Genomic DNA, 223,417 nt, shown 5'->3' with positions numbered 1-223,417 from the left:
GCGCCAAGGCCAGTGGCAAGCGCCTTGTGATAGCCACCGCGACCGTCGCCCTGCAGGAGCAGATCGTCCACAAGGATCTTCCCGACCTGCTGCGCAACAGCGGGCTGGCCTTCAGCTTCGCCCTGGCCAAGGGCCGCGGGCGCTACCTGTGCCTGTCCAAGCTCGACGTGCTGCTGCAGGAAGGCCAGGCGCAGAGCGCGACGGCGCAACTGTTCGCCGACGACGGTTTCAACATCGATGTCGACGAGACCAGCAGCAAGCTGTTCAACCAGATGATCGAACGCCTGGCCGGCAACCGCTGGGACGGCGACCGCGACAGCTGGCCGGAGGCGATCGACGACGCGCATTGGGCGCAGCTCACCACCGATCACAGCCAGTGCACCAACCGACATTGCCCGAACTTCCAGCAGTGCGCCTTCTACAAGGCGCGCGAAGGGATGACCAAGGTCGACGTGATCGTCACCAACCACGACCTGGTCCTGGCTGACCTGGCCCTGGGCGGCGGCGCCATCCTGCCCGATCCGCGCGAGACCCTCTACGTGTTCGACGAGGGCCATCACCTGCCGGACAAGGCGATTGGCCATTTCGCCCATTTCACCCGCCTGCGCGCTACCGCCGACTGGCTGGAGCAGGTCGCCAAGAACCTCACCAAGCTGCTCGCCCAGCACCCGCTGCCGGGCGACCTCGGCCGCCTGATCGAACAGGTGCCGGAGCTGGCCCGGGAGATCAAGACCCAGCAGCAGTTCATGTTCACCGCCTGCGAAGAGATCGGCGATTTCCGCGCCGGCGAGGACATGGAAGGTCGCGAGCGGCCGCGTCACCGTTTCGTCGGCGGGGTGGTCCCCGAGCATATCCGCGAGATGGGCATCGAGCTGAAGAAAGGCTTCTCCAAGCTGACCGACCTGTTCACCCGCCTCACCGATATCCTCAAGGAGGCGATGGACGGCGAAGGCGCCGGCGGCATCGCCAGCCACCAGGCGGAGGAGTGGTACCCGCTGTTCGGTAGTCTTTTGGCGCGCGCCCAGGGCAACTGGGAACTGTGGACCGCCTTCACCTGCGAGGACCCGCAGGACAGCCCGCCGATGGCGCGCTGGCTGACCCTCGCCGAGAGCGGCAGCTTCTACGACATCGAAGCCAACGCCAGCCCGATCCTCGCCGCCGAGACCCTGCGCCGCAACCTGTGGAACGTCGCCTATGGCGTGCTGGTGACCTCGGCGACCCTGACCGCGTTGGGCACCTTCGACCGCTACCGCATGCGCGCGGGCCTGCCGCGCAACGCGGTCACCGCGGTGGTGCCGAGCCCCTTCCACCATGCCGAGGCCGGGGTATTGCGGGTCCCCGACCTCAAGGCGGATCCGCGCAACGCCGCCGAGCACACCGCGGCGATCATTCGCGAGCTGCCGGAACTGGTGAAGGGCGCGCGCGGCAGCCTGGTGCTGTTCTCCTCGCGCAAGCAGATGCAGGAAGTCTTCGACGGTCTCGACCGCGACTGGCGCAAGCGGGTGTTCATCCAGGGCAACCTGTCCAAGCAGGAAACCCTGAACAAGCACAAGTCGCGAGTCGACGACGGCGAGGACAGCGTGCTCTTCGGCCTCGCCAGTTTCGCCGAAGGCGTGGACCTGCCGGGGGCCTATTGCGAACACGTGGTGATCGCCAAGATTCCCTTCGCGGTACCCGACGACCCGGTGGAGGCGGCGCTGGCCGAGTGGATCGAGGCGCGCGGCGGCAATCCGTTCATGGAGATCGCCGTGCCAGACGCCTCGCTGCGGTTGGTCCAGGCCTGCGGGCGGCTGCTGCGCACCGAGCAGGACCGCGGCACCATCACCCTGCTGGACCGCCGCGTGGTCACCCAGCGCTACGGCAAGGCTATCCTCAATGCATTGCCGCCGTTCCGCCGGGAAATCGCCTGACGCGCTGGCCTGCGCGGGAGGGCGCCAGCCTTCACGTCCGAGCCGCATCAGGAATTCTCGGCATTTGCCCAGGCCGGGATGGAGTTAAGGAAAACAGGCTTCATGATCCGTTCGCGTTGGCATCTTCCCCTGCTTCTCGGCCTGCTCGCGGTGGCCACGCCGCTGGTGGCGAGCGACATCCAGCAGGTACTGTTCAACTTCGTCAAGCCAATGGCCGTGGTCGGCATCACCCTTGAGGATGCCGACCTGCCCAGCGCGACGGCGGAGGCCACCCCGGAGGGCGACATTCTCCGTCGCGTCACCTTCAGCCCGGCGCAACGGCCCACCTTGCGCATGAGTCCGGCGCTGGGCCGTTGGGACTGGTCCGCAGCGGACTACGTGAGCCTGCGCATCCAGAACGCGATGAGCTGGGACATGACCCTGGAGGTCGCGATCGAGGGCGAGCAGGGCGCGCCGGGGCTGCAGGCATCCATCGAGCTACCGGCAGGCCCGCCGCAGACCCTGCTGGTGCCGTTGCGGGCGGTTTCGCCAGAGGCTCTGGGCATGCGTGCGGGGCCGCCGATGCCACAGATGGTCGAAGGCCAGCGGGTGCTGCTGGCGCCACGCGTGGAGGGCTCGCTGGACCGCGCCAGGGTCGGAGCGCTGAGCCTGTCCCTGCGCTCGCCGCAAGCTCCCCAGAGTATCCTGCTCGGACGTTTCGGCATACGCACAGGGAGGGCGGTGGAGCGGAGCATCCTGACCGGCCTGATCGATCGCTATGGCCAGTACAGCCGCGCCGACTGGCCGGAAAAGATTCGTTCCGACGAACAGTTGCGCAGCGCCTATGCGGCCGAGGCCGCACAGCTCCGCGACTGGGAACGGCAGACACCGGCGCGCGACCGTTTCGGCGGCCTGCTGGGTGGGCCGGTGTTCGAAGCCAGCGGTTTCTTCCGCACGGAAAAACGTGGCGGGCGCTGGTGGCTGGTTACTCCGGAAGGACATCCGTTCTGGTCGCTGGGCGTTAATGCGGTGACCGCCGACGGCAGCCGGACCTACGTCGAAGGACGCGAGCCGATGTTCGCCGAACTGCCGGCGGAGGGTGAGCCGCTGGCCGCATTCTTCGGTGAGGGCGACGACCGCCGCGGCGTCGCCGCGCAGGCCGGGCGGCGCTTCGGGCATGGCCGCTGGTTCGATTTCCTCGGTGCCAATCGCCAGCGCATCGCTCCCCAGGCGAGTGCTGACCAGCTCGCCGGCGAATGGCGCCAGCGCACCCTGGAGCGCCTCTCGGCATGGGGTTTCAACAGCCTCGGCAACTGGAGCGATCCGGCGCTCGCCGCACAGGCGCGGATGCCCTACAGCCTGCCGCTGTCGATCGCCGGCGACTACGCCACGGTCAGCAGCGGTTTCGACTGGTGGGGAGCCATGCCCGATCCCTTCGACCCGCGCTTCGCCATGGCCGCCGAGCGCGTCATCGCCATCGCTGCTCGCGACCACCGCGACGATCCCTGGCTGCTCGGCTACTACGCCGACAACGAACTGGCCTGGGCCGGGCGCGACGGCTCGGCCCAGGCGCGCTACGGCCTCGCTTTCGGAGCCTTGACGCTGTCCATGGACAGTCCGGCGAAGCGCGCCTTCGTCAAGCAATTGAAAGCCAAGTACCTGGGCCATGAGGCATTGGCCGAGGCCTGGGGCATCGAGCTGGCCGCCTGGGAGGCCCTGGAGGCGCCGGGCTACGCGGCTCCGCTGCCGGGCGAGGGGCATCCGGCCATCGCTGAGGACTACAGCGCCTTCCTCCGGCTGTATGCCGACGCTTACTTCAAGACCCTGCGCGACGCCCTGCAATGGCACGCACCGAACCACCTCCTGCTCGGCGGCCGCTTCGCCGTCAGCACTCCCGAGGCGATCACCTCCTGCGCCCGGTATTGCGACCTGCTCAGTTTCAACCTCTATACGCCGTTGCCCGGGCAGGGCCTGGACGACTCCCTGCTGGCGCGGCTGGACAAGCCGGTGCTGATCAGCGAGTTCCACTTCGGCTCGCGGGATCGCGGTCCGTTCTGGGGTGGTGTCAGCGAGGCGGCCAATGAGCGGGCGCGCGGCGACTCCTACCGAACGTTCCTGGAGGCGGCGCTGAAGAGTCCGTATATCGTCGGCGCCCACTGGTTCCAGTACCTCGACCAACCGGCCAGCGGGCGTCTGCTGGACGGCGAGAACGGCCATATCGGCCTGGTCGGGATCACGGGCTTGCCGTTCGCCGGCTTCGTCGACACGGTGCGCCGAAGCAACCTTGCCGCCCTGTCGCGACTGTCGGCGATGGCCAGGTCCATGCCTGCCGTCGAGCCTCCGCCGCCGCGCGAGGATTCAGCCGGTTCATGAGCGCGCATTCACCGCCGCCCGCTTGCGGCGAACCCCTCTTATGTCAGGGTTCACAAGGCCGCCGAGGGCTGGAAGAATGCCCCGACCACTTTCCCACCGGAACTTGCCCATGACGCCCCAAGGCCACTGTGACAGCCGTTTCGCCCCGCTTGCCGAGGCCTTCGCCCGGCTTTTCGACAATCCGCAGGAGCGCGGCGCGGCGTTGTGCCTGGAGGTCGGTGGCGAGACGGTGGTCGACCTCTGGGGCGGCGTCGCGGACAAGGACGGCGAGCAGCCCTGGCAGCGCGACACCATCCTCAATCTGTTCTCCTGCACCAAGACCTTCACCGCCGTTGCCGTGCTGCAACTGGTGGCCGAGGGCAAGCTCGAACTGGACGCGCCGGTGGCACGCTACTGGCCCGAGTTCGCCGCGGCCGGCAAGGCAGCGATCAGCGTGCGCCAGTTGCTCTGCCATCGCGCCGGCCTACCGGCGCTGCGCGAGCAGATGCCGCCCGAGGCACTCTACGACTGGCAGGCGATGACCACGGCACTGGCCGCCGAGGAGCCCTGGTGGACGCCTGGCGAAGCGCACGGCTATGCACCGATTACCTATGGCTGGCTGCTCGGCGAGGTGATCCGCCGGGTCGACGGCCGCGAGCCGGGCGAGGCCATCGTGGCGCGCACCGCGGCACCGCTGGGCCTGGATTTCCATGTCGGCCTGGACGACAGCCAGTTCGGCCGCGTCGCCCACATGGCACGGAGCAAGGGCAGCCTCGGCGACGCTGCCGCCCAGCGCATGCTGAAGACCATGATGAGCGAGCCATTGGCGCTGACCACCCGTGCCTTCACCAATCCGCCGTCGATCCTCACCAGCACCAACAAGCCGGAATGGCGACGCATGCAGCAGCCGGCCGCCAATGGCCATGGCAACGCGCGCGCGCTCGCCGGCTTCTATAGCGGCCTGTTGCAGGGACGTTTGCTGGAAGATGAACTGCTGGGCCAGTTGGCCCACGAACACGCGGTAGGCGAGGATCGGACCTTGCTGACCCGGACCCGCTTCGGCCTCGGCACCATGCTCGACCAACCGGGCGTGGCCAATGCGACCTACGGACTCGGCCCCAAGGCCTTCGGCCACCCTGGGGCGGGTGGCTCGATCGGCTTCGCCGATCCCGAGCGCGACCTGGCTTTTTCCTTTGTCAGCAACGCCTTGGGGCCGTATGTGCTGATGGATCCGCGGGCGCAGCAGCTGGCGCGTGTCGCGGGGGAGTGTCTGTAATCCGTTGGTTAACTTTTAACCGCTTGTCGGCTCGACGCTAAATTTCATTGCCAAATAATGGCTTAGCGACACAATCTAAAGCGTCGTATGAGATAGGGCGTTGCCGGGGCAGTGGATTGACTCCGGCATCGCTGCGATGTGACCGGCGGTTGAGCCGAATGTTCCATCGGGCTCGCCTTCTTTCACTTCCAACGGACCCCGACGTATGAAACTGCTTAAGACCTCGACGCTTCTTCTCTGCATGACCGCCTCCGGCTGCAGCTATTTCCAGACCCAGGACGCTTCCTCGCAGCCAGCCAAGGCTCCGGCCGAGCAGGCTTCCAGCCATTCATGGTGGCCGTTCGGCAAGGACGACGGACAGACCGTCGCCAAGCAGGCCACGGAACAGAAGGCCGAAGCCGAGCATGTCGGCTCCAGCCACTGGTGGTGGCCGTTCGGCAAGGACGAAGGCGGTCGGGACGTAGCCGCCAAGGCTGCGGAGCAGAAGGCCGAGATCGCCGCGGCGAAGAAAGAAGTCGCCGCCGCAGCCGAGCCGAAGGCCGCCAACCCCTGGTGGTGGCCGTTCGGCGCCAGCTCGGCGAGCAAGGCGTCGGGCAAGCCGGCACTGGTCCAGCAGAAGGTCACCAAGGAGTGGCTGGATGCCCATGAGAAAGCCCTGCGCGAAGCGATCGCCGGTAGCGAGTTCACCCTCGAACGCCGCGACAACGCATTGATCGTCATCGCCCCCGCCGACTACTCGTTCAATCCCAAGCGCCACACCATGCTGATGCCGATCACCCTCAACCCGCTGGGCAAGGTCGCCAAGATGGCCCAGGCCGATCCGCAGAGCGGTATCCTGGTACTCGGCCATACCGACAGCACCGGCAGCAAGGCGGTCAACGACAAGCTGAGCTTCGAGCGTGCCCAGTCGGTGGCGGCGATCTTCCGCCTCAGCGGCCTGAAAGGCGACCAATTGCGCCTGAAGGGGGTCGGTTCCGACATGCCGCGCGCGGACAACGCCAGCGCCGCCGGCCGCGCCCAGAACCGTCGCGTCGAAGTGCTCTATACCCAGCGCGCCAGCCTGCTGTCCCTGGCCCAGGGCAACTGAGCCGAACCGGGGCAGGGCGCTTGGCGCCATTGTCCCGGATCAAGCGCGAGGCGGAGTCTGCGGTTAAGCTATGGCGCATTTCCCCCTGGAGATGCGCCATGACCCAGTCCCTGGCCGATATGCGCCGCGAGTACACCCGCGATGGCCTCAGCGAGGCCAACGCCCCTAGCGATCCCTTCAGCCTGTTCCGCCAGTGGTTCGACGACGCGGTGAAGACCGAGCGCCTGCCGGTCGAACCCAACGCCATGACCCTGGCCACCGTCGACGCCGACGGCTATCCGCATTGCCGTATCCTCCTGCTCAAGGGCCTCGACGAGCGCGGCTTCACCTTCTTCACCAACTACGAAAGCGCCAAGGGCCGGCAACTGGCGGCCAATCCGCGGGCGGCCATGACCTTCTTCTGGCCGGCGCTGGAGCGCCAGGTGCGCATCGAAGGCAGCGTCGAGAAGGTCACTCCCGAGGAATCCGACGCCTACTACCAGGTGCGTCCGCTGGGCAGTCGCCTGGGCGCCTGGGCCTCGCCGCAGAGCCGGGTCATCGCCGATCGCGCCGAGCTGGAACGGCTGCTCGCGGACACCGAGCGGCGTTTCGCCGACCAGCCGCCGAGCTGTCCCGAGCACTGGGGCGGCTACCGTCTCCTGCCGCAGCGCATCGAGTTCTGGCAGGGGCGGCCGAGCCGCCTGCACGACCGTCTCGACTATCGACGCCAGGACGGCGGCTGGCTGCGCGAACGCCTGGCGCCCTGAATCCTCCATGTTCGAACTGGATTCGACGCTGGCGCAGCACATCGTCGATCGGGCGATGGCGATCCTGCCGCACAACATCAATGTGATGGATGCCCAGGGCATGATCATCGGCAGCGGCGATCCATCGCGCCTGCATACCCGCCACGAAGGGGCGCAACTGGTGCTGGCCAACCGGCGGGTGGTGGAAATCGACGAGCAGGCCGCCGCCTGCCTGCGCGGGGTGCGGCCAGGGGTGAACCTGCCGTTGCTGCACGCCGAGCGGCTGGTCGGCGTGCTCGGCATCACCGGCGCGCCGGAGGTGGTCCGGCCCTATGCCGAGCTGGTGCGGATGGCAGCGGAAATGCTCATGGAACAGCGCCAGATGCAGGACGAGCGACACTGGCAACGCCAGCGTCACGAAGCCTGGCTGCGCCAGTTGCTCGATCCCGGCCACGGCCTCGGGGCGCTGGCGGCCGATGCCGAACACCTGGGGCTGGCCATGCACTGGCCGCGCCAGGCGGTCTTCCTGGAGCTGCCCGAGCATGCCGATCCGCTGCCTTGCCAGGCTCGCCTGCTGGCGGCACTCGGCGGCCGGGCGGAACACTGGAGCGCGGCGCTGGGCGAGCGCCTGGTGTTCTGGTGCCGGCCGGTAGCCCACGCAGATACGCTCGAGCACTGGCTGGAGCGCGCCGACGCGCGCGGCTGGGGCGTGGCGCGCCTGTGTGCCGGCGACCCGGCGCATGACCTGGCCGAGCTGCGCGCCTCGGCCTGCGCCGCGCGCGACCTGCTGGACTATGCGCGCAGCCGGTTGCCCGGTCGGCGGGTCGTGACCCTGGACGGACACCGCCTCGCCAGCCTGCTGTTCAGCCAGCGCGACAGTTGGCAGGTGCGGCAGCTGCTGGCGCCCTTGCAGCGGTTGCTCGACCACGATCCGCAAGGTTCGCTGGCCGCTACCCTGGAGTCCTGGTGCGCCCATGACGGGCACGCCCAGGCCTGTGCCCAGGCGCTGGGAATCCATCGCAACAGCCTGCGCTACCGACTGGAGCGCATCGCTTCGATCAGCGGGCTCGATCTCGCTCGCCTGGAGCACCGCCAGCAATTGTTGCTGGGGCTGCAATTGCTCGTTCCGCGCCGCGGGTAACGGGCGATCAATCGATTCACTGTGCAGTCGCACAAAATGTTCCCCTTCCAGCGCCGTCTTCCTCTGGCCGTTGCACAAGGCGTGTCCGGTCCCGACGGAGCGAAAATGACCCGCCCCTGGGCGCCCATCCCACACCCATAACAACAAGGAGGCGGCTCATGACCCTGGTCCTGATCCTGCTGGCGTTGATCGCCTTTATCGTCCTGTCCACCACGCGACTCAAGCTGCACCCGTTCCTCGCCCTGCTGGCGGCCGCGCTGATCGCCGGCTTCGCCTACCAGGTACCCACGGCGGAAATCGTCAAGACCGTTACCGGCGGCTTCGGCAGCATCCTCGGCTACATCGGCATCGTCATCGTGCTCGGCACCATCATCGGGGTGATCCTCGAGCGCAGCGGTGCGGCGATCACCATGGCGGAAAGCGTGATCCGCCTGCTCGGCGAACGCTTCCCGACCCTGACCATGTCGATCATCGGCTACCTGGTGTCGATCCCGGTGTTCTGCGATTCCGGCTTCGTCATCCTCAACTCGCTGAAGAACGCCCTGGCGGCGCGGATGAAGATATCCACCATCGCCATGAGCGTGGCCCTGGCCACCGGTCTCTACGCCACCCACACCTTCGTGCCGCCGACCCCGGGACCGATCGCCGCGGCCGGCAACCTCGGCCTGGACGCCAGCCTTGGCCTGGTGATCGTGGTCGGCCTGGTGGTCGCCTTCGTCACCGCGATGGCCGGCATGTGGTGGGCCAATCGCTTCGTCGGCAAGGACATTCCCCTGGTCGACGACGGCCAGGTCGTCCAGACCGAAGAGGATTTCAGCGAGCTGCGTGCCCGCTACGGCAAGCTGCCCAGCGCGACCCAGGCGTTCGCGCCGATCTTCGTACCGATCCTGTTGATCTGCCTTGGCTCGGTCGCGGTATTCCCGAGCAAGCCGCTGGGCGAGGGCGTACTGTTCGCCTGCCTGAACTTCCTTGGTCAACCGGTGATCGCCCTGCTGGTCGGCCTGGCCCTGGCCTGCACCCTGCTCAAGGGCCAGAGCAAGCGCGAGGAATTCCATGAGCGCGTGGTGGAAGGCATCCAGTCGGCCGCGCCGATCCTGCTGATCACCGGCGCCGGCGGCGCCTTCGGTGCGATGCTGAAGATCACTCCGCTCGGCGACTACCTGGGCAGCACCCTGTCCGCGTTGGGCATCGGCCTGTTCATGCCGTTCGTGGTGGCGGCCGCGCTGAAGACCGCGCAGGGCTCGACCACCGTGGCGCTGGTCACCACCTCGGCGCTGGTCGCTCCGCTGCTGCCGCAGCTCGGCCTGGACAGCGAGATGGGCCGGGTGCTGACGGTCATGGCGATCGGTGCCGGAGCGATGACGGTGTCCCACGCCAATGACAGCTTCTTCTGGGTGGTCACACAGTTCAGCCGCATGACCGTATCCACTGCCTATCGCGCCCAGACCCTGGCGACCCTGGTCCAGGGTATCGCCGGTATGCTCGCGGTATGGCTGCTCAGCCTTGTGCTGCTCTGATTGAAGCGGGGCCGGGGACTCCCGGCCCTGCGAGGTGACTGATGAAAATCGTGATTGCTCCTGATTCGTTCAAGGAAAGCCTGTCCGCGCCCGACGTCGCCGAGGCTATCGCCCGCGGCTGGCGGCGAGTCTTCCCGCAGGCCGAGGTGTTGCTGCGGCCACTGGCGGACGGCGGCGAAGGCACGGTCGATGCGGTACTCGCCGCCACCGCCGGCGAACGTCGCGAATGCCGTGTCGAAGGCCCGCTCGGTGAGCCGACCCTGGCGCACTGGGGCTGGCTGGACGACGCCACCGCAGTGATCGAAATGGCTTCCGCCAGCGGCTTGCACCTGGTCCCGCGCGACCGCCGCGACGCCACGCGCAGCAGCAGCCGTGGCACTGGCGAGCTGATCCGTGCGGCGCTGGACGCCGGGGCGCGGAAGATTATCCTCGGCCTCGGCGGCAGCGCTACCAACGATGCCGGCGCCGGCCTGCTGGGCGCGCTCGGCGTGCGTTTCCTGGCTGCCGACGGCGAGGAACTGGCGCCCGGCGGCGCCGCGCTGGCTGGCCTGCACAGTCTCGACCTGGGCGGGCTGGATCCGCGCCTGGTGGATGTCGCGGTGGAAGTCGCCGCAGACGTCGACAACCCGCTATGCGGGCCGCGCGGCGCGTCGGCGGTGTTCGGTCCGCAGAAGGGCGCCAGCGCCGAACAGGTGGCGCAACTGGATGCCGCCCTGGCGCACTTCGCCAAGGTGGTCGCGGCGACCCTTGGCGAGGACTTCAGCCGGGTGCCGGGCGTCGGCGCCGCCGGCGGCCTGGGTTTCGCCGCGAGGGCATTCCTCCGCGCGCGTTTCCGCCCAGGCATCGAACTGGTGGCGGAGCTGGCCGGGCTGGCCGATGCGCTGGTCGGTGCCGACCTGGTGCTGACCGGCGAGGGCCGTCTGGATGCGCAGAGCCTGCACGGCAAGACCCCGGTGGGCGTGGCGCGGATCGCGCGCCAGGCCGGCGTTCCCGTGGTAGCCCTGGCCGGCAGCCTGGGCGACGGCTACCAGCGCCTGCACGACGCCGGCATCGATGCGGCGTTCAGCCTGGCGCCGGGACCGATCAGCCTGGAGCAGGCCTGTGCCGGAGCGGCGGCGGAACTGGAGGCGCGCGCCGAGCAGATCGCCCGGCTCTGGCGCCTGGCTCAGGCTTCGCGGGAAGGGTAGTCGGCGGCGGCGCGCTCCAGCCAGGCCGGCAGGTCGCGCCGCTTCACCTTGCTGGCCTTGGCCTCGGCCAGTCGCTGTAACAGATAGTCACGCTTTTGCGGGTCGTCGCCGGCGAATGACAGCGCCAGGTCGCGGTCCATCCAGCGGCGGATGCGCCAGTAGATCCACCAGTGGAAATACAGGCCGGCGGCGGTGGTGACGACGATGATGAAATAGTCCATGGCTGTTCCTTCTGCGGGCGCTCACCCTAGCCGATGGGTCCCGCCGATGAAAGCGGGAGGGTTCGGTCGAAACTGAACGAACCTGTACCATTGCTGAATCGATTCGATTATCTCGCGCCGGCCAGGTGACAGGAGCGGCTGCGGGAGAGTCTAATATTCGTCAGTTATCCCTTTCGGAGATGCCGTTATGCGCAAGTCTGCCTTGATCGTTGCTTCCTTCACCGCCATGGCCCTGGCTCTTGGCGGCTGCCAATCCAGCCTCACCGGCGATACCTACAGCCGTGAGGAAGCCCGTACCGTGCAGACTGTACGCATGGGCACCATCCAGGCCTTGCGCCCGGTCAAGATCGAAGGCACCAAGACCCCGATCGGTTCCATCGCCGGTGCCGGCGTCGGCGGTGTCGCCGGCAGCGCGGTGGGCGGCGGCAAGGGCAGCTACGTCGCGGCCATCATCGGCGCGGTCGCTGGCGGCCTGCTGGGCGCGGCTACCGAAGAAGGCCTGACGCGCACCCAGGGCGTCGAGATCACCGTGCGCGAAGACGACGGCAGCACCCGCGCCTATGTCCAGCAGGTCGACCAGGGCCAGATCTTCCGCGTCGGCGAGCGCGTGCGCATCCTGACCGTCAACGGCACCAGCCGCGTCGCCCACTGATTCTTCCCACGTTATCCCGCGGCCGGCATTTCGCCGGCCGTTTTCGTTGTAGCGCCGAACCACTGCCGGCGTTGTCTTGCTAAGCTTCAAGTCGTTGCCGCTGCAGAGTTTTTTTCGGCTTTCCGGCAGTCGGAACGCCTGAATTTTGTAATAATTCAATCCATGACGTTCGTTCGATAGATTGCGATAATCGTAGTTCCGTCGCGCCGCGCCTGCCGGTGGCCGATGGGGCTTCGAGCTGCTGGCGATCCGGCCGCGCACCGACAACCGCGGGGAAGCACCGCCGGCCAGGCATGCCGGGGGCTCCGCCATCGAAGAGGAGTAGCCCATGATTCTGGCGCTGATCATCGCGCTGCCGTTCATGGGGGCGTTGTTGCCCCTGCTTGCCGAGCGTGGCGGCCGCACCTTGTGCGCGGCGTCCGCCGGCGTGGCGCCGCTGATCGGCCTGATCCTGTTGCTCGGGCAGCGCGGCACGGTGTTCGCCGGGCAGACCCTGACCGCCAGCTATTCCTGGCTGCCGGAAATCGGCATCAACCTCAGCCTGCGCCTGGACGGCCTCGGTTTCCTCTTCGCCCTGCTGATCCTCGGCATCGGCCTGCTGGTGATCCTCTACGCCCGCTACTACCTCTCCGAACAGGAGCCGATGGGGCGTTTCTTCGCTTTCCTGCTGCTGTTCATGGGCTCCATGCTCGGCGTGGTGCTCGCGGAAAATCTCTTGCTGATGATGCTCTTCTGGGAGCTGACCAGCCTGTCCTCGTTCCTGCTCATCGGCTTCTGGGGCAGCCGTTCCGACGCCCGCAAGGGTGCGAGGATGGCCCTGACCGTTACCGGAGGGGGCGGCCTGGCGCTGCTGGCCGGGGTGCTGCTGCTCGGCCACATCGCCGGCAGCTTCGAACTCACCGAGGTCCTCGCGGCTGGCGAGCTGATCCGCGCCCACGCCCTGTATCCGCTGGTGCTGATACTGATCCTGCTCGGCGTGTTCACCAAGTCGGCGCAGTTTCCCTTCCATTTCTGGCTGCCCCACGCGATGGCGGCGCCGACCCCGGTTTCCGCGTACCTGCACTCGGCGACCATGGTCAAGGCCGGCGTATTCCTGCTGGCCCGGCTGTATCCGGCGCTGGCCGGCACCGAGTGGTTCTTCTACCTGGTCAGCCTGAGCGGCCTGGTGACGCTGTTGCTGGGGGCCGGCATGGCACTGTTCCAGCATGACCTGAAGGGGCTGCTGGCCTACTCGACGATCAGCCACCTGGGCTTGATCACCCTGCTGTTCGGCCTCGACTCCCCGCTGTCGAACGTCGCCGCGGTGTTCCACATCATCAACCACGCGACCTTCAAGGCCTCGCTGTTCATGGCCGCCGGGATCATCGACCACGAGACCGGCAGCCGCGACATGCGCCTGATCAACGGGATGTGGAAGTACCTGCCGCATACCGCGGTGCTGGCCATCGTCGCCTCCCTGGCGATGGCCGGGGTGCCGCTGCTGAACGGCTTCCTCAGCAAGGAGATGTTCTTCGGCGAAACCCTCAGCCAGAACCTGCTGGGCAGCTTCAACTGGCTGGTGCCGGCGGTGGCGACCCTGGCCGGCGTGTTCTCGGTGGCCTATTCGCTGCGTTTCATCCACGACGTGTTCTTCAACGGCGAGCCGGCCCGGTTGCCGAAGTTCCCGCCCCACGAGCCGCCGCGCTACATGAAGGTACCGGTGGAGATCCTGGTGTTCCTCTGCCTGTTGGTCGGCATGCTGCCGGCCTACACCGTGGCGCCGCTGCTGGCCGCCGCCGCCAGTGCCAGCCTTGGCGGGCAACTGCCGGAATACAGCCTGGCGATCTGGCACGGTTTCAACCTGCCATTGCTGATGAGCGTGGTGGCGCTGGTTGGCGGTGTGCTGGTCTATGTCCTGCGCAAGCCGCTGTTCAACTGGTACGCCGGGTTACCGGAGGTGGACGCCAAGCTGGTCTTCGAGCAGCAGGTGCAACGTGTGGTGGCCCTGGCCGCGCGCCTGACCGCCTGGCTGGAGAACGGGTCGCTGCAGCGCTACCTGGCCTGGCTGCTGGGCGCGGCGCTGGTCGTGGTGGCGGTCGAGCTGGCACCGCTGGCGAGGCTGACCGGCTCGCGCGGCCTGACCCCGCTGGACGGTATCACCGCCCTGGGCATGCTGGTGCTGGCCTTCAGCGGCCTGGCCACGGCGCTGTTCCATCGTATGCGCCTGGTCGCGCTATTGATCCTCAGCGTCGCCGGCCTGCTGGTGGCCCTGGCCTTCGCTCGCTTCTCGGCCCCGGACCTGGCGCTGACCCAGTTGTCGGTGGAAGTGGTGACCATGGTCCTGCTGATGCTGGCGCTGTATTTCCTGCCCTCGCGCACTCCGGCGGAGTCCTCCAGCCTGCGCGGCTTGCGCGACGTGGCGCTGGCCGGCGGGGTCGGCATGCTGGTGGCGCTGCTGGCCTACGCGGTGCTGACCCGGCCCTACGAGAGCATCGCCGGATTCTTCGTCGAGAACAGCGTCTCCGGGGGCGGCGGCTACAACGTGGTCAACGTCATCCTGGTGGACTTCCGTGGTTTCGATACCCTCGGCGAGATCAGCGTGCTGGCGATCGCCGGCGTCGGCATCTACGCGATGCTCGCCGGTTTCGCCCTGCACAAGCCGACCTGCGACCCGCAGGGTCGCAACTGGGCCCACGCCAAGCACCCGCTGATCCTGGAAACCCTGTCGCGGGTGCTGCTGCCGCTGGCGTTGCTGATCTCGGTGTTCATCTTCCTGCGCGGCCACAACCTGCCGGGCGGAGGTTTCATCGCCGGCCTGGTGACTGCCATCGCCCTGGTGCTGCAATACATCGCCAGCGGCTCGCAGTGGGTCGAGCAGCGCCTGCCGCTGAACTATGCGGCCATGGCTGGCGCCGGAGTGCTGATCGCCGGGCTCACCGGGCTCGGCAGCTGGCTGTTCGGCTATCCGTTCCTGACTTCCGCGTTCGGCCACTTCGAGTTGCCGCTGATCGGCGAGATCGAGCTGGCCACGGCGATGCTGTTCGACCTCGGCGTGTACCTCACCGTGGTCGGTGCCGCGCTGCTGATCCTGTCCTACCTCGGCAAGCTCAGCCTGATGCCTGAACCCGTCGCACAAGAGGAGGCGCTCTGATGGAAGCCCTGTTCGCCATCACCCTCGGCCTGCTCACCGCCAGCGGCGTCTACCTGCTGCTGCGGGCGAGGACTTTCCCGGTGGTGCTCGGTCTCACGCTGATCTCCTACGCGGTCAACCTGTTCCTGTTCGCCATGGGCCGGCTCGGCGGCAGCGTCGCGGTGATCGGCACTCCCGGGGAGTATGGTGATCCGTTGCCGCAGGCGCTGGTGCTGACCGCCATCGTCATCGGCTTCGCCATGACCGCCTTTGTCGTGGTCCTGGCCCTGCGTGGCCTCGGTGACCTCGGCAGCGACCACGTAGATGGCCGTCCGGACGAGGAGGAGCCGCGCCCATGAGCCATTGGCTGATCCTGCCGATCCTGCTCCCCCTGTTTGCCGGCAGCCTGCTGCTGTTGCCGCTGGCCGAGCGCTGGCAGCGCGGCCTGTCGTTGCTCGCGGCGCTGGCACTGATCCCCCTGAGCCTGCTGCTGATACGTACGGCCGCCAGCGGCGACCTGAGCGTCTATGCCCTGGGCAACTGGGCCGCGCCGTTCGGCATCGTGCTCATGCTCGATCGTCTCGCCGCCCTGATGCTGCTGGCCACGGCGGTGCTCGGCAGCGCCGCGCTGATCTACGCGCTGCGTGGCGACGACCGCCTGGGCAAGCATTTCCACGCGTTGTTCCAGTTCCAGCTGCTCGGTATCAACGGCGCCTTCCTGACCGGCGACCTGTTCAACCTGTTCGTGTTCTTCGAGATACTCCTGATCGCCTCCTACGCGTTGCTCCTGCATGGCGGCGGCGCGGAGCGGGTACGCTCGGGCTTGCACTACGTGATCCTAAACCTGGTCGGCTCGGCGTTCTTCCTGATCGCCGTGGGTACCCTGTATGGCCTCACCGGCACCCTGAACATGGCCGACATGGCGCAGAAGATCGCCATGGCAGATGCCGAGCGCGCGCCGCTGCTGGCGGCAGCCGGGCTCCTGCTGCTGGTGGTGTTCGCCCTGAAGGCGGCGCTGTTGCCGCTGTACTTCTGGCTGCCGCGCGCCTATGCCGCGGCCAGCGCGCCGGTGGCGGCGCTGTTCGCGATCATGACCAAGGTCGGCATCTACTCGATCCTGCGGGTCTACACGCTGGTCTTCGGCGATGCCGCCGGCGAGCTGGCCAACCTGGCGCAGGCCTGGCTCTGGCCGCTGGCCCTGGCGACCCTCGGCCTGGGCGCGATCGGTGCCTTGGCGGCGCGGACCCTGCAAGGCCTGCTGGCCTACCTGGTGGTGGTCTCCGCCGGAACCCTCCTGGCTGGCGTGGCGTTGGGCAGCGAGCGGGCGCTGGCGGCGTCGCTGTACTACCTGCTGCACAGTACCTGGATCGCCGGTGGCCTGTTCCTGCTCGCCGACCTGGTCGCCCGCCAGCGCGGCGACAAGGCCGGCGACCTGGTCCAGGGCCCGGCGTTGCAGAATCCTCGGTTGCTCGGCGGGGCTTTCTTCATCGGCGCCATCGCCGTTGCCGGTCTGCCGCCATTGTCGGGGTTCTTCGGCAAGGTCATGCTTTTGCAGTCGGTCGCTCCCGGCAGCCAGGCGCTGGCCCTATGGAGCGTGGTACTGGGCAGCGGCCTGGTGGCGCTGGTGGCGTTGAGCCGGGCCGGCAGCACGCTGTTCTGGCGCACCGGGCATACCGTGCTCGGTAGCGCCGAACTGGACCACGGCCGCTTGTTCGCCTGCATCCTGTTGCTCTCCGCCGGCCCGTTGCTGGTGTTCGCCGCGAAGCCGCTGCTGGCCTACGTCCAGGCCACCGCGGCGCAGTTGCACGACCTCGACCTGTATCGCCAGATCATCACCCGCGGAGGTGCCGCATGATCAGCCGTTCGTTGCCGCGTCCGCTTCTTCGCGTACTGCCTCATCCCGTGCTTAGTGTCCTGCTGTTGCTGGTCTGGTTGCTGCTGGTGGATTCCTTCGCCATCGGCCACTGGCTGCTCGGCGCCTTCCTCGGCGTGTGCATTCCGCTGCTGACCAACCGCCTGCTGGTCGGGCGCAGCCAGGAGTGGCATCCGTTGCTGCTGCTGAAGCTGCTGGCGCTGGTGATGTGGGACATCCTCGTCGCCAACATCCAGGTCGCCCGCCTGACCCTCGGACCGATCGAGCGCTTGCGTCCGGCCTTCGTCGAGGTGCCGATCGAGCTGGAGAACGACCTCGCCATCAGCGTGCTGGTGAGCATCGTCTCGCTGACCCCGGGGTCGGTGTCGTCGGACCTCAGCGACGACCGCAAGACCTTGCTGGTGCACGGCCTCGACGTGCCGGACAAGGCGGCGCTGATCGCCGAGATCAAGCAACGCTACGAAGCGCCGCTGAAGGAGATCTTCCCATGCTCGCTTACGTGATCCCGCTGTGCCTGGCGCTGCTCGGCCTGGCCCTGTTGCTGACCCTGGCGCGCCTGGTCAAGGGGCCGTGCCTGCCGGACCGGGCGCTGGCGCTGGACACCCTCTACGTGAACGCCATCGCGCTGCTGGTGCTGTACGGCATCTGGCGCGACAGCGACCTGTTCTTCGAGGCGGCGCTGCTGATCGCGGTGCTCGGCTTCGTCGGTACGGTGGCGGTGGCCAAATACATGCTGCGCGGAGACATCATCGAATGACTGGCGAACCCCTGAGCCTGTGGCTGGAAATCATCGTCTCGGCGTTCCTCCTGCTGGGCAGCGCCTTCGTCCTGATCGGCGCGATCGGCCTGTACCGCCTGCCGGACTTCTTCATGCGCCTGCACGGGCCGACCAAGGCCACCACCCTCGGGGTCGGCGGGGTGATCGTCGCCTCGCTGATCTATTTCTCCAACCGCCAGGCGGGCATCAGCCTGCATGAGCTGCTGATCAGCCTGTTCCTCTTCATCAGCGCTCCGGTCAGCGCCTACATGCTGGCCAAGGCCGCGGTGCTGCAGCAGTTGCCGCTGGAGAAGAAGACTCGCGGCAAGCCCTGGGAGCAGTGAGGCACGGCGCAACAGTTTTGCCCGCTTTCTGTGCCTGTCGGCGCGGCTAGTCGGCTGCCTATACTGGGAGTCCTTTTTCCGGCGCCGTGACGGCGCCCGTGGTGGAGATTCCCTTGACTCGGACGCGCTGGTTCGCCCTGGCCTGCCTGATCCTGGCGATGGCGCTGTGGGGCAGTTCGTACGTGGTGCTGAAGGTCGCTTTCCGCGAACTGCCGCCGCTCTGGGTGATCTTCGGTCGCATGGCCCTCGGCAGCCTGGTGTTCCTCGTCGCCTGGCGCTGGCGGGGACGCATCGACTACCGCTCGGGCGACTGGAAGTACCTGCTCGGCCTGGCCGTCTGCGAACCCTGCCTGTACTTCCTCTGCGAATCCTTCGCCCTGCAATACACCAGCGCGGCCCAGGCCGGGATGATCACCGCGCTGCTGCCGTTGCTGGTGGCGGTGGGGGCCTGGTTGCTGCTGCACGAACGGATCGGTCGGATGACCTGGATCGGCTTCGGCCTGGCGGTGCTCGGTTCGATCTGGCTGAGCCTCGCCGGCGAGCCCGACCTGCACGCGCCGCAGCCGCTGCTGGGCAACTTCTTCGAACTTCTCGCGATGATCTGCGCCACCGGCTATACCCTGTTGCTGAAGCACCTGTCGGCGCGCTACTCGGCATTCGCCCTGACCGCCATGCAGGCCTTCGTCGGCACGTTGTTCTTCCTGCCGCTGGCGCTGGCCAGCGCCGACCTGCCGAGCCAGCCCAGCGCGCTGGGGATCCAGGCGGTGGTGTATCTCGGCGTGGTGGTCACGGTGGGCGCCTACGGCCTGTACAACTTCGGCGTCGGTCGACTGCCGGCCAGCCAGGCCTCGGGATTCATCAACCTGATCCCGGTCTTCACCCTGGTATTCGCCGCGCTGTTCCTCGGCGAAACCCTCAACGGCCCGCAGATGCTCGCTGCCGGCATGGTCTTCATCGGCGTCGCCATCAGCCAGTGGCGCAGCGCTCCGCCGCCGCCTCCTGCCGGCGTCCTGAACTGAAGGAGTTTCCATGACCGTCGACCAACGCCAATGGGCCCGCGAGGCGATCCGCATCATCGAAGCGGATTTCCAGCGCAGCGCCGATACCCATTTGATCCCCCTGGAGACTCCCGGCCTGCCTGGCGTCGAACTGTACTTCAAGGACGAGTCCAGCCACCCCACCGGCAGCCTCAAGCATCGCCTGGCGCGCTCGCTGTTCCTCTATGCGCTGTGCAACGGCTGGCTCAGGCCGGCCGCGCCGGTGATCGAGGCATCGAGCGGTTCCACGGCGATTTCCGAAGCCTATTTCGCACGCCTGCTGGGCCTGCCCTTCATCGCCGTGATGCCGGCCAGCACCTCGAAGGAAAAGATCGCCCAGATCGCCTTCTACGGCGGCCAGAGCCACCTGGTGGAGGACCCCACCCAGATCTACGCCGAGTCCGAACGCCTGGCGCGGGAGAGCGGTGGCCATTTCATGGACCAGTTCACCTATGCCGAGCGCGCCACCGACTGGCGGGCGAACAACAACATCGCCGAATCAATCTTCCAGCAGATGCGCCACGAGCCGTACCCGACCCCGACCTGGCTGATCTCCAGCCCCGGTACCGGCGGCACCCTGGCGACCCTCGGCCGCTACGTGCGCTATCGCCAGCACTGCACCCGGGTACTCTGCGCCGACGCCGAGCGTTCGGTGTTCTTCGACGCCTATGTCAGCGGCGACCGTGGCCTGACCCTGGATTGCGGTTCGCGGATCGAGGGCATCGGCCGGCCGCGGGTCGAGGCGTCCTTCCTGCCGGAAGTGATCGACGCGATGGTCAAGGTGCCGGACGCCTGGTCGCTGGCGGCCATGCATTACCTGGCCCGACGCCTGGGGCGGCGGGTCGGCGGCTCCAGCGGAACCAACCTGATCGGCGCCCTGGTGGCCGCACGGCAAATGGTCGCGGCCGGCGAGAAGGGTTCGCTGGTGGCGATTCTCTGCGACGGCGGCGAACGCTATGCGACCACCTATTACGATCCGGTCTGGCTGGCCAGGCAGGGCTATGCGCTGGAGCCCCTGGTCGAGGCGCTGGCTGCCTGCATCGAGCGGGGCGTGGCGTTGCCCGACGGGCTGCTGGTGGCTGGACTTTGAAGGAATGGATATGCACCGTTTGCGAGCTGCCGAAACCGGCGATATCGAGGCCATGACCGACCTGTTGCTGCGCCACGGGCCGAATCCCTGGAACCATTTGCCGGAGGAGGGGGTGCGTGCGCATCTGCGAGCCATCGCCGACGGCGAGGTACGTGCCGTCCTGGCCGAGCGCGACGATCGGCTGCTGGGGTTCGCCAGCTTCCGTCGCACCGAGGATTTCGCCCATTACCAGCCGCAGCGTGCCGATGCGCCGCGGGCCTACATCTGCGAGGCGGTAGTGCATCCGGCGGCGGCCGGCCAGGGGCTCGGCAGCGCGTTGCTGGAGGCGGTGCTGGCCCAACTGGCCGACGAAGGCATCGAGGACGTCTATATCGATCGTCACGAAGAGAACCTGGCGTCGGCGGGAATGATGCGCAAGGCCGGCTTCGTCGAGCTGGAAACCTACGCCGATCCGGCGCGGCGACCGAACGGCTCGGGGCGCTCGACAGTGTGCCATCGCAATCTTTCCCTCCAGCGCAGAGCCGTGCGATGAGTTTCATCCGCCTCAAGGTGCGCGCCGCCTTCATGGTCCACGGCTACGACGCGGACAACCGGGAAATCGTCGAGCAGATCGGCGAGGAACGCTTCGTCGAGAAACTGCTGCGCATCGAACGGATCCAGTCGATCAGCGAGAAATACCTGCTGGTCAGCGCCTCCCACGGGCGCGTCGCCTACTGGGAATACGAGGGCGGCCTGACGGCGCTGCGGCGGCGCCTGGAGCAGGCCGGACTGCTCTTGTAGGGAAGGGCCGCCGCTGCGCGGCCCCTCGCTTCACTTGCCCAGTGCGCCCGGATAGGCGCAGCCGCGCAGCGTCTCGCCATCGATGCGCAGTTCGGCGGAGTAGCTGCTGAAGGCGCCGCTCATGCTGTCGGTGCAGGACGACGGGGCGATCCACAATTCGACCTTCTTGCCGTTCGCCTCGCTGGAATAGCTGGTGCTGCCGTTCGGCAGTTCCTCGGCGACGTAAGGCAAGGCCAGGGTCTCGTGTTCCGGGCGGTCCAGGCGCAGGCCCTGGTTGTTCACCCTGGCGCTCCAGAAGGGTTCGTTGCCGTTGGCGGCGAAGGTCAGCAGCTTGAAGTTCGGGTCGTCGCAGCCGGGGCCCTCGTTCTGCACGCGGTACAGTCGGCTGACCTCCAGCTTGCCGTCGGTACCGCGGACCTTGGCCGGTCCCATGGTGCCGCGCAGGTCGACGAACAGGCCCTGGGCGCCGTCGTCGAACAGGCTGTCGGCTTCGCGGCGCAGGCCGGTATTGGCCACGTCCTCGATGCTGAACAGGCGCTTCTCGGTACAGGGGCGGAATTGCAGCGCGCCGTTGATCTTCACCAGTTCGCCCTGGAAGCGGGTGTCTACACTGGTGCTCGGCGATTCGGGCTTCCACACCTGGCAGGCGGCGAACAAGGGGAGCAGGCTGTAGACCAGCAGACGGGCAGGGCGCATAGGGAAGACTCCATCGAAAATGCGCCCACGTTACCGAGCGTCCGGGCCTAGCTCAAGTCCGGATCGGACTTCATCGCAACCAGGGAGTCGATCGATGATCCAATGCAAGCGTGTATACGAACCGGCGTCGCCCGCCGATGGCCGGCGCGTACTGGTGGACCGGCTGTGGCCGCGCGGCATCCGCAAGGAGGCCCTGGCCATGGACGACTGGCTGAAGGACGTGGCGCCCTCCAACGAGGTGCGCAAGCAGTTCTGCCACGATCCGGCACTCTTCGACAGCTTCCGCGAACACTACCGCGCCGAGTTGCAGGCGCACCCGGAACATTGGTGGGGCCTGCTCGACAGCGCTCGGGAGGGCACCCTGACGCTGCTCTACGGCGCCCACGACCAGCAGCACAACAATGCCGTGGTGCTGGCCGAGTTCCTCGAGGAGGAGCTGGACCGCCAGCAGCCGGGCAGTTCGCCGACCTGCTACGCCGACCGCTTCTCCTGAGAAATATCGCTTACCAGATGCGGTACACCTGGCCGGTCTGCGCGCCTTCCACGCTGCGTGCGTAACCCAGCGCGGCGTCCGCCGCCGGAACCGGCTTGAAGCCACGGAAGTAGGGCGCGTAGCCGGGCAGCGCCTCGCTGACCACGGTCGGGCTGACGGCGTTGATGCGCAGGCCGCGCGGCAACTCCAGGGCTGCGCCGCGGACGAAGCCCTCGACGGCGCAGTTGACCATGCTCGCCGAACTGCCGAAGCGGATCGGCTGCTCGGCGAGCACGCCGCTGGTGAGGGTGAAGGAGCCCCCGTCGTTGGCGTACTCGCGGCCGAGCAGTACCAGGTTGACCTGGCCCATCAGCTTGTCGCGCAGGCCGAGCTGGTATTGCGCCTCGCCCATTTCCTCCAGGGCGCCGAAGTGCACCTTGCCGACCGCGGCGACCAGCGCGTCGAAGCGACCGGTTTTCTCGAACAGGGCGCGAATGGAGTCTGAGTCGCTGATGTCGACCTGGAAATCGCCGCTGCTGTGGCCTACCCGGACGATCTCGTGGCGCTCGCCGAGTTCTTTGTCGATACCCTTGCCAAGGGTGCCGCTGGCGCCGATCAGGATGATTTTCATACAGGCCTCTCGTTGAGTGAAGGTGAGTGGTTTCCAGTGTAGAGTCGCTTTTGCCATGGATAATCCTGTCAATCGACAACCTACCGTTTTCATAGGGAAACAATCGTGAAGGACCTGGACGATCTCGCCGCCTTCGCCGTACTCCACGACCTGGGCAGTTTCACCCGCGCCGCCGAGCGTCTCGGTTGCAGCAAGGGCCAACTGTCGAAGCGCATTGGCGTCCTCGAGCAGAAGCTCGGCGTGACCCTCTTGCACCGCACCACCCGCCGTCTTTCGCTGACCGCCGCCGGCGCCGCGCTGCTGCCCGAGGCGCAGGCCTTGCTGGTGCAGGCCGAGCGCGCGCGGCAGGCGGTGGCGCGCTTGCAGGAGCGAGCGGAAGGACGGGTGCGGGTGACCCTCCCGGTCTCGCTGGGCGAGACCCTGTTCGATGCACTGCTGGAGGACTTCCAGGAACGCCATCCGCTGCTGCGCGTCGAGCTGGACCTGTACAACGGCCTGCGCGACCTGGTTGGTGAGGGCTTCGACCTGGCGATTCGCTCTGGGGTCGAGCAGGACGCCCGGCTGGTGGCGCGGCCGCTGTTCGTCCTGCAGGAAATCACCTGCGCCAGTCCCGCCTACCTGGCGCGACACGGCGAGCCGCAACGCCCGGCCGAGCTGGCCGAGCGCGAGTGCCTGCTGAACTCGCACTACAGCGGCCACGAGGAGTGGCTCTATCACCGCCACCATCGGCTGGAGCGGGTACGGGTTGCCGGCTTTCTCGCCAGCAACCACTACAGCCTGTTGAAGAAGGCCGCGCTGGCCGGCACCGGCATCGCCCGGCTGCCGTCATACATGGTCCACGACGAACTGGGCGACGGCCGCCTGGCCTGGTTGCTGCGCGACTACCAGACGCGCAGCACGCCGATGTTCCTCGTCCATCCGTTCCAGGGCGGCCTGCCGCGGCGCACCCAGGTACTCGCCGATTACCTGCTCGACTGGTTCGAGCGCAGCCGGCGACAATTGATCGGCCTGGAGGGTTGAACATTTCGCCGCGACGCGGCTCTATTGCACTCCGGGCCGCTTCCATGCGGCCTGAAGCTCATCGCGGGCACGTCGTTGCACAAGGAACGTGACGGAACGTGGCAGAATCCCGCACCGGACCGCTCGCGTGCGAGCGGACGCCATTCATCGAACGCTTGGATAGGGACATGCAAAGCAGCTTTCCGCAATCGAACACTCCCCAGATCCGTCGCGCCGGAGTCGACCTCAACGGCGTGATGTCGGTGCTCAGCAAGCACCTCTATTCCACGCCCACCGTGGCGTTGCGCGAGCTGGTGCAGAACGCCCACGACTCGATCCTCCGTCGCCGCCTGGAGCAGCCCGACTGGCAAGGGCCGTCGCGAATCGAGGTGATCGGCGACAGTGCCAGCAACACCGTGCGCATCGTCGACACCGGCGCCGGGCTCACCGAGCACGAAATCCACGCCTACCTGGCCACAGTCGGCGTCGGCTACACCCGCGGACTGCGCCAGTCCGGCCACGAGGACAGCGGGCTGATCGGCATGTTCGGCCTGGGCTTCCTCTCCGCTTTCGTCCTGGCCCGCCGGGTCAGCGTGCGGACCACGTCCTACCAGCAGCCGGAACTGGGCTTCTGCTACGTCTCCAGCAACGCCGAGCAATACAGCGTGACGCCGATGCCGGCGCGCCCGGTGGGTACCGAGATCACCCTCGAACTGCAGGACGAATACAGTGCGCTGACCCAGGCCGTGCGCCTGCGCGAGATCCTCGAACGCTACTGCGTGCTGCTGCGCGAGCCGATCCACGTCGGCGGCGACGCCCAGTCGATCAACCCGGAGCCGCCGCCGTGGCGGCTGGCCGCCGACGCCGCGCTGCACCCGCTGCAACGGCAGCGCCGCGACCTGGAGTTCGCCGCACGCTTCGAGCACGACTTCGAGCCGATCTGCTGCCTGCCGGTGCGCCCGGACGAGCGGGTCGACGTGCAGGGCCTGCTGTGGATCCAGGACGGCGGCACCTATGGCACCAGCGACAACCGCAATCTCTCGGTTTTCCTCCGCGGCATGCTGCTCGACGATGACGCCCGCGACCTGCTGCCGTCCTGGGCCGGGTTCGTCGGCGGGGTGATCGAATCGAACCGCCTGACGCCCACCGCCAGCCGCGAGGACCTGCAGCGTGACGACCATTACGCGGCGATCCAGCATGCGCTGGCCGAGGCGCTGATCGCCGGACTCGGCGAGGTGGCGCGGCAGCAGCCGGAGGCCTGGCGGCGGGTCCTGCTGCGGCACAACGAGGCCCTGCTGGGAGCGGCGTTGTGCGACGAGCGTCTATTCGCGCTGATGATGGACAGCCTGCGCGTACCCACCTCCCAGGGCGACCTCCCGGCTTCCGAACTCCTTTCGCGCGGAGCGGTGCATGTGCTGCTGGACAACGACAGCGGCTTCGAGGAAATGCTGTTCCGTGCCATGGGCGTACCGGTGGCCCATGGCAATCGCTATGCGGTGGTACCCTTCCTCCGTCGCTGGGCGCAGGCCAAGGGGATGCGCCTGGTGGAGCTGGGCACCGAGCAGGGCAACCGCCAGTTGTTCCGCCTCGACCGACTGCCCGAGCGCGAGACCGGCTGGCTGGCCGAACACCTGGGCGGCGCCGAGGAGCAACTGGTGATCGCCCGCTTCAGCCCCGAGGAATTGCCGCTTGTGGTGGTGCCCGACCGCGACGCCGAACTCAAGCGGCGACTGGAGGACGACGAGGCCGACAAGCGTATTTCCACCGCGGCGTTGCGCCTGGCTCGGCAGTTCACCCGCAAGCTCGACAATCGCCAGCCGAGCCGGCTCTACGTCAACCTCGACAATCCGGCGGTGCAGGCGCTGCTCGCGGCCGTCGGCGAGGAACGCGACGAAGCGGCCCATGCGGCGTTGCTGCTGCGCTCGTTCAAAGTGATCATCGCCGGACAGGGACGCGGCCAGCCCGCGACCTCGCTGAACCAGGCCCTGGCCGGACTCGCCGATTCGGTGAAGCGCCTGCTGGGGCAATAAGAAAATTCGCAACACGCCTGATGGAGACTGAAGCATATGGATATCTGGAACTGGGTGGAGAAGCTCCGCGCCGACCTGCGTGAGGCCGGCCAGGAGCAGAGTGCGCGGCTGATCGACGAACTCACCGCGTACGTCTGCGACCTCGAGGTGGAGCGCGCCGAGGCGCTGTTGCCGGAGGTCAAGGCGCTGAGCCGGACGTTGAACAACCCGTGGCTGGAAATCTTCGTCCGCCACTGGGAAATGCGTAACCGGGTCGGCAACCAACTGGAGGGTGAGACCGCCCTGGCCGACGCCGTTTCCCTGTTCGAACTGGCCAACCGCGACGACACCCAGGCCTGCCCGCAGTCGGTCTGCGTGACCCAGGACCTGGCGTCGTGCTACGCCAACGTCGACGGCCCGGGCTGGGTGGAGGAACGCATCGAGGTGTGCGACGAGACCCTGGCGCGGATCGACCCGACCTGGGCCTGCTTCCACTGTCTGAGCAACGAGAAGGCCGAGGCGCTGCTCGACGACGGGCGCGGCGAAGATGCCCTGGCCTTCCTGGCCGAACAGGAGAAGAAGATCCTCGCCGCCGGCGAGGAGGTATTCGACAGCCTCCTGGAGATGCGCGTGGCGATCCTGCTGAACCTGGGGCGCGCGGAACAGGCGCTGGCCCTGATCGGCGAGATGGAGGAGAAGGTCGAGGGCGCGGAGTGGAACAACATCAGCCAGCCACGGCGTCTGTACAAGGCCCACGGCCTGGCGTTGCTGGGGCGCGACGAGGAGGCCCTGGAGGCGCTGCTGCCGTTCTCCGAGATTGCCCCGCGCTACCGTACGATCTGGCTGCGCGCCGTCTACCTGCTGCTGCAACGGACCCCTGAGCGCAACACCTGGGACTTCGGCGGGCGCCTGCAGCAGATGCTCGAACACTACTCGCAGAAGGGCGCGCACCGGGTGGTCATCGATGTTGCCAGCCAGGCCATCCGCCTCGCGTTGCAACGCGGTTCGGTATGGAGCGCCAGGCGCCACCTGGCGCTGGCCGAACAGCATGCTCAACAGTTGCAGCGCGATCGGGGCGCCAGCCAGTTGCTCGCCGGGTTGAGGGAGGAGATCGATGCCGCGCCGCAGCAGCAGGAGCTGCCGGTGCCGGCTGCGGAGTTGCTCGACTGGCTGGCTGCTCAGGGCCGCGAAGACGCGCCGCGCAACCCGGAGAAAGAAGTGCAGTGGCTGCTCCAGGCGCTGGCCGAGCGGCCCGACGACACCGCCTTGCGCGAAGTGGCCGCCTCGGCGCTACAGGCCTGCTCCGCCGACGACGAGGCCATCGACCTGCTCTGGGAGTACGTCGAGCGCCACACCGACGAGGAGCAGCAACTGGCCTACTACCTGCTCAATGCCTTGCTGGCCCGCGGCGAGTACGACCAGGTCAAGCGCCTCGGCCGGCTCTACGCCGACAGCGTGCCGCTGATCGCGCTGTGGAGCGAAGTCAAGCTGGCCGAGAAACTCAACGACTGGCCGGAGCTGGAGCGCGCCTGCCAATCGGTGCTGGAAATTTCTCCCGGCTCGCTGGGAGCCCACAGCCTGCTGGGTAAGGCGCTGATGGAGCAGGATCGCTTCGCCGAGGCGGCGCTGGCCTACCAGCGTCTGGCCGGCAAGCTGGAGGAGCCGCAGTCGGTGCAGTGGGACCAGATGACCGCCGCCAGCGCCGCGCGCGACTGGACGATGCTGCGCGAGGTCGCTGCCGGCATGGGCATGGAGTTCGCCGCCGGCGACGGACCGATCGAGGAAGACTGGGGCTGGGTGATCGTCCGTTACATCGAGGATGGCGAAGCGCTCGACTACTACGCCCGGCGCACCGGCCCGGTGACCGCGCGGGTCCTCGAGAACGCGCCGGGCAATCGCAGCCAGCGGGTCGGTGACTGGGTGGTGTTCGACGCCGGCCTGATCTATCCGGCTCCGGAAGACGAGGAGGAGCGCAAGCGTTTCGTTCCCACCTATGCGGTGGTGCACGTCCTCGAGAGCGGTGGTTACTCGCCGAGCTGGCTGGTGGACGGCGTCTATCCGGGCGACGAGGCCTTCGACGCCTTCCGCGAAACGCTCGACGCGCGCGGCTGGAAGGTCTGGGTGCACAGCAACCGCGACTATCAGGTCACTGATGCCAGCAGCGGCGAGGAACTGCGGGCGATCTACTTCACCGTCGCGACACCCGCGCAGCAGGCGCCGCGCGACCTGCACCAGGCGTTGCAGGAGGCCACCGGGCAATGGCCGCACCGCATGTGCTGGCTGCGCCTGGCGGAAGCGGCGGAGGTCGACACCCAGCCGCACCTGGACGCTATCGAGCGCTACGGCCTGTAGCCGGTACGCCTCGGCATAAAAAAACGGCCCGTGAGGGCCGTTTTTTTATGCGCTGAAGTCTCCGGCGGGACGGTGCTCAGCCGCCGAGGTAGGCGTCGCGCACCTTCGGGTTGGTCAGCAGGGCGGCGCCGGTGTCGTGCATGACGATCCGGCCGTTCTCCAGCACGTAGGCGCGATCGGCGAGCTTCAACGCCTGGTTGGCGTTCTGCTCGACGAGGAACACGGTGACGCCTTCGCGACGCAGCTGCTCGATGATCTCGAAGATCTGCTGGATGATGATCGGCGCCAGGCCGAGCGAAGGTTCGTCCAACAGCAACAGCTTTGGCTTGCTCATCAGCGCGCGGCCGATGGCGAGCATCTGCTGTTCGCCGCCGGACATGGTCCCGGCGCGCTGTTCGTAGCGTTCCTTCAGGCGCGGGAAGAGTTCCAGCACCTTGTCCATCTGCACCTGGTAGTCGTCCTTGTCGGTGAAGAAGCCGCCCATCGCCAGGTTTTCTTCCACCGTCAGGCGGGAGAAGACCCGGCGGCCTTCCGGGACCACCGCGATGCTCTTGCGCATGATGGTGGAGGAGGGCAGGCCGACCAGTTCCTCGCCTTCGTAGCGGATGCTGCCGCTGGCCGCCTGCGGCGAGCCGCAGAGCGTCATCAGCAGGGTCGACTTGCCGGCGCCGTTGGCGCCGATCAGGGTGACGATCTCGCCCTTCTTCACTTCCACGCTGACGTCGTGCAGCGCCTGGATCTTGCCGTAGTAGGTGGAAACCTTGTCGAAACTCAGCATGCTCACGCTTCCCCCAGATAAGCCTTGATCACGTCCGGGTTGTCGCGGATCTGCTCCGGCGTCCCGTCGGCCAGGGGGGCGCCCTGGTTGATCACCACGATATGGTCGGAAATGCTCATCACCAGCTTCATGTCGTGCTCGATCAGCAATACCGTCACGTTGTGCTCGCTGCGCAGCTTGGCGATCAGCGCCTTGAGGTCGTCGGTCTCCTTCGGGTTGAGGCCGGCGGCCGGCTCGTCGAGCATGAGGATCCGCGGGCGGGTCATCATGCAGCGGGCAATCTCCAGGCGTCGCTGCTGGCCGTAGGCGAGGGTGCCGGCGCTGCGGTTGGCGAACTCGGTAAGGTTGACTTCCTCCAGCCAGTGCGCGGCGTACTCCATGGCCTCGCGCTCGCTGCGGCGGAATGCCGGGGTCTTGAACAGGCCGGCGAGGAAGTTGGTGTTGAGGTGGCGGTGCTGGGCGACCAGCAGGTTCTCCACCGCGGTCATTTCCTTGAACAGGCGGACGTTCTGGAAGGTCCGCACCACGCCCTTGCGAGCGATCTTGTGACCGGGCAGGCCCTGGATCTCCTCGCCGTCGAGGCGGATCAGGCCGCCGGTGGGCTGGTAGAAGCCGGTCAGGCAGTTGAACACGGTGGTCTTGCCGGCGCCGTTCGGGCCGATCATCGAGACCACCTGCTTTTCCTCGACCTTCAGGTTGACGCCGTTGACGGCCAGCAGGCCGCCGAAGCGCATGGTCAGGCCGCTCACTTCGAGAATCGGTCGGCTCATGGCTTCAGCTCCAGGTGCGGGCGTTGCATCGGCAGCAGTCCCTGGGGACGCCAGATCATCATCACGATCATGGTCAGGCCGAAGATCAGCATGCGGTATTCGTTGAACCCGCGCATTTCCTGGAGCAGCACCATCACCACCGCGGCGAGTATCACGCCGAGCTGCGAACCCATGCCGCCGAGCACGACGATCGCAAGGATCATCGCCGACTCGATGAAGGTGAAGGACTCAGGCGTCACCAGGCCCTGGCGGGCGGCGAAGAAGCTGCCGGCGAAACCGGCGAAGCTGGCGCCGATGGTGAAGGCGGAGAGCTTGACGATGGTCGGGTTGAGACCGAGAGCGCGGCAGGCCACTTCGTCCTCGCGCAGCGCTTCCCAGGCGCGACCGATCGGCATGCGCATCAGCCGGTTGATCACGAACAGGGCCAGCAGCACCAGCAGCAGGGCCACCACGTAGAGCAGGATGACCTTGTAGTTGGTGTTGTAGGCGATGCCGAAGAACTCGTGGAAGGTCTGCATGCCTTCCGGCGCGCGGCGTTCGAAGGTCAGGCCGAACAGGGTCGGCTTGGGGATCGAGCCGATGCCGTTGGGGCCGCCGGTGATCTCGGTCATGTTGCGCAGCAGGATGCGGATGATCTCGCCGAAGCCGAGGGTCACGATCGCCAGGTAGTCGCCGCGCAGGCGCAGCACCGGGAAGCCGAGGAGGAAGCCGAACAGCGCGGCCATCATCCCGGCGATCGGCAGGGCGGTCCAGAAGCCGAACCCGGCGTACTCGGCGAGCAGCGCGTAGGTGTAGGCACCTACCGCGTAGAAGCCGACGTAGCCGAGATCGAGCAGGCCGGCCAGGCCGACCACGATGTTCAGGCCGATGCCGAGCATCACGTAGATCAGGATCAGGGTGGCGATGTCCACCGCCCCGCGCGAGGCGAAGAACGGCCAGACGAAAGCCACCACGACCAGGGCGAGGACCGCCCAGCGCTGGGTCGATGGCAGGCTGAGGAAGTTCTTCAGGCCGCTGCCGTTGACCTTGTAGCCGACGCCGCGACCCAGCTTGAGCGGGATGCGGTCGCGGAACAGCTGCCAGACGAACATGGCCAGGGCGGCCGCGGCGATGGTCCAGAGGGTCTGCGCATCGGCGCCGAGGACCTCGAGCTTGATGCCGACGGTGCGCAGCTTCAGGCCTAGGATCGGATAGGACACCAGGATCACGAGGAGGGCGCTGAACAGCGCGCGCTTGAGGGACTGGCTCATACTTTTTCCACCTCCGGACGACCGAGGATGCCGGTAGGTCGGAACAGCAGCACCAGGATCAGCAGGCCGAAGGCCACCACGTCCTTGTACTGGTCGCCGAACACGTCGGCGCCGAAGGCTTCGGCGACGCCCAGCAGCAGGCCGCCGAGCATGGCGCCGGGGATGCTGCCGATGCCGCCGAGCACCGCGGCGGTGAACGCCTTGATCCCGGCGAGGAAGCCGATCCCGGGGTTGATCACGCCGTACTGCATGCCCAGCAGCACCGCGGCGACGGCGGCCAGGGCGGCGCCGATGACGAAGGTGAGGGCGATGATGTTGTTGCTGTTGATACCCAGCAGGTTGGTCATCTTCAGGTCCTCGGCGCAGGCGCGGCAGGCGCGGCCCAGGCGGGAGCGGGAGATGAACAGGGTGAGGCCGAACATCACCAGGAAGGTGACGACGAAGATCAGGATCTGCATATAGGAGATCACCACGCCGTTCATGCTGCTTTCGCCGAACACGAAGTTGCCGGGCAGCAGGGTCGGGATGGCCTTTTCCTTGGAGTCCTGCGAGAGCATCACGGCGTTCTGCAGGAAGATCGACATGCCGATCGCGGAGATCAGCGGGATCAGGCGGTTGCCGCCGCGCAACGGGCGGTAGGCGACCCGCTCGATGCTGTAGCCGAAGGCACTGGTGACGATGATGCTGGCGGCGAATGCGGCGAGCATCATCAGCGGAACGCTGTCCAGCCCCATCATCGCCAGCAGGGTGATGGCGATGAAGGCGATGTACGAGCCGATCATGTACACCTCGCCGTGGGCGAAGTTGATCATGCCGATGATGCCGTAGACCATGGTGTAGCCGATCGCGATCAGCGCATAGGTGCTGCCGACGGTCAGGCCGTTAACCAATTGTTGTAGGTAATGATAAATCTCGGGCATGGGACTCTCTCGCTAAACGCCCGCCGTTGTACGGCAGGTAGACGTTCGGCTCGCGGGTGTGGGGCCGGAACGCTGCTGAGACCCGTCACGATCCGGCGCGCGGCGGGCCGGCGGGAGGCAGGGGAAAGCCGCGCTCCCGTCCACCAGGAGTGAACGCTGCCGGTCTTCGCCTGCCCTTGCCGGGCCGCCGCTCGCGGAATCATGCGGGTACTAAAACAAAGCCCACGGTGGGTGACGTGGGCTCCGTACTGCAACGATGCTTACTTGACCTCGGTCCGGGTGGCGTCCTTGTGCCACTCGTAGACGGTGAAGTCGAAGTTCTTCAGGTCGCCCTTCTCGTCGAACCCGAGGTTCCCGGTGGGAGTCTCGAAGGTGTTGGCGCGCAGGGCCTCGGCGACCTTCTCCGGATCGGCCTCGCCGGCTTTCTCGATGCCCTTGGCGATCACTGTGACCGCGGAGTAGGCGGGCAGGACGAAGATGCCGCTCGGATCCTGGTTCTTCGCCTTGAAGGCGTCGATCAGGGCCTTGTTCTTCGGATCCTGCTCGAAGGCGCGCGGCAGGGTCGCCAGCATGCCTTCCGAAGCGTCGCCGGCGATCGCGGTGATTTCGCTGTTGCCGACCCCTTCCGGGCCCATGAAGCGCGCGTCCAGCCCGGCCTGCTTGGCCTGGCGCAGCAGCAGGCCCATTTCTGGGTGGTAGCCGCCGAAGTAGACGAACTGCACGCCGGCTTTCTTCAGCTTGCTGATCAGCGCGTTGAAGTCCTTGTCGCCGGCGTTCAGGCCTTCGAAGACGGCAACCTTGATGCCGGCGTCTTCCACGGTCTTCTTCACCTCGGTGGCGATGCCTTCGCCGTACTGCTGCTTGTCGTGCAGTACCGCGATGGTCTTGTCCTTGTAGCGTTCGGCGATGAACTTGCCGGCCACCGGGCCCTGCATGTTGTCCAGGCCGATCGTGCGGAAGATCAGCTTGTAGCCGCGCGAGGTGATTTCCGGGGCGGTGGCCGACGGGGTGATCATCAGCACGCCTTCGTCTTCGTAGATGTCGGTGGCGGGTTGGGTGGAGCTGGAGCAGACATGGCCGACCACGAACTTGACGCCGTCGTTGACCACCTTGTTGGCGACCGCCACGGCCTGCTTGGGATCGCAGGCGTCGTCGTAGATCACGCCTTCGAGTTGCGCGCCGTTCACGCCGCCTGCCTTGTTGATCTGTTCGATTGCCATCAGCGCACCGGCGCGCTGCATGTCGCCGTACTGGGCTACCGGACCGGTGACCGGGCCAGCCAGGGCGATCTTGATGGTGTCGGCGGCCATGGAGTAGCTGGCGAACCCGGCAATGGCCATCGCGGCGAACAGGCGGGATAGACGCTGAGTACCCTTCTTCATAGTGCTCCACTCTTCTTGTGTGTTGTCATTGTTGTAGTCTCGCGGCCGCGGGGGCCGGAGGAGACCGGGTGATCGTCATGGACGGACCCCGGGAACTGTACCGGTACAGTGTAGAGCGGCGCTTCGTCGCTTGAAAAGCACGGCACGGCGAGCTCCCGTGAGTCGTGTCGCCTGGTTGACATAAACGTATAGAAAAACGGCGCGGACCTGCCTCACCTCCCTGGGCCCGGTTTCCCTTCGGCTGTCGTGGGCTACCGGCGGGCGTTATCATGGCGCCCATGCAATCCAGGTAGATCCCATGACAGAACAAACTAGCACCCTCTATGCCAAGCTGCTCGGCGAGACCGCGGTCATTTCCTGGGCCGAGCTGCAACCGTTTTTCGCCCGTGGCGCCTTGCTCCAGGTCGATGCCGCGCTGGACCTGGTGGAAGTCGCCGAGGCCCTGGCCGGGGACGACCGCGAGAAGGTCGCCGCCTGGCTTTCCGGCGGCGGCCTGAGCAAGGTCGGGGAGGATGCGGCCAAGGACTTCCTCGAACGCGACCCGACCCTCTGGGCGGTGGTGGTGGCGCCCTGGGTGGTCATTCAGGAACGCGCGGAAAAAGCGACGTTGCACTGATCCAGGGCGGTTTTCTTTCGCTCGACCCTGGCTAGACTGATTCCGATTCCCACCAGGAGATTCGTCATGTTCGAACCAGGCCACCTCCATCTGGTCAGCCTGCCCGGCCTCGACCAGCAGGACATCAACATCCATATCCGCTACGAGGTGCGGCAGAACGCCGAATCCGGCGCCTATGTGCACTTCGACATGGACGGCGAGATCGACGGCAAGCCGTTCAGCGACTCCTTCGAGCTGCCGCGCGATACCGCCTTCAACTTCGCCAGCGATGCCACGCGGGTCGCCCAGAAGCACGGTCTGCACCCGAAGTTCGGCGCGATCACCCGGGTGCACAAGGAATACGATGCGATGTTCGAGGACATTCGCGCCAAGCTGCATGCCCATCCCGGCGAACCGGTGGATCTCGAGCGGATCATTCGCCACGAGTGAGCCGAGTCCCCGGCGGCCGGAAGCATGGGAAAGGCCCGATATCGACGATATCGGGCCTTTTTTCGTTTGCCGGAGAGGCCGTTCCAGGGGCTTGCCACCCTTGCCGGCAAGCGGAAACGGCTTGCCGCTTGCCGCTTCCGGGTTGCCCTTAAATAAACTCAAGTTCTTGAATATAAAGGATTTTAATAATCTGGCACGGGCCTTGCTGAAGTGTTGGCGACGAAAGCCACACCGGCAAACAGGTTCGCAGCCATGAGCATCAGTTTCGACAGAGCACTCGGTATCCACCAGCAGGCCCTCAGCTTCCGCGCCCAGCGCGCCGAAGTGCTGGCCAACAACCTGGCCAACGCCGATACCCCGAACTACAAGGCTCGCGACCTGGACTTCGCCGCGGTTCTCGCCGAGCAGAAGGACAAGGCCGCCAAGGGTACCTTCGCCACCCGCACCACCAACGAGCGGCATATCGCCGCCGAAGGTTTCGGCATGGGCGAGGGCAGCCTGCAGTACCGCATCCCGGTCCAGCCGTCGATCGACCAGAACACTGTCGACGCCCAGATCGAGCAGGCCAACTACGCCGAGAACGCCATGCACTTCCAGGCGTCCTTCACCTTCCTCAACAGCAAATTCAAAGGGCTGGTCAGCGCCCTGCGTGGAGAGTAACCGCCATGTCCCTCGCCAGTGTCTTCAACATTGCCGGTAGCGGCATGAGCGCCCAGAGCACCCGCCTGAACACCGTGGCCAGCAACATCGCCAACGCCGAGACGGTTTCCTCCAGCGTCGACAAGACCTACCGCGCCCGCCATCCGGTGTTCTCCACCATGTTCCAGCAGGCCCAGGGCGACAGCGGCTCGCTGTTCGCCGACCAGGACAGCTCCGGCGCCGGCGTGCAGGTGCTGGGCATCGTCGAGGACCAGAGTTCGCTGATGCCGCGCTACGAGCCGAACCATCCGGCCGCGGATGCCAACGGCTACGTGTATTACCCCAATGTGAACGTGGTCGAGGAAATGGCCGACATGATTTCCGCCAGCCGTGCCTTCCAGACCAACGCGGAAATGATGAATACCGCCAAACAGATGATGCAGAAGGTCCTGACCCTGGGTCAGTGAGCGGAGTAGAGCATGAGCATCGATAACGTCAGCGGCACCAGCAGCAACACCGGCAACGTCAACGGCAGCAAGCGCGCCGCCGGCAGCGGCGCCACCGAGACCGGGCAGAGCGTCAAGGGCAGCAGCAACCTTGGCAAGGACGAATTCCTCAAGCTGCTGGTGGCCCAGTTGAAGAACCAGGACCCGATGTCGCCGCAGCAGAACGGCGAGTTCATCGCCCAACTGGCCCAGTTCAGCACCGTGGAAGGCGTGCAGTCGCTGAACAAGAGCATGGAGAGCATTCTCTCCAACTACCAGTCGTCGCAGGCCCTGCAAGCCTCGTCGCTGGTGGGGCGGAAGGTCATCGTGGCGACCGACAAGTCGGTGGTGGACACCAAGGACACCTTCAAGGCGTCCCTCAACCTGCCGGTCTCCAGCAGCAACGTATGGGTCAACGTCTACGACGACAAGGGCACCGTGGTCAATCGCATCAACCTCGGCCAGCAGGCTGCCGGCAGCGTCAGCTTCATGTGGGACGGCAAGGACAGCAGCGGCAACATCATGCCGCCGGGCACCTACAAGTTCGAGGCGCAGACCTCGATCGACGGCAAGACCTACGGGCTCCAGACCTACCTGCCGGCCAACGTCGACAGCGTCACCCTGGGGCAGAACGGCGGCGAGCTGATGCTCAACCTCGCAGGCCTGGGCAGCATCGCGCTGTCCAAAGTACAGATCATCGGCCAGTAAGCCGGCGTTTCCGGCAAGGAGCTATCCATGAGTTTCAACATCGGCCTGAGCGGCATCCAGGCGGCCTCCAGCGGCCTGAACGTCACCGGCAACAACATCGCCAACGCCGGCACCGTAGGCTTCAAGCAATCCCGCGCGGAGTTCGCCGACGTCTACGCCGCCTCGGTGCTGGGTTCGGGCAGCAACCCGCAGGGCAGCGGCGTGCTGCTCTCGGACGTCTCGCAGATGTTCAAGCAGGGCAACATCGACTCGACCAACAGCGTGCTGGACCTGGCCATCAACGGCAACGGCTTCTTCGTCACCAGCAACAACGGGGCGATCAGCTACACCCGCGCCGGCTACTTCAATACCGACAAGCAGGATTTCATCGTCGACAACAACGGCTACCGCCTGCAGGGCTATGCCGTCGGGCCGAACGGCCAGTTGCAGAACGGCGTGGTCACCGACCTCAAGGTCGAGCGCGCCAATCAGGCGCCGCAGGCCACCTCGAGCATCCAGCAGTCGTACAACCTCAACTCGACGCTGAAGCCGCCGACCGTGACGCCGTTCGATCCGTCCGACGCCGCTACCTACAACTCGTCCTCTTCGCTGGGCATCTATGACAGCCAGGGCAACTCCCACACCATGAGCCAGTTCTTCATCAAGAACGAGCCGGACCCGAATGCGACCCCGCCGATTCCGGAGAACAGCTGGACCATGAAAGTGCTGATCGACGGCGTCAATCCGCTCGATCCGTCGAACAAGACGCCGATGAGCTTCAACGTCACCTTCGACGCCAGCGGCCAGATGACCTCGGTTCGGGCGCCGGACGGCAGCACCAGCGGGCCGGGCTTCAGCATCGACGCGACCACCAACGTGATCCAGTTCAGTCCGGCCACCGGCAATCCGCCGACTCCCGGCACCGGCTGGATTCCGGCGGCCTCGGACGGCAAGACCCCGCCGACCTACGCCTGGAACGGCGCGACCGGTGCCGCCAGCGGCATCTCCTTCGACATGCGCAAGACCACCCAGTACTCCACCGCGTTCGCCCAGAGCAACCCGATCCAGGACGGCTACACCACCGGTCAGCTGGCAGGCCTGGAAATCGACGACACCGGGGTGATCTTCGCCCGCTACACCAACGGCCAGTCCAAGGTGCAGGGCCAGGTGGTGCTGGCCAACTTCGCCAACATCCAGGGCCTGACGCCGATCGGCAAGACCTCCTGGGTGCAGTCCTCGGAGTCCGGCGAGCCGGCGGTCGGCGCGCCGCGCTCGGGCACCCTGGGGGCGCTGCAATCCGGCGCGCTGGAAGCGTCCAACGTGGACATCTCCAACGAACTGGTGAACCTCATCGTCCACCAGCGCAACTACCAGGCCAATGCCAAGACCATCCAGACCGAGGATGCGGTGACCCAGACCATCATCAACCTGCGCTGATGACGGCTTGCCGGTGCCGTCCGGGCACCGGCAAGGCCCTTGCCGCCAGCGGCAACCCCTGGCCAGGGGGTGCCCCCGAAGCCTCCGAAAGGAGGCTTTCTGTTTTATAAAATCCTTTTAAATCAATGTATTAATTGTTTTTTCGAATTCTGGCACGGCGCTTGCTGGATAACCTGCAAGAAAGCCCGGCGGATTGTGCCGGTGCCTGGAGGATTCGATGGACAAGATGCTGTACGTCTCCATGAGCGGGGCTAGCCAGAACACCCTGGCGATGCGTGCTCATGCCAACAACCTGGCGAACATCTCGACCAGCGGCTTTCGTCGCGACTTCGAGCAGGCGCGTTCGATGCAGGTGTTCGGCGACAGCTTCCCGGCGCGGGTATTCGCCATGAGCGAGCGGCCCGGTACCGATTTCAGCCATGGCAGCCTCCAGGAAACCGGCAACGAGCTGGACATCGCCATCGACGGCGACGGCTTCGTCGCGGTCCAGGCGCCGGATGGCAGCGAGGCCTACGTGCGTACCGCCGGCATGCATATCGACGCCCTCGGCATGCTGCGCACCGGCGATGGCTTGCCGGTGCTCGGCAACGGTGGGCCGATCGCCGTGCCGCCGGAGGAAAAGGTGGAGATCGGCCAGGACGGCACCATCAGCATCCGCGCCCTTGGCGAGAACCCCAACGTGGTCGCCGTGGTGGACCGGATCAAGCTGGTCAACCCGAACCTGAAGCAGATGGAGAAGGGTACCGACGGCCTGCTGCACTACAAGCCGCAGCCGGGCGAGCAGGCGCCGCTGGCCGACGCCAACGTGAAGGTGGTCTCCGGTTTCCTGGAAAGCAGCAACGTGAACGCGGTGGAAGAGATGACCGCGATCCTCTCGCTGTCCCGTCAATTCGAGCTGCACGTGAAGATGATGCGCACCGCCGAGGACGATTCGGCGGCCATGGCGCGGGTTTTGCAAATCAGCTAATCACTTGAGCGTGGTGCCATAAAACCGGCACCCGAGGAGCACGACGATGTTATCGGCACTGTGGGTCAGCAAGACCGGTCTGTCCGCCCAGGACATGAACCTGACCACCATTTCCAACAACCTGGCCAACGTATCCACCACCGGCTTCAAGCGCGACCGCGCGGAGTTCCAGGACCTGCTGTACCAGATCCGGCGCCAGCCGGGCGGCCAGTCGACCCAGGACAGCGAGCTGCCTTCGGGCCTGCAACTGGGTACCGGTGTGCGCGTCGTCGGCACCCAGAAGATCTTCACCCCGGGCAGCCTGCAGACCACCGAGCAGCCGCTGGACATGGCGGTCAACGGGCGCGGCTTCTTCCAGGTCCTGCTGCCGGACGGCACCGTGTCCTACACCCGCGACGGCAGCTTCCACCTGAACTCCGACGGGCAGATCGTCACCTCCAACGGCTTCGCCCTGGAGCCAGCGATCGTGGTGCCCAACGAGACCCAGACCTTCACCGTCGGCCAGGACGGCACCGTCTCGGTGACCACCACCGGCAACGCCCAGCCGCAGGTGATCGGCAACATCCAGACCGCCGACTTCATCAACCCGGCCGGCCTGCAGGCCATCGGCAACAACCTGTTCCTGGAAACCGGCTCCAGCGGCGCGCCCCAGGTCGGTACGCCGGGTCTCAACGGCCTCGGCACGGTTGCCCAGAACACCCTGGAAAACTCCAACGTCAACGTGGTCGAGGAACTGGTGAACATGATCACCACCCAGCGCGCCTACGAGATGAACTCCAAGGTCATCTCCACCGCCGACCAGATGTTGTCCTTCGTCACCCAGAATCTTTGACGGGCCCTGACCGGGCCCTGGCTGTACGCCGCGAGGTAGCTTGATATGAACCGGCTGATGATCGTCTCCCTGCTTGGCATCGCCACCGCCCTGGGCGGTTGCGTCAATCCACCGCCGAAGCCGAACGATCCGTACTACGCGCCGGTGCTGCCGCGCACCCCGCTGCCCGCCGCGCAGAACAACGGCGCGATCTACCAGGCCGGTTTCGAGCAGAACCTCTACGACGACCGCAAGGCCTTCCGCGTGGGCGACATCATCACCATCACCCTCAACGAGAAGACCCAGGCGAGCAAGAAAGCCAACTCCGATATCCAGAAGGACAGCAAGACCAAGATGGGGCTGACCTCGCTGTTCGGCAGCGGCATGACCACCAACAACCCGATCGGCGGCGGCGACCTCAGCCTCAGCGCCGAATACGGCGGCTCGCGCGACGCCAAGGGCGATAGCCAGGCGGGGCAGAGCAACAGCCTGACCGGCTCGATCACCGTGACCGTGGCCGAGGTGCTGCCCAACGGCATCCTCTCCGTGCGCGGCGAGAAGTGGATGACCCTGAACACCGGCAACGAGCTGGTGCGCATCGCCGGCCTGGTCCGCGCCGACGATATCGCCACCGACAACACCGTGTCCTCGACCCGCGTGGCCGACGCCCGGATCACCTATTCCGGCACCGGCGCCTTCGCCGATGCCAGTCAGCCGGGCTGGCTGGACCGCTTCTTCCTCAGCCCGCTGTGGCCGTTCTGAGGACGCTCGCGATGACCAAGTTCAAGCACCTGCTGGCCCTCGCCGCGCTGCTCCTGGCCGCCGGCGCGGCCCAGGCCGAGCGGTTGAAGGATATCGCCAGCATCCAGGGCGTGCGGACCAACCAGTTGATCGGCTATGGCCTGGTGGTCGGCCTGAGCGGCAGCGGCGACCAGACCACGCAGACGCCGTTCACCCTGCAGACCTTCAACAACATGCTGGCGCAGTTCGGCATCAAGGTGCCGGCCAACGTCGGCAACGTGCAGTTGAAGAACGTCGCCGCGGTATCGGTGCATGCCGACCTGCCGCCGTTCGCCAAGCCGGGCCAGCCGATCGACGTCACCGTGTCGTCCATCGGCAACGCCAAGAGCCTGCGCGGCGGCAGCCTGCTGATGACTCCGCTGAAAGGTATCGACGGCCAGGTCTACGCGGTCGCCCAGGGCAACCTGGTGGTCGGCGGCTTCGACGCCGAAGGCCGCGACGGCTCGAAGATCACCGTCAACGTACCGTCCGCCGGACGTATCCCGGCCGGCGCCACCGTCGAACGCGCGGTGCCGAGCGGCTTCGACCAGGGCAACAGCCTGACGCTGAACCTCAACCGCCCGGACTTCACCACTGCCAAGCGCATCGTCGACCGCATCAACGAACTGCTCGGTCCGGGCGTCGCCCATGCGGTGGACGGCGGCTCGGTGCGGGTCAGCGCGCCGCTCGACCCGAACCAGCGGGTCGACTACCTGTCGATCCTGGAGAACCTCGACGTGCAGCCGGGCGAGGCGGTGGCCAAGGTCATCATCAATTCGCGCACCGGCACCATCGTCATCGGCCAGAACGTCAAGGTATCGCCGGCCGCCGTCACCCACGGCAGCCTGACCGTGAGCATCACCGAGGACCCGATCGTCAGCCAGCCCGGTGCCTTCTCCAACGGCCAGACCGCGGTGGTGCCGCGCTCGCGGGTGAACGCCGAGGAGGAGACCAAGCCGATGTTCAAGTTCGGTCCCGGCACCACCCTGGACGACATCGTCCGCGCGGTGAACCAGGTCGGCGCCGCGCCGAGCGACCTGATGGCGATCCTCGAAGCCCTGAAGCAGGCCGGCGCGTTGCAGGCCGACCTGATCGTGATCTGAGGACGACGCCATGGATTCCCGTTTGCTCAGCGGTATCGGCGCAGGCCCCGACAGCGGCTCCTATACCGATCTCAACCGCCTCAACCAGCTCAAGGTCGGCAAGGACCGCGACGGCGAGGCGAACATCCGCAAGGTCGCCCAGGAATTCGAATCGCTGTTCCTCAACGAGATGCTCAAATCCATGCGTTCGGCCAACGAAGCGCTGGGCGACGGCAATTTCATGAACAGCCAGACCACCAAGCAGTACCAGGACATGTACGACCAGCAACTGTCGGTGAGCCTGTCGAAGAATGCCGGCGGCATCGGCCTGGCCGACGTGCTGGTGCGCCAGTTGTCGAAGATGAAGCAAGGCTCCAGGGGCAACGGCGAAAACCCGTTCGCCCGGGTCGCCGAGAACGGCGCCGGTCGCTGGCCGAGCAACCCCAGCGCGCAGGCCGGCAAGGCCCTGCCGATGCCGGAAGCCGGCCGCGACGACTCGAAGCTGCTCAACCAGAGGCGCCTGGCGCTGCCGGGCAAGCTGACCGAGCGCATGCTCGCCGGCATCGTTCCCTCCGCCTCGCCGGCCGCCAGCCAGATGCAGAGCCTGGGCCAGGACAGCTACCTGCCGGCGCAGAGCTACCCGGCGGCGAGCCGCCGCGGTTTCTCCACCGATGGCGTCGACAGCCAGGGCAGCCGGCGCATCGCCCAGCCGCCGCTGGCCAGGGGCAAGTCGATGTTCGCCTCGGCCGACGAGTTCATCGCCACCATGCTGCCGATGGCCCAGAAGGCCGCCGAGCGGATCGGCGTCGATGCCCGCTACCTGGTGGCCCAGGCCGCGCTGGAGACCGGCTGGGGCAAATCGATCATCCGCCAGCAGGATGGCGGCAGCAGCCACAACCTGTTCGGCATCAAGACCGGCAGCCGCTGGGATGGTGCCTCGGCGCGCGCTCTCACCACCGAATACGAAGGCGGCAAGGCGGTCAAGGAAGTCGCGGCGTTCCGCTCCTACTCGTCGTTCGAGCAGAGCTTCCACGACTACGTCAGCTTCCTCCAGGGCAACGACCGCTACCAGAACGCCCTGGACAGCGCCGCCAACCCCGAGCGCTTCATGCAGGAACTGCAGCGCGCCGGCTACGCCACCGATCCGCAGTACGCCCGCAAGGTGGCGCAGATCGCCAGACAGATGCAGACCTACCAGGCCGTCGCCGCCGCCGGCACGCCGCCTCTGGGTTGAGCAAGGAGGAACTGACCCATGTCCGACCTACTCTCGATAGGCCTGTCCGGCCTCGGCACCAGCCAGACCTGGCTGACCATCACCGGGCACAACATCACCAACGTCAAGACGCCGGGCTACAGTCGCCAGGATGCCATCCAGCAGACCCAGGTCCCGCAGTTCAGCGGTGCCGGCTACATGGGCTCGGGCAGCCAGATCGTCGACGTGCGCCGCCTGGCCAGCGACTTCCTCACCGGCCAGTTGCGCAACGCCACCAGCCAGAACAGCGAGTTGAGCGCATTCCGTAGCCAGATCGAGCAGCTCGACGGCCTGTTGTCCAACACCACCACCGGCGTCAGCCCGGCCATGCAGCGCTTCTTCGCCGCACTGCAGGCCGCTGCCAACAATCCCTCCTCGACCGAAGCGCGCGAGGCAGTGCTTGCCCAGGCCGAGGGGCTGGGCAAGACCTTCAATACCCTCTACGACCAGTTGGACAAGCAGAACAGCCTGATCAACCAGCAACTGGGCGCGCTGGCTTCGCAGGTCAACCATCTGTCGCAGAGCGTGGCCAGCTACAACGATGCCATCGCCAAGGCCAAGTCGGCGGGCGCGGTGCCCAACGACCTGATGGATGCGCGCGACGAAGCCGTGCGCAAGCTGTCCGAGATGATCGGGGTGACCGCGGTCACACAGGACGACAACAGCGTCAGCCTGTTCATCGGTAGCGGCCAGCCGCTGGTGGTGGGCAATACTGTGTCGACCCTGAGCGTGGTGCCCGGGCTGGATGACCCGACCCGCTACCAGGTGCAACTGAGCAACGGCAACTCCATACAGAACGTCACCGGCCTGGTGTCCGGCGGCGAGATGGGTGGCTTGCTGGCTTACCGCAACAGCGCCCTGGACAGCAGCTACAACAAGCTCGGGCAGTTGGCGATCACCCTCGCCGATACCATCAACAAGCAGTTGGGGCAGGGCCTCGACCTGGCCGGCAAGGCCGGCGCCAACCTGTTCGGCGACATCAACGATCCGGACATCACCGCGCTGCGGGTCCTGGCGAAGAACGGCAACACCGGCAATGTCCACGCCAACCTGAATATCACCGATACCAGCAAGCTGAATTCCAGCGATTTCCGCCTGGACTTCGACGGCACCAATTTCACCGCGCGGCGCCTGGGCGACGACGCAAGCATGCAGGTCACGGTCAGCGGTACCGGTCCCTACACCCTCTCGTTCAAGGATGCCAACGGCGTCGACCAGGGCTTCAACCTGACCCTCGACCAGCTCCCGGCTGCCGGCGACCGCTTCACCCTGCAGCCGACCCGGCGTGGCGCGGCGGATATCGAGGCGACGCTGAAGAATGCCTCGCAACTGGCGTTCGCCGGTACCGCGCGTACCGAATCGACCACCGAAAACCGCGGCACCGGCAAGATCGGCGCGCCGACCCTCACCAGCGGTCCGTCGCCGGTGGACCCGGCGGTGCTACAGGGCGCGTTCGGGCCCAACGGGATCAGCCTGGGCGCGACGCTCAGCGCCGACGGCAAGACCTATACCCTGTCCTCGCCGTTGCCGGCCGGCTGGAACTACGTCGACAAGGACGGTAACGCCCTGAGCGGCAGCCCGACGCTGACCAGCGGCAATACCAATACCGTGCGCATGGCGTTCACCGACCCGAGCGGGCAGAAATACAGCTACGAATTCGAGCTCAGCGGCGTACCGCAGAACTCCGACAGCTTCAAGCTGGGCTTCAACGACAAGGGCATTTCCGACAACCGCAACGCTCTCAACCTGCTGGCCCTGCAGACCAAGCCGACCGTCGGCGGCACCGACAACACCGGTTCCACCTACAACGAGGCCTATGGTGGCCTGGTCGAGCGGGTCGGCACCCTGACCGCCCAGGTGCGTGCCAGCAGCGAGGCCAGCGCCACGGTGCTGAAGCAGGCCCAGGACAGCCGCGATTCGTTGTCCGGGGTGAGCCTCGACGAAGAGGCGGCCAACCTGATCCAGTTCCAGCAGTACTACGGTGCCTCGGCCCAGGTGATTCAAGTTGCCCGCACTTTGTTCGATACCCTGATTGGAGCGTTCCGTTGAGTTCTCTCGACGGGGCCTAAGCCAGCGAGACCGCCACCATGCGCATTTCCACCATCCAGGCCTTCAACAACTCGGTCAACGGGATTTCCCGCAACTACGCGGACCTGAACCGTACCTTCGAGCAGATCAGCACCGGCAAGCGCATCCTGACCCCGGCGGACGACCCGGTCGGTTCGGTACGCCTGTTGCGCCTGGACCAGGAACAGGGGTTGAACGAGCAGTACAAGACCGGCATGACCGAGGCGAAGAACAGCCTGAGCCAGGAGGAAACCATCCTCCGTTCGGTCGGCAACGTCCTCCAGCGCATCCGCGAGATCGCCGGCCAGGCCGGCGACGGCGCACTGGACTCCAACGACAAGAAGTCGCTGGCCAGCGAGTTGCGCCAGCGCGAGGACGAGTTGCTGAACCTGCTCAACAGCCGCGACGCGAGTGGCAAATACCTGTTTTCCGGGTCCCAGGGCTCGGTGCAGCCGTTCGTGCGCAACGAGGACGGCACCTACAGCTACATGGGCGACGAGAGCCAGCGCGAGGTGCAGATCGCCAGCAGCACGCGGATTCCGGTCAGCGACAGCGGCAAGGTACTGTTCGAGGACATCGTCAATGCCGCTCGTCTCGATACCAAGGCGGCGGCTGGCAATACCGGCGACGGTCGCATCTCGGTCGGCCTGGTCGAGGACGAGCTGGCCTTCGACAGCCAGTTCCCGGCGAGCAATCCGCCTGCGGCAACCGACGGCTTCAACATCCACTTCGTCAGCGACAAGGAGTATGTGGTCTACGATCCGAAGAGCCTGCCTCCGGGCTATGACTGGACCACCTACGATCCGAATTCGCCGCCGGCCTGGCAATTGTCCAAGGGCGCCATCGACGACGACCCGAAGACCATCGACAAGGTGCTCTACGCCGGCGTCAGCGTGACGATCGACGGCACGCCGAAGGCGGGCGACGAGTTCAACGTCAACTACAAGCCGGGCAGCGAGAAGCGCAGCCTGCTGAACGTGGTGTCGGACCTGCGCAAGGCCCTGGAAAGCTCCACCGACAACCAGGCCGGCAACGACGCCATCCGCGATGCGACGGCGGTGGCCCTGACCAACCTCTCCGCCGTGGCTGCCGCCGTGGATGGCGGCCAGGGCAAGATCGGCGCGCGCCTGAATACCGTGGAAAGCACCGAGACCTTCATCGACGATGTGAAGCTGGTGAATGCGTCGGTGATGTCGCAGATCCAGGACCTGGACTACGCCGAGGCGTTGTCGCGGCTGTCGTTGCAGTCCACCATCATGGATGCCGCGCAGCAGAGCTACGTGAAGATCCAGGGGTTGAGCCTGTTCAACTACCTGAAGTGACAGTCCCTCTGTGGAACAGGGCCCATGACTCCGTCATGGGCCTTTTCGTTCGCAGGGACTGGACCTGTGTCGCTGGAGGGTATGTTCCGCAAGGTCTACGGAAACACGGGAGAATTTGTCAGAAGTTTGACTGCCGATTCGCGCCGCAGCGCCTGTGGAACAGCCAGGGGCCGCGCGACCAGGGGCTTTGACCTGCATCAGGCTCTTTGGGTACGGGCCTTGCATAGAGTGGCGTGCTCGGGTTTTTCGCCCTTTACTCGCCTGAGTATCCATTCATCAGGGCCCTACATGAACAACAAGACGATCCCGGTCACCAGCCCGCTGCTGCCGCCCCTGGAAGAGTTCATCCCCTACCTGGAAAAGATCTGGGAGAGCCGCTTCCTGACCAACGGGGGCGACATGCACCATGCGTTGGAAGAGGCCCTGTGCGAATACCTGGGGGTGAAGCACATCGTGCTCTTCGCCAACGCCACCCTGGCACTCATCACCGCGCTGCAGGCATTGCGGGTGACCGGCGAGGTGATCACCACGCCGTACTCCTTCGTCGCCACCAGCCACGCGCTGCTGTGGAACGGGCTCAAGCCGATCTTCGTGGACATCGATCAGGACTCCATGAATCTCGACCCGTCGCGGATCGAGGCGGCGATCACCCCGCAGACCACCGCGATCCTGCCGGTGCATTGCTACGGCAACCCCTGCGATGTCGAGGCGATCCAGCGGATCGCCGATATCCACCACCTGAAGGTCATCTACGATGCCGCGCATGCCTTCGCCGTGCGCGACGCCGGCGGCAGCGTGCTGCGCCACGGCGACCTGAGCATCCTCAGCTTCCATGCCACCAAGGTGTTCAACACCTTCGAGGGCGGTGCGATCATCTGCTCGGACGAAAACACCCGGCAACGCCTCAACCACCTTAAGAATTTCGGCTTCGTCGACGAGGTCACGGTGGTCATGCCCGGCATCAACGGCAAGCTCAACGAGGTCGGCGCTGCCTTCGGGCTGCTGCAACTCAAGCACGTCGACCAGGCCCTGGAGCAGCGCAGGGAGATCGCCGAGCGCTATCGGCGCCTGCTGGCCGGCGTCCCTGGCATCCAGTGCCTCCGGCCTGGTACCCAGACCTTCGCCAACAACGCCTATTTCCCGATCCTGGTGGAAGACGATTTTCCGCTTTCGCGCGACGAGCTGTACCAGCGCCTGCGCGACAGGGATGTGCTGGTGCGGCGCTACTTCTACCCACTCATCAGCGACTTCCCCATGTACCATTCGCTGCCCTCGGCGGCGCCCGCCAATCTTCCGGTGGCGCGGTCGATTTCCTCGCGGGTGCTGTGCCTGCCGATCTATCCCGGGCTGGCCGCCGCAGACGTCGAGTTCGTCGCCGGCCTGATCGCTTCCGCCGCCATGCCGCGGCGGCGAGCATCAAGTTGAGCCCGTCGCGACCGATAACAGAATGAACAACCGCCTCACTCAGGTAGACAAGAAATGAGCCAAGCAAAATTCATCGAAGACTTCCTTTCCGCCACCGATTTCCAGAATCCCGTCGAGGTCAGCATGGACACCCAGCTCGAAGACCTGCCGGAATGGGACTCGCTGGCCGCGCTCGGGGTCATCGTCATGTTCGACATGGAATACGGCAAGACCATCACCGGCGAAGACCTGATCAAGGCTCGCACGGTGGGCGACCTCTACCAGATGCTCGGACTCTGACCATGGCCACCTCCACGCTGAAGAACGTCCGTTTCGCCGGGATGGCGACCTGCGTCCCCAAGCGCGTTATCTCCAACCTGACCGACTGCAAGCCGCAGTTGCGCGCCGAGCGCGAACGCCTGGTGCGCAACATCGGCATCGAGACGCGGCGCATGGCGCAGGAGTGGCAGTGCTTCTCCGACCTGGCCTTCGACGCCGCCGAGCGCCTGCTGGAAAGCCTGGAGTGGAAGCGCGAGGAGGTCGATGCGCTGATCGTCGTGACCCAGTCTCCCGACTACCTGGCGCCGGCTACCGCGATCATCCTCCAGGACCGCCTGGGGCTGCCGCATTCCACCGTGGCCTTCGACGTCAACCTGGGTTGCTCGGCCTATCCGTTCGCCCTCAACCTGCTGGGTTCGCTGATTGCCGCCGGCGGGGTGAAGAAGGGCCTTGTGCTGGTCGGCGACCGCGGCGCCAGTGTCAACGATCCGATCTTCTCCGACGCGGGCACCGCGACGGCGCTGGAGTTCTGCGAAGGCGCGCCGCCGATGCATTTCGACCTGAACAGCGACGGCAGCGGCTACAAGGCCATCATCCTGCCGGTAGGCGGCCATCGCGAACCGGTCGGCGTGCAGCACCTGATGCCGTTCCGTGAGGACGAGCACGACCATTGGCACCGTGCCATCGACCTGCAGCTCGACGGCACCGCCGTGCTCAGCTTCTCCACCCAGCGCGTACCGCCGGCGGTGGAAAAGCTGCTCGACTATGCCGGTGCGAGCAAGGACGAAGTGGACTACTTCGTTTTCCACCAGGCCAACCGGATGATCAACGAGACCATCCGCAAGAAGCTCGGCCTGCCGGTAGAGAAGGTGCCTTCGACCCTGCGCGACTTCGGCAACACCAGCGGCGCCTCCCTGCCGGTGACCATGACCGCGCGGATCAACCGGGAACTCGAGGCCGGCCGCAATCGCGTGTTGCTCTGCGGCTTCGGTATCGGCCTGTCCTGGGGTACCTGCCTGGTGGATATCGAAGGGGCGAAGTTCCCCGACCTGATCGAGTCCTGAGAGCCTTGAACGCGGAATCAGCCAAGTGAACGACGAGACTTCCTTCAATCCCTTCAGCCTGTCGGGCAGGCGCATCCTGGTCACCGGCGCCAGCTCCGGCCTGGGCCTGGCCATCGCGCAGAGCTGCGCGCGGATGGGCGCCGAGCTGATCGTTACCGGACGTGACCAGACCCGCCTGGATGGATGCCTGACAACCTTGCAGTCGATCTCGGAGCTGCCGCACCGTGCTGTCCAGGCCGATCTTCGGGTAGCCGAGGAGCGCGCTGCGGTGGTAGCGGCTGTCGACAGCGAAATCCATGGACTGGTGCATAGCGCCGGTATTTCCCGTCTGTGTCCAGTGCGGATGATGACCGAAGCGCACTTGCATGAAGTCCAGTCGATCAATGTCGACTCGCCGATGCTGCTTACCCAGGCGTTGCTCAAGCGCAACCTGGTAGCGCCCGGCGGTTCGATCCTGTTCATCGCTTCCATCGCCGCCCACATCGGGGTTGCCGGAGTGGGGGCATACTCGGGAACCAAGGCCGCTCTGATCGCCATGTCCCGCTGCCTGGCCATGGAAGTGGTGAAGCGCAACATCCGGGTTAACTGCCTGTCTCCATCACTGGTGGAAACACCGCTTCTGGATGCAGCCACCCAGACGGTCGGTTCGATGGACGGTCAACGCAGCAACCACCCGATGGGCTTCGGCAAGCCCGAGGATATCGCCAACGCCGCTATCTTCATGCTTTCCGATGCCAGCCGCTGGGTGACCGGCACGACCCTGGTGATGGACGGCGGCCTGACCATCAGTTGAGGACGATGCAATGAAGAGGATCATCATCCTCGGCGCCGGTGGGTTGGGGCGTCAGGTGCTGGCCCAGCTGCAGGTCGACTACGGTCACGGCATCGACTGGGTGATCGGCGGGTTTCTCGACGAGCGCGGCCCCGACGCGGTCGCGGAGTCGCTCTACTACCCGTGGCTCGGGTATCCGGAGAGCTTCGTCGCGGAGCCTGACCAACTGTTCGTCGCCGCGGTCGGCGATCCGCTCAGTCGCCAGAAGCAGGTCGCATGCCTGCTGGCGAAGGGCGCCGAGTTCGTCGCTATCCGCACCCGCTGCACCCTTGGCGTGCGGACCAGCTACGGCCCGACCTTCTTCGGCTACGACGTGAGCAGCGGCGTGGACTGCCGTATCGGCGCCTACGGTTTCATCGACCAGCAAACCATGCTCGGCCACGACGTGGTCATCGGCGACTATGTACACATCGGCCCGCGCTGCCTGCTGGCCGGCTACGTGAAGGTGGGCGATCGTGCGGTGATCAACTCCGGGGCGATGATCGCCCGCGACGTCAGTATCGGCGAAGACGCCGTGGTGGGCATGGGCGCGGTGGTGTTCAAGGACGTGGCGGCCGGACAGACCGTGGTCGGCAATCCGGCCCGGGTTATTTTCAGCAAGTGAAGGTTGTGGATGTGGACATGACTCGCCATGCGCTGGACGCAGCGCACTACACCGAGCCGCAGACGCTCGCGCTGGAGCGCGAAAGGCTGTTCGGCAGGCTCTGGATCTTCGTCGGCTTCAGTTCGATGGTGCGCGAGCGCAACCAGTTCTTCACCCGCAAGATCGCCGGCGTGCCGGTCGTGGTGCAGCGTACCGAGTCCGGCATTCGGGCCTTTCTCAACCAGTGTCCGCATCGTCTGTCGGCGATCCAGACCGAATGCACCGGCCAGCGACCGCTGGTCTGCCCGTACCATGCCTGGTCGTTCGGCGCCGAGGGGCAGCTACAGGGCATTCCGAACTCCAGTCTGTACCAGTTCAGCGCCGAGGAGCGGGCGCGGATCGGCTTGCGCAAGCTGCACCTGGAAGAGGTGGGGCAACTGCTGTTCGTCAACCTGGCGGACGACCCGCTGCCGCTGCGCGAGCAGTTCGACGATGGATTCCTGGAAACCTTGCGGGAGGTCTCCTCGCACCTGGATACGCGGCTGATCTACAGCTGCCACAAGGTGCGCTACAACTGGAAGCTGAACATGGAGAACGTGAAGGACTACAACCATGTTCCTTTCGTCCATCCGAAGACCTTCCTCCCGGTGATGACCGCCCCGGTGCGCGGTCTGGCACGCGAGGCTGCGGTGCCATCCGAGGTGCTGCGCCTGCTGCAGGAAGGCGAAACGCCGGAGCTGCGTTCGCTGAGCTTCCCCACCAAGGCGCCGATCCAGCCCTACAAGAGCTGGTTCTCCGACCTCTGCGAGGGCTACGGCGACGAGCACGCCTACTACAACTGGTTCATCTACCCGAACGTGAACTTCTGCAGCGTCCGTGGCGAGCACTTCCTGCTCCAGCAGTACGATCCGGTGGCACCCGGCGAGACCGACTACCACCTGTGGATGATGACTGCCCGGCGCAAGGATCCGAAGACCGATTTCAGCGCTTTGCTGAGCACCCTGATTCGCGGCGAGCGTAACGTGATCGGCGAGGACGCCCTGGTCCTGGAACGCCTCCAGGAGGGACTGGGTGCACATTCGCCGCCGTTCATGCACGGCGACTACGAGGTGCAGCTGGTGCGCCAGCATCTGTGGTATCGCGCGCAGGTACTGGGGGAGAGGGCATGAAGCAGGCGATCATCGTCGGGGAAGGGCGCGCGCTCGAACGGGCGGACAGTACCGCGCGGGCACGGGGACTGGAACACCGGGTCCTGGAGCTGAATGCTGCGGATCGACACAACTTCGATATTGCGCCTCTGCTCGAACGCTATCCCGCTGCGGAAAGCGAAGTATTCGTGGCGCTGGACGAGCGGGCGGTGAACTACGCCCGCCACAAGCTCATCGCGGACATCCGCCTGGCGGGCTACCGGCTATTCGATATCGTCTCGCCTCAGGCCATCGTCGGCGAAGGCGTGCGACTGCTGGGCAACGTGTTCGTCGGCGCCGGTTGCGTGCTCGCCGGTCGTGCCCGCATCGGCACTGGCAGTTGGCTGGAGCTGCAGGTCCTGGTGGAGGAGGACTGCCGGGTCGGAACCTGTAGCACGCTGCTCGCTGGCGTGCAGTTGGGACGGCGAGTGGAGATCGGCCAGGGCAGCACGCTGGGTGCGGGCAGCGTCGCGCTCGCCGACACCCGGGTGGGGCGACACTGCGAATGGTTGTTGCCGGGCAGGCTTCCCCGGGAACTGCCTAATTACTCCTTTTACGATGAACTCATGCCCGATGGGGCACGCATCCTATGAGCGGGGAGCTGTCGATGATGGCGGGAAACGATATGACGCAGGCGGACTTCCTTTCGCGATGCGAACGGAGCGGATATCTATTGGTGTTGGTGCCTAGTTCCTATCTTGGAGGGGTGTTCCGCTCACAGGTGGTTGCCGGTTTGTCGCAGCGTCTGCCTGGGGTTCGCCTGATTGCTGTGGACGATGTGCTTTTCGCCAGCAATAGCGTTCCCGATGGTTTCGACCAAGTGATTCCTACCGCCCAGTTGAAGGAACCATGCCACGCAGGGAAACCCGCGGTGAATTGTGCCTATTCGCTGCCTACCTGGCTGACGCTGGATCACCTGGCGAAGACTGCGCAATGCATCACCCTCGATCTGCCCGAGCTTCTCTACCTGCTGGATATTCCTTTGGTCTACCAGACCGGCGCGCTGACTCGCGAATTGGCGATGCAGTATCACGCCGAGTTCGTCTCGCTGCGCGAGCGCCTGGCCGACGAGCGAAGCCGGAAGACCCTGGAAGCCATCATGCGCCTGCGTTTGGACGGCAACCGCGCTGCGTTGCTGGACGTGTTGTGTCCGGGAGAGCAGGAATACTTTTCCCTGTACCGGGGCCCCGAGCATCCGATCGTCTTGCGAAGCGACGAGCATTACGTGGATATCGGTGCCTACGATGGCGATACGGTGAAGAAGTTCATGCTGGCGGCTCGTCATGAATATGCTTCGATCCATGCCTTCGAGCCTGATCCGGCGAATTACCGGCTCATGCATGCGTCGCTTGCTGGAAGTGTCGGTCTCCATCTGCATAACCAGGCGGTGTCCGATACCGGCGGCCATCTCGCATTCGCAGCCCACGGTACCATGGGAAGCAGGGTCGAGATAGACGGCACCGTGCAGGTGCCGTGCGTGCGGCTCGACGATGTCCTCGATGTCATGACCTTGCTGAAAATGGATGTGGAAGGCCATGAGGCACGGGTTCTGCGGGGGGCCGCGCGGCTGATCGACGAGTGCCGGCCGCGCATGGCCATCACCTGTTACCACCATGTGCAGGACCTGCTGGACATCGTCGCCGCGATCGACGGGATCGCTGCGGGAGCCCGGCTGCGCCTGCGCCATTACTCGCTGTATTTCTACGACACGATTCTCTATGTCGACTGGCCCGATGCTCTTCGTGAAGGGCGCTGACGCGCTCGTCGGAGCAGATGCTCCGCCGCGGGGAGTCGAGACCGGGAGCGGCGACACGAAGGGCCATGGCCCGGCCCTTCCGATCACCATGCGCTGCACCAATTACTCAGGAATGGCTCAATGAGCGCGAACGTTCGTGTCAGCATCGTCATGCCGACCTACAAGCTGGAGTACTTCGAGGACGCCCTCGACAGCGTGCTCGGGCAGACCTATCCGGCCCTGGAGCTGATCATCTGCGACGACAGCAGCGACGAGCGGGTCGCCACGCTGGTCGAGCAGAAGCGCGCCTCCGCGGCGTTCCCGATCCGCTACTTCCGTAACGAGACGCGCCTCGGCGAGCTGGGCAGCACGGCGAAAGGCATCCGCCTGGCGGAGGGCGAGTACGTCAAGTTTCTCCACGACGACGACGTGTTGCTTCCCGAATGCGTCGAGGCGTTGGTGGGAGCGATGGAGCGCGAGCCGAACGTGGTCCTGGCCTCGTCGCGGCGGTTGCGTATCGACGAGGAAGGGCAGCCGCTGCCGGACATCCTGGCGACCTGCTTCCCGTTCGCCGGCGACGTCCTGATCGACGGTCGCGAGCTGGTCTCGTTCCTCGCCGACCACACCATCAACTTCATCGGCGAACCCAGTTGCCTGATGGCCCGGCGCGATGCGCTGCTGCAGATCTGCGAGCGCCTGATGATGCTCAACGGCCGGGCCATCGACTGGATCGGCGACCTGGCCATGTGTGCGCAGTTGCTACAGCGTGGCGACCTGGCGTTCCTGTCGCGGCCGCTGACCCGTTTCCGCGTCTCCCGCCAGCAGTTCAGCCAGATCGGGCGCGACCAGCCCGGTATCGGCGAGCAGGGCCATGCCGACTTCCGCCTGGCTATCCGCGAACTGGGTTGGTATCGCCAGGCCGGCGACAACCGCTTCGTCCGGGTGGCACCGATCACCCGCCTGGACGCCCGTGTCTTCAAGCCGGTCAACCTGCTCGCCGCGCTGAGGCGGGCGGCGGGCTTCGGTAGCGTCACGCTGTCGACCTGGCTGGAGGCGCGGCGGCCGGATGCGGTGCAGAAGGTGCTGATCGATCGATTCCTGCAGGAGCAGGGTGGTGGGCCGCGCTTCGCGGTGCTGGTGCTCGATGCCCACGGCGATACCGAGGCCGTGGAGCGTACCCTGCAGAGCCTGGAGCACGTCAATTTGTATCCACGTGTCGAGAGCCACCTGTTCGCGCCGCTGGGCACGAGTCCGCGGAACGGAGCGATGCTCTTCGATCCAGAGGTGGGGCCGGTGCCGACGATCAACCAGGCGCTTGCCCGGCTTGATACCGACTGGTTGCTCCTGGTCGAAGCGGGTGTCGAATTCGCTGTCAGCGGCCTGCTGGTGGCGGCGCTGGACCTGCTGGCGGCACCGGAGAGCTGCCAGGCGGTGTACGCCGACGAACTCATGCGCCTGGATGACGGCGAGCTGGGCGCGGCGTTGCGCCCGGACCTGAATCTCGACCTTCTGCTCAGTTTCCCCGCCGGGCTGTCCCGGCACTGGTTGTTCCGCCGCGAGCCGCTGCTTGCCACGGGCGGATTCGACGAGACCGCCGGCGAGGCTTTCGAGCTGGCCTACCAGTTGCGTCTCGTCGAGCAGCGGGGCCTGGGCTGTATCGGACACATCAGCGAGCCACTGCTGTCTGGCCCAGCGCTGCGCCTGCAGGACAGCACCGCCGAGCGTGCGGCGATCGAAGGCCACCTGCGTGCCCGTGGCTACGCGCAGGCGACAGTCGGAAGCCGGCTGCCGGGGCGCTACGAGCTGGACTACGGCCACGCCGGGCAACCGCCGGTCAGCATCCTGGTGCTGGCCGGGGAGCGCCTGGCGCAGCTCCAGCGTTGCGTAGAAACCGTGCTGGAGAATACCGCCTATCCCAACTACGAGATCCTTCTGCTGGAACAGGGTGGCGAAGCGGCCGACGTTCGCGAATGGCTGCTCGCCGTCGAAGGCATGGGTGTCGAGCAGGTGCGGGTGCTGCGAGGCGATGGGCAGTTGTCCCGTGGGGCTCTGCGCAACCTGGCGGCGTCCCGGGCGCGCGGCGAATTCCTGCTCTGGCTCGATGCCGGCAGCGGCATCCTCGACAAGGACTGGCTGCAGCAGTTACTCAACCATGGCCAGCGTCCGGAAGTCGGCGCGGTAGGCGCCAAGCTCCTGGCGGCGGACGGACGGGTCTGCCACGCCGGCTGGCTGCTCGGCTTGTGCGGACCGGCCGGGCGGGCCTTCGAAGGGCGTTCGCACGAGGACGCCGGTTACCTGCAGCGCCTGCAGGTGGACCAGAACTACTCGGCGGTGGCTGGCGAATGCCTGTTGATGCGCCGCGAGTTGTTCCTCGAATTGGGCGGTTTCGACGAGGCGCTGACGCGCTGGGACGATGTCGACATCTGCCTGCGGGCGGTCCAGGCGGGCTACCTGAACGTATGGACGCCGCGTGCGCGGCTGTTGCTCGATGCGCCTGCCACGACGGCGGCGAGCGTCGAGGAAGAAGATGCGCTGTACGCGCGCTGGCTACCGTTGTTGGCACGCGATCCCGCCTATAACCCGGGCTTTTCGTTGCAGGCCGAAGGCGGTTTCAAGCTGGCCGACCCGCAGCTGGCCTGGCGCCCGTTGCAGGGGTGGCGGCCCTTGCCCACTGTCCTGGCGCACCCCGCCGACCTGTTCGGCTGCGGCCATTACCGGGTGATCCAGCCGTTCAGCGCGTTGCGCGAGTCGGCATCCATCGATGGCGCGCTGTCGATCGGCCTGATGCACGTGGCCGATCTGGAGCGCTACGACCCGGACGTACTGGTGCTGCAGCGCCAGGTCGGCGAGGAGCGTCTCGAGGCCATGCGGCGGATGCAGGCGTTCTCGCGGGCCTTCAAGGTCTACGAGCTGGACGACTATCTGCCCAACGTGCCCCTCAAGAGCGCCCATCGCCAGCACCTGCCGAAGGACATTTTGCGCACGTTGCGTCGCGGGCTGGGTTACGTCGACCGCTTCGTGGTGTCGACGCCGGCCCTGGCAGAGGCCTTCGCCGGTCTCCACCCGGATATCCGGGTGATCGAGAACCGCCTGCCGGTGGGGTGGTGGCAGGGGCTGCGGGCGCAGCGGCGGCGCGGCGAGCGGCCACGTGTCGGTTGGGCGGGCGGCTCGAGCCATACCGGCGACCTGGAACTGATCGCCGATGTGGTCCGGGAACTGGCCGACGAAGTCGACTGGGTGTTCTTCGGCATGTGCCCGCCGTCCATCCGTCCCTTCGTCAGGGAAGTGCATGCGGGGGTGCCTATCGAACGCTATCCGCGGGCATTGGCGGCTCTCGATCTCGACCTGGCGCTAGCGCCGGTGGAGCAGAACCTGTTCAACGAGTGCAAGAGCAATCTGCGCCTGCTGGAATACGGCGCCTGCGGTTTCCCGGTGGTCTGCAGCGACGTGCGCTGCTACCAGGACGATCTGCCGGTGACGCGGGTGAAGAACCGTTTCCGCGACTGGGTGGAGGCGATCCGCATGCATACCCGCGACCTGGATGCCGCAGCCAGGGCAGGGGATAACCTGCGCGAACGGGTGCTGGCGGATTGGATGCTCGACGGCGAGCGTTTGCGCGCCTGGTATCGTGCCTGGATGCCGGACTGAGCGGCCGGCGGGGCTTTCCGTCGCTGTCCGCAGCGCTCGGGAGGCCTTGCGCGAACCCCTCCGACGGGGCCGATGCATGAAAAACGAGGATGGTCAAAAAAAAACCTAAAGCTCCCCAGGGAAGCGCCGATAAAGATCACGAATGCGAACTTTAGGGGTGCCTGGGCGATGCCCACCCGAGGTCGCAAGCTCAGGCAAACATATCGTCCTTGGAGGGCATCAAGATGGCCTTGACCGTCAACACCAACATCGCTTCGCTGAACACTCAGCGGAACCTGAACAACTCTTCCGCGTCGCTGAACACTTCGCTGCAGCGTCTGTCCACCGGTTCGCGCATCAACAGCGCCAAGGACGACGCCGCCGGCCTGCAGATCGCCAACCGTCTGACCAGCCAGGTCAACGGCCTGAACGTGGCTACCAAGAACGCCAACGACGGTATCTCCCTGGCGCAGACCGCTGAAGGCGCCCTGCAGCAGTCGACCAACATCCTGCAGCGTATGCGTGACCTGTCCCTGCAGTCGGCCAACGGCTCCAACAGCGACTCCGAGCGTACCGCTCTGAACGGCGAAGTGAAGCAACTGCAGAAAGAACTGGATCGTATCAGCAACACCACCACCTTCGGTGGCCGCAAGCTGCTCGACGGTTCCTTCGGCGTCGCCAGCTTCCAGGTGGGTTCGGCCGCCAACGAAATCATCAGCGTCGGCATCGACGAGATGAGCGCAGAGTCGCTGAACGGCACCTACTTCAAGGCTGACGGCGGCGGCGCGGTCACTGCTGCAACCGCTTCGGGCACCGTCGACATCGCGATCGGCATCACCGGCGGCAGCGCCGTGAACGTCAAGGTCGACATGAAGGGCAACGAAACCGCCGAGCAGGCGGCTGCCAAGATCGCCGCTGCGGTCAACGACGCCAACGTCGGCATCGGTGCCTTCACCGACGGCGCGCAGATCAGCTACGTGTCCAAGGCTAGTGCGGATGGTACTACCAGTGCGGTTTCCGGCGTAGCCATCACCGACACCGGCAGCACCGGCGCAGGCACCGCGGCAGGCACCACGACGTTCACCGAGGCTAACGACACCGTCGCCAAGATCGACATCTCCACCGCGAAGGGCGCTCAGTCCGCCGTGCTGGTGATCGACGAGGCGATCAAGCAGATCGACGCCCAGCGTGCCGACCTCGGTGCGGTGCAGAACCGCTTCGACAACACCATCAACAACCTGAAGAACATCGGTGAGAACGTATCGGCTGCTCGCGGCCGGATCGAAGACACCGACTTCGCAGCCGAAACCGCCAACCTGACCAAGAACCAAGTGCTGCAACAAGCCGGCACCGCGATCCTGGCTCAGGCCAACCAGCTGCCGCAGTCGGTTCTGAGCCTGCTGCGCTAAGCTTCGGCGAGGTCAAGGTGAAGTCACGAGGGGGAGCGCTGGCGCGCTTCCCCTCGTATCTCATTGAGAGGTAGCGACGATGGACGTCAGCAATGTCAACAATTCGACGGCTGCTCCGGTAATCCGGCTGTTCGGCTCGGCGTCTTCTTCCGATGGCGCACGCCCGGCCGGCCAGGCCGGCGAGGCGGCCGCCAGCGCAAGCGCGCAACGGACGGGCGACGTCAGGATGGGCGACAAGGAGCAACGCGCTGCGGTCGAGGAGGCGGTTTCCTCCATCGAGAAGTTCACCCAGAGCATCCGTCGTGATCTGAGTTTCAGCCTGGACGACTCCACGGGGCGGGTAGTGGTCAAGGTGACCGATTCGACTTCCGGAGAAGTCATCCGGCAAATCCCTTCCGAAGAGGCCCTGCGCCTGGCAGAGCGACTGGACGAAGCGCGCAGCCTGCTGTTCAAGGCGGAAGCCTGAGCGGAATTGGCACGTCTTTTGAGTGTCTGTTGGAATTGGAAGGACAAAGCGTCAATGAGCTGACGAGGTGAAGCAAGATGGCGAACAGTACGACGATCAACGGCTACAACTCGGGCCTTGATATCAAGAACATCGTTTCCACCCTGGTGGCGGCCGAGAAGGCGCCGAAGGAGGCGCAGCTCAAGCGTCTGGAAAGCGACACCACCGCCAAGTTCACCGGCATCGGCCAGCTCAAGAGCGCGATCTCCGACCTGCAGACCATCCTCAAGGAGCTGAACAAGCCCGAGCTGTTCCAGAAGCGCTCGGCGAGCACCAGCGACGAGAAGTTCGCCACCGCCACCGCCACCAAGGACGCCCTGCCGGGTATCTACAAGCTCGAAGTGACCCAGCTGGCCAGCGTCAGCAAGGTGGCCACCGCGTCGTTTGCCGATGGCTACAAGACCACTTCCGGCGGAACCCTGACCATCAAGCAGGGTGCCGACGATGCCGGTGTCACGGTAAACGTCGCGGCGGGCGCGACCCTCGCCGAAGTGCGCGACTCGCTCAACGCGCAGCTGAAGGACAAGGGCATTACCGCCAACATCGTCAACAACCCTGGAGACGGAACCTCGCGACTGGTCTTCACCGGCAAGGATTCCGGCGCCGGCAAGGACGTGTTCGTCCAGGGCAGTTCCGGCCTGGAGAACTTCAACATCGGCAGCGTCGGCGCCGATGGCAAGCTGACCCTGTCCCAGTTGGACGGTAGCTCCTCCAGCAGCAGCGGCTATATCACCCAGGCGAAGAATGCCAAGTTCAGCATCGACGGCCTGACCCTGGAAAGTCCGACCAATACGGTCGACAAGGTCATCAACGGCGTCACCTTCGAGCTGAAGACGGTCACCGACACCAACAAGCCGATCACCATCTCGGTCGAGCAGGACCGTGGCGGCGTCAAGGACAACATCAAGAAGTTCGTCGAGGCCTACAACAAGCTGGTCGGCGTGACTTCGGAACTGACCGGCGTGACCAAGGTGGGCGACGACAAGGCTCCCGTGGTCGGTGCCTTGGTCGGTGACAGCAGCGTGCGCAACCTGCTCACCACCATGCGCAACGAGATGGTCCAGCCGGGGCAAGGTACCGATGTTCGCATGCTCGCCGACATGGGTATCACCACCAAGAAAGACGGCACCCTGGAAATCGACGACAAGAAACTCGACAAGGTTCTGAAGGACAAGTTCGAGTCGGTTTCTGCTCTGTTCACCGGCGATACCGGCCTGATGAAGCGTCTCGACGACAAGCTCACGCCTTACACCCAGACCGGCGGTGTGCTCCAGCAGCGCCTGGATGGATTGCAGGACACCATCAAGTCGGTGGATACCCAGCGCGAAGCGCTCAATCGCCGGGTCGAGCAGTTGCAGGATCGTTTGCTCAAGCAGTTCACCGCCATGGACCAGTTGATCGGCCAGCTCAACCAGACCAGCGGACGCATGGCCCAGGCTCTTAGCAGCCTGCCTGGCCTTGTGAAGAAAAGCTGATGTCGCGTCCTATCGATACCTACCGGCAGGTAGGCAGCGCACAGGACGTCCCGCCCTACCAGGTGGTCAAGCTGCTGCTGGACGGCGCGCTCGAACGCATCGCCCTGGCCCGGCGCGCGGTGCTGGAGCGCAACCCGGCGCTGCGCGGCGAAGCGGTAGGCACCACGTTGTCGATCATCGGCGCCTTGCAGGCTGGCCTCGATCACCAGCAGGGCGGCGAGATAGCCGGCAATCTGGATGCGTTGTACGATTACATGACCCGCCGCCTGGCTGGTGTCGCGCTGGACGACACACCGCGTCCGCTGGACGAGGTCGAGGCGCTGCTGGGCCAGATCAAGCAGGCCTGGGATGCCATTGGCAGCGCCGAAGCGCAGGGCGAAGACAGCGAACGGCGCTAAAGAATCGCGGTAGCCGACCGATATAGAGCGTATCAGTCACCGAACAAGGCAACCGTCGATGAACGCAATGGCAGCCATGCGGCAATACCAGAATGTCAGTACCCAGGCTCAGGCTATCGATGCCAGCCCGCATCGCCTGATCCAGATGCTGATGGAAGGCGGCCTGACCCGGATGGCGCAGGCCCGCGGAGCCCTGGAGCGCGGCGAAGTGGCGCTGAAGGGCGAGCTGATCGGCAAGGCCATCGCCATCGTCGGTGGCCTGCGCGAAGGGCTCGACTTCGAGGCGGGCGGCGAGCTGGCAGCCAACCTCGACCGCCTTTACGCCTACATGTCGATGCGCCTGACGGAAGCCAACTTGAAGAACGACGCGGGCAAGCTCGAGGAAGTTTCCGAGCTGTTGCGCAACATCAAATCCGGTTGGGATGCGATTGCCCCCTGAGAGGCATCCCCAGAGGGACCAAGCAATGAGTGCAGCTGTACAGATCCTTGAAGAAACCGGTAGCGCCCTGCGCGTTGCCCTGGCCAGCCAGAACTGGGAGGCCATCGGTGAACTCGACCAGCGTTGCCGCCAGGCCGTCGACGAGGCGATGCTCGATGTACAGGACGAAGCCACCTTGCGGGCGCGGATGGAAGAGCTGCTGGCGCTGTATCGCGAGCTGATCGATGTCTGTCAGGGCGAGCAGCGCAAGCTGGCCACCGATCTGATCCAGCTGAACCAGTCGAAGCAAGGCGCCAAGGTCTACCAGATGTTCGGATAAGTTTTTCATGGCTTTGTGCCGTTACTTTGGCGCAAGGCTTTTCGGAAAAATTTACATATCCCCCAAAACCCCTGCCAGTACTGCTTTCCATGCGGTCTGTAGGGGTTTTTTATTGCCTCTCCCTGTCGGAAACAGCAAAAAAAACACGCCATAAAATTGACTAATCGTTCACATTTGACTTAACTAGTGGCCAAATGCTGGCTGCTTATTAGAAATAGGCATTAGTCCCAGCCCTCTTTCGGGTCGAGCGAGACCCATTCGATGCAAGGCAGCTGATCAAAATGTGGCGCGAAACCAAACTCTTGCTGATTGACGACAATCTCGATCGCAGTCGCGACCTGGCAGTCATTCTCAACTTCCTCGGCGAAGATCAGCTGACCTGCAACAGCGAGGATTGGCGAGAGGTAGCGGCGGGCCTGAGCAACAGTCGCGAAGCCCTGTGCGTGCTGCTCGGCAGCGTCGAGTCGAAGGGCGGGGCGGTAGAGCTGCTGAAGCAGCTGGCCAGTTGGGACGAGTACCTGCCGATCCTGCTGATCGGCGAGCCGGCCCCGGCCGACTGGCCGGAAGAGCTGCGCCGCCGGGTGCTCGCCAGCCTGGAGATGCCGCCCAGCTACAACAAGCTGCTCGACTCCCTGCATCGCGCCCAGGTCTACCGCGAGATGTACGACCAGGCCCGCGAGCGCGGCCGTTCCCGCGAGCCGAACCTGTTCCGCAGCCTGGTCGGCACCAGCCGGGCGATCCAGCAGGTGCGGCAGATGATGCAGCAGGTCGCCGATACCGATGCCAGCGTGCTGATCCTCGGCGAGTCCGGCACCGGCAAGGAAGTGGTGGCGCGCAACCTGCATTACCATTCCAAGCGCCGCGAGGGGCCCTTCGTCCCGGTGAACTGCGGGGCGATCCCGGCGGAACTGCTGGAAAGCGAATTGTTCGGCCACGAGAAGGGCGCCTTCACCGGTGCCATCACCAGTCGTGCCGGACGTTTCGAGCTGGCCAACGGCGGCACCCTGTTCCTCGACGAGATCGGCGACATGCCGCTGCCGATGCAGGTCAAGCTGCTGCGCGTGCTGCAGGAGCGCACCTTCGAAAGGGTTGGCAGCAACAAGACGCAGAACGTCGACGTGCGGATCATCGCCGCGACCCACAAGAACCTCGAGAAGATGATCGAGGACGGCACTTTCCGCGAAGACCTCTACTACCGCCTCAACGTATTCCCCATCGAGATGGCGCCGCTGCGCGAGCGGGTGGAAGACATCGCCCTGCTGCTCAACGAACTGATCTCGCGGATGGAGCATGAGAAGCGCGGGTCGATCCGCTTCAACTCGGCGGCAATCATGTCGCTCTGCCGCCACGACTGGCCGGGCAACGTCCGCGAACTGGCGAACCTGGTGGAGCGCCTGGCGATCATGCATCCCTACGGGGTGATCGGGGTCGGCGAACTGCCGAAGAAATTCCGCCATGTCGACGACGAGGACGAGCAACTCGCCAGCAGCCTGCGCGAAGAGCTGGAAGAGCGCGCGGCGATCAACGCCGGGCTGCCGGGAATGGACGCGCCGGCGATGCTGCCGGCCGAAGGCCTGGACCTCAAGGACTACCTGGCCAACCTCGAGCAGGGCCTGATCCAGCAGGCCCTCGACGACGCCGGCGGAGTGGTCGCGCGGGCCGCCGAACGCCTGCGCATCCGTCGCACCACGCTGGTGGAGAAGATGCGCAAGTACGGCATGAGCCGGCGCGACGACGACCTGTCGGATGATTGACAGGTCGTTTCGCAACGCTTTGATTTTCAAGTGAAAAAAATTTAGGCACGGGTATTGCTATATCTCCGTCGACCGACAGAACCATGACGTCGCGCCGACCGAGAGAAACGCAATGCAACCAGCCCTCAACGCCTTCCCCGAGCAGCCAGCCGATACGGCCGAGGCCACCAGCCGCGCCGGCCTCGAGCAGGCCTTCGCGCTGTTCAACCAGATGTCCAGCCAGCTCAGCGAGTCCTACAGCCTGCTGGAGGAGCGCGTTACCGAGCTGAAAGGGCAACTGGCCCTGGTCAGCGCGCAGCGCATGGAGGAGCTGGCGGAAAAGGAGCGCCTGGCGAACCGCTTGCAGAGCCTGCTCGACCTGCTTCCCGGCGGCGTCATCGTCATCGATGCCCATGGCGTGGTCCGCGAGGCCAACCCGGCGGCCCTGGGCCTGCTTGGCGAGCCGTTGGTGGGCATGCTCTGGCGTGAGGTGATCGCCCGCTGCTTCGCTCCGCGCGAGGATGACGGTCACGAGATTTCCCTGCGCGACGGGCGACGCCTGTCCATCGCCACCCGCTCGCTGAACGGCGAACCGGGTCAACTGATCCTGCTCAACGACCTTACCGATACCCGCCGTCTCCAGGAGCAACTGGCGCGCCACGAGCGCCTGTCGGCGCTGGGGCGGATGGTCGCCTCGCTGGCCCACCAGATCCGCACGCCGTTGTCAGCGGCGTTGCTCTATGCCGGGCACCTCAGCGAGCAGGCGCTGCCGACCGACCAGCAGCAACGCTTCGCCGGGCGCCTGAAGGAGCGCCTGCACGAACTGGAGCATCAGGTACGCGACATGCTGGTGTTCGCCCGCGGCGAGCTGCCGCTGACCGACCGGGTGGCGCCGAAGGCGCTGTTCGACAGCCTGCGCGCGGCGGCCGAAGTCCATGTCCAGGGGCTCCAGGTGCGTTGGCAGTGCGAGGCGCGCGGCGGCGAGCTGCTGTGCAATCGCGACACCCTGGTGGGCACCGTGCTCAACCTGGTGGAGAACGCGATCCAGGCCTGCGGGCCCGAACTGCGCCTGAAGGTGCATCTCTATGCCCGCGCCGACAGCCTGCGCCTCAGCGTCAGCGACAACGGACCGGGTATGGACCCGGCGACCCTGGCGCGCCTGGGCGAACCCTTCTTCACCACCAAGACCACCGGTACCGGGCTCGGCCTGGCGGTGGTCAAGGCCGTGGCACGCGCCCACCAGGGGCAATTGCAGTTGCGCTCTCGGCCCGGGCGCGGCACCTGCGCCACCTTGATCCTGCCGCTGATTCCGGCGGCGCCTCTTTCTGCGATTCAGGAGTAACCCCATGGCAGCCAAAGTCCTGCTGGTCGAAGACGACCGCGCACTACGCGAAGCCCTCAGCGACACCCTGCTGCTGGGCGGTCACGAGTTCGTCGCCGTGGACTCGGCGGAGGCGGCGCTGCCGGTCCTGGCCCGCGAAGCCTTCAGCCTGGTGATCAGCGACGTGAACATGCCGGGCATGGACGGACACCAGTTGCTCGGCCTGATCCGTACACGCTACCCGCACCTGCCGGTGTTGCTGATGACCGCCTACGGCGCGGTCGATCGCGCCGTCGAGGCGATGCGCCAGGGCGCCGCCGACTACCTGGTCAAGCCGTTCGAGGCGCGGGCGCTGCTCGACCTGGTGGCACGCCATGCGCTGGGCCAGTTGCCGGGCAGCGAGGAGGATGGTCCGGTGGCCCTGGAGCCGGCCAGCCGGCAGTTGCTGGAACTGGCCGCGCGGGTCGCGCGCAGCGATTCCACCGTGCTGATCTCCGGCGAGTCCGGGACCGGCAAGGAAGTCCTGGCCAACTATATCCACCAGCAATCGCCGCGTGCCGGCAAGCCGTTCATCGCGATCAACTGCGCGGCGATCCCGGACAACATGCTCGAGGCCACCCTGTTCGGCCACGAGAAAGGTTCCTTCACCGGCGCCATTGCCGCCCAGCCCGGCAAGTTCGAGCTGGCCGACGGCGGCACCATTCTTCTCGACGAGATATCGGAAATGCCCCTCGGCCTGCAGGCCAAGCTGTTGCGCGTATTGCAGGAGCGCGAGGTGGAGCGGGTCGGTGCGCGCAAACCGATCAACCTGGATATCCGCGTGCTTGCCACGACCAACCGCGACCTCGCGGCGGAAGTCGCGGCGGGGCGTTTCCGCGAGGACCTCTACTATCGCCTGTCGGTCTTCCCGCTGGCCTGGCGGCCGCTGCGCGAACGCCCTGCGGACATCCTGCCGCTGGCCGAGCGTCTGCTGCGCAAGCACAGCCGCAAGATGAACCTCGGCGCGGTGGCGCTCGGCCCCGAGGCCGCCCAGTGCCTGGTCCGGCATGCCTGGCCGGGCAACGTACGGGAACTCGACAACGCCATCCAGCGTGCATTGATCCTGCAACAGGGCGGCCTGATCCAGCCCGCCGACCTGTGCCTCACCGCGCCGATCGGCATGCCGCTCGCGGCCCCGGTGCCGGTGCCCATGCCGGCAATGCCACCGGCCACCCCGCCGAACGTCGAGATTCCGTCGCCGGCCGCAGGCCAGGACGCTAGCGGCGCGCTGGGCGACGACCTGCGCCGCCGCGAATTCCAGGTGATCATCGATACCCTGCGCACCGAGCGCGGCCGCCGCAAGGAGGCCGCCGAGCGCCTTGGCATCAGCCCGCGGACCCTGCGCTACAAGCTCGCCCAGATGCGCGACGCGGGGATGGACGTGGAGGCCTATCTCTACGCCATCTGAGTGCTCGCCATGTTCCCCAGGCCCGCCTCGTGCGGGCCTTTTGCGTCCGCCGCCGGTCGTCGCCCGGGGCTGTTCGAGCGTGCGCGCCTGCCGATAACCGGAGCAGGGACGGACCCTGCAGCGGTCGCGGGCATTGGCGGCGAACGCCGATGCCGGGCCTTGGGGTCGACTTGGCACCCTTGTTGCTAACTCCTCTGCAAAGTGCCGGGCGGCGTCAAAAAAGCCGCGGCTGTTGGAGGAAGAGTCATGAGTCAGGGTGTCGAGTTCAATCGTCTGATGCTGGAAATGCGTTCCATGCAAATGGAAGCCATGGCCAAGGCCAAACCGGTTCAGGCGCCGGCCGAAGTGGGGGCGCCGAGCTTTTCGGAAATGCTTTCCCAGGCCGTGGACAAGGTGAACGAGACCCAGCAGGCCTCCACCGCGATGGCCAACGCCTTCGAGGTCGGCCAGAGCGGCGTCGACCTGACCGACGTGATGATCGCCAGCCAGAAGGCCAGCGTGTCGTTCCAGGCCATGACCCAGGTGCGCAACAAACTGGTCCAGGCCTACCAAGACATCATGCAGATGCCGGTCTGAGCGGCGCGAGGATAACTAGTTCATGGCCGATGCACTGATCGACAGCCAGGTTCCCGCCAAGAGCGGCGGTGCCGGGATGCTGAAGAAATCCTTCCCGGGACTGTCGTTCCTCGACAACCTTTCCGAGATGACCATGCTGCGCCAGATCGGCCTGCTGGTCGGTCTCGCCGCCAGCGTGGCGATCGGCTTCGCCGTCGTGCTCTGGTCCCAGCAGCCGGACTACAAGCCGCTCTATGGCAGCCTCAACGGGGTCGACGCGAACCGTGTGGTGGAAGCGCTGACCGCGGCGGACATTCCCTACAAGGTCGAACCCAACTCCGGCGCGCTGCTGGTCAAGGCCGACGACCTCGGCCGGGCACGCATGAAGGTGGCCTCCGCCGGCGTGGCGCCCACCGACAACAACGTCGGTTTCGAGATCCTCGACAAGGAACAGGCGCTGGGCACCAGCCAGTTCATGGAAGCCACCAACTACCGCCGCGGCCTGGAAGGCGAGCTGGCGCGCACCGTGTCGAGCCTGAACAACGTCAAGGCCGCCCGCGTGCACCTGGCGATCCCGAAGAGTTCGGTGTTCGTTCGCGACGACCGCAAACCCAGCGCCTCGGTGCTGGTCGAGCTGTATCCGGGGCGCAGCCTGGAGCCGAGCCAGGTGATGGCGATCGTCAACCTGGTCGCCACCAGTGTGCCGGAGCTGGACAAGTCGCAGGTCACCGTGGTCGACCAGAAGGGCAACCTGCTCTCCGACCAGCAGGAACTCTCCGAGCTGACCATGGCCGGCAAGCAGTTCGACTTCACCCGGCGCATGGAGGGCCTGCTCACCCAGCGCGTGCACAATATCCTGCAACCGGTGCTGGGCAACGGTCGCTACAAGGCCGAGGTGTCCGCCGACGTCGACTTCAGCGCGGTCGAGTCGACCTCGGAGATGTACAACCCGGACCAGCCGGCCCTGCGCAGCGAGCAACGCAACAACGAGGAACGGCAGAATTCGTCCGGGCCGCAGGGCGTGCCGGGGGCGCTGTCGAACCAGCCGCCGGGCCCGGCCAGCGCGCCGCAGCAGGCCACCGCCAGCGCGCCGGCCGACTACGTCGCGCCGGGCCAGCCGCTGAAGGACGCCAACGGCCAGACCATCATCGATCCGAAGACCGGCAAGCCGGAGCTGGCGCCGTACCCGACCGACAAGCGCGACCAGACCACCCGCAACTACGAACTGGACCGCTCGATCAGCTACACCAAGCAGCAGCAGGGGCGCTTGCGCCGACTGTCGGTGGCGGTGGTGCTGGACGACCAGATGAAGGTCGACGCGAAGACCGGCGAGGTCAGCCACCAGCCCTGGAGCGCCGACGAACTGGCGCGCTTCACCCGCCTGGTACAGGATTCGGTGGGCTACGACGCCAGCCGCGGCGACAGCGTCAGCGTGATCAACGCGCCGTTCGCCCCGGCCCAGGCCGAAGAGATCGACAGCATTCCGTTCTACTCGCAGCCGTGGTTCTGGGACATCGTCAAGCAGGTGCTCGGCGTGCTGTTCATCCTGGTCCTGGTGTTCGGCGTGCTGCGTCCGGTGCTGAGCAACATCACCGGCGGCGGCAAGGGCAAGTCGCTGGCCGGCGGCGGTGGTCGCGACGGTGACCTGGCGCTGGGTGAGAGTGGCCTGGAAGGCTCGCTGGCCGACGACCGGGTGAGCATCGGCGGGCCGTCGAGCATCCTCCTGCCGAGCCCCACGGAGGGGTATGATGCGCAATTGAACGCGATCAAGAACCTGGTCGCACAGGACCCGGGCCGCGTCGCCCAGGTCGTGAAAGAGTGGATCAACGCCGATGAGTAAGCGCCATGAGTGAGAATCGTCTCGCCGCCAAACTGACCAAGGTCGACAAGGCCGCCATCCTGCTCCTGTCGCTCGGCGAGACCGACGCGGCGCAGGTGCTGCGGCACATGGGGCCGAAAGAGGTGCAGCGGGTCGGCGTGGCCATGGCGTCGATGCGCAACGTGCACCGCGAACAGGTCGAGCAGGTGATGGGCGAGTTCGTCGAAGTGGTCGGCGACCAGACCAGCCTCGGCGTCGGTGCCGACGGCTACATCCGCAAGATGCTCACCCAGGCCCTCGGCGAGGACAAGGCCAACAACCTGATCGACCGCATCCTCCTCGGCGGCAGCACCAGCGGCCTGGACAGCCTGAAGTGGATGGAGCCGCGTGCCGTGGCCGACGTGATCCGTTACGAACACCCGCAGATCCAGGCCATCGTGGTCGCCTACCTCGATCCCGACCAGGCCGCCGAGGTGCTCAGCCATTTCGACCACAAGGTGCGCCTGGATATCGTCCTGCGCGTCTCCTCGCTGAACACCGTGCAGCCCTCGGCGCTGAAGGAACTCAACCTGATCCTGGAGAAGCAGTTCGCCGGCAATTCCAACGCCACCCGCACTACCATGGGCGGGGTCAAGCGCGCGGCGGACATCATGAACTACCTCGACAGCTCCATCGAAGGCCAGCTGATGGATTCGATCCGCGAGGTCGACGAAGACCTGTCCGGACAGATCGAGGACCTGATGTTCGTCTTCGACAACCTCGCCGACGTCGACGACCGCGGCATCCAGGCGCTGCTCCGGGAAGTCTCCTCGGACGTACTGGTGCTGGCGCTCAAGGGCTCCGACGAGGCGATCCGCGAGAAGGTCTTCAAGAACATGTCCAAGCGTGCCGCCGAGCTGCTGCGCGACGACCTGGAGGCCAAGGGGCCGGTACGGGTCAGCGAAGTGGAAGGTGCGCAGAAGGAAATCCTCACCATTGCCCGGCGCATGGCCGAGTCCGGCGATATCGTGCTGGGCGGCAAGGGTGGCGAGGAGATGATCTGAGGTGGTCCCCCACGACAAGGACAAAGACAGTCCCAGCGAACTGATCCGCGGCAAGGACGTGGCGGCCTTCGGCCTCTGGTCGTTGCCGAGCTTCGACGAGCCGCGCGACGAGCCGGCCGTTGCCGCGCCGCAGGTGCCCGCGGTCGCCGAACCCGCGCCGGCGCCGCCGGCGGTGGAAGAGGTCGAGCTGGAGACCGTCAAGCCGCCGACGCTGGAGGAAATCGAGGCGATCCGCCAGGACGCCTACAACGAAGGCTTCGCCACCGGCGAGCGCGACGGTTTCCACGCCGGCCAGTTGAAGGCGCGGCAGGAAGCCGAGGAGGCGCTGAAGGAGCGCCTGCAAAGTCTCGAGCGCCTGATGACGCAGCTCCTGGAACCCATCGCCGAGCAGGACGCCCTGATCGAGCAGGGCATGGTCAACCTGGTCAACCACGTTGCCCGCCAGGTGATCCAGCGCGAACTGCACATGGACTCCAGCCATGTCCGCCAGGTCCTGCGCGAGGCTCTGAAGCTGCTGCCGATGGGCGCGGCGAACATCCGTATCCATGTCAACCCGCAGGACTTCGAGCGGGTCAAGGCGCTGCGCGAGCGCCACGAAGAGAGCTGGCGGATTCTCGAGGACGATTCGTTGCTGCCCGGCGGCTGCCGCATCGAGACCGAACACAGTCGCATCGACGCGACCATCGAGACGCGCCTGGCGCAGGCAGTGAAGCAACTGTTCGAGCAACAGCGCGAACAGGCGACCCATCCGCTGGCCAGCGACATCCGGATCGACTTCGACGCCCCCGGAGACGTCGATGCGCCTTGAGCGAACCAGTTTCGCCAGGCGCCTGGAGGGCTACACCGAGGCTGTCTCGCTGCCGGCGCAGCCGGTGGTCGAGGGCCGCCTGCTGCGCATGGTCGGCCTGACCCTCGAAGCCGAAGGCTTGCAGGCTGCGGTCGGCAGCCGCTGCAACGTGATCAACGAAAGCGGCTACCACCCGGTGCAGGTGGAGGCCGAAGTGATGGGCTTTTCCGGTAGCAAGGTGTACCTGATGCCGGTCGGCAGCCTCGCCGGCATCGCGCCTGGCGCGCGGGTCGTGCCGCTGCCGGACACCGGGCGCCTGCCGATGGGCATGTCGATGCTCGGCCGGGTGCTCGACGGCGCCGGCCGCGCCCTCGACGGCAAGGGCGGGATGCGCGCCGAAGACTGGGTGCCGATGGACGGCCCGACGATCAACCCGCTCAAGCGCCACCCGATCAGCGAACCTCTCGACGTCGGCATCCGCTCGATCAATGGCCTGCTCACGGTCGGCCGCGGCCAGCGCCTCGGCCTGTTCGCCGGTACCGGGGTGGGCAAGTCGGTGCTGCTGGGGATGATGACCCGTTTCACCAGGGCCGACATCATCGTCGTCGGTCTGATCGGCGAGCGGGGTCGCGAGGTGAAGGAGTTCATCGACGAGATCCTCGGCGAGGAAGGCCTCAAGCGCTCCGTGGTGGTCGCCTCGCCGGCCGATGACGCGCCGCTGATGCGCCTGCGCGCCGCGCAATACTGCACGCGGATCGCCGAGTACTTCCGCGACAAGGGCAAGAACGTATTGCTGCTGATGGACTCGCTGACCCGCTACGCCCAGGCCCAGCGCGAGATCGCCCTGGCCATCGGCGAGCCGCCGGCGACCAAGGGGTATCCGCCATCGGTGTTCGCCAAGCTGCCGAAGCTGGTGGAACGCGCCGGCAATGCCGAAGCCGGTGGCGGCTCGATCACCGCGTTCTACACCGTGCTCTCCGAGGGCGACGACCAGCAGGACCCGATCGCCGACGCCGCTCGCGGCGTGCTCGACGGGCACTTCGTATTGTCCCGGCGGCTGGCCGAGGAAGGCCACTATCCGGCCATCGATATCGAAGCTTCGATCAGCCGGGTGATGCCGCAGGTGGTCGAGGCCGAGCACCTGCGCGACGCCCAGCGCTTCAAGCAGCTCTGGTCGCGCTACCAGCAGAGTCGCGACCTGATCAGCGTCGGTGCCTACGTGGCCGGCGGCGATCCCGAGACCGACCTGGCCATCGCGCGCTTCCCGGTCATGCGCCAGTTCCTGCGCCAGGGCCTCGACGAAAGCGAAAGCCTGGCGGAAAGCCGTGCGCGGCTGGCGAGCCTGCTCGCCGGCGGGCAGGCCTGAGGCGCGCTGAGGCATGGAGAAGCGCGCGGCGCGGCTGGCGCCGGTGGTGGACATGGCCAGCAAGGCCGAGCGGGATGCCGCGACCCAGCTGGGCAGGTGCCAGCAGCAATTGCTCGCGGCACAGCAGAAGCTGGCGGAGCTGGAACGCTACCGCAACGACTACCAGCAGCAATGGATCAGCCAGGGCCAGAAGGGCGTCAGCGGCCAGTGGCTGATGAACTACCAGCGCTTCCTCTCGCAACTGGAGACCGCCGTCGCCCAGCAGGCCAACAGCGTGACCTGGCACCGCGAGGCGGTGGACAAGGCGCGGCTCAACTGGCAGGAGAGATACGCCCGCCTGGAAGGGCTGCGCAAGCTGGTCGAGCGCTACCTGGAAGAGGCGCGCCAGGCCGAGGACAAGCGCGAGCAGAAACAGCTCGACGAACTCGCCCAGCGTACCCGCCGCCAGGACGACTGACGACTCAGAAGAACGGACGCGACGCCTTCAGCATGAACGTGGTGTCGCAGTAGCTGTTGTGTCCCGAGTAGGCGCTGCAATCGTTGCCGGTCAGGCTGGTGCCGCTGTAGGACAGGTTCAGGTCGATGCCCAGCCAGGGCCGCGAGAGGTTCACCGACCAGTCGTTGAAGACGCTCACGTAGCCCCCGCCGCTGAGGCTCGCCGGGTTGTCCAGGCGATGGTTGCCGTACTTCAGGGTGACGTCGAAACCGAACGGCGGGTTGACCCCGAGGTCGGCGAACAGGGTGGTGTCGTTGCGCCCCGGGTCGCTGCTCAGGGCCGCGCCGAGCCGGCTGCCGAAGATCGACAGGCCGCCGTAGAGTTCGGCTGCGTCGTTGGCCGGCTGCTCCGGGCGGCTGTAGCGGATCAGGCCCATTTCGTAGCCCAGGCGGTTGTTCAGCGGGCGCTTGAAGCCGGCGTAGGAGTCGATCTCGGTGGGCTTGCCGGGGTCGAGGTTGGAGGTCCAGTTGCCGATGTACCAGCCACTTTCGTGGCTTAGGTCGAGGCCGCCGTGGAAACTGCCGGAGCTGCCCGGGGTGACCAGGCCCTGGGCCATGCTGCGGGTCGGACTGGTGGCCAGCTTGAGTTCGAAATCGCCCAGGTCGCGGGCCATCACCTGGGCCAGGGCCGAGGAACTGGCGAGCAGGGCACAGGTGAGCACGAGCAGGTGCTTGAGCATGGTTCTCCCCTGGTAATGCGGACAACGGCGCTGCGCCGGTCTTCCCGCACGACGCCAACGGCAAGGCCGCGGCATGGGGCCGGGCGAGGTCGGGCAGGTCGGAAGGGCAGGAAGAGCGGCGAGCTAGAGCGCCACGGACCATCTTAACCAAGGTTCGGGCGGCTGACCGACCGCTCGTCAGGGCCGGCCGATCAATTGTTACCGCAGGCTTTCCGCGAGGCTGGCCAGGCGAATCACTTCCACCCGGTTGCGACCGCTGCTCTTGGCCCGGTAGAGAGCCTGGTCAGCGGCGCTGTAGAGCTGCTCGTAGCTGGCCTGGCCGCCTCCGTCGAGGCTGGCCACGCCGAAGCTGGCGGTCAGGCAGAGCACGCCGTCCTGCGTCGCCAGCGGGGTACCTTCGAGGCGTTCGCGGAGTTTTTCCGCAAGGCTGCGAGCCTGCTGCTCGGCGGTGTCGGGCAGGAGCAGGAGGAATTCTTCCCCGCCCAGGCGCGCCACGCTGTCGCTGCTACGGGTATTGCCGCGCAGCAGGTTGGCGGCATGGCGGATGACCTCGTCGCCGAAGGGGTGCCCATAGCGGTCGTTGATGTACTTGAAGTGATCCAGGTCGACCATCAGCAGGCTCAGCGGCTGCGGTTGGCGAGCGATGCGCGCGAGCTCCATGAGCACCAACTGGTCGAACTCGCGACGATTGAACAGGCCGGTCAGGGGGTCGTGACCGGCCAGGTACTCCAACTGGCGATTCTTCTCCTCCAGCTCCTGCCGCTGCAACTCCAGCTTGCGTTGCTGGCGCAGGTTGCGCACGTGGCCGTGCCAGAGGATCAGCGACAGCAGCAGGCCGAGGCCGAACGCGGTGAGGCCGTTGGCCTGGTTCGACAGGCGCAGTTGCGGGTCGGCCTGGGCGTGGTCCATCGCCACCTCGAAGGCCAGCATCGCCAGACCGTAGAAGGGCACCGCGTAGGCCGGGCGGATCAGGATGAACATGGCGCAGGCGAAACAGGCCAGCAGCAGCGGCGTGATGTTGCTGGTGATGCGCTGGTCGATGCAGGCGATGGCGACGCCGAAGCCTATGATCCCTGCGCCGCCCAGCAGGATCAGCAGGCGCATGCGCCACAGCTTGGGCGGCTGGCGGCGCAGCCATAGCGCGAGCAGGCCGATGCCGCCGAAGAGCAGGGCCATGGCGCCATGGGCGTACATGATTTCCTGGCGCCAGAGCTGATGGCCGAGGTCCGGGCGGAAGTCCTTGAGGGAAAACACCAGGATGTGGATCAGGTTGAAGGGGACGGTCAGCAGCGCGAGGTGGGTCAGACGCGAGAGATTCTCCAGGGCGATGGGAAGGGCCAGGGACGAATTCACCTCGATGGCGTGCTGGATCGATTCGAGCGTCGTTCTGGCCACGTTCTGCGGGTCCGCATGGGCGCTGTGCCATCACAGCATAGCAGCGTCGCGACGGCCGCCCTATCCGGCTTTCCGGGCCGGTCGTCCGGTTTGCACGGGCGTACCTGGCGCCGCTTTCATTCCGGCAGCCGCCTGGCCAGCAGCAGTGCGACCAGGCCCAGCAGGCTCCAGTACGCGGCCAGCGGCCAGGGACGGTCGAACGGTAGCAGGGTGGACGCGCCCAGTCCGAGGCCGATCAGCAGGTAGTAGGCGAGCCCGAACAGGGCTCCGGCGCGTCCCCGGCAATCGTCGTAGGCGTGCAGCGCCGGACCCAGCAGGTTGGGAATCGCCACGCCGAAGCCGATGAAGATCGGCAGGGCTGGCAGCGCCCAGTACAGGCCTTCGGCGTATCCGACGGCGGCCAACAGCGTCTGCGCTGTCGCGCCGGCGGCCGCCAGCGCTAGGCCCAGGCGTACCCGGCGAGCGCTGTTCCAGGTGCGCGGCAGGCGTCGGTTGAGCAAGGCGCCGAGGCTCCCGGCAATGGCGATGGCCAGGCCGATCCAGCCGAAGCCCAGGCCGGGCAGGTCGCCGACCATGAACGGCCCGGCGGCGTAGAAGGAGAACACCAGCACATTGAGCACCGCCACCAGCAGTGCGCGCGTTTGTAGCGGGCGGTCGGCCAGGACCCGTCGGAAGATCGCCAGGGTCGCGGGCTCGGGCGTGCCCGCCAGCAGCGGACGGGTTTCCGGCCAGGCCGGGACGACCAGCGCCGCCAGCGAGGCGAGCAGCACCGCCAGGGTGGCGAACACCGCCGGGTGCCCGCCGAGGTCGGCCAGCCACTGGCCGCCGAGGGGGCCGACTGCCGGCGACCAGGCCAGCACCGCGCCGAGCGTGACGAAATAGCTCATCAACGCCGGGCCTTGCAGCACATCGCGCAGGCTGGCCTGCACCGTCACCGAGCAGGTCGCCAGGCCGAGGCCCTGGACCAGGCGACAGGCAAGCAGGTAGGAATAGTCGGTACTGGCCCAGGCACCGAAGGTCGCCAGGGCCGCCAGGCCGAGCCCGCCGAGCAGAGCCGGGCGCCGGCCGAGGCGGTCGGCCAGCCAGCCCCAGAGCCAGATGCCGGGGGCGAAACCGACGAAGAACAGCGCCATGGTCCACTGGCTGGTAGCGTCGTCCAGTCGCCAGTGGCTGGCCAGGGCCGGCAGCGCGGGGGAAAGGATGGTTTCGGCGACTTGCGGCAGGGCTAGCAGGGCGAGCACCAGCAGCAGGGGAGGGCGAGGACGGTCAGGCATGATGGCTCCGGAAAAAAGAGCCAAGCCTAGGCCGCCTGCGCCTGGCAGAATGCTGCGGTCAGGACGGAAAACATCGCGAAGAGGACAAGGTGCCGCGCTATCCCTACGAACGGGTCGAGGATCCCGATCTCGCCCGCTGCCCGGTGGTCGGCCTCGAGGTCGACAGCACCGGCCACCGCAGCGACTGGCATTGCCACCGGCGCGCGCAGTTGCTGTACATGGCGGCCGGTAGCGTCACGCTGTATTTCGCCGAGCGCATTTGCCAATTGACGCCGCTCCAGGCCGCCTGGCTGCCGGCCGGCGTGCCGCATCGCACGGTCCTGCACGGGCGCTTCGCCTACCGTAGCCTGTACTTCGAACCCTCGGCGTTCGCCGAGCTGCCGGACAGCGTCCAGGTCCTCGAAGTCGGGCCGCTAATGCGCGAACTGATCCTGCGCATGACCGGCTGGGCAGCCGACTTGCAATTGGAAGGGCCGCACCTGACGCTGTTGCGCGCACTGTTCGATGAACTGGCGAGCGCGCCGGCACACGCCGCGAGCCTGCCGATGCCGCGCGATGCGCGGGCGCTGAAGGTGGCCGAGGCGCTGCTGGCGCAACCCGCGCTGGACTGGAGCATCGAGGCGTGGGGACGTGAGGTCGGCGCCAGCGGGCGGACCCTGGCGCGTCTGTTCACCGAGCAGACCGGCCTGGGTTTCTCCCGCTGGCGAACCCAGGCGCGCTTGTTCGAAGCGCGGAGGCGCCTGGCCGAAGGCCGCTCGGTGACCGAGGTCGCCCACGCCCTGGGCTACGCCAGCGACAGCGCGTTCATCGCCATGTACCGGCGGGTCTGCGGGCAGTCGCCGGGGCGCGCCCTGCGTGGCCTCGAATGAGCGCTCAGAAGCGTTCGTGGAGGCCGAGGTAGCGCCATTCGCCGAGCGGTAGCCTGGCCAGCGACAGCGCGCCGATGCGCAGGCGGCGGATGCTCCGCACTTCCAGCCCCTCGCTTTCGCACATGAAGCGCAACTGGCCGGGCAGCACGTCTTTGAGGGCGAAGCGCAGGTGGCTTTCGTTCTGCCAACTGACCTTGCACGGCGATAGCCTGCGGCCCTGGTAGGCGAGGCCGTGGCGCAGGCGCTCGAGGCCGCCGGCGGCCAGGTCGCCGGCGACCTCGACCAGGTATTCCTGCTCCAGCCGTGCACCGTCGTCCACCAGCTTGCGCAGTACGCCGTGCTGCTGGCTGAACACCACCAGCCCCGAAGCCTCGCTGTCCAGCGCAAGGGTGGGACGCTGGCGGGCGAAGTGTTTTTTCAGCGCTCGCAAGGGACTGGGGTCATCGCTCCAGCGCCGCCCCGCAGCGAGCAGGCCTTCGAAATCGTCGTGGCGCCAGCCGGCCGGCTTGTGCAACAGCAGGGTGGCCGGTTCAATCGTTTCCGCGCGGGCGCCCGGCAGCAGCTCCACGCGCTGGTCGAGCACCTTGAACTGTGGCTCCTCGATCACTTCGCCGTCGACGCTGACCCAGCCGCCCTCGATGTACAGCTCGGCTTCGCGGCGCGAGCAGGCGGTGAGTTCGGCGAGGCGTTTGGACAGGCGGATCGGGTCGGTCATGGCGAGGCTACTGGAATGAAAGACCGCCAGTTTACTCGTTGTGGCGATGGGCGCCGAGGAATGATTCGGCGCCCGCTCGGTCCCAACTTAAGGAACCGGAGAGGAGACCCTCATGCAGTCACGCCTGATCGATGGCCTGGAATGGGACCTGGACGAGGATGGCAGCGGCGGCCTGTGCAACGTCCATGGCGACAAGGTCCATCTGCGCCAGGGCGACATGGACGGCGCCTGCGGGCCCTACTGCCTGGTCATGGCGATGCTGGTCCGCGGCCAACTGCGCCGGCGCCAGGCCAAGGGCCTGGAGCGGGTCGACAGTCGCAGTCGCTACGGGCGCCTGATGAAGGCGCTGGACCAGCACGGCCCGCTGCTGCGCGTCGGCACCACCGGCGTCGACCTGCTGGAGCTGCTGGCCGAGATCAACGATACCGAGCATTTCGCCCTCAAGGGCGAGGGGCGCAGGTTGGTCCGGCACACCCGCGAATACCTGGAGGCCGGCTTTCCGGTAGTGCTCGGTTTCCACGGCCGCAAGGGCAGCGATATCCGCCACTGGGGCCTGGCCATCGGCATGAGCGAGCGCGCCTTCCTGCTCCTCGACCCGGCCCACGACCTGCCGCGCGGGCAGGCCTGGAACGCGGTGATCACCAGCGAGGCGCACGGTTCCCGGTTCGGCTATCGCTATATCAATGCCAAGGGCACCTGGGCGGTGACCCTCAAGGAAATGGTCGCCTTGCTTTGAGGGGCGGGTTTGTTACAGCCCGTGTGCGGACTGCCAGGCGCGGCGGATCTGCGACTAGAGTGGTGTTTTTCGCTTGGGGAAGGAGAGAACGCATGCCGGGCCTGTCTTTGAATGCCATCCTGCTGAGCGCCGTCGCGCTGCTCGCTCCGTCGGTCGAGGCGGTGGACGCCGGTCGCCACGACAGCGAGCTGGGCGCCGTCGAGGTCACCCCGGTGGTTGGTGGTCTGGCCTATCCCTGGGCCGTCGCCTTCCTGCCGGACAACCAGGGCATATTGGTCACCGAGCGGCCCGGCAGCTTGCGTTTCGTCAGTCCCGAGGGACAGTTGTCGGCGCCGCTGGAAGGCGTACCCAGGGTCTTCGCCAGCGGCCAGGGGGGACTGCTCGACGTCGCCTTGTCGCCGGGGTTCGCCGAGGACCGGCTGGTCTACCTGACCTATGCCGAGGCCGGCGAGGACGGCCGCGCCGGAACGGCGGCGGGACGTGGCCGGTTATCGGCGGACAAGCGACGGCTGGAGGGCTTCCACGTGATCTTCCGGCAGTTGCCGAAGCTTTCCAGCGGCCATCACTTCGGCTCGCGCCTGGTCTTCGACGGCAAGGGCCACCTGTTCATCGCCCTCGGCGAGAACAACCAGCGCAGCACCTCGCAGGACCTGGACAAGTTGCAGGGCAAGGTCGTCCGCCTGTATCCGGACGGCGGCGTTCCCAAGGACAATCCCTTCGTCGGCCGTACCGACGCGCGGCCGGAGATCTGGAGCTATGGCCACCGCAACCAGCAGGGCGCCGCGCTGAATCCCTGGACCGGCCGGCTCTGGACCCACGAGCACGGCCCGCGCGGCGGCGACGAGATCAACATACCCCAGGCCGGCGGGAACTACGGCTGGCCGCTGGCGACCCATGGAATCAACTACACCCTGCTGCCGATCCCCGAAGCCAGGGGCAAGGCCGTCGAAGGTACCGAGGCGCCGCACCATGTCTGGGAGAAGTCGCCGGCGATCAGCGGCATGGCGTTCTACGATGCGCAGCGCTTCCCGGCCTGGCAGCATAATTTGTTCATCGGCGCGCTGGCGACGCAGGAACTGATCCGCCTGCAACTGGATGGCGACCGGATCGTCCACGAAGAGCGCCTGCTGGGCGATCTCGGGGTGCGCATCCGCGACGTGCGGCAGGGCCCGGACGGCTATCTCTACCTGCTCACCGACCAGAAGGACGGGCAATTGCTGCGCCTGGGGTTGGCGCGCTAGCCTTCAGCCTTGGTTGCGCTTGAGCTGGACGTAGAGCGCCTCGACCTTTTCCCGGGCCCAGGGCGTCTTGCGCAGGAAGGCGAGGCTGGACTTGATGCTCGGGTCGTTCCTGAAACAACGAATGTCGACCCGTTTGCCAAGCTCCGCCCAGCCGTGGTGGGCGACCAGTTCGGTGAGCAGTTTTTCCAGGGTGACGCCGTGCAGTGGATCGGGATGGCCAGGCATGAAGGGCTCGGGATTCAGGCAATGAAAAAGGGGATGGAGCGTGGCACATCTGCGTGCCGGCCTGCCATCCCCTTCGTAGTCCCCGGCGAGGGGCGGGCGATCAGCGCTTCTTGCTGATGGTGATCTGCCGCGACGGGCCGTAGACCTGGCCGCTGACGCCCTTGGCGATCTTCTGGATCTCGCCGCCGGCCTGGAGGAAGGCGGCGACCTGCGCTTCGATGGACTCGCGGGTTTCGACCGCGGGAGCCGGCTTGGCGGCTTTCGGCGCGACGGTTTTCTTCATGATGGCCATATCCGGGGACCTGTCTCTGCATTAAATATGGCCGTTCATTATAACCGAAGCGGCGTTTTATTTCATCTTGAATATTGTCGATCAGATTTCGGACGTAACCTGCTGTTTTCTATAAAGTCCGTTAGGCAATACCCGAGCGAGGCGCTGCGGCATTGGCGATCCGGCGGTGAACTGCTCGAGGTCTCCGCGGCTGGATGTTCCGCCGACCCCGGGCGACGCAGGATACCGCCAGGTGGATAACTCCCTTCGCGCATCCCGGCATGAATTCCAATGTTTGCATTAGTTGATGCGAGAAAGTTCTCCGGGCCTCTATCTCACCTATATCGAGAATAATGAAAAGTTCACGATTAGTTATCGGCTAAGTTGCCCGGATATATACGTCGATATCATCGCGCTGCCGGCCGGGGCATGCATCGCCTCGCTGCGTTCCCGGTGCTAACCTGCGGAACCCCAGCCGCCGAGCGAGCGCCGCATGCCAGCCATTCTCTCCTCCCGCCAACGTATCGCCCTGCGCCTGGCCTGGCGCTTCATGGCGCCTTACCGCTGGCGCATGCTCGGGGCCCTGGTGGCGTTGCTGTTCACCGCGGCGATCACCCTGTCCCTGGGCCAGGGCATCCGCCTGCTGGTGGACCAGGGGTTCCTCACCGCCTCGCCCGAATTGCTCAATCGCTACATCCTGCTGTTCTTCGTGCTGGTGCTCGGCCTGGCCGTGGGCACCTTCGTGCGCTTCTACCTGGTGTCCTGGATCGGCGAGCGCTTCGTCGCCGATATCCGCAAGCGCGTGTTCGACCACCTGATCGAGTTGCATCCCGGTTTCTACGAAACCAACCGTAGCTCCGAGATCCAGTCGCGCCTGACCGCCGACACTACGCTGCTGCAGACGGTGATCGGTTCCTCGCTGTCGATGGCCCTGCGCAATGCCCTGATGCTGGTCGGCGGGGTGCTGCTGATGTTCGTCACCAACGCCAAGCTGACCAGCATCGTGGTGCTGGCGTTGCCGCTGGTGATCGCCCCGATCCTGCTGTTCGGCCGCCGCGTGCGCAGCCTGTCGCGGGAAAGCCAGGACCGGGTGGCCGACGTCGGCAGCTACGTCGGTGAAACCCTCGGTCAGATCAAGACCGTGCAGGCCTACAACCACCAGGCGCAGGATCGCCAGCGCTTCGCCGGCACCGTCGAACGCGCCTTCGACACCGCGCGCAAGCGCATCGCCCAGCGCGCCTGGCTGATCACCGTGGTGATCGTGCTGGTGCTCGGCGCGGTCGGCGTCATGCTCTGGGTCGGCGGCCGCGACGTGATCGCCGGCAGCATCTCGGCCGGCGAACTGGCCGCGTTCGTCTTCTACAGCCTGATCGTCGGCATGGCCTTCGGCACCCTCAGCGAGGTGATCGGCGAATTGCAGCGCGCCGCCGGCGCCGCAGAGCGCATCGCCGAGCTGCTCAGGGCGCGCAGCGAGATCCGCCCGCCAGCGCAACCACGCAAGCTGGCGGCACGGGTGAGCGGGAGGATCGAATTGCAGGCGGTGCGCTTCGCCTATCCGACCCGTCCCGAACACTGGGCCATCGACGACATCAGCCTGGCCGTCGAACCGGGGGAAACCCTGGCCCTGGTCGGACCTTCCGGCGCCGGCAAGTCGACCCTGTTCGATCTGCTCCTGCGTTTCTTCGATCCGCAGCAGGGACGGCTGCTGCTGGACGGGCAGCCGATCGTCGAACTGGACCCGGCCGACTTGCGCCGCAGCTTTGCCCTAGTGTCGCAGAACCCCGCGCTGTTCTTTGGCAGCGTCGAGGAAAACATCCGCTACGGCCGTCCGCATGCCAGCGCCGCCGAGGTCGAGGCCGCAGCGCGTGCCGCGCATGCCCACGAGTTCATCCTGGGTCTGCCGCAGGGCTACGCCACCCACCTGGGCGAGGGCGGCATCGGCCTGTCCGGCGGCCAGCGCCAGCGCCTGGCGATCGCCCGGGCGTTGCTGGTAGACGCGCCGGTGCTGCTGCTCGACGAGGCGACCAGCGCCCTGGATGCGGAAAGCGAGCACCTGATCCAGCAGGCCCTGCCAGGCCTGATGAGCGGACGTACCACCCTGGTGATCGCCCATCGCCTGGCCACGGTACAGAGCGCCGACCGCATCGCGGTGATCGACCAGGGGCGGCTGGTGGCCATTGGTAGCCATGCCCGGCTGATCGCCGAGAACCCGCTCTATGCGCGCCTGGCGGAACTGCAGTTCGCTGCCGGCGGACGCTAGCTTCAGAGCGGCTTGTCGATGCCCGCGTACTGCTTGTCCAGCTCGTCGATACGCTGCGCGTAGGCGCGGGAGAGGCAGTCGGTGTCGCCACCGCAGCGCCGGCGCTGGCGCAGCCAGTCCTGCTGCCGGTCCTGCATGGCGCCGCGGCCGCCCATGGCGAACAGGCCGCGGAGGAAGTGGTACTTGACGCTCATCTCGACGTCCTTGTCGTTCAGCGCCCGGTTCGCGCAGATGGCCTTTTCGTCCGCTCGCTCAGCCTTTTCGCAATCGAAGCTGGCCGCTTCGGCCAGGGGCGCCAGCAGGAGTCCGCCGAGGGCGAGGAATGCCAGGTGCTTCATGCCGTTCTCCGTTTCGCCTGGTTGCTTGCGAATCTTCGACGCCCGCGACGGCGCTGGGTTCAGCGGGGAGCGCACGGCGGCCGGGCGGGCCGCTCCGGCGCGGTCAGTGCGAAAGGATCAGGGCCTTCTGCTCGGGGATGACGGTGCGCTCCCGAGGGGCGTCCGCGCGTTCCGCTTCCTCGGTTTCGGGGCGGTTGGCGAACAGGCTTTTCAGGGTGCTCAGCAGCGGCTGTTCCTTCGCCGCTTCGGCGACCTGGCTGCGGCTTTCCACGGGTTCCGGGTTGGCCGCCGTGACCACGTGGAAGTCGCTGATCTCGATGATCCCGCGGCCCTCGGCGAGCAAGTGGAAGGAGAAGGCCTTGCGCGCTTCCGGGTTGTCGAAGGTGAAGCTCATGTCCAGCGGCTTGCCTTTGAGCAGGCGCGGGATGTCCGGTACCGGTATGGGAACGTCGCGTTCGAACTCCTTGGTCTTCAGCGTCACCCGGGCGCCGTTGCGGTCCATCTGCAAGGCGCGGATCTTCAGGGTGACCGTGGTCCTGCTGTTCTTCGGCATCTCCAGGTATTGCGCGCCGATCAGGTTGTCGGTCCAGTCGTTGTGGGTTTCCGGCTTCAGGCGGATGCGTTCGTGGGTGGCGAACTGGAACTCCTGGCCCAACTGGCCGGCCTGTTGCACGGAGTGGTCGAGGACGGCGGCGCGCTGGCTGACCAGGCGTGCCTGGCGACCGCTGAAGCGACCGAGGAACTCGGCTTCGTCGGCGATGAAGCCCTCGCTGCGGTAGCGCCGGCAGACCTGCTGGAAATCGCATTCGACGAAGGTGTCCTTGCCGTCGTGGTGGCGCAGCATGCCGTTGGTGTAGGACATCATTTCGCGGCCGCTGGCGTAGTCGCGGAACAGCGAGCGCCCGGAAATCCCCGCCGGCACGCGGTAGCCGAAATAGTCGAGGACGGACGCGGCGAGGTCGACGTGGCCGTAGACGCCGCTCTTGATCGGCGGCAGCGCCGCCTGTTCCGGTGCCAGTACCAGGTTGAAGCCCCAGGCCGAGGCGAGGCGCACCTGGTCGACACCGTGGGATTCGTCGGAAGTGAGCACCACCAGGGTGTCGCGCAACACGCCCTGTTTCTCCAGGTCGGCGAGGAAGGCGTCGATCGCGTCGTCGAGATAGGCCACCGCGGCCTGCTTGGCGCTCGGGTAGCGGGCCAGGTAGTCGGCAGGCGCCGAGTAGGGCTGGTGGGTGCCGACGGTGAGCAGGGTCAGCATCCAGGGTTTCTTCTGCTGGCGCAGCTGCTTCACGTAGGTCGCGGCGCCCTCGAAGAAGGCCTTGTCGTCCATGCCCCAGGGAAACTCCAGGTAGGACGTGTTGCGGAACCAGTCGCGCCCGAGGGTCTTGTCGAAGCCCATCTGCGGCATGACCTTGTCCTTGGCCATGAAGCGCAGGCCGGCACCCTGCAGGAAGTGCGTGCTGAAACCGTGCTGGCGCAGCTGGGCGGGCAAGCACTCCCTGGCCCGGGCCGGGTTGTTGAGCAGCTCGACGCCCTTCGGCGTGCCCGAGTCGAGCTTGCTGTAGTCGCCGCAGAGCATGGCGTAGAGGCCGCGGATGGTCTGGTGGCTGTGCAGCACGTAGTCCGGGGTGGTCATCGCCCGTTCGGCCCAGCCACTCAGCCTGGGCATCGGCGCTTCGTGGTAGCTGCTGTTGATGGCGGCGCGGTTGGCGGCGATATACGCGCCGGGGATTCCCTCCATGGCCACGATCAGGACGTTGCGCGCGCGCCCTCCGCCGGCCAGCAGCGGCGTTCCGGAAAGGTCGAGCTGGTTGAGCCCGGCGACGTCCGGCGGGGTGTCCGGACGGTCGTCGGCGAGCCAGTCTTCGACCGCCAGTTGGCCACTGCTGAGCGCGCTGGCCAGCAGCTTGTGCGGCAGGTTGTACTGCTGCCATTGGTCGGCGTCGCTCGGACGCAGGTATTGCAGGCCGACATGCGCCGCCAGGAACGCCGCCGGCAGCGCGTAGGCATAGCGCGGCAGGCGCGGACCGCGGCGACGCCAGAGCAGCACGCAAAGCAATGTCGCGCCACCGAGGCCGAGCGCCAGTGGCAGGTGGGCGAGGCCGCCGCCCTGGGTGGAGCTGCTGACGAACTGCGGATCCAGCAGGTACTTGAGGTCGGAAGGTTCCGGCATGCGCCCGACCGCGCCGACCAGTTCGGCATTGCCGATCAGGAACAGGCACCAGAGCAGCATGACCGGGAGCGCGAACCACAGGGAGCGTCGATGCAGGAGCAGCACCAGCAGGCTGCCGAGGGCCAGGTCCGAGAGATAGCCGAACGGCGTCGACCAGCCGAGCCAGTAGCGGCCGGCGAGGGGAACGACCAGGAACAGCGCGGCCAGCGCCAGAAGCGAGCCGCAAGATGAGAGCCAACGGCTGAGTGGACGCACAGGAACTCCTGATGAGCGGCAGCGAGAATCCTTGATAAGGATGTTCCAAAAAAGTCTTTAGGGTTCACGATTTTGAAACATCGTTGTGCTTACTGCCAGTAGACAGTCGGCATTTGGGAAATGTCCGCGTGGTTCAGGATGTTTCGGCGCGAATGGCCGGCAAGGCGATGAGCGGCGTCGGCGTACCGGCAAAAACTTCCGCCCGCATGCGTGGCGCCCGGTAGAATGCCGCCCCTTCGACAGGGGGAGACAACATGGCGGTCATCGGGCGTTTCAATTCACTGCAGGTGGTCAAGCACACGGAGTTCGGGCTCTATCTCGACGGTACCCAGCACGGCGAGATCCTCCTGCCCAAGCGCTATGTGCCGAAGGACCAGCCCAGCGAAGTGGGCGACTGGCTCAACGTGTTCATCTACCTGGACAGCGACGACCGCCTGATCGCCACCACCCAGACGCCCAAGGTCCAGGTCGGCGGTTTCGCCAGCCTGAAGGTCGTGGAGATCAACCGGATCGGCCTGTTCCTCGACTGGGGCCTGCCCAAGGACCTGCTGCTGCCGCATTCGGAAGAAAAGCGTCCGTTGCAGGTCGGCGACTACTGCGTGGTCTACGTCTACCTGGACAAGCGCACCAACCGCATCACCGCCACCGCACGCCTGGACCGCCAGTTGGACAACCTGCCGCCACGCTACAGCGTCGGCCAGGCGGTCGACCTGCTGGTGGTGGAGCGTACCGAGATGGGCTTCAAGGCGATCATCGAGGGCAAGCACTGGGGCCTGATCCACAAGAACGAGGCGTTCAAGTTCCTCCGCAGCGGCATGCGCGAACAGGGCTACATCAAGGAATTGCGCGCGGACGGCAAGATCGCCCTTAGCCTGCAGCCGGTCGGCGCCGAGGCCGCCGTCGAGCTGAGCCAGCAGATTCTCGCCCGGCTGCTGGAGGCCGGCGGCAGCCTGCCGCTCAGCGACAAGAGTTCGCCGGAAGATATCCACCGGCTCTTCGGGGTCAGCAAGGGGACCTTCAAGAAGGCCATCGGCGGCCTCTACAAGAAAGGCCTGATCCTGATCCACCCGGAACGCATCGAACTGCCGCGCTGAGGTTTCCGCTCAGGGCTGGAGGAACGGGGCGAAGTCCAGGCCAGCGCCGCCGGGGCGGACGTCGCGCAGGCGCTTGCCGGGGTCCGCGCTCAGCTCCAGGCTGAGGGTCGGCCGGCGGGCGTTCTTGTCGCGCAGTTCCAGGCTGTCCTGCTGATGGCGAAGGAAACCGGTGGGCACCTTCAGGTGCTCCACTGCATCGCCGGCCGGGTTCGCCAGCAGCAGGTTGAGGAACTTGCCGGCCTTCAGTTGGCTGAGCGGAATATCGAACCACCAGACGTTCTTGCTCTTGTTGAAGCGGGCGAGCAGGGTGTTGCCGGCATCCAGCACGGACATGCCCAAGGCCTGGTTGAGCTGTGCGATGGCTGCCGCTTTATCGAGTTTCATGGAGTTTCCTGACGGGCCGCGCCGGCCGGGATGGCGGGCGGGTAGCCGGATATTCTAGCAGCCGGAGGGACGCCGCAGGACCTGCGCGGTGCGCAGGCCCCGCCGCTCAGACCATCCGCCGGAACTGCCGCCAGCGTTGCTGCCAGCCCAGCAGCAGCGGAGAGACCGCGGGGCCGGTGCCGGCGTCCTGCAGGCGCGGGTGGTGGCTGACCACGTTGACCAGGATCGGCTCCTGGGCGTTCTTCACATCGACGAAGAACAGGTGCTGCCCCTGGTGCAGGCGTTCTTCGAAGGGACGGAAGGCGCGGTTGGTGCGCTGCAGGCCGAAGAAGCTGCCTTCCCACAGGCAGAACGCGCAGAGCATGGCGCCGAGGAAGATCACCGGAATCCAGCCGGCGGCGGTTTCCGTCCAGCCGCTGGCATAGGCGAAGGCCACGGCGACGATGGCCAGGACGAGGCCGACCAGCAGGCCGACACGGCCGGAGCGGACCACATCCTTCTTCATGAACGGAGAGACTTCGTGCAGATGGCGCTGGCCGGTCTCCGCGTCCTTTTCGCTGAGGACGTGGATCTGCTCGGTGGCGATGCCGCTGGCTTCCAGTTCGGCTTCGAGCCGTTCCAGCTCGTCGAGGTTGTCGCTGATGTAGTAATGCCGGTTCATGGCATGCCTCCCATCGTCTGACGGCCTGTTCCTTGGGCGAACAGGCAAAGGTCGATACCCCCTGTCGGTGAATCCCGGAGCACCCGCAAGCGGCAGGTCGGCCGGGATTGTCGGTTTCTTGCGCAGCATTCAGTCTAGCATCCGCGGCAGCGGCGGCCGGTACGCCGGTCTGCTGGCTTCTTCCTTCAACATAGGCCGGAAGCGGGGTAGTGGCGGGGCCGGGCGATGGACGGGCCAGGTACGGGTGGGCCGTACGCAGCCCGCGAGCGCAGGATTACTCGGCGGGAACGATGATGGCGACGCGGCGGTTCTCGCTGCGGCCGGCGCGGGTCTTGTTATCGGCCACCGGCTTGCTCATGCCAAGGCCGCGGACCTCGATGTTGGCCGCCGGCATGCCGGCTTCGCGGAATACCGCGGCCACCGATTCGGCGCGCCGTTCGGAGAGCTTTTGATTGTAGCCTTCGTCGCCGTAGTTGTCGGTGTGGCCTTCCAGGCGGACCTTGTCGATGTCTACCGCGAGCAGGGCGCGGGCGATCTTGGTCAGGGTGTTGCGGCTGTCGGGATTGAGACGGTCTAGATTGTTGCCGAACAGCACCTTGCTCGACATGCCGAACTCCCAGCCTTCGTCGCGGAGTTCGAAGCCCTGCTCCTGGAGCACGGCGATCTGCTCGGCGCTCAGGCCGGTCTGCGGCGGCTTGGTCTGGCAACCGGCCAGGCCCAGCACAAGGCTGAACAGGGCGAGGGCAAGCAATCTACTTGGGTGGAGCCTCTGGGGTAGCACTGTCTATCTCCTTTTCTTCCTGAAGGATGCGGGGGTCGTTGAGTTCCGCCAGGCGCCGGCTGCCGCGGGCCTGGCGCTTGGCGATGTACATCGCCATGTCGGCGTCGTGGAGCAGCGCCGCCGGGGTATCCGCATGCTCGGGATAGAGGGCGATGCCGATGGTCAGCGAGGTACTCACCGTGCTGCCGTCGCTGAGCCGGATCGGCGCCTGCATGCTGGCGATGATGTTGTCGGCGATGCGCAGGGCGTCGGCGCCGGACGCCAGCGGTGCGAGCAGGACGGCGAATTCGTCGCCGCCCAGGCGCGCCACCAGGTCGCTTTCGCGCAACTGCCCACGGATGCGCATGGCGATGTTGACCAGCACGGTGTCGCCGGCGGCATGGCCGAGGCGGTCGTTGATCTCCTTGAAGCGGTCGCTGTCGATGAACAGCACCGCCAATTGCTCGCGATGCTCGTTGGCATCGCGCAGCGCCCGGCTCAGGCGGCCTTCGAAGAAGGCGCGGTTGGGCAGGCTGGTCAGGCTGTCGTGGTGGGCCTGGTGCGCCAGCGAGGCGTTCTCGTCCTGCAGGCGCGCCTGCCAGGATTCGAGTTCGTCGAGCAGGGCGTTGAAGTCCTCGCCCAGTTGGCTCAGCTCGGCGATGCCGGCTTCCGGTACGCGCTTCTCGAAATCCCGTTCGCGGCGCACGGTATGCGCGACCTTCGCCAGTTGGTCGAGCGGGCCGACGATACCGCGTACCAGCCGCCGCGACAGGTAGAAGGCGCCCAGGGCGGTAAGCAGCAGGCACAGGACCATGCCGGCGAAACCGGTGAGCAGGAAGCGCAGCAGGCTGCCGCCGGAGCCCTTCACCTCCACCGAACCGATCTTCTGGCCGTCGTGCAGGATCGGTTGTTCGGTCGGCGCGCTGAGCAGCCAGTGCGCCAGTTGCTGTTCCAGCAGGTGCAGCGGCCCGGTGCTTTCCCGATGCCAACTGGCCAGGGTCTGTCCCTGGCGGTCGTAGACGATGGCGCTGGAGACCTCTTCGCTGGAGGCGATCAGCGCCAGGGACTCCTCGGCGGCCTGGGCATCGCCGAAGACCACTGCGGCTTCGACGGTATAGCTGATGGAACGGGCGATCAGTTGCTGGTTGGGGTCGGCATAGGCGCGCAGGGTCAGCAGGCCGACCAGGGTCACCGCCAGCCCGGCGGTGAATACCGCGACCAGCGCCACGCCCAGGTGTGCGCGATAGAGCACCCGGCGCAGCGATGGATTGGAACCCGTATAGCGACGACGACGGTTCATCACGGAGTGGCCTGCCGCCTTGCCAGTTTCAATACGCTCGGGTGCACGCGTACGCCGCTGCGGGCGATGGAGTCGAGATTGGCCTCGAAGGTGATGCGCGGACCGCCGACGTTGAGGCAGAACATGCTGCCGACGCTGCATTCGGTGCCACGCTCGCTGATGGACAGGACCGGATGCCCGGCCAGGCTGCGGAACACCTGCTGGCGCTCGCGCTCGTCGACCACTCCGAGGTAGATCACGTTGCAGAGCGTGCCGAGGTCCGGGTTGTCCACCGCGCGGCGTTCCGCATGCACGCGCCTGCCATTGGCCTGCACCATGCCGCGGAGCAGGCCGTCGGCGTACTCGGTCGGTCCGACCACGCAGAGTTGCAGGACCGCCGGCTCCTTCGGCCAGCGCACGTAGCTGAATATGCCCAGCAGAACCTGGCTGACCGCATTGCTGCGTTGCTCGACCGACGTCCGTGCGTCGTCCGCCCACAGGCCTCCGCCGCCCAGGCAGGAAACCGCCAGGACCAGGCAGGCCAGGGTGCGCCTGTAGAGGTCGAGGGGCTGCAAGGTGGGCAACGAAGGCAAAAAGGTTTCCTCCAGGAAAACGTAGCGGGGTGGCACGACTGGCCAGTGTAGTCGGTGTGCGGCGAATATTACCGGATGTGCCGGGAAAGAAAGCCGTTCGGTGTCAAATCAATGGCGCAATTGCCGGAGATGGAAGCGCTTTGCGTCTTGTCCTGTCTGGTTTTCTGGCTGAGCATGTAGGGCGTTACTGACCTTTATCAGGGGGCGGCATGATCCGGGAAATCCTCAAGATGGGTGACGAGCGCCTGTTGCGTATCGCGCAGCCGGTGCCGTCCGAACTGTTCGGCAGCGAGGAGCTGCAACGGCTGATCGACGACATGTTCGAAACCATGCATCACGTCGGCGGGGTAGGGCTGGCCGCGCCGCAGATCGGCGTCGACCTGCAGCTGGTGATCTTCGGTTTCGAGCGCAGCGAGCGCTATCCGGACGCCCCGGCCGTGCCGCCGACCATCCTGCTGAACCCGCGGATCACCCTGCTGGACGACGAGATGGAAGAGGGCTGGGAGGGCTGCCTGTCGGTGCCGGGGTTGCGCGGCGCGGTATCGCGCCATCGGCGCATCCGCTACCAGGGCCTGGACCCGCAGGGACAGCCGATCGACCGCAGCGTCGAAGGGTTCCATGCGCGGGTGGTGCAGCACGAGTGCGACCACCTGATCGGCCGCCTGTATCCCTCGCGAATCACCGACTTCAGCAAGTTCGGCTTCACCGAGGTGCTGTTCCCCGATCTGGACCCCGCCGCGGACGATTGAGCGGTTGCGCCTGCGGCTCTGCTCCGGCCTGGCTCAGCTCCGCGATGGGGTGCCGAGCGGCACCGCCGGAGCGTGTTTTTTCGCTCGTTTCGCCAGGCGTTTCTCCTGGGCGGTTTTCAGCGGTTTCCTACGAGTTTCCTTCTTCGCGTTCAGTCCCTTGCTCATGGCGTTCACCTCCCCACGCAGCACCTGCGTGGCGCGCCGGATGGCCGATGGCGTCCGCGGCGCCGGACGGCGGCGGACGCTTCCAGCATAATGCGTGGCGCAGCGCCCGGCGCGGGCGGCGATCGACGGCGCTCAGCGCAACTGGCGTTGTGCGGTGATTTCCGGCAGGTCCTGGCGGCGCAGATAGACCAGTAGCGGCTCGCCGATGTTCAGTCGTTCGTTGATGTTCTGTTCCAGCAGGATCTGCAACTGCTCGCGGCCCAGGCGCATGACGTCGTCGCGTACCGAACTCCAGACGAACTCGCTGGTGGGCGTGATGCTGTCGTCGGCTACGTCCATGCCGAAGGAGTCTTCGCTGAAACGCACGATGTAGCGGCCGGTCTTGCGGTTGAAACCGACGAACCCCTTGAGGGCATCGGCGGCCTGGCAGATGTCGGTGGATGTGATGCTCATGCGGAACCTCCCTGAACGTTCCTGTTTCTCTGGGCGCACGCATGATCGGCGGCGCCCCCGTTCTGCGGCGGGGGTCGCTGGTGCCGAGCGGGGTATTCTGCCAGTTGCCGCCGCCCGGGGAAGAGGACGGATCGCGAACGGTAGTGGGACGGATTGTCGCGACCTTGGTTAAACCGCCGCCACGCGCTAGGCTCGGGGTTCGCAGCCGACCGAGTGGAGAACAGCGCCAGATGCCAGGGGCCGTGGATTTCAAGGAGCGGATATCCCGCCAGCGTCCGCATGACAGGGAAACCTACGGACATGCCGGGAATACCGATCTGCAAGACATCGTCTACCAGTTGGAAAGCGATCGCGGGCGCATCGTCAATTCCGCCGCCGTGCGTCGCTTGCAGCAGAAGACCCAGGTCTTCCCGCTGGAGCGCAACGCGGCGGTGCGCAGCCGCCTGACCCATTCCCTGGAAGTGCAGCAGACCGGGCGTTTCATCGTCCGCACGCTGTTCCGCCAACTGGGCCCGCGTGCCGCGGAGGTCGGCCTGGACGGGCTGGAAGGCGCGCTGGAAAGCCTGGTGGAAATGGCCTGCCTCATGCACGACGTCGGCAATCCGCCGTTCGGTCATTTCGGCGAGTACGCCATCAACGACTGGTTCGAACGCAACCTCGACGCCCTGTTCGAGCGCCGCATACCGCCGGGCCAGGGCGACGGCCTGTTGCAGCAGCGCATGCTCACCGACCTCAAGCACTTCGAAGGCAACGCCCAGGCCATCCGCCTGGTGGTGAAGCTGCTGCGCCTGAACCTCACCTACACGCAGACCGCCGGCCTGCTCAAGTACGTGCGTCCGGCCTACGAGCCGAAGCCGGACAAGGCGGCGAACCACTACCTGAACAAGAAGCCGGGCTTCTATCTTTCCGAGGAAGCCTTCGTCGACGAACTGCGCCGAGTCCTCGGCATGCGCCCGGGCACTCGCCACCCTGTGGCCTACATCATGGAAGCGGCCGACGATATCTCCTATTGCCTGGCCGATATCGAAGACTCGGTGGAAAAAGGCATCCTCGACATCCGTCAATTGGCGGATCTGCTGGTGAAGAAGTTTGCCGTCCACCATTCGCCGGACGCGCCGATTCCCGGCGACGCGGACAACATGAGCTTCCAGCGGATGGTCGACTACTCGCTGGAAAAGGCCGAGCGGGAGCCGATCAACAAGGTCAGCGAATTCTTCATCCGCCTGCGGGTGAAAATGATCCACCCGCTGGTCCAGCACGCCGCCCAGCAGTTCATCGACAACCTCGAAGCGGTTCATGCCGGCACCCTCGGCCGCGCGCTGATGGAGGACGGCAGCCTGCCGCACGCCATCGTCCAGACGTTCAAGGACGTGGCAATGGAATGGGTGTTCTGCCATCCGGAGGTGGAAACCCTGGAATTGCAGGGCTACCGCATCATCCAGGGCCTGCTGGATTTCTACGCGCCGCTGCTGCGCCTGCCGGCCGAGGAGTTCCAGGCCCTCGCCGAAGGTCGCCAGGCCGCCGCGCCGCATCCGCAACTGCTGGTTCGGCGCCTGCCGAGCCAGCAGATCAAGGCTTACCTGGAGGCCATGAAAGGTGTGGCGGAGGACCCGTTGCAGCGGCAGTGGGAGTTCTACCACCGCTGCCGCATGCTCCAGGATTTCGTCAGCGGCATGACCGACCAGCATGCCCAGGACGAATACCGCGCGTTGTCCGCGCTGTAAGCGGAGGAGCGAGATGCGCGCTGTCGTCGAACTGCTCGCCGGCGCCCGCCGCCTGGTGATCTTCACGGGCGCCGGGGTGTCGGCGGAAAGCGGGATTCCCACTTTCCGCGATGCCCTTGGCGGTCTCTGGGCGCGCTACGATCCGGCGGCCCTGGCCACGCCCGCGGCCTTCGCCGACGATCCCGCGCTGGTCTGGGGCTGGTACGAGTGGCGCCGCCTGAAGGTGCTGGGTGTCCAGCCGAATCCCGCGCACCGGGCGATCGCCGCGTTGAGCGGACGGATCGCCGGCACCCGGTTGGTCACCCAGAACGTCGACGACCTGCATGAACGCGCCGGCAGCCGCGACGTCCTTCACCTGCATGGCAGCCTGCACGCGCCGCGTTGCGCGATCTGCGCGGCAGCCTACCGGGACGCCTTGCCCGATTCGGTCGAGCCGGAAGAGGGACGACGGATCGAGCCGCCGCGTTGTCCGGCCTGCGGCGGACAGGTCCGGCCGGGCGTGGTCTGGTTCGGCGAGGCGCTGCCCGAGGCGGCGCTGCGCGAGGCTTTCGCCGCGGCCTGCGAGTGCGACCTGTTGCTCAGCGTCGGCACTTCCGGCGTGGTGCAGCCGGCGGCGCGGATACCCGGACTGGCGCTGGAACACGGTGCCAGCGTCGTGCATGTGAACCCGCAACCGGTGCGCACCCGCCATCCGCGCGAGCACTGTCTCGTCGGTCCGGCCGGCGAGGTGCTGCCCGAACTGTTGCGCCGGGCGTTTCCCGGCTGAGGCGGCTCAGCCCTGGGACGAGCCGAAGAGGATCACCGCGGAACCGATCAGGATCAGCAGCCAGTAGAGCGCGCCGAGCACGATGAACAGCAGGTTGTAGCCCGAATAGCCGGCGTTGCCCGTGCCCTGCGGGTCGCCGCTGGCGAGGTTGGCCTGGCGCTGGATGTTGCGCATCGGGATCAGCGGCGTGAGCAGCAGCAGGAGCGAGGGCAGCGAGTAGGGCTCCAGCGCGGGGACCACGTCGGTGAGGTGGCTGATCAGGTTCGCCGCGACCGTCAGCAGCACCGCCCAGGTCGCATCCTTGCTCGGGCTCCATAGTGCCTGGCGCTCTTCCGGCAGGGCCTGGTGGATCCGCCGGGCGAGGGCGTGGAAAAAGAAGATGCCGAAGATCGCCCGCCATACCGGGCTGATCCGCCGCTCCATCTGCGGTTGCTGGGCCTTCCAGTGCTTGTACATCCAGTACACGCCGTACAGCCCCAGGGTGACGAGGAAGAGCACGCTCATCTTGCCCAGGGAAGTGACGAAGAAATGCGCCCGCTTCGCGCCGCGGGTTTCCACCAGGGGCGCTTCCGGGGTCTTGTAGACGTTTTCCATAACTGATCCGGCAGTCCTTGAGAAAAACCGCCATTTTGCCTTCCGCCGCTCCGTCAGGCCAGCGGCCAGGGGCGTTGCCGCCCCGGCCGTCCGATCAGGCGTTGCGGCTGGGCGGCGCCATGAACTCGGGACCGACCGGATCCTGGATGGTCTCGGCGAGGATCCGCTCGATGCGGGCCATGGCCTCGTCGTCCAGGCGCCAGCCGAAGGCGTCGGCGATGCCGTTCAACTGCTCCGGCTTGCGCGCCCCCCACAGCGCCACCGTAGGGCCGCGATCGAGAATCCAGCGGATGGCCAGGGCCAGCACCGACTTGCCATAGCGCTCGCGAGCCAGTTCCTCCAGTTGCGCGACCGCTGCCAGGTACTGGGCGAAGCGGGGCTGCTGGAACTTCGGGTCGGACTTGCGCAGGTCGTCGCCATCGAAGCGGGTCTCGGCGTTCATCCGTCCGGAAAGCAGGCCGCGGCACAGCGCTCCGTAGGCCAGCACGACGATGCCGTTACGCTCGGCGTAGGGCAGCACGTCGGCGTCGATGGCGCGCTCGAACAGGTTGTAGGGTGGCTGCACGCTGGCCAGCGGAGCGAACTGGCGGAACCCGTCCATCTGTTCCGGCGAATAGTTGCTCACGCCGATGGCGAGGATCTTGCCGTCGCGGCGCAGGCGCTCCAGTTCGCCGGCGGTTTCCTCGTGCGCCACCAGCGGGTCCGGCCAGTGAATCTGGTACAGGTCGATACGATCGGTCTTCAGCCGCCGCAGCGAGTCCTCGACCTCCCGGCGGATGCGTGCGGCGGAGGCGTTGCGGTGGATGCCCGCGTCGCTCCACTCCAGCGCCGCCTTGGTGGCGATCACCGCCTTGTCGCGCAGGCCCTGCAAGGCCTTGCCGACGACCTCCTCGGAATGGCCGAAGCCATAGACCGGCGCGGTGTCGATCAGGTTGATCCCGGATTCCACCGCACGCCGGATGGTTTCCACCGACGTCGCGTCGTCAGCGCCGCCCCACATCCAGCCGCCGATGGCCCAGGTGCCGAGGCCGATGCGCGAGACCGGCGTGTCGATACCCTCGATGCGAATGCTTTCAACACTCATGGAAATACTCCTGCAGATCGGGAAAACGCTTGCCGGCAATGCGCCCGGCGGCACGGAGCGATTACTCTAGATCACCCGAGATTGAATGTGGCTCAATGCTGCATTGACCTCCGAGAACTGCCAGGAGCCCTGGAATGCCGGCTTTCACCCGTTCCGAACTCGCCGACCTGAACGTCTTCATGACCATCGTCCGGCGCCGCAGCTTCCGTCACTCGGCCCAGGAACTGGGTGTCAGTACCTCGGCGCTGAGCCACAGCATGCGCAACCTCGAGGCGCGGCTCGGGGTGAAGCTGCTCAACCGTACCAGCCGTTCGGTGGTGCCGACCGATGCCGGCAGCGCGCTGGCGGCCAAGCTGGAGGATGGTTTCCAGGTGATCGGCGAGGCGCTCGGCGAGCTCGATGCCTATCGCACCTCGCCGGTGGGCCGGCTGCGCCTGAACGTGCCGCGCGATGCCTCGCGGCTGCTGCTGGGGCCGGTCCTCAGGCGCTTCACCGAGGCGTATCCGGACCTGCAACTGGAACTTTCGGTGGAGGACCGCATGGTCGACATCGTCGCCGACGGCTACGACGCCGGCATCCGTTACGGCGGCACGGTGCCCCAGGACATGGTCGCGGTGCCATTGACCGGGGAGCTGCGCTGGGTGGTGGCCGCGTCGCCCGATTACCTGGCGCGCCACGGCGTGCCCCAGCGGCCGGACGACCTGTTGCGGCACGCCTGCATCCGCATGCGCCTGGGCGACAACTCGTTCTACAAATGGGAACTGGGCGACGGCGAGCGGATGGTCGAGGTCGACGTGCCCGGCCCTTTCAGCGTCAACGAAAGCAATACGGCGGTCGCCGCGGCCCTGGACGGCGTTGGCCTGGCCTACTGCCTGGAAGTGGGAATCGCCGAGGAGCTGCGTAGCGGCCGGCTGCAACTGGTATTGCCGGACTGGACCTCGATGGGCGCGCCGTTCTGCCTCTATTATCCGAGCCGACGCCAGCCGCAACCCGGCTTGCGCCAACTGATGGAAATGATCCGCGGCGACTGGCTGGGGCGTGCCTGAATCGTCCTCTCGCCAAACCTTGCAAGGAGCCCCCCATGCTCACCGGTCTTAATCACCTGACCCTGGCGGTCGCCGACCTGCCGGCCAGCATCGCCTTCTACCGCGATCTTCTCGGCTTTCGCCTGGAAGCGCGCTGGGACCAGGGCGCCTATCTCGAACTGGGTTCGCTGTGGCTGTGCCTGTCCCGGGAGCCGCAGTACGGTGGGCCGGCCGCGGACTACACGCACTACGCCTTCGGCATCGCCGCCGCGGACTTCGCCCGCTTCGCCGCGCAGCTGCGCGCGCATGGCGTGCGCGAATGGAAGCAGAACCGCAGCGAGGGCGATTCGTTCTACTTCCTCGACCCGGACGGCCATCGCCTGGAGGCCCACGTCGGCGACCTGCGCAGCCGGCTCGCGGCGTGCCGGCAAGCGCCCTATGCGGGAATGCGTTTCGCCGACTAGGCCTTGGCCTTGCCGGAAGCTACGGACGCCACGGCCGGACCGGCGAGGCGCTTCAGCAGGCGCGGGCGGTTGCGCTCCAGTGCGCCGCCGCGCCCCCGCAGGCCGTCCCACAGGCCCCAGCCCAGGCAGCGCAGCTTGAGCAGCTTGTCGCGTTCGAGCAGGAGCACCGCGAGGCCCTGGGTCAGGGTCGGCAGGTTCGCCAGCAGGGCCAGCGGCGAGGACCGGGCGTAGCGGCGCAGGACCAGCAGGCCGTTGCGCGCCAGGTAGTAGCGGCGCAGCGGGGCGTGGTTCATCGCGCTGAGGCTGAGACCGCCGAGGCGGCGGGTCTTGCGCGTGCCGATGCGGTGCTCGAGGACCAGCCGCGGGTCGACGTACAGGGGCACGTCCAGCGCCTGGGCGCGCAGGCTGTATTCGGTGTCCACGTGGTCGATGAACAGTTCCTCGTCGAAGTGGCCGAGGCGCTGGTAGGCCTCGCGGGTCAGCAGGCAGCCGGAGGAGATCAGGAACGAGGTGCGCTGCGGGGTCGTCAGGCCGTCCAGAGACAATTGCCTGAGCGTCAGTCCGTCGAGATGGATGGCCGGCAGGAAGCGCCGGTCACCCCGGTCGAAGATCCGTGGGCCGAGCAGGCAGGCCTGACCGTTGCGCGCCTGCAGGTTGCGCCACTGGGCGGCGAGGAAGGCGCCGCCGGGACGGGAGTCCTGGTCGAGCAGCAGCACACCCTGCACGCCACGCCGGAACAGCGCGTCGAGCCCCTGGTTGAAGGCGCCGGCGATGCCCTGCCGGTTGCCGTGGTGCAGCACGGCGATGCCTTGCCCGCGCAGCCGGGCATTGCGCTGCGGATCGCTGTGCGGTGAGTTGTCGACGGCGAGGAAGCGCAGTTGCGGAAACGCCGCCGCCAGTTCGCCAAGGTGTTCCAGGTCGTCGTCGCCAGGATTGAACAGTACCACCAGCACGCCCATGTCTATCCGGTCCATGATCGTTCTTCTCCCGTAGGTCGAAGTTGCCAGGCCAGGACCAGCCCGGCCAGAACGAGAAGGGCGCCGGCGAGGAATGGCGCGCCGGCCAGGGGCAGCGGCGCGAGCGGACCGCTGCCCCAGTGGAACAGGCCGCTCATCAGCGGCGGACCGACGATCGCGGCGAGGCTCATCAGGCTGCTCAGCACGCCCTGCAACTCGCCCTGGCGGTCGACCGGCACGCGGGCCGAGAGCAGCCCCTGCATGGCCGGGGTGGCGAGGCTGCCGAGCGCGAAGGGCAGCAGCGCGCAGACCAGCCAGAATGACGAGTCGACCAGGGCGAACAGCAGCAGGCCGCAGCCTTGCAGGGCGAGGCCCAGGCGCAGCAGGCGGGCGTCGTCCAGGCGCCGCTTGCAGAGGTTCACGCCGAGGGTCTGGGCGAGCACCGCGAGCACGCCGTAGAGGGCCAGCGAGTAGCCGATCCAGGCGCTGCTCCAGTGAAACTTCTCGATCACGAAGAACGGCCAGACCACCATCACCGCCTGCAAGCCGAGGAATACCAGGGCAAGCACCGCCAGCAGGCGTCCGACCCCCGGTTGCCGAGCCAGGCCGCTGATCGAGCGCAAGGCATTCATCCGCCTCGGGTCCAGGCGGCGGCGTCGCGTCGGGGGCAGGGTTTCCTCGAGGAACAGGCCGGCGAGCAGGGCGTTGAGCAGGCACAGGCCGGCGGCCAGCAACAGCGGCAGCGTCGTGCCGTGCACCGCCAGCAGCCCACCGAGGGCGGGGCCGAGGATCATGCCCAGAGCGAGGCCGGCGTACAGCCAGCCGAAGTGCCGGGTGCGCTGCCCGTGCGTGCCGAGGTCAGCCGCGCAGGCCATCGCGGTGGCCACGCTGGCGCCGGTGAGCCCGGCCAGCGCGCGACCGAGGAACAGCATCCAGAGGCTGTCGGCCAGCGCCAGCAGCAGATAGCTGAGGGCGAAGCCGAGCATCGCCAGGACCAGGACGGGGCGGCGTCCGAAGCGGTCGCTGAGGCTGCCGAGGACCGGCGAAAAGAACAATTGCAGCAGCGCGAAGGTCATCACCAGGGCGGCGCCCCAGGTGGCCGCGTCGCGGACCGCCAGCGGCGCCACGCTGCCGATCAGCGTCGGCAGCAGGGGCACGATCAGGCCGACGCCAGCGGCATCCAGCAGGCAGGTGAGGAACAGCAGAGGCAGGACGCGTTTCGCGCCGGGACCGTGTTCCCGCGTGGCGGAGGGGCAGAGGCTGGTCGTGGACACGCCAGGATCCTCCCGGCGAACACAGGAAATCCTGATCCTGGGACGCCAGCGAGGGCAAGGGAAACTACCGGAATTCACAGGTTCGACGAACGGTCGCGGCAACGCCGGCGGGCGGCGTGATGTCATAATGATGCGACCCGTGCGCCAGTCGGGTATCCTTGCCGGCCTCTCAACGTTGTTTCCTAACGATATTTTCCTCCTGTCGCGAGCAAAGGGATTTCAATGACGCCCAGAAAAGGAAAGCTACCTGCCGTGCTCGCCTGCATGGCATCGCTGGCGGGCTGCAACATCAACCCGGCGAACCAGGGCTCGGTGTCGTCCTGGTTCTCCATGCGCGCCGGCGATCCGCCCAGTTTCGTCACCGGCGTGGTCGGCTTCGAGAACACCGGCAGCAACGACCCGTCCACCCGCCTGACCCTGCGTTTCCGCGATCCCGCCTCCAAGACCCATGCGGCCCACGTCACCACCTCGTCGTACTCCGAGCTGTTCAGCCTCGCACTGACGCCGCGCTACTACGAGCTTTACGAGTTCGAGGTGAGGTACCTGTCCTATACCGTCACCCGCGAGACCGGTGCGTACGAGGAGCGCTGCGAGGCCAACGGCGAGGCGCTGGAGAAGACGGTCCGGAAAAGGAAGCGCAGCGTCACCCACACGGCGGTGAACGTGGAGTCCAACTGTCGTTCTACGCCGCTGACCAAGACCGACTACTACTACGAGACCTATACCTCCAAGCCGTTCTTCGCGCCGTTCCGTGCCGAGAGCTTCGCCACCAACTACATCGGCGACTTCCGCGTGCAGTGCAGCTACAAGGAGAAGAAGGGCAAGACCCTCGTCGACAGCTGCCGTCTCAACTACGGCGCCGTCAGCCGCGATCGGGTGGACGCCTGGGTGGCGCAGATGAACGAGGCAGACAAGGACAAGCGCGAGCCGCTGCCGCCGGTACGCCAGCAGGCGGTCGACACGAAGAAGGCCGGCAAGCTCATCCATTCGGTATTTCGCTGAGGCGCTCGCTCAAAGAGCGCCGGCGATCGCGCGCCAGGTGTCGGCGTATCGCCATCGCAGCCAGGCGACCAGGCAGCGCTCGTGCCAGCGTCGCAGGGCGCAGCTCCTTTGCCGCGCCAGGCGTCGCTCGATGGCCTCTTCCAGCCAGGCCTCGTCGAAGGCGGTCCATACCGCCGGAGCGGGGCTGAGCAGGTTGCCGTGGCAGACCGGCGCCACTTCCTCGAAGAACAACCGCTCCAGCAACGCCGGGTCGACGCCCTTTATCCGCCGGGCGATATCCTCGGGCTCCAGGAGAGTGTCGACGAAGGCGTCGGATAGCGCGTGGCGCAGTCGTCGGCGTTGGCTCGGGTCAAGGGCCATGGCAAGTATGGGGCCGCAGGCTGGTGCGCAGGCAGCATAACCCGCCACGGCCAGCGCGGAGAGGCGTCAGGCTCGACGGGGACGCCAGGAGCGACGACGAAGGGGTGGGCGCTGGCGGCCGAACCAGCGCCAGCGGTTGCGCCGTAGCGCCTCGTGGCACTCGTCGCGCAGCCAGGCTGGCAGCAGGCGCAGCCAGCGCAGGTGACGCCAGGGGCCCGGCAACAGGCGCAGCACCTCGAGCAGGGCATCGTTGTCGTCGCAGGCGTAGGCGCCGTCGACGAACAGCCAGGTGTCGAAATGATCGGGTGCCAGCCCGAACCAATCGAGAATCGCCAGGCCTTCGGCGGACTGCGCGGCAAGCAGCTTCAGCCGGTGGTCGGCGCGGCGTGCCAGGAAACCGCTCCAGAGCGTGCAGAAGCGGCAGTGCTGGTCGTACAACACGACCTTGTCGCCGGGCTTGAGGTACGGCGGCAGTGACATGAGGGGCCCCCTTGGGTTCGGCTTTGTGCGCAAGCCCGGAACCGTAACGGCGGGAAGGGAGGACGACTAGTCGGTGTGCTGTCAGAGTTTTCTTTCTGTGCGGTCATCGATTCGTCTTTCGCCGAACGGCGTCGGGCAACGCGCCATTCCTCTTCCTGAAGGACGATGCTGCGCCAGGCCGGTTTAAGTTCGATGACGCCGGGACGAACGGGAGATGTCCCCGTCCGTGGGGCACGGACGGGGCGCGGCGGGGAATCAGCGGGCGAACGCTTCGAGAAGGGTCTTGGCGGCCAGCTTGCCAAGGTTGTTGGAGGCCAGCGGGCTGTCGCCGGTGAGCAGCTTGCGGTCGCGGTGGACCTGGCCGGTGATGCCCTTGTTGAGGATCTTCACCCCGAGCTTCTGCAGGTTCTCGCCCACCAGCCAGGGCAGGGGACCGGGCATGTAGCCGATCTCCAGGTTGGCGCCGGTGTCCAGGGCGTCGGGGAACACGCAGATTTCGTAGCCCTTGAACGGGTAGTCCTCCGGCTTCTCGTCGACCGCCGGTGCCAGCAGGCAGGCCGGACCGTGGCAAAGGGTGATGATGTAGCGGTCCTTGGCGAGGAAGGCATTGAGCAGCCGTTTCACCTCCCGGCTGTGCGGAATGCCCGCCAGCACGCCGTGGCCGCCGGGAACGAACACCGCGGCGTACGGCGAGTCGTCGGCGACGGCCTGCTCCAGGAGGTCGGCGAGCTTCCGCGGCGCTTTCAGCTTGGGCAGGTACTTCGCGTAGATGCTCTTCACCGCCTCGTCCTCACCGGGCATCGCCCACATCTCCAGCTTCACCGGGTTGCCGGAGAGCGTGGCGACATCGAACTCGAAGCCGGCCTTGTCCAGGTGGTACATCGGCAGGAGCATTTCCACCGGGTGGTTGCCGGTGGAGAACATGCTGCCGTTCTGCATCAGGATGTAGCGTTCGTCGGTACCGATCATCAGCACCTTCTTGCCGCCCTTGTACGGGGTCGGGTAGTCGGCGCCGTCGAAGTCGGTCTTTGCCGAGGTGTACTGGCTCAGGGAATAGGGCGAGGGAAAGAACGCGTTGTGCTCGGCGGGGTCGGGCGTCGGGGTTCTGCTGGTATCGCGCTCGTTGCTCATGGCTCGTTCCTTTCTGCGTGATGGAGGTCGTACCAAGACGATAGGCGGGGTCGCCGGCCGGCGAAATAGGGGAAATCCCCTAACCCACGATCGGTCGCCTGAGGGTTTTCCCCTATGGGCTTTTGCCGGCAAGCCGGGGATCATGCGGAAAAAGCCAGGAATGCCCGCGCCATGACCGACTACGCCAGCCTTCTCTTCGACAGCGTCGCCCGGCTGCGCAAGGCCGCTACCACCGAGGCGGTCTGCCGCGAGATGGTGGAGTTCGCCGCACGCCTGGGCTTCGACCGGGTGATCGTCTGCAGCCTGTTCCCCCGCCCCGACGAGGACGAACTGATCGACGAGCTGTTCTTCGTCCATGGCGACTGGGCCGAAGGGCGCAGCGCCCAGGAGCGCGACGCCTATCTTCTGCACTGTCCGGTCACCCGGCACATCCTCGAACTGGACGAGCCGTTCTTCTGGTCGAAGAGCCCCTCGGAGGATCCCGAGCGCATGACCTACCGCATCGTCCGTGGGGTCCGCGACCTCGGCCAGGTCAATGGCATGCAGGTGCCGGTGTTCGGCCGCAACGGCCTGGAGGGCGCGGTGTCTTTCGCCGGCGAGCGGCTGGACCTGAATGCCGGTTGCAAGCTCGCCGCCCAGGCCTTCTGCCCGATCCTGTTCTTCGCCCTGAAGCGCCTGCGCGGCCCTGTGTCGGCGGGCGATGCGCAAGCGCTCAGCGAGCGCGAGCGGGAAGTCCTGCAATGGATCGCCCTGGGCAAGCAGCAGGCGGAGGTGGCGGCGATCCTGATGATTTCCGAGCGCACCGTGGAGAATCACCTGCGTGCCGCCCGCCGCCGTCTCGGCGCGGCGTCCACCGCCCAGGCGGTGGCGCGGGCGCTGCGCCTGGGCGATATCGAGGTCTGAGCGGCCTCAGGGAGCTGACGTGAGGACGATCTTGCCGATGTGCTGGCCGGAGTCCATCAGTTCGTGGGCCTGGCGCGCCTGTTCCAGGGGGAAGGTGCGGAACACCTGCGGCCGGACAGTGCCGGCGCGCACGTGCGGCCAGACCTGGCGCTCCAGTTCGGCGATGATCGCGCCTTTCTCGTCGTGGCTCCGCGAGCGCAGGGTCGAGCCAAGATGGACCAGGCGCTTGCTCAGCATCGGGAACAGGTCGACTTCGGCGGCCTTGCCCTTGATCACGCCGATCTGCACGATCCGTCCGTTCATCGCCGCCGCCTGGTAGTTCCGCGTCACATAGTCGCCGGCAACGATATCGACGATCACATCGACCCCGCGACCTTCGGTGCCGCGCAGCACTTCCTCGACGAAATCCTGCTCGGTGTAGTTGATCGCCAGGTCAGCGCCGAGGCGCAGGCTGGCCTCGCGCTGGGCCTCGCTGGAGATCGTGGTGAAGATTTTCGCCGCGCCGAAGGCCTTGCCCAGCATGGTCGCGGCGGTGCCGATGCCGGAGGCGCCACCGTGGACCAGCAGCGTCTCGCCGGCCTTGAAGCCACCGCGCTGGAACAGGTTGACCCAGACGGTCATGAAGGTTTCCGGCAGCGCCGCCGCTTCCTCCATGCCCAGGCCGTCGGGCAGGTGCAGGGTGGTGCGCTCGTCGGCCACCGCGAACTGCGCGTAGCCGCCGCCGGGAATCAACGCCATCACCGCCTCGCCGACGGCGAAGCGGCTGACCTCGCTGCCGACCGCCCGCACCGTGCCGGCGATCTCCAGGCCGGGAATGTCCGAGGCGCCGGGCGGCGGGTCGTACACGCCCTTGCGCTGAAGCACGTCGGGACCGTTGACGCCGGCGGCGCGGACTTCGACCAGGACCTCGCGCGGGCCGGGCGTCGGCAGCGGCCGGCTGGTCGCCACCAGTACCTCGGGGCCGCCGGGCCGGGCGATCTCGATGGCGGTCATTCGTTCGGGAAATCGGTTCGTGCTGCTCATCGCATGCTCCTGGGAAAATGGTTCGGACCTGGTTCGCATGGTAATCAGCGCGGATGCCGTGGTCGCGCAGCGCTTTTTCATTAGACTGATGCGAAAATGCATCAGGAAAACCGCCATGAATTGGGACGACACCCGCGTCTTCCTCGCGCTCTGCCGCGAGCACACCCTGCGCGGCGCCGCCCGCGCGCTTCACGTCGACCAGGCCACGGTGGGCCGGCGGCTGGCGTCGCTGGAGGCGGCGCTGGGCTCGACCCTGTTCCTGCGCACCTCGTCCGGCTACCTGCTGACCCCGGCCGGCGAGGCGGCCTTCGAACTGGCCGAGAAGATGGAACGCTCGGCCCTGGAGTTGCTGCGGCGGACCCGCGGGATGGACCACCGACTGTCCGGCGAGGTGCGGTTGTCCACCACCGACTCCCTGGCCGTCGACTTCGTGCTACCCGCCCTGGCCCGCCTGCACCTTGAACACCCGGATATCCGCGTGCTGCTCGACAGCGCTTCGGCCGTGGTCGACCTGCCCAAGCGCGAGACCGACATCGCGATTCGCACCCTGCGGCCGGAAAATCCCGATTTGATCCTGAGAAAACTCGCCAGTTGGCCCATGGGCCTGTTCGCTTCCGCGGACTACCTGCGGCGCAACGGCGTACCGGTGCCCGGCGAGCGTTTCCGCGGCCACGACCTGGTGATGTACGAACCCTATTGGCACAGCCAGCGCGAACTGACCCTGGGCGGCGAGCCGATCCGCGACGGCCGGGTGGTCATCGCGGTGAATTCCAACATGATGGTGCGCCAGGCCCTGGCGCGCGGCCTGGGGCTCTGCGAGCTGCCGCTGTACATGGGCGAGCTCGACGGACTGGTGCGGGTCTGGCCGCAGCGCGAGCGACGCCGGCCATACGAGGTGTGGATGGTTACCCACAAGGACCTGCGCCACACCGCGCGGGTCCGCGCGGTGATCGAGCGGCTGGTGGAGGCGTTCGCCGAAGCGCCGGCCTGAGCCTGCAACGCCGGCGCCGGGTTCCGGTCGAATGCGGCGGCGCGCCGCGGAATCGCGCATCATAGGCGCCATCAGATCGAGGAGATTTCCATGGCAATCCCAAGCATCCCGCGTTTGGCCGTACTGACGCTCGGGCTGGCGCTCGCAGCGGCCGCCAGTGCCGCCGACGAGGCGCAACTGATCGAGGCGATCAACGCTTACCGCGGTCAGGTGCAGTCCTGCGGCGGGCAGGCCAGCGGCGAACTGCCGCCGCTGGCCGCCGATCCGCGCCTGGCCTTGCCGGTGAATGCCGCCGGCGACCTGCAGCAGGCGATGGCGCAGGCTGCCTACCCGATGGTCAACGTGCAGTCGATCAGCCTTTCCGGGCCGCGCGATGCCGGCGCGGCGATGAAGGCGCTGGAGGAAAGCTTCTGCCGCGTGGTGCTCGACCCGCAATTCGTCGACGTCGGCGTCAGCCGCCAGGACCGCGACTGGCGCATCGTCCTCGCCCGGCCATTGCTGCGCGGCGGCATGGGCGATTGGCAGGCGGAAGGGCAGAAGCTCCTGGAACGGATCAACGCCGCCCGCGGGCAAGCCCGCCAGTGCGGTGGCAAGCCCTACGCAGCGGCCCAGCCGCTGGCCTGGAACGCCACCCTTGGCGGCGCCGCCGAAGCGCATTCGCGGGCGATGGCCAACGGCAACTTCTTCGACCACCTCGACCGCGACGGCCGCACCCCCGGCGACCGCGCCGAGCTGGCCGGCTACAGCGGCGGGCTGGTCGGCGAAAACATCGCCGCCGGCCAGGACGGGGTGGACAAGGTGGTCGACGGCTGGCTGGCCAGCCCGGGCCACTGCGCCAACCTGATGAACCCCGGCTACCGCGAGCTGGGCGCGGCCTACGCCACCGATCCGAAGAGCGACGCGGGAATCTACTGGACGGCCATGTTCGGTTCGCCCTGAAGTCCTCCGCGCCCGGAGCTGACGACGGGCTGGGCGCCTTCCGCAAACGAAAAACCCGGCGCCATGGCGCCGGGTTCCCTTTCAGCCTGTCCCGCCCTCAATGCGGCGCATTGAGGGTCAGGCGCATGTGCCGGTTGACATCCTTGTACAGCAGGTAGCGGAAGCGCCCCGGGCCGCCCGAATAGCAGGCCTGCGGGCAGAAGGCGCGCAGCCACATGAAGTCGCCGGCCTCCACCTCGACCCAGTCCTGGTTCAGGCGGTACACCGCCTTGCCTTCCAGCACGTACAGGCCGTGCTCCATCACGTGGGTCTCGGCGAAGGGGATCACGCCGCCCGGCTCGAAGTTGACGATGTTGACGTGCATGTCGTGGCGCATGTCGCTCATGTCGACGAAGCGGGTGGTGCTCCAGCGGCCTTCGGTGTCCGGCATCACCAGCGGCTGGATGTCCTGCTCGTTGGTGACGAAGGCTTCCGGCAGCGGTACGCCGTCGACCTTCTGGTAGTGCTTGCGGATCCAGTGGAAGCGGGTGTGCTGGCCGGTGGTATTGCGCACCTTGTAGTCGGCGCCCGGCGGAATGAAGGCGTAGCCGCCCGGCTGCATGGCGTGGACCTGGCCCTGCAGGGTCAGGCTCAGCTCGCCCTCGACGACGAACAGCACGGCCTCGGCGTTGGGATCCTGCTCCGGTTTGTCGCTGCCACCGTTGGGCGCCAGTTCGACGATGTACTGCGAGAAGGTCTCGGCGAAGCCGGACAGCGGGCGGGCGATCACCCACATGCGCATGTTGTCCCAGAACGGCAGGTGGCTGGTGACGATATCGCGCATCACCCCCTTGGGAATCACGGCATAGGCTTCGGTGAACATCGCCCGGTCGGTGAGCAGCTCGGTCTGTGCCGGGTGCCCGCCGTGCGGCGCGTAGTAGCTGGACTTGGACATGGAGCGTTTCCTCGTTGTTGTCTTGCTGCCGGCGCACGCGCCGCCGGAGCGAAACGGGCGGGCGCGAGCCGTTGCTGACGGCAACGATATCCAGCGCCTGTCGCATGCACAAATTAAATGTTGGAATCCAGCATATTCATTTTTCGAATGAGAGCCGGCTCCGGGTATCTTCCGCCAGCACCCGCGACAGCACGCGTGCCAGTGCCTTCACCATCGGATCCGCCGCCGGCCGGTGCAGCAGCGCCACTTCGAACACGTCCACCGCCGGCAGCCCGGCGTTCTTCGGCAGCACCGCGTGGCCTGCGCTCACCGCGCGCAGCGGCAGCAGGCCGATGCCCATGCCGTCGGCGATGGCCGATTGCAGGCCGCTGAGGCTTGAACTGGTGAAGCTGATGTGCCAGCGCCGGCCGACCGCTTCCAGGGCGGCGATCATCTCGTCGCGGTAGACCCCGCGCGGCGGGAAGGTGACGATGGGCAGCGGGTCGAGGTCGATGCAGGGGTTCCTGGCGCTGTCCACCCAGCATGTCTTTTCCGGCCAGCAGGCCAGTGCCTCGCGGCTGGCGCGTCGCTGCTTGAGCAGCACCAGGTCCAGTTCGCCGCGGTCGTAGCTGGCGCTGAGGTCGCGACTCATGCCGCTGGTGACTTCCAGCTTGACCTGTGGATAACGCCGGTTGAAGGCCGCCAGTCGCTCGGTGGTGCGGCCGGCGGCGAAGTCGTCCGGCACGCCGATGCGCACCGTCAGCGCCACCGTGGCGCCGGACAGCGCCTCGGCCAGTTCGTCGTTCAGCGCCAGCAGGCGGCGGGCATAGCCGAGCAGCGTATCGCCGGCGTCGGTCGGCAACACGTCGCGGTTGCCGCGCTCCAGCAGGCGGTGTCCGGCCATTTCCTCCAAGCGGCGAACCTTCTGGCTGACGGTCGACTGGGTCGAGTGCAGGCGCGCGGCGGCAGTGGTGAAGCTGCCGCAGTCGGCCACCGTGACGATGGCGCGGAGCAGGTCGAGGTCGAACAGGCGGCTATTCGATTTTTCACTGTCGCTCATGGTCGTATCGCATTTTCGAATGTCGTCGCCGCTTTTAGCAGGCCGTGCCGTCAGCGGCAACCGCTCAGCGTCGACGCAGCGTGCCCAGCGGTCGACCAATGCGCTGAAAGCGGCGGGAAACCCGCCAGGCGGTCATGCATGCGCCAGGAACAGGACCGCGGAGCGCTACTCGGGCACCTCGACGTTGACCTGCAGCGCGTCGTGGCGCCAGTACTCCAGGTCGCAGTCGATCAGGCGGCCCGCCTGGTCGCGGTTGATCCGCACGATCTGTAGCGCCGGGCTGCCCACCGAGACCCGCAGCGGTCCCGCGGCCTCCGCCGGGAGGATGGTCGGGACCATTTCGAAGCGCACCCGGCCGTAGCGGATGCCGTAGTGGTTGGCGTAGAGATCGGTCAGCGAGCGAGTCAGGTCGAAGCGCTCGATGCCGGGAAAGTAGGCGGGATTCAGGTAGTGCTCGACGTACAGCACCAGCCGCCCGTCGACCCGCCGCGCCCGGCGGATCTGGAACACCCGCGACAGCGCCGGCAGCTCCAGGCGCTGGCAGATGTCGACGCTGGCCGGGATCATCGCCGCGCCGAGCACCTCGGTCTCCGGCACCCGGCCCTGGTCGGCGACCATCGCGTGGAAGTGGCTGCGCACCAGCGGGTTGTACAGCAGCCGCTGCGGCGAGACGAACCAGCCGCGGCGTTCCTCGCGGTAGATCAGGCCCTGGTCCTCCAACTGGCCGAGCGCCTCGCGCAGGGTGATGCGGGTGGTCGAGAACAGCTCGCTCAATTGCCGTTCGCTGGGCAGCTTGCTGCCGCGCGCGAGCAGGCCGCGCTCGATCTGCTCGCGCAGGGACTGGTAGATCACCGTCAGGGGGCGGGACGGCTCGTCGCGCATATCGACGCTTCTCCGCTGGGGCTCCGGGGGGGGGCTACAGGGTAATGCTTCCGGGCCGCCGGCGGTATAGCGCGGCGCGCTTTCTCAGCGCCATTCCAGCACTGGCCAGCCGGCCTCGCGGGCGTGCCCGAGCAGCGCCGGGTCGGGGTTCACCGTGTGCGGCCGGTCGACCCGCGAGAGCAGCGGCAGGTCGTTGCGCGAGTCGGAATAGAAGGTCGCGCCGGCCAGCGTCTCGCCCTCCTGGGCCAGCCAGGCGTCGAGGCGACGGACCTTGCCCTCGCGGTAGGTGAGGGTGCCGCGGGTGCGCCCGGTGTAGAGGCCGTCGCGCTCCTCGATGTCGATCGCCAGCACCTCGTCCACCCCCAGCCGGCGGCCGATGGCGCTGACCAGGAAGTGCGCCGAGGCGGAGATGATCAGCAGGCGGTCGCCGGCCTGGCGGTGGCGTTCCAGGCAGCGCACGGCGTCGGCGTGGATGCGCGGCGCAACGATCCGCGCGACGAAATCCTCGACGGCGCCGGCGATCTCCGCCGGGGTGCGGCCGGCGATGGGCGCCAGGCTGAAGTCCATGTAGTCCTCCATGGCCAGCCGGCCCTCGGCATAGAGTTCCATGAGGCGGCGTTCCTGGTGCAGGAAGGCGGTCTTCTCGACCCAGCCCAGTTCGGTCATGTAGCGCCCCCAGAGGGTCGCGCAGTCGCCGTCGATCAGGGTGTCGTCGAGGTCGAAGAGGGCAAGTGGCATAGGCGGTTCCTTGTTCGCTAGGGATTGGCCCGGCACGCCTGGCGCCGGGCGGTGGTTCGGCGAGGTTTCAACGCGGCTTGCCGGCCGCCAGCAGCGGCCCGCCGGCATGCGCCTTCGGTTCGACGCGGCACGCGCCTGGCCGGCTGTTCCAGAACGGCACCAGCAGCAGGCTGGCGAGCAGCGCGGTGGCGGTGAACACGAAGAACACCGTGAGGGTGTCGAAGTAGCCCGGCAGCAGGCCGCCGAGGATCGCCCCGACCGAGCCGCAGCCGTTGACGAAGCCGGTGGCGGTACCGGCTGCTTCGCTGGTACCGAAGTCGATGGCGGCGGCGCCGCTGATCATCGAGTCCGGCCCGTAGAGGGTGACGCCCATCATGAACAGCAGGCCGACCACCAGGTACAGGCTGCCGCTCTGCATCGCCGGGACGAACAGCGCCAGGCTCACGGTCAGCGCCGCCAGGCTGAGCACGCAGGCCGGCATGCGGCGGGCGCCGAACAGCTTGTCCGAGGCCAGGCCGATGAGGATCGGCCCGGCCAGCCCGGCGACCTCGAAGGCCGAAGGCACGATGGCCGAGGCGACCTTGCCGATCTCCGGCATGCGTTCGTAGATGATCACCGGGCCCCAGAGCAGGATCGCGTAGCGCGCCGGCTTGAGCAGGAAGTAGGCGAGGCCGAGGACCAGCACGTGGGGATTCCTGAGCGCCTTCAGCAGGGCGCCGGAATGGCTCGGCCGGGGCGCGTTGGCGGGGGGCGCGGCCTCGGCCTCCACGGGCGGCAGGCCAACGTCCTGCGGACGGTTGCGCTGGAGGAAGAAGAACAGCACGGCCACCGCCAGCACCACTCCCGCCGAGGACAGGAAGGCCATGCGCCAGTCATGCGTCAACCGGTAGGCGCACCAGCCGGCGAACGGCGTCGCCACCAGCCCGCCGAAGGCGTAGCAGGTACTCCACAGGCCGAGCACGCGGCCTCGCTCGTAGGTGGCGAAGAAGGCGCCGATGTTCTTGCACAGCCCCGACCAGCCGGTGGATTGCGCCAGGCCCTGGACCACCATGCAGGCGGCGAAGATCGGCAGGGTGGCGAAGGTACCCATCGCCAGCGCCGCCAGCGCCGAGGTGAGCAAACCGCCGAGCACCACCACGCGGGTGCCGAAACGGTCGGCGAACACCCCCCACATGAACTGGCCCACGGCGTAGGCGGCCAGGTAGAGGGCATCGAGATCGGCCATGGCGCTCTTGTCGAGCTCGAAGGAGGGGTCTTCGGCGATGCCGAGCTTGGCCACCGAGAAGGCCTTGCGGGTGAAGTAGAAGGCGGCGTAGGCCAGCCAGGTGATGACGAAGATCTGGATGCGCCAGCGCTGGAGCGATTGCCAGCCACGGTGCAGGGTACCGTTGTGGTTGTTCATGTGGGTCCCTATGGGTCTAGACAGTGCGGGGAGGTTGTTCTTGTTGTGCTGCTGCAAAGCTGTCCGGATGCATGGTCTAGGCCAGATGCCTTTTCCATGACTTTTTTCGTGCGCAAGGTTGGCTGTCGGCGCGCTCCTGCTCGGTCCTGCCGAGGCTGAGATGGATTGTGAAGGTGTGGCGGCGGTGCGTGGCGCCGATCCGGTCAGGCTGGGCCGGCTGGCGAAGGTCAATCTAGCACCGGGTATTTTTATGGTCTAGACCAAAAGCAGGGCGAAACGATTCGATTTTTTCGAGGGATTGCCTGGGATTGGTGCATTTTCTTGTCCTGGCGGCACCTTTGGGCGGGACTTTTCTACGTATTTTCAAGAAATTGGAATAGACCAGATTTTCGATGATACGCCAGCGCCTCTGGTGCGCCGTGCGCCGCCGCTGGATGGCCGCGTGTCGCGGCGCTCGGCTAGACTGCGGGACCTCGCGCCGGATCGGACCGCCATGCTGAGAAACGTCACCGACCTAGACCTGCGTCTATTGCGCATCTTCGCCTGCGTGGTGAAGTGCGGCGGTTTCACCGCGGCCCAGGCCGAGCTGAACATGAGCCAGTCGAACATCAGCATGCACATCGCCAGCCTGGAGAAGCGCCTCGGCTACCGGCTCTGCGAGCGCGGCAAGGGCGGCTTCCGACTGACCGCCAAGGGTCGCCGGGTGCTGGAGGCTTCGCGAACGATGTTCGACGCCATCGGCCTGTTTCGCGACCAGGCGCAGGCGTTGTCCGGACGTTTGGTCGGGGAGCTGTACCTGGGCCTGGCGGACAATCTCGCGACCTTGCCCCAGGCCCGTTTCGGCGATGCGCTGGCGCGCTTCCAGCGGCGCGACCAGGATGTCCAGCTGAACCTTTTCGTCAATTCGCCCACCGAGCTGGAACTGGCGGTGATCGAAGGCGAGCTGGACCTGGCGATTTCCTATTTCAGCCGTTTGCGGCCGAGCCTCGAATACCGCCCGCTGTATCGCGAAGAGATCGGCGTGTTCTGTGGCGATCGCCATCCGCTGTTCGCCGAGGCGCAGCCGACCCTGGAGCGGATCGCCGCCTGTGACTGGGTGATGCATGGCTTCCTGCCGGAAAACCTGGTCCTGCCGCTACGCCCGTCGCGCAGCCGCGCCACCGCCTACCACATGGAAGCGGTCGCCCATGCCGTGCTGGCCGGCACCCACCTGGGCTACCTGCCGACCCATTACGCCGAAGCCTGGATCGAGCGTGGGCGGATGCGCGCGCTGTTGCCGGAGCGGCTGAGCTACCCGGTGGAGCACAGCATGATCGTCTATGCCGGGCGCCCCCTCAGCGAAGCCGCCCGCGCCTTCATCGACGACCTGCTGCAGGTCCACGGCCTGGGGTCCTGAGCGCTCAGGCGAGAGTCCCGGCCACCGCCTGGCGGTAGATGCGCGCATAATCCCGGGCATCGAGCGGCAGGGCGTTGGTCGCCGAGGACGACAGGTCGGCCAGCGCCTGCTCGCCCACCCATTGCGCGTCCTCGCCATCCAGGCCGAGGGCGGCGAGGTTCGCCGGGATGCCGATGCGCGCGCGCAGTTCGAGGATCCACGCCAGCAGGCCGTCGAAGCTCGCTTCGTCGAGTTCCAGGTAGCGCGCCAGGCGCGCGGCGTCGGCTTCTATCGCCGGGCGGTTGGCCAGCAGAACGTAGGGCAGCAGCACGGCGTTCAGCAGGCCGTGGTGCAGGTGATGGCGAGCGCCCAGCGGGTGGGCCAGGGCGTGGACCCCGCCAAGCCCCTTCTGGAATGCCACTGCGGCGCTGGCCGAGGCTACCAGCATGCCTTCCCGGGCGGCGAGGTCGTTGCCGTCGCGCACGGCGTTTTCCAGGTGCTGCCTGACCAGGCGCACGCCTTCCAGGGCGATGCCCGCCGACATCGGATGGTAGAGCGGCGAGAACAGCGCCTCCAGGTGATGGGTGAGGGCGTCCATGCCGGTGGCGGCGCTCAGCGCCGGCGGCAACCCGCGGGTCAGGCGCGGGTCGAGGAATACGCAGGCGGCCAGCAGCTCGCGATGGCCGACGACCCGCTTGATGCCCAGTTGCGTGTCGGTCAGCACCGCCTCGCGTCCCAGTTCCGAGCCGGTGCCGGCGGTCGTGGGCAGCGCCAGCAGCGGCGGCAGGCCGAGCAGCGGGTAGTCGGCGAGGGTCGGATAGCTGCGCAGCGTCTGGGTCCATTCGAAGCGTTCGAGGCCGTGCGGATCGCGGCTGAGCAGGGCGATTCCCTTGGCCGCGTCGAGGGCGCTGCCGCCGCCGAGAGCGATCAGCGCGTCATGCCCGCCAGCCTCGAAGCGCCTGGCGCCGCCGTGGACTTCAGCGAGGCTGGGGTTGCTCGACAGTTCGTGGAACAGGTCATGGTCGATGCCGGCGCGTTCCAGGCACTCGCGCACCAGGCGCAGGGGCTCCAGGGCGAGCATGCCGGGATCGGTGACCAGCAGGGGCCGGCGTGCGCCCGCCAGCGCGCAACGCCTCGGCAGTTGTTCCAGGGCGCCGACGCCGCAGAGGATATCGGTGGGGTAGTTCCAGTAATGCAGGTCGCTCATGGCGATGCTCCGTGAAAGCAGGATGATCCGGGCCCCGCCGGGCGCGAAGCCAGCGTGCGGGAACAACCGGAGGAGGCGCCGGAACGGCCGGCGCGTGCGGGTCAGTCCGCCGGCGGAGCGGCGAAGCTGAGGCTGGTGGCGATGCGCCGATGCGGCTTGGCGATGACCATGTAGAGCAGGCCGAACGCGGCCAGCGCGGAGAACACCACGACCACCGCCCAGACCTGGAACCAGGGCGCGTCGGGCGGGGCGAGGCTGGCCCGCGGCCAGGCGACGTTGAGCGCCTCGAACGACAGCCAGGCGACTGCCAGGACGTTCACCGCCAGCCCCGCGCGTCCCAGGCGCAAGGCGCCCTTGTCCGGGTCCCAGCGGCCGACGAGGCGGGCCCAGAGGGCGCAGGCGGCGACGATCAGAAAGACCACGAAGAAACCGCCGCTGCCGAACGCGATCAGCGTGCCGACCGCCGTGGCGTTCAGCCCCAGGGCCAGGCCTAGGCTGGCCAGCAGCGTGCTGCAGACCATCGCCGCCATCGGCACCTTGCGCCGGTCGACCCGGCGCAGCAGGGCGGAGCCGGGCAGGATGGCGTCGCGCGCCATGCCGAAGATCGCCCGGCCGATGTAGGTCTGCACCGACACCACGCAGGCGACGAAGGCGATCAGCACCACTGCGACGAAGGGCCGCTCGGCCCAGGCGCCGAAGGCGTCCACCACCGCCGGGGTGACCGGGTCGACCACCTGGCCGCTGACCACCGCGCCGATGTCCTGGTAGGACAGGGTCACGGCGAAGGCGGTGAGCATCACGGTGAGTCCCACCACCAGCATCGAGCGCAGGATCGCCCGGGGAGTGGAGACGCGGGCATCGGTGGTTTCCTCGGAAATCTGCGAGCAGGCGTCGAAGCCGAGGAAGGCCCAGCCGCCCACCGCCAGCGCGGTCAGCACGCCGTCCAGGTAGGCGCCGTCCGCACCGCCTGTGCCGCCCGGGCCGCTGAACAGCAGGTCGAGCGGATGGTTGCGGAAGAACAGCAGCAACAGCACGCCGATACCGATGGAGGCGATGGCCTCGGCGACGATCCCGGCATTGACGAAGTACTTCAGCGGGTTGATCCCCAGCAGGTTCACCGCCAGGCCCAGCGCCAGCAGCAGCGCGCCGCAGAGCACCTGGCCGTTGGCCGACGGCGGCGCGCCGGTCGCCAGCAGGCCGAGCCAGAAGCCGCCGAGGTAGGCCACGGTGGTCAGCGAGGCCAGCGCCGAAGCCAGGTAGAGGAAGCCGGTGAACCAGGCCAGGCGGTCGCCCACCAGGCGCCGCACCCACTGGTAGCAGCCGCCGGCCAGCGGAAACTGCGAGGACAGCTCGGCGTAGACCAGCGCCACGCCGAACTGCAGCAGCAGGCACAGCGGCACCACCCAGACCCAGGAGGGGCCCATGCTCATGGCGCCGAGGGACATCACCGAGTAGATGCCCACCACCGGCGAGATGGTGGCGAAGCCGACGGAAAAGGACGACCACAGGCTCAGCCCGCGCTCCAGTTCCTGGCGATAGCCGTGGGCCGCCAGCAGGCGTTCGTCGCGGGAGGTATCGCGGAGATCAGTCATGGCGGTCTCCGGGCGAGCGCTGCGGGGAAGGGGAAAGGCGGATGCCACCGATGCGATGGGTGAGCATGGAGAGTCCTCGTCGGCTATTGGAATTGTTATGGCCGCTTCCGGGACGAGCGAAAGCGTGGCAGACGCAGGTTAGGCGGATTACCTATCAGGATGAATTCATATTCGATTGGGCTGGCATCAGGAAAACCTGATGTATGGCCAGGCCCCGAGAAGGCCGGCTCCTGCGAAGGGAGCCGGCCGGTCGCGGCAGCTACTTCAGGTCCTCGCGCGACGGTTTGCCGGGCTGGCTGGCGTAGTCCGGCAGGGCGCTGATCGCCTGTTCCTTGTCGGGGATGCTGGACGGGTCGAGGTCGCCGCCGACGTTGCGCGGGTCGGTGGGGATCGCCGAGGGAATCACCACGGTGCGCTCGGCCAGCGGCCAGCCGAGAATGGTCTCCAGGCGCCCGCCTTCCTCCTCGGGGCCGGTGATGGCGTCCAGGCGCAGCGGCAGCGGATGGCCGATCAGCCGTTCGACCTCGCCCGCCGCCTCCGGCGCGGCCAGGGTCAGGCCGGTGCGGTAGAAGCCCGGCAGACTCGAGCGCGGCACATAGACCCGCAGCAGGGCACCGTTGCGGATCCGGCCGCGCGCGTCGGGTTCCTGGTCCTGGGCGTAGCCGTAGGCCAGCGCCGGATCGCCGGCGATATAGAAACCGCGCCAGATCGCGTCGAGGTCCTGGCTGCGCGCGCGCACCCCGCCGAAGACGATGCTTTGCGCCGCTTCGAGGAAGGTGCCGTGGTAGCCGACGAACACATAGCCGCGCTCCTCCAGTTGGCGGTGCGCCTGGAGCAGCCGCTCCACCGTCCAGTTCTGCGTGCCGCGGGTGCTGAAGCTGATGTCGCCGCCGTCGCCGAGGAACTCCGCGCCAGTGGGATAGTTGCGCTCCAGCAGGGCGTCGCCGCTGTCCGCCGGGCCCGCGCATTCACCGGCGGCGACCGGGCAGGTCAGGCTCACCACGTCGGCGCTGGCCGCGCCGGCCTCGTCGTTGCCTGTGCCCTGCCGGACGAAGCGCTCGCTCTCGGCGGCGGCCAGGGTCAGGGCCAGACGGGCCTGCTCCGGCTGCTCGCGGATCGCTTCGCCCAGGTCGCCGCCGCTGCCGGGGCTGGCCAGGGCGTTGCGGATCACCTGGTCGACCTGGTTCCACGAAAGTCGCGCCGCCAGGTAGAGGGCGACCAGCCGCTGCACCGGATAGCCGCACTGCTCCAGTTGTTCCCAGCCGCGCGGCTGGCGATGACGGGTGAAAGTCTCCAGCGGCAGGTGGCAGGCCTGGTGCGCGGTCAGCGCGGCCAGGCTGCCGCCTTCGGGGAAGTGCAGGCGATGACTGATGACCGTGGGCTTGATGTCCAGGTCATGCTTCGCCGGGTTGCCGGCGAGCACCCGGTAGATCTTGCCTTCCCAGGTATCGTCGAGGTTGCAGCGCTGCTGGGCGAGGTAGTTGTAGACCCCGTCCAGCGGGTCGAGCAGGCACAACACCTTGCCGCTGGCCCATTCGCTCCAGCGCTTTTCCCGGCGCGGCTGGGCCTGGGCCATGACCACGCTGACCCCGGCATGGCTGATGGCGAGCGTCGGCTGCATCTCGTTGCTCTCGTGCGCCCTGACGAAGAAGGTGGCATCGCGCGCCAGCTTCGCCAGCAACTCGTCGCCCATCTCGATGGTGTAGATCGGCGACATGTGGCTGAGCTGGTTACCGGCGTTCAGTTCGTGGATGAACACCTTGATGTTCGAAGGCTTCTCGTGGCCGATCGGTACCAGCCAGTTCAGCGACCAACTGCCGCGCGCCTGGCGCGTGTAGCTGTAGCGCACCGGCTTGTTCGGCTCGACGCCGCCTTCGAGGCGGATGGTCAGGCCGTTGCTGGTGATGCTGAGGGCGTTGTCGATGGCCAGCTTGAGCGCGTCGTTGCCGCCCTCCAGGACCATGGAGTAGTGCAGCACGCCCTGGCCGTTGGTGTCGGCGATGGCCGGGTCGACGCTCATGCGGCTGGAACGCACGCCGTCCTTGAGGTCGAGCACGCAGGCCTTGGCGCATTCGTTCCAGAGGTCGAAGGCTTCCTCGGCGGCGGACGCGGACGAGCCGCCGGCGAGCAGGCCGAGGCTGGCGACCAGGGGGATCCAATGGGGTATCAGGTGCATCGCGATGGCTCCTGTGATGGGTGAAGGATGAGGCTGATCGAGCGGTTGGTTTTTCTTGTCGGGCGGGCCGGCGGAGAGCGGCGGGGCGTCTAGGGTGCGGGATGCGGGGAGGCTGGCGGGGAGCGGAAGAGGGCTTTTATGGGATTTATGAACTGGATTGCAGAGTGGTGAATGTGCGAACGGGAGGCTTGCCGATCGGCGTGTGCATGCAGGGCGTCCATCTCGGCCTGGTGGTGGCAGCCCGGCCTGTCAGTCAGGCGCCTGGCAACCCAGGGTGACGACCAGTTCGCGGCCGCTCGCCAAGCCGGCGTCCGCCGCCAGGGTCAGCGTGCGCGGCGTGTCTTGGCGACTATCGAGCAGCCCCTCTTGAAGCACGAGGCTGTCGGCGCTGGCGCCCCTGGCCAGCAGCCGATATCGCACCAGCGCTGAGGTACAGCCGCATTCGCCAGTGGAGCGCCGGGCCTCAAGGGTGAGTGGCAGGTGCAACTGGCCCTCCGCCGTGTGCGGTGCACCGAGCCGGGCGGCGAGGCAGGCGGAGAGGGCATTGTCGAGCGTCGCCGCGTCGGCGAATGGGGCGGCCAGGCAGAGGCTGCCGAGGAGCAGAGCTTTGGCGTCCATGTCGGGGTTCCGCTGGGGATGGAAAGGGCATCATGGCTGAGGTGGCTTTATTCGTCGAACGATGGCTGGCCCTGCCGGTATATCGGCCAGGACTTCATGCGCTGCGGAAATGGCCTGACCAGGTGCAGCGGCTTGCAATCAAAAACGCTGGGCTCGCAATCAGGGTGGTTTTGTCCGGAAGCTCGCGAAGGGGCGGCATGGATGAATTTTGAAGGTGGGACTTCGTTAATGAACCGAAGGTATGCGGCTTCCGTTACTGGCAGGGGTAGATGAGGTTTTCGTGCAGAAAATGACCGCTGGATGGGCGCATGCGCAAACGAGGTCGTTTCGTAGAAGGGAATGGCCAAGGATGGGCCTTCTGGGTCATTGGATACGGGATATTGCAGTTTGATTGCTGTGTATTTCCAGTGTATTGGCGTTCATTTGGCAAGGGGCGTTTAAAAAGTCTAATTCGACGTAAATAATAAGCCATGCACTCATGGAAGTAGGAGATACATATGGCACGACCCATTGCTGACCTTATCCACTTCAACTCTACAACTGTCACGGCAAGCGGAGACGTTTATTACGGCCCTGGGGGAGGTACCGGCATTGGCCCCATTGCCAGACCTATAGAGCACGGCTTGGATTCGTCCACTGAAAATGGCTGGCAAGAGTTTGAAAGTTATGCTGATCTGGGCGTTGACCCCAGACGCTATGTTCCTCTTCAGGTTAAAGAAAAACGCAGGGAGATCGAGCTTCAGTTCCGAGATGCCGAGAAAAAACTTGAGGCGTCGGTACAAGCCGAGCTGGATAAGGCTGATGCCGCTCTTGGTCCGGCAAAGAATCTTGCACCATTGGACGTCATCAACCGCAGTCTGACCATCGTTGGAAACGCCCTCCAGCAAAAGAATCAAAAACTACTGCTGAATCAGAAGAAGATTACCAGCCTGGGTGCAAAGAATTTCCTTACCCGTACGGCGGAAGAGATCGGTGAACAAGCGGTGCGAGAAGGCAATATTAACGGACCTGAAGCCTATATGCGCTTCCTCGACAGGGAAATGGAAGGTCTCGCGGCAGCTTATAACGTAAAACTCTTCACCGAAGCGATCAGTAGTCTCCAGATCCGCATGAATACGTTGACCGCCGCCAAAGCAAGTATTGAGGCGGCCGCAGCAAACAAGGCGCGTGAACAAGCAGCGGCTGAGGCCAAACGCAAAGCCGAAGAGCAGGCCCGCCAGCAAGCGGCGATAAGAGCTGCCAATACCTATGCCATGCCGGCCAATGGCAGCGTTGTCGCCACCGCCGCAGGCCGGGGTCTGATCCAGGTCGCACAAGGCGCCGCATCCCTTGCTCAAGCGATCTCCGATGCGATTGCCGTCCTGGGCCGGGTCCTGGCTTCAGCACCCTCGGTGATGGCCGTGGGCTTTGCCAGTCTGACCTACTCCTCCCGGACTGCCGAGCAATGGCAGGACCAAACGCCCGATAGCGTTCGTTACGCCCTGGGCATGGATGCCGCTAAATTGGGGCTTCCCCCAAGCGTAAACCTGAACGCGGTTGCAAAAGCCAGCGGTACCGTCGATCTGCCGATGCGCCTGACCAACGAGGCACGAGGCAACACGACGACCCTTTCGGTGGTCAGCACCGATGGTGTGAGCGTTCCGAAAGCCGTTCCGATCCGGATGGCGGCCTACAATGCCACGACAGGCCTGTACGAGGTTACGGTTCCCTCTACGACCGCAGAAGCGCCGCCACTGATCCTGACCTGGACGCCGGCGAGTCCTCCAGGAAACCAGAACCCTTCGAGTACCACTCCGGTCGTACCGAAGCCGGTGCCGGTATATGAGGGAGCGACCCTTACACCGGTGAAGGCCAAACCAGAAACCTATCCAGGAGTGATGACGCTACCGGATGATCTGATCATCGGCTTCCCGGCCGACTCGGGGATCAAGCCGATCTATGTGATGATAAGCCGAGAGCACAGTTACCATCCTGCTCCGGCAACACTACCTGCCTTCCCCGACGCCTTGAGAGCTAAGCCAAAAACCTCTATTCAAGGTGGTGGTGGGTTGCGTAAGCGTTGGAAGGATAAAAAAGGGAATATCTATGAATGGGACTCTCAGCATGGCAGTGTTGAAATGTATGACAAGAGAGGGCGGCACTTGGGAGAGTTTAATTCTAATACAGGTGCTCGCACGAAACCCGCTGATCCAAAAAGGAGTGTAGAACCATGACCGTATTGATTTCTGGATACCTAGCATCGGGAAATGATGACTCCTTGAAGTATGAAAAGGCCGTTCCTTCCGGATGCATCTCGCAAGTTATGGAGGTGATGCGCTGGAAGAAAGGGGAGAATATTGAAGGTGAATATCCCGTCAAGGATAATGATGTCGTAAGGATTGAGGAGATTCTAGGCGAAAAACTTCCGGTTGGATTGGAGTATTTTATTGGGGTTTACGCCTAGCTACAAGTTCTAGAGGAAGGCCCTACTGCATGGGCCTTCTTTGTTAAGTTGGACAGCTATTGGTGGAGTGGTTTTCTTTGGTCTGATAGTTGTAAATAAAGAGAGCACTACTGGAAAGGCCTAGATTTGTAGTAGTCATGGAGAAAAGATCACTCTGTTGCTTCAAGTCCTGACTCCTTTCAGGGCATGTGGCAGGGTCAGACCCGGACCAGCGGGCTTGGGCTGTCGAGGAGTTGGGGGCAGTCGGAGAGGGGGATCCAGGTCTTGCCTTGCCGGTGCAGGGTGTCGATCTCGGCGGTCTGCCAGCGCGGCGCGCAAGGCCCGGTGGTGGGTGAACGACTAGGGTGGAGGTGCGGTGAGAACCGTTGGAGAATTGCCCCCAGGCGAGTTGGCTGTCGTACTCACCTCTTAAACTTCAGGATGATTGACGCAAGCAAATCACTCACTGTCCAAACCACTCCTCCCAGAATAGAAGCTCCCAGCAGAATCGATAGTTCCTTGCTGAATGAAGAGGTTCTCCTTGCGGATATATTGTCTCCCATCGCCCCAATACCCAGAATGCAAAGGCCAAGGTAAAACAGCGCTCTGAGGAAGAGATACTGCTCATGCCCCCTGAGAACCTTTGGTAGCCCTCCATTGGTGATATAAGTCGTGAGTATTATTAATGCGTGGGCCAAGCATGAAAGACTCAGAGAGAGTATGACAGCTCGCGCAATGTCTCGACTCATATCGAAACCAATGCTGCTGTAGAACCTCCATACGCTTTCGACGAAGGGGGGCAGGCTGATCGGAGACCTTATCAAGAGTATTCCACTGAGCAGATAAAGCGCTGCTACAGCGATAACGCACCACTTCTTGTCGCTCACCATGTTCCTCTCATTAGTCGAATAGCGTTTCTGGTGAGCCATTCAAGTGGACTTCCAGTGGTCTTTGTGTCGCTCTGCGGGACTTTGCCATCACTGCTTACAATAAAATGTGATCTAGATCTCTATTGGTGGTGGCATAAGTTTCAGTAAGTGCTCCGGGCCGTTTGTCTGGTTACCAGACGATTCGAACGAGGGGCTTTGGAAGGACCTTGGCTTTGGTATTTCTGCGGGGCTCTGGGTAGCAACAGGGCTTGGAAATCCAGTCCTAGGATCTGTACAGACGAGCGTGCCGGGGCATTGGGGAAAGGTTGCCAAAGGTCGTGCTGTTGTTACAAGCCCTGACTCCTTTCAGGGCGTATGACGGGGGTCAGGCCCGGATCAGCGGGCGTGGGCTGTCGAGGAGTTGGGGGCAGTCGCAGAGGGGGATCCAGGTCTTACCTTGCCAGTGCAGGGTGTCGATCTCGGCGGTTTTCCAGTGCAGCACGGCGCGCTGGGGCGTGGTTTTGGGGTGGGACTGGCTGCGCAGGCGTGGCAGCACCGAGCCGCTGACCCAACGGCGCAAACCCCGCGCCGCGCCGGGCACGGCGAGCCAGAGCAAGGCATAGAGCCCGGACTCGCTGACCAGGCAGTCCTGGCGTGGCCCGTGGCGTTCGTCATGGAGCCAGGCGAGCCGCCACTGATCGGTGTCCAGATGCCGCTCCAGCGCATGACAGAGGGCGAACAAGCGCTCGCGCTGTTCCGCCGTCGCCAGCGGCCACGGCGCCTCGTCACACAACGCCGCCGGCGCCCGACCGCCTAGGTAACGGCCCAGCAGTCGCACCAGGTCGGAGAGTACGAACCAGCCTTCCTCATCCAGCAGCACGGCGCGCAGGACCCGATGGCGGTGGGTGAAACAACTGGGGTGGAGGAGGGCGTCAGACATGGCGCACCTCCGGGGAAGTGCTGGGGTGAAGCGATGTGGGTGGAGATATGAGGGTGGTGATAGGCATTTCCGTTACCTCTGCTGATGGCAAAACAGCGTTGAAAGCTGGGCGCCGGGAGCTAAGAAACCCTACTACCTAGCTAGAGGGCCGGACATATTTCCCTTTCGGGTTTTTTATTAGTCCACTCCCGGCATTACAGAGGTTTTTGAGGGCGAGAGAGTACCGCAGACTCAAAAAAGCCGCTTGCTTGTCGGGAGCGGCTTGGCCGCTAGGTAGTTGGGCGTTTCTTAGGCGCCGGTGGCAGATTATTGCGGCAAGAGGGACGAAACAACCGAGCTGAACGAGCGAAGTTGAAAGACTTTCTCTATCAAAGAAACCATATGGAACAGGGCATTTTGACCAGTTCCGCGTCGTCTGGCGCTTAGCCGCTTTGCCCCATCTTGCGAATCACGCTTTGCGTGATTTGCCCTACGTCTTCCAGAGAAATATCCGACGCTCCGGCCCGCCCCATCAGGAGGCCGAGCGGAATCGTCGTGTAGGGGGTTGAGCGGCAGGAGGCCGCGAAAGTCGCCTCGGTCCACGAAGGACCGTGGTGGCGTGCCCCTGGAACGGCGATGGAGGGAGGGAACCCCAGTCGCAAAGCTACTGGGGCCGGATGCAGGGGCAAGCGCTTCTGGTTACTTTTGCCGCGACTGGCAAAAGTGACTCGCCGGGGGCGAAAGAAGGGTTTTCATTATGCTACGGACTTGAGATGATAACTACAGGCTGACTATTTTTCTTATCTGATGGATTTGTTTTTTATGGTTAGGAAAAATTTTCTGAAATAGTCTCGTTCACTTTCTAGGATGAAAAGGAGTTTTTATGAAGGTCGTAAGACTAAAGCTTAAGAATTGGCTTAACTTTAGAGAGGTGGATGTTCCTTTAACGGATAGATGCTATCTGTTAGGGCCGAACGCTGCGGGGAAATCAAATTTTTTAGACGTTTTTCGATTTCTGCGTGATGTGGCGAAAACAAATGGCGGTGGGCTTCAGAAGGCAGTGAATGATAGAGGAGGGATTAAGAAACTTCGGTGTTTACAGGCCAGGCGTGATCCTGTTGTGCGAATAGAAGTTCACCTGGAAGATAATCAGACGAAGTGGGAATATGCCCTGGCTTTTCAAAGTGAGGGGAAAGGGGCACAGAAATTAGTTGTTATAGAGGAGTCGGTGGTAAAAGATAATATGGTCTTGGTTATCCGTCCGGATAAACATGACGTTCAGGATGGTTTGAGGCTCACTCAAACTTATCTTGAACAGATCAATGCTAACCAATCCTTCAGGCCTCTGAGTGAGTTCTTTTCTGCAACTACGTATTTACATTTGGTTCCGCAGTTGCTGCGATTTGGTGAGAAGATTGCAATCAGAGCTATGGAGGATGATCCGTTCGGTCAAGGTTTCTTAGAGCGGTTGGCTAAAACGCAGGATCGTACACGAGTTAGTAGATTGAAACGGATCGAGAAAACCCTTACGGCGGCGTTGCCGCAGTTTAGGGAGCTCCAGTTTATAAAGGACGAAGCAGGTAAACCTCACTTGCAGGCTCGGTATGAGCACTGGAGGCCGAATGCAGGTTGGCAGACTGAAGAGCAATTCTCTGATGGTACATTACGTCTCATTGGTCTTTTGTGGTCAATGATGGATGGAGATAACTTGCTGCTTTTGGAAGAGCCAGAGCTTTCCTTGAATGATGCAATTGTAGAAAAGATTCCGTTAATGATTGATAGGATTCAGAAGCAGTCGAAGCAACGTAGGCAGGTTCTAATAAGTACCCATAGCGAAGCACTTTTGAAAAGTCCGATTGATGCTAATGGCGTTCTCTTGTTGGAGCCTACAGATAAAGGAACCAGAGTTCGGCAGCCAGATAGCGCGGAGAAGAAAATGCTTGATTGCGGGCTGACTGTGGCAGAGGTGATTTTGCCTAAGGCTAGACCTCAATTGACTTTGCAGGGAACTCTTTTTGATTAGGGTTTAATATGGATTTTCTGATTGCTACTGAGGATGCTGTAAGTGAGAGTGTTCTGGTTCGTCTTGTTGAGGGGGTGGGGAGGGGGTTTAATGTTCATACTAGGTTAGGGGGGCGGGGTTTTGGCTATTTAAGGCAGAAGATGGAAGCTTTTAATTCTATTGCTAGTTATATGCCGGTGATTGTGCTTACTGATTTGGATACGTCAAGAACCGTATATGACTTGCGTAAGAAATGGTTGCCTAAAAATAAGTCTGAAAATTTGATATTTCGTATTGCCGTTCGAGAGATTGAATCGTGGATTCTTGCCGATTCGGAGTCTTTTTCGGAATTTCTGGGGGTAAGCAAGGCTGTGATTCCAAGAGCGCCTGATGAGTTGGCTAACCCCAAAGATAAACTGCTAGAGCTAGTCAAAAAGTCTAGCAAAAGAAGCCTGAAGGAAGAGATGTTACCCGCTAAAAATAGTAGCTCTCCTATTGGGCTTGGTTATAATGTTAACTTGTGTAGTTATGTTGAGGGGGATTGGTCATTTGAAAGGGCCTGTGAGCGCTCGCCAAGCTTGGCTAGGGCAAAGAAATGCTTAAGTGGTTTTGTTTTCAAGTAATATATTTTAATAAAAGAGCCCTGGAGTGTCAGGGCTCTTTTATTTTTACGGCTGCCCCAAAGATCCCTTTCCGGCGACAGCGTCTAACGGTCTTGACCTAAATCGAGAATCTCAATCCCAGCTCAGTGCTCCGCCCGTCTGGTACTCGATAACCCGCGTCTCGAAGAAGTTCTTCTCCTTCTTCAGGTCCATGATCTCCGACATCCACGGGAACGGGTTGGTGGTCCCCGGATACTCTTCCTTCAGGCCGATCTGGGTCAGGCGCCGGTTGGCGATGAACTTCAGGTAGTCCTCCATCATCGCCGCGTTCATGCCCAGCACCCCGCGCGGCATGGTGTCGCGCGCGTATTCGATCTCCAGCTGGGTGCCCTGGAGGATCATCTGGGTCGCCTCGTCCTTCATCTGGGCGTCCCACAGGTGCGGGTTCTCGATCTTGATCTGGTTGATCACGTCGATGCCGAAGTTCAGGTGCATCGACTCGTCGCGGAGGATGTACTGGAACTGCTCGGCGGTGCCGGTCATCTTGTTGCGGCGGCCCATGGAGAGGATCTGGGTGAAGCCGCAGTAGAAGAAGATGCCTTCCAGCACGCAGTAGTAGGCGATCAGGTTGCGCAGGAACTGGCGGTCGGTTTCCGGGGTGCCGGTCTGGAACATCGGGTCGGAGATCGAGCGGGTGTACTTCAGGCCCCACGAGGCCTTCTTCGCCACGCTGGGGATCTCGTGGTACATGTTGAAGATCTCGCCCTCGTCCATGCCCAGCGACTCGATGCAGTACTGGTAGGCGTGGGTGTGGATCGCCTCTTCGAAGGCCTGGCGCAGGATGTACTGGCGGCACTCGGGGTTGGTGATCAGGCGGTACACGGCCAGCACCAGGTTGTTGGCGACCAGGGAGTCGGCGGTGGAGAAGAAGCCGAGGTTGCGCATGACGATGCGCCGCTCGTCTTCGCTGAGGCCGTCCTTGCTCTTCCACAGGGCGATGTCGGCGTTCATGTTGACTTCCTGCGGCATCCAGTGGTTGGCGCAACCATCCAGATACTTCTGCCAGGCCCAGTCGTACTTGAAGGGGACGAGCTGGTTGAGGTCGGCGCGGGCGTTGATCATCTGCTTGTCGCCGACCTGCACGCGCGCGGCGGAGCCTTCGAGGTCGTCCAGGCCTTCCTGGATGTCGAGGTCGTTCAGGGCCTTCTTGGCGCGGGCGACGGCGTCGGAGTCGTCGGCGGAAACGGCGCGCGCTTCTTCCACCGAGCCGGCGGCTTCGTCGTCCAGCTTGTCATGGCCCTGGGCAACGGCCTGGGCGGCGGCGGGCGCGGCCTTGGCTTCGGTCGGGTCTTCTTTGTCGAATTCGTCCCAGCTCAGCATCTTGCTCTCTCCTGGTCTGGCGGCCGTCTCGGCGGCCTGGATATGGGGCGTGAGGTGCACGCGAAAGCGGTGGTCCGGCACGGTCTGGCCGGGCCGTTCTTCTCCCCCGGAGGGAAGAAGGGGATTGTTCCTGGCCCTGGCGAGGGGCCTTGCGCTGCCAGCGTGGCGCTGGACGAGCGACCGTCAGGCGCCGGGCAGGCCGAACCCACGCGAGGAGTCCGGCTTGCCCGGCCGCGACACGGACGCCGTTCAGCGACGCGCGATCACTGGCAGGCTTCGCAGTCGGGGTTATCGATGCTGCACGCCTGCGGCACCGGCGCCGGCTTCGGCTCGGCGGCCGGGGCGGCTTGCAGGCCGTCGTTGCCACCGGCCGACACGGCGTTGAGCTTGCCGGTGTTGATGGTGGACTTCTCGGTGCTGGTGGCGGCCAGGGCACGGAGGTAGTAGGTGGTCTTCAGGCCGCGGAACCAGGCCATGCGGTAGGTCACGTCGAGCTTCTTGCCCGAGGCGCCGGCGATGTACAGGTTCAGCGACTGGGCCTGGTCGATCCACTTCTGACGACGGCTGGCGGCTTCGACGATCCAGCGGGTCTCGACTTCGAACGCGGTGGCGTAGAGGTCCTTGAGGTCCTGCGGGATGCGCTCGATCTGCTGCACGGAACCGTCGTAGTACTTCAGGTCGTTGACCATGACCGGGTCCCACAGGCCGCGGGCCTTGAGGTCGCGCACCAGGTAGGGGTTGATCACGGTGAATTCGCCGGAGAGGTTCGACTTCACGTACAGGTTCTGGTAGGTCGGCTCGATCGACTGCGAGACGCCGGTGATGTTGGCGATGGTCGCGGTCGGCGCGATGGCCATGATGTTCGAGTTGCGGATGCCTTTCTGTACGCGCTCGCGCAGCGGCGCCCAGTCGAGGGTTTCCGACAGGTCGACTTCGATGTACTTGGCGCCGCGCTCTTCGATCAGCTTCTTCTCCGAGTCGATCGGCAGGATGCCTTGCGACCACAGCGAGCCCTGGAAGGTCTGGTAGGCGCCGCGCTCGTCGGCCAGGTCGCAGGAAGCCTGGATCGCGTAGTAGCTGATGGCTTCCATGGACTGGTCGGCGAAGGCGATGGCCGCGTCCGAACCGTAGGGGATGTGCTGCAGGTACAGGGCGTCCTGGAAGCCCATGATGCCCAGGCCGACCGGACGGTGCTTGAAGTTGGAGTTCTGCGCCTGCGGGACCGAGTAGTAGTTGATGTCGATGACGTTATCGAGCATGCGTACCGCGGTCTTGACGGTCTTCTCCAGCTTGGCGGTGTCCAGCTTGCCGTCGACGATGTGGTTGACCAGGTTGATCGAGCCCAGGTTGCAGACGGCGATCTCGTCCTTGTTGGTGTTCAGGGTGATCTCGGTGCAGAGGTTCGAGCTGTGCACCACGCCCACGTGCTGCTGCGGGCTGCGCAGGTTGCACGGGTCCTTGAAGGTCAGCCACGGGTGGCCGGTCTCGAACAGCATGGAGAGCATCTTGCGCCACAGGTCCTTGGCCTGGACGACCTTGTGCAGCTTCAGCTTGCCGTAGCTGGCCAGGGCCTCGTAGTACTCGTAGCGCTCCTCGAAGGCCTTGCCGTAGAGGTCGTGCAGGTCGGGGACGTCGGACGGCGAGAAGAGGGTCCAGGAGCCGTCGTCGAAGACGCGCTTCATGAACAGGTCGGGGATCCAGTTGGCGGTGTTCATGTCGTGGGTACGACGACGGTCGTCACCGGTGTTCTTGCGCAGCTCGAGGAATTCCTCGATGTCCAGGTGCCAGGTCTCCAGGTAGGCGCAGACCGCGCCCTTGCGCTTGCCGCCCTGGTTGACCGCGACCGCGGTGTCATTGACCACTTTCAGGAAGGGCACGACGCCCTGGGACTTGCCGTTGGTGCCCTTGATGTAGGAGCCCAGCGCGCGCACCGGGGTCCAGTCGTTGCCCAGGCCGCCGGCGAATTTCGACAGCATGGCGTTGTCGTGGATGGCGCCGTAGATGCCCGACAGGTCGTCCGGCACGGTGGTCAGGTAGCAGCTGGAGAGCTGCGGACGCAGGGTACCGGCGTTGAACAGGGTGGGGGTGGAACTCATGTAGTCGAAGGACGACAGCAGGTTGTAGAACTCGATGGCACGTGCCTCGCGGTCCTTCTCCTCGATGGCCAGACCCATGGCCACGCGCATGAAGAAGATCTGCGGCAGTTCGAAGCGGATGCCGTCCTTGTGGATGAAGTAGCGGTCGTACAGGGTCTGCAGGCCGAGGTAGGTGAACTGCTGGTCGCGCTCGTGATCGATGGCCTTGCCCAGTTTCTCCAGGTCGAATTCCTTCAGCTTGGCATCGACCAGCTCGAACTCGGCGCCTTTCTCGATGTAGGCCGGCAGGGCCTTGGCGTACAGCTCGGCCATTTCGTGATGGGTGGCGCTCTCGGCCACGCCGAGGAAGCCCAGGGCTTCGGCGCGCAGGGTGTCCATCAGCAGGCGGGCGGTGACGTAGGAGTAGTTCGGCTCGCGCTCGACCAGGGTGCGCGCGGTCATCACCAGGGCGGTGTTGACGTCCTTCTCGGCGACGCCGTCGTAGAGGTTCTTCAGGGTCTCGCGCTCGATCAGCGCGCCGTCCACCTCGGCCAGGCCTTCGCAGGCTTCGCTGATGATGGTGTTCAGGCGGCCCATGTCCAGCGGCGACAGGCTGCCGTCGGCGCGGGTGATGCGGATGCTCGGGTGCGGCTGGGCGACGTCGCTGGCGGCGCCGGCGTTCTTGCGCTCGGCGGCGCGGGCTTCGCGGTAGATCACGTAGTCGCGGGCGACCTTCTGCTCGCCGGCGCGCATCAGGGCCAGTTCGACCTGGTCCTGGATCTCTTCGATGTGGATGGTGCCGCCGGACGGCATGCGGCGCTTGAAGGTGGCGGTGACCTGCTCGGTCAGGCGGCGCACGGTGTCATGGATACGCGACGAGGCGGCGGCGGTGCCGCCTTCCACGGCGAGGAACGCCTTGGTGATGGCCACGGTGATCTTGTCATCGGTGTAGGGGACTACGGTGCCGTTGCGCTTGATCACGCGCAGCTGGCCCGGCGCGGTGGCGGCCAGATCCTGCGACGAATCGGCGGCCTGCGGCGCACTGGCCTGCGGGTTCTCGCGTGTGGTGTCGGTATGCATGGGTGGGTATCTCCACGTTCTCGTAATGGTTTTGCTAGCGGGCGCCGGGGCGCCCATTCCCTTGAATCGATAAAGAGCCGGGCAGCCGGCCTCGCGGCGGCTGCTTCATTCGAATGCTGAGGGTGGGGACTGTGAGTGCCTCCCTGGCCCTGGCGGGTTCGTGGCGTTTTGCCGTCGAACACAATACCTAGTGGTGTTGACTGTCTGTTTACAGCGTCCGTTGCAACACCCGTACCGCTTTTCCAACGTCATGAAGGGCTCCTTGCGGTGAGCGCCGTCGATGCTTTCAGTACGTCTGGAAAATGCTTTTTTGCGGAGCCGCCGGAGCCATCAGAGTGGTCCGTGCGCGGTTGGTTCCGTTGTAGCCGTTCGTGCGCTCGAAACCCAAGATATAGGGGGTGGCGACGATGGGGATACAAGATAATGCGCTAATGGGGTGTTTGCAAGGTGACAGTCTGGGGGAAACCTGTGGATAAAGTGTGGGTCTTCTGTGCGTGAGTCCTAGGAAGCGTCCGTAGGCCGCGGCAGCGCTGGAGAATGCCATTCGTCGCCCTCGGAAAGCACCGGCGCAGACCTACTCCCCAACCTTTCGGGGCGCGCACCCTACCCACAATATGTAGTGTTTGCAAGATGTTCCTCGCGTGCTGCCGCGCGGCCCCCGTATTGGCTACAATGCGGGCCGCTCTGAGGGGGCCGCACGGCGGCTCCGGGACCGCGATACGAGGAGGCTGTGTGGAGCAAGAAGCCTGGCGCATCCTGATCGTCGAGGACGATCGACGCCTGGCCGAGCTGACCCGGGAATACCTGGAAGGCAACGGCCTGAAGGTCGACATCGAAGCCAACGGCGCACTGGCGGCGGCGCGTATCCTCGCCGAACGCCCGGACCTGGTGGTGCTCGACCTGATGCTGCCGGGCGAGGACGGCCTGTCCATCTGCCGCCAGGTGCGCCCGCAGTTCGACGGTCCGATCCTGATGCTCACCGCGCGCACCGACGATATGGACGAGGTACTCGGCCTGGAGATGGGCGCCGACGACTACGTGTGCAAGCCGGTGCGCCCGCGTGTGCTGCTGGCGCGCATCCGTGCCCTGTTGCGGCGCAGCGAGGCGCCGGAAGCGGGCGCCCCGGCGGCGGACAGCAAACGCCTGGCGTTCGGTCGCCTGGTGATCGACAACGCGATGCGCGAGGCCTGGCTGGACGGGACCACCATCGAGCTGACCAGCGCCGAATTCGACCTGCTCTGGCTGCTGGCGGCGAACGCCGGGCGCATTCTCTCCCGCGAGGAGATCTTCAACGCCCTGCGCGGCATCGAGTACGACGGCCAGGACCGCTCCATCGACGTGCGCATCTCGCGGATCCGCCCGAAGATCGGCGACGACCCGATGCACCCGCGGCTGATCAAGACCGTACGCAGCAAGGGCTACCTGTTCGTCGGCGAGGGCTGAGGCGCTTTTTTCCTGCGGGCCGGGGCGCGGGCGTCCCGGTCGGCCAGAATCAACAGCAGCGGACAGCGGCCGGGGGCTCGCCGATGAAATCCATCTTCCTGCGCATCTATGGCGGCATGCTCCTGGCCCTGCTGCTGGTCAGCGGCCTGGGCCTGCTCGGCCTGCACTGGATCAACGAGGTGCGCGGCGAGCACTACCGCGAGGAGCTGGCGCGCGGCACCTTCCGCCTGATGGCCGACAACCTGCAACCGATGACCGCCACCGAGCGCAAGCGCGCCCTGGCGCAGTGGAGCCGCTTGCTGGGTATTCCCCTGCAACTGCACGGGCTGGATGAGCTGCGGATGGACGGACGCAGCCGCGCGCGCCTGATGAACGGCCAGGTGCTGGTGAAGCAGACCGCCGAGCACGCCGTCACCGTCTATACCCAGGCCAGCGCCGCCGAGAACCTGGTGCTCAGCGGCGAGGTGCAGCAGGTCAGCGAGCAACTGGCGCGGGCCACGGTGTACCTGCTGATGGACGAACTGGTGCGCTACCCGGCCAGCGAACAGCCTTACCACCTTGCGCGGATCGTCCGCGACAAGCGCTTCGGCTTCCCGGTGCACCTGCTCCAGGTCAAGGAGCTGGACCTCGACGACGACCAGCGCCGGCGGGTGGTGGAGGGCGACACGGTGATGGCGCTGGGCAAGGACGGCGACTCGATCCGCATCTTCGCCGGCATCCTCGACACGCCCTGGGTGCTGGAGCTGGGCCCGCTGTTCCAGATGAACCCCTATCCGCCGCAGCTGCTGTTGCTGCTCGGCGCGCTGTGCCTGAGCTTCATCGGCCTGATCACCTACCTGCTGGTGCGTCGTCTGGAGCAGCGCCTGCGCAGCCTGGAGGCGGCCGCCACGCGGATCGCCCGCGGCAGCCTGGATACTCGCGTCGAGGTGCGCGGAGGCGACTCGGTGGGACGCCTGGGCGCGGCCTTCAACCATATGGCCGAGCACATCCACCGGCTGCTGACGGTGCAGCGCGAGATGGTTCGCGCGGTGTCCCACGAGCTGCGCACGCCGGTGGCGCGGTTGCGCTTCGGCCTGGAGATGATCGAGACCGCCGAGACCGACGGCGCCCGCCTGAAGTATCTGGAGGGCATGGATAACGATATCCAGGACCTCGACAAGCTGGTCGACGAGATGCTCACCTACGCGCGCCTGGAACAGGGCTCGCCGCCGCTGACCTACCAGCGCCTGGAGCTGGGCGTGCTGGTGCGCCAGGTGGTGGAGGAGATCGCTCCGCTGCGCCGCGAGGTGCTGGTCAGTTGCGAGGAGGGCGCGCTGGTGCCTGAGGAGCTGGGCAGTTGGATCGAGGCCGAGCCGCGCTACCTGCATCGGGCCTTGCAGAACCTGCTGACCAATGCGCTGCGGCATGCCGATCGTCGGGTCAGGATCAGCTACCGGGTCAGCCTGGAGCGTTGCCGGGTGGATGTCGAGGACGACGGGCCGGGGGTGCCGGAGGCGCAATGGGAGCGGCTCTTTACGCCATTCCTACGCCTGGACGATAGCCGGACCCGTGCTTCCGGCGGGCATGGCCTGGGACTGTCCATCGTCCGGCGGATCGTCTACTGGCATGGCGGCCGGGCTTCCATCGGCCGCAGCGAGACTCTGGGCGGCGCCTGCTTCACCCTGGCCTGGCCGCGCAAGGCGGGTCTGCGCGACCGCTGAAAAGCCGACGGAAATATGGCGGCTAGCTATCTGCAAGTGCATGCGCAGACGTATTCCAGGCGTAGCGAAAACATATCGAAAGGCCAGTCCCGCCGGGCGTGGCGAGTATTCCGCCAGGGGCTAAAAAAGTCCTTTTCAGTTGGACTCGTTTGTTTATACTCCGGGACGCGGTGGCTAGTGGAACGCCATTCGAAATGCCCGCTCCAACGGCATTTTGCCGGGGTCGGATAACAAGAACAGCGTTGCGCAGCCGAACCGTCGAAGTCTTCCCGGATTGGGAAGGCCACTTATAAAAAATTGCAAGTTGGAGAGTGTGGTAATGGCTGATCGTGAGGTCGGAACCGTCAAGTGGTTCAATGACGCCAAAGGTTATGGATTCATTCAACGCGATAGCGGTCCGGACGTATTCGTTCACTACCGCGCCATCCGCGGCGAGGGTCACCGCTCCCTGGTGGAAGGCCAGAAAGTGGAATTCTCGGTGATCCAGGGCCAGAAAGGCCTGCAAGCGGAAGACGTCTCCAAGGTCTGATTCCCGCAAGCAAAAGCCCGTCGCGAGACGGGCTTTTGTCATCCAGCGCATCCACCCCGCCAGGCCCCCGTTGGGTGGCCCCTCGCAGCGCGGGGTTTTCGTCGTTCAGGCGGTGCGCCAGGTAATTTCCTCGACGCCCCCGGCGTCGACCCGCAGCCAGCGGTCGGCGTCCTCTTCGCCCTGGTTTTCCTCCCAGCCGCCCGGCGCGCAGCGGATCTCCACGCCGAGCGCGGCATGCGCGGCCCTGGCGCAGGCGAGGTCGTCGTCCCAGGGCGTGCTGTCGCTCTCCAAGAACAGGCTGTGCCACTTGCCCACCGCCTTCGGCAGCCAGGTGACGCGCACCGCGCCGTGCTCGCCGCGGGCGGTGCACTTGAGGGTCTGGCCGTGCTCCTGCCATGGGCCGCAGGGCCCCAGCGCCTGTTCCAGCCAGGCGGCGACGGCCGCGTGCTCGGCGTCTTTCAGGTAGATCTCGATATCCGGTTGGCGCATGGGGTCCTCGGGGACGGTCAGTCGCGTTGCAGCCAATCGTAGCGCACCGCCACGCTGACTTCGAAGGGTTCGGCCAGGATTCGCGCGCGGCGCTCGGGGTTGACCCGCCAGCCGTGCGGGGTCATGGCCAGGAGGTTTTCCCGCGCGTCGTAGCTGTCCAGCGCCAGGCGGAACTCGAGGGTCTCGGTGTGGCGCAGGCGCAGTTGCGCGGGCAGGCCGGCGAGGTGCTTGTCGTCGGCGTAGTCGCGCACGTCGTCATAGAGCCGCTGGCGCAGTTCCAGCAGGTGCGCGCTGGCCGGGCCCAGGCGCAGTACGCCGCCGCCGGGGGCGAGGACGCGCACGGCTTCGTTCCAGTCGATCGGGCTGAACACGCTGGCGATCAGCTCGCAACTGGCGTCGGCCAGCGGCAGCCGGGCCATGCTCGCCACCAGCCAGGACAACTGCGGCGCGCGGCGGCAGGCGCGTTTCACTGCCTCGCGGGAGATGTCCAGGGCATAGCCTTCGGCGCCGGCCAGGGCTTCGCCGAGCCGGGCGCTGTAGTAGCCCTCGCCGCAGCCGATATCCAGCCAGCGTCGCGGCGCGCGTTCGGCGGCCAGTTCGGCCAGGCGCCGGGCTAGCGGCGCGTAGTGGCCGGCGCCGAGGAACTGGCGACGGGCCTCGACCATGGCGGCGTTGTCGCCCGGATCGAGGCTTTTCTTGTGCTGCACCGGCAGCAGGTTCAGGTAGCCCTGGCGGGCGCGGTCGAAGCGGTGCCCGGCGGGGCAGGCGACGCCGTTGTCGACCTCGCCCAGGGCGGCGGAGCAGAGCGGGCAGATCAGCATCAGGCGAGCAGCCTCACCAGGGTCTGGTAGTAGATTTCGGTGAGCAGTTCCAGGTCGCTGGCCAGGACCCGCTCGTTGACCTGGTGGATGGTGGCGTTGACCGGGCCGAGTTCGACCACCTGGGTGCCCATGGTGGCGATGAAGCGTCCGTCGGAGGTGCCGCCGCTGGTCGAGGGCTGGGTCTCGCGACCGGTGACCGCCCTGATGCTGGCGGCCACCGCATCGAGCAGTTCGCCCGGCTCGGTGAGGAACGGCAGGCCGGACAGCGCCCATTCGACGTGCCAGTCCAGGCCGTGCTTGTCGAGGATCGCCTCGACGCGTTTCTGCAGGCCTTCGACGGTGGATTCGGTGGAGAAGCGGAAGTTGAACAGCGCGGTCAGTTCGCCGGGGATGACGTTGGTGGCGCCGGTGCCGGAGTTCAGGTTGGAAACCTGGAAGCTGGTCGGCGGGAAGAAGGCATTGCCGTCGTCCCAGTGTTCCGCCGCCAGTTCGGCCAGCGCCGGGGCGGCCAGGTGGATCGGGTTCTTCGCCAGGTGCGGGTAGGCCACATGGCCCTGTACGCCGCGGATGGTCAGCTTGGCGCCGAGGGAGCCGCGGCGGCCGTTCTTCACCACGTCGCCGACCAGGCTGGTGCTCGACGGTTCGCCGACGATGCACCAGTCCAGGCGCTCGCCGCGTGCGGCGAGGCGTTCGACCACCGCCTTGGTGCCGTGGTGGGCCGGGCCTTCCTCGTCGCTGGTGATGAGGAAGGCGATGGCACCCTTGTGCTCCGGGTGGTCGGCGACGAAGCGCTCGACGGCGACGATCATCGACGCCAGGCTGCCTTTCATGTCCGCCGCGCCGCGCCCGCAGAGCATGCCCTGGTCGTCGATCAGGGCGTCGAAGGGTTGGTGCTGCCAGGCCTGCAGCGGGCCGGTGGGGACCACGTCGGTGTGCCCGGCGAAGCACAGCACCGGGCCGTCGCCGCCGCGCCGTGCCCAGAAGTTGTCCACCTCCTCGATGCGCATCGGCTCCAGGGCGAAGCCGGCGGCTTCCAGGCGGCGCATCATCAGGGCCTGGCAGTCGGCGTCGAGGGGCGTGACGGAGGGGCGGCGGATCAACTCGCAGGCGAGTTCGAGGGTCGGCGAGAGACTCGGCGAAGAGGCGGTCATGGGGAGTGCATCCTGAGCGGGTCGAGCGGAAAGGGGGAATCTTAAAGCATAAACGCGGGCGAAGGGACGCCGTTTAGGCGAGCGGAGCCGGCTGTCCCGACGCCTCGCTCGACCTCAACCGCCGATCCGCTCGGCGCCGCCGGCCAGTTCCTCGCGCGGTTTCGGCAGCGACGAGAGCAGGGCCATGACCAGCGCCGCCAGGTAGGGCAGCGATTGCACCAGGAGCATGGCGACCCAGATCAGCAGGTCGCGGCTCGGCACGCCCTGAACCGCCACGATGCCGGCCGCCGCGCCCCACAGCAGGAGCATCACGAAGACTTCCTCGCGGGCCTCCGCCAGGGCCACCAGCAGGCCGTGGCTGGAGCGCATCTTCGGCGTGCGGAAGAACGGGATGCCGCGGGTGACGAAGCCGTACAGCACCGCCTTGGCAATGGTGTGCGAGAGCGACAGGCCGGCGAGGGCGGCGAAGAACGAGTCGCGCAGGTCGACGCCGACGGTGCGCCGGTAGAGGAAGAGGATCTTGCCGACCTTGAAGACGAACAGGGCCAGCGGCAGGATCGCGAAGATCAGCAGCGGCGGGTCGACGCGCTTGGGCACGATGATCATCGCCGCCGACCAGAGCAGCGCGCCGAGGGTGAAGAAGATGTTCAGGCCGTCGGCGATCCACGGCAGCCAGCCGGCCACGAAGTGGTAGCGCTGGCCGCGGGTCAGGCGGCTGCCGTCGGGACCGCGGCCGCGCAGCAGGGCGTCGGTATGCCGCTTCATGATCTGGATCGCGCCGTAGGCCCAGCGGAAGCGCTGCTTCTTGAAGTCGATGAAGGTATCGGGCATCACCCCCTTGCCGTAGCTGCGCTCGAAGTAGGCGGCCGACAGGCCCTTCTCGAACACCCGCAGGCCCAGCTCGGCGTCCTCGGTGATGCACCATTCCGGCCATCTCAGCTCGTCCAGCACGCTGCGCCGGATCATGGTCATGGTGCCGTGCTCGATGATCGCGTCGCGGTCGTTGCGGGTGACCATGCCGATGTGGAAGAAGCCCTTGTACTCGGCGTAGCAGAGCCGCTTGAAGGCGCTCTCGTGCTGGTCGCGGTAGTCTTGCGGCGACTGCACCACGGCGATCCGCGGGTCGCCGAAGTGCGGCACCATGTGCCTGAGCCAGTCGGGGTCGACGCAGTAGTCGGCATCGATCACCGCGACCACCTCGACGTCCGCCGCCACGTGGCCCAGGGCGAAGTTCAGCGCGCCGGCCTTGAAGCCTTCCAGCGGGGCGACGTGGAAGAAGCGGAAGCGCTCGCCCAGGCGCGCGCAGTGCGCCTCGACCGGCTGCCAGACGGCCGGGTCGCGGGTGTTGTTGTCGATCACCAGGACTTCGTAGTCCGGGTAGTCGAGGCGGGCAAGGGCGTCGAGGGTCTGCTTCAGCAGTTCCGGCGGCTCGTTGTAGCAGGGCACGTGGATCGACACCTTGGGCCGATAGGCCTGCGCGGCGGTGATCGGCAGGAATGGCCGGCGCCGCTTGCGCGTCCAGACCGCCTCGGCCAGCTCGTGGGCCTCGGTGAACAGCACGATGACCACCCCCAGCGCGCCGACGCCCAGCAACGCGCCGACGGTCAGGCTGAACCAGGTGCTGTACTGCTGGCTGTAGTCGTAGGCGATCCACACCAGCACCGAGGCGCAGGCGAACGAGACCACGGCGAGGAAGGTCCTCCCGCGCTGGCGCAGCGAGGAACTGTCGATCAGCAGCAGGGTGAAGGCGAGTACCGCGAGTACCGCCGAGGCGATGGCCAGGGCGCGCCACTTGGGAATCGGCACCACCGGCCCGGTGAAGTTGAACTTGGCCTTGCGGTCGGCGTTGTAGACGCCCCAGTAGGCGCCCACCGAGCCTTCGGCGCTGACCTTCCAGGGCTGGTCGAAGGCTTCGATGACGAAGTAGCTGTAGCCTTCGCCGTTGAGCGCGTTGGTCAGGCGCCGCAGGTAGATGGCCTGGTCCGCGGGTGTCGCCTCGGCGCTGCCGCGCATGCGCCCGTTGCTCGGCCAGCCGACCTCGGCGAGCAGCAGCGGCTTCCTCGGGAAGGCGGCCTTGAGTTCGCGCGCGCGTTCGAGCACGAAGTCCACCGCGTCGGCCACCGGCGTAGCCTCCCAGTAGGGCAGGACGTGGGCGGCGATCAGGTCGACGTGTTGCGCCAGTTCCGGGTATTCGCGGTAGACGTGCCACTGTTCGGCGGTGGTCACCGGAACCTTGACCGCCGCGCGGACCCGGTCGAGGTAGGCGATCAACTGTTCCGCCGTCACCTCGCGGCGGAACAGCGCCTCGTTGCCGACTATCACTCGCACCACGCTCGGCGACTCGTTGGCGATGCGGATGGCGCGGGCGATCTCGGCCTCGTTGCTGGCCAGGTCCGGGCCGAGCCAGATGCCCAGGCTGACGCGCAGGCCGAACGCCTCGGCCAGCGCCGGGATGTCGCCGAGCGCGCCCTGGACCGAATAGGTGCGGATGCTGTGGGTGTGCCGGGCGACCAGTTCCAGGTCGGTGCGCATCTGTTCGGCGCTGGGGTAGCGGCCGCTCTGCGGGTTCTGGTTGAGGCGGAACGGCGAGAAGGAGAGGCCGGAGATGCGTTCCGGCCAGTCCGGTACGCTGACCGGACGGTTGTACAGGGCCCAGATGCCGGTGAAGAGGGCGGCCAGGGCGACGATGACCACCAGGTTGAGCCCGATCTTGCGTGAAGACATAGAGATGAAACCAGGTTCCGGATGTTTCGCTGAACACGGGGCGGCGCATGCTACCCCGCACCCCCCGGGGTGTACAGGCGCCGGGCCGGCGGGTCTGTTGCAAGTCTAGTCCGGCCTGCGCGACGAGCCGCAAGAACGCAGGCGACGCGGCGGCCGCGGCTTTTTATAATGCGCGCGGCAATCCGCGATTCGGTTTCAGAGGTGGTTGGTGATGCAGGTGGATGAACAGCGCTTCGGCGGTATCGGCCGGTTGTACGGTCGCGAGGGGCTGCAACGCCTGGCCGATAGCCACGTCGCGGTGGTCGGCATCGGCGGGGTCGGTTCCTGGGCGGCGGAAGCGCTGGCCCGCAGCGGCGTCGGCGAGATTTCCCTGTTCGACCTCGACGATGTCTGCGTGACCAACACCAACCGCCAGGTGCATGCCATCGAAGGCTCGGTGGGCAAGGCCAAGGTCGAGGTGATGGCGGCGCGCATCCGGGCCATCAACCCGGCCTGCCGGGTCCACGCGGTGGCCGATTTCGTCACCCGCGAGACCATGGCCGAGTACATCGTCGACTTCGACTACCTGATCGACTGCATCGATAGCGTGGCCGCCAAGGCCGCGCTGATCGCCTGGTGCAAGCGGCGCAAGATCCCGGTGATCACCACCGGCGGCGCCGGTGGCCAGGTCGACCCGACGCAGATCCAGGTCGCCGACCTGAACAAGACCTTCAACGACCCGCTGGCGGCCAAGGTGCGTTCCACCCTGCGCCGCGACTACAACTTCTCGCGCACGCCGGGGCGCACCTACAGCGTGCCCTGCGTGTTCTCCAGCGAACAACTGCGCTACCCGAAGCCGGACGGCACGGTGTGCCAGTCGAAGAGTTTCGTCGGCGAAGGGGTGAAGCTGGACTGCGCCGGCGGCTTCGGCGCGGTGATGATGGTCACCGCCACCTTCGGCATGGTCGCCGCCGCCCGCGCCGTCGAGCGCCTGGCGGAAGGCCGCGCGCTGCGGCCGTCGCGGCGCACGCCGGGGAACGCCTGATCAGGCGCCGACCGCCACCAGGCTGAGCAGGCGTTCGTCGAGCACGGCGAACTGGGCGTCCAGCTCGCTGCCGTGGCGCCACTCCGGCGACAGGTCGGTGAGCAGGCGCAGCCGGGCCTGGCCGTCGGCGCGCCATTCCAGCAGTTCCGCATGTTCGAAATAGAAGCGCTTGCCCACCAGCGGATAGAGCGCCTTGAACAGGCTTTCCTTCAGCGAGAACGCCAGGGTCACCAGCAGGCCGGTGCGTCGCTCCAGGTCGTCGGCGAAGCGCAGGCGCTCGCCTTCGGTGAGTATCTCGCCATGCAGGTAGCGCGCCCGTTCGGCTTCGAGCAGGGTTTCCACGTCCAGGCCGAGCCCGCGCCAGTCACCGCGCGCCGCCACCAGGGCGGCGGCCCAGCGGTCGCCATGGGTGATCGAGCCGCTGATCGCGGCCGGCCAGACCGGTGCGCGGTCCTCGCCGACGGCCGGCGTCTGGGCGCGGCCATCGAGGGCGAACAGGGCGGCGCGTGCGCAGAGGCGCCCGGCGAGAAACTCGGCCTGGCGCTTGGCCACCGCGCGGAGGATGTTCGCCGGCGGCTGGATGCCGGCCAGGGCGAAGTCGCCGGGTTGCAGCAGCGCCGGGTCGAAGCGGGTGCTGCGCAGTTGCACGCCGGGCAGCGCGACGGGCAGCGGCCAGTGGTCGTCCAGCGGGGTGCAGAAGGAGGGGAGACGGTCGTTCATCGCGCGCATTGTGCCGGTTCCCGACGTGGCCCACCAGTCACGCGGCGCTTACACAAGATTGCAAAAGCGCAACAAAGGAAAACGGACCGCGAGGCCCGGTTTTGACAGACTGCGCCGCGCATTCCTGTGGAATGCAGGTGAGGTTGTTTGTTGATGACGGGATACTGTCCTGTCTCGACCTTTCAAGACGGGAGTCCCTCCGGGGACTCCCGTTTTTTTATGCGTCGGCGCAGGGTTCAACCCTGCCCGAAGATGTCCTTGAGGAACGCCTGCAGGTCTGCCCAGGAGCGCTGGTCGGCCTGGCGGTCGTAGCCGATGTCCAGGCCGTGGCCTTTGTGCGCGTCGGCGTCGGGGTTGGTGAAGCCGTGTTTGGCGTCGTCCTGGATCACCACCCGGTAGTCGGCGCCGGCGGCGTTCAGTTCCTGTTTCAGGGCGTCGAGGTCCTTGGCCGGGACCAGGCTGTCGGCGCTGCCGTGCTCCACCAGGATCTTGGCCTTGACGCTGCCCTTGCTGGCCGGGGTGGCGGTGCCGAGGGCGCCGTGGAAGCTCGCCACGCCGGCCAGCGGCAGGCCCTGGCGGGCCATGTCGAGGACGATCTTGCCGCCGAAGCAGTAGCCGATCGCGGCGATCTGGCTGGGATCGGTCTGCGGTTGCCGCTTCAGCAGTTCCAGGCCGGCGAGGAAGCGCGCCTTGGCGGCGTCGGCATCCCGGGCCGCGGCCTGCATGAAGGCCATCGCGTCCTGCGGGTGCTCGGTGTGCTTGCCTTCGCCGTACATGTCGATGGCCAGGGCGCTGTAGCCGAGTTCGGCGAGGTCGCGGGCGCGGCGTTTGGCATAGTCGTTGAGCCCCCACCATTCGTGGACCACGATGACCCCAGGGCGGATCCCCGGCTTGCTGTCGTCGTAGGCGAAATAGCCGACCATGCGCGTGCCGTCGGCGCTCCGGTAAGGCATCTCGCGGGTCTGGATAGCGGCCTGGGCGCTGGCGGCGCAGGCGATGAGCAGCAGGGCGCAGAACAGGCGCATGGCATCTCTCCGTGAAAGGGTCCCCGATCAAGATAGACGCTTGTGCGCGGGACGCGGGGAAAACCCTCGGTGCCGGCCTTGCGCCGCTCAAACGCGGGCCATTCGGCCAGGCAAAGCGTGCGCCGCTCATCTACCCTATGGGCGAGTCCCTTCCCCTCGCTAGGACACCGTCTGGATGCCTGACCTGAGTACCTGGAACCTGACCATTCCCCAGGGCCGCCCGGCCATCACCATCTCCACCAGCCAATTGCAGCGCGACTACCGCAGCGACTATTTCCAGCGCACCGCCGACGGCATTCGCTTCTGGGTGCCGGTGAACGGCAGCCACACGCGCAACAGCGAGTTTCCGCGCAGCGAGTTGCGCGAGACCCTGTCCAGCGGCAGGCCCTATAACTGGCGTTACGCCAGGGCCGACAACTGGCTGGAGGCGACCCTGCGCATCGAGGCGGTGCCCTCGACCCGGCGCATGATCATCGGCCAGATCCACAGCGATGGCAGCAATAGCGGCCAGGCCGCGCCGCTGGTGAAGCTGCTCTACCAGTTGCGGCTCGACCAGGGGCGGGTCCAGGCGCTGGTCCGCGAGCGGCCGGACGACGGCGGGACCAGAGCCTACACACTGATGGACGGGATTCCTCTCGGCCAGTCATTCAGCTACCGCATCGGCGTGTCTCGCAGCGGATTGCTCAGCGTGTCGGTGAATGGTAGCGCCCTGGAGCAGCAACTGGACCCGCAGTGGGCCTACCAGGGCCTTTATTTCAAGGCCGGACTCTACCTGCAGGACAACCGCGGACCGTCCAGCGAGGGCGGGCGGGCGACATTCAGCGAGCTGCGCGTTAGCCATCAATGAGCGGTCGAGGCGTCTGCGCCGCGGACTTCGCGTTGTCGTGGCGCTTCGCAACTGCCAGATCTGGCAGGCGCGGAAGAAGGAAAACCTGGCTCGGAAAAAAATATCCGTATTTTTCCAAGGGGAAATAGGCCGCGCGATCTGGCGATTCTGGTACTTCAGTACAGGGAGCCGCCTTGGCGTATCGCCCCGAATAAATGTGACGTTTTGCGCAGCGCCCTTCCGGGTTTGCACGATTGGTATAGCCCTGGCTGGATGAAATTCACTCTTGCCGCTGGCCAGCGTAGTTCTTTGCAAGTCAAAAGTTCGCCGTCAATAATTATTGTGGATAACTATTGTTCCAGGCTTTTCCTGTCAACTGTGCGAAGCGTCAGCTTATTGCCGGTTTTTCCTCTCGCTATTGCTTTCTCCACGTTCCGAAGAAGTTCGGGCGTACAGGTTTCTTTGCTGTTTTCAGCGAGAACCATTCGTTTCAACAATTCGAATATGTGGAGATTCAGAAATGAAAAATCAGGTGAATGCCCTGGCGGTTCTAAGTGTGGGTGAAATCGAACAAGTTTCTGGCGCCGGGACTTTCCTGGGCGATGCCATCATCAACGGCGTCTACGCGGCCAACTCCTTCCTGAACTCGCCGCTGTTCTCCAGCATCGGCAACGCGGCCAGCGCCATCGGCCTCAACCGTACCCACGAGCTGGTCGACCTGCTGGCCTTCCAGGTGCCTTCGGTGGCGGCGATCACCGTCGGCAAGATTCTCGGCGGGACCGACAACCACAATGTTCCGTTGCATTACAACAAGGAAAGCGGCGAAGGGCTTTACAGCTGATCGCAACCTGTTGAAAGAGCGATTCGATGCTCAGGCATCGAGTCGTTCCTGGTTAATGCATTGATGGAGTCGATGATATGAAACGCAGGAGTGTGCTCTTGTCGGGTGTCGCCCTGAGTGGAACCGCACTGGCCAATGACTCGATATTCTTTTCACCCTTGAAATACCTCGGGGCGGAACAACAGCGATCTATCGATGCCTCGCGAAGTTTGCTGGACAACCTGATTCCGCCGAGTTTGCCGCAATATGACAACCTGGCCGGAAAGTTGGCGCGGCGTGCGGTATTGACCAGCAAGAAACTGGTATATGTCTGGACCGAGAACTTCGCCAATGTCAAAGGCGTGCCGATGGCCCGCTCGGTGCCGCTGGGCGAGTTGCCGAATGTCGACTGGCTGTTGAAGACCGCTGGGGTGATCGTCGAGCTGATCGTCAATTTCGTCGCCTCGTTGCCGGCGTCGGCCGCCGCGCAGTTCGAGCGGATCGCCGCCGGGCTCAGCGGTGACCTGGAGGCGGCGCGCCAGGTCCACGAGGCGTTGCTGGAGGAGGCGAAGAACGATCCGGCCGCGGCCGGCAGCCTGCTGCTGCGCTTCACGGAGTTGCAGACGCGGGTGATCGCCTTACTGACGCGGGTCGGCCTGCTGGTCGACGATATTCTCAAGAGCGCCAGCAACCTGGTTACCCAGGGGGGGCAGGGCGACGGCCTGAATCGCTTCCGCGCGGTGTTCGGCACCCTGCGCCTGCCGGAGGTCGCCGACAGCTTCCGTGACGACGAAGCGTTCGCCTACTGGCGGGTGGCCGGGCCTAATCCGCTGCTGATCCGTCGCGTCGATGCGCTGCCGGCCAACTTTCCGCTGGGCGAGGAGCAGTTCCGCCGGGTGATGGGCGCCGACGACAGCTTGCTGGAGGCCGCCGCCAGCCGCCGCCTGTATCTGCTGGACTACGCCGAGCTGGGCAAGCTGGCGCCGTCGGGAGCGGTGGACAAACTGCTCACCGGGACGGGCTTCGCCTATGCGCCGATCGCCCTGTTCGCCCTTGGCAAGGATCGGGCGAGGCTATTGCCGGTGGCCATCCAGTGCGGTCAGGACCCCGCTACCCATCCGATGTTCGTGCGTCCCGCCGAGTCGGAGAGTGATCTGTACTGGGGTTGGCAGATGGCCAAGACGGTGGTCCAGGTCGCCGAGGAGAACTACCACGAGATGTTCGTCCACCTGGCCCAGACCCACCTGGTGAGCGAGGCGTTCTGCCTGGCCACCCAGCGCACCCTGGCGCCCAGCCATCCGCTGCACGTCCTGCTCGCCCCGCACTTCGAGGGCACCCTGTTCATCAACGAGGGGGCGGCGCGGATCCTGTTGCCCAGCGCGGGCTTCATCGACGTGATGTTCGCCGCGCCGATCCAGGACACCCAGGCCACCGCCGGCGGCAATCGGCTGGGTTTCGACTTCTACCGCGGCATGTTGCCGGAGAGCCTGAAGGCGCGGAACGTCGACGACCCGCTGGCGCTACCGGACTACCCCTATCGCGACGACGGCCTGCTGGTATGGAATGCCATCCGCCAGTGGGCGGCCGACTACGTGGCGGTGTACTACGCCAGCGACGGCGACGTCACCGCTGACGTCGAACTGGCGGCCTGGGTCGGCGAAGTGATCGGCAGCGGCAAGGTGGCCGGGTTCCGCCCGATCACCGGTCGCAGCCAACTGGTCGAGGTGCTGACCATGGTGATCTTCACTGCCTCCGCGCAGCATGCGGCGGTCAATTTTCCCCAGCCTTCGATGATGACCTACGCACCAGCCATCTGTGCCATGAGCGCGGCGCCGGCACCGGACTCGCCAAGCGGCAAGAGCGAGGCCGATTGGTTGAAGATGATGCCGCCGACCCTGGTGGCGCTGGAGAAGGTGAACATCTATCACCTGCTCGGTTCGGTCTACCACGGTCGCCTGGGCGACTACCGGCAGACCGGGTTCCCCTACGCGCCGGTGTTTTCGGACAGGCGGGTGACCGCCAGCGGCGGCCCGCTGGAGCGCTTCCAGGCACGCCTGAAGGAGGTCGAGGCGACCATTCGCACGCGCAACCAGGCGCGCCGCAGGCCCTACGAGTACCTGTTGCCGAGCCGGATCCCGGCGAGCACCAATATCTGAGCCGGAGAAAGAGGACGGGGCGCCCCTGGGCGCCCCGTTGCTCTTAGCGGCCTTCGCTTTCGGCGGCGTCCGCCGGCGCGGCATGCCGCTGCTTCAACTGGCGGCGCGCCAGGAGGCTGCCGAGGAGGATCACGAACAGCGCGCCGAAGGCCGCCGCACCGTAGTGCAGGTAGGAATCCCATTGCGCGTAGGGCGCCAGCCAGGGCTTCAGGGCGCTGTCGGTGAGCAGCATGCCGCCGGCGATCCAGCCGAGCAGGCCGCCGCCGAAGAGGATGATCAGCGGGAAGCGGTCGATCAGGCGCAGGATCAGCTGGCTGCCCCAGACGATGATCGGGATGCTGATCAGCACGCCCAGGGAGACCAGGAAGAAATCCCCGGCCGAGGCGGCGGACAGGGCGATGACGTTGTCCAGGCTCATCACCGCGTCGGCGATGATGATGGTCTTGATCGCGCCGAGCAGGTGGGTGCTGCCCTTGATGTCGTCGCCGTTCTCCTCCTCCGGCAGCAGCAGCTTGATGCCGATCCACAGCAGCAGGAGCGCGCCGATTACCTTGAGGTAGGGCAGGTCGAGCAGGTGCAGGGCGAAGAACAGCAGCAGGATGCGGATCAGGATGGCACCGGCGACGCCGCCGAAGATCGCCTGCTTGCGCCGGTGCGCCGGCAGGTGCCGGCAGGCGAGGGCGATGACTACGGCGTTGTCGCCGCCCAGGAGGATATCGATGGCGACGATCTGCAGCAGGGCTGTCCAGAACGTCGGGTCGCTCAACCAGTGGATCAAGGTTGTACTCCGAAACGTGTAGTGAGGGTGGAAAGCCCGGGGCGGTGGCGGGTGGCGGCCGCCCGGCTTTCCTGCGGTGGTCTGGGACCGTCGGGGCCGGCTCCGGCTTGTGGACGGAGGCGGGGAACACTGCTTGGACCGGCGAACGCCCGGCCAGTGCCCGGAAAACGGACGCGCGGGTGGCGCAGCGCGTTCGGGCACGGATGTGACGCGGCGGATCGGCCGCGAGACACCCGGCATGCGTATTCCGCCGCCAGTCTGCCCGAGCAAGGTTTCACCCGCCTTTCAGGGCGGAGATGGCGCCGCACCCGGCGGGACGGTAGGCTAGTGGCCCGTGTGGCTGACTCGACCAGTCGAACGCCGATCACCGAGTCAACCGTACAGGCCACCAGGCCTTCGGCGCCGGGGGAAGCCCGCCGGTGCCATGGATGACCGTTCACCGTACAAGGAAACCCCATGCGCAGTCTTCTTCTCTCCTCGCTGGCCCTGCTACCCGCCCTGGCCCTGGCGCAACCCGACGCCTCGAGCTTCCCTTCCTGCCTCGCCGGCCTGCAGAAGAAGGCCCAGGCGCAGGGCATTTCCGCCGACAGTTATGAGCGCTTCACCAGCGGCCTGCAGGCCGACCTCAGCGTGCTCGACCTGCTCGACGCGCAGCCGGAGTTCACCACCCCGCTGTGGGACTACCTGGCCGGTCTGGTGGACGAGCAGCGGGTCAGCGATGGCAAGGCGATGCTCGCCCAGCACGACAAGCTGCTCGACCAGGTGGCCGCGCGCTACGGCGTGGACAAGTACACGGTGGTGGCGGTGTGGGGCGTGGAAAGCGACTACGGGCGGATCTTCGGCAAGCGTCCGCTGCTGACCTCGCTGTCGACCCTGTCCTGCTACGGGCGCCGCCAGTCGTTCTTCCAGGGCGAGTTCCTCGCCACCCTGAAGCTGTTGCAGGCCGGCGACATCCGCGACGCCGGCATCACCGGCTCCTGGGCCGGGGCCTTCGGCCATACCCAGTTCATGCCATCGACCTACACGCGGATCGCCGTGGACTTCGACGGCGACGGTCGCCGCGACCTGGTAGGCAGCGTGCCGGATGCCCTCGGTTCCACCGCCAACTACCTGAAGAAGGCTGGCTGGCGCACGGGACAGCCGTGGGGCTATGAAGTGAAGGTGCCGGCCGACTTCCCCGCCAGCCTGGCCGGGCGCGGCAAGCGCCAGCCGCTGTCGGCCTGGGTCGCCCGTGGGGTGAGGCGGGTCGACGGCCAGCCGCTGCCGGGCGGCGACGAGAAGGCCGCGATCCTCCTGCCGGCCGGGGCCCAGGGCCCGGCCTTCCTGGTCTATCGCAACTACGATGCGATCTATTCCTACAACGCCGCGGAAAGCTACGCGCTGGCCATCGCCCTGCTTTCCGACCGCCTGCGCGGCGGCAGCGGCCTGGTGGCGTCCTGGCCGACCGACGACCCGGGCATCAGCCGGCTCGAGCGCAAGCAATTGCAGAAGGCGTTGCTGGCGCGCGGCTACGACATCGGCGAGGCCGACGGGCTGATCGGCACCAGCACGCGCAAGGCGATCCAGGCCGAGCAGAAGCGCCTCGGCCTGACCCCGGCCGACGGTCGCGCCGGGCGCAAGATCCTCGAGGCGCTGAAGGGCGCCCAGCCCTGATTGCGCCGCGCCGCCCGGTCCGCGGGCGGCGCTACCAGCCCTTCACCCCGGTCATGTCCGGCAGGTGGTGGGCGATCCCCTTGTGGCAGTCGATGCAGGTGGCTTCGCCGCTGGCCAGGGCGGTGGAGTGCATCTGCCGCGCGCGCACGCTCTGCCGGGTGAAGTCCATGAACTCGAAGTTGTGGCAGTTGCGGCATTCCAGCGAATCGTTGGCCTTGAGTCGTGCCCATTCGTGCTCGGCCAGCTCGCGGCGGTGATCGAGGAATTTCTCGCGGGTGTTGATGGTGCCGAAGATCTTGCCCCAGACCTCCTTGGAGGCCTGCATCTTGCGCGCGATCTTGTCGGTCCACTTGTGTGGCACGTGGCAGTCGGGACAGGTGGCGCGGACTCCGGAACGGTTGCTGTAGTGGATGGTGTCCTTGAGTTCGACGAACACGTTGTCGCGCATCTCGTGGCAGGAAATGCAGAAGGTCTCGGTGTTGGTCGCCTCCAGGGCGGTGTTGAAGCCGCCCCAGAAGACGATCCCGGCGATGAAGCCGCCGAGGGTGAGGAAGCCCAGGCTGAAATGCACGCTGGGACGACGCAGGACCCGCCAGTAACCGGCCAGCCAGGCGATGAGTGCTTTCATGCGGCCTCCCTCAGGGTTTGCGCGCCGCATTGGCGGCTTCTTTCTCGAGGATCTGGTCGATGTTCTCGAAGCGGTTGTCGACCAGCGGCTTTACGTCCTGTTGCGGCACATGGCACTGCACGCAGAAGTAGCGGCGCGGCGAGACGGCGGCCAGCGGCTGGCCGTCGCGGTCCATGTAGTGGGTGATGCTGATCATCACCGCCTGGGTTCGCGCGCTGTTGGCGCGGCTGTGGCAGGACAGGCACTTGTTGCTGTCCTTGTCGATGCGATAGCCGACGATGCTGTGGGGAATGGTCGGCGGCTGCTCGGGGTAGTTGCGCTCGCGTTTCAGGTCCTTGTTTTCCTCGGCCGCCAGCGGCGGCGCGGGGCGGCTTTCGGCCAGCGTGCCGCCGGGGCGGCGGCCGTCGGGGGCGGGCGCGTCCAGCGGGTAGCCGAGGTCGGCGGCGAAGGCCGCGGGGGCGCCGAGCAGGACGAGGAGCAGGGCAGTCAGCAGAGGTTTCATGGCGCGCTCCTCAGGCCAGGTTGAGCAGTTCGATGCGAACGGCGCACTTCTTGTAGTCGGTCTGCTTGGAAATCGGGTCGGTGGCGTCCAGGGTGACCTTGTTGATCAGCTTGTTGGCGTCGAAGAACGGCACGAACACCAGCCCCTGGGGCGGCTTGTTGCGCCCGCGGGTCTCGACCCGCGCGCGGATCTCGCCGCGCCGGCTCACCACCTTGACCTCGCTGCCGCGGCGCAGCTTGAGCTGGCGCGCATCCTCCGGGTGCATGTAGACCAGCGCGTCGGGCACCGCCTTGTACAGCTCCGGGACCCGCGCGGTCATGCTCCCGGTGTGCCAGTGTTCGAGCACCCGGCCGGTGGCGAGCCAGAACGGGTAGTCCTGGTCCGGCGCCTCGGCCGGCGGCTCGTAGGGCAGGGCGAAGACGATCGCCTTCTTGTCCGGATAGCCATAGAACTGCACGCCGCTGCCCTTGCTCACGTAGGGGTCGTAGCCCTCGCGGTAGCGCCAGCGGGTCTCCTTGCCGTCCACCACCGGCCAGCGCAGGCCGCGCGCCTCGTGGTAGGCGTCGAAGGGGGCGAGGTCGTGGCCGTGGCCGCGACCGAAGGCGGCGTATTCCTCGAACAGACCCTTCTGGATATAGAAGCCGAATGCGTCGACCTCGTCGTTGGCATAGCCCTTGGCCAGGTCGCTGGCCGGGAAGCGGTCGACCTGGCCGTTGCGGAACAGCACGTCGTAGAGGGTCTTGCCCTTCAGCTCGGGGGCCTTCGCCCGCAGTTCCGAGGGCCAGACCTCGTCGGTGGTGAAGCGCTTGGAGAATTCCACCAGCTGCCAGAGGTCGGACTTCGCCTCGCCCGGTGCCTTCACCAACTGGTGCCAGAACTGCGTGCGGCGCTCGGCATTGCCGAAGGCGCCTTCCTTCTCCACCCACATGGCGCTGGGCAGGATCAGGTCGGCGGCCTGGGCCGAGACGGTGGGGTAGACGTCGGAGACGATCACGAAGTTGTCCGGGTTGCGCCAGCCGGGCAGCACTTCCTGCATCACGTTGGGACCGGCCTGCATGTTGTTGCTGACCTGGGTCCAGTAGACGTTGAGCACGCCGTCCTTGAGCATCCGGCTCTGCTGCACGGCGTGGAAGCCGACCTTCTCCTGGATGGTGCCGGCCGGCACCTTCCAGATCTTCTCCGCGGTTTCCCGGTGCTTCGGGTTGGTCACCACCAGGTCGGCGGGGAGCCGGTGGGAGAAGGTGCCGACCTCGCGCGCGGTGCCGCAGGCCGAGGGCTGGCCGGTGAGCGAGAAGGGGCTGTTGCCCGGTTCGCTGATCTTCCCGGTGAGCAGGTGGATGTTGTAGATCAGGTTGTTCGCCCAGACCCCGCGGGTGTGCTGGTTGAAGCCCATGGTCCAGAACGACACCACCTTGCGCTTGGGGTCGGCGTAGAGTTCGGCGAGGGCCTTCAGCCGCTCGGCCGGCACGCCGCTTTCGCGCGCGGTGCGCTCCAGGGTATAGGGCTTGACGAACTCGGCGAAGGCCTTGAAGTCGATATCGCTCCAGGTGTTGGCCTTGTCGGCGTTCTTCGCCTTCTTCTCCAGCGGGTCGTCCGGGCGCAGGCCGTAGCCGATGTCCTCGGCGCCATGGGCGAAGCGCACGTGGCGCTCGACGAAGTCGCGGTTCACCGCGCCGCTCTCGATGATGTGGTTGGCGATATAGTTGAGGATGATCAGGTCGGTCTGCGGCTTGAACACCATGGGCAGGTCGGCCAGCTCGAAGCTGCGGTGCTCGAAGGTGGACAGCACCGCGACCTTGACCTGCGGCGCGCTGAGCCGGCGGTCGGTGACCCGCGACCAGAGCACCGGGTGCATCTCGGCCATGTTCGAGCCCCAGAGGACGAAGCTGTCGGTGGCCTCGATGTCGTCGTAGCAGCCCATCGGCTCGTCCATGCCGAAGCTGCGCATGAAGCCCATCACCGCCGAGGCCATGCAGTGGCGGGCGTTGGGGTCGATGTTGTTGCTGCGCAGGCCGGCCTTGAACAGCTTGTTCGCCGCATAGCCTTCCCAGACCGTCCACTGGCCGGAGCCGAACATGCCGACCGACTCCGGTCCCTTGGCCTTGAGCGCGGCCTTGAACTTCTCGGCCATGATGTCGAAGGCCTGTTCCCAACTGATCGGCTGGAACTCGCCCTGCTTGTCGAACTTGCCGTCCTTCATGCGCAGCAGCGGGCGGGTCAGGCGGTCGCTGCCGTACATGATCTTCGACAGGAAGTAACCCTTCACGCAGTTGATCCCGCGGTTGACCTCGGCCTTGATGTCGCCATGGGTGGCCACCACCTGGCCGTCGCGGGTGGCGACCATCACGCTGCAACCGGTGCCGCAGAAGCGGCAGGGGGCCTTGTTCCAGACCAGGCTGGTGACGTCCGCCTCGGTCACCAGGTTGCTGGCGCGGACCAGGATCGGCAGGCCGGCCGCCGCCGCGGCGATGGCGGCGGCGTTGGCCTTGGCGAATTCACGACGGGTGAGGTTCATCGATTGTCTCCTCGGGCGAGCACGGTATCGCGCGGTCGGTCATGGCCGCCGCGTCGTTGCTATCGTCGTCGTGCAGGATCTCGTGGTAGACCAGCACGGCGTTGAGCACTCCTGGCAGGTTCTGCAACTGGCCCAGGGTGTCGAGAATCTGTTCTTCGCGTTCGGCTTCCAGCACCAGGATCAGCTTGCCCTGCGGGCTTTCCTGGTAGATCTCCAGGCCGTCGAGCAGCGCCAGGTTGGCCTTCACCGCCGGCAGTCGCTCGGGCCGGCAATGCAGGATGAGGCTGGCGATCTGCAGGGCTTCAGGCATGTCGTGGAGACTCCTTGGTGGATAGCGCGCGCAGTTGGATGGCCTGGCTCGGACAGTGCGCCAGGCAGGCGCCGCAGCCGTTGCAGCGCTGGCTGTCCAGCTCGGCCAGGGCGACGCCGCCGGGGCCCGGGCGGAAGCGGATCGCGGCGGGTTCGCAGGCGTCCTGGCAACTGCGGCAGTGGATCCCGGCCAGGGCCAGGCAGGCTTCGCCGATCGTGGCGATCCAGGGGAAGGCCGGGCGCGCGCCATCGAACAGGCCGGCCTCGCAGCGGCTGGCGCATTCCCCGCACAGCGTGCAGCCGGCGCTGGAGAGGTCGAGTTCGACGAGCCGACCGGCGCCGAGCTTCAGCACGCCTTCCGGGCAGGCCTCGACGCAGGCGGCGCAGCCTGTGCAGCCTGCGGCGAAGTCGGCGGCGGTCCACGGCGGGCGACGCGTCGGCGGGTGCCCGCCGAGGCGGCGGAACAGCTCTCGGCGACTGCTCATACCCGACCTCAGGCCGGCGGCCCGGGCGGGCCGGCCAGTAGCTGGTACATCCAGACGCAGAAACCGAAGCCGCCGACCAGTGCGACGGACAGCAGCGGGAACAGGCAGATCACGAGAAACAGGAAGAGCCTGGCTTCCATGCCCTTGACGCGTCCCTGGTCGGGTTGTTCGTTCATTGGCCCAGCCTCTATGCAGGCGACTGTAGAAAGCCTAGACCCTACTGGCAGTACGGGCAAAAACCTCGCCGAGCCGGCGCGCGGCAGCCTGGAAACAGAGCGTTCGCCGGCAAACGCGAGTCGTTCAGCCCGGGTTCAGCAAGCGTTCAGGGGCGGTTCAGTACCCTGTCCGTACTCTGCAAGCCGTGAACGACACGACTCTCGCAGAACGGAGAAACACCATGAAAGCACTCAAGACTCTCTTCATCGCCACCGCCCTGCTGGGTTCCGCCGCCGGCGTCCAGGCCGCCGACAACTTCGTCGGCCTGACTTGGGGCGAGACCAGCAACAACATCCAGAAATCCAAGTCGCTGAACCGCAACCTGAACAGCCCGAACCTCGACAAGGTGATCGACAACACCGGCACCTGGGGCATCCGCGCCGGCCAGCAGTTCGAGCAGGGCCGCTACTACGCGACCTACGAGAACATCTCCGACACCAGCAGCGGCAACAAGCTGCGCCAGCAGAACCTGCTCGGCAGCTACGACGCCTTCCTGCCGATCGGCGACAACAACACCAAGCTGTTCGGCGGTGCCACCCTCGGCCTGGTCAAGCTGGAACAGGACGGCAAGGGCTTCAAGCGCGACAGCGATGTCGGCTACGCTGCCGGGCTGCAGGCCGGTATCCTGCAGGAGCTGAGCAAGAATGCCTCGATCGAAGGCGGCTATCGTTACCTGCGCACCAACGCCAGCACCGAGATGACCCCGCATGGCGGCAACAAGCTGGGCTCCCTGGACCTGCACAGCAGCTCGCAATTCTACCTGGGCGCCAACTACAAGTTCTAAATGACCGCGCAGCGCCCGCGAGGGCATGCTTCGATGGCCGGGCCGGAAGGTCCGGCCGCATCTCATCCGGAGGAACCTCATGAAACTGCTGGTAGTGGAAGACGAGGCGCTGTTGCGCCACCACCTCTATACCCGCCTGGGTGAACAGGGGCACGTGGTGGACGCGGTACCGGATGCCGAGGAAGCCCTCTACCGGGTCAGCGAATACCACCACGACCTGGCGGTGATCGACCTCGGCCTGCCGGGCATGAGCGGCCTGGACCTGATCCGCGAGCTGCGTTCGCAGGGCAAGTCCTTCCCGATCCTGATCCTCACCGCCCGCGGCAACTGGCAGGACAAGGTCGAAGGCCTGGCCGCCGGGGCCGACGACTACGTGGTCAAGCCGTTCCAGTTCGAGGAACTGGAAGCGCGCCTGAACGCGTTGCTGCGACGCTCCTCGGGGTTCGTCCAGTCGACCATCGAGGCCGGTCCCCTGGTCCTCGACCTGAACCGCAAGCAGGCGCTGGTCGAGGAGCAACCGGTGGCGCTGACCGCCTACGAATACCGCATCCTCGAATACCTCATGCGGCATCACCAGCAGGTGGTGGCCAAGGAACGCCTGATGGAACAGCTCTATCCCGACGACGAGGAGCGCGACGCCAACGTCATCGAGGTGCTGGTCGGCCGCCTGCGGCGCAAGCTGGAGGCCTGCGGCGGCTTCAAGCCGATCGATACGGTGCGCGGCCAGGGCTACCTGTTCACCGAGCGCTGCCGGTGATCCGTTCCCTGCGCATCCGCCTGATGCTCGGCGCCGCCGCCCTGGCGGTGCTGTTCATGCTGGCGCTGCTGCCGGCCCTGCAGCGGGCCTTCGGCATCGCCCTGGAGAACACCATCGAGCAGCGCCTGGCCGCCGACGTGGCGACCCTGGTCTCGGCGGCGCGGGTGGAGAAGGGCCGCCTGGTGATGCCCGAGCACCTGCCGGTGGAGGAGTTCAACCTGCCGGAGGCCAAGGTCCTCGGCTATATCTACGACCAGAATGGCGATCTGCTCTGGCGCTCCACCTCGGCGGCCGACGAGTCGATCAACTACACGCCGCGCTACGACGGCCGCGGCAACGAATTCCACACCACCCGCGATGCGAAGGGCGAGGAGTTCTTCGTGTTCGACGTCGAGATCGACCTGCTGCGCGGCAAGCAGGCGGCCTACAGCATCGTCACCATGCAATCGGTCAGCGAGTTCGAGAGCCTGCTCAAGGGGTTCCGCGAGCAGCTCTACCTGTGGCTCGGCGGCGCCCTGCTGGTCTTGCTCGGGCTGCTCTGGCTGGGTCTGACCTGGGGCTTCCGGGCGATGCGCGGGTTGAGTTCCGAGCTGGACCAGATCGAATCCGGCGAGCGCGAGAGCCTGAGCGAGGAGCATCCGCGCGAGCTGCTGCGCCTGACCCACTCGCTGAACCGCCTGTTGCGCAGCGAGCACAAGCAGCGCGAGCGCTACCGCCACTCCCTCGGCGACCTGGCGCACAGTCTGAAGACGCCGCTGGCGGTCTTGCAGGGGGTCGGCGACCAGCTCGCCGAGGAGCCCGGCAACCGCGAGCAGGTGCGGGTGCTACAGGGCCAGATCGAGCGCATGAGCCAGCAGATAGGCTATCAGTTGCAGCGCGCCAGCCTGCGCAAGAGCGGCCTGGTACGCCATCGCGAGCAACTGGCGCCGCTGGTGGAGACCCTGTGCGACGCGCTGGACAAGGTCTATCGCGACAAGCGGGTAAGCCTGCAGCGGGACTTCTCGCCGTCCTTCAGCGTGCCGGTGGAGCGCGGCGCGCTGCTGGAACTGCTCGGCAACCTGCTGGAGAACGCCTATCGCCTGTGCCTGGGCCGGGTCCGCGTGGGCGCCCGGCTGGGGCCGGGTTACTCGGAGCTGTGGGTCGAGGACGACGGTCCCGGAGTGCCTGCCGAACAGCGCGCACGAATCATCCGCCGCGGCGAGCGCGCCGATACCCAGCACCCGGGGCAGGGCATCGGCCTGGCCGTGGCGCTGGACATCATCGAGAGCTACGACGGCGAACTGAGCCTGGACGATTCCGAGCTGGGCGGCGCCTGCTTCCGCATACGTTTCGCTACAGTCTGAGACTTGGCGGCCGTTACCTACGTCTGAGGTGTTTCCGCGCTACGCTGAAGTCTGTTCGGCTGGCGCAGTTCCTTTGACGCAGGTACCGGGGATTCGAGCGGATGTTCAGTGGCAAAACCGACGACAGGGGCTTGTGGGCGGGCATCCAGGCCGGTGTGCTGTTCTTTCTCGCCGCCCTGGCCTGCATCTACCTGTCGCGCCAGCCCGCCACCATCGCGGCGATCTGGCTGCCCAACGCGATCCTCACCGCCGCCCTGCTGCGCGCGCCGCTGCGCCAGTGGCCGGCGATCCTGCTCTGCTCCGCCGTGGCCAACCTGGCGGCCAACCGCCTGTATGGCGACAGCCTGTGGATGAGCGCGGCGTTCCTGCCGGCCAACCTGAGCGAAGCGATCTTCGCCGCGATGCTGTTACGCATCAACCGGGTGCGCGAGGACTTCGAATTCAACCTGCATTCGGCGGTTCGCGTGCTCTGGGCCGGCGCGCTGATCCCGCCCTTGCTCGGCGCCTCGGTGGGCGCGGTGCTGGTCAGCGTCTTCGGCATGGGGCGTTTCCCGGAAATGTGGGCGCGCTGGTACGTGGGCGATGCGATGGGCATGCTCGCGCTGCTGCCATTGTGCATGGCCAGCAACCTGGCGGCCTGGCGTCACGCTCTGTCGGGGCGGGCGGGAGTGGACAACGCGATGCTCCTGCTGGTGACCCTGGTGATCAGCTTCGTGGCCCTGACGCGCCTGCCCTACGCCTTCATCTACGTGCTCCTGCCGCTGCTGGTGGCCGCCGCCAGCACCAGCGTGTTCGGTACCGCGCTGATCGGTTGCCTGAACACCTGTTTCATCGCCGTGCTGATCGCCCTCGGCGTGTTCGTCCCCGAGTCGTCCCAGCAACGTTTCGGCGAGCCGCTGCTGTACCTGCCGATGGCCTTGACCCTCATTCCCGCCTTCCTGGTCTCGGTGATCATGGAGCGCAGCCGCCGCGAGCAGCATCAGGTGGCCATCGGCGAGGCGCAGTTCCGCGGCGCCATGGAATTCTCGGCGATCGGCATGGCCCTGGTGTCGCTGGAGGGGCGGCTGTTCAAGGTCAACGAGGCGCTGTGCCGGATGCTCGGCTATTCCGCCGAACGCCTGGGCGAGCTGTCGTTCCAGGAGATCACCTATGTGGACGACCTGGAACTGGACCTCGACCTGGTGCGCGACCTGCTCGCCGGGCGTATCAACTCCTACCAGATGGAGAAGCGCTACCTGCGCCAGGACGGCGAAACCTTCTGGGCGCGCATCAGCGTGTCGCTGGTGCGCGACGAGGAGGGAGTCGCCCAGTACTTCGTCACCCAGGTGGAGGATATCGACAGTCGCAAGCGTGCCGAGCTGGAGCGCGAGCGCCTCGCCGAACGGATCAAGCTGGCCACCGACGCCGGGCAGATCGGCATCTGGGAGTGGGACCTGGCGCGCAACCGCCTGCACTGGGATTTCCGCATGTTCGACCTGTACGGCATCCGCAGCGGTCCCGGGGAGACCACGGTGGAGCAGTGGAAGGCGAGCCTGCATGCCGAGGATCACGACCGCGTGCTGCGCGAGCTGGAGCGCGCCGTCAGCGGGTTGCAGAAATTCGACTGCGAGTTCCGTATCGTCCGCCCCAACCGCGAGGTTCGCCACCTGCGGGCGATCGCCACGCTGACGCGCGACGAGGACAACCGTCCGGTGCGGATGATCGGCATCAACAGCGACATCACCGAGATCCGCACCCTGGCGGAAACCCTGCACGAGGAAAAGGAACGCCTGCAGGTGACCCTGTATTCCATAGGCGATGCCGTGTTGACCACCGACGCCGGCGGCCGCGTGACCTTCATGAACCCGGTGGCCGAGGCGATGACCGGCTGGACCTTGCAGGACGCCATCGGCGCGCCCCACGAACTGGTCTTCAACGTGCTCGACAGCGACACCGGCGAGGCCCTGGAAAGCCCGGTGCGACGCTGCCTGCAGAACACCCGGGTGTTCTACCTGGAGGACGGCGCCACGCTGATCAGCCGCAAGGGCGAGCAGCACGATATCCAGAATTGCGCGGCGCCGGTGCGCACCCGCGATGGCGAGATCATCGGCACCGTGCTGGTGTTCCAGAACGTCACCAAGGCCCGGGCGATGCAGCGCGAGCTGAGCTATCACGCCTCCCACGATGCCCTCACCGGGCTGTTCAACCGCACCAAGTTCGAGGAGGAGCTGCAACGCGCCCTGGCCAACGCCCAGGAGCGGGCGACCCAGCATGCGCTGTGCTTCATCGACCTCGACCGCTTCAAGGTGGTCAACGATTCCGCCGGGCACGCGGCGGGCGACATGCTGCTGCGCGAGCTGAGCCGGATTCTCGCCGACCGCACCCGCGCCTCCGACACCCTGGCGCGGCTGGGCGGCGATGAGTTCGGCCTGCTGCTGTTCGATTGCGACCTGGCGGAGGCGGAGCAGGTGGCGAGCAAGCTCATCGAGCAGATCTGCTCGGTGCGCTTCCCCTGGGAAGGGCGGCTCTACGACGTGGGCGCGAGCATCGGTATCACCGCCCTTACCGCCACCTCGCGCAGCACCAGCGAACTGATGAGCCAGGCCGACGTGGCCTGCTACGCGGCCAAGCATGCCGGGCGCAACCGGGTTTCGGTGTACCAGTTCGGCCATGAGGAAGTGGAGCGCCAGCACCGCGACATACTCCTCGCCAGCGGGCTGCGCGAGGCCCTGGAGAACGACCGCTTCCAGTTGCAGGCGCAGGAGATCGTCCCGGTCGGCCCCCGCCGCGACGGCGACCGGCACTACGAGCTGCTGCTGCGACTGTACGATCCGGATGGCCAGATGACTCCGCCGGGCGCCTTCATCCCGGCCGCCGAGCGCTTCAACCTGATGGCCAGCATCGACCGCTGGGTGATCAACGAGGCGCTGATCAACTTCGGCGCGCGGATCGCCGCGGTGGAGGGCCTGAGCATCGGCATCAACCTGTCCGGCAACTCGCTCAACGACCCGCTGTTCCTGCCTTACCTGCTGGATCGCATCGAACACTCGCCGCTGAGGCCGGAGCGCCTGTACTTCGAGCTGACCGAGACGGCGTTGATGAACCAGTTGTCGGTGGCTTCGCGGATCGTCGCCAAGCTGCGCGACCTCGGCTGCAAGGTGGCGCTGGACGACTTCGGCTCCGGCCTGAGTTCCTTCAATTACCTGAAGAATTTCGTCGTCGACGTGATCAAGATCGACGGCAGCTTCGTCCGCAACCTGGACAAGAGCCCGGTGGACCAGGCCATCGTCGACTCCATCAACCAGATCGCCCACCGCCTGGGCGCGGTGACCGTGGCCGAGTTCGTCGAGAGCCGGGAAATCCTCGATCACCTGGCGCGCCTCGGGGTGGATTTCGCCCAGGGCTACGCGGTCGGGCGGCCGCAGCCGTTCGCCACGGTGCTCGACCAACTGCGCAGCGGGCTTCGTCGCCAGGAGTTGGGCTGAGCTTCAGGCTTCCGCCTGGTGCCGGTACGCGCCGGGGGTGAGGCCGGTCCACTTCTTGAACGCGCGATGGAAGGCCGAGGGCTCGGAAAAGCCGAGCTGCTCGGCGATGTCCTGGATCGACAGCTCGTCCCGACCCAGGTGGTAGATCGCCAGGTCGCGCCGCAGGTGGTCCTTGAGTTGCTGGAAGCTGCCGCCTTCCTCGCGCAGGTGGCGTCGCAGGGTCTGCGAACTCATGTGCAGCTGGCGGGCGACCTGGTCGAGGTCCGGCCAGCGCCGGCAGTCGCGGCCGAGCAGGCGGCGGATCTGGCTGGTCAGGCTGTCGCCGCCGTCCGGGCGCGCCAGCAGGTCGGCGGGAGAGTGCTGGAGGAACTGCTTGAGGGTGCGTTCGTCCTGCAGCAGCGGCATGCCCAGGTAGCGGGCGGCGAACAGCAGGCTGGTGCAGCCGGCGGAAAACCGCCGGGGGCAGGGAAACAGTAGGTCGTACTCGGCCTGGTGGTCCGGCGCCGGGTAGCTGAAGGTGGCTTCCTCCAGGCGGATGCGCTGGCCGATCAGCCAACTGGCGAGGCGGTGCCAGATCACCAGCAGGCTTTCGGCGAGAAAGTGATCCGGGTCCGACAGGTGGCGTTCCTCGAGGCTCAGGCGCACCAGGTCGCCGTCGCGCCGCAGGTGGATCAGCGGCGCCTGGGGGAACAGGCCGTAGAACAGTTCGCCGCGCTGCAGGGCCTTTTCCAGGGTCCGGCAATGAATCAGGGTGTGGCACATCATGGCGAAGGTGCCGCGCTTGCTGCGGACTTCGCCGAAGCCCATGTATTCGTCGTCCAGCACTTCCCAGAGCAACTGCATCAGGCGGGTGAACTGCTCCGGCGCGATGCGTGCCCGCGGTTCGTCCAGCAGGGCCGGCTGGATGCCGGCGCGACGCAGCAGGGCGGGGCCGTCCAGGCCTTGGCGCGTGGCCCCGCGCAACGCGGCGCGGACGAAATGGCTGGCGATGGTGCGCTCACGCATGGCGGCGTCCTTGTTGTTGGAACGGCGATGGTAGGGCGCCACCCGGAAGACGACAAGGGTGGTGGCGGACTCCCGCCATGCTCGCGCGGCACAGCCGGCCCGCCGGGCGGTAATCCGCCACGCTTAGCCCGCTATGCAATTTTCATTTTTTATTTAACTTGTTGATATATAAGGATTTTATTTAGAGAAAGAGCATCCTGGCACAGCCTCTGCAATGCCTGGGCAAGGTTCCGCCGCGGCGGTTCACGACAAAAAATCTCCCCAGCAAGGGGGGTAACGCTACCGGTGAGCGCGTTCCAGGGAACTGGCGAAGCGCCCCCGTGAGGACTCTGCCCATGACCAAACAACCCTTCTACAAGAGCCTGTACGTGCAGGTTCTGGTCGCCATCGCCATCGGTATCGCGCTCGGCCACTGGTACCCGGAAACGGCGGTGGCGATGAAGCCGTTCGGCGACGGCTTCGTCAAACTGATCAAGATGGCCATCGCGCCGATCATCTTCTGCACCGTGGTCACCGGCATCGCCGGCATGCAGAGCATGAAGTCGGTCGGCAAGACCGGCGGCATGGCGCTGCTGTACTTCGAGGTCGTCTCCACCGTGGCCCTGATCATCGGCCTGGTAGTGGTCAACGTGGTCCAGCCGGGCGCCGGCATGCACGTCGACCCGAACACCCTCGACACCAGCAAGATCGCTGCCTACGCCGCTGCCGGCGAGAAGCAGAGCACTGTCGACTTCCTGATGAACGTGATCCCCGGCACCGTGGTCGGCGCGTTCGCCAACGGCGACATCCTCCAGGTCCTGTTCTTCTCCGTGCTCTTCGGCTACGCCCTGCATCGCCTGGGCAGCTACGGCAAGCCGGTGTTCGAGTTCATCGAGCGCGTCTCCCACGTGATGTTCAACATCATCAACGTGATCATGAAGGTCGCCCCGATCGGCGCGTTCGGCGCCATGGCCTTCACCATCGGCGCCTACGGCGTGGGTTCGCTGGTGCAGCTCGGCCAACTGATGCTGTGCTTCTACATCACCTGCATCCTGTTCGTGCTCATCGTCCTCGGCGGCATCGCCCGCGCCCACGGCTTCAGCATCCTGCGCTTCATCAGGTACATCCGCGAGGAACTGCTGATCGTGCTGGGCACCTCGTCTTCCGAGTCGGCCCTGCCGCGGATGATCGACAAGATGGAGAAGCTCGGCTGCAACAAGTCGGTGGTCGGCCTGGTGATTCCCACCGGTTACTCCTTCAACCTCGACGGCACCTCGATCTACCTGACCATGGCCGCGGTGTTCATCGCCCAGGCCACCGATACACCGATGGACATCACCCACCAGATCACCCTGCTGCTGGTGCTGCTGATCGCTTCCAAGGGCGCCGCCGGCGTCACCGGCAGCGGCTTCATCGTGCTCGCCGCGACCCTTTCCGCCGTCGGCCACCTGCCGGTCGCCGGCCTGGCGCTGATCCTCGGCATCGACCGCTTCATGTCCGAAGCCCGCGCGCTGACCAACCTGGTCGGCAACGGCGTGGCCACGGTAGTGGTTTCCAAGTGGTGCAAGCAGCTCGACGAGGGCACTTTGCAGCGCGAACTGGCCGGCGAGGGCAACGCTTCGTCGCCTGCCAGCGATATTCCGGTGGGCGGCCGCGAAGCGGTCTAAGCTCAAACCTGTTCGGCAGGGGGAAGTGAAGAGCTCCCTGCCGCCCTTCGAACCCGCCCTCGTGGCGGGTTTTTTTATGCCTCGGCGGCGGCCTGCTCGCGCAGCCAGGCGAGGAACAGCGAGAGGGGCGCTCGTTGCGCCGCTCCTGGCAGGCTCACCGCGTAATAGGCGAAGCGGCTCGGCCAGGGCCGCTCGAGGGCGACCGCCAGGCGGCCGCTGGCGATCTCGGCGCGGGCATGGATCTCCCGTACCAGCGCGATACCCTGGCCGGCCTCGGCGGCGCGAACCAGCAGCAGGTCGTCGGCGAAAGCCGGACCTCTCTCGCTGCGCGGGTCGTCCTCCACCCCCATCGCCCGCAGCCACAGGCGCCAGTCATTGCGCTCCGACTCCTGCAACAGCGGGTAGGCCAGGCAATCGATCGCTTCGCGGATCTCAGGGCCTTCCGCCAGCAGGCGCGGGCTGGCCACCGGGATCAGCGGCGGGGCCATCAGCGCCTGCACGTCGAGTCCGGGGTAGTCGCCGAGCCCGTGGCGGATGGCGACGTCGATTCGTTCCCGGCGCAGGTCGGCGAGCAGTGCCGTAGCCTCCACGCGGACTTCCACCTGCGGGTGCGACGCGCTGAATTGACCGAGGCGCGGCACCAGCCAGGTGGCGGCGAAGGAGGGCTCGGTGCTGACCGTGAGGGTCTGGCGGGCATTGATCGCCTCCAGCTGGGCAAGGCTCGCGGTGATCTGCTCGAAGGCCTGGCGGAGGCCGGGATAGACCTGCTCGCCCTCCGGCGTCAGGCGCATGCCATGGCTGAAGCGCTGGAACAGGACGACGCCGGTGCGCGCCTGCAGAGCCCTGAGCTGCTGGCTTACCGCGCCGGGAGTGACGCCCATGGCCGCGGCCGCGCGGGTGAGATTGCCATGGCGGGCGGTTTCGACGAAAGCGCGTAGCGCGAGGAGCGGGAGGACGGCACCCATGAATTCAGTTTTTCTATAAACAGGTTGTAGAAAGGATCGTTTTTCATCCGCCGACCTGGGCTTCAGCATGTGTGGCGAAACGAGAGACTTTAGCCTAGCTGCTTTCTTCGGTGTGCGGGAAGCGGCCGAGGCGGTTTCCCCGGTCGGCGCCGCCCCCATCGCCCAGGCGCCGGATAGTCCAGCGCTGCAAGGATACTTGCCATGCCTTCGCTCCAGCTCTACAGCGACAGTTCACCCAACGGATTCAAGATCACCATCGCCCTCGAGGAACTGGGGCTGCCCTACGCACTGCACCACGTTCGCATCGACCATGGCGAGCAACGCCGCCCGGAATTCCTGCGCCTGAATCCACATGGCCGGATACCGGTGCTGGTAGACCGGGCCGCCGGCATCACCCTGTTCGAGTCGGCGGCGATCCTGCAGTACCTGGCGGAGACCAGCGGGCGGTTGCTTCCCGACGCCCCCCGGGAACGCTGGGAGGCCCTGACCTGGCTGACTTTCCATGCTTCCAGCATGGGGCCCATCCTCGGCCAGCGCGTGCATTTCGAGATATTCGCCGAAGAGCGGTACCCGCCGGCCATCGAACGCTATCGGCGGCTCTCCGAGGAGGTTTTCGCCACCCTCGACCAGCGCCTGGCCGGACGGTCCTGGCTGGCCGGTGAGCAATACTCCATCGCCGATATCGCCACCTTCGGCTGGACCCATACGGCGCGGATCGTCGACTTCGACTTCAGCCATTATCGCCACCTGGACGACTGGCACCGGCGCATGGCCCTGCGGCCTGCGGTGCAGCGCGGGATCCTCCTGCCGGAACCGGCGGTGGGTCCATGAGCGCCCTGCTGCAAGGCGCCTCGGCGCCGGCCTTCGTCGGGCACCCTGGCTATCGGCGCATGTTCGCCGCAGACGCGCTGACCCTGGGCCTGTTCCTGCCGTTGCGTTTCTACCAGGGCGACATGCGGGTGCTGCTGGGCCAGGCGCGGCTGGTCGAAGAAATCGATCGACTGGGATTCGCCGCCGTCTGGGTACGCGACGTACCGCTGTTCGACCCACGCTTCGGCGATGCCGGACAAGTGTTCGACCCGTTCACCTACCTTGGCTATCTGGCCGCGCGGACCCGCCGTATCGCCCTGGCCACCGGCAGCGCGGTGCTTTCCCTGCGCCAACCGGTCGACCTGGCCAAGGCCGCGGCGAGCGTCGACCGGTTGTCCGGCGGACGCCTGGTGCTGGGCCTCGCCTCCGGCGACCGGCCGGTGGAGTTCCCCGCCTACGGGTTGGAGCATGCGCAGCGCGGCGAGCGGTTCGCCCAGGGCCTGGACTACCTGCGCCAACTGCTGCACGGCTGCCGGCACGTCGCCTCGCCGCTCGGTACGCTGGACGACGCCGAACTGTTGCCGCGTCCGCCGGCCGGCGCCATCCCGCTGGTCGTCACCGGCTCCGCGCGGCAGCCGGCGGACTGGCTGGCTCGCCAGGCGGATGGCTGGCTGACCTATCCGGAGTCGACTGTCGATGCGTCCGGACCACGTCGCCTGGCCCGGAAGATCCGCGCCTGGAGGATGTCCATCGCGGACGGCGGGTTCCGCCCGCACATGACCAACGAATGGCTGGACCTGGTGGACGACCCGGCGTATCCGCGTACGCCGTTGCACGGCGGCTACGTCCTGCGCACCGGGCGCAACGGTCTGATCGAGCTGCTCGGCGAATGGCGTGCGGCGGGCGTCAACCATGCCGCCCTGGGCATCCAGTTCGCCGCCAGGCCGGCAGCGGAAGTCATCCAGGAACTGGCCGAGGAGGTGCTGCCGTTGTTCCCGTCCCACCCGGGCGTGCAGCCGGCGAGCATGGACTGGTAGCTGACCGATTCGGTCAACCGAGCCTGAGCGCTCGCGTCATTGAGGGCGCCGGCCGGCGCCGCCTACCCTGCGGAACCACTGACCGCAGGGAGTCCCCGTACATGCAACGGCAGATCTTCGAGACCGAACACAACCTGTTCCGCGATGCCTTCCGCGCCTTTCTCGACAAAGAGGTGGTGCCGCACCAGGACGCCTGGGAAGAGGCCGGGGTGGTCGACCGCGCTGTCTGGAGGAAGGCGGGGGAGATGGGATTCCTGCTGCCCTGGGCGGACGAGGAGTACGGTGGCGCCGGGCTCAAGGACTTCCGCTACGAGCAGATCATGTGCGAGGAGCTGGCGCGGATCAACGAACCGGGCTTCATGATCCCGCTGCACTCGGCGTTGTGCGGGCCGTACATCGCCGAATACGGTAGCGCCGAGCAGAAGGCCCGCCTGTTGCCGGGGATCGTCCGTGGCGAGACCATCCTCGCCGTGGCCATGACCGAGCCGTCCGCCGGCTCCGACCTGGCCGGCATGCGCAGCACCGCGGTGGACAAGGGTGACCACTGGCTGCTCAACGGCTCCAAGGTGTTCATCTCCAACGGCCTGCTGGCCGACCTGGTGATCGTCGCGGCGAAGACCGATCCGGCGAACAAGCACGCCATGGGCCTGTTCCTGGTGGAGCGCGGCATGCAAGGCTTCGAGCGCGGGCGCAACCTGAAGAAGCTCGGCATGAAGAGCCAGGACACCGCCGAGCTGTTCTTCAACAATGTGCGGGTGCCGAAGGAAAACCTGCTGGGCGACGCCAAGGGCGGCTTCTTCTACCTGATGAACATGCTCGCCCAGGAGCGCCTGACCAACGCCTGCGGCGCGGTGGCCGGGGCCGAGGCGGCGTTGCAGGCGACCATCGACTACGTGAAGGAGCGCCAGGCCTTCGGCCGGCCGGTGGCGCACTTCCAGAACACCCGCTTCAAGCTCGCCGAAATGCGTACCCAGATCGACGTGGCGCAGGTCTTCACCGACCGCTGCGTGATGGACCACAACCAGAAGAAGCTGTCCCCCGAGGTCGCCGCCGAAGCCAAGCTGTTCACCACCGAGCTGCTGGGCAAGGTGGTCGACGAAGGCGTGCAACTGCATGGCGGCTGGGGCTACATGTGGGAGTATCCGATCTGCAGGATGTACGCCAACGCCCGCATCCAGCGGATCTTCGCCGGTACCTCGGAGATCATGAAAGAGATCATCAGCCGCGGCATGAAGCTCTGACGCCACGGCCATGTCGCGCCGCGCGGCGGGTGGATAGGCTGCTCGGCAGGCGATCCCGACCAATGCCCGGCGACCCAGAGGAGGGAGCATGAAAGGCCCGTTGTCATCGTTGAAAGTGCTGGATTTCTCGACCCTGTTGCCGGGGCCGTTCGCCTCGCTGCTGCTGGCCGACATGGGGGCCGACGTGCTGCGCGTGGAGTCGCCCGGGCGCATGGACCTGGTGCGGGTGCTGCCGCCGCACGTCGACGGCACCTCGGCCAGCCATGCCTACCTGAACCGCAACAAGCGTTCCATCGGCCTCGACCTGAAGCGGCAGGGCGCACGCGAGGTGGTGCTGGAGCTGGTACGCGAATACGACATCGTCCTCGAACAGTTCCGTCCGGGGGTGATGGACAAGCTCGGCGTCGGCTACGAGGCGCTGAAGGCGGCGAACCCGCGGCTGATCTACGTGGCCATCACCGGCTACGGCCAGACCGGGCCGTACCGCGAGCGCGCCGGGCATGACATCAACTACCTGGCGCTGGCCGGCGTCGCCAGCTACACCGGGCGCCGCGAGCGTGGCCCGTTGCCGCTGGGGGTGCAACTGGCGGACCTCGCCGGTGGTTCGCTGCATGGCGTGATGGGCCTGCTGGCGGCGGTCATCCACCGACAGCAGACCGGCGAGGGGCAGTTCGTCGACATCAGCATGACCGACTGCGCCTTCAGCCTGAACGGCATGGCCGGTGCAGGCTATCTCGCGGCCGGGGTCGAGCCGGAGATGGAGGCGCTGGCGCTGAACGGCGGCAGCTTCTACGACTACTACCGCACCCGCGATGGCCGCTGGTTTTCGGTGGGCAGCCTGGAACCGCAGTTCATGCAGCAGTTCTGCGCCGCCATCGGCCGCCCGGAACTGGCCGCCCGCGGCCTGTCGCCGAAGCCGGAAGAGCAGCGGGCGCTGAAGCGCGAGATCGAGATGGAGTTCGAGAAACGCGACTTCGCCGAATGGCAGGCGGTGTTCGCCGCCCTGGATGCCTGCGTGGAGCCGCTGCTGCCGCTCTCCGAGGCGCTGGAACACCCGCAGTTGCAGGCGCGCGGGCTGGTCGCCCGGGTGCCGCTGGCGGACGGCGGCAGCCAGGCGCAGATGGCCTGTCCGATCAAGTTTTCCGCCGGCCTGCCGGCGCCTCGCCACATCGGCGCGGCGCTCGGCGCCGACACCGTGGCGGTGCTCGAAGGCCTGGGCTACTCCGCCGAACGGATCGCCGAGCTGAAGGCGGCCGGGGCCATCGCCTGAATCACTCGCGGAGCACTTCGCCGGTGAACACCAGGGTCGCCTTGCAGCGCCGGCAGTAGTAGCGGCGCCCCTTGGCCACCAGGGTGTGGCGTTGCGGGGAGAACGGGAAGTCGTTGTGCTCCGGGCAATGGCAGCGGTACAGGTAGCGGGTGGTGGCGCGGCGCTTGACCGCGTAGGTGTGGCAGCGGTCCGGCGGCAGGCCGTAGATGCCGCGCATGATCAACTGCCACTCCTCGCCGTGGGGGCGGATGCGCGGGCCGAACAACTGGTGCGCGATCAGGTGCGCGACTTCGTGGGCCACGGTCTGTTCCAGGAAGTGCTCGCGGTTCTCGCGGTACAGCTGGGGATTGAAGCGCAGCAGGTTCTCGTCGAGATGGGCGACCCCGGCTTTCTGGCCGCGCAGGCGGAAGCTGACGGTCGGGCGGGGGAAGCTGCGTTGGAAGAAGTGTTCGGCCTGCCGATAGCAGGCCTCGACGCGGGCGTTGAGGTGTTCGGGCATTCGGGAAGACTCCAGCAGCGGGCGATTATGCCGGAGACAGGAGGGCGGGCGCAGGCGTCGGGACGACCGCTCGTCCGGGGTGCAGGATCAGGCAAGCGCGGCGGCGGGCAAGAAAAAACCGGGCGGCGGTTGCCCGCGGCCCGGTCGTACGATGCGTTCGCTGGACGTCAGCTGGTGTATTCCGGGCCGACCCCGCTGCCCCAGAGGATCACCGACAGGGCGATCATCGCCACCAGCACCACCAGGCCCACCGCCAGCACCGAGCTGGAGAACAGGAAGCCTTCGTCCTTGTGGATGTTCATGAAGGTGGGAATCCCCACGTAGAGCAAGTAGACCGTGTAGCTGATCGCCGCCACCCCGACGATCATTCCCAGCCAGAGGTGCGGATACAGCGCCGCCAGCCCGGCGATGAACAGCGGCGTGGCGTTGTAGGCGGCGAACACGATGCACTGGGTCAGGCTCGGGTTGGCGTCGTAGGTCCGCGCCATCCAGTGGATGAACGCGCCCATCACCGCCACCCCGGCGAGCATCGCCAGGTAGGTGAGGACCGTCATCTGCAACGCGCTGGCCTGGGTCAACTTGACCGGATCGCCGCCGCCGACCACCCAGCCGACCTGGGTCGTGCCGATATAGGCGGAAATCGCCGGAATGGCAGCCAGGATCAGGATGTGGGTCAGGTACATGTGGCTGATGCTTTCTTCTTCGCCACGGATTTCCTGCCATTCCTGATCGGGATGGGTGAAGAGCCCCCATACATGATGGATCATGCCGTTTCCTCCTCGTTCTTATGTGGTCGCCCCCCAGCGAAGCGCCGGGCGCGCATGGACAGCGCCACCCGGTGCTCGGCCGACCTATGCGACCTTATGTCGCAGTATAGGAACGGCCCGAGCCCGCGTCGCTCGCGGGTTTAGAGCAAATCGAAGCTTCACGGCCGGCTGTAATAGCGTTGCAGTATTTCCATCGCCTTGTTGATCGATTGCAGGCGCGCAGTGCTGCCGCCGCGGTCGGGATGGTGCTGGCTGACCAGTTGCCGGTAGCGCAGCTTGATGGCGGGATAGTCGACCGCGCCCTCCAGCTCGAACAGGGCGAGGGCGGCAGCCTTCTCCTCGCTGCCCTGCATGCGCGTCCAGAAACTCTGCAGCAGCCGCTCGACGTCGGCCTCGCTGGTCTCCCCCAGGTGACGCAGGTCGAGGTAGTAGTCGCGCAGCGGATCGCCCTGTTCCAGCGCCTGCGTGCCATCCACGTAAGGATGCAGGCGCAGGCTCAGCGGGCTGATCTCCAGGTGCGCCTCGCGCTCGGCCCAGAGGTGGTCGCGCAGGTGGTAGAGCGCGTTGAACAGGAGGAAATGGGTGCGGAACAGCACCAGCTTGTCGGCCAGTTCGCGATGGGGGATATGCGTCGAATGGCGGGCCTTCAGCAGCTGGATCAACTGGTATTCGGAAAGCCCCTCGGGATGCTCGCGCAGCAGGCAGAGGATCTGCCCGGCGAGGTCGAGGCGGTGGTCGAGGTCGGGAGTCATGGGACAAGACTAGCATCGGGCGTCGGGAGGGGCTGGGGTCGGCGTCGCTTTGTGCGTAAAATAGCCAGCTTTTCTCCTCGAACACCCGGATTCCAGAGCACCATGGGCACCCTTTCGGTCAATCAGAACAAACTGCAGAAGCGCCTGCGCCGCCTGGCCGGCGAGGCCATCACCGACTTCAACATGATCGAGGATGGCGACAAGGTCATGGTCTGCCTGTCCGGCGGCAAGGACAGCTACACCATGCTCGACATCCTGCTCTACCTGCAGAAGGTCGCGCCGATCCGCTTCGAGATCGTCGCGGTGAACATGGACCAGAAGCAGCCCGGTTTTCCCGAGCACGTCCTGCCGGAGTACCTGAAGTCGATCGGCGTGGAGTACCACATCGTCGAGAAGGACACCTACTCGGTGGTCAAGGAGAAGATCCCGGAAGGCAAGACCACCTGCTCGCTGTGCTCGCGCCTGCGCCGTGGCACGCTGTACACCTTCGCCGACGAGATCGGCGCGACCAAGATGGCCCTCGGTCACCATCGCGACGACATCCTCGAGACCTTCTTCCTCAACATGTTCTACGGCGGCACCCTGAAGGCCATGCCGCCGAAGCTGCTGGCCGACGACGGGCGCAACGTGGTGATCCGGCCGCTGGCCTATTGCAGCGAGAAGGACATCGAGGCCTATTCCCAGCTCAAGGAGTTCCCGATCATCCCCTGCAACCTCTGCGGTTCGCAGGAGAACCTGCAGCGCCAGGTGGTCAAGGAAATGCTGCTGGAATGGGAACGCAAATCGCCGGGGCGTACCGAGATCATGTTCCGCGCCCTGCAGAACGTGGTGCCGTCGCAACTGGCCGACCGCAACCTGTTCGACTTCGCCAACCTGCGCATCGACGAGAACGCCACGCCGCGCTTCCTCGACGTGATGAACCTCTGAGCCGCGCCGCGGGTCAGTTCTTCTCTCCGGTCTGCAAGGATTCCCGATGCGCGACTACGCCTGGATGTACGAATACTGCCTGAACCGCTTCGGCTCCAGGGAGGCGCTGGAAGCGCGCCTGCCGCAGCCGAAGAGCGCCGCCGAGCTGCGCGCGGTGGGTGACGACCGCTACCTGTCGCTGATCAGCCTGCGGATCTTCCGCGCCGGCCTCAAGCACAGCCTGGTGGACGCCAAGTGGCCAGCCTTCGAGGAAGTGTTCTTCGGCTTCGATCCGCAGAAGGTCGTGCTCATGAGCGCCGAGCATCTCGAGCGGCTGATGCAGGACGCCCGCCTGATCCGCCACCTGGGCAAGCTCAAGAGCGTGCCGCGCAATGCGCAGATTGTGCTCGACCTGGCCCGCGAGCATGGCAGCTTCGGCAACTTCCTCGCGGATTGGCCGGAAACCGACATCGTCGGCCTGTGGAAGCTGCTGTCCAAGCGCGGCAACCAGCTCGGCGGCTTGTCGGCGCCGCGTTTCCTGCGGATGGCCGGCAAGGACACCTTCATTCCCAGCGACGACATGGTCGCCGCGCTGAAGGCCCAGGAAATCATCGACAAGCCGCCCACCAGCCTCAAGGACCTAGCGGCCGTCCAGGGAGCCTTCAACCAGTGGCGCGAGGAGAGCGGCCGGCCGCTGTGCCAGCTGTCGGTGATGCTGGCACATACGGTCAATCATTGAGCTAGAGGCTCAGCCGACCGCTGCCGATCATCCACAGCGCCGCCAGCGCGAGGACCAGCACCAGCGCCGCGACGCTGCCTTCGGCGCGATTGCCGAACGCCGGCAGGCCGCGCTGGCGACGGGCATGCAGGAAGAAGCCCAGGCCTGGCGCGTAGAGGATCATCGACAGCAGCAGGTATTTCAGCCCGGCGGCGTAGATCAGCCAGACCCCGTAGAGCGTCCCCAACAGCGCCAGCGCCAGCATCGCGCCCGAGTGTGGGCGGCGCGCCACCAGCTTCAGGCAGAAGCCGGCGCAGAGCAGGTAGGGGATCAGCGCCATCGAGGTGGCCAACTGGATCAGCGCGTTGTAGCCCGAGGCGTTGAGGAAGGCCACCAGCAGCAGCGCAGAGATCAGCGTGCTGGTCAGCCACAGTGCCGGCGCCGGGGTTTCCACCGTATTGGTGCGGCCGAACAGTGCCGGCGCGGTGTGCGTTGGGCCACGGCTGGCCAGGTAGAGCATTTCCACCGCGAGCATGGTCCAGGCCAGCAGCGCGCCGCCGACCGAGACGATCAGCCCGACGTTGATCAGCGTGGCGCCCCAGGGGCCCACCGCCGCGGCCATCACCTGGGCCATCGAGGGGTTCTTCATCTGCGCCAGTTCGTGCTGCGGCACCACGCCCAGCGACAGCACCGAGACGCAGACCAGCAACAGCAGGGTGACCACGAAGCCGAGCAGGGTTGCGCGGCTGACATCGGCCGCGTGCCGCGCGTGGCTGGCATAGACCGTGGCGCTCTCGATGCCGAGGAATACCCAGACGGTGTAGAGCATGGTGGTTTCCACCTGGCGGGTGACGCTGCCCAGGGCCGGGCTGCCCCAGAAGTCCAGGTGAAAGGTCTCGATGCGGAAGGCCAGGGCTACGCAGAGGATGAACAGGGCGATCGGCACCACCTTGGCGAGGGTCACGATGGCGTTGGTGATCGCCGCGTTGTGCACGCCGTGGAGGACGAAGGCATGCATCAGCCAGAGCACCGTCAATTCGCCGAGCAGCGCCGGCCAGGTGGTTCCGTCGCCGAAGAAGGCCAGCGCGCCGAACGAGCCGAGGGCGCTGAACAGCACCACCAGGTAGCCGGCGTTGCCGACCCAGGCGGAAATCCAGTAGCCCCAGGCGGCATTGAACCCCAGGTATTCGCCGAAGCCTTCGCGGGCGTAGCCGTAGACGCCGTCGTCCAGTTCGGGGCGGGTGGTCGACAGCCACTGGAATATCCGCGTCAGGGTCAGCATGCCGACGAAGGTGATCGCCCAGGCGATCAGGATCGCGCCGGCGCCTGCGCCTTCGGCCATGTTCTGCGGCAGGCTGAAGATGCCGCTGCCGATGATGCCGCCCACCACCAGCGCGGTCAGCGCCGGCAGCCCCAGTTTTCCCTTGTCCGAATCGGCCATGTGGCACCTCCGAAACTGCATCCGGTATGTCGCGCCCGGCGCAGGCGGAGCCTGCGCCGGGGTGCGACGGCGGGAGGCGGCGGGTCGGTCCGCCGCGGCATGGTTCAGAAGCGCAGCGACATGCAACTGACGCCGCCGTCGATCTTGCGATATTCGGAGGTGTCCACCTCGATCACCCGGTAGCCGAGGCGGGCGATCTTCTCGCGGGTCCGGGGATAGCCGGCGGGCATGATCACCCTTTCGTTGACCCAGATGCAGTTGGCGGCGTAGGACTCCTCTTCGGGGATCTCGATGATGTTGAAGTCCTGGAACTCCGGCTTGCTGACGAACTCGCCGGCGGCCAGCAGGTTGTTGTGTTCCAGGTAGGCGAGCCCGGTCTTCAGGTGCAGGACCTTTTCCAGGCGCACCACCGAGCCGCTGAGGCCATGTTTCTCCAGGATCGCGATCATCTGCCGGGCGCCCTCGGCGTTGGTGCGGGCCGATTCGCCGATGTAGAAGTGGTCGCCGACCATCATGATGTCGCCGGCTTCCACCGTGCCGGGTGCCTCGATGCGCTCGACCTTGCCCGGATAGAAGCGCTGCACGGTTTCCTCGATGATCTCGGTCTCGCCGCGCCGCGATTCGGCGCCGGGGCGGGTGATGATGGCGCAGCGCGAGGTGCAGAGCACCGGGTCCTCGACGAACACCGAGTCGGGGAAGCGTTCGTCCGGCGGCAGCAGGGTGATGTCCACGTCGCAGGTCTGCAAGGCGCGGATGTAGGCGTTGTGCTGCTCCAGGGCCTTGGCGTAGTCCGGCTTGCCGAGGTGGCTGGAGGTCAGGCCGTCGACCAGGCTGCGGGCGGGCGTGCGAGCGATGATGTGCTTGAACATGACGATTTTCCTCGTGTGGGGACGACGAGGTCGTTGCAAGCCACGCGCCAGCCAACGCCCGGGAATTGCCTTGGAAATCCTTGATAAATCGGAGGATTTTCCTGGTTTTCCGAGGGCTTGGTTGATCCACGCCAAGGATGCTCGGTCGCGCTGCGTCGAAGATGGGACAACTGACGAGATTTCGACATCCGGGAAACCGAGGGGGAGAGCATGGCGCTTGTCGAGGAGCCGACGATTTCCACGCGAAGCGGTGAACTGGCCTGGTTGGTGGACTGCCTGGCGCCGATTTTCGACGGCCTGCGGCAACCGGTCACGGTGGTCGACCCCTCCGGTCGCTTCGTCTACTACAACCGTGCCAGCGGCCTGCTCGATGGTCTCGACCCGCAGCGGGCGTTGGGTATGCACCTGTTGCAGAGCGCTCCCTGGCTGGCGGCCGAGCAAAGCACGCTGTTGCGTTGCCTGGCCGAAGGGCGGCCGTCGATCGATACGCTGCAGGCCTACGTGGGGGCCGGCGGCGAGCTGTTGCAGTATCGCCACCGGGCGATCCCGCTGCGCGGGCGCGACGGTTGCCTGCTCGGCGCGATGGAACTCGGCGAAGTCGTCGCCGAGACCGAAGAGGCCGCAGGCCTGGCGGATTGCCCGAACATCCTGAGCGTGGCGCCGAGCCTGCTGCGGCAGTTGCAGCGCCTGGACGTTTTCGCCGCCACCGACCTGCCGCTGCTGATCCATGGCGAGACCGGCACCGGCAAGGAACTGTTCGCCCGTCGCGCCCATGCCCTGAGCCCGCGACGCAGCGGTCCGATGATCAGCCTGAACTGCGCAGCGATTCCCGAGACGCTGCTGGAAAGTACCCTGTTCGGCACCACCCGCGGCGCTTTCACCGGCGCCGAGAACCGCAAGGGCATGTTCGCCCTGGCCCAGGGCGGCAGCTTGTTCCTCGACGAGATCAATTCCATGCCGATGGCCATGCAGAGCAAGCTGCTGCGGGTCCTGCAGGACGGCAGCTACCTGCCTCTGGGCAGCCTGAGCCCGCAGCGGGCCGATGTGCGCCTGATCGCGGCGAGCAACCAGCCGCCGCGCCAGGCGATCGCCGAGGGACGCCTGCGCGAGGACCTGTACTACCGTCTGGACGTGGGCAGCCTGTGCATCCCGCCGCTGCGCGAGCGCCCCGGCGATGTGGAACTGCTGGCACGGGCGTTCGTCCGTCGCGATGCGCGCAGCCTCAACCCGCGTGTCACCGCTCTTGGCGAGCGGGCGCTGGCGCAGTTGCTGGCCTGCGACTGGCCGGGCAACGTCCGGCAACTGGAAAACGTGATCCGGCGCAGCCTGTTGCTGCACGGGGAGGGCGGCGCACTGCTGGATGAGGTGGCGTTCGCCGACGACGGCGCCGAGGCCGTGGGCGGCGAGGCCGCGCTCTCGATGAACAGCGCGGCGGTCGGAGGCCTGCGCGAGGCGCTGGCGCAACAGGAGCGCAACCTGATAGAAGACGCCTTGCGCCAGGCGCGCGGCAATCTCTCCCGGGCCGCCGCCCGGTTGCGGATTCCGCGCACGACCCTGCTCGGGCGCATGCGCCGGCTCGGCTTGCCGGCTTCCCTCGATCCGCCAGCCTGACAGGAGCCAACCATGGACAGCCACAGCCCGATCGCCACCGTCGCCCAGGCCCTGCGGCGCGCCGAACGCATCCTGGTCATCACCGGCGCCGGCCTCTCCGCGGACTCCGGTATGCCCACCTATCGCGGCCTCGGCGGTCTCTACAACGGTCGCACGGAAGAGGGCCTGCCGATCGAGGCGGCACTTTCCGGACCGATGCTGCGGCGCGATCCGGCGCTGTGCTGGAAGTACCTCGCGGAACTTGGCAAGGCTTGCCTGGCGGCCCGACCCAACGCCGGCCACGAAGCCATCGCCGAGTTGCAGAAGCACAAGCCGGAATGCTGGGTGCTGACCCAGAACATCGACGGCTTCCATCGCCAGGCCGGCTCGCCGGCCGAGCGGCTGATCGAGATCCATGGCGAACTGGCGCCGCTCTACTGCCAGTCCTGCGGTGCCGAGAGCGGCGGCCTGGAGGAGCATCTGCACGGCCAGTTGCCGCCGCGCTGCGCCGCTTGCGGTGGGGTGCTGCGGCCGCCGGTGGTGCTGTTCGAGGAAATGTTGCCGGAAGAGGCGATCGATACCCTGTACCGCGAATTGCGCAAAGGCTTCGATGCGGTGCTGGTGGTGGGAACCACCGCGAGCTTCCCCTATATCGTCGAACCGGTGCTGCGCACGCGGCAGGCGGGAGGCTTCACCGCGGAGGTGAATCCTGGCGTGACCGACCTCAGCGAGCGGGTCGATGTGAAAATGACAGGACGAGCCTTAGACATCATGCCGCAGGTGGTAAGTCACATTTATCGATAAAAAACTTGCATAGGATTGATCGAGAAGGCAAATTAGCCCGCTAGTAAAACTAATGAGACACGGTCGTGCCCATGCTTAAACGCTTAGCACCCCTCGTGCCCATGAGTTTCGTTCTGCTGCTGGCCGCTTGCGCCAGCCATTCGCCGGAGCCGCAGGTCGCCAAAGAGCCGACCGCAGCCAAGAGCAGCATCGACGTCGAACGCGACGCGATCGCTTGGCAGGATGTTGAGGACGAAGGGGCGGACAATTCATCGGCTGGTACGCCTGCGCTGGCGTCCAGCATCCTCGAGCGCGCTTTCGAACTGATCGGTACGCCGTACCGTTTCGGCGGTACGACGGCGAAAGGCTTCGATTGCAGCGGCTTCGTCGGCTACCTGTTCCGCGAGGAGGCCGGCATCAAGCTGCCGCGCTCCACCCGCGAACTCATCGATATGGACGTACCGCTGGTCTCCAAGGACGAGCTGCAGCCCGGCGACCTGCTGTTCTTCAACAACCGTGGCCGTGGTCGCGTCAGCCACGCCGGCATCTACATCGGCGATGGCCAGTTCATCCATTCCGCCAGCCGTCGCGGCGGCGGGGTGCGGGTGGACAGCCTGGACTCCAGCTACTGGAGCCTGAGCTACATGGAAGCCAAGCGGGTGCTCGAACCCGGCTACAAGGATGCCCTGACGAGCAAGCGCTAAACTTAAAGTTTTACTTTAAGTATTGCGTTTAACTCCTTGTCGTAGCAAAGTGGAAGCATTCCTCACCAGGAAGGCTTCCACCATGCATGCACTGGCCCGATTCTCGATCCTCGCCTTTGCTGCGCTGCTTACCGCCTGCGCCAGCAAAGCGCCGCCCCCCGCGCCCGCCAAACAGGTCGTATTCCGTCCGGCGACGAATTTCTCGCCCGCCGCCGACGATGTGCTGTTCCGTGCCCTCGGCCTGGTCGGCACGCCCTACCGCTGGGGCGGCAACACGCCCGATTCGGGCTTCGATTGCAGCGGCCTGATCAACTTCGTCTACCGCGACATGACCGGCATCAAGCTGCCGCGCTCGACCCGCGAGATGATTTCCATGCGCGCGCCCAGCGTGCCGGTGCAGGCCCTGCAGACCGGCGACCTGGTGTTCTTCGCCACCTCCGGTGGTCGCACCGTGAGCCATGCCGGCATCTACGTCGGCGAGGGTCGCTTCGTGCATGCGCCGCGCACCGGCGGCACGGTGCGCCTGGACAGCCTGCAGAACAGCTACTGGCAACGCGCGTACCTGGACGCCAAGCGCGTGCTGGTCGCGCCGTCGCCGTTGGCGCGGGTGCCCTGAGGCGGGGAGGTCCGGGCCGATGACCACCCGCACCCTCAACCTCGACGACAACCTCTACCGCTACCTGCTGGACGTTTCGCTGCGGGAAACCCCGCTGATGACCCGCCTGCGCGAGGAAACCGCGAAGCTGCCCAACGCACGCTGGCAGATCGCCCCCGAGCAGGGCCAGTTCATCGCCTTGCTGCTGACCCTGATCGGCGCGCGGCGGGCGCTGGAGGTCGGCACCTTCACCGGCTACAGCGCCCTGTGCATGGCTACCGCCCTTGGCGAGCAGGGGCGTCTTACCTGTTGCGACCTGCCCGGCGACTACCACCTGACTGCGCGCCGCTACTGGCGCGAAGCCGCTGTCGAGGAGCGCATCGAGCTACGCCTCGGGCCCGCCCTGGAAACCCTGCGTGCGTTGCTCGCCGAAGGCCTGGCCGGGCAATTCGACCTGGCCTTCATCGACGCCGACAAGGCCAACTACCCCGAATACCTGGAGGCCGCGCTGGCGCTGGTGCGCCAGGGTGGGCTGGTGCTTTTCGACAACGTGCTGTGGAGCGGCCGGGTGCTCGAAGCGCAGCCGAAGAGTGCGGATACCCGCGGCATCCAGCAGCTCAACCTGGCGCTGAAGAACGACGCGCGGGTGGACTACTCGCTGCTGCCGATCGGCGACGGGCTGAGCGTCTGTCGCAAGCGCTGAGCGAGGCTCAGCGTACGCCCCACGGCGGGCTGCCCAGGGCCTGCTGGAGAAACTGGACGAACAGCTTCACCTTCGGCGAGAGGGTTGCCGCTCGCGAATACATGGCGTAGATCAGGTCGTCCAGCGGCCGCTCCTGCGGCAGGGCCTCGACCAGCCGGCCGGCGGCCAGGTCCTCGGCGGCGATGAACAGCGGCAGCATCGCCAGGCCCAGGCCACGCACCGCGGCGTCGCGCATGGTCTGGCCGTTGTTGGTGTTGAAGCGTCCGCGCGGGGTGATCATCCGCGCCGGCTCGCCGGCCACCCGCGGCTCGAAGCTCCATAGCTGCGACGGGGTGTTGTGGCTGTAGCCGATGCAGGGATGGCAGAGGATGTCTTCGATGCGTTGCAGCGGGCCGTGCCGTTCCAGGTATTCCGGGCTGCAACACACTACCCGGCGGCTGGTGCCCAGTTGGCGGGCGATCAGCGAGCTGTCCTGCAGGCGGGTGATGCGGATCGCCAGGTCGTAGCCTTCCTTCTCGAAGTCGACGATCCGGTCGTCCAGTTGCAGGACCACTTCCAGGCGCGGGTTGCGCGCCATGAATTCCATCACCAGCGGCCCCAGCCAGAGCGTGCCGAAGCTCATCGGCGCCATCACCCGCAATTCCCCGCACAGGTCGTTCTCGCGCAGGGCCACGCTTTCCGCGGCGTTGTTCAGGTCCTGCAGCGAGGCCTTGGCCGACTTGTAGAAGAAGCCGCCGGCCTCGGTCGGCTCGACGTTGCGCGTCGAGCGGTAGAGCAGGCGCACGCCGAGGTGGCGCTCCAGGTCGCTGACGCGTTTGCTGATCACGGACTTGGACAGGCTCATGCGTTCGGCGGCGGCGCTGATGCTGCCCAGCTCGACCACGTTGAGGAAGGCCTGTATGTCTTCAAGGCGCAGGCTCATGGCGAATCTCGAAACAATCGGGAGGCAGACTGTCGCATGCGGGAGAACTCCTGGTAAGGGGATGCGCGCGTCGCACGTACGGGAAAGACAATGGCAGGGCAAGCGTAGCGCGCCCGGGGAATGGCATTGTTCTCGTATCGAGAACACCGTTTTCGCATTTTACCGGGCAGTAAATCGCTGTCGCTGTCACTACTCTTGATGGGCGGCGTGCGCTCCCGAGACCGCCCATGCTTGCCTCCCAGGAGGCGCTTCGTTTCACACCGCGCGGCGACGGACGCCGCCCGAGACCGGAGAAACACCATGTCCTTCACCTACAAGCGACTCGACAAGAACGATGCGGCGGTGCTGTTCGTCGACCACCAGGCAGGCCTGCTCTCCCTGGTCCGCGATTTCAGCCCGGACGAGTTCAAGAACAACGTCCTGGCATTGGCCGACATCGCCAGGTTCTTCAACCTGCCGACCATCCTCACCACCAGCTTCGAGGATGGCCCCAACGGCCCGCTGGTGCCGGAACTCAAGGAAATGTTTCCGCAGGCCCCGTACATCGCCCGCCCCGGCAACATCAACGCCTGGGACAACGAGGACTTCGTCAAGGCGGTCAAGGCCACCGGCAAGAAGCAACTGATCATCGCCGGCGTGGTGACCGATGTCTGCGTAGCCTTCCCGACCCTCTCGGCGCTGGAGGAGGGGTTTGACGTATTCGTCGTCACCGACGCCTCCGGCACCTTCAACCCGGTGGTGCGCGACGCCGCCTGGGCGCGCATGACCGCCGCCGGCGCGCAACTGATGAACTGGTTCAGCGTCGGCTGCGAACTGCACCGCGACTGGCGCAACGACATCGAAGGCTTCGGTGCCATCCTCGGCGGCCACCTGCCGGCGTACGCCAACCTGATCCAGAGCTTCGGCACGAAGAAGTAAGCCGGCTTCGCCGCTGTCCCGGACACAAGGCACTCCGACCATCGGGTGCCTTGTGTCGTTTTCCGTCCAGGTGTTTTCATCGGAACGCCGCTTCGCCGGAACCCGAGGTTCCGGCACGCCCCCCCCATGCACAGGAGAAACCCCATGGCTACCCAGGTCGTCAACGCTTCCCTCGGCACCACCCCTTATCGCGTGACCCTCGGCGACGACAGCCACCAGTGGCTGAGCGACGTGCCGGCCGCCCTCGGCGGTGCCGACAGCGGTCCCTCGCCGCACGAGATCCTGCTCTCGGCGCTGGGCGCCTGCACGGCGATCACCGTGGCGATGTACGCGCAGCGCAAGGAGTGGCCGCTGGAGGGTATCGACGTGCAACTGAACATCGTCGAGGAACGCACCAAGCCGGAGCCCTTCACCCATATCCGCCGCGACATCCGCCTGGCCGGCGATCTCGACGCCGAGCAGCGCCAGCGTCTGCTGGAGATCGCCAATGCCTGCCCGATCCATCGTGTACTCTCCGGAGAGGTCAGCGTCAGCAGCCAGCTACGCGACTGAACCCGCACGCACAACGAGGAGCACGGCATGAGCGACGACATCAAGGTATTGGGCATTTCCGGCAGCCTGCGCAGCGGCTCCTACAACAGCGCGGCGCTGCAGGAGGCGATTGGCCTGGTCCCGCCGGGCATGAGCATCGAGCTGGCGGACATCTCCGGCATCCCGCTGTACAACGAGGACGTCTACGCCCTCGGCTTCCCGCCCGCGGTGGAACGCTTCCGCGAGCAGATCCGCGCGGCGGACGCGCTGCTGTTCGCCACCCCGGAATACAACTATTCGATGGCCGGGGTGCTGAAGAATGCCATCGACTGGGCCTCGCGGCCGCCGGAGCAGCCGTTCTCCGGCAAGCCGGCGGCGATCCTCGGTGCCAGTGCCGGGCGTTTCGGCACCGCGCGGGCGCAGTATCACTTGCGCCAGACGCTGGTGTTCCTCGACGTTCATCCGCTGAACAAGCCGGAAGTGATGATCTCCAGCGCGCAGAACGCCTTCGACGCCCAGGGCCGGTTGCTCGACGACAAGGCGCGCGAGCTGATCCAGCAGCAGTTGCAGGCCCTGCAGCTATGGGTGCGCCGCCTGCGCGGTTGAATGCCTCGTCACCGGAGAGCCTGAACATGAGCAATACCGAAGAGCGTTGCGACCTGTCCTCCTCGCGGGACTGTCCGGAGCGCCGCGAACACCTGCTGCAACGGGTCACCGCGCGTGCCGCGGAAATCGGCGGCGGGATCACCGTCAGTCGGCTGATGCCGTCGCGCCAGCGGCGGATGATCGGTGCCTGGTGCTTCCTCGACCATGCCGGTCCCGCCGAATTCGAACCTGGCGGCGGACTGGCCGTGGGCCCGCACCCGCACATCGGCCTGCAGACCTTTACCTGGATGATCCAGGGCGAGGCGTTGCACCGCGACAGCCTGGGCAACGTCCAGGTGATCCGCCCCGGCCAGGTCAACCTGATGACCGCCGGTCATGGCATCGCCCACACCGAGGAGTCGCTGCCCGACGAGCGCCACGCCCACGCCGCGCAGTTGTGGATCGCGCTGCCCTACGAGCAGCGCGACATCGCCCCGGCCTTCGATCATCATCCCGACCTGCCGCGCTGGCAGGAGCAGGGGGTCACCTTCACCCTGCTGGCCGGTGCGCTGGCCGGGCGACAGGCGCCGTGCCGGCTCTACTCGCCGCTGCTCGGTGCCGACCTGGCCTGCCACGACGCCTCGACCCTGCAACTGACGCTCGACCCGCACTTCGAGTACGGCCTGCTGCCGCTGGAAGGCGGGTTGGAAGTGGGCGGCGAGCATTTCGCGGTGAACGAACTGGCCTACCTGGGCGACGGCCGCGACGGCCTGCAACTGCAACTCGACCCTGGCGCGCGGGTGCTGTTGCTGGGTGGCGCACCGTTCGGTGCGGAGATCTTCATGTGGTGGAACTTCGTCGGCCACAGCAAGGGCGAGATCGCCCGGGCGCAGAAGGCCTGGGAGGAGGGGGATGCCCGCTTCGGCCGGCTCGACGCCCTGGAAGGGCCGCGCTTGAGCGCTCCGCCGATTCCCTGGAAGATCGACGCCGAGTGAGGTCGATGTGCCGCCGGGTGCCCCGGCGGCGTCCTCGAATGCCTGTCGGCGATCGTTGTGGACCTGCGGCCTGGCGATTCGCCGGCAGCGGGAAAACTTTCTGCACCCATCGCCGGTCAGAACTCGCCTATCGCATGCACCGAACAGGAAGTGAGCCACATGCAATTCGAACACCTGGTCCAGGTCAACGACCGGACACTTGTCGACCTGCCGGTCCTCGACCGGCTGCAACTCTGGGAAGGCCTGGTCTGCCGTGCGCGCGAGCCACAGTATTTCGTCGTCGGCCTGGAGCGTTTCGAGATCCTCGTCGATGACGGCGACCGCCTGCACCGGCGCCTGTACCTGCCGGGTCTGGTGGTCGAGGACGAAGTCGTGCTGAAGGCGCCGGACAGTGCCCACTACAGTATCAAGCCGAGCGCCGAGGTGGCCGGCGGCAGCCTCGACATGACCATCGAGGAGCCGGAACCCGGCTCGCTGTTCGTGCGTTTCGCCTACTGCACCCGCTACCTGCAGCCGCTGGGCGACGAACTACCCTACGACGCCTTCGTCAAGCAGGCGTATATCGCCATGGATGTGGAGACCATCGCCACCATCCGCGACCGGTTCGGCGCCAGCGCCGCCAGCGGGAGTTGAGCGTGGAACACGGAAGCAGTTTTCTCCAGTCCGGCGTGGTCTTCCTGATCGCGGCGGTGTTCATGGTGCCGCTGGCCAAGCGCCTGCAACTGGGCGCGGTGCTCGGCTACCTGCTGGCCGGCGTGCTGATCGGTCCCAGCGTGCTGGGCCTGGTGGACAACCCGGAAAGCGTCGCGCAGATCTCCGAGATGGGCGTGGTATTGCTGCTGTTCATCATTGGCCTGGAGCTGTCGCCGCGGCGCCTGTGGGTGATGCGCAAGTCGGTGTTCGGCGTCGGCCTGCTGCAGGTGCTGCTGACCGGCCTGGTGATCGGCACTGTGGCCCTGGTCGGCTTCGACCAGCCGGTGAACAGCGCGGTGGTGCTCGGCCTGGGCCTGGCGCTGTCGTCCACCGCCTTCGGCCTGCAGATCCTCGCCGAGCGCAAGGAACTTACCCAGCCCCATGGCCGCCTGGCCTTCGCCATCCTGCTGTTCCAGGACATCGCGGCGATCCCGCTGATCGCCATGATCCCGCTGCTCAGCGGTGCGCACAGCGACGCCGGCGGCAGCGAACTGACCCAGACCCTCAAGGTGGTCGGCAGCATCGCCGCGGTGGTGGTCGGTGGCCGCTATCTACTGCGCCCGGTGTTCCGCATCGTCGCCCAGACCAAGCTGCAGGACATGTCCACCGCCACCGCGCTGCTGGTGGTGATGGGCACCGCGCTGCTGATGGAGCTGGCCGGCGTGTCCATGGCCCTCGGTGCCTTCCTCGCCGGCCTGCTGCTGGCCGACTCGGAGTACCGCCACGAACTGGAGGCGCAGATCGAGCCGTTCAAGGGCCTGTTGCTCGGCCTGTTCTTCATCAGCGTGGGGATGAGCGCGGACATCAGCCTGCTGCTCAAGTCGCCGTGGATGGTGCTCGGCCTGACCGTGCTGCTGATCGCCCTGAAGGCGCCGGTGCTGTACTTCGTCGGACGCATTTCCGGCGGCCTCGACAAGGCCTCGGCGCTGCGCCTGGGCGTGGTCCTGGCGGCCGGCGGCGAGTTCGCCTTCGTCGTGTTCAAGATGGCCCGCGACCAGGGCCTGTTCCAGAACGACCTGCACAACCTGCTGGTGCTTTCCATCACCCTGTCGATGGCCCTGACCCCGTTGCTGGTACTCGGCCTCGCGCGCCTGCTGGCGAAGGAGCCGGAGGCGACGAAGCCGCCGCCGGAAATGGAACGCATCGACAACGACGACACCCCGCGCGTGGTGATCGCCGGGGTCGGCCGCATGGGCCAGATCGTCGCTCGCGTGCTGCGCGCCCAGCGCGTGCCGTTCATCGCCCTGGACACCTCGGTGGAGACCATCGAGCTGACCCGTACCCTCGGCGCGATCCCGATCTTCTACGGCGACCCGATGCGCCCGGAGATCCTTCGCGCGGCCCAGGTAGAGAAGGCCGAGTTCTTCGTCATCGCCACCGATGACCCGGAGACCAACATCGAGACGGCCAAGCGCGTGCGCAAGCTGTATCCGCACCTGAAGATCATCGCTCGCGCGCGTAACCGCCAGCACGTCCACCTGTTGCTCGACGCCGGGGTCGAGCCGGTGCGCGAGACCTTCTTCTCCAGCCTGGAGATGAGCCGCATGGTGCTCTGCGGCCTGGGTCTGAGCGAGGAACAGGCGGACGCGCGGATCCGTCGTTTCCGCCGGCACGACGAAGAGGTCCTGGCCTCCCAGCACCTGTTCTACAACGACCGCGACGCGCTGATCAAAAGCGCTCGCGAGGCGCGGGTCGAGCTGGAGACGCTGTTCCAGACCGACCAGTTGGAAGACCGTGGCGCGGTAGCGGCGGAGACCCCGGAGAAACCTTCCCGCGCCTCCTAGCGCCCGACCCATGCCGGTACGCCGGCATGGGTGATTCCCCCGCCTGGGTCCATACTTTGCGGATATCGCAGTACGAAGGTTGGGATACCCGCGCGGCATCCCCTCTGTAGGGTGGAGGGCATCAGCCCAGCAGACGGCTGGACGCTTCCGCCGATCGAGGAACCTTATGCCTGTCGAACACCTGGACGTACTCATCGTCGGCGCCGGATTGTCCGGCGTCGGCGCCGCCTACCACCTGATGAAGCATTGCCCCGGCAAGAGCTTCGCCCTGCTCGAAGGGCGCGCGGCGATGGGCGGTACCTGGGACCTGTTCCGCTACCCCGGCATCCGTTCCGACTCGGACATGTTCACCCTCGGCTACAACTTCAAGCCATGGAGCGATCCCAAGGCCATCGCCGACGGTCCGTCGATCCGCCGCTACATCGAGGAGACCGCACGGGAGAACGGCATCGACCGGAAGATCCGCTACCGCCACCGGGTGCTCAGGGCCGACTGGGATTCCGCCAATGCGCGCTGGAACCTCGACGTGCAGCGCGGCGACGAGCCCGAGCCGCTGCGCATGACCGCGCAGTTCCTGCTGATGTGCACCGGCTACTACCGCTACGAGGCCGGCTATACCCCGGAATTCGTCGGTCGCGAGGATTTCGCCGGGCAGGTCGTCCATCCGCAGCTGTGGCCCGAGGACCTCGACTACAGCGGCAAGAAGGTGGTGGTGATCGGTAGCGGCGCGACCGCCGTAACCCTGGTGCCGTCGCTGACCGACAAGGCCGCCCACGTCACCATGCTGCAGCGCTCGCCATCCTACGTGATCACCCTGCCGCAGAAGGACGCGATCTCCAATTTCCTCCGCCGCTTCCTTCCGGAAACCTGGATCTACCGCCAGGCGCGGGCGCGCAACGTGGCCATGCAGATGGTCTTCTTCATGCTCGCCAGGACCTTCCCCGGCCTGGTCCGCAAGGCCCTGCTCAAGCTGGCCAGCCTGCAACTGGGCAAACGCTTCGACATGCGTCACTTCAGCCCGCGCTACAAGCCGTGGGACGAGCGGGTCTGCGCGGTGCCGGACGGCGACCTGTTCAAGGTGCTGCGCAAGGGCAAGGCGTCGGTGGTCACCGAGCACATCGACCGCTTCGTCGAGCGGGGCATTCGCCTGAAGACCGGCGAGGTGCTGGAGGCGGACATCATCGTCACCGCCACCGGCCTCGACCTGGTGATGTTCGGCGGCGCCGAGCTGGCGGTCGACGGCAAGCCGTTCCAGGTCAACCAGAGCATGGGCTATCGCGGCATCATGCTGCGCGACCTGCCAAACCTGGCGGCGGTGGTCGGCTATACCAACGCCAGTTGGACGCTCAAGGCGGACCTCTCCAGCGAATACTTCTGCCGCCTGATCAATCACATGGATGCCACCGGCATGCGCCAGGTGACCGCCCGCGACAGCACCGGCGACGTGCGCGAGGAGCCCTTCCTCAACCTCGACTCCGGCTACATCCAGCGCGCCGCCGAGCGCATGCCCAAGCAGGGCGACCGGATGCCCTGGAAGCTTTACCAGAACTACGTCCTCGACCTGGCGCTGCTGCGCTACGGCAAGGTCGAGGACGGCTACCTGGTGTTCTCCTCGCCGGCGCCGCAGCGGCAAGCCGGCGGCGCGGCGGTGCAGGCCCTGGGCTGAACCCGGTGGGCGTCGCTCAGGCGTTCGCCACGACCTGCCCGTAGGCCTTGCGCCAGGCGTCCAGGCCGCCGGCCAGCGCCCAGGTGCGGGTGAAGCCGGAGGCGTTGAGGCGCTGGGCGAGCATCGCGGCGGAAAGTTCGTGGGGACAGGCGCAATAGATGACGATGCTGGCGTCCCTGAGGTCGCCGGGGAGGTCCTTCAGCGACACGTTCAGCTCCACCGGGATGGCTCCCGGAATGCCGCTCGGCTCGTCTTCGTGATGGGCGCGGACATCGAGGATCACCGGCAATTGCCCCTGTTCGCGAAGGTTTTCCAGTTCCTCCACGCTGATTCGCGGAATCCGCCGGCTGCGCGACAGCAGGCGCTGGCGCTGCCAGAGCTTCCAGGCGATGAAGGCGGCGAAGGCGCCGGCGATCAGCAGCGCGCCGATGGCCGCGTAGTCGCTGAGCAGGGCCAGCAGGTGGTCTACCGCATCGCTGAAGATCACCCCCAGCAGCAGCGCGGAACCGGCCCAGAGTGCCGAGCCGGCGGCGTCGTAGGCGAGGAAGCGGCGCAGGTGGGTGCGGGTCATGCCGGCCAGGGTGGTGGACAACGCACTGGCGCCGGGCAGGAACTTCGACATCAGCAGCGCCCTCGGACCGACCCGCAGGTACATGTTCTGGCTCTGGCGGATGCAACTGTCCTGGGACAGCGAGACCTTGCAGATGCTGCGCAGGAGGAAGCCGCCGTAGCGGCGTCCGGCCAGGTACCAGGCGACGTCCGCCAGCAGGCAGGCGAGCACCACCACCAGCAGGACCACGCCCAGCGGCGCGCCGACGCCCTGCATGGCCAGCGCGCCGGCGACGATCAGCGCCGGGTAGGCGGGGATCGGCAGCCCGGCCTGCTCGCAGAGCACGTTGAGGAACAGCAGGAGCAGCCCGTGGTTCTCCAGCAGGGGTTGCAGTTCACGCATGGCGGAGCCTCTCGAATTCTTCTGCGGGTAGTGTGAGCGCGAAGCGTGAAGCTGGGAAGAACCCAGTCGGCAGGGCCGGAGGCGTTGCGGCGGATAACGCCGCTGCGTCGAGAGAGGCTGGGGCGCAACGAAAGCAGCCCCTCGCCCGTGGAGGCGAGGGGCTGTCGGGTCAGGCCACTTCCACCAGCAGCACTTCGCTGTCTTCCAGGGCGGTGACCTTCAGGGTCGGTTCGTCGCGTACCGCCAGGCCATCGCGGGCCTCGGCGCGCACGCCGTTGACCTCGATGCTGCCGGTGGCCGGCACCAGGTAGGCGCGGCGACCGTTTTCCAGGGCGTACTCGGCGCTCTGGCCGGCCTTCAGGGTCACCGCGGCGACCTCGGCGTCGGCGCGGATGTGCAGCGCTTCGCTGTCCTGCTCGTCGCCGCTGGCGAGAGTGACGAAACGACCGTCGCGCTCGGCCTTCGGGAACGGTTTGGAGCCCCAGCGCGGTTGGTCGCCGCGGCGGTCCGGGATGATCCAGATCTGGAAGATCCGGGTGGTCTCGGCTTCCAGGTTGTACTCCGAATGGACGATGCCGGTACCGGCGCTCATCACCTGCACGTCACCGGCCTCGGTGCGGCCCTTGTTGCCCAGGCTGTCCTGGTGGGTGATCGCGCCTTCGCGGACATAGGTAATGATCTCCATGTCGCGGTGCGGGTGCGGCGGGAAGCCGCTGCCGGCGGCGATCTCGTCATCGTTCCAGACCCGCAGGCGGCCCCAGTCCTCGCGCTCCGGATCATAGTAGTCGGCGAAGGAAAAATGATGACGCGCGTTCAGCCAGCCGTGGTTGGCATGGCCCAGACGGTCGAAGGGACGACGTTCGATCATGATCGGATCTCCATTGGGCCCGTCGCCGCTCGTTTGCGCGAGGGGGGCGGGCGGTTGATGGGGTCATCATCCGTCAGATCATTGCGATAAAAAAGCGCGTATTTTTGGCTTTATCTATCTAATTATTAGATTCGATAAGGGCGCGAAGGAAGCGCGGGTCCGCCAGTGCGGCGAGGTGCCCGCCCGGGTATTCCCGCACTCGCGCGTCCAGGCGGTGGGCGAAGGTACGTTGCAGCGGCGGCGGGCTGAGCCGGTCGGCGGCCGCCACAACGTAGGTGACCGGGCAGGCTGGACGAACCTGCCGCGGCGAGTCGATCAGCAATTGCGCGGGTTCGCTGGCGCTGGTCGGCACCTCGGCGCCGAGCAGTTCGAGGAAGCCGGCGCGGTCTTCCAGGCGGACCCGCCCTCCGAGCGGGTCGAGGCGGCATAGCCCGAGGAGATTGTCCTGGCCGCTGTCCTGGTAGCTTTCCAGCGCGCCGCCGCCCTCGCTGACCAGCGCGCTGAACAGGTACAGGTGCGCGGCGCGCTCGCCCAGGCGGGCCGCCAGGCATTGCGCCAGGTAGCCGCCGAAGCTGTGGCCGCAGAGTATCACCCGCTCCTCGCCGGCCAGCGTGGCGGCGGCCTGGTCCAGCCAATGCGCCAGGTCGCATCCGGGCGCGTCGCGCAGATGGTCGCAGCTTCGCCAGCCGGCGCCTTCCACGGACCAGGCGGAGCGGCGCAGGAAAAATCCCGAGACCAGCAGCGCGCCGCTCATCCGCCGGCCCGCTCGGCCTGGCGCAGGCCGACCGCGCCGACCTGCAGCAGCATGATCACCCCGCACAGCGCGGCCAGGCCGAGGTACAGCGCCTGGCTGCCGGCATGGTCGAGCATGATCCCGCCGTACAGCGGTGCCAGCGCGGTGCCGAGGCTGTAGAGATTGGCCGCGCCGAAATAGCTGCCGCGCAAGTCGTCGGGGGTCAGTTGGTCGACCTCCACGCTGAAGGTCGGGAACACGATCAGTTCGCCGAGGCTGAGCACCACCGTGGCCAGCGCCAGGCCGGCGAACAGGGTCACCGGGGTCCAGGCGAAGCCTAGCTGGGCCAGGAGCATGAGCAGCATGCCGAGCATCAGGCGGCCGCCGGTGCCGGTGTTTTCCAGCAGGCGGAGGAGGGGAAACTGGGCGACCACTATGGTCAGCGCGTTGATGGTCACCAGCAGGGCGATGCTGTTGACCACGTCGGGCAGACCGCTGCGGGTGAGGTACTGCACGAGGGTCGAATCGAAGGTGGCGTAGATCAGCGCGGCCAGCATGTTGCACAGCAACAGCAGGGTGAAGGCGCGATGCCGGGCCATGCTCAGGCAGGCTTCGAGGAACCCCGTCGAGGATCGCGGGGCAAGGCTGCGCCGCTTAAGTTCGAGGTGGTGCAGCAGGCGCCAGAGCAGCAGGCCGTAGCAGAAGTAGACCAGCGCGGTGACCAGGAAGGTGCCGGCCTGGGCGGCGACGCCGAGAGTCAGGCCGATCAGCGGGCCGAGGGCGGCGCCGAGGTTGATCAGGAAGTACCGGCAGTAGAGCGCCAGTTCCCGCGAGCGGCGATCCTCGACGCGGTCGCCGATCAGCGCCTTGCAACTGGATTCGAGCAGGGCGCAGCCGATGCTCACCCCGGAGATCGCCAGTCCGTAGGACAGCGGCTGGCCGCTGAAGCCCAGCAACACGAAGGAAAGCCCGCTGAGGCTGGTGCCGAAGAAGATCAGGCGCTTGCGCCCGAAACGGTCCGACAGCCAGCCGGTGTAGATGCCGCTGAGCGCGCCGCAGACGGTCGCCAGCGCCAGCAGCAGGCCGATGGCGCTGGCGGACAGCCGGAACTCGCGCCACAGCAGCAATGCCAGGAACGGCCAGACCATGAAGTAGGCGCCGCGGGTCAGCAGCGTACCGACGAGCATCACGTGGATTTCCGTCGGCAGGGCGCGGAAGCGTTGCACGCTGAAGGTGTTGTCGCTCACGGGCGGGGCTCCTGGGCGAGGGGACGGATGCCGCCGCGCAGGCTGCCGGCGGCTACCTGGTGGAACAGCGGCAGGAAGCTTTCCGGCAGTTCGCGGGTGAACTCGCTGCTCAGCCAGCAGCGCAGCAGGCAGCGGCGCTGCCGCTCGTCGTCGCTGAACTCGGTGCGCGCGTGCAGGGTGGTGTGGTTGTTCACCAGCACCAGCATGCCCTTGCTGAAGTCCAGTTCGGCATAGCCGTCGGCGCGTTCGATCGCCTCGTCCAGGCCGTCGAGCATGCTTCGCACCTGCGGGGCGAGGCTTAGCCCGTGGCGCGTCACCGATTCGTTGAACTTGCGGATATAGCGCAAGACGAAGGTCCGCGGGGTTTCCGTGAGCAGCGGCACCAGCGCGTAGTCGGCGTCGCCTTCGTCGCGCAGGTCGTGGGGGATCGGCTGGCCGAGCAGGGGCAGCCAGGCCGGATTGGCGGCTTCCAGGGTGGCGAGGACGTCGGCCGAGGAACGGATGCGGAAGGCGCCGCCCCGGCGTGCCGGCGACCAGCAGGCGAGCACCGTGAGGTCGGCGCGATCGGAGTGGAAGGCCAGTTCCTGGCTGGTCAGGTGGCCGCGCTGCGGCGCGTCGCGGGCGTCGCGCAGGCCGAGGTCGCGCACTTCCTTGAGGTACTCGCCGTTGCGGTTGATCGCCACGGTGCGTCCCAGCCATTGGCAGAATGCGCGGAACACCCGCTGGAATTCGTCCTCGGCGAGTCCGCGCAGCAGCGCGGAATCGTGCAGCAGCACGCCGCTTCCATGCTCCAGTTCGTGATGCAGGCGCTGGCGCAGGAGAGCCTCCGCGCTATCCGCGGGACGCCGCTCCAGCAGGCGCGCGAACAGCGTTTCCAGGCCGGCGGCGAAAGCGGCCGAAGCGCAGAACACCGCGTTGCCCCGCCAGGGCGCGGGGCGACGATGGATGGTTGTCATAGCGAGGCTCCGTATTCCTGCTGCCAGAGCGACAGGGTGGTGAGGGTGAACAACTGGTCGCCGGGCAGCGCCGCGACGCTCGGTGCATCCAGGCCTTCCAGGCCGAGGTCGTGGAGCGCCGGCAGGCGTTCGGCGAGGTGCCGGCGCATTTCCCCGAGGGCCTGCGGCCAACGTTCGAACGGCAGGCGGAAATGCCGTTTCGGCTGCGCCTGCCAGCGTTTCTCGCGCTGCTCCAGGAGCGCCACCAGCGGTGCCTTGGCGGTGTCGCCGACGATCCGCTGGAGGCGCCCGGCGCGCTGCGCCAGGGCGCCATGCAGGTAGGGGGTGCGCGCTTCGATGGTGCGCGACATCAGCAGATGGTCGGCGCGGCGCAGCAGCGGCTCCAGCGAGTAGTGCAGGTCGAACTGGCCGATCGCCGCCTCGAGGCCCTGGCCGAGGGCCTCGTGGGCGAGTTCCTCGATCCGCTCGGCGACCCGTCGGCCCGCCGGTTCCGCCAGCAGCGCGGCCTTGCGCCGGTACTCGCCGAACCAGGCGGCGGCGAAGCGCCGCGGTTCCGGTGCGTCGCGCCGGCGCCAGAGTTCGAGATGGCGCGGGTAGCCCCAGAACAGTTCGTCGGCGCCTTCGCCGAGAAGCACGCAGTGATAGCCCTGCTCGCCGATACCGTCGGCCAGGCGCTGGTACATCAGCAGGCTGGACATCCGTGTCGCCCCGCCGAAGTTGCCGACCGCGCGACGCAGCAGCGGCATGAAGGCTTCCTGGCGCAGCTCGAAGCGTTGCAGCCGAGGGTGTGGCAGCAGGCTTTCCTCGTCGCCTTCCAGGCACAGGTGAAAGCGTTGCAACTGCGGGTCCAGGTAGCTGCCGAGCAGGTTGGAATCGACCCCGCCGCTGACCAGCAGGGCGCAGGGGCGGAAGGTCTGGCGGCAGCGTTCGAGGGTTTCGCCGAGCTGCTCGTCGAGGCTGTCCACCTCGCTGGCCGGGGCGGTGGCCAGCCGCTGGCGCTGGCAGAGGCGCGGACGCTCCTGGGAGAGATCGAAGCGCAACACCTCGCCGGGCAGCAGCAGACGGACCTGCTGGAACAGGGTCTGGCCTTCCAGCGGCACGCCGGCGGCGACCACCTGGGCGATCGCCTCGGCGTCGGCGCGGGCGCCGCCGAGCAGGTGCAGCAGCGCCCGCGGCTCGGAGGCGAAGGCCAGCAGGCCGCGCTCGGGCTGGTAGCTGTAGTACAGCGGCTTGATGCCGAACTCGTCGCGCAGCAGGGTCAATTGCCGGGTCTGCGGGTCCCAGCTGGCGAGGGCGTACATGCCGTCCGGCAGTACCCCGCGCTGCAAGCCGTCGAGCAGCAGGCGGATCTCGCCATGGATTTCGCAGCCGGCCTGGTAGACCTCGCCGTTGTAGGCGACCCGCCGCTGGCCCTCCTGCGGCGGCAGCGGTACCGCCGCGGCGCCGGACATCGGCAGGCGGGTCATGCCGATGGCGCCGTTCGGCAGGGCCGCGATGCCCTCGCCGAACGGGCCGCGATGGGCCAGCAGGCGTAGCGCTCCGGCGAAGCGCGAGACACTGAAACCGGTGCCGACGTAACCGAGGATGCCGCACATCACGAGGCTTCCCGTTGCAGCAGGGCGGCGAGCGCACGGCGGTCGTGCTTGCCGGCGCCGTTCAGCGGCAGGGCCTGGTGCGACAGCACCACGCGCTGTGGCGCGCGGAGGGTGCCGAGCTGCTGCTGGAGCCAGGGCAGGAAGGCGAACTCGACCTGCGGCGCGGTGTGGATCACGGCGACATAGTCTTCGCCATAGAGCGGGCAGTCGACCTTCAGGCAGCAGACGTCGATCACCTCGTCCAGGCCGTTGAGCGCCCTTTCGCATTCATTCAGGTGGAACAGGTTGCCGCCCTTGTTGATGGTGCCGTCGCAACGGCCGAGGACGTGCACGCAGCGGTCCTCGTCGAAGTAGGCGAGGTCCTGGGTGTTCAGCCAGCCGTCCTCGAGCACCTGGGCGGTCAGGTCGGGGCGGTTGACGTAGCCGGAGAACAGGCTCGGCGTGCGCACCCACAGGCGCCCGCGTTCGCCGCTGCCCTCCAGCGGGCGGCCGTCGGGGTCGGTCAGCTTGAGTTCCAGGCCGATGGCAGGTCCCACCGAGTTGTCGAACGCATCGCCGCGACGCTTGCCGAAGAGGAAGGCGAAGCCGCACTCGCTGAGGCCGTAGATGTTCGCCAGCGCCGCGTAGTCGCGCTGGAAGGCCGCCTGCAGGTCGGCGTCCAGGCGCGCCGAGCCGGCGACGCAGAGCAGGCGCTGCAACGGCAAGCGGCGCGGCGGCGGGGAGCCTTCCTTGACCATGTGGTTGACCACCGGCGGCACCAGGTAGAGGAAACTGATGCCGAAGCGTTCCACGCATTCCCAGAAGCCTTCGCTGTCGGCCCAGCAGTGCAGCGGCAGGAGCACCGCGCTGCCGCCGTACAGCAGCGGGAAGAGGAAATTGATGCCGAGGATGCCCAGGCCGCTGATCCGGTAGAAGCAACCGGAGCGCGTGTGCTCGCCGATGCCCAGGCAGTCGCGGCCGATGCGGTAGGCATGGAGCATGGCCTGCTGGCTGAGTTCGATGCCTTTCGGCTGGCCGGTGGTGCCCGAGGTGAACAGGATCATATGGCTGTGCGCGGCGCGGTCGAGCCGGCGCGTCGCGCTGCGCTCGAAGTCCAGCGCCAGGCGCAGCCCGGCCAGCGCGCCCTCGAGCGGATGTTCGCTGGCCAGCGCGTCCAGGCGCATCTCGTCGACGATGGCCTGCTTCGCGGCCTCCCCCCACTCGGGATCGATCAGCACCAGATGCTTGCCCGCGCGCATGACCGCATAGATCAGGCAGAGGTTGCGGTAGCTGTTGTCGAGCAGCACGCCGACACTGCGGCAGGCATGCGCGGCGATCTGCTCGGCGAGGGCATCGACCTGGCGGTCGGCGTCGCCCCAGGTGTATTCCAGCGGTCGCTCCGGCTCGCGGGCGTCGATCAGGAACGGCCGCCGCGGGTCGGCGCTGCCGAGATGGCGGAGGGTGCTGTCGAGCGATACGGGTACGGGGAGGCTGCTCATGCCGGCTCCTCAGCGATTCAGCGCGGTGAAGGCGTGGATGTCGAAGTTCACCGCCACCTGCGGCGCGCTCTCGATCTCGCGCACCGCGGCGATGAAGCGGTCGGCGTAGTCTTCGCCGCCTTCCTGCTCGATGTAGCGGGTCACGTAGCTGGTGGAGAGGAAGAACAGCGCGACCTCCTCCGGGCTGAGGAAGATGATGTTGGCGAACACTTCGCGGCGGCAGTCGCGCAGGTGCGGGCAACTGCCCATGATCTCCAGGGTGTCGTCATAGCGGGTCAGGCGCGGATCACGGTGTTTGGCCCACTTGTTCACCAGTTCGTGCTCGATGAAGTCGCGCAGCGGCCCGTAGGCGATCGGGAAGTCGTACTTGTAGGCGCAGAACAGCCCGCCGGGGGTCAGCCAGTCGGCCATGCGCGTCAGCACCTGCTTGCGGTCCATCCAGTAGAAGGAGGTGGCGCTGGTGACCAGGTCGAAGCGGCGTTGCGGCGCGAAGGTTTCCGCCGGCGACACGCTGAAGCGGATCTCCGGGTAGTTCTCGCGGGCCTTGGCGATCAGCGCCTCGCCCAGGTCGCTGCCTTCCACGTAGCGGAACCAGGGTTGCAGGCGGACGGTCGAGACGCCGTTGCCGCAGCCGATGTCCAGCGCCGCTTCGCGTGCCGGGGCGCGTTCGGCGAGGTTGCGGTAGAGCGAATCCGGATAGGCGATCTTGCCGCGGACCACGTTGTAGGCGTCTGCGTGCTTGTCGAACTGCTTCATTGGGTAATCTCCAGTAGGCTCTCGTGGTAATCGCCCTTGTGGACGAAATTGATGTAGGTGCCGCTGCCGCCGAGGTAGCGGTAGCTGTGCTCGACGCCGGCGGGGATGAACACGCTGGCCGGGCTCTGCAAACGGCGCAGTTGGCCGCCGAGCAGGACTTCCACCTCCAGGCCGCGGTAGTCCTCGTCGCTGCCGAGGAACAGGAACACCGAGTCGCAGTTGTGCACGTGGCTGTCGACGTGGCCCGGCCCGCCGTCGCCGACGTCGTGGAACTGGCGGGCGATGAAGTAGAACGGCGAGCCGTCGAGCAGGCGCCGGTCGAGCATGACGAAGCGCTTGCCGGGGCCGTGGCGGTGGTACTTCAGTTCGCTGGCGGATTTCTCGAAAGGCGTGAGGAACAGGGATTGGCGGTGCATCGGCGTGTAGCGTTGCAGCGAGACGCGGCCGTTGATCAGTTCCGGATCGAAGGCGCTGTAGGCGTCCTGGTTTTCCTGCATGGCCAACTGGTGCAGGCGGGCGACATGGACGAAGGCGTTCTCGCCGACCACCGGGTGCATCGGTGAACGCTTGATCCGGCTGTGCGCCTCGACCAGCTCGGAGACCGCGAGGACGTTCTTCAGGTTGAAGCGGTCGGCGGCGAACTTGGTGTGCAGCAGGGTCAGCAACTGGAAGGTGTCGGTGATCCCGGCGCGTTCGCCGATCCCGTTGCAGCTCGCCGAGTGCCACTGGACCCCGGCCTGGATCGCCGCCAGGGTATTGCCCAGGGCCAGGCCGCGGTCGTTGTGCACGTGGTACTCGAAGACCACGTCGGGGAACTCGTGGCGCAGCAGCGAGAGCACGTCGAAGGTCTCGTCCGGCAGCAGGATGCCGACGCTGTCGGCGAAGCAGATGCGATCGGCGCCGGCGTCGCGCGCGGTGGCGATCATGCTGACCAGGTCGCTGACCGAGGTGCGCGCGGCGTCTTCCACCGTGGCCCGGACCCGCAGGCCGCGTTCGCGGGCGTAGCGGATCGCGTCGTGGAACAGTTCGAGCACCTCCTCGCGGCTCATGCCCTTGAACTTGGTTTCCAGCGAGATCGCGTTGATCGAGGCGAACAGCCCGACCCACTGCGCACCGGTTTCCAGCACCGCGTCGATATCCTCCCGGCGCGCCCGGGCGTGGGCCAGCACCGGCGTGGAAACCGCCGCCACCACGGCGCGTACCCGCTCGCGTTCGTCCGCGGAAATCCGCGGGTGGCCGCACTCGATCATATCCACCCCCAGCGCCGCGATTTCCCTCGCCAGCTGGACCGACTGCGCGCTGTCGAAGCTGCACTGGCGGGCCTGGCACCCCTCGCGCAGGGTGCAGTCGATGACCCGGATCATCGTCTCGCTCCCGCGTCCGAGGCCGACAGCGTCGCCAGCCGCGGCTCCCTGATGAAGTCGTGGATCTTCGGCGCATGGCCGAACTGGCGGGAGAAACGGGCGAGGAAGGTGACCATCTTCAGCGAGTAGTCGCACAGCTGCGGAAGATAGTGGTCGAGGTTGTCCTCGGTGATTGCCTCGTCCGGGAACACGCTTTTCAGGTTGGAAGCGATCCAGGTTTTCATGCTGTCCTCTCGATTCAGTTGGTGGAATTCGTCGTCGTCGACGAAGACGATCGGCATGCCGATGCGCAGCTGGCCGCTGCGGTTGTTGTGGCTGCCATGTGCGGTGCGGGCGGGCCAGACCAGGACGTCGCCGGCGTCCAGCTCGGCATCCACCAGTTGCTCGCGGGAAATGCCGTTGGCCTGGAGGTCGATGCACTTGAACATCGGGTAGGCGAGGTCGAACTCGTGGGGGAAGATCGTGCGGTCGTCGGGGTAATAGAACATCCCACCGTTGTCGTTCCGCGACGGGGTCAGGGCGACCCAGAAGGTCTGCGCGCTTTCGTAGCGCTTCTCCCATAGCGCGATGTCCTGGTGCAGCGGGATGTAGGACTCGTCGGCGTGGCGCTTGATGAACGCCGCGTGGCGCAGCAGGCGCGGCTTGCGCAGATGGTCGCGGACCAGCGCGTCGAGCCCGGAGCGGGCGAACCAGTCGTCCCAGAAGAGCGGGTCGTGGCGGTGCAGGTTGCGCACCTTCTTCGCCTCGCGGCGCTCGTCGTCGGCGATGTCGAATTCCGGTTCCAGCGCCGGGTCCGGCCGCTGCGCCGCGGCGAGGATCCAGTCCAGCGCCTGTTGGCGCAATTGCGGGGATACCACCTGCCGATAGTGTTTCATTGGACGGACTCCTTGCTGACGGTGTGGACGATGAAATCGATCACCGCCGGGTCCTGCAGGGCCAGGTGGTGCGGACGCTCGCAGGGGAAGGTGTCGAGCCGCTCGATCAGGTCGCACCAGCGTTCGGCGGCCGGGTCGCGGCCGGCGTCGTCCCGGCAGCGCACCCAGCTGGCGCGGGCGAGGCGATGGCGGGGCTGCCAGCGGCCGAACAGCTCGACATTGCGCAGCAGGACCTCTTCGCGCAGTTCGCCAAGCTCGCTCATCAGGGCGATCCATTCGCGCATCTCGGCGCTCAGCCAGCGCTGGTATTGCTCGCTCGGCGGCATTCGCCGCAGGGCCGGCCAGGGCAGGTGGCTGTCGATCATCAGCAGGCGGCTGGCCGGCAACTGGCGGGCCATCTCGTAGCCGACCAGGCCGCCGAAGGAATAGCCGATCAGCCAGTCCGGTTCTTCCGCCAGGCCGTCGAGTACCTGGCTGGCGAGGGCTTCGATGCTGGCGTAGGCATCCAGCCGGTGGTAGTCGACCAGCCGGCAGTCCGTTGCGCCGAGGCGTGCCAGCAGCCCGCGGAAGCAGCTCGGGTGGCCGATGAAGTCAGGCAGCAGGATCAGCATGGGCGTAGCGCCTCGGCCATGGCCGCCGCCAGCGCCAGGGTCCGTTCGCGGCCGAAGCGGCTGGCCAGGCTGGCGTCCCAGCCGCCGTCGTCGCGCCGGACCAGGGTCAGGGTCAGCGGCAGGCGGCTCTTCAGTGTCGGCCGGTGGATGAACCCGGCGCTGCGGAATGGCTGGTCGATGACATTGATCATCACCTGGGCGCCGGCATAGCGCAGCCCGGCCCGTTCGGCGATGGCCTCCGCCGGCAGCAGGCTGTGCTCGAAGGCCTCGAGCCTGTGTCGTTCGAAGGTGTCCTCGGCGGTCGCGGCGTCCAGCAACAGCGGCACCAGGTTCAGCCAGCAACCGGAAACCGCCGTGCCTCGGCGACTGCGCAGGCTGACCGGGGTCAGCGCCAGGACCTTGCCGGTGGCGCCCTGGCTGGCCAGGGCGAGAGCCAGGGCGCAGGCGAGCCGGGTCAGCAGGGCGGCTTCGCCGCCTCCTGGCGTGGCAGCCAAGCGGAAATCCTCGCAATGGCTGGCGAGCTCCGCCCAGGGCAGGCTCGCCAGTTCACGGAACGCCTCGCCGCGCTCGCTCCAGTAGTCTTCCAGCCTGGTCCTGCGCTCGCGCAGCTGGCGCTCCAGGCGCCATTGCTGCTGGAGGAAGCCGAACTCGGGGGCCGCCGCTTCGGTCGTGGGGTCGGCGTTGAGCACGGCCAGGCGGGCCAGCAGCACGCTGGCGAAGTCGGCGTCGGCGACCAGGTGATGCAGCCAGACGCCCCAGCGCGCACGTCCTCCGCAGCGCCCGTGGAACAGTCGCAGCAGGCCGCGCTCGAACAGGGAATGCGGGCGTTGCAGCAGCGCTGCGATGAGCGCGTTTTCGTCGGCGAAGGGGCCGACTTCCAGCGCCGGGCTCTCCTCGGGCTGCCCGTGGACGACCAGTTCGAAACCTTCCGCGCCGCTGTCCACCTGGCTGTCGAGCAACGGGAACTCTTCGCGCAGGCGCCGTCCCAGGCGCGTCAGGTCGGATGCCGGCACCTCGGCCGGAGCCAGGTAGCAGAGGCCGAAGCGGGTCAGGTCGGCGCCGAGCAGCTCGCTGAAGACCATCCCGCAGGACCAGGGCGACAGGTCGACGCGCAAGGACTGCGCGGCCTCATCCGGCATCGGTTGGTGCCGCAGGCGGTCGCGCTCGGAGGGGGACAGGCGGTGCCAATCGCCGACCACCACCAGGTGCTCGCGGAACCAGTGGTAGCGCACCTCCGCGGAGAGGCCGACGTTCATGCCGCGCTCCTCGACAGCACCAGCGGCTGCTCCGGCGTCGCCGCCCGTTCCAGCAGACGCTCCGGCGCCAGGCCGTGGCTGCGCAGGAGACGGCTGAACTGGTCGAGGCGCGAGTTTGCCTGCAAGTCGGCGAGTCCCAGGTTTGCTCCCGCACCCGCCGATTGACAGAGGGCGACCAGTTGCAGGGCGAGCAACGAGTTGCCGCCGCAGAGGAAGAAATCCTGGTCGGCGGCGCCGACCTCGCAACCCAGCAATTCGCTCCACAGCTGCGCGCAGCCGCGTTGGTCGGGATCGAGCGCGCTGGCGCAGCGCTCCAGCGGTTCTTCCAGGCGGCGCAGCAGGGCGGCGCGGTCCAGCTTGCCGTGCGCCGTCAAGGGCAAGGCCTCGACCCGGACGCAGGCATGCGGGCGCTGCCAGGTGGGCAGTTGGCGGAGCAGGGCCTGCGGGCTGGCGTCGGCTTTTCCCGTCCAGGCGCAGAGCAGTTGCTTGACGCCGTTGCGCTCGCGGACCAGCAGGGCGCAGTCGAGGATGCCCGGCTGGCGGCGCAAGCGCTGTTCCAGGGCGGGGAGGTCGAGGCGATAGCCGTTCAGCTTGACCTGGCCATCGCCGCGGCCGATGAAGCGCAGCCGGCCCTGCTCGTCGTAGCGAGCGCGGTCGCCGGTACGGTAGGCACGCAGGAGGCGGCCGCGATAGGGCAACTCGACGAAGCTGGCGCGGGTGCGCGCCGCATCGTTCCGATAACCCTGCGCCAGGCCGGCGCCGAAGGCGACGATCTCCCCGGCCCGGTCGGGCTCGGCGATCTCCTGTCCGTGCTCGTCGAGCAGGAGCACCGCGGTGCCGGCGATGGCCTTGCCGATGGGGATGTCGTCTTCCTCGAGGTCGTCGTCGGTGACGACATGGCAGCAGGTGAAGGTGGTGTTCTCCGTCGGTCCGTAGCCATTCACCAGGTGCAGTCGCGGATGCCGCAGCAGCGCCCGGCGCACGTGCGGCACCGAGAGGATGTCGCCGCCGGTGAGCAACTGGCGAAGGCCGCCGAGACAGTCCGGGTCGAGGTCCACCAGGGTGTTGAACAGCGAGGCGGTGAGCCAGGCGCTGTCGGCTCCGCGCTCGCCGATCAACTGGCGCAGCACGCCCGGGTCGAGGGGGCCGAGGTCGTTCAGCACGCAGCAGCCGCCGTTGAGCAGCGCACCCCAGATCTCCAGGGTCGCCGCATCGAAGGACAGCGGCGAGTTCACCAGGAAGCGCATCTGCGGAGCGAACGCGAGGAACGACTGGCCCAGGCACAGGCGGGTAATGCCGGCGTGGGTGCAGGCGATGGCTTTCGGGCGGCCGGTGGTGCCCGAGGAGAAGTTGATGTAGGCGATCTGGTCCGCCGCGAAGCATGGCCGGGCGACCGAGGCTGGAGCGGCAGGCAGGTGCCTGACCGGGACGCAGGGAAGACCGTTGGCGGGCGTCGGCGTGGTCGAGCAGTCGAGGATCAGGCGGCAGTCGACCTGCCGGCACAACTCTGCATTCCAGGCCGCCGGTTGTTTCAGGTCTATATATAAGTAGTGATGGCCGGATAACAGTATGGCGAGCAGACAGGTAATGCTTTCCCGAGAATATTCGCCGTACACTCCAAGACAAACTCCCGGCTGCGGATAATGCTCGAGAAGATAGTCTGAAAGTTGTTCGGCGCTATCCAGGAGTTGCCGATAGTCGACACTTCCGAAACGGTCCCTGATGGCTTCGCGATGGGGATGAAGCGCTGCCATTTCGCTGAAGCGGGCCACCACCGTCGGGTGCGCGTACAGGTCGAGCAGGGAGTTCTGGGACATTCTGGCAATCGCCTTTTTTCGAAAAAATGAGTCCATCTGCCGGCTTCTTCGGCTAAATGAAGGGTTTTTGGTTTTTCGTAAGGACGGCGGCCGAGTCTTCCCGGGAACTGCCAGTCGTCCGCCGCCCACCGGCTCGCTCACGCGAGCGGCAAGCGTCGAGGCGCCTTGCCCGGAAAAAACGTTATGGAAATACGGAGTGCCGTCGACTCAAGGGCAGTCAACTGCTGCCATGCAGACTTATCGTCAGGAAAGAGAGAAAAGCGATGAGAATGGATTCACGGTCACGCATTGCACTTCCACCTTGCGTTGGGTTTCCGAAGTGTTTCGCTGTGTGTGTTTTTATATGTTTCGTGGGTATTTAAAATAAGATACAAATTTCCCCTCACAACTATGAGAATTGGTAGTTGGCGAAAGGGCGCCATGAGGGGCGTCGAAGCGTGCCGGCTGATGGCTTTTTGCCGAGGCAGGCGGCCGCGGCTACGCCTGCCGGGGGTAGCACGGACAAGTGGTGTCGGGGGGCCTGGCCGCTGCGGCGAGGCGCGGAGGTCCGGCTGGCGCGGCGATCATCACAGAAGATTCTGCGGCGTCATTCATCGTTTGAATGGTTGCTGCCGCAAGCGCGCCCGGCGCCGTCGATGCTGGTCGGCGGTGTCGGGCGCTCGCTGGCGTTGCGTTGGCCAGCCGTCCCGGCCGGGTGCGTAGGCACCGGCCGGAGGTTTTCAGGAGGCGGGCAGCGGCGCACCCTTGGGCCATAGCAGCCAGAGCCGGCCCGGCTGCTTCATGTGTCCGGCGAGTTCGCCGGCGGCGTCGCCGGTGCCCCAGAACAGATCGGCGCGGACCTCGCCGACGATGGCCCCGCCGGTATCCTGGGCCGCCACCGGACGGACCACCGCGCTGCCGTCGTCAGGGCGGGTGGTGGACAGCCACATCAGGCTGCCCAGCGGAATCACCTTGCGGTCGATGGCCACGCTGTAGCCGTCGGTCAGCGGTACGTTCAGCGAGCCGCGCGGACCTTCGTCGCTGTCCGGGCGCAGGCTGAAGAACACGAAGCTGGGATTGCTCGCCAGCAGTTCGGAGACCCGCTGCGGATTGGCCTCGGCCCAGTCGCGGATGCGCTTCATGCTGATCTCTTCCTTCGGCACCAGGCCCTGCTCGACCAGCCAGCGGCCGACCGGCTTGTACGGGTGGCCATTCTGGTCGCCGTAGCCGATCCGCAGTTGCCGGCCGTCTTCCAGCTGGATGCGCCCGGAACCCTGGATCTGCAGGAACTGCAGGTCCATCGGGTCGCCCAGCCAGGCGAGCACCGGCGCGCTGGAGCCGTTGTCGCGGATCGTCGCGGCGTCGTCGTAGGGTTTCAGCACCCGGCCTTCCAGGCGTCCGCGCAGGCGCTTGCCCTTGAGTTCCGGGTAGACGCTTTCCAGCGCGACCACCACCAGGTCGTCCGGTACGCCGTAGACCGGCACCGGGGTTTTTTCGCCCTGGCTCAGGCTGCCGTGGTAGACCGGTTCGTAGTAGCCGGTGATCAGGCCCTGGTCGCCGTTGCTGGAGGAACGCAGGCTATAGACCTGCATCCGCTCCTGGAGGAACGCGCGCACCGCCGTCGGATCGGCGGCGACCGTCGTGGCGCTCGCACAGGGCTCGCCCCATACCGGGTCCTTGGCCAGCCGCGCGCAGGCCGAGCGCCAGGCATTGAAGCCGGCGAGCAGGTCGGCGTCGCTGGTGGCCGGCAGGGCGTCCCAGGGCACGCTGTTGTAGGTGGTGACTTCGGCGGGTTTGGGCGGGGGCTCTTTCTTGCCGTCGTCGCATGCGGTCAGCAGGGCGGCGAAAGGGAGCGCGCAGAGCAGCAGGCGGCGCCAGGGATGGAACGGAAACTTCACGCCAAGGACTTCCTGGTGGTGGATCGAAGCCCGCTAGCTTGGGCAAAGCGCGACGGTGCGTCAAACCGCGGCGACGACCGAAGCGTATCGCCGCGTTACACCGAGGCGGCGATGAGTTCGCGCAGCCAGCGATGGGCCGGATCGCGGTGCGAGCGCTCGTGCCAGAGCATGGCCAGGTCGTAGCCGGGCACCTCCAGGGGCGCCTCGACCACCCGCAACCTGTCGCGCTCGCGTACCAGTCGCGACGGCAGCAGCGCCACCAGGTCGGTGCTTTCCAGCACCGCGCGGAGGAACAGGAAGTGCGGCACCGACAACGCCACCCGGCGTTCCGCGCCGAGTTCGGCGAGCGCCTGGTCGGTGGGACCTAGGAAGCCGCCGCCGTCGGGCGAGACGATCGCCTGCTCGAGGCGGCAGAACTGCTTCAGCGTCGGTCGCCGACGCAGCCCCGGATGCCCGGCGCGCCCGGCCAGCACATAGCGCTCGCTGAACAGCCGGCGACAGCGCAGTCCCGGCGGCGCTTCTTCGAGGGTGTGGAAGGCCAGGTCGATCTCGCCGCGTTCCGCCTGCCTGACGATTCGCGTCGGCGCCAGCTCCAGCACCGCCAGGCGGCTGCCCGGCGCCTGGCGGCGAAGACTGGCGAGGATCGGCAGGAGGATCGCCGACTCGGCGTAGTCGGTGGCGGCGACGCGCCAGGTATGCCGTGACTGCGTCGGATCGAACGGCGCGGCCGGCGCCACCGCCTGCTCCAGGGCTTCCAGGGCCAGGCGTAACGGCTCGCGCAGCTCCTCCGCCCGCGCCGTCGGGCGCATCCCGCGCGGGCCGGGAAGCAGCAAGGGATCGTCGAAGATCGCCCGCAGCTTGGCCAGGTGCACGCTCACCGAGGGTTGGGAAAAATTCAGGCGTTCCGCCGCGCGCGTCACATTGTGTTCGGTGAGCAGCACGTCGAGGGTCACCAGCAGGTTCAGGTCCAGTCGCCGGAGATTAATCATCAATATACCTGGAATTTCGGATATTCATTTCAACTATAATCCGGCGATGGCCGATCCTGCGCCCACCTTTTGCCGGAGATCCGCCATGAACGTACTCATCGTCTATGCCCATCCCGAGCCGCGCTCCCTCAACGGTGCGCTCAAGGACTTCGCGGTCGCCCGCCTCGAGGCGGCCGGCCATGCGGTGCAGGTTTCGGACCTCTACGCGATGGGCTGGAAGGCCGTGCTCGATGCCGGCGACAGCCTCGAGCGCGAGGCCAGCGAACGCTTCGATCCTTCCGCAACTTCCCTGCGCGCCTTCGAGAACGGTTGGCAGAGCGTCGACATCGCCGGTGAGCAGGACAAGCTGTGCTGGGCCGATACGCTGATCCTGCAATTCCCGCTCTGGTGGTTCAGCATGCCGGCGATCCTCAAGGGTTGGATCGATCGCGTCTATGCCTGCGGCTTCGCCTACGGGGTCGGCGAACATTCCGACAGCCACTGGGGCGACCGCTACGGCGAGGGCCGGATGCAGGGCAAGCGGGCGATGCTGGTAGTCACCGCCGGCGGCTGGGAGTCGCACTACGCCGCGCGCGGTATCAACGGACCGATGGACGACCTGCTGTTCCCCATCCACCACGGCATCCTGCATTACCCCGGCTTCGAGGTATTGCCGCCGTTCGTCGTCTATCGCAGCGGCCGGATCGACGCGGAGCGTTTCGCCGCGCTGAGCGAGCAGTTGGGCCGGCGCCTCGATGACCTGCAGCGCGCTGCGCCGATCCCCTTCCGCCGGCAGAACGGCGGCGACTACCTGATCCCGGCGCTGACCCTGCGCGACGAACTTGCCCCGCAGCGGGCCGGTTTCGCCATGCACCTGGCCGAATGACCTGGGGTCAGGCCTCCAGCGGCTGCGCCTGGGCGGCCCCCTGCGCGCCGCGTGCGGCGAAGAGCTGGCTGCCGATGTGCAGGGCCTGGTCCAGATGCCGGATCGGATCGGCGCTCTCCGACTCCAGCAACAGTTCGGAACGGACCACCCGTGCGCCGCAGTAATCGAAGATGCCATGGTCGATCTGGGTGCGCATCGCCCCGGCGTAGCCGTGCCGCTCGAAGGTGCCGGCATCGGCGCCGCCGACACCGACCAGCACCACGCGCAGGCGCTGCAGCTTTTTCCGCAGGTCGCCGCCGATGCTGTAGTCGAAGGCCCAGCCATTGGAGAACACGCGATCGATCCAGCCCTTGAGCAGGGCCGGCATCGACCACCAGTAGATCGGGTAGACCAGCACCAGGGTATCGGCGCGATCGATGCGCGCCTGCTCGGCGAGGACGTCGGCGGGAGGCGACGCCTGGCCGCGATGCACGGCGTGGTCGGCCAGGCCGAAGCGCGGCTCGAAGCCTTCCGCCGCCAGGTCGGCGGTTTCCGCGGAATGACCGGCGCGGACCACGCCTTCGGCGATGCGCGCGGCGAGGGCGTGGGTGAGAGAGCGGGGATGATGATGAGCGACGACGATCAGGGCATGCATGGGCGAATTCCTCCGGGAATTGCGGGAAGGGGGGCAAGTCGATAGTCTGGGTAAAACCTACCTTCTGTAGGTTACCTTTAGTAAGTTACTTTTAGTAGGTTATCTATGTCAATGCACTCCCCAGACGACCCGTCGCCACGCCGCCGCCTGTCCCGCGACGAGCGCCAGCGCCAGTTGCTCGAGGTGGCCTGGCGGCTGGTCCGCGAAGAAGGTACCGAGGCGCTGACCCTCGGACGCCTGGCCGAGCAGGCCGGGGTGACCAAGCCGGTGGTCTATGACCACTTCGGCACCCGCGCCGGCCTGCTGGCGGCGCTCTACCAGGATTACGACCTGCGCCAGACGGCGCTGATGGAGGCTGCCCTGGAAGCGAGCGAGGCGACCCTGGAGGGGCGCGCCGACGTCATCGCCCGCGCCTATGTCGACTGCGTGATGCAACAAGGCCGGGAGATTCCCGGGGTGGTCGCGGCCCTCGCCAGCTCGCCGGAGCTGGAGCGGATCAAGCGCGACTACGAGGTTCTCTTCATGGACAAGTGCCGCGCCGTGCTGGAGCCCTTCGCCGGCGGCGGACGGCTGACCGTCGCCGCTCTGCGCGCAATGATCGGCGCCGCCGAAGCGCTGTCGCACGCGGCCGCCACCGAAGAGATCGCCCCGGAAGAGGCGCGGCGGGAACTGTACGAGGCGATCGTGGCGATGGTCGCGCGGAGTCGTCGGTGAAGGAACCGCGTGCCCTGGAGGAATATCGCCGGGCGATAGTGGCGGCCTGTCCGGAGCTGGCGGACGCCACTTTCGCCATCCTGGCCTCGGGCTGGCATTCCACGGCGGTGGAGGTCGGAGGGCGCTGGGTGTTCAAGTTTCCGCGCGGCGCGGAGGCCGAGGCGGCGCTGCTGCGCGAGGCCGCCGTGCTACGCCTGGTGCGTCCGGCGGTGAGCCTGCCGGTGCCGGCGCCGCAGGTGTTTGCGGGACCGCCGCTGTTTTCCCGCCACGAGAAACTGCCTGGCGGTTACCTCCTGGGCGAGGACTACCGGCGCCTGGACGAACCCGCACGGCAGGCGGTCGGCGATGCGTTGGGGCGCTTCTACGCCGAGCTGCATCGACTGCCACCGGCGCGCATGCGGGCGGTTGGAGCCTTGCCGGTGCGTCCCTGGGAGTCGCCTGCGGCGATGCGCAGGCGCGCCTTGCCGCTGCTGCCTGCGGCCTGGCGCGAACGCGCGGAACGCTTGGTGCGGGAATATGCCAAGCTGCCTGCCGATCCGCTGGGTTCGATCTTCGGCTTCTTCGACGGCCATGGCTGGAACATGGCATTCGATAGCGAGGCCGGGCGGCTGAACGGTGTGTACGACTTCGCCGACGCGGGCATCGGTCCGCTGCACCAGGAATTCATCTATTCCGCGTTCATCGATGCCGACCTCACCGAGCGCATCGTCGCCGCCTACGAGCGCTTCAGCGGTCGGCGCCTGGAGCGTCGGCGGATCGCCTTGCTGACGGCGGCGCATCGGCTGTCGGAGCTGGCCGAGCTGGCCGACGAGCCGCGCCATCTGCCGGAGATGCTCGCCGGCGCCCTCGACGGCCTGGCCCTGGCGGAGGCGCAGGGCCTGGCCTGATGAGGGGACGCGCGGTTGTGCTGGGCAGGACGGATATGACCGCGTGCGGACATCCGCCGCGAAGTACCGCTACCGCTCAGAGATAGGCTTGCGCGCGGCGCCGCGAGCGCGGCATGCGGTTCTTCCCGGACAATTCGTTGAGACGCGCCTGCCAGGCCTTCCGGGCGGCATCGCGGTCCTGGCGCTGCGCGGCGGCGGGCCTGGCCTCGGCTTTCGGCCGCGGCGCGGCCTTGTCGGTCACTGGCGCAGCGGCGGTGGGGGTGACAGGGGCACTGGCCGGAGCGGCGTTTTCCTGGGCCTGGGCGAAGGCGTTGGTGCGCCGGCAGGTCTTGCAACTGACCTGGCCGACGTCGCTCGAGCCGTTCACGTTGCTGTCGCCGCGCCCGCAGGCTGCCTGGCCGGATTCGCTCAAGAAGTGCGTAACCATCTGATCCTCCTGGAGAAAAAAGGGCGGCATTATTCCCAGAAGTGTCTTCGAGTGCCAGCCTCGGGGGAGAACAGCTGACGAACTGCAAGACCTTTCCGTCGACCTCCGTTCAGTCGGCTGGCCGCCGCATGCTGTCGCGCACGTAGCGGGCCGGGGGGCTGCCGAGCGCCTTGCGGAACATGCCGATGAACGAGCTGACCGACTCGTAGCCGAGGATCTCGGCGGTGCGTTGCACCGAAACGCCGGCGGACAGTTGCTGCAGGGCGATGATGATCTGCAATTGCTGGCGCCACTGGCCGAAGGTCATGCCGGTCTCCCGGCGCACCATCCGCGCCAGGGACCGCTCGCTCATCGCCACTCGCCTGGCCCATTCGGCCATGCTGGCGCGGTCGCCGGGGGCGCGGGTCAGTTCGTCGGCGATGCGGCGCAGGCCGCGGTTGTCCGGCAGCGGCAGGTAGAGCTGTTCGGTCGGCGCCTGTTCCAGGAGTTCCAGCAGCACCCCGGCGAGACGTGCGAGCGGGCCGTCGTGCGGATAGTCCTGCGGTTGCGCGCTCAGGTGCAGGATCAGTTCGAGGACCAGCGGCGACAGGGCCAGGGTGCAGCAGTCGCTCGGCAGGCGTGCCGCCCCCGGCTCGACGAAGAGGAAGCAGACCTTGCCGTTGGCGGTGACCCGGTTGCTATGGGCGATGCCGCCGGGAATCCACACACCGAACCCGGCCGGCACCATCCACAGGCCATCGGGCACCGTGCAGGTGATGCCGCCGCGGCAGGCCACCACCAGCTGGCCCTTGCGATGCCGGTGCACCGGCACTTCGGTGTCGTTGTGCCGGGCCTCCAGCTGCAGGGCCAGGGCCGGCTGGCCGAGCGCGTCGGGATCGAAGCGTTGGGCGAGGTAGGTCTGCGGTTCACGGCTCACGGCAGGTCCTGTGGTTGTCCGAATTCGATTATTTTCTGGCTGAGTAGTCGATATTTGCAAATCGCCACGACCCGTAGCCTGTGCTCCTCAACCCGACAGGAGCGGCCGACCGCTCCGCGCCCTCGATACCCTGGTGCCCTGCATGCTGAGCGAAGTCTCCGTTTCCGGCCTCTACGTGCCGCCATTGTTCCTCTACCTGTGCCTGGCGATGCCGCTCTACCTGCTGCTGGAGCGCCTCGCCTGGCGCTGGCTGGAATGCGCCTGGCATCCCGGCCTGCTGCGTTTCTTCCTGTCGTTCATCGTGCTGTCCGTGCTGGTGCTGAAGTTCTGAGCCGAGGTCCCCATGTCCATCGTTCGTCTTTCCAAGGTGGCTGCGACCTTCGCCTGCGGCCTGCTCGCCCTGTGCCTGGCGTTGCAGTTGTGGCAAGCCTACGTGCTGGCGCCCTGGACCCGCGACGGGCGGGTCAGCGCGCAGGTGATCCGCATCGCGCCGGAAGTCCCCGGCAGCGTCGAGGCGGTGTTCGTCGCAGATAACCAGCGGGTGGCCCGCGGCGATCCGCTGTACCGCATCGATCCGCGCAGCTATCGCCTGGCCGTGCGCCAGCGCGAGGCGGAGCTGGAGCAGGCGCGGGAAACCCTGCGCCAACGTGACGAGCAATGGCGCCGACGCATGCAGTTGGCCGGCGCGGTTTCGCGCGAGGAGGTCGCCAACGCCGGTCGCGCCTTGCGTATCGCCCGCGCCCGCGCCGAGGCCGCCGGGGCGGCGCTCGACCAGGCGCGGCTGGACCTGCGGCGCAGCGAGTTGCGCTCGCCGGTGGACGGCTATGTGACGCAGTTGCGCGTGCAGCCCGGCGATTACGCGGCGGCGGGCCGGACCAACATCTTCATCGTCGATCGGCGAAGCTTCTGGGTCACCGGCTATTTCGAGGAAACCAAGCTGCGCAATGTACAGGTCGGCGCGCCGGCGACGATCAAGCTGATGGGGTTCGATCCGCTGCTCGACGGCCATGTCGCGAGCATCGGTCGCGGTGTCGCCGACCTCAACGAAAGCCGTGCCGACAGCGGCCTGCCGCAGGTCAGCCCGAACTTCAGCTGGATACGCCTGGCGCAGCGCGTGCCGGTGCGCATCGAACTCGACCGGGTACCGGCGGGCGTGGTGCTTGCCGCTGGCATGACCGGCAGTGTCGAGGTGCTGCAGGCGGGGACCGCGCGGCACTGGCGGCTGACCCGCTGGTTGCAGGAGTACCTTTGATGGCGGCGTCGGCGTCCGGCGGGCGCGATTGGTACGCGGCGTTGCCGTTGCCCTGGCGGACCGACAGCCTGGACTACGTGCTGCGCAGCATCGGCGCTGCCGCTCTGGCGCTCGGCCTGGGGCTCTACCTGCAACTGGATTCGCCGTTTTCCGCGGCGTCCACTGTGCTGTTGCTGATCAATCCGGTGCAGGGAGCGGTGGTCGGCAAGGGCTGGTGGCGCGCCGTGGGTACCCTGGTCGGCACGCTCGCTGCCTTCGTCCTGACCGCGCTGTTCGCCCAGAAGATGCTGCTGTTCGTCGTCGCCCTGGGTTTCTGGCTGGGTCTCTGCGTCGGCGTCATGAGCCTGGTCCGGCACTTCTACGCCACCGCCGCGGTGGTCGCCGGCTACACCGTGTGCCTGGCGCTGGGATCGGCCATGGTCGAGCCCGAGGCGGCCTTCGAGCACATCGTCACCCGCGCCTCGGCGGTAATCGTCGGGGTCTGCTGCCTGAGCCTGGTGACCGTGCTCTTCAGCCGCAGGACCGTGTCCGGGCGGGTGCGCCAGCGTCTCGTCTCGCTCTGCGCGGCGACGCTGGCGCTGGTCGCTGCGCGGCATGCCGGTGCGGCTGACGGGGAACTGGAGCGCCGTCGCCGGACGCTGGCCGGCGAGGTCTACGCCGTAGACGACCTGCTGGGCGTCGGTCGCGCCGAGTCGCGGGCGCTGAGCGTTGCGCTCCCGGCGATCCGCGGTGGCCTGGCGGCGCTGTTTTCCACGCTGATGGAGTTCCGCTTCGCCGGCGAGACGCATTGGGCCCGGCGCTTGGCGGAGCGTGGACTGGCGCTGCCGATGGCCGACGACCTGTGCCTGCTGGGCGGCCAACTGGAGCGCGGCGAGCTCGACTTCGCCGGCGCCGCGCGACGGCTCGCGAGCTTGCGCGGTCGCCTGGCGGCGATTCGGCGCGGACTTCCGACAGACCAAGCGGATGCCTGTCGCGAAGGGCTGTTCATGGAGCGTCTCGACGAGCAACTGGATGACCTGCAGGCCGCCCTGCGGGGGTTCGCCCGGCTCGACGGCCGGGCCCGCGCCGACGTCCGCCCAGCGGCCTTCCATCGACATTACCGCGAGGCCTTGCGCAACGGCGCGCGAGCCTGGCTGGCGATGCTGGTCGGCGGCGCCCTGTGGTTCCTCAGCGGGTGGGACCAGGGGCCGACCCTGCTGGCGGTGCTCGGCCCCTACTGCACGCTGCTGGCAGCCTCGCCCTTTCCCGCCGAGGGCACGCGCAATTTCATTCGCGGCACGCTCTACGCGATACCTGCCGCATTGCTCTGCAAATTCCTTCTGCTACCGCTGATCAACGGCTTTCCATTGCTGCTGCTGTGCCTCGCCTTCTTCTGGTCGTTCGGTATCCAGGCCACCACAGTGCCCAGGCGGGCGTTGCAGGGAATCGCCTACCTGATCGCCTTCAACACCCTGGTCGCCACCGGCAATCTCGCCCGCTTCGATTTCGGCGACTTCGCCAACCAGTCCTGCGCCTGGGTGCTGGCGCTCTGCATCAGCCTGCTGGTCTACCGCCTGCTGCCGAAGGACCTGGAACGGCATTCGGCGTCGCTGCTCGACCATCTGCGCCGCGAGACCCTCGCCTTGCTGCGTCGTCGCGCCGGTTTCGACGCGCATGCCTGGCAGGCCCGCCAGCAGCATCGCATCGCCCAGTTGGGCGCGCTGCATGGCATGGAACATCCGCGCAGCGCGCTGGCCCTGCGCCTCGGCTTCGTATCCCTGCAACTCGGCCGCGAGTCGCGGCGCCTGTGGCGCGCCCTGGCCGGGCTCGACCCGGCCGCCGCGGAGGCGCGGTGGATCGAGCGCGCACTGCGAGCCATCGCCGTCCGCCATCGCGATCCGCCGCTCGCCGCGCGGCACGCACGCCGTGCCGGCGCCCGCCTGGCGGCCGCCGGCGAGTGGCGCCTGGCCGCGATCCTCACCGACCTCGCCTGGTTGCTCCGGGCCTATTCGCAAAGCGTCTCGTCCGACGGGGCGCAGCATGGAGAAAAGACCTCATGAAAACCTCGTTCTTGCTGGCCTTGCTGCTGTCCTGCTGGTCCCAGGTCCAGGCGGCGGACGACGACGGGAAAGAGTTGCCGCCGATCGAGCGCTACGACTACGGCATGCCGCTGGACATCGAGCGGGTGCTTTCCGTCACGCCGGTGCCGGCCACCTGTGGCGTGGTGCCGCTGGTGATGCTCTACCGCGACAGCGCCGGACGCCTACATCGCTTGCAGTACCGAGGCCTTGGCGCGGGCTGTTCGCGGCACTGAGAAGCGGGCGCAGGCGCTGTCTCAGCGCGCCGCGCCTTCGATGATCGCCAGGACGTCGCCGATGGCGTGCTCCAGGTAGTCGCCCGCCTTGTACGCCGCAAGCGCCTGCGGACCGCCGTCGAGCACCGCCTGCGGCCGTTCGACGAAGCGTCCGAGCAGGTTGAACTCCTCGTCCAGCACCAGTACCAGCGGAATCGCGATTCGCTCCAGCGCCAGGCGCTGGCGCAGGTCGTCCTCGGCGCGGCCCTTGGAAATGATCGCCAGCTCGATGTTCGGTTGCAGGCGCTGCGCGAAGTCCAGCGCGGCCAGGTTGATCTGGCAGTCCGGGCACCACATTTCCCCGGCGACCAGCAGGCGATAGCGCCGTTCGATGCGTTGCAGGCGTTCCGTCAGCGCGCTCGGCAGCCCGTTGCTTTCCAGCTTCTGCCGGAACCGCGCGACCGCGCCCTGTTCCGTGGCCAGGCCATGGCCGACGAAGGCGGCGAAGTCTTCTCCGATATCGAACAGTTCCGCGTAAGAGGCCATGCTGGTTTCGCTCCTGTGCTTGGGGAGGGATGGCGCGGCGGATACGCCAGGTAGTCGCGCCACGCCGGGGCGGCCAGGGTAGCGCGCTCGCCGCGTCGCGGCGAGCGCCGGCGTGCTTCGCCGGGACTGGTCGTTAGCATGGCGCGGCTGGTAAAAAGACAGAGCCCCCACTGCCCGCCAAGGCCCGCCCGATGCTGATCGACCTGCCTTCCACCCGTCCGGTCTTCGCCTATGCCCAGGATTATCTCCACGGCGAGCGCGTCGAGCTGCACCGGCATTCGCGCGCGCAATTGATCCATGCGCTCAGCGGGGTGGTCACGGTCGGCACTGCCGAGGGCACCTGGGTGGTGCCGCCGGGACGCGGTGTCTGGTTGCCGGCCGGTATCGAGCATGCCCTGCGTTTCGCCGGCCAGGTGCGCATGCGCACCTTGTTCATCGCCCCGCAGGCGCGCCACGACCTACCGCGGGACTGCCGGGTGGTGGACGTGCCGCCGTTGCTGCGGCAATTGATCGTCGCGGCGATGCGGATCGCCCCGGACTACCCGCCGGGCGGCCGCGACGAGCGGGTGATGGAGCTGATCCTCGATGAACTGCGGGTGCTGCCGATCCTCGCCCTGCACGTGCCACAGCCGGTCGATCCGCGACTGGCGGCGCTGTGCCGCAGCCTGCGCGCCGAGCCGGCCGCCGACTGGAGCCTGGGCGATGCCGCGCGTCGCCTGGGCGTCAGCCCGCGGACCCTGACCCGCGCCTTCCAGCGCGAAACCGGTCTCAGCTTCGTCCAGTGGCTGCGGCGCATGCGCCTGCTCGCCAGCCTCGATGCGCTGGCGGCAGGGCACTCGATCCTCGAGGTCGCACTGGACCTCGGCTACGACAGCCAGAGCGCCTTCAGCGCCATGTTTCGCCGGACCCTGGGCGTTTCGCCGAGCCTCTATTTCGGCCGCGGCGCCGCCTACGGGGTGGCCGAGGGCGACTGAGTTCAGTCCTTCTGGCGCAGCATCAGCGAGGCCAGGGCGCAGGCCAGGAGCGCCACGCAGGAAAGGTAGAAGGCGTCGGAGTAGGCCATCAGGTAGGCCTGCTGGCGCACCCCGTGGTCGAGCAGGGCCAGCGCCTGCTGCTGCTCCGGCAGTTGTATCCGCACCTGGCCACCGCCCAGGCGCTGCTGCAGGGCGCCGTCGAAGATCGTCAGGGTCTCGCCGATCCGCTCGGAGTGGAAGCGCTCGCGCAGCGAGACCAGTTGCGTCAGCAGCGCGGTGCCGATCGCGCCGCCGAGGTTGCGCAGCATCGAGATCAGCGCCGAGGCCGAGCCGGCCTGGGCCTTGTCCAGGCCCTTCACCGCCAGTACCGAGAGCGCGACCATGATCAGCGGCTGGCCGATGCCGCGCACGACGATGGAGGGGATGATCACGTTGCGTCCCGCGTCGGCGTTCAGGTGCGCGCCCATCCAGCAGCCCAGGGCCATGATCGCGAAGCCGCCGGCCACCAGCAGCTTGGGGTTCAGCCAGCGCATCAGGCGCGGCAGCAGCGGCGCCAGGAGCAGTTGCACGAGGCCGTAGAGGATCAGGCTGTCGCCGATCTGCCGGGCGTTGAAACCCTGCAACTGGGACAGGTAGTTGGGCACCAGGAACACCAAGCCGAAGGTCGCCGCGCCGAACACCGCCATCGCCAGGCTGGACACGCCGAAGTTGTAGCTGCCCAGCAGGCGCAGGTTGATGAACGGCCGCGCGCCCCACAGTTGGCGCTGTACGAAGAGCAGCAGGGCCAGCACGGCGAGGACGGCGAAGGTGCGGATGAAGCCGGACTCGAACCAGTCGCGGCGGCCACCTTCCTCCAGCACGATCTGCAGCGCGCCGAGGCCGGCGACCATCGCGCCGATGCCGAGCCAGTCGGCCTGGCGCAGGCGTTCGCGGTCGCCATCGCGGGGGCGGATCGACCAGGCCACCGCGGCCAGCAGGGCGATCCCCGGCAACAGTTGCAGGAGAAAGATCCAGCGCCAGGAATAGGCATCCGCCAGCCAGCCGCCGATCGACGGGCCGGCGGCCTGGGCCACACTGTTGGAAAGGCTGAACAGCGCCATGCCGAGGGGTATCCGGCTGGACGGCAGCTCGGTGAGGATCAGTTGCATCGACAGCGGGATCAGCACCGCCCCCGAAGCCCCCTGGATCACCCGGATCAGGATCAGCGTCGACAGGTTCGGCGCCAGCGCGCAGCTCAGCGAACTGAGCAGGAACACCAGCGAGCCTAGGAGCATCACCCGGCGCAAGGAGAACACTTCCACCAGCCAGGCGGTAAGCGGGATCATACTGATTTCCGCGACCAGATAGGCGGTGGAGATCCACGAGCCCTCCTCGAAGGTGGCTCCCAGCGCGCCTTCTATCTCCGGCAGCGCCGCGCTGGTGACGTGCACGTTCATGCCGGCCATGAAGCAGCCGAACAGGCCGCCGGTGACGGCGACCCAGGCACGCAGCGATACCTTGTCGTCAGCGCTCATCGGCGGAGGCTCCGTCCGGTTCGCGAGTGTCCACGGTGGCGATCACCGACATCCCCGGAAGCAGCCGGCCCCGCTCGGCGGCGTCGGCGTCCAGGCGGATACGCACCGGGAAGCGCTGGACGATCTTGGTGAAGTTGCCGGTGGCGTTGTCCGGCGGCAGCAGCGCGAATACCGCGCCGGAGGCCGGCGCCACGCTGTCGACGCGGCCGCGCCAGCGGCGGCCGAACGTGTCCACCTCCAGCTCTACCGGTTGCCCGGGGCGGATGCGTTCGAGCTGGGTCTCCTTGTAGTTGGCCACCACGTAGGCCTGCTCCAGCGGCACCACCGCCAGCAGCGGCAGCCCCGGCGTGACGTACTGGCGTAGGCGCACCTTGCGCTGGCCGACGCGGCCGGCGAATGGGGCGCGGATTTCGGTATCGTCCAGGGCGTGGCGCGCCAGTTCGCGCGCCGCCGCGGCTTCCTGCAGCTCCGCCTGGCGCTGGGCGAGCGCCGCCTCCGCCTCGCGTCGCCGGCTCTTCAGTACGTCCCTGGCGGCGCGCTGGCGGCCTTCCTCGGCGTTTGCCCGCCGCGCCGCCGCCCGCGCTCGCTGGTGCGCCGCGTCGGCGTTCTCCAGGCGCTGGCGACTGGTGGCATGCTCGTCGGCCAATTGCCGGTAGCGTCGCCAGTCGGTCTCGGCGCGGCGCCATTCGGCTCGCGCCGCTTCGCCATCGGCGCGGGCGCGGCTGATCGTCTGCGCCTGCTCCAGCAGTTGCCGATCGAGGGTCTCCAGCTTCGCGCGCTGGGCTTCCAGCGCCGCCTGCGCCGCCGCTTCGCGGGCCTCGGCGGCGCGCAGGCGCTGGCGGAAGTCGCGCGGGTCCAGGCGCAGCAGCAGGTCGCCGGCCTGGACGTCGGCATCGTCGGCCACCAGCACCTCGGCGACGTAGCCGGAGACCTGCGCGCTGACCGCCACCCAGTCGGCGCGTACATAGGCATCGTCGGTGCCCTCCAGGAAGCGTCCGCTGCTCCACCACCAGGCCAGCAGGGCGGCGAGCGCGATGGCGCCGGCGAGGCCGCCCAGCAGCCAGGTTCGGCGCCGGCGCGTGGCTGCTGGCATGGTTTCGCCAGTGGTGTGTTCGATGGGTTCCCTGATTGCCTGGTTCATTGTCCGTTTTCCTGATGGGAGGGGCTGGGAGCGGCTTGCCAGCCGCCGCCGAGAGCCCGGAACAGTTCGACCTGGCGCTCGGCGACGCGCATCTCGGCGTCGACCAGGCGCGCCCGGTCGGCGACCAGGCTGCGTTGGCTGTCGAGCAGCTCGAGGGCATCGAGGGCGCCGGCGCGATAGTTGCTGCGCGCCAACCGGTAGGCGTGGCGCTGCTCGTCGAGGGCACGCTGGAGGTCGGCACGCCGCTGGCGCTCGCCGGCATACAGCGCCAGGGCACGCTCGACCTCGCGCAGGGCGCCGAGCACCGCTCCGTCGAAGCGCGCCAGGGCGGCGTCGCGCTCTGCCGCTGCGCTGTCCAGGCGGCCTCGCGCGCTTTCCCGGTTGGGGAAGCGCCAGCTCAGCAGCGGGCCGGCCGCGTAGGCCAGCGCGCCGCTGCCGCCGAGGCCGGCGAGGGTCACTGCGGAGGTCTCGGCGCCGACGGCGAAGCTGATGCGCGGGTACAGCTCGGCTTCGGCCAGCGCGCGCCGGGCGTCGGCGGCGGCGAGCCGGCGCTCGGCCGCGCGGACGTCCGGGCGGCGCGCCAGCAGGCTCCAGCCGTCGCCGGTGGGCAGGGCACGGCGCAGTTGCGGTATGCCGGCGCAGGTCGCGGCAGGAGCGTCCAACTGGCGCGGCGAGCGCCCGCTGAGCAGCGCCAGTTCGTAGAGTGCCGCGCGCCGCCGCGCCTCGAGCATCGGCAGCGCGGCGCGGGTCCGCTCGCGCAAGGCCAGCAGCCGGCGTCGCTGCAGCTCGCTGGAAAGGCCGGCGGCGAGCTGGCGTTCGCTCAGCGCCAGGCTCGCGTCGAGCAGGCCGACCGATCGGCGTTGTACCTCTGCCCGTCGCGCCAGGGCGCAGGCGCGGACGTAGGCGAGGGTGGTCTGGCTGGCCACGCTGACCCTGAGCAGGTCGCGCGCCGCTTGCGCCGCTTCGGCATCCGCCTTCGCCGCGGCGATGCGGGCGCGGACTTCGCCCCACAGGTCCAACTGGTAGGACAGGTCGAGGCGGGCGGTGTGTTTCCACTGGCTGTGCAGGTCCTCGTCGGTGGCTTCGGCGAGGGTCTGGTCGTCGCCGTCGCGCCCATACTGGTAGCCATAGCCGACCTCGGTCCGTGGCCAGCGTTCGCCCTGTGCGCCGCGCAGATGGCCGAGGAGCGCGCGGGCATGGGCATCGGCTGCGGCCAGGTCGCGGTTGTGGCGCAGCGCGGCGGCCACCAGGTGGTTCAGCCCAGGGTCCTGGTAGAGCGTCCACCACTGGGCGGGCAGCGCGTCGCCGCGGGTTCCCGCCACCCTCGACAGGCCAGGGTCGAGGCTTTCCGCGCGTGGCGCGGGTTGGTTGCGGTTCGCGCAGCCCAGCGCGGTGGAGATCCCCAGCGCCAGCGCCACGCAACGCAGATGACTGGCAAGCGGCATTGCCCTGCTCCCGTGTCTGAAAGAGCGGGGAACGGTAAGGCAGGCGCAGGCGGCCTGCGCCGGCAAAAGCGCCAGTCATCGTCGCGAAATGGACAGTCGGCGGATTTTTCAGCGTTGCCGCATCAGGTACGGGCCGCAGCCCGGCCGGGATGGCCAGCAGGGAGATGCGGTGGATCTGCCGGGAGCAGCGGTTCACCCCGCCTTCGACGAGGCGCAGGCGCTGGAACAACTGGTGGGCTAGCCTGCGCCTTGGCGTGGCCGGGGGCCCGCCTTCAACCTGAACGAAGCGTTTCGCCAGGTGGTCGGAACAACAGGTCCCCGTTCCGGAAGCCGAGTCCATGCCGCTGCGCCGTGCCGTTTTCGCCATCCTTTTCGCGTCCCTGGGCAGTCCTTTGGTCGCCGCCGAAACACCCCTGCGCCTGGAGCGCCTGGAGCGCTGCGGCGATCTCCTGGCCAGCGAGCGGCAGGAGTGGTGCCTGCGCGTGCGCGGCCTGGGCTCCGGCCTGCCGCGCCTGTTGCTGGACGGCCGCGAACTGCCGGCCACCGCCCTGCGGCGCGAGGGCGACGGCCTGCGGCTCCGCCTGGACCGCCGTGGCCACGCCAGCGGTCCGCTTTGGCTGGAGCAGGGCGGGCGCAGCAGCAATCCGGTATGGCTGACCCTGAACGGCAGCCATGTGCTCGCCGCCGGTCCCGACGAGGTGGCGAAGAACATGGATGGCCTGACCACCTACGTCGACCTGGTCAGCCTGTTGATCGAGGAGAACCACGACGGTCGCCGGGAGGCCGAACGCCTGGCCGATAAATATGGCGCGCGGGTGGTCGGCGCGATCCCGCCGTTGAACCTCTACCAGTTGCGCCTGCCGGCGCGCGACCTCGTCCAGCGCGACGCGCTGGTCCTCCGCATCGGCAGCGAGACCAGCGTGGACGCCGTGGTGGTGGAGGAGTCCGCGCCGGAGAAGGGCGAGGAAACCGAGGCGGCGCGCCGGCCCGTGGACAAGCCGGACAGCGACTCCGACGAGTGGGCGGCCAATCGTTTCATGGACGCGGTGAACTATTACCAGCGTCGGGTCCGCGCCCGCCAGGCGCCGCTGGAGACCCGCCCGGTGCGCATCGGGGTGATCGAGCGCGACGTCGACTTCGACGCTCCCGACTTCGCCGACTACCTCGGCCCCTGCAAGGCGCCCGCACCGCGTACCTGCCTTTACGCGCGCGATGCCGAACGTCCCGACAACCACGGTTCGACGGTCGCCGGCATCCTCGCCGCGCGCTGGGACCAGGGCGGCAACAGTGGTTTCCTGCGTGGGCTGGACCGCGCCAGCCAGGGTTTCGAAGTGATCGTCGAGCGCAATTCGGATGCTGGCATCACGGCCAACGTCGCCGCCTCGGTGAACCTGGTGGAGGATGGCGTGCGGGTGCTCAACTGGAGCTGGGGCATCCACCGCGTCGGCGCTCGCGACGTCGATGGCGACGAGGTGGATTCGCTGGTGCGCTCGGGGATCGCCATGAGCGGCTACGAGGAGTTGCTCGAGGAGTTCTTCCTCTGGCTGCGCAAGGAGCATCCGGACGTGCTGGTGGTCAACTCCGCCGGCAACGGCTCGTCCTACTCCGGTACCGACGAATACCGCCTGCCGTCCTCCTTCGTTACCGAGCAGTTGCTGGTGGTGGGCGGCCACCAGCGCAGCGAGCGCCAAGGCCTGGCGGTGGACGACCCGGCCTACGCGGTCAAGCGCAGCACCTCGAACGTCGACATGCGGGTGGATGTCACCGCCGCCGCCTGTACCCATGCCTCGACCCTGGAGCGGGACGCGCGGGGCGAGGTGCACTGCGGCACCTCCTATGCCACGCCGATGGTCGCCGGCACGGTCGCCGCCATGCTTTCCCTCAACCCGCGGCTGCGACCCGAGGAGATCCGCATGCTGCTCCGGCGCAGCGCCATGACCATCGGCGGCGACTACGATTTCGAGCCGGCCGATGCCGAGGACCTCACCGCACCGATCCTGCCCTCGGAGCGCGGCTACCGCCTGGACCACCGCGACGTCGGCCGCTCGGCGCGGCTGGACATGCAGAAAGCCCTGGACCTGGCGGTGAAGAGCCGCGAGCGCGTGCGCTGAGGCGTTCCGCCGGCCCGGGGCCTCACGGCGAGGCTTCCAGCAGCCGGGCGAGGCGTTCGGCGAGTTCGTTGTGGCGGAACGGCTTGGTCAACACCTCGAAGCCGTTGAGTTGCTCGGGCCTCAGGTTGGCGTAGCCGGTGATGACCAGCACCGGCAATTGCGGGAAGTGCTGGCGCAGTTCCTCGGCAAGCTGCACGCCGGTCTTGTCGGCCATGAGATGGTCGGTGACCAGCAGGTCGGGCGCCAGGCCGCGCTCGACCTCGCCCAGGGCTTCCTCCGCCGACGCCGCCTCGCTGACCTGGTAGCCGAGATCGCCGAGCAGCAGCGCGGTGGTGTAGCGCACCATCCTGTCGTCGTCGACCAGCAGCACGTGGGTCGGCCGCGACGCCTCCGGTGCGTCCGGGCAGCTTTCTGCGGTGGATTGCGTCTGCTCCGCGGTGATCGGCAGCCAGATGCTCACCCGGGTCCCCTTGCCGATCTCCGAGTGGATGCCCAGGCCGCCGCCGGACTGGGCGACCAGGCCCTGGACCATCGACAGGCCGAGGCCGGTGCCCTTGCCCACGCCCTTGGTGGAAAAGAACGGCTCCATGCAGCGGGCCAGCACCTCGGCGGGCATGCCTCCGCCGTTGTCGGCGACTTCCAGGCACACGTAGCGGCCGGCGCCGAGACCGTCCACCGCGCCGTCGATCACCAGGTCGGTCCGCGCGCCTATTTCCAGGCGGCCGCCTTCGCCCATGGCGTCGCGGGCGTTCACCGCGAGGTTGAGGATGGCCAGTTCGAACTGGTGCGGATCCACCACCACCGCAGGCAGGCGTTCCGGGATCTCGATGCGGACCTCGATGGTCGGGCCGAGCGAGCGCTCGATCAGGTCGTGCATGCCTTCGACCAGCTCGCGCAGGGCCACCGCCTGCGGCTTGAGGGTTTGCCGGCGGGCGAAGGTGAGCAGGCGACCGACGAGGTTCCGCGCCCGTTCGGCGGACTGTAGCGCGCCGTCGATGAGGTCGGTGGAGCGGGCGTCGTCGAGCCGCCGGCGGATCAGTTCCAGCGAGGCCATGATCGGCGTCAGCAGGTTGTTGAAGTCATGGGCGATGCCGCCGGTCAACTGGCCGACCATCTCCATCTTGCGTGCCTCGTGAAGCTGCGCCAGGGCGCTTTCGCGCTGGGCGAGCATGGTCGCGACACGTTCTTCCAGGCTTTCGTTGAGTTCGCGCAGCTCGTTCTCGGCGCGTACCCGCGCGCTGATGTCCATGCACACGCAGAGCAGGCCGCTGGCGGCATGCTGCTCGTCCACCAGCGGCGTGACCTGGTTCTGCACCCACACCGTATCGCCGTCGGGGCGAACGTAGCGGCCGCTCATCTCGAACGCCGCGCCGGTCGCTCCGCCTGGCGCCGCGGGGAGGGCGAAGTCGGCGGGGTCGAGGATGTCCTGCATGCGCAGGCCGAGCAGGGTCTCGCGCGAACGGCCGGCGATCTCGCAGTAGCGATCGTTGACCCGGGTGAAGCGCCAGTTCCGGTCGCATACCGCGATGCCCGCGCTGGCCTGGTCGAACATCGCCGCCAGTTGCGCGGAACTGGTGCGCAGCGCCAGCTCCGCGCGGGCATGGGTGAGCGAGGTCCAGGCCAGCTTGGCGGCTTCCTCCGCCAGGCGGCGCGAATCTTCGCCGAGGGCCTGCGGATGGGCGAAGTGGATCGCCAGCAGCGCCTCCAGCCGGCCGTGGCGCAGCACCGGGACGTGCAGCGTGGCGCCCAGCCCCAGGCGCGCGCGGCTCGCCGCCTCGTCGAGACTCATGCCGCGCTCCCCGGCGAGGTCTTCCCGCGCCACGCTGCGTCCGGCATGCAGTTCGCCGGACAGGGTGGCGCCGAACGCCAGGTAGCGATGCCGACCGACCGCCGAGCGGCCGTCGTGGAGATAGTCGCGATGGACCTGGAAGGTCATGCCGTCGCCGTTGTCCTCGCCGAAGAATATCCGCGACGCGCCCAGCTCCTCGCCGAGCCGGCGCAGGGCGGTGGCTTCGATCTCCAGGGGATCGGCCAGGGACGGCAGGGTCTGGCCCAGTTCCAGGAGGAACGCCTGGCGGCGTTCGAAACGCACCCGCTCGGTGGTCTCGGTGACGATGCACAGCACGCCGCCGACGGAACCGTCGGTTTCCCGCACCGCCGAATAGGACACGTCGAAATAGACCGTCTCGCCGCGTCCATGGCGTTCGATGTAGAAGGGCCGATCCTTTGCCGCGAAGGTTTCACCGGTCTCGTACACCCCGCGCAGCAGCGGTTCGAGGTCATCCCACAGCTCCCGCCAGTTCTCTATCGCCGGCCGGCCGAGGGCGCGCGGATGCTTGTCGCCGATGCTCGGCGCGTAGGCATCGTTGTACAGGGCGACGAATTCCGCGCCCCAGAACAGCACGATCTGCGCCTTGGCCGGCAGCAGCGTGGCCATCGTCGTCTTCAGGCTCGCCGACCAGGCGTCCGGCGGGCCGAGGGGCGAACTGGCCGCGTCGAGGCTGAGCAACAGTTTCCCGACCGCTCCTCCGTTGGCCAGGAAGGTCGGTGGATGGTCGAGGGGGTTCGGGTCCGGTTCGATGGTGAAAGGCTGTGCCATGTCTGCGGAGTCTTGCTCGGTTCCGGTTGAGGTGGTGGGTCGTATGGAATATAGGAGGGCGGTGGGTGCGCTTGCGTTCAATCAGCTTGGGGGACCGCGGGATCCCGATGCGGGTAGGTTTCGAATGGTCCCGAGGGAGCTGCCGGATTAGGCTGTGGGATGAGTACGGCCCTCATTTCCAGGAGCGGCGCGAGGGCCGCTTGGCCCGGTAGAATTTTGCTGTTGTTTTTCTTTTTTTAAAACAATGGGATACGGTAAGGGTGTTCCCCACGGGTGTGGGGATGAACCGCGCGTCATCCCGCGGTTCAGCGCACCAACAAAAACGCCGGCTCGAGGGCCGGCGTTCGGGAGGACATGCAGCAACTGCTGCTCAGTGATGGGCATGTTTTCTCCGGACAAAAAAAGCCGCGCATAGCGCGGCTTATTGGTAGCCTTTTCCCTAATTATTTGTTGATACTGACCTGGGCTTAGTTACCAGGCGCAGGAACAGGTCCTTATTCGCATAAATCACGTACTCTGAGCCAGCCTTTGAAAGGTGGTGACTATCACTATATAGAATTCTCTCTTTATTAACGGATTTACAGAACCCCCCATCACAAAGTGAACGCTGAGGATCAACAAAATAAACCCCACTCTCTTCAGATAGCAGAGAAAGCGACCTATTCAGCTTAGCTGAAGGAACGTCAGAGTATGGAATTCCAATACGTTTCAAACAATCTCCTCGTCCGATGGACGGCCTGCTATAGCAACCAGCAATATCTGGCGAGCCAGCGCCAGGAACATTCCCTATTACAACCAGTTCGTGGCTCCCAATAAGAGACTTTAACTCCAGAATTTTTCCATTCAAAAACTGATAGGCTGAGTCCTGATCAATTGGCTTCTTCTCACCCAATCGCGCGGCATATTTTATCTGCTCATGCCAGAACTCAGAAATAACCAGAACAGAATTCGGATTCTTTTTAAGAACTGAAATCGCCTGATCTAAAGCGGCAGGGCAAGTTGAGTCCCAATCTGTTCCGGGAGTAAGTCGCGTGACGCCGGGAAGCATTATACAACTAACCGTACTAATATAAATGCTGAGTTTATTTGGCTTTCCAATAGCATGATCGAATCCATAGGCATACTGTCGTGCGTGACTATCTCCCATAACGACGATATCTGCCAGTCCATCAGCACCGCCAACTATCCATCCATAACGCTCGGGATATCCATTTCCACCGTATTGGTCTACATGAAATTGCTTCGAGTCTGCCAACTGACGCTTTATCCCTTCAGGCGGTTCTGCTACGCGCCATACCCAACCAGAACTTCCCCATGCCGTCGAGGCAGGAACTACGAGAAGGCAGGCAAGCATCAAGCATGTCAGATTGAAACCATTACTAGTAAGTGACTTCTCGTTAGGTCGACGAAGTGGAGTTTCAACCGTTTTATACAGTGCATATCCAAGAACAAGCGAGAGAAATACTATTACGAATTTTTCATAAACAGACGCTTCCCCGGAGAAATAATACTTATAGAAAACAATTATCGGCCAATGAACAAGATAGACCGAATAGCTTATCATGCCCAAGAAAACAAACGGCTTCGTAGAAAGCGTATATCTCGAAACGGGCGAACTTGAGGAAAACACTATAAGAGCCGCACCAATGCATGGAAGTAGTGCGTTATAGGTTGGAAACGGAGTTAAAGAATCAAACTTAAAGATCGAATAGACAACCAATGCCAGTCCAGCAGCAAAGGCAACATTATGAAATGCATTCGACTTAATCTGAGGAATAAAAACAAGGATCGCGCCTATCGCGAATTCAAACACTCGAAATGGTGTCAGATAGAAAACTGTAGAGGCGCCATCTGCAAACCACTTGGCAACTGTTGGCCCAGCCCAAGCTACGGCCGAGCTATAACCATCTATGAAGGAAAAATTTGCGAGAAGGCTCAACACACCGCCGACAACAAGAAACGATACTATTCCTTTCGCACCAAATCTCTTTCCAAAAAAAACAAGGACAACAGGCCAAAACATGTAAAACTGCTCTTCTACACTAAGAGACCACGTATGTAAAAGCGGCTTAAAGCCTGAGGATGTATTGAAGTAACCGCTTTCACTCCAAAAATAGAAGTTTGAAAGGGAAAATAGCGAGTAAACAACCTCCCCCCCAAATCGCTTAAGATGTTCAGAACTGAATAAAAACAGAGATACAAAGAAACTACAGAAAACTACCACAAAAAGAGCGGGAAAGAGCCTGCGCACCCGACGGGAGTAGAATCTATGATAGTCGAAACACCCACTTGACGACACTTCTGAATAGATGAGTCTCGTAATCAGAAATCCACTGATGACGAAAAACACATCTACTCCGACATAGCCTCCCGCCAGAGAGCTAAATCCCGCATGAAAGAGCAGAACGCTCATCACCGCGACAGCCCTCAGGCCGTCGACACCAGGCATGTACTTCATTGCTGACATTGAAGCGTCTCCGCCGCCATCCAAGGACAAACGGCGGATTATGCCTTAACCGGCCAGAACTGTCAGGCCGAGGCAGAAGCCCCGGCCCGATCTCACTTGAGCAGCCAACTGGAACCGTTGCTCTTCAATTCCGCATACTGCCCAGGCGTGAGCGTCAGCGTCGTGCCGTTGTTCGTGTACGTGCCGTAGGTACTCGCTGTGATCGCGCCAGCTGCCGGCGTGACGGCCACATTTCCGCTAGAGGCGTTGCGGATCATGTACGTCGTGCCGATAGTGAGGGCGGCCTCGGGCAGGGGAAACGCACCGGCAACAGCTGCTTCAATATGTTGTCCGGCATATTCGAAAGCGTCTGTACCTGGGGCCGTCGATAGCGTGACAACTGGCGGAGTGTCCCATGTGATACCGCCAACAACTTTCACGCGCATCCGCTCGACAGATGGATAACCATGGCGATTCACGCGCACGTTTCGGATATTCGCAATGACTGGAGCATTTGTAGCCCCTAGACACCACACAGGGCGCACCATCTGCAAATTATCGTTAAATACAGTGAACCCGTTTATATCGAAATTCCCCTTGGATTCGACAACCTCCAGACTGTCAGTGGAATCCAGCCAAACACCGCACCGATTTATATTGCCAGTAGCTCCAGCAAAATTAAGATTTCTCGCCGAAGCGTTATTAACAATAACAGCGGCATTCTTTGCGCTCCAATTTCCGAATCGAATGGCCGACCCAAATGGCTGCTCAATATGTGGATTATGAATAACAATTTCCCCATACATATTTAACGATGGAGTCTTGCCCCCACCATATACGAACCCGATTCCACCCCCTTTTGCACCATACTGTGTGGCTGAACCATTACGATAGGACTGGAACCCGTAGACTCGAACCGAGATTGCAGAGTCCGTGTTTGGTATTGTGAACTGCAAGCCAAAACCCGCATTGCCCTGAGCCGAGCACCCGTACATATTGATATCTTCAAAATAGTAACCGGAACCTTCGTTAGGCTCTATATCAAATCCAGCCCACGGGCCGTTTGCAGAGGCTCCCATTCCATTTGTATTCGTATTTGTCGACCGGCACTTAGTCAGAGTTGCACGCTTGGCGTTAACAATTGAAACGCCATTCCGGCCGTTATAGTTGCAGAGAACACGCTCTAAATTTATATCTTCACAGGGAAGCCCTACATTACCAGTTAATGCAGCGCCATCACCAGAAAATGCGTTTATCGATAAATCCTGAACAAGTACATTTTTTGAACCATAGAGAAACAGACCATAGCGTCCCTCTCCGCTAGTTGCCTCGTTCTTCTGACCATTGATCTGCATTCCGTTTCCGCGGATATAGACGTTTGTCTGGCTGGCAATAGCGATGAACGGGGCGTTGTCACCGATTACTGTTCCTGGCTCTTGAAGAACTACCGTCCGACTGGTCGCCCCTATAATCTGGTTCGAACCGATCACGAATGGCGCTGTGCGAATCGTCCCCGGCGGCAGCACGGCGACTGCACCAATGTTGGCGCCATCGCCCTCGTTTGACCGAGTTTCGCGGAGCAGCATCGCGAGCGGTGCCGTACCAAGCTCACCTTCGACCCAGCCGAAGTACTCCAGCCGCACAGCGTTGTTCTCGATCCGGCGAACGAATGCACCGCTCGCCGACGGCTCCGTCTCGCCGACGCCGGCGAGATAGTCTGCTAGGCCAGGCTGGGCGGTGTATGCAGGGACCG

Annotated in this window: 208 protein-coding genes and 2 pseudogenes (2 of these 210 only partly in view); 119 read left to right on the top strand and 91 right to left on the bottom strand. The window is 66.4% G+C overall.

Going from position 1 to position 223,417, the window contains the following annotated elements; genetic code table 11:
- The 8 genes from dinG to AC1RB9_RS20395 all read left to right on the top strand — a co-directional run.
- Positions 1 to 1,910: the 3' portion of an ATP-dependent DNA helicase DinG gene (gene dinG, locus AC1RB9_RS20430; RefSeq protein WP_003449010.1), read on the top strand. Its footprint begins 235 nt before the window's first position; 1,910 of the gene's 2,145 nt are visible here — the last part of the coding sequence; its start codon lies off the left edge, out of view; the stop codon is at positions 1,908 to 1,910.
- 78 nt (positions 1,911 to 1,988) lie between these two features.
- On the top strand, positions 1,989 to 4,262 hold the full coding sequence (locus tag AC1RB9_RS20425; protein ID WP_050585141.1) for a beta-agarase: 2,274 nt from the start codon (positions 1,989 to 1,991) through the stop codon (positions 4,260 to 4,262).
- Positions 4,263 to 4,371: 109 nt separating this feature from the next.
- The gene (locus AC1RB9_RS20420) at positions 4,372 to 5,517 is read left to right on the top strand and encodes a serine hydrolase domain-containing protein (protein WP_003163128.1); all 1,146 of its coding nucleotides are present in this window, start codon (positions 4,372 to 4,374) and stop codon (positions 5,515 to 5,517) included.
- Positions 5,518 to 5,722: 205 nt separating this feature from the next.
- Positions 5,723 to 6,604 carry an OmpA family protein gene (locus tag AC1RB9_RS20415; RefSeq protein ID WP_003082037.1) on the top strand — a complete coding sequence of 294 codons (882 nt, stop codon included), beginning with the start codon at positions 5,723 to 5,725 and terminating at the stop codon, positions 6,602 to 6,604.
- A 98-nt stretch (positions 6,605 to 6,702) separates the two neighbouring features.
- Positions 6,703 to 7,350, top strand: coding sequence for a pyridoxamine 5'-phosphate oxidase (gene pdxH, locus AC1RB9_RS20410; RefSeq protein WP_003112518.1), 648 nt, complete (start codon positions 6,703 to 6,705; stop codon positions 7,348 to 7,350).
- 7 nt (positions 7,351 to 7,357) lie between these two features.
- A complete protein-coding gene (locus AC1RB9_RS20405; protein ID WP_003112517.1) occupies positions 7,358 to 8,470 on the top strand; it encodes a CdaR family transcriptional regulator in 1,113 nt (370 codons plus the stop codon).
- A gap of 158 nt (positions 8,471 to 8,628) precedes the next feature.
- Positions 8,629 to 9,987 carry a GntP family permease gene (locus tag AC1RB9_RS20400; protein WP_003086363.1) on the top strand — a complete coding sequence of 453 codons (1,359 nt, stop codon included), beginning with the start codon at positions 8,629 to 8,631 and terminating at the stop codon, positions 9,985 to 9,987.
- A gap of 41 nt (positions 9,988 to 10,028) precedes the next feature.
- Positions 10,029 to 11,174 carry a glycerate kinase gene (locus AC1RB9_RS20395; protein ID WP_003082051.1) on the top strand — a complete coding sequence of 382 codons (1,146 nt, stop codon included), beginning with the start codon at positions 10,029 to 10,031 and terminating at the stop codon, positions 11,172 to 11,174.
- Here AC1RB9_RS20395 and AC1RB9_RS20390 read toward each other — a convergent pair.
- Complete coding sequence (locus tag AC1RB9_RS20390; RefSeq protein ID WP_003082053.1) at positions 11,153 to 11,395, bottom strand: hypothetical protein; 243 nt, start codon at positions 11,393 to 11,395, stop codon at positions 11,153 to 11,155. The two genes, AC1RB9_RS20395 and AC1RB9_RS20390, sit on opposite strands and share 22 nt — an antisense overlap.
- Before the next feature lie 187 nt (positions 11,396 to 11,582).
- On the opposite strand from AC1RB9_RS20390, the gene AC1RB9_RS20385 reads away from it, so the two are divergent.
- From AC1RB9_RS20385 to AC1RB9_RS20335, 11 genes are all read left to right on the top strand, one after another.
- The gene (locus AC1RB9_RS20385; protein ID WP_003082056.1) at positions 11,583 to 12,047 is read left to right on the top strand and encodes an outer membrane lipoprotein; all 465 of its coding nucleotides are present in this window, start codon (positions 11,583 to 11,585) and stop codon (positions 12,045 to 12,047) included.
- Between the two features lie 328 nt (positions 12,048 to 12,375).
- Positions 12,376 to 15,177, top strand: a complete 2,802-nt coding sequence (locus AC1RB9_RS20380) for a monovalent cation/H+ antiporter subunit A (RefSeq protein WP_003082059.1) — start codon at positions 12,376 to 12,378, stop codon at positions 15,175 to 15,177.
- The gene (locus AC1RB9_RS20375; RefSeq protein ID WP_003082068.1) at positions 15,177 to 15,515 is read left to right on the top strand and encodes a Na+/H+ antiporter subunit C; all 339 of its coding nucleotides are present in this window, start codon (positions 15,177 to 15,179) and stop codon (positions 15,513 to 15,515) included. The genes AC1RB9_RS20380 and AC1RB9_RS20375 overlap by 1 nt, the downstream gene beginning before the upstream one ends.
- The gene (locus AC1RB9_RS20370) at positions 15,512 to 17,011 is read left to right on the top strand and encodes a monovalent cation/H+ antiporter subunit D (protein ID WP_003082071.1); all 1,500 of its coding nucleotides are present in this window, start codon (positions 15,512 to 15,514) and stop codon (positions 17,009 to 17,011) included. Before AC1RB9_RS20375 ends, AC1RB9_RS20370 begins: the two co-directional genes overlap by 4 nt.
- Entirely contained in the window at positions 17,008 to 17,532 is a 525-nt protein-coding gene (locus AC1RB9_RS20365) for a Na+/H+ antiporter subunit E (protein ID WP_003082074.1), read from the top strand. The genes AC1RB9_RS20370 and AC1RB9_RS20365 overlap by 4 nt, the downstream gene beginning before the upstream one ends.
- Positions 17,517 to 17,786 carry a K+/H+ antiporter subunit F gene (locus AC1RB9_RS20360; RefSeq protein ID WP_003082079.1) on the top strand — a complete coding sequence of 90 codons (270 nt, stop codon included), beginning with the start codon at positions 17,517 to 17,519 and terminating at the stop codon, positions 17,784 to 17,786. Before AC1RB9_RS20365 ends, AC1RB9_RS20360 begins: the two co-directional genes overlap by 16 nt.
- Positions 17,783 to 18,130: a Na+/H+ antiporter subunit G gene (locus AC1RB9_RS20355; protein ID WP_003082083.1), complete on the top strand. Its 348-nt coding sequence runs from the start codon at positions 17,783 to 17,785 to the stop codon at positions 18,128 to 18,130. Before AC1RB9_RS20360 ends, AC1RB9_RS20355 begins: the two co-directional genes overlap by 4 nt.
- 113 nt (positions 18,131 to 18,243) lie before the next feature.
- Positions 18,244 to 19,149, top strand: a complete 906-nt coding sequence (locus tag AC1RB9_RS20350) for a DMT family transporter (RefSeq protein WP_003449018.1) — start codon at positions 18,244 to 18,246, stop codon at positions 19,147 to 19,149.
- A 10-nt stretch (positions 19,150 to 19,159) separates the two neighbouring features.
- Positions 19,160 to 20,257: a PLP-dependent cysteine synthase family protein gene (locus AC1RB9_RS20345; protein WP_003123175.1), complete on the top strand. Its 1,098-nt coding sequence runs from the start codon at positions 19,160 to 19,162 to the stop codon at positions 20,255 to 20,257.
- Between the two features lie 10 nt (positions 20,258 to 20,267).
- On the top strand, positions 20,268 to 20,789 hold the full coding sequence (locus tag AC1RB9_RS20340; protein WP_003082093.1) for a GNAT family N-acetyltransferase: 522 nt from the start codon (positions 20,268 to 20,270) through the stop codon (positions 20,787 to 20,789).
- Entirely contained in the window at positions 20,786 to 21,037 is a 252-nt protein-coding gene (locus AC1RB9_RS20335; protein WP_003082096.1) for a hypothetical protein, read from the top strand. Before AC1RB9_RS20340 ends, AC1RB9_RS20335 begins: the two co-directional genes overlap by 4 nt.
- A gap of 30 nt (positions 21,038 to 21,067) precedes the next feature.
- Here AC1RB9_RS20335 and AC1RB9_RS20330 read toward each other — a convergent pair whose 3' ends face one another.
- Positions 21,068 to 21,733 (bottom strand): COG3650 family protein, encoded by a 666-nt coding sequence (locus AC1RB9_RS20330; protein WP_003082099.1) that lies wholly within the window; start codon positions 21,731 to 21,733, stop codon positions 21,068 to 21,070.
- 94 nt (positions 21,734 to 21,827) lie between these two features.
- On the opposite strand from AC1RB9_RS20330, the gene AC1RB9_RS20325 reads away from it, so the two are divergent.
- Positions 21,828 to 22,226 (top strand): DUF488 domain-containing protein, encoded by a 399-nt coding sequence (locus AC1RB9_RS20325; RefSeq protein ID WP_003449021.1) that lies wholly within the window; start codon positions 21,828 to 21,830, stop codon positions 22,224 to 22,226.
- Between the two features lie 10 nt (positions 22,227 to 22,236).
- On the opposite strand, the gene AC1RB9_RS20320 is transcribed toward AC1RB9_RS20325, so the two are convergent.
- Positions 22,237 to 22,836 carry a short chain dehydrogenase gene (locus AC1RB9_RS20320; protein ID WP_003112511.1) on the bottom strand — a complete coding sequence of 200 codons (600 nt, stop codon included), beginning with the start codon at positions 22,834 to 22,836 and terminating at the stop codon, positions 22,237 to 22,239.
- A 105-nt stretch (positions 22,837 to 22,941) separates the two neighbouring features.
- Here AC1RB9_RS20320 and AC1RB9_RS20315 point away from each other — a divergent pair, with 105 nt between their 5' ends.
- The 3 genes from AC1RB9_RS20315 to AC1RB9_RS20305 all read left to right on the top strand — a co-directional run bounded on the left by AC1RB9_RS20315 (position 22,942) and on the right by AC1RB9_RS20305 (position 28,196).
- Positions 22,942 to 23,856 carry a LysR family transcriptional regulator gene (locus tag AC1RB9_RS20315; protein ID WP_003082110.1) on the top strand — a complete coding sequence of 305 codons (915 nt, stop codon included), beginning with the start codon at positions 22,942 to 22,944 and terminating at the stop codon, positions 23,854 to 23,856.
- A 98-nt stretch (positions 23,857 to 23,954) separates the two neighbouring features.
- A complete protein-coding gene (locus tag AC1RB9_RS20310; RefSeq protein ID WP_078451395.1) occupies positions 23,955 to 25,865 on the top strand; it encodes an ATP-binding protein in 1,911 nt (636 codons plus the stop codon).
- Between the two features lie 36 nt (positions 25,866 to 25,901).
- Entirely contained in the window at positions 25,902 to 28,196 is a 2,295-nt protein-coding gene (locus AC1RB9_RS20305) for a tetratricopeptide repeat protein (protein ID WP_003449025.1), read from the top strand.
- A gap of 76 nt (positions 28,197 to 28,272) precedes the next feature.
- On the opposite strand, the gene AC1RB9_RS20300 is transcribed toward AC1RB9_RS20305, so the two are convergent.
- The 5 genes from AC1RB9_RS20300 to AC1RB9_RS20280 all read right to left on the bottom strand — a co-directional run bounded on the left by AC1RB9_RS20300 (position 28,273) and on the right by AC1RB9_RS20280 (position 33,296).
- The gene (locus AC1RB9_RS20300) at positions 28,273 to 28,974 is read right to left on the bottom strand and encodes an ABC transporter ATP-binding protein (protein ID WP_003086389.1); all 702 of its coding nucleotides are present in this window, start codon (positions 28,972 to 28,974) and stop codon (positions 28,273 to 28,275) included.
- A gap of 2 nt (positions 28,975 to 28,976) precedes the next feature.
- A complete protein-coding gene (livG, locus tag AC1RB9_RS20295) occupies positions 28,977 to 29,744 on the bottom strand; it encodes a high-affinity branched-chain amino acid ABC transporter ATP-binding protein LivG (RefSeq protein WP_003082125.1) in 768 nt (255 codons plus the stop codon).
- Complete coding sequence (locus AC1RB9_RS20290; protein WP_003082131.1) at positions 29,741 to 30,994, bottom strand: high-affinity branched-chain amino acid ABC transporter permease LivM; 1,254 nt, start codon at positions 30,992 to 30,994, stop codon at positions 29,741 to 29,743. Before AC1RB9_RS20290 ends, livG begins: the two co-directional genes overlap by 4 nt.
- Entirely contained in the window at positions 30,991 to 31,914 is a 924-nt protein-coding gene (gene livH, locus AC1RB9_RS20285; RefSeq protein WP_003086391.1) for a high-affinity branched-chain amino acid ABC transporter permease LivH, read from the bottom strand. The genes AC1RB9_RS20290 and livH overlap by 4 nt, the downstream gene beginning before the upstream one ends.
- A 260-nt stretch (positions 31,915 to 32,174) precedes the next feature.
- Complete coding sequence (locus tag AC1RB9_RS20280) at positions 32,175 to 33,296, bottom strand: branched-chain amino acid ABC transporter substrate-binding protein (protein ID WP_003082136.1); 1,122 nt, start codon at positions 33,294 to 33,296, stop codon at positions 32,175 to 32,177.
- 298 nt (positions 33,297 to 33,594) lie between these two features.
- Here AC1RB9_RS20280 and AC1RB9_RS20275 point away from each other — a divergent pair, with 298 nt between their 5' ends.
- The 37 genes from AC1RB9_RS20275 to fliJ all read left to right on the top strand — a co-directional run bounded on the left by AC1RB9_RS20275 (position 33,595) and on the right by fliJ (position 71,654).
- Positions 33,595 to 33,912 carry a DUF2288 domain-containing protein gene (locus tag AC1RB9_RS20275; protein ID WP_003086400.1) on the top strand — a complete coding sequence of 106 codons (318 nt, stop codon included), beginning with the start codon at positions 33,595 to 33,597 and terminating at the stop codon, positions 33,910 to 33,912.
- Between the two features lie 66 nt (positions 33,913 to 33,978).
- Positions 33,979 to 34,341 carry a DUF5064 family protein gene (locus tag AC1RB9_RS20270; protein ID WP_003082140.1) on the top strand — a complete coding sequence of 121 codons (363 nt, stop codon included), beginning with the start codon at positions 33,979 to 33,981 and terminating at the stop codon, positions 34,339 to 34,341.
- 252 nt (positions 34,342 to 34,593) lie between these two features.
- Positions 34,594 to 35,001: a flagellar basal body rod protein FlgB gene (flgB, locus tag AC1RB9_RS20265; RefSeq protein WP_003082144.1), complete on the top strand. Its 408-nt coding sequence runs from the start codon at positions 34,594 to 34,596 to the stop codon at positions 34,999 to 35,001.
- A gap of 5 nt (positions 35,002 to 35,006) precedes the next feature.
- Positions 35,007 to 35,447 (top strand): flagellar basal body rod protein FlgC, encoded by a 441-nt coding sequence (gene flgC, locus AC1RB9_RS20260; protein ID WP_003082150.1) that lies wholly within the window; start codon positions 35,007 to 35,009, stop codon positions 35,445 to 35,447.
- Between the two features lie 12 nt (positions 35,448 to 35,459).
- Positions 35,460 to 36,173 (top strand): flagellar hook assembly protein FlgD, encoded by a 714-nt coding sequence (gene flgD / locus AC1RB9_RS20255; protein WP_003082153.1) that lies wholly within the window; start codon positions 35,460 to 35,462, stop codon positions 36,171 to 36,173.
- 27 nt (positions 36,174 to 36,200) lie between these two features.
- Positions 36,201 to 37,589 (top strand): flagellar hook protein FlgE, encoded by a 1,389-nt coding sequence (gene flgE / locus AC1RB9_RS20250; RefSeq protein ID WP_003082154.1) that lies wholly within the window; start codon positions 36,201 to 36,203, stop codon positions 37,587 to 37,589.
- 217 nt (positions 37,590 to 37,806) lie between these two features.
- Entirely contained in the window at positions 37,807 to 38,556 is a 750-nt protein-coding gene (gene flgF, locus AC1RB9_RS20245) for a flagellar basal-body rod protein FlgF (protein ID WP_003082159.1), read from the top strand.
- Positions 38,557 to 38,602: 46 nt separating this feature from the next.
- Positions 38,603 to 39,388: a flagellar basal-body rod protein FlgG gene (flgG, locus tag AC1RB9_RS20240; protein ID WP_003082164.1), complete on the top strand. Its 786-nt coding sequence runs from the start codon at positions 38,603 to 38,605 to the stop codon at positions 39,386 to 39,388.
- A gap of 45 nt (positions 39,389 to 39,433) precedes the next feature.
- On the top strand, positions 39,434 to 40,129 hold the full coding sequence (gene flgH / locus AC1RB9_RS20235) for a flagellar basal body L-ring protein FlgH (protein WP_003082166.1): 696 nt from the start codon (positions 39,434 to 39,436) through the stop codon (positions 40,127 to 40,129).
- Between the two features lie 11 nt (positions 40,130 to 40,140).
- On the top strand, positions 40,141 to 41,250 hold the full coding sequence (locus AC1RB9_RS20230; protein ID WP_003082169.1) for a flagellar basal body P-ring protein FlgI: 1,110 nt from the start codon (positions 40,141 to 40,143) through the stop codon (positions 41,248 to 41,250).
- A gap of 10 nt (positions 41,251 to 41,260) precedes the next feature.
- Positions 41,261 to 42,463, top strand: a complete 1,203-nt coding sequence (gene flgJ, locus AC1RB9_RS20225) for a flagellar assembly peptidoglycan hydrolase FlgJ (protein WP_003082172.1) — start codon at positions 41,261 to 41,263, stop codon at positions 42,461 to 42,463.
- Between the two features lie 18 nt (positions 42,464 to 42,481).
- The gene (gene flgK, locus AC1RB9_RS20220) at positions 42,482 to 44,530 is read left to right on the top strand and encodes a flagellar hook-associated protein FlgK (RefSeq protein ID WP_003449030.1); all 2,049 of its coding nucleotides are present in this window, start codon (positions 42,482 to 42,484) and stop codon (positions 44,528 to 44,530) included.
- Positions 44,531 to 44,568: 38 nt separating this feature from the next.
- Complete coding sequence (flgL, locus tag AC1RB9_RS20215) at positions 44,569 to 45,870, top strand: flagellar hook-associated protein FlgL (protein ID WP_003086414.1); 1,302 nt, start codon at positions 44,569 to 44,571, stop codon at positions 45,868 to 45,870.
- A gap of 288 nt (positions 45,871 to 46,158) precedes the next feature.
- Positions 46,159 to 47,295, top strand: coding sequence for a DegT/DnrJ/EryC1/StrS family aminotransferase (locus AC1RB9_RS20210; RefSeq protein ID WP_003086416.1), 1,137 nt, complete (start codon positions 46,159 to 46,161; stop codon positions 47,293 to 47,295).
- 54 nt (positions 47,296 to 47,349) lie between these two features.
- Positions 47,350 to 47,574, top strand: coding sequence for an acyl carrier protein (locus tag AC1RB9_RS20205; protein WP_003086419.1), 225 nt, complete (start codon positions 47,350 to 47,352; stop codon positions 47,572 to 47,574).
- A gap of 2 nt (positions 47,575 to 47,576) precedes the next feature.
- A complete protein-coding gene (locus AC1RB9_RS20200; RefSeq protein ID WP_003449032.1) occupies positions 47,577 to 48,617 on the top strand; it encodes a ketoacyl-ACP synthase III in 1,041 nt (346 codons plus the stop codon).
- A gap of 25 nt (positions 48,618 to 48,642) precedes the next feature.
- Positions 48,643 to 49,410, top strand: a complete 768-nt coding sequence (locus AC1RB9_RS20195; RefSeq protein ID WP_003086422.1) for an SDR family NAD(P)-dependent oxidoreductase — start codon at positions 48,643 to 48,645, stop codon at positions 49,408 to 49,410.
- A gap of 10 nt (positions 49,411 to 49,420) precedes the next feature.
- Positions 49,421 to 50,053: an acetyltransferase gene (locus AC1RB9_RS20190; protein ID WP_003086423.1), complete on the top strand. Its 633-nt coding sequence runs from the start codon at positions 49,421 to 49,423 to the stop codon at positions 50,051 to 50,053.
- A 17-nt stretch (positions 50,054 to 50,070) separates the two neighbouring features.
- Positions 50,071 to 51,201 carry an aromatic ring-hydroxylating oxygenase subunit alpha gene (locus tag AC1RB9_RS20185; protein WP_003449034.1) on the top strand — a complete coding sequence of 377 codons (1,131 nt, stop codon included), beginning with the start codon at positions 50,071 to 50,073 and terminating at the stop codon, positions 51,199 to 51,201.
- On the top strand, positions 51,198 to 51,812 hold the full coding sequence (locus AC1RB9_RS20180) for an LbetaH domain-containing protein (RefSeq protein ID WP_003449036.1): 615 nt from the start codon (positions 51,198 to 51,200) through the stop codon (positions 51,810 to 51,812). The genes AC1RB9_RS20185 and AC1RB9_RS20180 overlap by 4 nt, the downstream gene beginning before the upstream one ends.
- Complete coding sequence (locus tag AC1RB9_RS20175; RefSeq protein WP_003449038.1) at positions 51,809 to 52,975, top strand: FkbM family methyltransferase; 1,167 nt, start codon at positions 51,809 to 51,811, stop codon at positions 52,973 to 52,975. Before AC1RB9_RS20180 ends, AC1RB9_RS20175 begins: the two co-directional genes overlap by 4 nt.
- A 120-nt stretch (positions 52,976 to 53,095) precedes the next feature.
- Positions 53,096 to 56,602 (top strand): glycosyltransferase, encoded by a 3,507-nt coding sequence (locus tag AC1RB9_RS20170; RefSeq protein ID WP_003449040.1) that lies wholly within the window; start codon positions 53,096 to 53,098, stop codon positions 56,600 to 56,602.
- Positions 56,603 to 56,826: 224 nt separating this feature from the next.
- Complete coding sequence (locus AC1RB9_RS20165) at positions 56,827 to 57,990, top strand: flagellin (protein ID WP_003123162.1); 1,164 nt, start codon at positions 56,827 to 56,829, stop codon at positions 57,988 to 57,990.
- Positions 57,991 to 58,069: 79 nt separating this feature from the next.
- Complete coding sequence (locus tag AC1RB9_RS20160) at positions 58,070 to 58,456, top strand: flagellar protein FlaG (RefSeq protein ID WP_003086436.1); 387 nt, start codon at positions 58,070 to 58,072, stop codon at positions 58,454 to 58,456.
- Between the two features lie 77 nt (positions 58,457 to 58,533).
- Positions 58,534 to 59,970, top strand: coding sequence for a flagellar filament capping protein FliD (fliD, locus tag AC1RB9_RS20155; RefSeq protein WP_003449042.1), 1,437 nt, complete (start codon positions 58,534 to 58,536; stop codon positions 59,968 to 59,970).
- On the top strand, positions 59,970 to 60,368 hold the full coding sequence (fliS, locus tag AC1RB9_RS20150) for a flagellar export chaperone FliS (RefSeq protein ID WP_003086441.1): 399 nt from the start codon (positions 59,970 to 59,972) through the stop codon (positions 60,366 to 60,368). The genes fliD and fliS (AC1RB9_RS20150) overlap by 1 nt, the downstream gene beginning before the upstream one ends.
- A 58-nt stretch (positions 60,369 to 60,426) precedes the next feature.
- The gene (gene fliS, locus AC1RB9_RS20145; protein ID WP_003158217.1) at positions 60,427 to 60,807 is read left to right on the top strand and encodes a flagellar export chaperone FliS; all 381 of its coding nucleotides are present in this window, start codon (positions 60,427 to 60,429) and stop codon (positions 60,805 to 60,807) included.
- Between the two features lie 25 nt (positions 60,808 to 60,832).
- Positions 60,833 to 61,126, top strand: coding sequence for a flagellar protein FliT (locus AC1RB9_RS20140; protein WP_003086445.1), 294 nt, complete (start codon positions 60,833 to 60,835; stop codon positions 61,124 to 61,126).
- 281 nt (positions 61,127 to 61,407) lie between these two features.
- Positions 61,408 to 62,880 carry a transcriptional regulator FleQ gene (gene fleQ / locus AC1RB9_RS20135; RefSeq protein ID WP_003086448.1) on the top strand — a complete coding sequence of 491 codons (1,473 nt, stop codon included), beginning with the start codon at positions 61,408 to 61,410 and terminating at the stop codon, positions 62,878 to 62,880.
- Positions 62,881 to 62,992: 112 nt separating this feature from the next.
- A complete protein-coding gene (fleS, locus tag AC1RB9_RS20130; protein WP_003109120.1) occupies positions 62,993 to 64,201 on the top strand; it encodes a sensor histidine kinase FleS in 1,209 nt (402 codons plus the stop codon).
- Positions 64,202 to 64,205: 4 nt separating this feature from the next.
- Entirely contained in the window at positions 64,206 to 65,627 is a 1,422-nt protein-coding gene (gene fleR, locus AC1RB9_RS20125; RefSeq protein WP_481864875.1) for a sigma-54-dependent response regulator transcription factor FleR, read from the top strand.
- A gap of 246 nt (positions 65,628 to 65,873) precedes the next feature.
- The gene (gene fliE, locus AC1RB9_RS20120) at positions 65,874 to 66,203 is read left to right on the top strand and encodes a flagellar hook-basal body complex protein FliE (RefSeq protein ID WP_003086454.1); all 330 of its coding nucleotides are present in this window, start codon (positions 65,874 to 65,876) and stop codon (positions 66,201 to 66,203) included.
- A 22-nt stretch (positions 66,204 to 66,225) separates the two neighbouring features.
- The gene (fliF, locus tag AC1RB9_RS20115) at positions 66,226 to 68,022 is read left to right on the top strand and encodes a flagellar basal-body MS-ring/collar protein FliF (RefSeq protein ID WP_003109118.1); all 1,797 of its coding nucleotides are present in this window, start codon (positions 66,226 to 66,228) and stop codon (positions 68,020 to 68,022) included.
- A 5-nt stretch (positions 68,023 to 68,027) separates the two neighbouring features.
- Complete coding sequence (gene fliG, locus AC1RB9_RS20110; protein WP_003082212.1) at positions 68,028 to 69,044, top strand: flagellar motor switch protein FliG; 1,017 nt, start codon at positions 68,028 to 68,030, stop codon at positions 69,042 to 69,044.
- 1 nt (position 69,045) lies between these two features.
- Positions 69,046 to 69,852 carry a flagellar assembly protein FliH gene (gene fliH, locus AC1RB9_RS20105; protein ID WP_003449045.1) on the top strand — a complete coding sequence of 269 codons (807 nt, stop codon included), beginning with the start codon at positions 69,046 to 69,048 and terminating at the stop codon, positions 69,850 to 69,852.
- The gene (gene fliI, locus AC1RB9_RS20100) at positions 69,842 to 71,197 is read left to right on the top strand and encodes a flagellar protein export ATPase FliI (protein ID WP_003086458.1); all 1,356 of its coding nucleotides are present in this window, start codon (positions 69,842 to 69,844) and stop codon (positions 71,195 to 71,197) included. Before fliH ends, fliI begins: the two co-directional genes overlap by 11 nt.
- A gap of 13 nt (positions 71,198 to 71,210) precedes the next feature.
- Positions 71,211 to 71,654 carry a flagellar export protein FliJ gene (gene fliJ / locus AC1RB9_RS20095; protein ID WP_003082220.1) on the top strand — a complete coding sequence of 148 codons (444 nt, stop codon included), beginning with the start codon at positions 71,211 to 71,213 and terminating at the stop codon, positions 71,652 to 71,654.
- 4 nt (positions 71,655 to 71,658) lie between these two features.
- On the opposite strand, the gene AC1RB9_RS20090 is transcribed toward fliJ, so the two are convergent.
- The 3 genes from AC1RB9_RS20090 to AC1RB9_RS20080 all read right to left on the bottom strand — a co-directional run bounded on the left by AC1RB9_RS20090 (position 71,659) and on the right by AC1RB9_RS20080 (position 75,041).
- Complete coding sequence (locus tag AC1RB9_RS20090) at positions 71,659 to 72,372, bottom strand: TorF family putative porin (protein ID WP_003449047.1); 714 nt, start codon at positions 72,370 to 72,372, stop codon at positions 71,659 to 71,661.
- Positions 72,373 to 72,570: 198 nt separating this feature from the next.
- Positions 72,571 to 73,767 (bottom strand): diguanylate cyclase RoeA, encoded by a 1,197-nt coding sequence (roeA, locus tag AC1RB9_RS20085; protein WP_003082226.1) that lies wholly within the window; start codon positions 73,765 to 73,767, stop codon positions 72,571 to 72,573.
- A 116-nt stretch (positions 73,768 to 73,883) separates the two neighbouring features.
- A complete protein-coding gene (locus AC1RB9_RS20080; RefSeq protein ID WP_003082230.1) occupies positions 73,884 to 75,041 on the bottom strand; it encodes a multidrug effflux MFS transporter in 1,158 nt (385 codons plus the stop codon).
- A gap of 89 nt (positions 75,042 to 75,130) precedes the next feature.
- Between AC1RB9_RS20080 and AC1RB9_RS20075 the strand changes: the two genes are divergently transcribed.
- Positions 75,131 to 75,910, top strand: coding sequence for an AraC family transcriptional regulator (locus AC1RB9_RS20075; RefSeq protein ID WP_003082235.1), 780 nt, complete (start codon positions 75,131 to 75,133; stop codon positions 75,908 to 75,910).
- A gap of 4 nt (positions 75,911 to 75,914) precedes the next feature.
- Here AC1RB9_RS20075 and AC1RB9_RS20070 read toward each other — a convergent pair whose 3' ends face one another.
- On the bottom strand, positions 75,915 to 76,625 hold the full coding sequence (locus tag AC1RB9_RS20070) for an rRNA pseudouridine synthase (RefSeq protein ID WP_003086466.1): 711 nt from the start codon (positions 76,623 to 76,625) through the stop codon (positions 75,915 to 75,917).
- Between the two features lie 112 nt (positions 76,626 to 76,737).
- Here AC1RB9_RS20070 and hcuA point away from each other — a divergent pair, with 112 nt between their 5' ends.
- The gene (gene hcuA, locus AC1RB9_RS20065) at positions 76,738 to 77,361 is read left to right on the top strand and encodes a hydrophobic compound transporter HcuA (protein WP_003082239.1); all 624 of its coding nucleotides are present in this window, start codon (positions 76,738 to 76,740) and stop codon (positions 77,359 to 77,361) included.
- Between the two features lie 92 nt (positions 77,362 to 77,453).
- Positions 77,454 to 78,602, top strand: a complete 1,149-nt coding sequence (gene hcuB / locus AC1RB9_RS20060) for a hydrophobic compound transporter HcuB (protein WP_003159764.1) — start codon at positions 77,454 to 77,456, stop codon at positions 78,600 to 78,602.
- Positions 78,603 to 78,605: 3 nt separating this feature from the next.
- Here the strand turns inward: hcuB and AC1RB9_RS20055 are convergent, their stop codons facing one another.
- On the bottom strand, positions 78,606 to 78,827 hold the full coding sequence (locus AC1RB9_RS20055) for a VF530 family protein (protein WP_003082243.1): 222 nt from the start codon (positions 78,825 to 78,827) through the stop codon (positions 78,606 to 78,608).
- Positions 78,828 to 78,927: 100 nt separating this feature from the next.
- Positions 78,928 to 79,119, bottom strand: coding sequence for a hypothetical protein (locus AC1RB9_RS20050; RefSeq protein ID WP_003109112.1), 192 nt, complete (start codon positions 79,117 to 79,119; stop codon positions 78,928 to 78,930).
- A gap of 472 nt (positions 79,120 to 79,591) precedes the next feature.
- Between AC1RB9_RS20050 and hcuC the strand changes: the two genes are divergently transcribed.
- Complete coding sequence (gene hcuC / locus AC1RB9_RS20045; RefSeq protein ID WP_003145485.1) at positions 79,592 to 81,358, top strand: hydrophobic compound transporter HcuC; 1,767 nt, start codon at positions 79,592 to 79,594, stop codon at positions 81,356 to 81,358.
- Positions 81,359 to 81,360: 2 nt separating this feature from the next.
- Here hcuC and AC1RB9_RS20040 read toward each other — a convergent pair whose 3' ends face one another.
- Positions 81,361 to 81,696 carry a lysozyme inhibitor LprI family protein gene (locus AC1RB9_RS20040; protein ID WP_003082246.1) on the bottom strand — a complete coding sequence of 112 codons (336 nt, stop codon included), beginning with the start codon at positions 81,694 to 81,696 and terminating at the stop codon, positions 81,361 to 81,363.
- A gap of 103 nt (positions 81,697 to 81,799) precedes the next feature.
- Positions 81,800 to 84,124: an LTA synthase family protein gene (locus tag AC1RB9_RS20035; RefSeq protein ID WP_003082248.1), complete on the bottom strand. Its 2,325-nt coding sequence runs from the start codon at positions 84,122 to 84,124 to the stop codon at positions 81,800 to 81,802.
- A gap of 254 nt (positions 84,125 to 84,378) precedes the next feature.
- Between AC1RB9_RS20035 and AC1RB9_RS20030 the strand changes: the two genes are divergently transcribed.
- Positions 84,379 to 85,218 (top strand): CvfB family protein, encoded by an 840-nt coding sequence (locus tag AC1RB9_RS20030; RefSeq protein ID WP_003082250.1) that lies wholly within the window; start codon positions 84,379 to 84,381, stop codon positions 85,216 to 85,218.
- Between the two features lie 9 nt (positions 85,219 to 85,227).
- Here AC1RB9_RS20030 and AC1RB9_RS20025 read toward each other — a convergent pair whose 3' ends face one another.
- From AC1RB9_RS20025 to yfiR, 5 genes are all read right to left on the bottom strand, one after another.
- A complete protein-coding gene (locus AC1RB9_RS20025) occupies positions 85,228 to 85,602 on the bottom strand; it encodes a hypothetical protein (RefSeq protein ID WP_003123156.1) in 375 nt (124 codons plus the stop codon).
- Positions 85,603 to 85,708: 106 nt separating this feature from the next.
- Positions 85,709 to 86,263, bottom strand: coding sequence for a magnesium transporter (locus AC1RB9_RS20020; RefSeq protein WP_003112496.1), 555 nt, complete (start codon positions 86,261 to 86,263; stop codon positions 85,709 to 85,711).
- 274 nt (positions 86,264 to 86,537) lie between these two features.
- The gene (gene yfiB / locus AC1RB9_RS20015) at positions 86,538 to 87,044 is read right to left on the bottom strand and encodes a small colony variant regulatory network protein YfiB (RefSeq protein ID WP_003082254.1); all 507 of its coding nucleotides are present in this window, start codon (positions 87,042 to 87,044) and stop codon (positions 86,538 to 86,540) included.
- Positions 87,016 to 88,323, bottom strand: a complete 1,308-nt coding sequence (gene tpbB, locus AC1RB9_RS20010) for a small colony variant regulatory network diguanylate cyclase TpbB (protein ID WP_003082256.1) — start codon at positions 88,321 to 88,323, stop codon at positions 87,016 to 87,018. Before tpbB ends, yfiB begins: the two co-directional genes overlap by 29 nt.
- A complete protein-coding gene (yfiR, locus tag AC1RB9_RS20005; RefSeq protein ID WP_003082257.1) occupies positions 88,323 to 88,895 on the bottom strand; it encodes a small colony variant regulatory diguanylate cyclase inhibitor YfiR in 573 nt (190 codons plus the stop codon). The genes tpbB and yfiR overlap by 1 nt, the downstream gene beginning before the upstream one ends.
- Positions 88,896 to 89,104: 209 nt before the next feature.
- On the opposite strand from yfiR, the gene def reads away from it, so the two are divergent.
- Positions 89,105 to 89,644: a peptide deformylase gene (gene def, locus AC1RB9_RS20000; protein ID WP_003120589.1), complete on the top strand. Its 540-nt coding sequence runs from the start codon at positions 89,105 to 89,107 to the stop codon at positions 89,642 to 89,644.
- A 33-nt stretch (positions 89,645 to 89,677) separates the two neighbouring features.
- Here def and AC1RB9_RS19995 read toward each other — a convergent pair whose 3' ends face one another.
- On the bottom strand, positions 89,678 to 89,809 hold the full coding sequence (locus AC1RB9_RS19995) for a hypothetical protein (RefSeq protein ID WP_003159768.1): 132 nt from the start codon (positions 89,807 to 89,809) through the stop codon (positions 89,678 to 89,680).
- 132 nt (positions 89,810 to 89,941) lie between these two features.
- Entirely contained in the window at positions 89,942 to 90,262 is a 321-nt protein-coding gene (locus AC1RB9_RS19990) for a DUF2025 family protein (RefSeq protein ID WP_003082265.1), read from the bottom strand.
- A gap of 230 nt (positions 90,263 to 90,492) precedes the next feature.
- On the opposite strand from AC1RB9_RS19990, the gene dgt reads away from it, so the two are divergent.
- Both dgt and AC1RB9_RS19980 read left to right on the top strand, forming a co-directional pair.
- On the top strand, positions 90,493 to 91,986 hold the full coding sequence (gene dgt / locus AC1RB9_RS19985) for a dGTPase (RefSeq protein ID WP_003449054.1): 1,494 nt from the start codon (positions 90,493 to 90,495) through the stop codon (positions 91,984 to 91,986).
- A 13-nt stretch (positions 91,987 to 91,999) separates the two neighbouring features.
- Positions 92,000 to 92,752, top strand: coding sequence for an SIR2 family NAD-dependent protein deacylase (locus AC1RB9_RS19980; RefSeq protein ID WP_003449055.1), 753 nt, complete (start codon positions 92,000 to 92,002; stop codon positions 92,750 to 92,752).
- 6 nt (positions 92,753 to 92,758) lie between these two features.
- Here AC1RB9_RS19980 and AC1RB9_RS19975 read toward each other — a convergent pair whose 3' ends face one another.
- Both AC1RB9_RS19975 and AC1RB9_RS19970 read right to left on the bottom strand, forming a co-directional pair.
- Positions 92,759 to 93,346, bottom strand: a complete 588-nt coding sequence (locus AC1RB9_RS19975) for a DUF4234 domain-containing protein (protein WP_003082271.1) — start codon at positions 93,344 to 93,346, stop codon at positions 92,759 to 92,761.
- A gap of 94 nt (positions 93,347 to 93,440) precedes the next feature.
- The gene (locus tag AC1RB9_RS19970) at positions 93,441 to 94,430 is read right to left on the bottom strand and encodes an aldo/keto reductase (RefSeq protein ID WP_003082273.1); all 990 of its coding nucleotides are present in this window, start codon (positions 94,428 to 94,430) and stop codon (positions 93,441 to 93,443) included.
- A 134-nt stretch (positions 94,431 to 94,564) separates the two neighbouring features.
- On the opposite strand from AC1RB9_RS19970, the gene AC1RB9_RS19965 reads away from it, so the two are divergent.
- Complete coding sequence (locus AC1RB9_RS19965) at positions 94,565 to 95,476, top strand: LysR family transcriptional regulator (protein WP_003086503.1); 912 nt, start codon at positions 94,565 to 94,567, stop codon at positions 95,474 to 95,476.
- A 35-nt stretch (positions 95,477 to 95,511) separates the two neighbouring features.
- Complete coding sequence (locus AC1RB9_RS19960; RefSeq protein ID WP_003082280.1) at positions 95,512 to 95,919, top strand: FosA family fosfomycin resistance glutathione transferase; 408 nt, start codon at positions 95,512 to 95,514, stop codon at positions 95,917 to 95,919.
- On the opposite strand, the gene AC1RB9_RS19955 is transcribed toward AC1RB9_RS19960, so the two are convergent.
- Together AC1RB9_RS19955 and AC1RB9_RS19950 are read right to left on the bottom strand one after the other, a co-directional pair.
- Entirely contained in the window at positions 95,916 to 96,893 is a 978-nt protein-coding gene (locus AC1RB9_RS19955) for a rhamnosyltransferase (RefSeq protein WP_003082283.1), read from the bottom strand. The genes AC1RB9_RS19960 and AC1RB9_RS19955 overlap by 4 nt on opposite strands.
- Positions 96,881 to 98,149 (bottom strand): MFS transporter, encoded by a 1,269-nt coding sequence (locus AC1RB9_RS19950; RefSeq protein ID WP_003082286.1) that lies wholly within the window; start codon positions 98,147 to 98,149, stop codon positions 96,881 to 96,883. The genes AC1RB9_RS19955 and AC1RB9_RS19950 overlap by 13 nt, the downstream gene beginning before the upstream one ends.
- Before the next feature lie 312 nt (positions 98,150 to 98,461).
- Here AC1RB9_RS19950 and AC1RB9_RS19945 point away from each other — a divergent pair, with 312 nt between their 5' ends.
- A complete protein-coding gene (locus tag AC1RB9_RS19945) occupies positions 98,462 to 99,151 on the top strand; it encodes a hypothetical protein (RefSeq protein WP_079275378.1) in 690 nt (229 codons plus the stop codon).
- Positions 99,152 to 99,160: 9 nt separating this feature from the next.
- On the opposite strand, the gene AC1RB9_RS19940 is transcribed toward AC1RB9_RS19945, so the two are convergent.
- From AC1RB9_RS19940 to hchA, 3 genes are all read right to left on the bottom strand, one after another.
- Complete coding sequence (locus AC1RB9_RS19940; protein ID WP_003082290.1) at positions 99,161 to 99,511, bottom strand: DUF7079 family protein; 351 nt, start codon at positions 99,509 to 99,511, stop codon at positions 99,161 to 99,163.
- A 66-nt stretch (positions 99,512 to 99,577) separates the two neighbouring features.
- Positions 99,578 to 99,991 (bottom strand): thiol-disulfide oxidoreductase DCC family protein, encoded by a 414-nt coding sequence (locus tag AC1RB9_RS19935; protein WP_003163116.1) that lies wholly within the window; start codon positions 99,989 to 99,991, stop codon positions 99,578 to 99,580.
- Between the two features lie 255 nt (positions 99,992 to 100,246).
- Entirely contained in the window at positions 100,247 to 101,122 is an 876-nt protein-coding gene (gene hchA, locus AC1RB9_RS19930; RefSeq protein ID WP_003449060.1) for a glyoxalase III HchA, read from the bottom strand.
- Between the two features lie 171 nt (positions 101,123 to 101,293).
- Between hchA and AC1RB9_RS19925 the strand changes: the two genes are divergently transcribed.
- Positions 101,294 to 102,025, top strand: coding sequence for a PA1136 family autoinducer-binding transcriptional regulator (locus AC1RB9_RS19925; protein ID WP_003112485.1), 732 nt, complete (start codon positions 101,294 to 101,296; stop codon positions 102,023 to 102,025).
- A 6-nt stretch (positions 102,026 to 102,031) separates the two neighbouring features.
- Here the strand turns inward: AC1RB9_RS19925 and AC1RB9_RS19920 are convergent, their stop codons facing one another.
- Positions 102,032 to 103,018 (bottom strand): NAD(P)H-quinone oxidoreductase, encoded by a 987-nt coding sequence (locus AC1RB9_RS19920; RefSeq protein WP_003082297.1) that lies wholly within the window; start codon positions 103,016 to 103,018, stop codon positions 102,032 to 102,034.
- 145 nt (positions 103,019 to 103,163) lie between these two features.
- Here AC1RB9_RS19920 and AC1RB9_RS19915 point away from each other — a divergent pair, with 145 nt between their 5' ends.
- Entirely contained in the window at positions 103,164 to 104,039 is an 876-nt protein-coding gene (locus AC1RB9_RS19915) for a LysR family transcriptional regulator (RefSeq protein ID WP_003449062.1), read from the top strand.
- A gap of 90 nt (positions 104,040 to 104,129) precedes the next feature.
- Complete coding sequence (locus tag AC1RB9_RS19910; protein ID WP_003449065.1) at positions 104,130 to 104,978, top strand: CAP domain-containing protein; 849 nt, start codon at positions 104,130 to 104,132, stop codon at positions 104,976 to 104,978.
- 97 nt (positions 104,979 to 105,075) lie between these two features.
- Here the strand turns inward: AC1RB9_RS19910 and AC1RB9_RS19905 are convergent, their stop codons facing one another.
- The 5 genes from AC1RB9_RS19905 to AC1RB9_RS19885 all read right to left on the bottom strand — a co-directional run bounded on the left by AC1RB9_RS19905 (position 105,076) and on the right by AC1RB9_RS19885 (position 109,973).
- Positions 105,076 to 105,912, bottom strand: a complete 837-nt coding sequence (locus AC1RB9_RS19905; protein WP_003086528.1) for a bifunctional allantoicase/(S)-ureidoglycine aminohydrolase — start codon at positions 105,910 to 105,912, stop codon at positions 105,076 to 105,078.
- Between the two features lie 136 nt (positions 105,913 to 106,048).
- Positions 106,049 to 106,951 (bottom strand): LysR family transcriptional regulator, encoded by a 903-nt coding sequence (locus tag AC1RB9_RS19900; RefSeq protein WP_003101840.1) that lies wholly within the window; start codon positions 106,949 to 106,951, stop codon positions 106,049 to 106,051.
- 165 nt (positions 106,952 to 107,116) lie between these two features.
- The gene (locus AC1RB9_RS19895; RefSeq protein ID WP_003082314.1) at positions 107,117 to 107,833 is read right to left on the bottom strand and encodes a UTRA domain-containing protein; all 717 of its coding nucleotides are present in this window, start codon (positions 107,831 to 107,833) and stop codon (positions 107,117 to 107,119) included.
- Between the two features lie 84 nt (positions 107,834 to 107,917).
- Positions 107,918 to 108,571, bottom strand: a complete 654-nt coding sequence (locus AC1RB9_RS19890; protein ID WP_003101837.1) for an HAD family hydrolase — start codon at positions 108,569 to 108,571, stop codon at positions 107,918 to 107,920.
- Between the two features lie 67 nt (positions 108,572 to 108,638).
- A complete protein-coding gene (locus tag AC1RB9_RS19885; protein WP_003101836.1) occupies positions 108,639 to 109,973 on the bottom strand; it encodes an MFS transporter in 1,335 nt (444 codons plus the stop codon).
- Between the two features lie 493 nt (positions 109,974 to 110,466).
- Here AC1RB9_RS19885 and AC1RB9_RS19880 point away from each other — a divergent pair, with 493 nt between their 5' ends.
- Complete coding sequence (locus tag AC1RB9_RS19880) at positions 110,467 to 111,369, top strand: LysR family transcriptional regulator (RefSeq protein ID WP_003101835.1); 903 nt, start codon at positions 110,467 to 110,469, stop codon at positions 111,367 to 111,369.
- Positions 111,370 to 111,373: 4 nt separating this feature from the next.
- Here the strand turns inward: AC1RB9_RS19880 and AC1RB9_RS19875 are convergent, their stop codons facing one another.
- The 4 genes from AC1RB9_RS19875 to AC1RB9_RS19860 form a co-directional block, all read right to left on the bottom strand.
- Complete coding sequence (locus AC1RB9_RS19875) at positions 111,374 to 112,555, bottom strand: iron-containing alcohol dehydrogenase (protein WP_003101834.1); 1,182 nt, start codon at positions 112,553 to 112,555, stop codon at positions 111,374 to 111,376.
- Positions 112,556 to 112,656: 101 nt separating this feature from the next.
- On the bottom strand, positions 112,657 to 114,147 hold the full coding sequence (locus AC1RB9_RS19870; RefSeq protein WP_003109081.1) for an APC family permease: 1,491 nt from the start codon (positions 114,145 to 114,147) through the stop codon (positions 112,657 to 112,659).
- Positions 114,148 to 114,406: 259 nt separating this feature from the next.
- Complete coding sequence (toxA, locus tag AC1RB9_RS19865) at positions 114,407 to 116,323, bottom strand: exotoxin A (RefSeq protein WP_003449071.1); 1,917 nt, start codon at positions 116,321 to 116,323, stop codon at positions 114,407 to 114,409.
- 249 nt (positions 116,324 to 116,572) lie between these two features.
- The gene (locus AC1RB9_RS19860) at positions 116,573 to 116,941 is read right to left on the bottom strand and encodes a DUF2195 family protein (protein ID WP_003112477.1); all 369 of its coding nucleotides are present in this window, start codon (positions 116,939 to 116,941) and stop codon (positions 116,573 to 116,575) included.
- A gap of 497 nt (positions 116,942 to 117,438) precedes the next feature.
- Between AC1RB9_RS19860 and AC1RB9_RS19855 the strand changes: the two are divergent.
- Together AC1RB9_RS19855 and AC1RB9_RS19850 are read left to right on the top strand one after the other, a co-directional pair.
- Positions 117,439 to 119,136 (top strand): annotated as a pseudogene (locus AC1RB9_RS19855) (S-type pyocin domain-containing protein); the annotation flags it as partial.
- Positions 119,137 to 119,150: 14 nt separating this feature from the next.
- Positions 119,151 to 119,384: a pyocin S6 family toxin immunity protein gene (locus AC1RB9_RS19850; RefSeq protein ID WP_003449079.1), complete on the top strand. Its 234-nt coding sequence runs from the start codon at positions 119,151 to 119,153 to the stop codon at positions 119,382 to 119,384.
- Positions 119,385 to 119,785: 401 nt separating this feature from the next.
- On the opposite strand, the gene AC1RB9_RS19845 is transcribed toward AC1RB9_RS19850, so the two are convergent.
- Positions 119,786 to 120,253 carry a hypothetical protein gene (locus tag AC1RB9_RS19845; protein ID WP_003449081.1) on the bottom strand — a complete coding sequence of 156 codons (468 nt, stop codon included), beginning with the start codon at positions 120,251 to 120,253 and terminating at the stop codon, positions 119,786 to 119,788.
- 364 nt (positions 120,254 to 120,617) lie between these two features.
- Complete coding sequence (locus tag AC1RB9_RS19840) at positions 120,618 to 121,172, bottom strand: BRO-N domain-containing protein (RefSeq protein WP_003449084.1); 555 nt, start codon at positions 121,170 to 121,172, stop codon at positions 120,618 to 120,620.
- A gap of 862 nt (positions 121,173 to 122,034) precedes the next feature.
- Between AC1RB9_RS19840 and AC1RB9_RS19835 the strand changes: the two genes are divergently transcribed.
- Positions 122,035 to 123,174: an AAA family ATPase gene (locus AC1RB9_RS19835; protein ID WP_023088929.1), complete on the top strand. Its 1,140-nt coding sequence runs from the start codon at positions 122,035 to 122,037 to the stop codon at positions 123,172 to 123,174.
- 8 nt (positions 123,175 to 123,182) lie between these two features.
- Positions 123,183 to 123,776: a DUF4276 family protein gene (locus tag AC1RB9_RS19830; protein WP_071535981.1), complete on the top strand. Its 594-nt coding sequence runs from the start codon at positions 123,183 to 123,185 to the stop codon at positions 123,774 to 123,776.
- A 111-nt stretch (positions 123,777 to 123,887) separates the two neighbouring features.
- Here AC1RB9_RS19830 and AC1RB9_RS19825 read toward each other — a convergent pair whose 3' ends face one another.
- Positions 123,888 to 125,135, bottom strand: coding sequence for a ribonucleotide-diphosphate reductase subunit beta (locus AC1RB9_RS19825; protein ID WP_003086547.1), 1,248 nt, complete (start codon positions 125,133 to 125,135; stop codon positions 123,888 to 123,890).
- Positions 125,136 to 125,398: 263 nt separating this feature from the next.
- A complete protein-coding gene (locus AC1RB9_RS19820; protein ID WP_003082358.1) occupies positions 125,399 to 128,290 on the bottom strand; it encodes a ribonucleoside-diphosphate reductase subunit alpha in 2,892 nt (963 codons plus the stop codon).
- A 732-nt stretch (positions 128,291 to 129,022) separates the two neighbouring features.
- Between AC1RB9_RS19820 and AC1RB9_RS19815 the strand changes: the two genes are divergently transcribed.
- From AC1RB9_RS19815 to AC1RB9_RS19805, 3 genes are all read left to right on the top strand, one after another.
- On the top strand, positions 129,023 to 129,733 hold the full coding sequence (locus AC1RB9_RS19815; protein WP_003082360.1) for a winged helix-turn-helix domain-containing protein: 711 nt from the start codon (positions 129,023 to 129,025) through the stop codon (positions 129,731 to 129,733).
- A gap of 83 nt (positions 129,734 to 129,816) precedes the next feature.
- Positions 129,817 to 131,433, top strand: a complete 1,617-nt coding sequence (locus AC1RB9_RS19810; protein ID WP_003449089.1) for an ATP-binding protein — start codon at positions 129,817 to 129,819, stop codon at positions 131,431 to 131,433.
- A 319-nt stretch (positions 131,434 to 131,752) separates the two neighbouring features.
- A complete protein-coding gene (locus tag AC1RB9_RS19805) occupies positions 131,753 to 131,962 on the top strand; it encodes a cold-shock protein (RefSeq protein ID WP_003082372.1) in 210 nt (69 codons plus the stop codon).
- A gap of 105 nt (positions 131,963 to 132,067) precedes the next feature.
- Here the strand turns inward: AC1RB9_RS19805 and AC1RB9_RS19800 are convergent, their stop codons facing one another.
- The 4 genes from AC1RB9_RS19800 to ndvB all read right to left on the bottom strand — a co-directional run bounded on the left by AC1RB9_RS19800 (position 132,068) and on the right by ndvB (position 137,147).
- Positions 132,068 to 132,451 (bottom strand): hypothetical protein, encoded by a 384-nt coding sequence (locus AC1RB9_RS19800; protein ID WP_003082373.1) that lies wholly within the window; start codon positions 132,449 to 132,451, stop codon positions 132,068 to 132,070.
- Positions 132,452 to 132,468: 17 nt separating this feature from the next.
- Entirely contained in the window at positions 132,469 to 133,272 is an 804-nt protein-coding gene (locus AC1RB9_RS19795) for a putative RNA methyltransferase (protein ID WP_003101808.1), read from the bottom strand.
- A complete protein-coding gene (gene dapE / locus AC1RB9_RS19790) occupies positions 133,272 to 134,423 on the bottom strand; it encodes a succinyl-diaminopimelate desuccinylase (protein ID WP_003082377.1) in 1,152 nt (383 codons plus the stop codon). The genes AC1RB9_RS19795 and dapE overlap by 1 nt, the downstream gene beginning before the upstream one ends.
- Positions 134,424 to 134,537: 114 nt before the next feature.
- Entirely contained in the window at positions 134,538 to 137,147 is a 2,610-nt protein-coding gene (gene ndvB / locus AC1RB9_RS19785; protein WP_003449096.1) for a glycosyltransferase NdvB, read from the bottom strand.
- A gap of 211 nt (positions 137,148 to 137,358) precedes the next feature.
- On the opposite strand from ndvB, the gene tcdA reads away from it, so the two are divergent.
- The gene (gene tcdA, locus AC1RB9_RS19780) at positions 137,359 to 138,171 is read left to right on the top strand and encodes a tRNA cyclic N6-threonylcarbamoyladenosine(37) synthase TcdA (protein ID WP_003086553.1); all 813 of its coding nucleotides are present in this window, start codon (positions 137,359 to 137,361) and stop codon (positions 138,169 to 138,171) included.
- On the opposite strand, the gene AC1RB9_RS19775 is transcribed toward tcdA, so the two are convergent.
- Together AC1RB9_RS19775 and AC1RB9_RS19770 are read right to left on the bottom strand one after the other, a co-directional pair.
- The gene (locus tag AC1RB9_RS19775) at positions 138,172 to 138,900 is read right to left on the bottom strand and encodes a 4'-phosphopantetheinyl transferase family protein (RefSeq protein WP_003449100.1); all 729 of its coding nucleotides are present in this window, start codon (positions 138,898 to 138,900) and stop codon (positions 138,172 to 138,174) included.
- Between the two features lie 227 nt (positions 138,901 to 139,127).
- Positions 139,128 to 139,916: a dienelactone hydrolase family protein gene (locus AC1RB9_RS19770; protein WP_003449103.1), complete on the bottom strand. Its 789-nt coding sequence runs from the start codon at positions 139,914 to 139,916 to the stop codon at positions 139,128 to 139,130.
- Between the two features lie 175 nt (positions 139,917 to 140,091).
- Between AC1RB9_RS19770 and AC1RB9_RS19765 the strand changes: the two genes are divergently transcribed.
- The 3 genes from AC1RB9_RS19765 to loxA all read left to right on the top strand — a co-directional run bounded on the left by AC1RB9_RS19765 (position 140,092) and on the right by loxA (position 143,718).
- On the top strand, positions 140,092 to 140,763 hold the full coding sequence (locus AC1RB9_RS19765; protein WP_003082396.1) for a polysaccharide lyase family 7 protein: 672 nt from the start codon (positions 140,092 to 140,094) through the stop codon (positions 140,761 to 140,763).
- Between the two features lie 499 nt (positions 140,764 to 141,262).
- Complete coding sequence (locus AC1RB9_RS19760; RefSeq protein WP_003082401.1) at positions 141,263 to 141,583, top strand: hypothetical protein; 321 nt, start codon at positions 141,263 to 141,265, stop codon at positions 141,581 to 141,583.
- Between the two features lie 77 nt (positions 141,584 to 141,660).
- A complete protein-coding gene (loxA, locus tag AC1RB9_RS19755) occupies positions 141,661 to 143,718 on the top strand; it encodes a lipoxygenase LoxA (protein ID WP_003082403.1) in 2,058 nt (685 codons plus the stop codon).
- 43 nt (positions 143,719 to 143,761) lie between these two features.
- On the opposite strand, the gene AC1RB9_RS19750 is transcribed toward loxA, so the two are convergent.
- A complete protein-coding gene (locus tag AC1RB9_RS19750) occupies positions 143,762 to 144,496 on the bottom strand; it encodes a TerC family protein (protein ID WP_003106697.1) in 735 nt (244 codons plus the stop codon).
- A gap of 456 nt (positions 144,497 to 144,952) precedes the next feature.
- On the opposite strand from AC1RB9_RS19750, the gene AC1RB9_RS19745 reads away from it, so the two are divergent.
- Positions 144,953 to 146,149, top strand: a complete 1,197-nt coding sequence (locus AC1RB9_RS19745) for a lytic murein transglycosylase (protein ID WP_003449108.1) — start codon at positions 144,953 to 144,955, stop codon at positions 146,147 to 146,149.
- Positions 146,150 to 146,180: 31 nt separating this feature from the next.
- Here AC1RB9_RS19745 and AC1RB9_RS19740 read toward each other — a convergent pair whose 3' ends face one another.
- The 6 genes from AC1RB9_RS19740 to napE are packed head-to-tail and all read right to left on the bottom strand — an operon-like array spanning position 146,181 to position 150,764.
- Positions 146,181 to 146,777: a cytochrome c3 family protein gene (locus AC1RB9_RS19740; protein ID WP_003082412.1), complete on the bottom strand. Its 597-nt coding sequence runs from the start codon at positions 146,775 to 146,777 to the stop codon at positions 146,181 to 146,183.
- 10 nt (positions 146,778 to 146,787) lie between these two features.
- Positions 146,788 to 147,279, bottom strand: coding sequence for a nitrate reductase cytochrome c-type subunit (locus AC1RB9_RS19735; protein WP_003082414.1), 492 nt, complete (start codon positions 147,277 to 147,279; stop codon positions 146,788 to 146,790).
- 10 nt (positions 147,280 to 147,289) lie between these two features.
- A complete protein-coding gene (gene napA, locus AC1RB9_RS19730; protein ID WP_003449113.1) occupies positions 147,290 to 149,794 on the bottom strand; it encodes a nitrate reductase catalytic subunit NapA in 2,505 nt (834 codons plus the stop codon).
- Entirely contained in the window at positions 149,775 to 150,104 is a 330-nt protein-coding gene (locus AC1RB9_RS19725; RefSeq protein WP_003082422.1) for a chaperone NapD, read from the bottom strand. Before AC1RB9_RS19725 ends, napA begins: the two co-directional genes overlap by 20 nt.
- A complete protein-coding gene (napF, locus tag AC1RB9_RS19720; RefSeq protein ID WP_003449124.1) occupies positions 150,097 to 150,588 on the bottom strand; it encodes a ferredoxin-type protein NapF in 492 nt (163 codons plus the stop codon). The genes AC1RB9_RS19725 and napF overlap by 8 nt, the downstream gene beginning before the upstream one ends.
- An 8-nt stretch (positions 150,589 to 150,596) precedes the next feature.
- Positions 150,597 to 150,764 (bottom strand): periplasmic nitrate reductase, NapE protein, encoded by a 168-nt coding sequence (gene napE / locus AC1RB9_RS19715; RefSeq protein ID WP_003082429.1) that lies wholly within the window; start codon positions 150,762 to 150,764, stop codon positions 150,597 to 150,599.
- A gap of 221 nt (positions 150,765 to 150,985) precedes the next feature.
- Between napE and AC1RB9_RS19710 the strand changes: the two genes are divergently transcribed.
- The 4 genes from AC1RB9_RS19710 to AC1RB9_RS19695 all read left to right on the top strand — a co-directional run bounded on the left by AC1RB9_RS19710 (position 150,986) and on the right by AC1RB9_RS19695 (position 157,152).
- Complete coding sequence (locus AC1RB9_RS19710) at positions 150,986 to 151,588, top strand: outer membrane protein (protein WP_003082431.1); 603 nt, start codon at positions 150,986 to 150,988, stop codon at positions 151,586 to 151,588.
- Positions 151,589 to 151,667: 79 nt separating this feature from the next.
- The gene (gene phoP, locus AC1RB9_RS19705; protein WP_003082436.1) at positions 151,668 to 152,345 is read left to right on the top strand and encodes a two-component system response regulator PhoP; all 678 of its coding nucleotides are present in this window, start codon (positions 151,668 to 151,670) and stop codon (positions 152,343 to 152,345) included.
- Positions 152,342 to 153,688, top strand: coding sequence for a two-component system sensor histidine kinase PhoQ (gene phoQ, locus AC1RB9_RS19700; RefSeq protein ID WP_003082438.1), 1,347 nt, complete (start codon positions 152,342 to 152,344; stop codon positions 153,686 to 153,688). Before phoP ends, phoQ begins: the two co-directional genes overlap by 4 nt.
- A 101-nt stretch (positions 153,689 to 153,789) precedes the next feature.
- Entirely contained in the window at positions 153,790 to 157,152 is a 3,363-nt protein-coding gene (locus AC1RB9_RS19695; RefSeq protein WP_003086577.1) for a diguanylate cyclase, read from the top strand.
- Positions 157,153 to 157,155: 3 nt separating this feature from the next.
- Here AC1RB9_RS19695 and AC1RB9_RS19690 read toward each other — a convergent pair whose 3' ends face one another.
- Complete coding sequence (locus AC1RB9_RS19690; RefSeq protein WP_003106595.1) at positions 157,156 to 158,157, bottom strand: AraC family transcriptional regulator; 1,002 nt, start codon at positions 158,155 to 158,157, stop codon at positions 157,156 to 157,158.
- 335 nt (positions 158,158 to 158,492) lie between these two features.
- On the opposite strand from AC1RB9_RS19690, the gene dctA reads away from it, so the two are divergent.
- Positions 158,493 to 159,803, top strand: a complete 1,311-nt coding sequence (dctA, locus tag AC1RB9_RS19685; RefSeq protein ID WP_003082442.1) for a C4-dicarboxylate transporter DctC — start codon at positions 158,493 to 158,495, stop codon at positions 159,801 to 159,803.
- A gap of 74 nt (positions 159,804 to 159,877) precedes the next feature.
- Here the strand turns inward: dctA and AC1RB9_RS19680 are convergent, their stop codons facing one another.
- Positions 159,878 to 160,768 carry a LysR substrate-binding domain-containing protein gene (locus AC1RB9_RS19680; RefSeq protein ID WP_003109209.1) on the bottom strand — a complete coding sequence of 297 codons (891 nt, stop codon included), beginning with the start codon at positions 160,766 to 160,768 and terminating at the stop codon, positions 159,878 to 159,880.
- A gap of 201 nt (positions 160,769 to 160,969) precedes the next feature.
- On the opposite strand from AC1RB9_RS19680, the gene AC1RB9_RS19675 reads away from it, so the two are divergent.
- From AC1RB9_RS19675 to AC1RB9_RS19660, 4 genes are all read left to right on the top strand, one after another.
- On the top strand, positions 160,970 to 161,599 hold the full coding sequence (locus AC1RB9_RS19675; RefSeq protein ID WP_003082444.1) for a glutathione S-transferase family protein: 630 nt from the start codon (positions 160,970 to 160,972) through the stop codon (positions 161,597 to 161,599).
- On the top strand, positions 161,596 to 162,615 hold the full coding sequence (locus tag AC1RB9_RS19670; protein ID WP_003449131.1) for an LLM class oxidoreductase: 1,020 nt from the start codon (positions 161,596 to 161,598) through the stop codon (positions 162,613 to 162,615). Before AC1RB9_RS19675 ends, AC1RB9_RS19670 begins: the two co-directional genes overlap by 4 nt.
- A gap of 101 nt (positions 162,616 to 162,716) precedes the next feature.
- A complete protein-coding gene (locus AC1RB9_RS19665; protein WP_003082447.1) occupies positions 162,717 to 163,856 on the top strand; it encodes an acyl-CoA dehydrogenase family protein in 1,140 nt (379 codons plus the stop codon).
- An 88-nt stretch (positions 163,857 to 163,944) separates the two neighbouring features.
- Entirely contained in the window at positions 163,945 to 165,126 is a 1,182-nt protein-coding gene (locus tag AC1RB9_RS19660) for a CaiB/BaiF CoA transferase family protein (protein ID WP_003082450.1), read from the top strand.
- A 1-nt stretch (position 165,127) separates the two neighbouring features.
- Here AC1RB9_RS19660 and AC1RB9_RS19655 read toward each other — a convergent pair whose 3' ends face one another.
- The 3 genes from AC1RB9_RS19655 to AC1RB9_RS19645 form a co-directional block, all read right to left on the bottom strand.
- Positions 165,128 to 165,625: a SprT family zinc-dependent metalloprotease gene (locus AC1RB9_RS19655; protein WP_003082453.1), complete on the bottom strand. Its 498-nt coding sequence runs from the start codon at positions 165,623 to 165,625 to the stop codon at positions 165,128 to 165,130.
- A 167-nt stretch (positions 165,626 to 165,792) separates the two neighbouring features.
- A complete protein-coding gene (locus tag AC1RB9_RS19650) occupies positions 165,793 to 166,392 on the bottom strand; it encodes a Yip1 family protein (protein WP_003082455.1) in 600 nt (199 codons plus the stop codon).
- A gap of 158 nt (positions 166,393 to 166,550) precedes the next feature.
- Complete coding sequence (locus AC1RB9_RS19645; RefSeq protein ID WP_003082458.1) at positions 166,551 to 167,144, bottom strand: DNA-J related domain-containing protein; 594 nt, start codon at positions 167,142 to 167,144, stop codon at positions 166,551 to 166,553.
- Between the two features lie 102 nt (positions 167,145 to 167,246).
- Here AC1RB9_RS19645 and ttcA point away from each other — a divergent pair, with 102 nt between their 5' ends.
- Complete coding sequence (gene ttcA, locus AC1RB9_RS19640; protein WP_003082462.1) at positions 167,247 to 168,071, top strand: tRNA 2-thiocytidine(32) synthetase TtcA; 825 nt, start codon at positions 167,247 to 167,249, stop codon at positions 168,069 to 168,071.
- A gap of 46 nt (positions 168,072 to 168,117) precedes the next feature.
- Positions 168,118 to 168,789, top strand: a complete 672-nt coding sequence (locus AC1RB9_RS19635) for a DNA-3-methyladenine glycosylase I (RefSeq protein WP_003449134.1) — start codon at positions 168,118 to 168,120, stop codon at positions 168,787 to 168,789.
- Position 168,790: 1 nt separating this feature from the next.
- Here AC1RB9_RS19635 and AC1RB9_RS19630 read toward each other — a convergent pair whose 3' ends face one another.
- Together AC1RB9_RS19630 and ddaH are read right to left on the bottom strand one after the other, a co-directional pair.
- Positions 168,791 to 170,209 (bottom strand): basic amino acid/polyamine antiporter, encoded by a 1,419-nt coding sequence (locus AC1RB9_RS19630; RefSeq protein ID WP_003449150.1) that lies wholly within the window; start codon positions 170,207 to 170,209, stop codon positions 168,791 to 168,793.
- A 104-nt stretch (positions 170,210 to 170,313) separates the two neighbouring features.
- On the bottom strand, positions 170,314 to 171,078 hold the full coding sequence (gene ddaH / locus AC1RB9_RS19625; protein ID WP_003086612.1) for a dimethylargininase: 765 nt from the start codon (positions 171,076 to 171,078) through the stop codon (positions 170,314 to 170,316).
- A gap of 210 nt (positions 171,079 to 171,288) precedes the next feature.
- On the opposite strand from ddaH, the gene ddaR reads away from it, so the two are divergent.
- The 5 genes from ddaR to AC1RB9_RS19600 all read left to right on the top strand — a co-directional run bounded on the left by ddaR (position 171,289) and on the right by AC1RB9_RS19600 (position 175,453).
- The gene (gene ddaR / locus AC1RB9_RS19620) at positions 171,289 to 172,689 is read left to right on the top strand and encodes a transcriptional regulator DdaR (RefSeq protein WP_003112458.1); all 1,401 of its coding nucleotides are present in this window, start codon (positions 171,289 to 171,291) and stop codon (positions 172,687 to 172,689) included.
- A 12-nt stretch (positions 172,690 to 172,701) separates the two neighbouring features.
- The gene (locus AC1RB9_RS19615; RefSeq protein WP_003112457.1) at positions 172,702 to 173,472 is read left to right on the top strand and encodes an NAD-dependent deacylase; all 771 of its coding nucleotides are present in this window, start codon (positions 172,702 to 172,704) and stop codon (positions 173,470 to 173,472) included.
- Between the two features lie 65 nt (positions 173,473 to 173,537).
- A complete protein-coding gene (locus AC1RB9_RS19610) occupies positions 173,538 to 174,155 on the top strand; it encodes a C40 family peptidase (protein ID WP_003082470.1) in 618 nt (205 codons plus the stop codon).
- An 82-nt stretch (positions 174,156 to 174,237) separates the two neighbouring features.
- Positions 174,238 to 174,771, top strand: a complete 534-nt coding sequence (locus AC1RB9_RS19605; RefSeq protein ID WP_003082473.1) for a C40 family peptidase — start codon at positions 174,238 to 174,240, stop codon at positions 174,769 to 174,771.
- A 19-nt stretch (positions 174,772 to 174,790) separates the two neighbouring features.
- Entirely contained in the window at positions 174,791 to 175,453 is a 663-nt protein-coding gene (locus AC1RB9_RS19600; RefSeq protein WP_003449153.1) for an O-methyltransferase, read from the top strand.
- 7 nt (positions 175,454 to 175,460) lie between these two features.
- On the opposite strand, the gene AC1RB9_RS19595 is transcribed toward AC1RB9_RS19600, so the two are convergent.
- Positions 175,461 to 176,375, bottom strand: a complete 915-nt coding sequence (locus AC1RB9_RS19595; protein ID WP_003082475.1) for a LysR family transcriptional regulator — start codon at positions 176,373 to 176,375, stop codon at positions 175,461 to 175,463.
- Between the two features lie 300 nt (positions 176,376 to 176,675).
- Here AC1RB9_RS19595 and ycaC point away from each other — a divergent pair, with 300 nt between their 5' ends.
- The 7 genes from ycaC to AC1RB9_RS19560 all read left to right on the top strand — a co-directional run bounded on the left by ycaC (position 176,676) and on the right by AC1RB9_RS19560 (position 183,547).
- Positions 176,676 to 177,293: an isochorismate family cysteine hydrolase YcaC gene (gene ycaC, locus AC1RB9_RS19590; protein WP_003082476.1), complete on the top strand. Its 618-nt coding sequence runs from the start codon at positions 176,676 to 176,678 to the stop codon at positions 177,291 to 177,293.
- A gap of 144 nt (positions 177,294 to 177,437) precedes the next feature.
- On the top strand, positions 177,438 to 177,845 hold the full coding sequence (locus tag AC1RB9_RS19585; RefSeq protein ID WP_003082478.1) for an OsmC family protein: 408 nt from the start codon (positions 177,438 to 177,440) through the stop codon (positions 177,843 to 177,845).
- 27 nt (positions 177,846 to 177,872) lie between these two features.
- Positions 177,873 to 178,430 carry an NAD(P)H-dependent FMN reductase gene (locus AC1RB9_RS19580; RefSeq protein WP_003082483.1) on the top strand — a complete coding sequence of 186 codons (558 nt, stop codon included), beginning with the start codon at positions 177,873 to 177,875 and terminating at the stop codon, positions 178,428 to 178,430.
- 26 nt (positions 178,431 to 178,456) lie between these two features.
- Positions 178,457 to 179,404, top strand: a complete 948-nt coding sequence (locus tag AC1RB9_RS19575; protein ID WP_003145400.1) for a pirin family protein — start codon at positions 178,457 to 178,459, stop codon at positions 179,402 to 179,404.
- 159 nt (positions 179,405 to 179,563) lie between these two features.
- On the top strand, positions 179,564 to 180,037 hold the full coding sequence (locus AC1RB9_RS19570; RefSeq protein ID WP_003082488.1) for an SRPBCC family protein: 474 nt from the start codon (positions 179,564 to 179,566) through the stop codon (positions 180,035 to 180,037).
- A gap of 2 nt (positions 180,038 to 180,039) precedes the next feature.
- Positions 180,040 to 181,881 (top strand): glutathione-regulated potassium-efflux system protein KefB, encoded by a 1,842-nt coding sequence (gene kefB / locus AC1RB9_RS19565; RefSeq protein ID WP_003112454.1) that lies wholly within the window; start codon positions 180,040 to 180,042, stop codon positions 181,879 to 181,881.
- Between the two features lie 166 nt (positions 181,882 to 182,047).
- Entirely contained in the window at positions 182,048 to 183,547 is a 1,500-nt protein-coding gene (locus AC1RB9_RS19560; protein WP_003082495.1) for a flavin-containing monooxygenase, read from the top strand.
- Between the two features lie 16 nt (positions 183,548 to 183,563).
- On the opposite strand, the gene AC1RB9_RS19555 is transcribed toward AC1RB9_RS19560, so the two are convergent.
- From AC1RB9_RS19555 to AC1RB9_RS19485, 15 genes are all read right to left on the bottom strand, one after another.
- On the bottom strand, positions 183,564 to 184,499 hold the full coding sequence (locus AC1RB9_RS19555) for a DedA family protein/thiosulfate sulfurtransferase GlpE (RefSeq protein WP_003112452.1): 936 nt from the start codon (positions 184,497 to 184,499) through the stop codon (positions 183,564 to 183,566).
- Between the two features lie 169 nt (positions 184,500 to 184,668).
- The gene (locus AC1RB9_RS19550; protein ID WP_003086661.1) at positions 184,669 to 185,367 is read right to left on the bottom strand and encodes a pirin family protein; all 699 of its coding nucleotides are present in this window, start codon (positions 185,365 to 185,367) and stop codon (positions 184,669 to 184,671) included.
- A 118-nt stretch (positions 185,368 to 185,485) separates the two neighbouring features.
- Positions 185,486 to 186,121 carry an alpha/beta fold hydrolase gene (locus AC1RB9_RS19545; protein ID WP_003082501.1) on the bottom strand — a complete coding sequence of 212 codons (636 nt, stop codon included), beginning with the start codon at positions 186,119 to 186,121 and terminating at the stop codon, positions 185,486 to 185,488.
- The gene (locus tag AC1RB9_RS19540; RefSeq protein WP_003082502.1) at positions 186,118 to 187,347 is read right to left on the bottom strand and encodes an MDR family MFS transporter; all 1,230 of its coding nucleotides are present in this window, start codon (positions 187,345 to 187,347) and stop codon (positions 186,118 to 186,120) included. The genes AC1RB9_RS19545 and AC1RB9_RS19540 overlap by 4 nt, the downstream gene beginning before the upstream one ends.
- Positions 187,344 to 188,303 (bottom strand): clavaminate synthase family protein, encoded by a 960-nt coding sequence (locus tag AC1RB9_RS19535; protein ID WP_003082503.1) that lies wholly within the window; start codon positions 188,301 to 188,303, stop codon positions 187,344 to 187,346. Before AC1RB9_RS19535 ends, AC1RB9_RS19540 begins: the two co-directional genes overlap by 4 nt.
- A complete protein-coding gene (locus AC1RB9_RS19530; RefSeq protein ID WP_003123124.1) occupies positions 188,300 to 189,898 on the bottom strand; it encodes an asparagine synthetase B family protein in 1,599 nt (532 codons plus the stop codon). The genes AC1RB9_RS19535 and AC1RB9_RS19530 overlap by 4 nt, the downstream gene beginning before the upstream one ends.
- Positions 189,898 to 191,376 (bottom strand): ANL family adenylate-forming protein, encoded by a 1,479-nt coding sequence (locus AC1RB9_RS19525; RefSeq protein WP_003449160.1) that lies wholly within the window; start codon positions 191,374 to 191,376, stop codon positions 189,898 to 189,900. The genes AC1RB9_RS19530 and AC1RB9_RS19525 overlap by 1 nt, the downstream gene beginning before the upstream one ends.
- Before the next feature lie 9 nt (positions 191,377 to 191,385).
- Positions 191,386 to 192,132, bottom strand: coding sequence for a class I SAM-dependent methyltransferase (locus AC1RB9_RS19520; protein WP_003112447.1), 747 nt, complete (start codon positions 192,130 to 192,132; stop codon positions 191,386 to 191,388).
- Complete coding sequence (locus AC1RB9_RS19515) at positions 192,129 to 193,496, bottom strand: 2-isopropylmalate synthase (protein WP_003082506.1); 1,368 nt, start codon at positions 193,494 to 193,496, stop codon at positions 192,129 to 192,131. The genes AC1RB9_RS19520 and AC1RB9_RS19515 overlap by 4 nt, the downstream gene beginning before the upstream one ends.
- Complete coding sequence (locus AC1RB9_RS19510) at positions 193,493 to 194,371, bottom strand: phytanoyl-CoA dioxygenase family protein (protein ID WP_003116358.1); 879 nt, start codon at positions 194,369 to 194,371, stop codon at positions 193,493 to 193,495. Before AC1RB9_RS19510 ends, AC1RB9_RS19515 begins: the two co-directional genes overlap by 4 nt.
- Positions 194,368 to 194,982 (bottom strand): alpha/beta fold hydrolase, encoded by a 615-nt coding sequence (locus AC1RB9_RS19505; RefSeq protein ID WP_003109228.1) that lies wholly within the window; start codon positions 194,980 to 194,982, stop codon positions 194,368 to 194,370. Before AC1RB9_RS19505 ends, AC1RB9_RS19510 begins: the two co-directional genes overlap by 4 nt.
- Positions 194,976 to 196,238, bottom strand: coding sequence for a hypothetical protein (locus tag AC1RB9_RS19500; RefSeq protein WP_003449163.1), 1,263 nt, complete (start codon positions 196,236 to 196,238; stop codon positions 194,976 to 194,978). The genes AC1RB9_RS19505 and AC1RB9_RS19500 overlap by 7 nt, the downstream gene beginning before the upstream one ends.
- The gene (locus AC1RB9_RS19495) at positions 196,235 to 198,055 is read right to left on the bottom strand and encodes a non-ribosomal peptide synthetase (protein ID WP_071535885.1); all 1,821 of its coding nucleotides are present in this window, start codon (positions 198,053 to 198,055) and stop codon (positions 196,235 to 196,237) included. The genes AC1RB9_RS19500 and AC1RB9_RS19495 overlap by 4 nt, the downstream gene beginning before the upstream one ends.
- A gap of 719 nt (positions 198,056 to 198,774) precedes the next feature.
- Positions 198,775 to 199,932, bottom strand: a complete 1,158-nt coding sequence (gene mltA, locus AC1RB9_RS19490) for a murein transglycosylase A (protein WP_003082509.1) — start codon at positions 199,930 to 199,932, stop codon at positions 198,775 to 198,777.
- Positions 199,933 to 200,027: 95 nt separating this feature from the next.
- A complete protein-coding gene (locus AC1RB9_RS19485; RefSeq protein WP_003116363.1) occupies positions 200,028 to 200,921 on the bottom strand; it encodes a LysR family transcriptional regulator in 894 nt (297 codons plus the stop codon).
- 85 nt (positions 200,922 to 201,006) lie between these two features.
- Here AC1RB9_RS19485 and AC1RB9_RS19480 point away from each other — a divergent pair, with 85 nt between their 5' ends.
- The gene (locus AC1RB9_RS19480; RefSeq protein WP_003159815.1) at positions 201,007 to 201,786 is read left to right on the top strand and encodes an NAD(P)H-dependent oxidoreductase; all 780 of its coding nucleotides are present in this window, start codon (positions 201,007 to 201,009) and stop codon (positions 201,784 to 201,786) included.
- Positions 201,787 to 201,793: 7 nt separating this feature from the next.
- Here the strand turns inward: AC1RB9_RS19480 and AC1RB9_RS19475 are convergent, their stop codons facing one another.
- Positions 201,794 to 202,420, bottom strand: coding sequence for an NAD(P)H-dependent oxidoreductase (locus AC1RB9_RS19475; RefSeq protein ID WP_003082512.1), 627 nt, complete (start codon positions 202,418 to 202,420; stop codon positions 201,794 to 201,796).
- A gap of 105 nt (positions 202,421 to 202,525) precedes the next feature.
- Here AC1RB9_RS19475 and AC1RB9_RS19470 point away from each other — a divergent pair, with 105 nt between their 5' ends.
- Positions 202,526 to 203,134 carry a TetR/AcrR family transcriptional regulator gene (locus tag AC1RB9_RS19470; protein ID WP_003133652.1) on the top strand — a complete coding sequence of 203 codons (609 nt, stop codon included), beginning with the start codon at positions 202,526 to 202,528 and terminating at the stop codon, positions 203,132 to 203,134.
- A 38-nt stretch (positions 203,135 to 203,172) separates the two neighbouring features.
- The gene (locus tag AC1RB9_RS19465) at positions 203,173 to 204,021 is read left to right on the top strand and encodes an aminoglycoside phosphotransferase family protein (protein WP_003120541.1); all 849 of its coding nucleotides are present in this window, start codon (positions 203,173 to 203,175) and stop codon (positions 204,019 to 204,021) included.
- A 76-nt stretch (positions 204,022 to 204,097) separates the two neighbouring features.
- On the opposite strand, the gene AC1RB9_RS19460 is transcribed toward AC1RB9_RS19465, so the two are convergent.
- Both AC1RB9_RS19460 and AC1RB9_RS19455 read right to left on the bottom strand, forming a co-directional pair.
- On the bottom strand, positions 204,098 to 204,448 hold the full coding sequence (locus AC1RB9_RS19460) for a hypothetical protein (protein WP_003086702.1): 351 nt from the start codon (positions 204,446 to 204,448) through the stop codon (positions 204,098 to 204,100).
- A gap of 109 nt (positions 204,449 to 204,557) precedes the next feature.
- Positions 204,558 to 205,364 (bottom strand): AraC family transcriptional regulator, encoded by an 807-nt coding sequence (locus AC1RB9_RS19455; RefSeq protein WP_003082516.1) that lies wholly within the window; start codon positions 205,362 to 205,364, stop codon positions 204,558 to 204,560.
- A gap of 133 nt (positions 205,365 to 205,497) precedes the next feature.
- Between AC1RB9_RS19455 and AC1RB9_RS19450 the strand changes: the two genes are divergently transcribed.
- Genes AC1RB9_RS19450 through AC1RB9_RS19435 form a run of 4 tightly spaced genes read left to right on the top strand, consistent with a single transcriptional unit; the run spans position 205,498 to position 208,909 of the window.
- The gene (locus AC1RB9_RS19450) at positions 205,498 to 205,695 is read left to right on the top strand and encodes a DUF1656 domain-containing protein (protein ID WP_003082517.1); all 198 of its coding nucleotides are present in this window, start codon (positions 205,498 to 205,500) and stop codon (positions 205,693 to 205,695) included.
- Positions 205,696 to 205,707: 12 nt separating this feature from the next.
- Positions 205,708 to 206,616, top strand: coding sequence for an efflux RND transporter periplasmic adaptor subunit (locus AC1RB9_RS19445; protein WP_003449167.1), 909 nt, complete (start codon positions 205,708 to 205,710; stop codon positions 206,614 to 206,616).
- Positions 206,616 to 208,655 (top strand): FUSC family protein, encoded by a 2,040-nt coding sequence (locus tag AC1RB9_RS19440; RefSeq protein WP_019372009.1) that lies wholly within the window; start codon positions 206,616 to 206,618, stop codon positions 208,653 to 208,655. The genes AC1RB9_RS19445 and AC1RB9_RS19440 overlap by 1 nt, the downstream gene beginning before the upstream one ends.
- Positions 208,652 to 208,909 (top strand): DUF2790 domain-containing protein, encoded by a 258-nt coding sequence (locus AC1RB9_RS19435; protein ID WP_003107483.1) that lies wholly within the window; start codon positions 208,652 to 208,654, stop codon positions 208,907 to 208,909. Before AC1RB9_RS19440 ends, AC1RB9_RS19435 begins: the two co-directional genes overlap by 4 nt.
- 21 nt (positions 208,910 to 208,930) lie before the next feature.
- Here AC1RB9_RS19435 and AC1RB9_RS19430 read toward each other — a convergent pair whose 3' ends face one another.
- Positions 208,931 to 209,434, bottom strand: a complete 504-nt coding sequence (locus AC1RB9_RS19430) for a thioredoxin family protein (RefSeq protein ID WP_003107482.1) — start codon at positions 209,432 to 209,434, stop codon at positions 208,931 to 208,933.
- Positions 209,435 to 209,625: 191 nt separating this feature from the next.
- On the opposite strand from AC1RB9_RS19430, the gene AC1RB9_RS19425 reads away from it, so the two are divergent.
- Positions 209,626 to 210,408 (top strand): AraC family transcriptional regulator, encoded by a 783-nt coding sequence (locus AC1RB9_RS19425; RefSeq protein ID WP_003082522.1) that lies wholly within the window; start codon positions 209,626 to 209,628, stop codon positions 210,406 to 210,408.
- Positions 210,409 to 210,410: 2 nt separating this feature from the next.
- Here the strand turns inward: AC1RB9_RS19425 and AC1RB9_RS19420 are convergent, their stop codons facing one another.
- The 3 genes from AC1RB9_RS19420 to AC1RB9_RS19410 are packed head-to-tail and all read right to left on the bottom strand — an operon-like array spanning position 210,411 to position 214,508.
- A complete protein-coding gene (locus tag AC1RB9_RS19420; RefSeq protein ID WP_003082523.1) occupies positions 210,411 to 211,922 on the bottom strand; it encodes an MDR family MFS transporter in 1,512 nt (503 codons plus the stop codon).
- Entirely contained in the window at positions 211,912 to 213,063 is a 1,152-nt protein-coding gene (locus AC1RB9_RS19415) for an HlyD family secretion protein (protein WP_003449298.1), read from the bottom strand. The genes AC1RB9_RS19420 and AC1RB9_RS19415 overlap by 11 nt, the downstream gene beginning before the upstream one ends.
- Entirely contained in the window at positions 213,060 to 214,508 is a 1,449-nt protein-coding gene (locus tag AC1RB9_RS19410) for an efflux transporter outer membrane subunit (RefSeq protein WP_012614365.1), read from the bottom strand. The genes AC1RB9_RS19415 and AC1RB9_RS19410 overlap by 4 nt, the downstream gene beginning before the upstream one ends.
- 338 nt (positions 214,509 to 214,846) lie before the next feature.
- On the opposite strand from AC1RB9_RS19410, the gene AC1RB9_RS19405 reads away from it, so the two are divergent.
- The gene (locus AC1RB9_RS19405) at positions 214,847 to 216,619 is read left to right on the top strand and encodes a S8/S53 family peptidase (protein ID WP_003082530.1); all 1,773 of its coding nucleotides are present in this window, start codon (positions 214,847 to 214,849) and stop codon (positions 216,617 to 216,619) included.
- A 22-nt stretch (positions 216,620 to 216,641) separates the two neighbouring features.
- On the opposite strand, the gene AC1RB9_RS19400 is transcribed toward AC1RB9_RS19405, so the two are convergent.
- From AC1RB9_RS19400 to AC1RB9_RS19385, 4 genes and pseudogenes are all read right to left on the bottom strand, one after another.
- Positions 216,642 to 219,218, bottom strand: coding sequence for a PAS domain-containing protein (locus AC1RB9_RS19400; protein ID WP_003449345.1), 2,577 nt, complete (start codon positions 219,216 to 219,218; stop codon positions 216,642 to 216,644).
- A gap of 288 nt (positions 219,219 to 219,506) precedes the next feature.
- Positions 219,507 to 219,602 (bottom strand): annotated as a pseudogene (locus AC1RB9_RS19395) (glycoside hydrolase family 19 protein); the annotation flags it as partial.
- Positions 219,603 to 219,657: 55 nt separating this feature from the next.
- Positions 219,658 to 221,685 (bottom strand): acyltransferase family protein, encoded by a 2,028-nt coding sequence (locus AC1RB9_RS19390; RefSeq protein WP_014603156.1) that lies wholly within the window; start codon positions 221,683 to 221,685, stop codon positions 219,658 to 219,660.
- 92 nt (positions 221,686 to 221,777) lie between these two features.
- Positions 221,778 to 223,417, bottom strand: partial view of a right-handed parallel beta-helix repeat-containing protein gene (locus tag AC1RB9_RS19385; RefSeq protein ID WP_023086479.1) — the 3' portion only. 424 nt of this gene lie beyond the right edge of the window; only the last 1,640 of its 2,064 coding nucleotides appear in the window; its start codon lies off the right edge, out of view; its stop codon occupies positions 221,778 to 221,780.

The sequence above is a fragment of the Pseudomonas sp. 20-5 genome, from assembly GCF_056782835.1.
This window is presented reverse-complemented; position numbering and strand designations above follow the sequence as displayed.

Bases quoted from the DNA above. Each gene is read 5' to 3' on its own strand.
- AC1RB9_RS19830 (WP_071535981.1), top strand. From the start codon at position 123,183: ATGGATTTTCTGATTGCTACTGAGGATGCTGTAAGTGAGAGTGTTCTG.
- AC1RB9_RS19485 (WP_003116363.1), bottom strand. From the start codon at position 200,921: ATGATTAATCTCCGGCGACTGGACCTGAACCTGCTGGTGACCCTCGAC.
- AC1RB9_RS19585 (WP_003082478.1), top strand. From the start codon at position 177,438: ATGGCTACCCAGGTCGTCAACGCTTCCCTCGGCACCACCCCTTATCGC.
- AC1RB9_RS19600 (WP_003449153.1), top strand. From the start codon at position 174,791: ATGACCACCCGCACCCTCAACCTCGACGACAACCTCTACCGCTACCTG.
- AC1RB9_RS19725 (WP_003082422.1), bottom strand. From the start codon at position 150,104: ATGCCTGAAGCCCTGCAGATCGCCAGCCTCATCCTGCATTGCCGGCCC.
- ycaC (WP_003082476.1), top strand. From the start codon at position 176,676: ATGTCCTTCACCTACAAGCGACTCGACAAGAACGATGCGGCGGTGCTG.
- loxA (WP_003082403.1), top strand. From the start codon at position 141,661: ATGAAACGCAGGAGTGTGCTCTTGTCGGGTGTCGCCCTGAGTGGAACC.
- AC1RB9_RS19955 (WP_003082283.1), bottom strand. From the start codon at position 96,893: ATGGACCGGATAGACATGGGCGTGCTGGTGGTACTGTTCAATCCTGGC.
- AC1RB9_RS19675 (WP_003082444.1), top strand. From the start codon at position 160,970: ATGCCTTCGCTCCAGCTCTACAGCGACAGTTCACCCAACGGATTCAAG.
- AC1RB9_RS19470 (WP_003133652.1), top strand. From the start codon at position 202,526: ATGTCAATGCACTCCCCAGACGACCCGTCGCCACGCCGCCGCCTGTCC.
- AC1RB9_RS19480 (WP_003159815.1), top strand. From the start codon at position 201,007: ATGAACGTACTCATCGTCTATGCCCATCCCGAGCCGCGCTCCCTCAAC.
- AC1RB9_RS19650 (WP_003082455.1), bottom strand. From the start codon at position 166,392: ATGATCCATCATGTATGGGGGCTCTTCACCCATCCCGATCAGGAATGG.
- AC1RB9_RS19860 (WP_003112477.1), bottom strand. From the start codon at position 116,941: ATGGACGCCAAAGCTCTGCTCCTCGGCAGCCTCTGCCTGGCCGCCCCA.
- AC1RB9_RS19405 (WP_003082530.1), top strand. From the start codon at position 214,847: ATGCCGCTGCGCCGTGCCGTTTTCGCCATCCTTTTCGCGTCCCTGGGC.
- AC1RB9_RS20335 (WP_003082096.1), top strand. From the start codon at position 20,786: ATGAGTTTCATCCGCCTCAAGGTGCGCGCCGCCTTCATGGTCCACGGC.
- AC1RB9_RS19735 (WP_003082414.1), bottom strand. From the start codon at position 147,279: ATGAAACCTCTGCTGACTGCCCTGCTCCTCGTCCTGCTCGGCGCCCCC.
- AC1RB9_RS19670 (WP_003449131.1), top strand. From the start codon at position 161,596: ATGAGCGCCCTGCTGCAAGGCGCCTCGGCGCCGGCCTTCGTCGGGCAC.
- AC1RB9_RS20205 (WP_003086419.1), top strand. From the start codon at position 47,350: ATGAGCCAAGCAAAATTCATCGAAGACTTCCTTTCCGCCACCGATTTC.
- AC1RB9_RS20280 (WP_003082136.1), bottom strand. From the start codon at position 33,296: ATGAAGAAGGGTACTCAGCGTCTATCCCGCCTGTTCGCCGCGATGGCC.
- AC1RB9_RS20380 (WP_003082059.1), top strand. From the start codon at position 12,376: ATGATTCTGGCGCTGATCATCGCGCTGCCGTTCATGGGGGCGTTGTTG.
- AC1RB9_RS20070 (WP_003086466.1), bottom strand. From the start codon at position 76,625: ATGACCGACCCGATCCGCCTGTCCAAACGCCTCGCCGAACTCACCGCC.
- AC1RB9_RS19940 (WP_003082290.1), bottom strand. From the start codon at position 99,511: ATGGCCCTTGACCCGAGCCAACGCCGACGACTGCGCCACGCGCTATCC.
- AC1RB9_RS19995 (WP_003159768.1), bottom strand. From the start codon at position 89,809: ATGAGCAAGGGACTGAACGCGAAGAAGGAAACTCGTAGGAAACCGCTG.
- AC1RB9_RS19660 (WP_003082450.1), top strand. From the start codon at position 163,945: ATGAAAGGCCCGTTGTCATCGTTGAAAGTGCTGGATTTCTCGACCCTG.
- AC1RB9_RS19925 (WP_003112485.1), top strand. From the start codon at position 101,294: ATGACCGACTACGCCAGCCTTCTCTTCGACAGCGTCGCCCGGCTGCGC.
- AC1RB9_RS20375 (WP_003082068.1), top strand. From the start codon at position 15,177: ATGGAAGCCCTGTTCGCCATCACCCTCGGCCTGCTCACCGCCAGCGGC.
- AC1RB9_RS20185 (WP_003449034.1), top strand. From the start codon at position 50,071: ATGACTCGCCATGCGCTGGACGCAGCGCACTACACCGAGCCGCAGACG.
- AC1RB9_RS20300 (WP_003086389.1), bottom strand. From the start codon at position 28,974: ATGCTGAGTTTCGACAAGGTTTCCACCTACTACGGCAAGATCCAGGCG.
- AC1RB9_RS20175 (WP_003449038.1), top strand. From the start codon at position 51,809: ATGAGCGGGGAGCTGTCGATGATGGCGGGAAACGATATGACGCAGGCG.
- AC1RB9_RS20320 (WP_003112511.1), bottom strand. From the start codon at position 22,836: ATGAAAATCATCCTGATCGGCGCCAGCGGCACCCTTGGCAAGGGTATC.
- AC1RB9_RS20400 (WP_003086363.1), top strand. From the start codon at position 8,629: ATGACCCTGGTCCTGATCCTGCTGGCGTTGATCGCCTTTATCGTCCTG.
- AC1RB9_RS19635 (WP_003449134.1), top strand. From the start codon at position 168,118: ATGCGCGACTACGCCTGGATGTACGAATACTGCCTGAACCGCTTCGGC.
- def (WP_003120589.1), top strand. From the start codon at position 89,105: ATGATCCGGGAAATCCTCAAGATGGGTGACGAGCGCCTGTTGCGTATC.
- AC1RB9_RS19415 (WP_003449298.1), bottom strand. From the start codon at position 213,063: ATGAACCAGGCAATCAGGGAACCCATCGAACACACCACTGGCGAAACC.
- flgJ (WP_003082172.1), top strand. From the start codon at position 41,261: ATGGATTCCCGTTTGCTCAGCGGTATCGGCGCAGGCCCCGACAGCGGC.
- AC1RB9_RS19965 (WP_003086503.1), top strand. From the start codon at position 94,565: ATGCCGGCTTTCACCCGTTCCGAACTCGCCGACCTGAACGTCTTCATG.
- livG (WP_003082125.1), bottom strand. From the start codon at position 29,744: ATGAGCCGACCGATTCTCGAAGTGAGCGGCCTGACCATGCGCTTCGGC.
- AC1RB9_RS19530 (WP_003123124.1), bottom strand. From the start codon at position 189,898: ATGTGCGGCATCCTCGGTTACGTCGGCACCGGTTTCAGTGTCTCGCGC.
- ttcA (WP_003082462.1), top strand. From the start codon at position 167,247: ATGGGCACCCTTTCGGTCAATCAGAACAAACTGCAGAAGCGCCTGCGC.
- AC1RB9_RS20180 (WP_003449036.1), top strand. From the start codon at position 51,198: ATGAAGCAGGCGATCATCGTCGGGGAAGGGCGCGCGCTCGAACGGGCG.
- AC1RB9_RS19560 (WP_003082495.1), top strand. From the start codon at position 182,048: ATGCCTGTCGAACACCTGGACGTACTCATCGTCGGCGCCGGATTGTCC.
- fliS (WP_003086441.1), top strand. From the start codon at position 59,970: ATGTCGCGTCCTATCGATACCTACCGGCAGGTAGGCAGCGCACAGGAC.
- AC1RB9_RS20080 (WP_003082230.1), bottom strand. From the start codon at position 75,041: ATGCCTGACCGTCCTCGCCCTCCCCTGCTGCTGGTGCTCGCCCTGCTA.
- AC1RB9_RS19510 (WP_003116358.1), bottom strand. From the start codon at position 194,371: ATGAAACACTATCGGCAGGTGGTATCCCCGCAATTGCGCCAACAGGCG.
- AC1RB9_RS19460 (WP_003086702.1), bottom strand. From the start codon at position 204,448: ATGGTTACGCACTTCTTGAGCGAATCCGGCCAGGCAGCCTGCGGGCGC.
- AC1RB9_RS19400 (WP_003449345.1), bottom strand. From the start codon at position 219,218: ATGGCACAGCCTTTCACCATCGAACCGGACCCGAACCCCCTCGACCAT.
- AC1RB9_RS20325 (WP_003449021.1), top strand. From the start codon at position 21,828: ATGATCCAATGCAAGCGTGTATACGAACCGGCGTCGCCCGCCGATGGC.
- fliF (WP_003109118.1), top strand. From the start codon at position 66,226: ATGGCCGATGCACTGATCGACAGCCAGGTTCCCGCCAAGAGCGGCGGT.
- fliE (WP_003086454.1), top strand. From the start codon at position 65,874: ATGAGTCAGGGTGTCGAGTTCAATCGTCTGATGCTGGAAATGCGTTCC.
- AC1RB9_RS20365 (WP_003082074.1), top strand. From the start codon at position 17,008: ATGATCAGCCGTTCGTTGCCGCGTCCGCTTCTTCGCGTACTGCCTCAT.
- AC1RB9_RS19740 (WP_003082412.1), bottom strand. From the start codon at position 146,777: ATGAAAGCACTCATCGCCTGGCTGGCCGGTTACTGGCGGGTCCTGCGT.
- fleS (WP_003109120.1), top strand. From the start codon at position 62,993: ATGCAACCAGCCCTCAACGCCTTCCCCGAGCAGCCAGCCGATACGGCC.
- AC1RB9_RS19960 (WP_003082280.1), top strand. From the start codon at position 95,512: ATGCTCACCGGTCTTAATCACCTGACCCTGGCGGTCGCCGACCTGCCG.
- AC1RB9_RS19655 (WP_003082453.1), bottom strand. From the start codon at position 165,625: ATGCCCGAACACCTCAACGCCCGCGTCGAGGCCTGCTATCGGCAGGCC.
- AC1RB9_RS20330 (WP_003082099.1), bottom strand. From the start codon at position 21,733: ATGCGCCCTGCCCGTCTGCTGGTCTACAGCCTGCTCCCCTTGTTCGCC.
- napF (WP_003449124.1), bottom strand. From the start codon at position 150,588: ATGAGCAGTCGCCGAGAGCTGTTCCGCCGCCTCGGCGGGCACCCGCCG.
- AC1RB9_RS19410 (WP_012614365.1), bottom strand. From the start codon at position 214,508: ATGCCGCTTGCCAGTCATCTGCGTTGCGTGGCGCTGGCGCTGGGGATC.
- AC1RB9_RS19770 (WP_003449103.1), bottom strand. From the start codon at position 139,916: ATGCGCCTGTTCTGCGCCCTGCTGCTCATCGCCTGCGCCGCCAGCGCC.
- AC1RB9_RS20040 (WP_003082246.1), bottom strand. From the start codon at position 81,696: ATGAAGCACCTGGCATTCCTCGCCCTCGGCGGACTCCTGCTGGCGCCC.
- dgt (WP_003449054.1), top strand. From the start codon at position 90,493: ATGCCAGGGGCCGTGGATTTCAAGGAGCGGATATCCCGCCAGCGTCCG.
- AC1RB9_RS19440 (WP_019372009.1), top strand. From the start codon at position 206,616: ATGGCGGCGTCGGCGTCCGGCGGGCGCGATTGGTACGCGGCGTTGCCG.
- toxA (WP_003449071.1), bottom strand. From the start codon at position 116,323: ATGCACCTGATACCCCATTGGATCCCCCTGGTCGCCAGCCTCGGCCTG.
- AC1RB9_RS19870 (WP_003109081.1), bottom strand. From the start codon at position 114,147: ATGACTGATCTCCGCGATACCTCCCGCGACGAACGCCTGCTGGCGGCC.
- AC1RB9_RS20230 (WP_003082169.1), top strand. From the start codon at position 40,141: ATGACCAAGTTCAAGCACCTGCTGGCCCTCGCCGCGCTGCTCCTGGCC.
- AC1RB9_RS19645 (WP_003082458.1), bottom strand. From the start codon at position 167,144: ATGACTCCCGACCTCGACCACCGCCTCGACCTCGCCGGGCAGATCCTC.
- AC1RB9_RS20385 (WP_003082056.1), top strand. From the start codon at position 11,583: ATGCGCAAGTCTGCCTTGATCGTTGCTTCCTTCACCGCCATGGCCCTG.
- pdxH (WP_003112518.1), top strand. From the start codon at position 6,703: ATGACCCAGTCCCTGGCCGATATGCGCCGCGAGTACACCCGCGATGGC.
- phoP (WP_003082436.1), top strand. From the start codon at position 151,668: ATGAAACTGCTGGTAGTGGAAGACGAGGCGCTGTTGCGCCACCACCTC.
- AC1RB9_RS19505 (WP_003109228.1), bottom strand. From the start codon at position 194,982: ATGCTGATCCTGCTGCCTGACTTCATCGGCCACCCGAGCTGCTTCCGC.
- AC1RB9_RS19970 (WP_003082273.1), bottom strand. From the start codon at position 94,430: ATGAGTGTTGAAAGCATTCGCATCGAGGGTATCGACACGCCGGTCTCG.
- AC1RB9_RS19445 (WP_003449167.1), top strand. From the start codon at position 205,708: ATGTCCATCGTTCGTCTTTCCAAGGTGGCTGCGACCTTCGCCTGCGGC.
- livH (WP_003086391.1), bottom strand. From the start codon at position 31,914: ATGCCCGAGATTTATCATTACCTACAACAATTGGTTAACGGCCTGACC.
- AC1RB9_RS19500 (WP_003449163.1), bottom strand. From the start codon at position 196,238: ATGAACGTCGGCCTCTCCGCGGAGGTGCGCTACCACTGGTTCCGCGAG.
- AC1RB9_RS19845 (WP_003449081.1), bottom strand. From the start codon at position 120,253: ATGGTGAGCGACAAGAAGTGGTGCGTTATCGCTGTAGCAGCGCTTTAT.
- AC1RB9_RS19760 (WP_003082401.1), top strand. From the start codon at position 141,263: ATGAAAAATCAGGTGAATGCCCTGGCGGTTCTAAGTGTGGGTGAAATC.
- ddaH (WP_003086612.1), bottom strand. From the start codon at position 171,078: ATGTTCAAGCACATCATCGCTCGCACGCCCGCCCGCAGCCTGGTCGAC.
- AC1RB9_RS20275 (WP_003086400.1), top strand. From the start codon at position 33,595: ATGACAGAACAAACTAGCACCCTCTATGCCAAGCTGCTCGGCGAGACC.
- AC1RB9_RS20160 (WP_003086436.1), top strand. From the start codon at position 58,070: ATGGACGTCAGCAATGTCAACAATTCGACGGCTGCTCCGGTAATCCGG.
- AC1RB9_RS19690 (WP_003106595.1), bottom strand. From the start codon at position 158,157: ATGCGTGAGCGCACCATCGCCAGCCATTTCGTCCGCGCCGCGTTGCGC.
- AC1RB9_RS19680 (WP_003109209.1), bottom strand. From the start codon at position 160,768: ATGGGTGCCGTCCTCCCGCTCCTCGCGCTACGCGCTTTCGTCGAAACC.
- AC1RB9_RS19525 (WP_003449160.1), bottom strand. From the start codon at position 191,376: ATGAGCAGCCTCCCCGTACCCGTATCGCTCGACAGCACCCTCCGCCAT.
- AC1RB9_RS20305 (WP_003449025.1), top strand. From the start codon at position 25,902: ATGGATATCTGGAACTGGGTGGAGAAGCTCCGCGCCGACCTGCGTGAG.
- AC1RB9_RS19425 (WP_003082522.1), top strand. From the start codon at position 209,626: ATGCTGATCGACCTGCCTTCCACCCGTCCGGTCTTCGCCTATGCCCAG.
- AC1RB9_RS20390 (WP_003082053.1), bottom strand. From the start codon at position 11,395: ATGGACTATTTCATCATCGTCGTCACCACCGCCGCCGGCCTGTATTTC.
- AC1RB9_RS19520 (WP_003112447.1), bottom strand. From the start codon at position 192,132: ATGAAGCAGTTCGACAAGCACGCAGACGCCTACAACGTGGTCCGCGGC.
- AC1RB9_RS20290 (WP_003082131.1), bottom strand. From the start codon at position 30,994: ATGAGCCAGTCCCTCAAGCGCGCGCTGTTCAGCGCCCTCCTCGTGATC.
- AC1RB9_RS19580 (WP_003082483.1), top strand. From the start codon at position 177,873: ATGAGCGACGACATCAAGGTATTGGGCATTTCCGGCAGCCTGCGCAGC.
- AC1RB9_RS20025 (WP_003123156.1), bottom strand. From the start codon at position 85,602: ATGAAACTCGATAAAGCGGCAGCCATCGCACAGCTCAACCAGGCCTTG.
- fliG (WP_003082212.1), top strand. From the start codon at position 68,028: ATGAGTGAGAATCGTCTCGCCGCCAAACTGACCAAGGTCGACAAGGCC.
- AC1RB9_RS19550 (WP_003086661.1), bottom strand. From the start codon at position 185,367: ATGATCGAACGTCGTCCCTTCGACCGTCTGGGCCATGCCAACCACGGC.
- AC1RB9_RS19605 (WP_003082473.1), top strand. From the start codon at position 174,238: ATGCATGCACTGGCCCGATTCTCGATCCTCGCCTTTGCTGCGCTGCTT.
- AC1RB9_RS19850 (WP_003449079.1), top strand. From the start codon at position 119,151: ATGACCGTATTGATTTCTGGATACCTAGCATCGGGAAATGATGACTCC.
- AC1RB9_RS19575 (WP_003145400.1), top strand. From the start codon at position 178,457: ATGAGCAATACCGAAGAGCGTTGCGACCTGTCCTCCTCGCGGGACTGT.
- AC1RB9_RS19775 (WP_003449100.1), bottom strand. From the start codon at position 138,900: ATGCGCGCGATGAACGACCGTCTCCCCTCCTTCTGCACCCCGCTGGAC.
- fliJ (WP_003082220.1), top strand. From the start codon at position 71,211: ATGGAGAAGCGCGCGGCGCGGCTGGCGCCGGTGGTGGACATGGCCAGC.
- AC1RB9_RS20360 (WP_003082079.1), top strand. From the start codon at position 17,517: ATGCTCGCTTACGTGATCCCGCTGTGCCTGGCGCTGCTCGGCCTGGCC.
- flgD (WP_003082153.1), top strand. From the start codon at position 35,460: ATGAGCATCGATAACGTCAGCGGCACCAGCAGCAACACCGGCAACGTC.
- AC1RB9_RS19390 (WP_014603156.1), bottom strand. From the start codon at position 221,685: ATGTCAGCAATGAAGTACATGCCTGGTGTCGACGGCCTGAGGGCTGTC.
- AC1RB9_RS19935 (WP_003163116.1), bottom strand. From the start codon at position 99,991: ATGTCACTGCCGCCGTACCTCAAGCCCGGCGACAAGGTCGTGTTGTAC.
- AC1RB9_RS19840 (WP_003449084.1), bottom strand. From the start codon at position 121,172: ATGTCTGACGCCCTCCTCCACCCCAGTTGTTTCACCCACCGCCATCGG.
- AC1RB9_RS19800 (WP_003082373.1), bottom strand. From the start codon at position 132,451: ATGCGCCAACCGGATATCGAGATCTACCTGAAAGACGCCGAGCACGCG.
- fliI (WP_003086458.1), top strand. From the start codon at position 69,842: ATGCGCCTTGAGCGAACCAGTTTCGCCAGGCGCCTGGAGGGCTACACC.
- flgL (WP_003086414.1), top strand. From the start codon at position 44,569: ATGCGCATTTCCACCATCCAGGCCTTCAACAACTCGGTCAACGGGATT.
- AC1RB9_RS20345 (WP_003123175.1), top strand. From the start codon at position 19,160: ATGACCGTCGACCAACGCCAATGGGCCCGCGAGGCGATCCGCATCATC.
- AC1RB9_RS19990 (WP_003082265.1), bottom strand. From the start codon at position 90,262: ATGAGCATCACATCCACCGACATCTGCCAGGCCGCCGATGCCCTCAAG.
- fleQ (WP_003086448.1), top strand. From the start codon at position 61,408: ATGTGGCGCGAAACCAAACTCTTGCTGATTGACGACAATCTCGATCGC.
- fliS (WP_003158217.1), top strand. From the start codon at position 60,427: ATGAACGCAATGGCAGCCATGCGGCAATACCAGAATGTCAGTACCCAG.
- AC1RB9_RS19435 (WP_003107483.1), top strand. From the start codon at position 208,652: ATGAAAACCTCGTTCTTGCTGGCCTTGCTGCTGTCCTGCTGGTCCCAG.
- flgH (WP_003082166.1), top strand. From the start codon at position 39,434: ATGAACCGGCTGATGATCGTCTCCCTGCTTGGCATCGCCACCGCCCTG.
- AC1RB9_RS20395 (WP_003082051.1), top strand. From the start codon at position 10,029: ATGAAAATCGTGATTGCTCCTGATTCGTTCAAGGAAAGCCTGTCCGCG.
- AC1RB9_RS19615 (WP_003112457.1), top strand. From the start codon at position 172,702: ATGGACAGCCACAGCCCGATCGCCACCGTCGCCCAGGCCCTGCGGCGC.
- AC1RB9_RS20050 (WP_003109112.1), bottom strand. From the start codon at position 79,119: ATGGCCATCATGAAGAAAACCGTCGCGCCGAAAGCCGCCAAGCCGGCT.
- AC1RB9_RS19885 (WP_003101836.1), bottom strand. From the start codon at position 109,973: ATGAACAACCACAACGGTACCCTGCACCGTGGCTGGCAATCGCTCCAG.
- AC1RB9_RS19765 (WP_003082396.1), top strand. From the start codon at position 140,092: ATGCCTGACCTGAGTACCTGGAACCTGACCATTCCCCAGGGCCGCCCG.
- AC1RB9_RS19630 (WP_003449150.1), bottom strand. From the start codon at position 170,209: ATGGCCGATTCGGACAAGGGAAAACTGGGGCTGCCGGCGCTGACCGCG.
- napE (WP_003082429.1), bottom strand. From the start codon at position 150,764: ATGAACGAACAACCCGACCAGGGACGCGTCAAGGGCATGGAAGCCAGG.
- AC1RB9_RS19810 (WP_003449089.1), top strand. From the start codon at position 129,817: ATGAAATCCATCTTCCTGCGCATCTATGGCGGCATGCTCCTGGCCCTG.
- AC1RB9_RS19795 (WP_003101808.1), bottom strand. From the start codon at position 133,272: ATGCTGATCTGCCCGCTCTGCTCCGCCGCCCTGGGCGAGGTCGACAAC.
- AC1RB9_RS19980 (WP_003449055.1), top strand. From the start codon at position 92,000: ATGCGCGCTGTCGTCGAACTGCTCGCCGGCGCCCGCCGCCTGGTGATC.
- AC1RB9_RS19745 (WP_003449108.1), top strand. From the start codon at position 144,953: ATGCGCAGTCTTCTTCTCTCCTCGCTGGCCCTGCTACCCGCCCTGGCC.
- hchA (WP_003449060.1), bottom strand. From the start codon at position 101,122: ATGAGCAACGAGCGCGATACCAGCAGAACCCCGACGCCCGACCCCGCC.
- AC1RB9_RS19535 (WP_003082503.1), bottom strand. From the start codon at position 188,303: ATGACAACCATCCATCGTCGCCCCGCGCCCTGGCGGGGCAACGCGGTG.
- AC1RB9_RS19515 (WP_003082506.1), bottom strand. From the start codon at position 193,496: ATGATCCGGGTCATCGACTGCACCCTGCGCGAGGGGTGCCAGGCCCGC.
- AC1RB9_RS20090 (WP_003449047.1), bottom strand. From the start codon at position 72,372: ATGCTCAAGCACCTGCTCGTGCTCACCTGTGCCCTGCTCGCCAGTTCC.
- AC1RB9_RS20425 (WP_050585141.1), top strand. From the start codon at position 1,989: ATGGAGTTAAGGAAAACAGGCTTCATGATCCGTTCGCGTTGGCATCTT.
- AC1RB9_RS19805 (WP_003082372.1), top strand. From the start codon at position 131,753: ATGGCTGATCGTGAGGTCGGAACCGTCAAGTGGTTCAATGACGCCAAA.
- tpbB (WP_003082256.1), bottom strand. From the start codon at position 88,323: ATGAACCGTCGTCGTCGCTATACGGGTTCCAATCCATCGCTGCGCCGG.
- flgE (WP_003082154.1), top strand. From the start codon at position 36,201: ATGAGTTTCAACATCGGCCTGAGCGGCATCCAGGCGGCCTCCAGCGGC.
- AC1RB9_RS19475 (WP_003082512.1), bottom strand. From the start codon at position 202,420: ATGCATGCCCTGATCGTCGTCGCTCATCATCATCCCCGCTCTCTCACC.
- AC1RB9_RS19895 (WP_003082314.1), bottom strand. From the start codon at position 107,833: ATGCGCGACGAGCCGTCCCGCCCCCTGACGGTGATCTACCAGTCCCTG.
- AC1RB9_RS19495 (WP_071535885.1), bottom strand. From the start codon at position 198,055: ATGTCCCAGAACTCCCTGCTCGACCTGTACGCGCACCCGACGGTGGTG.
- AC1RB9_RS19975 (WP_003082271.1), bottom strand. From the start codon at position 93,346: ATGGAAAACGTCTACAAGACCCCGGAAGCGCCCCTGGTGGAAACCCGC.
- AC1RB9_RS19555 (WP_003112452.1), bottom strand. From the start codon at position 184,499: ATGCGTGAACTGCAACCCCTGCTGGAGAACCACGGGCTGCTCCTGCTG.
- AC1RB9_RS20140 (WP_003086445.1), top strand. From the start codon at position 60,833: ATGAGTGCAGCTGTACAGATCCTTGAAGAAACCGGTAGCGCCCTGCGC.
- AC1RB9_RS19835 (WP_023088929.1), top strand. From the start codon at position 122,035: ATGAAGGTCGTAAGACTAAAGCTTAAGAATTGGCTTAACTTTAGAGAG.
- AC1RB9_RS19915 (WP_003449062.1), top strand. From the start codon at position 103,164: ATGAATTGGGACGACACCCGCGTCTTCCTCGCGCTCTGCCGCGAGCAC.
- AC1RB9_RS19710 (WP_003082431.1), top strand. From the start codon at position 150,986: ATGAAAGCACTCAAGACTCTCTTCATCGCCACCGCCCTGCTGGGTTCC.
- AC1RB9_RS19880 (WP_003101835.1), top strand. From the start codon at position 110,467: ATGCTGAGAAACGTCACCGACCTAGACCTGCGTCTATTGCGCATCTTC.
- AC1RB9_RS19920 (WP_003082297.1), bottom strand. From the start codon at position 103,018: ATGACCGCCATCGAGATCGCCCGGCCCGGCGGCCCCGAGGTACTGGTG.
- fliD (WP_003449042.1), top strand. From the start codon at position 58,534: ATGGCGAACAGTACGACGATCAACGGCTACAACTCGGGCCTTGATATC.
- AC1RB9_RS19905 (WP_003086528.1), bottom strand. From the start codon at position 105,912: ATGTCCAAGTCCAGCTACTACGCGCCGCACGGCGGGCACCCGGCACAG.
- AC1RB9_RS20030 (WP_003082250.1), top strand. From the start codon at position 84,379: ATGGCGGTCATCGGGCGTTTCAATTCACTGCAGGTGGTCAAGCACACG.
- AC1RB9_RS20020 (WP_003112496.1), bottom strand. From the start codon at position 86,263: ATGAACCGGCATTACTACATCAGCGACAACCTCGACGAGCTGGAACGG.
- AC1RB9_RS20370 (WP_003082071.1), top strand. From the start codon at position 15,512: ATGAGCCATTGGCTGATCCTGCCGATCCTGCTCCCCCTGTTTGCCGGC.
- ndvB (WP_003449096.1), bottom strand. From the start codon at position 137,147: ATGTCTTCACGCAAGATCGGGCTCAACCTGGTGGTCATCGTCGCCCTG.
- tcdA (WP_003086553.1), top strand. From the start codon at position 137,359: ATGCAGGTGGATGAACAGCGCTTCGGCGGTATCGGCCGGTTGTACGGT.
- AC1RB9_RS20200 (WP_003449032.1), top strand. From the start codon at position 47,577: ATGGCCACCTCCACGCTGAAGAACGTCCGTTTCGCCGGGATGGCGACC.
- AC1RB9_RS20340 (WP_003082093.1), top strand. From the start codon at position 20,268: ATGCACCGTTTGCGAGCTGCCGAAACCGGCGATATCGAGGCCATGACC.
- AC1RB9_RS19665 (WP_003082447.1), top strand. From the start codon at position 162,717: ATGCAACGGCAGATCTTCGAGACCGAACACAACCTGTTCCGCGATGCC.
- AC1RB9_RS19420 (WP_003082523.1), bottom strand. From the start codon at position 211,922: ATGAGCGCTGACGACAAGGTATCGCTGCGTGCCTGGGTCGCCGTCACC.
- AC1RB9_RS19890 (WP_003101837.1), bottom strand. From the start codon at position 108,571: ATGCCACTTGCCCTCTTCGACCTCGACGACACCCTGATCGACGGCGAC.
- AC1RB9_RS20210 (WP_003086416.1), top strand. From the start codon at position 46,159: ATGAACAACAAGACGATCCCGGTCACCAGCCCGCTGCTGCCGCCCCTG.
- flgK (WP_003449030.1), top strand. From the start codon at position 42,482: ATGTCCGACCTACTCTCGATAGGCCTGTCCGGCCTCGGCACCAGCCAG.
- AC1RB9_RS20405 (WP_003112517.1), top strand. From the start codon at position 7,358: ATGTTCGAACTGGATTCGACGCTGGCGCAGCACATCGTCGATCGGGCG.
- flgB (WP_003082144.1), top strand. From the start codon at position 34,594: ATGAGCATCAGTTTCGACAGAGCACTCGGTATCCACCAGCAGGCCCTC.
- napA (WP_003449113.1), bottom strand. From the start codon at position 149,794: ATGAACCTCACCCGTCGTGAATTCGCCAAGGCCAACGCCGCCGCCATC.
- flgG (WP_003082164.1), top strand. From the start codon at position 38,603: ATGTTATCGGCACTGTGGGTCAGCAAGACCGGTCTGTCCGCCCAGGAC.
- AC1RB9_RS19825 (WP_003086547.1), bottom strand. From the start codon at position 125,135: ATGCTGAGCTGGGACGAATTCGACAAAGAAGACCCGACCGAAGCCAAG.
- AC1RB9_RS20270 (WP_003082140.1), top strand. From the start codon at position 33,979: ATGTTCGAACCAGGCCACCTCCATCTGGTCAGCCTGCCCGGCCTCGAC.
- AC1RB9_RS20415 (WP_003082037.1), top strand. From the start codon at position 5,723: ATGAAACTGCTTAAGACCTCGACGCTTCTTCTCTGCATGACCGCCTCC.
- hcuB (WP_003159764.1), top strand. From the start codon at position 77,454: ATGCCGGGCCTGTCTTTGAATGCCATCCTGCTGAGCGCCGTCGCGCTG.
- flgC (WP_003082150.1), top strand. From the start codon at position 35,007: ATGTCCCTCGCCAGTGTCTTCAACATTGCCGGTAGCGGCATGAGCGCC.
- AC1RB9_RS20165 (WP_003123162.1), top strand. From the start codon at position 56,827: ATGGCCTTGACCGTCAACACCAACATCGCTTCGCTGAACACTCAGCGG.
- AC1RB9_RS19820 (WP_003082358.1), bottom strand. From the start codon at position 128,290: ATGCATACCGACACCACACGCGAGAACCCGCAGGCCAGTGCGCCGCAG.
- flgF (WP_003082159.1), top strand. From the start codon at position 37,807: ATGGACAAGATGCTGTACGTCTCCATGAGCGGGGCTAGCCAGAACACC.
- AC1RB9_RS19875 (WP_003101834.1), bottom strand. From the start codon at position 112,555: ATGAGCGACCTGCATTACTGGAACTACCCCACCGATATCCTCTGCGGC.
- AC1RB9_RS19570 (WP_003082488.1), top strand. From the start codon at position 179,564: ATGCAATTCGAACACCTGGTCCAGGTCAACGACCGGACACTTGTCGAC.
- AC1RB9_RS19595 (WP_003082475.1), bottom strand. From the start codon at position 176,375: ATGAGCCTGCGCCTTGAAGACATACAGGCCTTCCTCAACGTGGTCGAG.
- dctA (WP_003082442.1), top strand. From the start codon at position 158,493: ATGACCAAACAACCCTTCTACAAGAGCCTGTACGTGCAGGTTCTGGTC.
- AC1RB9_RS20355 (WP_003082083.1), top strand. From the start codon at position 17,783: ATGACTGGCGAACCCCTGAGCCTGTGGCTGGAAATCATCGTCTCGGCG.
- fleR (WP_481864875.1), top strand. From the start codon at position 64,206: ATGGCAGCCAAAGTCCTGCTGGTCGAAGACGACCGCGCACTACGCGAA.
- hcuC (WP_003145485.1), top strand. From the start codon at position 79,592: ATGCCAGCCATTCTCTCCTCCCGCCAACGTATCGCCCTGCGCCTGGCC.
- AC1RB9_RS19695 (WP_003086577.1), top strand. From the start codon at position 153,790: ATGTTCAGTGGCAAAACCGACGACAGGGGCTTGTGGGCGGGCATCCAG.
- hcuA (WP_003082239.1), top strand. From the start codon at position 76,738: ATGCAGTCACGCCTGATCGATGGCCTGGAATGGGACCTGGACGAGGAT.
- AC1RB9_RS19910 (WP_003449065.1), top strand. From the start codon at position 104,130: ATGGCAATCCCAAGCATCCCGCGTTTGGCCGTACTGACGCTCGGGCTG.
- AC1RB9_RS20055 (WP_003082243.1), bottom strand. From the start codon at position 78,827: ATGCCTGGCCATCCCGATCCACTGCACGGCGTCACCCTGGAAAAACTG.
- AC1RB9_RS19900 (WP_003101840.1), bottom strand. From the start codon at position 106,951: ATGAGCGACAGTGAAAAATCGAATAGCCGCCTGTTCGACCTCGACCTG.
- AC1RB9_RS20170 (WP_003449040.1), top strand. From the start codon at position 53,096: ATGAGCGCGAACGTTCGTGTCAGCATCGTCATGCCGACCTACAAGCTG.
- AC1RB9_RS19430 (WP_003107482.1), bottom strand. From the start codon at position 209,434: ATGGCCTCTTACGCGGAACTGTTCGATATCGGAGAAGACTTCGCCGCC.
- AC1RB9_RS19545 (WP_003082501.1), bottom strand. From the start codon at position 186,121: ATGAGCGGCGCGCTGCTGGTCTCGGGATTTTTCCTGCGCCGCTCCGCC.
- ddaR (WP_003112458.1), top strand. From the start codon at position 171,289: ATGGCGCTTGTCGAGGAGCCGACGATTTCCACGCGAAGCGGTGAACTG.
- AC1RB9_RS20420 (WP_003163128.1), top strand. From the start codon at position 4,372: ATGACGCCCCAAGGCCACTGTGACAGCCGTTTCGCCCCGCTTGCCGAG.
- AC1RB9_RS20190 (WP_003086423.1), top strand. From the start codon at position 49,421: ATGAAGAGGATCATCATCCTCGGCGCCGGTGGGTTGGGGCGTCAGGTG.
- dapE (WP_003082377.1), bottom strand. From the start codon at position 134,423: ATGACCGCCTCTTCGCCGAGTCTCTCGCCGACCCTCGAACTCGCCTGC.